This window comes from Nocardioides sp. Leaf285 (assembly GCF_001422955.1).
Classification (GTDB): Bacteria; Actinomycetota; Actinomycetes; order Propionibacteriales; family Nocardioidaceae; genus Nocardioides; species Nocardioides kribbensis.
Genome location: NZ_LMNH01000001.1, coordinates 111321 through 342006, shown reverse-complemented (window position 1 = coordinate 342006; position 230686 = coordinate 111321). Strand labels below are relative to the sequence as shown.

Here is a 230686-nt window from a genome sequence, read left to right as displayed (position 1 = left end):
GCGTTGGCGTAGAGCTGGAAGAAGTACCAGCTGTTCCACAGCGGCATCATCACCTGGCGCACCGAGTCGCGGATGCCCTGCTCGGTGACCACGAGGTTGCCGCCGCGCAGGATCGGGCTCGACATGAGGAACCAGCGCATCGCGTCGGCGCCGTCGCGGTCGAAGACCTCGCGCACGTCGGGGTAGTTGCGCAGCGACTTGCTCATCTTGTTGCCGTCGGAGCCCAGCACGATGCCGTGGCTGACGCAGGCCGAGAAGGCGGGCTTGTCGAAGAGCGCGGTGGCCAGGACGTGGAGGGTGTAGAACCAGCCGCGGGTCTGGCCGATGTACTCCACGATGAAGTCGCCCGGGAAGTGGCCCTTGGCCGCGGCGGTGCCGTCGAACCAGTCGGCGTTCTCGAAGGGGTAGTGCACCTGGGCGTAGGACATCGAGCCCGAGTCGAACCACACGTCGAGCACGTCGGTGACGCGGCGCATGGTGGAGCGCTCGCCCTCGGGGCGCGGGTCGTCGGGGTTGGGGCGGGTCAGCTCGTCGACCCAGGGGCGGTGCAGGTCGCGCTCGCCGTCGGCGTTGCGGGGCAGGTCGCCGAAGTCGCGCTCGAGCTCGGCGAAGGAGCCGTAGACGTCGAGGCGGGGGTAGGCCGGGTCGTCGCTCTTCCACACCGGCACTGGGGAGCCCCAGAACCGGTTGCGGGTGATCGACCAGTCGCGGGCGTTCTCCAGCCACCGGCCGAACTGGCCGTCCTGGATGTGCTCGGGCACCCAGCGGATCTGCTGGTTGAGCTCCAGCATCCGCTCCTTGATCGCGGTGACCTCGACGAACCACGACGAGACGCCCTTGTAGATGAGGGGCTCGCGGCAGCGCCAGCAGTGCGGGTAGGAGTGGTCGTAGGTCTCGCGGCGCAGCAGGACGGTGCCGGCGGTGACCGCGCCGGCCTCCTCGCCGGTGGCGCCCCGGGTGGCCGCGCGCAGGTGGTCGATCACGTGGGGGTTGGCGTCGAAGACCTGCATGCCGGCGTACTCGGTCACCGGCGCGGTGAAGCGACCGTCCTTGCCCACCGGCATGACCGCCTCGATGCCCTCGCGGTCGGTGACCTCCTTGTCGACCTCGCCGAAGGCGCCGGCGGTGTGGACCACGCCGGTGCCGTCGGTGGTCGTGACGGCGTCGTCGGCGGCCACGACGCGGAAGGCGCGGTCGTGGTCGGCGTAGTAGGAGAAGGGCGGGGTGTAGGTGAGGCCGACCAGGTCGGCGCCGCGACGGCGGGCGAGCACGACCGGCTCGTCGCCGAGCTCGCGGGCGTAGGCGCCCAGGCGGGCCTCGGCCAGCAGGTAGCGCGCGGTGGCCTCGGTGCCGGGCACGGGCGCCTCGACGACGACGTAGTCGATGTCGGAGCCGACCATGACGGCGAGGTTGGAGGGCAGGGTCCACGGGGTGGTGGTCCAGATGAGCACCTTCGCGCCGTCGAGCTCGGCGTCGCCCTCGACGCCGTCGCGGGCGTGAAGGGTGTAGCCGACGGTGACCGCGGGGTCCTGGCGGTTCTGGTAGACGTCGTCGTCCATGCGCAGCTCGTGGTTCGACAGCGGCGTCTCGTCGTTCCAGCAGTAGGGCAGCACGCGGAAGCCCTCGTAGACCAGGCCCTTGTCGTGCAGGCTCTTGAAGGCCCAGATCACCGACTCCATGTAGTCGGGGTTCATCGTGCGGTAGTCGTGGTCGAAGTCGACCCAGCGCGCCTGGCGGGTGACGTAGTCGCGCCACTCGCCGGTGTACTTCATCACCGACTCGCGACACGCGTCGTTGAACTTGTCGATGCCCATCTCGACGATCTCGTCGGTGGTCTTGATGCCGTTGAGCCGCATCGCCTCGAGCTCGGCGGGCAGGCCGTGGGTGTCCCAGCCGAAGCGGCGCTCGACGCGCTTGCCGCGCATCGTCTGGTAGCGCGGCACGAGGTCCTTGACGTAGCCGGTGAGCAGGTGGCCGTAGTGCGGCAGCCCGTTGGCGAAGGGCGGGCCGTCGTAGAAGACGAACTCCCCCGAGCCGTCGTCGCCGGCGCTGCGCTGCTCCACCGAGGCCTGGAAGGTGCCGTCGGCGGCCCAGTAGGCCAGCACCTTCTCCTCGATCTCGGGGAAGCGCGGCGCGGACGGGACGGCGGCCTGGCCGGCCGTGGAGACCTGGGGATAGGTCATCGGGGTCATCTCCTGCGGTGCGTCGGGTCGTGGGCTGCCTCACCACGAGGACGACTCCCTGACGGGGACCGCGGTACCACCTCGCTTGCCCTGCCGCGCCGTGCGCGCCGGTGGGCGCGTGCGTCGGGCGGGGCCGCTCGTTGCGGGCTGTGACGGGCCTACCCGTCCGGGTCTAGTGAGGTCGCGCGGTCGGGGACCGCGCGGCCCGTTCTTCCGGAGGCTCGCCGCTGATGACGGCTCGAGCGCCTGTGCTCCCAGGGTAGCCAGCCGGGCCCGTCCCCGGCCAACCGGTTCCCCGTCGCCCCCGCCGTACGCCGCACCGCTCGGCTCCCGCGGTGGTCCGGCGGGGGCCGGCGGGGGCCGGCGCGCGTCTTAGCGTCGCCTTGACCTTCCCTTGGAGCCGCGTTGGTGCGCACCGCCGCAGAGTGGTGCCTGTGCTCGAGGAGACCTCGAGGAAGACCACCCCGATCCAGGAGACGACCATGACGAAGACCGTCCGCACCACGACCGCCACCCTCACCGGCCGCACCCCCGGGCGTCGCCTGCGCCGCAGCCTCGCCGTCGCGGCCGTCGTCCCGCTGGCCCTCGGCCTCGCCGCCTGCGGCGACTCCGACGACGACAACGACGACGTCACCGCCCCGGCGCCCACCGCCACCGTCACCGAGACCGCCTCGGCCTCGCCGTCGACCGACTCCTCCGACGACGCCTCCGACGACGCCTCGACCGGCGGCTCGACCGGCGGCTCCGGCGACGAGCGCGCGCTCCTCGCCGCCGCGGCGACCGCCGTCGGCTCGGTGCAGGGCAGCACGCTCTTCTCCATCGACCGCGACGACGCCGGCGGCTGGGAGATCACCGTCGTCGACGGTCAGGGCGTCGAGAACGACGTGGTCGTCTCCGCCGACGGCTCCTCGGTCGAGCGCGGCCCCGACGTCGACCAGGACGACGCCGACGACCAGGACGACCTCGCCGAGCGCCAGCAGCTGCTGAACGACGTGCAGGTCGACTACCGCCAGGCCGTCGAGGCCGCCCGCGGCGAGGTCGCCGGCGGCGTGGTCGAGGACGTCGACCTCGACCTGGAGAACGGCGCGGCCGAGTGGGAGGTCCAGGTGCAGAACGGCACCACCGAGCAGACCGTGCGCATCGACGCCGTCTCCGGCGACGTCAGCGGCACCGAGACCGACAACGACGACGACTGACCGCACCCCCGCGCCCTCCGGGCGCCCCCCGGCCGGACCGGGCCCGTCGCTGCGTGACGGGCCCGGTCCTTCGTCGTCCGGCCCCGGCGGGGTGGGTGGTCAGGGGAGGTGGCGGCCGAGGAGGTCGAGGAACTCGTCGGCCATGGCGAGCTGCCGCACGAGCTTCTCGCGGCGGGCGGCCGCCTCGGCCTGCACGGCGGCGAGCCGCTCGCGGGCCGCGGCTCGCGGGGCGCCGGGGCCCGTGTCGGGACCGGGGCCCTCCTCGGCGAGGAGGTCGAGGTCGGCCAGGGCGGCGCCCATCTCCTCGAGGCTGAAGCCGAGCGGCTTCATGCGGCGGATGAGCAGGATCCGCTCGACGTCGCGCTCGGTGTAGAGCCGGAAGCCGCCGTCGGTGCGGCCGGAGGGACGCAGCAGGCCCACCTCGTCCCAGTGGCGCAGGCTGCGCAGCGACAGGTCGGTGCGGGTGGCGACCTCACCGATGTGCATGGCGCGCGCCTCCGGGATCGGGTCGGACGGGTCGGCCGCGGGGCCGGCGGTCTCCTCGCTCACCTGGGTCTCCTCGGTCGGTGGGTGTGCTCGCGCAGGCGTCGGGCGGGAGCGATTTCAACCCTACCCTCACGTAAGGGTAGGGTTGCGCCCAGACTTCCGCCGGCGACGACGCCGGCAGCGCGCCCGGCGCGCACCACCCTCCCATCCCGTCCACCGACGCTCCCGACCGCCCGCGCACGCCGCGCGGACCGGGGCGTGCCGGTGTGCCCTGCCCCCGAACGGAGCCTCGTGACCACGACCCCCTCCCTGCCGGCCGACGTGCCGGACGCCCGGCCTGACGCCACGCCGCCGCCCCGCCAGCCCGGCGTCCGCGAGGCGCTGCGCTCCCCCGCGCTGCTGCGCACCGAGGTGCTGGCCGGCCTCGTGGTGGCCCTGGCGCTGATCCCCGAGGCGATCTCGTTCTCGATCATCGCCGGCGTCGACCCGCAGGTCGGCCTCTTCGCCTCCTTCACCATGGCCGTCTCCATCGCCTTCCTCGGCGGGCGCCCGGCGATGATCTCCGCGGCCACCGGGGCCGTCGCCCTGGTCATCGCCCCGGTGATGCGCGAGCACGGCTACGACTACCTCATCGCCACCGTGCTGCTCGGCGGCGTGCTGCAGGTCGTGCTCGGCCTGGCCGGCTTCGGCCGGCTGATGCGCTTCATCCCGCGCTCGGTCATGGTCGGCTTCGTCAACGCCCTGGCCATCCTCATCTTCCTGGCGCAGGTGCCCTACCTCGTCGACGTGCCGTGGCTGGTCTACCCGATGGTGGCCGTCGGCATCGCCGTCATGGTCGGCCTGCCGCGCGTCACGACGGTCGTGCCCGCTCCGCTGGTCGCGATCGTCGCGCTCACCGGCTTCACCGTGCTGGCCGCGCTGTCGGTGCCCGACGTGGGCGACGAGGGCGAGCTGCCCGACTCCCTGCCCGCGCTCTTCGTGCCCGACGTGCCGCTGTCGCTGGAGACGCTGCAGATCATCGCCCCCTACGCCCTGGCGATGGCGCTGGTCGGGCTGCTGGAGTCGCTGATGACCGCGAAGCTCGTCGACGACCTCACCGACACCCACTCCGACAAGACCCGTGAGTCGTGGGGCCAGGGCACCGCCAACGTCATCACGGGCTTCTTCGGCGGCATGGGCGGCTGCGCGATGATCGGCCAGACGATGATCAACGTGAAGGCCTCCGGCGCCCGCACCCGCATCTCCACCTTCCTCGCCGGCGTCTTCCTGCTGGTCCTCGTGGTCGGTCTCGGCGACGTGGTCTCGATCATCCCGATGGCCGCGCTGGTCGCGGTGATGGTCATGGTCTCGGTCGGCACCTTCGACTGGCACTCGGTGCGCCCGCAGACGCTGCGGCGCATGCCGCGCTCGGAGACCACCGTGATGGTGGCGACCGTCGCGGTCACCGTGGCCACCCACAACCTCGCCATCGGCGTCGTCGTCGGCGTGCTCGTCGCGACGACCCTCTTCGCCCGCCGCGTCGCCCACCTCACCGAGGTCGACCGCGAGCTCACCGTGGGCAGCGACGGCGAGGAGACCGCGGTCTACCGCGTCACCGGGGCGCTCTTCTTCGCCTCCAGCAACGACCTCTACCGCCAGTTCGACTACGTCGGCGACCCCGCGCGCGTCGTCATCGACCTCAGCGAGTCGCACGTGTGGGACGCCTCCACCGTGGCCTCCCTCGACGCCATCACCACCAAGTACGCCGCGAAGGGCAAGCGCGCCGACATCGTGGGGCTCAACGAGGCCAGCGCCGAGCGCCACGGGCGGCTCACCGGACGGCTCGGCTCCCACTGAGCCGGGCCCACTGAGCCGGGCCCACTGATCCGGGCCCGCTTTGCCGGCCTGCGAGCCGGGCCCACGGAGCCGGGCCGGGCCACGGGGCCCGGGGTCAGCGGGCGTAGGGCGCCAGCGGCGGCTCGGCGGTGACCATCGGCGAGGTGGCGCTCGACCGCGCGGTCTGCGCGAGGGCCGCGGCCACCTCGGCCGGGAAGGTGACGGGGTCGACGTCGGGCATCAGCGGCTGGCCGCAGGTCGCGGTGGGCACGCGGTCGAGCCGGGCCGGCCCGCGGTGCTCGAGGGCGTCGAGGCCGATCAGCCAGGCGGCGTTGTCGTAGGCCATGCCGAAGTGGTCGACGACCTCGGTCGGGCAGAGGTCCTGCACCGCGACGTTGGTGACGTTGCTCCCGGGGGCGAGGTGGGCCGAGGTGCTGGGCACGACGACCTCGTCGTAGCGCGTGCTGATCGCGGTGTAGTCGACCCGGTCGTAGGTCTCGCGTCCGCGGTTGAGGGCGGTGAGGAAGTCGGAGCCGGCCAGCTGCTGCCAGTTGGCCGGGGTGCAGCGCCCGAGGGTCTCGCAGACGGCGCCGAAGACCTCGGTGCCGTGGTGGGAGGAGGAGAGCCCGACGTAGTCGTCGACCATGCCGCGGGTGTCGGGCCAGTACTTCAGCGCCCAGCGGCCGACCATGCCGCCCTGGCTGTGGCCCACGATGCTGATGTCGCGCCCGGCGCGGCGGTGCATGAGGCGGATCGCGCGCACGACGTACTCGCCGTTGACCTGAATGTCGGCGTTGGCGCTGTCGGGCGACTGCAGGTCGCAGTGGGCGCGGTCGCGGGCGTCGAGGGCGCGGTCCCAGTTCCACGACCAGTTGGCCTCGGCGCTCGACGTCGTGCCGTGCAGGAGGAGCACCGGAGCGCGGCCGCGGGTGAGGTCACCGGTGCAGTCGAGGGCCTCGAGCACCTGCGCGCGCGTGGGTCGCAGGTCGGGCCCCGGCGCACCGGCACCGGCCGCCCCGGCCGGCCCGGCCGTAAGGGCCTCCACGCCGGTCAGGGCGCTCACGAAGGCGAGGGCCGCCGCGGCGAGGGCGACGGCCGGGCGCAGCCGGGCGGTGGACGGGCGGAGCGGCGTACGGCGCACGGGAGCGGCCTCTCGGGGGGAGACGGGATCACCCGCCCAACGACGCCCGGTGTCGATGGTCACGCGCGGCAGCCCCCGGGGCGGCCTCGAACCGGGGGCGACCGGGTCCACCCGGACCCGCCGTCCTCCGGACGGGTCAGCGGGCGGCGGGCTCGGTGACCGGCAGCTCGAGCACGCGGGTCAGCAGGGCGCGGGCCTCGGCGCGCTCACCGGCGTCGCGCAGGTGGGCCGCGGCGTCCTCGGCGGTGCGCACCGCCAGCTCGACGTCGACGGGGCCGGCGGCGAGGAGCAGCCGCGCGGAGACCCGCGGCGGGCAGCCGGACTCGAGCGCGGCCACGGCGAGACGGTGCAGCAGGCCGGCGCGCACCGCGGGGGGCACGGTCTGCTCGACCAGGCGCCGCACGGCGTCGTGACGGTAGGCGACCCCCTCGGGTCCCTCGCGCAGCAGGCCGGCCGCGACCCCGGCGCTCTGCCAGCCGGCCCCCAGGGCGTGGTCGAGCAGCCCCCTCGGCGCCCCCGCCCCGGCCAGCGCGAGCACGGCCCAGGCGTCCAGGTCGCGGTCGCCGGCCCCGGCCACGACCCCGCCGACGACGACGGGCAGCACGTCCTCGAGGCGGATCGCGGTCTGCGACGGGTCGGGCGCCCAGCGCACGAGGTCGAGGGCCGCGCGGGCGTCGGGCAGGTCGAGCACCGCCGTCAGGCGACCGGGCTCGCCGCCGCTGGCGCGGGCGTAGCCGGCGGCCAGCGAGGAGCCCGGCTCGACCTGCTCCCCCAGCGCCCGCGACACCACCTCGGCGACCGCGGCCCGGTCGAGGCCGGGCAGGTCGAGGACGCGCGCGCCGGGGAGGTCCTCGAGCGCGGGCACGGCACCGTGGGCGCCGACGACGACCGCGACGCCGGGCTCGCGGGCCGCGACCGCGAGCAGCGACTGGGCGGTGGGGCCCAGCAGGTGGGCGTCGTCGACCACGAGCACGACCGGGGAGTCGGGGGCGATCCCGCCCGGGCCGGGCAGCGCGCAGACGCCGCGGCCGGCGAGGCGCCGGCTCACCTCGTCGGCGTCGGCGGGACGCACCAGCGCGGGGCGGCCGTCGAGATCGCCGAGGAGGGTGTCGAGCACGCTCACGTCGTCGGCGGCCCAGCGGTCGGCGGCCGCGGCGAGGCAGCGCACGCCGGTGGCCGCGGCCAGGGGCGCCACGGTGGCCAGGGCCGCCGAGACCCCGATGCCCGGTCGCCCGCGCAGCACGAGCACCCCGGCGGTGTGCACGGCGTCGGCGATCTCGGGCAGCAGGTGGGTGCGGCCCGGCAGGGCCGACGGGAGCGAGGCGGCGGACCCGCCTGCGCCGGCTGTGGTGGACGGTGTCGCCCTCGCGGACGCCGCGGCGTGCTGCTCGCTCATGGCTCCCCCCGAAGCACCGGCACGTCCGACCCCCCGCCGGACGTCTCCAGGTTAAGCCCCACGGCGGCGAGCACCACACCGCCTCCCCAGGATCGGGGTCGGGGCGGGTGGCAGCGCGCCTCGCCCGCGGTGGCGGGCGCTGCCGTCCGGGGTCGTGGACCGCGGACGAGCCGCGGGGCGGGCCCGCCTAGGCTTGCCGCCGTGACTGAGGCCAACGACCCGACCGCCACCCCGACCCGCGCCTGGGCCCACGGCCTGGCGACCGTGACGAGCGACGACACCGTGCTGGACGTGTGGTTCCCCGAGCCCCGCCTCGGTGACACCCCGGCCGACGCGACCGCCCCGCGCGAGCTCACCGACCTGGTCGGCGGCGACGAGGCCCGCGGCGTGCGCCGTGAGGTGCGCCTGGTCGAGATCGCCGACCTGCAGGCCGACCCCACCTCCACCGAGGACGTCTGGCTGCGCCTGCACCTGCTGTCCTCCCGCCTGGTGCGCCCCCACACGATCTCGATGGCCGGCGTCTTCGGCCACCTGGCCAACGTCGTGTGGACCTCCGCCGGCCCGTGCGCCGTGCAGGGCTTCGAGCTGACCCGCGCCCGGCTGAAGGCCCGCGGCCAGCACGTCACCGTCTTCGGGATCGACAAGTTCCCGCGCCTGGTCGACTACGTCGTGCCCGCCGGCGTGCGCATCGCCGACGCCGACCGCGTGCGACTGGGCGCCCACCTCGCCGAGGGCACCACCGTCATGCACGAGGGCTTCGTGAACTTCAACGCCGGCACGCTCGGCGCCAGCATGGTCGAGGGCCGCATCTCGGCCGGCGTGGTGGTCGGCGACGGCTCCGACGTCGGCGGCGGCGCCTCGATCATGGGCACGCTCTCCGGCGGCGGCACCCAGGTCATCTCCCTGGGCGAGCGCTGCCTGCTCGGCGCCAACGCCGGCATCGGCATCTCGCTCGGTGACGACTGCGTGGTCGAGGCCGGCTGCTACGTCACCGCCGGCACCAAGGTGAGCCTCGTGGGCGAGCGCGACGAGGCCGGCGAGCCCCGCGTGGTCAAGGCCCTCGAGCTCTCCGGCTCCGACAACGTGCTCTTCCGCCGCAACTCCGTCTCCGGCGCCGTCGAGGCCGTCGCCCGCACCGGGCAGGGCATCGCGCTCAACGCCGACCTGCACGCCAACTGAGGCGCGGTCGAGGACCCACAGCCACCGACCGGCGCGTTCTCAGGTGGTTCTTGGCCGGTCCCAGGAGAATCGACCCATGAGGACCTCCGTGATCGCCGCGGGCTCCGCCGTGGCCGCGCTGGGGGTCGTGGGGGCCGTCGGCTACGGCGTCTACCAGGAGGTGGCGCCGTCGCTCGACGGCGACACCTGCGTCGCCACCGTCGACGGCCGCTCGGTCGAGCTGAGCGTGGAGCAGGCCGAGAACGCCTCGCTCATCGTCGCGACCGCCGTGCGCCGCGGCATGCCCGCCCGCGCGGCGTCGATCGCCCTGGCCACGGCGTACCAGGAGTCGAAGATCGTCAACATCGACTACGGCGACCGCGACTCCGTCGGCCTCTTCCAGCAGCGCCCCTCGCAGGGCTGGGGCACCGTGGAGCAGATCCTCGACCCGACCTACGCCACCAACGCCTTCTACGACGAGCTCGAGGAGGTCGACGGCTACGAGTCGATGGAGATCACCGTCGCCGCCCAGGCCGTGCAGCGCTCGGCCTTCCCCGACGCCTACGCCGACCACGAGGACGACGCCCGCGTCATCGCCTCGGCGCTGACCGGCAACTCACCGGCCGCCTTCACCTGCGAGAGCGACGACTCCGCCGAGCCCGCCTCCGACACCCTCGGCGACAACGGCCTGGTCGCGCGAGCCGAGCGGGTGCGCCGCGACGTCGACCGCCACTTCGGCCGCCAGGCCGTCGGCGGCTTCGCCCCCGGCGGGGTCAGCACCGGCCACATGGAGGGCTCGGCGCACTACGAGGGGCGCGCCGTCGACCTCTTCTACCGCCCGGTGAACCCGACCAACCTGGTGCGCGGCTGGGCGGTGGCGCAGTACCTCGTGGCGCAGGCCGAGCGCCTCGACGTCGCCACCGTCATCTACGACGCGAAGATCTGGACCTCCGGGCGTGCCGACGAGGGCTGGCGCGACTACACCCCCGACACCTCCGGCCGCTCCCCCGAGACCGCCGCGATCCTGGAGCACCGCGACCACGTGCACGTCGACGTCCTCGACTGATCCGCCCGGGTCAGCGGGTGAGGCGCTCCACGGCGGCGTCGACCCGCTCGTCGGTGGCGGTGAAGGCGACGCGCACGTGCTGGCGACCGGCCGCGCCGTAGAAGGCGCCGGGAGCCACGAGGATGCCGCGCTCGGCGAGCCAGGACACGGTGTCCCAGCAGTCCTCGTCGCGGGTCGACCAGAGGTAGAGGGAGGCCTCGGAGTGGTCGACGCGGAAACCGGCGTGCAGCAGCGCCTCTCGCAGCCGGGCGCGCCGGGCGGCGTAGACGGCGTGCTGGGCCACGACGTGCTCGTCGTCGTCGAGGGCGGCGGCCATCGCGACCTGCACCGGGCCGGGCATGATCAGGCCGAGGTTCTTGCGCACGGCGAGCAGCTCGGCGACGACCGCGGTGTCGCCGGCGACGAAGGCGGCGCGGTAGCCCGCGAGGTTGGAGCGCTTCGACAGCGAGTGGACCGCGAGGATCCCCTCGAGCGAGCCGCCGTTGACGTCGGGGTGGAGCACCGAGACCGGGGTGGTCTCCCAGGCGCACTCGAGGTAGCACTCGTCGGAGACCAGCAGGGCGCCGCGCTCGCGGCACCAGTCGACGACCTTGCGCAGGTGCTCGGGCGGCAGCACCCGGCCCGAGGGGTTCGAGGGCGAGTTCAGCCAGACCAGCGCCGGGGTCTCGGGGCCCAGCGAGGTCAGCGAGTCGGTGGCCACGGCGCGGGCGCCGACGAGGGCGGCGCCGACCTCGTAGGTCGGGTAGGCCAGCGCGGGGTAGGTGATGAGGTCGCCGGCGCCCAGGCCCAGGTGCAGCGGCAGCGCGCCGATGAGCTCCTTGGAGCCGATCGACGGCAGCACCTGGTCGGTCCCGAGGCCGGTCACGCCGTGGCGTCGCGCCAGCCAGTCCACGACGGCCTGGCGGGTGCGCTCGAGGCCGACGGTGGTCGGGTAGCCCGGCGAGTCGGTCGCGCCGGCCAGGGCGCGGCGTACGACCTCGGGGGTGGGGTCGACGGGCGTGCCGATGGAGAGGTCGACGACCCCGTCGGGGTGGGCGCGGGCCCGTGCGGCGTGCCCGGTGAGGGCGTCCCAGGGGAAGTCGGGCAGGCGCGCGGAGACGGTGCCCCGCGCGCCCGGCCCGGCCGTGTCGCTCAGTGGTCCTGGTTCTGCGGGGGGAGGGCGGCGATGAAGGGGTGGTCGTGGTCGATCTCCCCCATCTTCGCGGCGCCGCCGGGCGAGCCGAGCTCGTCGAAGAACTTCACGTTGGCGTCGTAGTAGTCCTTCCACTCCTCCGGCGTGTCGTCCTCGTAGAAGATGGCCTCGACCGGGCAGACCGGCTCGCACGCACCGCAGTCGACGCACTCGTCGGGGTGGATGTAGAGCATCCGCTTGCCCTCGTAGATGCAGTCGACGGGGCACTCGTCCACGCAGGCGCGGTCCTTGACGTCGACACACGGCTGGGAGATGACGTAGGTCACCGGGATCCTCCTGGGAGTGGAGATCCAGGCCGGGGCCTGGGGGTGCTGATGGATTCCCACAGCCTAGTATCCCGGCGTGCCCGACGCCGCCCCCGCCCACCGCTTGGGTCCGCACGTCGTGGGCACGCGGGTCGTGGTGAGGCGGATCGTGCGCGGCGGCGGCGCCTCGGGCGACGAGCCCGAGACCGGCCCCACGGGCGGCCCGGCCTTCACCGACCTGCTCGGCACGTGCACGGCCTGGGGCGCCGAGACCTGCACGATCGCCCCGGAGCGGGGCGAGCCGGTCGAGATCGCGCTGCGCGACATCGTCTCGGGCAAGCCGGTGCCGCCGCGCGCGTCGGTGCGCCAGCGGGTCTCGGCCCGCGAGGCCGAGGGCCACTCCTTCTCGGCCTTCCCCGACGTCGAACGCCGCGACCTGGGCGACTGGGTGGCCCGCAGCGACCCGATGCCGGTGGGGCGGCCCTTCAAGCGCGCCAACTCCTGCCTGGCCGTGGGCGACCCCGGCGTGCCGGTGGCCGAGGCCCTGACCCGGGTCGAGGCCTTCTACGCCGAGCGCGACCGGCCCGCGCTGCTGCAGGTCGAGGCCGACGGCCCGGTCGAGGCCGCCGCGCTCGCCGCGGGCTGGGGGCTGCTGCCGCACGGGGAGGTCGAGTTCCGGCTCGGCTCGCTGGCCGCCGTACGCCGGCGCCGGCGCGGCCTCTCCCCCGCCGTCGACCGCACCCACGTGGAGGTCACCGGCGAGCGGGCGCTTGCGGTGGTCGCGACCTCGGCGGGCCGCATCGCCGAGGGCCGCGCCATCCTCGACGGCGACTGGCTGGGTCTGCACGCGCTCAAGGTCCGCCTCGAGCACCGTCGCCGGGGCCTGGCCGGCGAGGTGATGGACGCGCTGCTGGAGTGGGGCGCCGAGCGCGGGGCGAGCACCGTGTGGCTGCACGTCGAGACCGACAACGAGCCCGCCCTCGCGCTCTACGACGGCCTGGGCCTGCTGCCCCACCACCTCACGCGCTACCTCCTCCCGCCCGGGGTCGCCGCGTGGCCGGACGACGGCTCCACCGGCGGCGGTCCGGGCGGCGGGACCTGAGCCCGGTCACGACAGCCGGCGGAAGAGCCGCTCGCTGGCCACGGTGATCGGCGTCCACCACAGCCGCATCACCACCAGCACGAGGGTGCCGGCGATGATCATGCCGGCGACGTTGAGCCCCAGCTGGGCCAGCGACCCGCGGATCTCGCCGCCGTCGAGGAAGGCCAGGCCGAGGGCGAGGTTGCCGGCGGCCGGCACGGTGGTGACGCTGATGAACACCCCGACCATGGTGGCGGTCTTCTCGATGGCCAGCGCGAGGGCGCCGGCGGCGCCGGCGACCAGGGCGACGATGAAGGACCACCGGTCGGGGTGCCAGATGAAGCCGGTGTTGGGCCGCTCGCGCACGACCTCCTCGAGCGTGACCAGCCCGGTCGCCCGGGCCAGCACCGCCAGCAGCGTCACGACCACGATCGCGAGCAGGAACGACAGCACGAGCAGCCGCAGCCCGCGGCCGACGAGCCCCCAGCGACCCAGCAGCAGCCCGGCGCAGGTGGCCGCGATCGCGCTGAACTCCGGGCCGACCACCATCGCCCCGATGACCAGCACCGCGGAGTCGGTGATCACGGCGACCGCGGCCAGCACGACCGCGAGCACGAGGAAGACGTGGAAGGACACCGTGGGCACGGCGCCCGCCTCCGCGGCCGCCTCGACCGACTCCCAGATCACGGCGTCGTCGGGATGGCCCGGGGCGGCGCGCTCGAGCCGGTCGGCGGCGTCGAAGGGCGTGCCGGTGGGCGAGGTCACCACGATCCCGCCGCGCTCGCGCAGCCCCAGGCGGGTCAGCTCGCGGATCACCGGTCCGGCCTTCTCCCGCGCCACGTCGGCCTCGACGAGGTCGCCGGCGGGCTCGAGCACGACGCCGCGCTGGAGGGTCACGTTGGTGATCCAGTCGTGGCGGCAGAGGGTCTGGCAGACCGACTCGGTCAGGTCGGCGGGCGTGGTCACGCGCAGGTGGAGCAGCACGCGCCCAGGCTAGAGCGGCCGGCCTCGTCGGCTCCGACGGGCCCGGGTGCGCGCCGGACACGCCGAGCCAGTAGTTCGCGTAACTCCCCTAGGTCAGTATGGTTACGCGCATGATGACCGACGCCGGCCTCCCCCAGCCGTCTGGCTGCCAGCCCCTCGACCCCCGCGTGGCGATCGACACCGCGGTCGAGGCGCGGGAGGGGCGGATGTGCGTGCTGCGGGGCACGGCGTGCGTGCACGACGCCACCGTGGCCATCGTCGAGGTGAGCACCGACGGCGGCGAGAGCTGGCACGAGGCCACCCTCACCGGGCCCAACGAGCCGGCCGGCCCCGTCGAGTGGGAGCACCCCTGGGTGCCCGAGGCCCCCGGCGTGCACACCCTGCTCGCGCGGGCCACCGACTCGCGCGGGCGTCGCCACGACGTCGGTCGCGACCGGCTCCGCGTCTCCCGGGCCTGAGGTCGGGGCCCTGGCCGGACCCCTGGCCGGCAGCTCGGGTCAGCCGCTCGGGTCAGCCGCGCCCGGCACCCGCCGGCGGGCGGCAGATGATGGTGTCGGAGGGGATGTAGTCGGTGTGGATCTTCTCCTGCTTGACCAGCCGGTCGTCACCGGGTCGCCGGAAGTAGCGCCACACGTCGACCGAGAAGCCGGAGTAGCCGGTGTTGGGCAGGCAGTTCTCGGTGCTCAGGGTCTGCGTGGCCGGGGCGGTGTAGTCGTAGCGCTCGGAGGTCCGGGTGGTGATGTCCCAGGTCTTGGTCGACCAGATCGAGACCGTCAGCACGCCCTGCGACGACGGGGTGCTGTCGGAGAAGGCGGTGTCGACCAGCACGCCGTGGTCGGTGTCGTTGCGGAAGCGCAGGTCGACCGCGCCCCACACGACGGTGGCCTCGCGGCCCACGGGGTAGCGGTCGATGTAGACCGAGTGCGCCTTGTGCTCGACGTCCTCGAGGCCGGCGAAGAAGGCGGCGTTGTAGGTCGTGGTCGCCATCTGCGAGACGCCGCCGCCGAGGTCCTCGACGAAGACGCCGTCGCTGATGATGGTGCCGGTGGTGAAACCGTTCTCGACCGTGCGCTCGCCCACGATGTCGTTGAGGGAGAAGGTCTCGCCCGGCTTCACGACCGTGCCGTCGACGATCTCCGCGGCGCGGCCGATGTTGACGTTGCGGTACTCCGCGTAGGGGAAGTACGTCGTGAACGACGACACCCGCTCGCGGATCCCCAGCGCCCGGGCGTCCTTCGTGGTGAAGTCGGGCCGGGCCACGGTGGCCGCGACGTCGACCTCGCGCCTGCCCTCGCGGCGCGTCAGCACGTCGAGGAAGTCGGCGGCGACGTCGTCGGGGTCGTAGGAGACCCCGGGGCGGCCCGGCACGACCTCCGGGCGGCCGTCGACCAGCGCGACGGTGGCGTCGACCGGGTCGTCGGAGGTGGTCATCGAGTCGACCAGCGCGCTCAGCGCCTCGGTGTCGACGCGCGGCTCGAGCTCCCCGTCGACGGGCTCCATCGAGAGCGCCTCGCGGTAGTCGGCCGGCTGCAGCCGCAGCGGCGTGCCGTCGAAGCGCAGCACGACCGAGGCCGACAGCGCGGGGTTGGCGAAGTCGTCCAGGCCGGCCTGCACGTCGGCGGCGTCGATGTCGGGCTCCACCACGACCGGCTCCAGCTCGACGCTGCGGTCGGCGCGACGCTCGGCGACGTACGCCGCCTCCAGCGCCTCGCGGACCTCCTCGGCGTCGAGGGCACGGCCCTGCTGCGGGGAGACGGTGCTGACGCCCGCGGGACCGAAGACGACCTCGCCGTCGACCGCGGGAGCACCGGCCTCGTCGTCGAGGCGGGTCACCAACGCGTCGAGCGCGGCGGGGTCGACGTCGACGACGGCCTCGAGGTCGTCGCCGCCGGTGTAGTAGTCCCACAGGCGGCGCGGGTCCCACGTGCGCTCGCCGCCCGCGGCCTCGACCGAGGCGAGGTGGTCGACCGAGAGCCCCGCGTCGGCGGGGCTGATGCGCAGCGGCTCGGCGTCGGAGCCGGCCACGGAGACCCGCAGCCGGCCGCTCTCGCGCTCGGCGAGGCCCTCCTCGAGCGCGGCGACCGCGTCGGCCTGGGTGCGCCCGCCGATGTCGACGCCCGAGACGGCCGTGCCGCGCGGCACCTTGTCGCCGGCGGTGAGGGCCAGCGCGGCGTAGCCGCCACCGGCGAGCAGCGCCAGAGCGCCGATGACCGCGGCGACGACCTTGCCCCCGCTCCCCTCGCGGTCGGGGCGGGGCGGCTTGGCGTCGTCTCGCGGGCTCACGACCCCCATCCTAAGGAAGGGCCCGCGCCGGGTCAGGATCCCCGGCCCTGGGCGGGCGGCGCGGGGTCGGCCGCGGCGGCGCCCTCCGGGGGCCGAGCACCGGGCTGGTCGTCGGTCCGGTCATCGGGTCGGTCATCGGGCCGGTCACCGGGTCCGGCGCCCCGCGGACGGAGCACCACGGTGGTCACGTCGGAGACGACGAGGACCACGACGACCAGCCCGAGGCCGAGCAGCAGGTAGCCCGCGACGTCCTGGGCGACGAGGTAGCCCGACCCCGGGGAGCTCTCCAGCACGACGCCGAGCACGACCACCCAGCCCAGCGCCCACGGCGGGCGCGCCCACCACGACCGCGGCAGGGCCCACGCCGTGGCCAGGGTGGCGGCCGCGCCGAGCAGCAGGCCCCACCACAGCGGGTGCACCAGCACGACGGCGGTCGCGGTGGCCGCGCCCACCGCGACCAGCAGCGCGGCGGCGAGCACGCGCAGCACCAGCCCGACCGGCCCCGGTCGGGCCGCTCGCCCCGGCGCCCCGGGGTGCGCCGGCGCCTCGGCCACCACGGGCGGGGTCAGCCCGCGTCGCCGGCGAGCCCGGCGAAGAGGTCGCTCTCGAGCCCATCGTCACCGACCGGGCCCAGGGCGCCCTTGACCAGGCGGTAGAACTCCACGCCCCAGGCGGCGGCGCCGACGTTGTTGGACAGCGCGAAGAAGGGCCCGTCGAGGGTGACCTGCGTGGGGTAGGCCCGCAGGGCGTCCATCTTGCGCTCGACGTGGTCCTGTGCGTCGACGGCGCAGGACAGGTCGTCGTCGGCGGTCACGAAGTGCGGCAGCGGGCCGTCGGGGTCCATGCCCTCGAAGGAGGTGGTGTCGCCGGCGTCGCGCAGGGCGCGCAGGCCGGCGCGCATGCGGCTCTCCGACATGGCGCCCCAGTAGACCTTGGCGATGTCCCACGCCGCCCCGAGGTCGGGGCGGTAGGACGGCACGGCCGCGAGCTGCGCGGCGTACATCGCGACGCGGTGGGCCTGGATGTGGTCGGGGTGGCCGTAGCCCCCGAACTCGTCGTAGGTCACCAGCACCTGCGGGCGCACCTCGCGGATCACCTCGACCAGCAGGGTGGCGGCCTCGGTGAGGTCGGCGCGGGAGAAGGCGTTGTCGTGCACGTCGTCGGCGGCGACGGCGTGGCCGTCGGCGTGCCACTGCATGCCGGAGTCGCGGTAGTGCCCGAAGCCGCCGAGCCAGCGGTGGTCGGTGACGCCGAGGGCGGCCATCGCGTCGGCGATCTCGCCGCGGCGGTGCTCGCCGAGGCGGTCCTCCTTGTCGGCGGCGAGGTGCTCGAGCTCAGGCACGAGGATCTCGCCCATCTCGCCGGCGGTGCAGGTGACGAGGGTGACCGAGCGGCCCTGCGCGGCGTACTGCGCCATCGTGGCGCCCTGGCCGATCGTCTCGTCGTCGGGGTGGGCGTGCACGAGGAGCAGCCGCTGCTCGGCGGGCGTGGCGGCGGGCGGCTGCTGGGAGGCGTGGGCGGGCGCTGCGGGCATGGCGAGGATCCTAGGGACGAGGTCCGACAGGGGCGGAGGGCGCCCGGCCGCAGGAGTCCCGCCGCCGTGCACCGCGACCGGCGCACCGGCCGGTCAGTGGCCCCAACACCTCACTGCGGCTTTTTGATCCGCCTCGGCGCGCTCGGCAGGTCCAGCGGCGGCGCGGGCGGCGCGTCGGGGGCGTCGAGGCCCTCGTCGAGCCAGCCGTCGTGCTCGTCGCAGAGCACGTCGAGCACGAAGGCGGGGGCGTCGGTGACCACGGCCCAGGGGTGGTCCTCGTCGTCGTCCTCCCCGGCCAGCCGCTCGCGCTCGACGTGGGCGTCGTAGCCGTCGGCGCGCAGCCGGCGCTCCACGGCCCGGGCGTCGTCGTCGGAGAAGAACACCGCGCGCGCCGAGGCCACCGGAGCGGTGAGCAGCACGTGGCGCAGCTCGGGCAGGAAGGGCCGGTCGGGCTCGAGCCAGTCGAGGTCGTCGAGCTCGTCGGGGCCGACCCAGGCCAGCAGGTCGTGCTCGCCCGGCTCGGGCTCGCCGCGCACGAGCCGCGCCGTGGCCACCCGCAACGTCAGCCCGGGCCGCACCGCCACCCCGTCGGCGGTCGCCCCGGCGGCGCCCGCTGCGGGCCCCGTCGCCGGCCCCGTCAGCGGTCGCAGCCACGCCACCACCTCGACCTCGCAGCCCAGCTCCTCGGCGACCTCGCGCACCAGCGCGTCGCCCGGGGTCTCGCCGGCCTCGACCTTGCCGCCCGGCAGCTCCCAGCGTCCCGCCGCCTCCGGCGGAGCCGTACGCCGCGCGGCCAGCACCCGCCCGCCGCGCACGAGCGCCGCGCCCACCACCAGCCGCTCCCGCTGCCCGTCCACGAGCGCGACTCTAGGTCTCTCGCGCACCGGTGGTGCAGGGTGGGCCCATGCTGTCTCGGGGACCTCGTCGCACGCCCGCCCCGCCGGCGGCGCAGCCGGCCGGCCCACGGCCCGCCACCGACCACGGCCGGCACCACCCGCACCTGCCGCACCCGCAGGTGCCGCTCGTGCCGGCGGCGGCCTTCGTGGTGGTGTGGTCCTCGGGCTACATCGCCGGCCCGCTCGGCGTCGGGGCGGTGGAGCCGATCACGCTGCTGGCGCTGCGCTTCGTGGTGGCGACGCTGCTGCTGGGGGCGTGGGCGCGGTGGCGCCGCGGGCCGATGCGGCTGCCGCGGGGCGTGCTCGTGCGGCTGGGCGCGGTGGGGCTGATGATGAACGGGCTGCAGTTCGTCTTCATGTACCTCGCCTTCGACGTCGGCCTCGGCGCCACCCTCGGCGCGCTGATGCACTCGCTCTCCCCTGTGCTCACCGTCGTGCTCGCCGGGGTGCTGCTGCGCGAGCGGGTCACCCGCGTGCAGGTCGTCGGCCTGGTCGTGGGCGTCGCCGGCGTGGTGACGATCCTCGGCCCCGACGTCGAGGAGGCCGGCGGGGCGGTCGGCATCACCCTCGGCGTGCTGAGCACCCTCAGCCTCTGCCTCGGCACCCTCGGCCAGCGCTGGACGGCCGCCGCCCCGGCGCGCGCCGACGGCGCGGGCCTGCCCTCTGACTCCCTCGAGGAGGCCGGTGCGGCCGAGTCGGGCGCGACGCCGCCCGGAGGGGCGATCGACCCGGTGTGGGCGGCGGTGGTGCAGTTCGCGGTGTGCGCCGTGCCGCTGGTGGTGCTCGGGCTGCTGCTCGAGGGCACCCGCCCCGTGCACGACCCCGCCGTCGCGGTCGCCACCGTGGCCTACCTCGCCGTCGTCAACTCCATCGTCGGGCTGCTGCTGCTCGGCGCCGTCGTGCGCCGCGGCGGGGCCGGCGCCTCGGCCAGCGTCTTCTTCCTCATGCCCCCCGTCACCGCCGTGATGGCCTGGCTCTGCTTCGGCGACACCCTCGACGCCCGCGAGCTCGTCGGCCTGGTCGTCGCCGTGCTCGGTGTCGCCGTCGCCACCCGCTCCGCCCCAGCCCCGGTGGTCGAGGAGGGAGCCCCAGCCCCGGTGGTCGAGGAGGGAGCCCCAGCCCCGGTGGTCGAGGAGGGAGCCCCAGCCCCGGTGGTTGAGGAGGGAGCCCCAGCCCCGGTGGTCGAGGAGGGAGCCCCAGCCCCGGTGGTTGAGGAGGGAGCGCCAGCGACCGTCTCGAAACCACTACGCCCGGGGACAGTGGTTTCGAGACGCTCGTCGCTGGCGCTCCTCCCTCCTCAACCACCGGCCCGACGGTGATCGCGAGACGCTCGTCGCTGGCGCTCCTCCCTCTCGACCACCCGTCCCGGGCAGCCCGACCAGGACGACCTGCCAGGCTGGAGCCCCGCCCGTCGACCAGGAGGACCCCGTGACCGACCCCGACCTCTGGCTCACCCCGGGCCGCGACGCGGGCCCCGCGATCGACGCGCTCGTCTCGTCGTACGGCGGGCGGCGCGCGGGTCTCGCGGGACTGGTGGCCGCCCTGCCGCACGAGGGCCGGCGGCTGCGGCGGACCCTGTCGCCGGGTCTCGCGGCGCGACGCTCGTGGACGTGGCAGGGGTCCGACCGGCGCGACCCCCGCTGGTGGCCGCAGGGGGTGACGTCGTCGGCCGACGCCGCGGCGGGGGCGGCCGAGGCCCCGGTGCCGGGACGGGTGCTGATGGTCAGCTGGTACGCCAAGACGATGGCCGGCGACCCCACGCCGCCGGGCAACCAGGGCTCGCGGATCAGCGTCGTCGACCTCGAGGCGCGCCGCTACGACCACGTCCTGCTGGTGCGCGCGCAGGCCGACGGGTCGTGGAAGCCGCTGCAGGTGCACGCGGGCGGCATCGCGTGGGTGGGGTCGTGGCTGCACGTCGCGGCCACCGCGAAGGGCTTCTGGAGCGCCCGGGGCGACGACGTCGTCGAGGTGCCGGCCGGTCGCCGCGCGGAGACCTTCGGCCACCGCTGGGTGCTGCCCGTGCGGCGCGGCCACGCCGCCGGCTCGGGCGAGGGCGTGGAGCCGCTGCGCTACTCGTTCCTCTCCGTCGACGCCTCCCCCGCGTCGCCCGCCTCACCCGCCGCGCCCGCGGCGGGCCCGGAGCTGGTGGTCGGCGAGTACGCCCGGGGCCGCCGGACCCGCCGCCTGGCCCGCTTCGCCCTCACCCCCGAGGGCGCCCCCGTGGTCGGCGACGACGGACGCGCCCGGCCGCTCTCGGTGCACGACAGCGGGGTGGCCGGCATGCAGGGCGCGGTGGTCTCGCGCGGGCGCTGGCACGTGACGACCTCCCACGGCCCCTGGACCCCGGGCACCCTGGTCACCGGCGCCTCCCCCGACGCCGCCGACCCCTGGCGGCCCCGCCGCTGGGCGACCCCGATGGGTCCCGAGGACCTCGCCGTCTGGCCCGGCGACACCCCCGCCGACGACCGGCTCTGGACCGTCACCGAGCACCCCCGCCGCCGCTGGATCTGCGAGCTGCGCGTGCCCCGCTGACGCCCGCGTCCGCAGGCGGGTCAGGCGACTCGCGGCACCATCGCCAGCTGCGGACGCCCGCGTCCGCAGGCGGGTCAGGCGCCTCGCGGCACCATCGCCAGCTGCCGCGCCTGGGCCACGAGGCGACCGGTGGAGTCCCAGACCTCGCAGTCCTCCTCGAACATGCCCCCCGCGAGGTTGCGGGTGGCGTGGCGCACCTTGAGCCAGCCGGGGGCGGGCCGGGCCCGCACGTGGGCGGTGAGCTCGACGGTGGGGGCCCAGCCCATGAGCCCGAGGTCGAAGGTCACCGGCGGCAGCGCGTCGACGACGAGCAGCAGCGACAGCGGGTCGGGGTCGCGCTCGTCGTGCAGGCGGAACCACGCGGCGATCTCCCCGCGGCGGCTCGGCGCGCCGACCGCCCAGCCGGCGCTCTCGGGGGCGAAGCGCATGTCGAAGCGCTCCATCAGCGGCGCCATCGCGCGCACCTCGGGCGGGGCGTCGGTGTTGCGCACGCACTGCTCCAGCGGCGGGAGCTCGGGCTCGACGGCGGTGGTGCGCACGTCGTCGGCGGCGCGGGCGAGGTCGCCGTAGGTGGCCAGCGCGGTGATGCGGGTCTGCCCGTCCTGCACGAGGTCGGCGGCGACGGTGGCGACGCGGCCGCCGTCGCGGCGTACGGCGACCTGGGCCTCGGCCGGCCCCGCGGTCGCGGCGGAGAGGTAGTAGGCGCTGATGACCAGCGGGTCGGGCTTGCCGCGCTCGGCCAGCTCGGCGCGCACGGCGGTGCCGAGGGTGGCCAGCAGGTAGCCGCCGTTGAGGCCGCCCCCGACCTTCCACCCGGCGGCGAGGTCGGCGGCGTAGCGCCCCTCGCCCTGCGCCGTGACGGCGGTCTGCGTGTCGAACTCGGAGGTCGGGGGGAGGCCGGCGGTCATGGCCGGACGCTACCGCCCGCCGCCGACCCTCCCGCGCCCGCGGTCGTGCGGCACGATGGTCGCGTGCCCGCGTCCGCCTCCCCCGCTCCCGGCGAGAGCCCCCGTGGCCAGGAGCGCCCGCGCCGCCCCGCGTGGGTCTACGGCGAGGGCCAGGAGCCCGACCCGCGCTACGTGCTCGCCAACGAGCGCACCTTCCTCGCCTGGGTGCGCACCTCGCTGGCCCTGCTCGCCGGCGGCGTCGCGCTGTCGTCGCTGGGGGTGCCGGAGCCGACGTGGCTGCGGCTGACCCTCGTCGTGGTGCTGGTGCTGCTCGGCGGGCTGACCACCGCGGTCGCGCTGGCCCGCTGGGCGCGCGTCGAGCGCGCGATGCGCACCGGCCGCCCCCTGCCCGCCTTCGGCCTGGGCCTGCTGATGACCGCCGCCGTCGTCGGCGTCTCGCTGCTCCTCGCCGTCGTGGTCCTGCTCAGCGCCTGACCGCGCCGTGGTCGAGGAGGCAGCGCCACCCGCCCCCGGTGGTTGAGGAGGGAGCGCCAGCGACCGTCTCGAAACCACCCCCGGTCGTCGAGGAGGCAGCGTTACCCGGCCCCGGTGGTTGAGGAGGGAGCGCCAGCGACCGTCTCGAAACCACGCCCGCCGACCGGTCGGCGCGTCACCCCGTCAGCTCGGCGCTCCCCATCACCGACTCGATCCGCTCCTGCGCCTCGGCGTCGGAGACGCTGCGGTCGAGCTCGAAGACGACGTAGACCTGCAGCTCGCCCGACGTCGTGCCGAACACCTCGGCGGTCGTGCCCAGGCCGGTGCCGCCGTCGGCGGAGCCCGCGAGGTGCCACCACCGCGTCCCGGCGTACTCCACCGGCTGCTGCGACTCGAGGTCGGGTCCGTAGGGCGAGGTCTCGCGGAAGATGTCGGCCTGCTCGCGCAGCGTGCTGCCGAAGGACGGGATCGAGGCGATCTGCATCGCGTCGGTGGTGGCGCCGGAGAAGCCGACCTGCGCCAGGTCGTCGCTGATCGACTCGACCGTCGTGCCCTCGGGGGCGTTGACGCTCAGGCCGGGGATCTCGACCCGCTCGCCGGTGGCGGGATCGTCGGTCGGATCGGAGTCAGCCGAGGGCGGCCCCGAGGAGGCGCCGGTCGGACCAGCCGAGGACGTCGAAGACTGCGCCGTGTCCACAGGGTCGTCCTCAGAGCCGCCCCCACACCCCGAGACCAGTACGCCGCAGCAGGAGACGACCGCAGCAGCGGCCAGGCGGTACGACCTCATGCCCCCACCCTCCCCCCGGCGCAGCGGCGTCACACCTCAGCCGAGCTCGACGCTCCCCATCACCGACTCGATCCGCTCCTGAGCGTCGGCCCGGCTGGTGCCCTGCGGGATGCCGAACTCCACGTAGACGACGTACTCCCCCGTGCTGGTGCCGAACGACTCCACCCGGTCGCCCAGGCCGGCCGGCCCGGCGAGGTGCCACCAGCGCTGTCCGACGTACTCCACCGGCGCCAGCACGGTGGGCGGGGTCGGGAAGCGCGAGGTCTCGGCGGCGGTCTGGGCCAGCTCGCGCAGCGACCCGCCGTAGTCGGGGATGGACCCGGCGTTGACGAAGGACCCGTCGGCGTAGTCCGCGCTGATCAGCCCCTCGCCCAGCTCCTGGGGCTTCGCACCCTGGGGCGCGACGACGGAGATCCCCTCGATCCGCAGCTCGGTGCCGTCTGGCGCCTCGGACTCCGAGGGCTCCGAGGGCTCCGAGGGCTCCGCCGAGGCGCTGGTGGAGCCCGCGGAGCCGGCGTCGGTGGGGGACGCCGCCGCGGTCGAGGACGGGTCGGGATCGTCTCCCGAGCCGTTGTCGGAGCACGCGACGCCGGTCATCGCGACGGCAGCGGCGGTCAGGGACAGCAGGACGGTGCGCGCACGGGACAGCATGGCCACAGCGTGCCAGACCCCCCACGGGCGCGGCCGCCCGCGGGAGGCCCTGCCGGCCGAGGGAGCGCACGCGGGCGGACGACTTGGGTCGAGGACGTTAGAAGTCGCAGCGCGAGGGGAAGGAGCGTCTCGGCCACACCCTGAGCCCACGACATCTCGACTGTCCCAGGAGGACGCGCTCATGAGCGACACCACGCCACTGCCAGGGGTCCTGGGTGCCCTGCAGGAGCTCATCATCGACTACGGCGTCATCGAGGGCATCCTCGACGAGCTGAGCACGGGCGAGGGAGACCTCAGCTCCACCGACCTGGACTGGGCGGCCGGGTCGTCGTTCGGCTCGCTGCCGCGGGGCACCGAGCTCAGCGGACACGCCGACAAGGCCAAGGACTACCTCCGCGACAGCCTGGTGGACCTCCGGCAGGCGATGAACATCTACATCGAGGCGGTCCGGACGTTCCGCGACGGGACCAACACGACCGACACGCACTCCGCGGAGGCCCTGGCGCAGATCCAGAGCAGCACCGACGCGGTGGAAGCGATCAACCAGAACCTGGAGAACCGATGAAGGGCACCGAGCGGACGCGCCTCGACCAGGCCGTCGACCAGTCGAGCGACGACGCCATCACCAACGGCGTCACGGCGTGGGAGAACGTCTCCGAGGTGCTCAACAGGGTGGCCATCCACCTCGCGACGGCCGCCCAGAACGGGGTGGACATCGGAGGCGAGACCGGTCCCGCCATGTTCAACGCCCTCAGTGCCTCCGCCGACCGCATGCGCGAGCGTGGCACGGAGGCCTTCCGCGGCAAGCTGGCGCTCCAGATGGCCAAGGACGGCGTGATCAAGGCCCGCGAGGCCCGCGACAAGATCGACACCGAGCTGCCGTCCCTGACGCCGATCACCTACACGCCCGACCCGGAGAAGACCCAGGCGGAGAACGACCAGGCCAAGACCACGGCCGACAACTCCGCGACCCTGGCGGCTCAACGCGAGCAGGCCCGCGAGCAGCGCGCCCGCGAGATCGCCGACCAGATGGAGGCCGACTACGACGAGCCGATCACCATCTTCAAGGACATCCACAAGATCCCCGACCCCGAGCCCCTCCCCGGCACGAAGAACGGCGGCGGTGGCGGCGGCGACAACCCCTACGGCGACGGCTCCGGCGGAGGCGGCGGGGGCAACAGCACGTGGCGCCCCGACGAGGGCGGCCGGATCGACCGCGATCCCGATCGTGACCGCGACCCGATCATCGACCCGGTCGACCCCGAGGAGCCGAAGCCCCCGATCATCACGGAGCCGCCGATCACCGGCGAGCCGGAGGTCCCCGACGGCACCGACCCCGACATCGGCGACCCCGGCTCCTGGACCGACGGCGGCGCGTCGGGCACGGGCACCGGCGGCTCGGGTGGCAGCACGGGCGGCGGCTTCCCCGGCGGTGTCGCGGGCGGCGTGGCCGCCGGCGCCATTGGGGGCGGCGCGCTCCTGGGCGGCATCAAGAGCGGTGCCTTCAGCGGCCTGACCGGCTCGCTCTCCAACGCCGCCACGAAGGCCGGCGCCATCGGCGCGTCGGCCCGCACGGGCGCCTCGGGCGCCCTGGGCCGCGGCGCGGCGGTCGCTCCCGGCTCCACGGGCGGAGCCCGTACGGCGGGCGCCGCCGGTGCGGGCGGTCGTGGCGGCAGCCGCAGCGGGGCCCGTGGGGCCGCGCGCGGTGGCACCGGCGCCGGGGGCCGCGGAGCCGGTGGCCGTGGTGCGGCCGGGGTCGGCGGCGGCGCGGGGCGCGGCAGCAAGGACAAGAAGAAGGGCGCCGGCGGCGAGGACTTCTGGGACGACGGCCAGGACTGGATCGACGACGAGGACTCCGGCACCACGGTGCTGAAGTAGCCCGGGCCCCCACCTCACGGTGGGGGCCCGACGTGCGTGGGGACGACGGTCGGCCGTCAGGGTGCCGCGGTCAGCACTCCTGCTCGACCTGGGCGAGCGCCTCGTTGCGGTCGGCGCGGGCCTCGTTGCGCAGCGCACGGGTGCGCTCGATGCGGGTCTTGTTGCCCGACTCCTTGGCCCGGGCGAAGCGCGCCTTGGCCTCCCTCAGGTCGGCCTTGGCCTCGGCGAGGGTGGCGGTGGCCTCCTCGCAGGCGAGGTCGCGCTGGGTGAAGGAACGTGTCACCGCGGTGCCGGTGTTGCCGGACTCGTCGATGGCGCGCACGGCGAAGGTGTGGGCACCGGGGTCCGTGCTCAGGGCGACCGGGCTGGTGCAGGCCGCGAAGGCCGCGCCGTCGACCGAGCACTCGTAACCGGCGACATCGTCGTCGGCGGAGGTGAAGGTGAAGGTGGGCGCCGACTCGACGCTGGCGCCGTCGGCGGGGCCCGAGGAGATGGTCACGACGGGAGCGGTGGTGTCGGCGGGCTCGTCCGGCACGGCGTCGAGCACGAACGTGCGCCGCACCGACTGCCCCTGGAGGCCCGACTCGGCGCGGGCGCGGAAGTCGACGGTGTGGGGGCCGTCCTCGAGCTCGCTGATGTCGACGGTGTAGGGGCTCGTGCAGTCGACCCATGCGCCCTCGTCGACGCGGCACTCCTTCGTGGTGGAGCCCTGCTCGGGCACGTAGAAGGTGTAGGTCGGCGCCGAGGTCACCGTGGCCCCGTCGGCGGTTCCACCGTCGACGACCACGGTCGGGGCGTCGGACAGACCGTCGCCGAATGAGATACTGGCTGCGGTCACCTCGCCCCCATCGGGGAAACCTGGCTCATTGTCGGTCAGGCGGATGGTCCATACCCCGTTGATCGACGTAACGCCGCTGAGTGCATCGTCGATCGCGGAGCTCGCACGATAGTTGCCACCGGGCACGGGCGAACTCTGGCGGGCAGTGCCGAAATCGCCTGAGGCGCTGTCGGAGAACACGTAGGTTCCAGCGAGCTGATTTCCTCCTCCTCTGGGTGTGAACAGCGCCGCAGCGGTCCCATCGGGTGCGATCAGCGAAGCGCCGATATTGCCGACGTAGCCCGACCTCATCGTCAACGAGACGGCGACGTCATCGATCATCCGCGGACCTGACGAGACCGGCACCGTGACATCGACCTGTCGGTAGTCGTCATTCGAGTCGCCCAATGGCAACGGCACGTTGTCGGCCGAGAAGGTCGTCGAAGCCGCAGAGGCAGGCATAGCGGCGCCCATGGCGAGACCGCTGGCGCCGAGGAGCAGTGTTGATACGAGGGCGGCTGCGCGGCGAGTGGCGCGCCGGGCGCCCGGAGCGGGTGCGGTGGTCAGGATCATGGATCGTCCATTTCGGGTTCTGGTCAGACCCGAGAGGGCCGACGCGTGGATGCCTGTCCATGGTCTGCCGATGCGGGGACCGAAGCAGACTTTTTGCTTCATCTCGCTCAGGTCGCAATGACCATTGCCACCCGTGCAGACGGAAGCTCGGGCGGGGTCCCCCTGGCCCTCTCGGCACCGGAGGCATGGCCCGTTCGGGCTAGTACCCCCATCGATCGGGTGGCGGACGGCAGAGGGCCCCCGGTCGTCCGACCGGGGGCCCTCCTCAGCGCCGTGACGCGGGGCTCAGCTCCCTTCGCAGGCGTTGGTGCCGGCGGTGCCGGAGAACGCCGGGAGGCGCTCGCCGCCGCTGGCCACCAGGGAGAGCTCCGCGGCGCCGATGGATCCGGTGGCCTCGGCCAGGCGGGTCAGCGCCGTGACCATCGTGGACTCGGCGACGTCGACGACCTGGTTGGCCGTGCCGGAGCCGCTGCACACCAGGTAGCGGTTGTAGGACGCCGTCCAGTCGACCAGGCGGTCACCGGCGACACGGCCCTGGTCGTTCTGGTCGGCCTGCAGGGCGTCGTGCCCCTGGCCGCCGTAGATCAGGTCGGAGCCGTTGACGGTGATGCGTCGTCCGTCGGTGTCGACCGACGGCGCCACGGCCATCCACAGCGCCGGGACGCCGATCCACTTCTTGGTGTCGAGCAGGTCGTCACCGGCACCACCGAAGATCCGGTCGTGGTCGGCGCCGCCCCAGACGACGTCGTTGCCGTCGCCGGCGAAGGTGACGTCGTCGCCGTCGCCGCTGTTGACGAGGTCGTCGCCCGCCCCGGCGTGCAGCGAGTCGAGGCCCGTGCCGCCGAGCAGGAGGTCGGCGCCGCCCACCGTGGGCTCGGTCTGGGTGACCACCCGCACCAGCGAGTCGTTGGGCCGCACCGTCTCGGTGAGGAAGCCGGTCTGGTTGCGGATGACCTCGTTGGTGCGGCCCAGCGTCGCCGCCGCCGTCGGGACGTCGACGCCCTGGTCGCCCAGGAGCGCGTCGTCGCCGTCGCCGCCGTCGAGCACGTCACCGGAGACGGCCTGCCCGGCGTAGGACGACTGCGGCCGGCTGGTGCCGGTGGCGTCGAACTGGCCGTAGAGGTCGTCGTCGCCCTGGCCGCCGATCAGCGTGTCGCTGCCCGCCCAGATGCCGGGACCGGAGTCGGCCATGGCCACCTGGCGCACCACGCGCGGGCCCGAGGGTCCGCCGGCGAGCAGCTGGTTGGGACCACCGCGGGTGATGCGGCCGTTGTCGCCGAGCACGACGTCGGTGTCGGCTCCACCGTCGATGGCGTCGTTGCCGTCGACCAGACCCGTCGCCGAGCTGTCGGACGTGGCGCGCACGACGCTGAGCAGCCGGTCGTCGGTGCCGTTGCCGCTGATGACGACCCCGGTGTTGGAGGAGCCGCCGCCCAGGAGGTCGTCCTGACCGGTGCCGCCGAGCAGCGTGTCGTCGTCGGCTCCACCCTCGGCGTAGTCGTCGCCGGTGCCGGTGTCGACGCGGTCCTTGCCGCCCTGCCCGAAGGCGAGGTCGCGACCGTCACCGCCGACGAGGGTGTCGGCACCGCCCGTGCCCGCCGCGGCGCGCGCCGTGGCGCGGTCGAGGTCGAAGAGCGCGATGTCGCGTCGGGTCGTGCCGTCGGCGCGCAGGCCGTCCTGACGGACCAGGCGGGCGTTGTCGCCGGCCAGCACGTCGTCGCCGGTGCCGCCGTCCAGGGCGTCGGCCCCGTCGAGCTGACCGGTGCCAGCGCGGGTCGCCCCGATGACGCCGTCGGCCGAGGAGCTGCCGCCGGTGAGGGCGTCGTCGCCCGCCTCGCCGAAGAGCCGGTCGGAGCCGGCGTCACCCTCGAGGCCGTCGTAGCCGTCGCCGCCGCGCAGCTCGTCGTCGCCGCCCTGGCCGAAGACCAGGTCGTCGCCGACGCCGCCGCCGAGGCGGTCGGGGCCGTAGGTGGAGACCGGTGCGGTGCCGCCGGTGGCGGGCTGGTCGAGCAGGGTGACCTTGGCCGGGTCGGCCGTGGTGCCCGCACCCGTGACGGTGCCGTTGTCGCCGAGGACGAGGTCGTTGCCCTCGCCGCCGTCGACGGTGTCGGTGGAGATCCCGTCGTAGGAGCCGGCCACCCACGAGCCACCGATGAGGTGGTCGTCGCCGGCCTCGCCGAAGAGCGTGTCAGCGCCGGCTGCGCCCTCGACGGCGTCGACACCGTCACCGCCGTAGACGGTGTCGTTGCCGCCCTGGCCGAGCAGGAGGTCGTCCTGACCGTTGCCGTAGAGCGTGTCGGAGCCCGAGACGGCCGTGGCCGGGGCCTGGGTCGTCGCGGTGTCGTAGAGCGTGATGCCCACGGTCGGGCGGATCCGCGCCCACCAGGTGCGCGCGGCCGCGGTGTTCTGCGACGGCGGCACGAGCTTGGCGTTGTCGCCGGCCAGGATGTCCTGGCCGTCGATCTCGTCCACCCCCTCGTCGCCGACGAGGGTGTCGGCGCCGTCGGCCTGACCCGCACCGGAGCGGTTGAGCGTCAGCGGTCCCGAGGTCGAGGACCCACCGACGAGGAGGTCGGCACCGTCGTCGCCCTGGACGAGGTCGGCGCCGCTGCCGCCCTCGACGTTGTCGTCGTCGGGCCCACCGAAGACCTGGTCGTCGCCGGCCTGGCCGAAGACCCAGTCGGAGGCGTAGCCGCCGTAGAGCTTGTCGTTGTCACCCGAGGCCGGGGTGGCCAGGAGGGTGGCGTCGACGCCCTCGACGATCGAGCCCGTGGTGCCGGGCTTGAAGGCCAGGGCGGCGTTGCCGCCCGCGACCACGTCGACGCTGCCGTCGCCGAGCACCTCGTCGGCCCCGTCGGCGACACCGGCGGTGTCGCTGCCGCCGGCGAGGAGGTCGGTGCCGGAGCTGCCGCGCACGACGTCGTTGCCGGCGTCGCCGTAGAGGATGTCGCCGTCGGCGTCGCCGGAGACCAGGTCGTTGCCGGCATCGCCGTGCAGCAGGTCGGCGCCGTCGCCACCGCGCACGAAGTCGTCACCGACGCCGCCGCGGATCGTGGTCTCGTCGCCCTCGCCGGCGTCGACGAAGTCGCCTCCGGCACCGCCGTCGAGCTCGTCGGTGCCCTCGCCGCCCAGCACGCAGTCACCGTCGCCGGTCGCGCCGGTCAGGCCGGCCAGCTCCACGGTCCCGGTGTCGCCCAGCACGGCGCCGCCGGCCGGGCGGCCCTCGACCCTGCCGTTGCCGTCGAGGTCGGCGCGGCCGTCGCTGAACACGACACCGGCGAGGACCCCGGAGTAGCGTCCGCCGCCGGCGGCCAGGACGTAGCCGTCGGTGACCTGGAGGCCCTCGAGCTGCCCGTCGTCCTCGGCCGTGCCGGAGAGGTCACCGTTGAGGTCGACCAGACCGACCACGATGCTCGTGGAGGGGCGGCACACGATCGAGCGCCCGGCGCCCAGCGGAGCCGACGGGTCGGCGGGCTCGCCCTTGACCACGTCGTCGCCGGCGTCGCCGACGAGCAGGTCGCTGCCGGTGCCGCCGGCCAGGGTGTCGTCACCCTCGCCACCGCGGGCCAGGTCGTCGCCGGCGTCGCCGGAGAGCGTGTCAGTGCCGCCCGAGCCGTAGATGCGGTCGCGACCGTCGCCACCACGGACCACGTCGGCGCCCTGGTCGTCGACCAGCACGTCGGAGCCGTCGCCGTCGAGGAGGTCGTCGCCGCCGCGGCCGCAGACGATGTCGTCGTCGCCGCCGCCCGACAGGGTGTCGGCCCCGGCGCCGCCGAGCACGTAGTCACGGGCGTCGCCGCCGGTGACGGCGTCGACGCCGCCGTCGGAGGCCGCGCCCTGCTCCTGGCAGGAGGCGAGCACCGACGCCTCGCTGGGCAGCGCGACGGTGAGCAACGAGACGTCGTTGTCGATGATCTGGGTGCCGCTGGCGGAGCTCACGGTGATGGTGACGCGCTGGTCGCGGCTGATCCCTGCGGTGTCGAAGGCACCGCCGACGGTGAGGTCGGAGCCGTCGCCGCCGTTGACGGTGTCGGATCCGTTGCCGCCCACGAGGACGTCGCCGGAGTCGACGAGGGCCGCGATCGCGGCGTCGTCGTCGGTCGGGAAGAGCGAGTCGACGTCCATGCCGAGACCGCCCTCGACGACGTCGTTGCCGTCGCCGCCCGTGACCTCGTCGGTCGAGGGGCCGCCGCTGGTGCGGTCGTCGCCGGCGCCGCCGTCGACGGAGTCGCGGCCGGCGCCGCCGTCGAGGATGTCGTTGCCCGAGGCGTCGCTCACGGTGTCCTCGCCGTCGCCGGCGTCGACGGTGTCGTTGCCGGAGCCGCCGGTGACGGTGTCGGCACCGCCGCCGGTGACGACGGCGTCGTTGCCCGCGCCGGCGTCGACGACGGCCTTGGTGGTGACGGGCACCGTGGTGACCTTGGTGGATCCGCCCTCAGTGCTGAGGAGCTGTCCGGGGTAGAGCCGCACGATGTCGTTGCCGCTGCCGGCGTCGGCGAGGATGCGCCCGGTGGCGGGCACGTCGTACTCCTGCACGATGTTGAACGCGGTCACCTCCACCCGGGTCGGACTGAGCTGGCGCACGGTGAACTTCTCGTTCTGCTGGCCGGTGTAGACCTTGCGCTCGCCGGCGTAGGACTCGCCGATCAGCAGGCGCAGGTCGTCGCCCTCGCGCGTGGCGAGCACGGGCTCCTCGGTGGCGCAGTTGAACTCGAAGAGCGTGAGGCGGGGGCTGCGGACGATGTCGAACTCCTCCTCGATGGAGAAGAGGAACAGGTCGATGCTGAAGTAGAACTGCAGGAAGAAGACGATCCCCGAGGAGACGTTGAAGGCGCAGCTCGGTCCGGCGCTGGCCCCGATGAACTCGTCGGTGTAGATCTTGCCGCTGCCGTCGGGGTCGAAGGCGTCGAGACCCAGGTCGAGCACGACGCCGCCCTTGATCCCGGCCTCGGCGAAGCCGATGCTGACCGCGGCGCCGGCCTCGACGGTGAAGGTGAGCTCGATCTCCGGGACGTCGTCGCCCTCCTCGAGGTCGTCGATGTAGAAGCCGTCCTTGAAGACCGACCCACCGCCGGTGAGCTGGTCGGTGGCGCCGGGGTCGATGGCCTCGATCTTCTGGGTCAGGCCGCGGGTGTCGAAGCCGAAGGCCATGCGGCCGTCGATGCCGATCTCACCGCCGATGGAGGCGCTGACCGGCACGGGGCCGACCATGAAGGGGCCGAAGCTGCGCGAGACGCCGACGTTGAAGCCGAGGTGGCCCAGGTCGACGTAGAGCAGGGTGGCGTCGCCCTCGCCGAGCAGCAGGTTGTAGACCTGCTCGGAGTCCTGGAGCACGGGCACGCTGATGCTGGGCAGGTCGAAGTAGGCCTCGCCGGAGACCTCGGTGACGGTCTTGGGCTTCTCCTGCTCCTCCTCGGCGGGCACCTCGGCGCCCTCCTCGCCCTTCTTCTCGTCCTCGTCCTCCACGTCGCAGGCCGACTCGGCGCCGACGTTGCTCTTGCTGCTCTTCTCGGTCTTGGTCGTGCCGTCGTCGAGCTTCTCCACCGCGGTCGAGGAGCAGGAGCCGACCTTGAGGGAGTCGGCGTCCATCTCGAAGCTGCCGCCCTCGTCGATGCTGCTCAGGCTGACCAGCTCGGGCTCGTCCTTGAGCTCGGGCAGGTTGCCGACGAGCTGCTGGAAGGCGATGAGGTTGGTGATGAGGCCGAGGTTGGGGTAGCGCTTGACCAGGATCGAGAGCATCGAGACCGGTCCGGCCCCGACCAGGGTGGCGAGGTCGTTGATGACCGGGATCGGGGCGCTGAGGGTCTCCACGACCGGGTTGAGCGGGGCCAGCCACTGGCGGGCCTTGCCGAAGCCCTCGCCGACGGCCTTGTAGAAGGTCGTGGCGTCGAGGTAGGTGTTGTCGAAGGACAGGTCGGAGAACGTCCCGTCGTTCCACGTCAGCGAGATCGCTCCGACGGTGTCGAAGAAGCCGAGCTCACCGGCGAAGGACTCGGCGTAGACGTCGAGGCCCCCAGTGCCGGTGGCCGAGGTCGTGAAGCCGAGCTCGCGGTCGTAGATGGAGGGCAGGTAGACCCGCCCGTCGTTGCCGTTGGCGTCGGCGGCGTCCATCTCGACCGCAACGCCGGCCTGCAGGCCGGTGTCGCCGAGGTCGACGAGCACGCTCGGCATGGTGCCGACCACGGCATCGATGCACTGGGCGTCTGCCGGCGCGGGCACGGAGCCGGCTCCGGCCTCGGCCTCCCAGTAGGAGGCACGCGTCCAGGCGTGGCAGCTGTCGTCGGTGTGGTCGGGCAGCCGTGCCTCGACGGTCGCGGTCAGCGGAGTGGAGGTGTCGGGCAGCTCCAGGTAGGGGCCGGTGCCCTTCTGGATGCCGACGGTGACCGAGAGGTCCCAGTCGACGGTGGTGACGACCTCGGCGAGTGTGTCGATCGAGACCCCGGGCAGCCCGGCGTCGAAGGCGACGGGCTGCTCGGTCACGGTGCCGCTCAGGGCCAGGGGCGCCGAGATCGAGGTGACGTCGGAGACCTTCGACGACGACGTGCACGAGCTGGTGCAGCGCAGCGTCACGTCGACGGGGGCGAGGGTGGTCTCGGGGGTGTCGGCGATGCCGTTGAGCGCCTTCTCGACCTCGGTCTCGAGGGCGCTGGCGTCGGCGGTGGTGGCGATGCCGGTGACCGACTGGACGTCGAGGGCCTGGCGGGCCGCACCGCTGAAGCCGCGGACGGCGGCCGGAATATCGGCGGCGGCGTCGAGGTCGGCGCCGACGAGCGGCATCGTCACACCGGCGAGCTCGCCGTCGAGGGAGTCGCCGAGGGTGCGGTCGAAGCCGCTGAGGGCGTCGACGAGGAACTGGGTGGCGAGCGGCTGGCCGGCCAGGTCGGCACCGGTGCCGCCGGAGCTGTCGGTGGCCTTGAGGTCGAGCCGCACCGTGTCGGAGCCGTCGAGCGGCACCGTCGCACAGGCGGCGACGTCGGCCCCACCGGTGTTGCCGGGGCACTGCTGGGCCGACCCGGCGAGGGCACGGTCCTGCGTCAGGGAGTCGCGGAAGTCGGCGAGCGGCACGAGGGCCTCGGTGCTGCCGGACTCGGTGGTGACGGTGACGCCGATGCGCAGGTCGGAGCCGGTGGCGCCCACGGTCAGCGCGGCCGAGCCGTACTCGGCGTCCTTGCCGCCCAGGGCTGCGACGTCGGCGGACGCCACGTCGGTGACGGTCTCGACGGTGCGGGTGCCGGAGCCGACGTAGGAGGCGGCGGTGGCAAGGTCGACGGCGAGGTCGACGGTGGCACTCGACTCCGAGCCGAGGAGGACCTGGGCCGGCTTGCGGACCCCGTCGTCGTCGACGGCGTCGGTCACGATGCGCAGCTGGCTCTCACCGGCGGCCAGGCGCAGCGGCACGCTGTCCTTCTGGTCGCTCTCGCTGCGGGTGGTGGCGAAGCTGAGGCGGTCGCCGTCGAGGCCGAAGGTGGCCTCGGTGCCCGGCGCGATGGCCGGGATGGCGGCGGCGAAGGCCTGCAGGGTCGAGACGTCCTGGGTGTCGGCGGGCGCCGCCGTGCCGGTGGCCGAGCCCTGGAGCCCGAGCAGCACGGCGTTGAGGCCCTGGCGGGCGCGGTTGAGCTCGGAGGGCACGACGTCGAGCAGCGGCAGCGTCTTGTCGGCGCCGAGCTCGGGAGAAGGCGAGGCGAAGGAGAGCAGCACCGCGGCGTAGTCGTCGATGAGCTTGTCGCGCAGCGCCTCGGGGTCGCCGTTGATGACGTAGGGGTGGCCGGCGGTGAAGCCGACCTCGGCCAGCGGACCGTCGGTGCAGGTCACGGTGGTGGCGCTGTCGACGGTGAACTGCGTGCAGATGCTCGCGGTCGGGTCGGTGGGGGCCAGGTCGTAGAGCTGGCGGTTGACCATGCGGTCCTCGGCGGCCGTGTCGTCGGCGACACCGAACTGGGCGTAGAAGTCGGCGGACTCGTCGACCAGGGTGGCGCCGTCGGAGGCCTCCCCCATGGTGCCGTTGCGCGAGGGCACGAGGTCGAGCAGGCGCAGGTCGTCGTAGGCGCCGCCGGTGGTGACCGTGGGCAGGGCGCCGGCGGCGAGGGTGGCCCAGGTGGCGTCGATGGTGCCGTCGGCGCCGACCAGGCGCTCCCCGGCTCCGCCGCCGGCGGCGATGGTCGGCGCGTCGGCGACGTCGAGGGAGGCGGTGGCGCTCAGGGCGACCGAGCCCTCGGGCTCGGCCACGACGGTGCTCTGGCCGTCGTCGAGCAGGTCGGCCACCGGGAGGGCGCCGGCGACCTCGCCGTACTGGAGGGCGACCGTGCCGGTGGGCACGGTGACGCGGGCCGCGGGCTGCCCCGCGGCCTGGGTCAGGTCGTAGTCGGTGACGTCGACGTCGACCTTGAGGAAGCCGATGCGCGCGGCCATGGCGGTAGTGCCGTCGAGGCCCGCGTCGACCGAGCCGATCTCCCACAGCCTGCCGTCGGGGCCGGGCTTGAGGTAGGCGACCGGGGTCTGGTCGGCCTCGGCGAGGGTGGGCTGGTCACCCTCCTCGAGCGGGGCGGGGTCGACGAGCCCGAGACCGAAGGTGGCCTCGAGGTAGCGCCCGGCGGTGGCGACCGTGGCGTCACCCGCGGGCGGCTCCACGGCGCCGGGGGCGTCGCCGGTCTGGGGGCAGGAGCGCACGCCGTCGGCGACGACGGCCTGGCAGAGGCCGGTGAGGCCGGTGAGCGGGGCGAGGCTGCCGCTGCCGCCGGTGAGCACGTCGGTGCTGCGGGAGGCGGCGTCGTCCTGGCGGACGGCGACCTCGAGCGCGCGGGTGTCGGGAGCGTAGGTGACCGTGCCGTCGAGGCCGAGGTCGCCGATGGCGCGTCCGAGCTCCTGGATCGAGCCGGTGACGGTGCGCGCGGTGCGCTTCTCGCCGTTGCTGGCGAAGCTGGTGGTGAGCACCGGGAAGCCGCCGCCGCCGGTCACCTCGACGTTGTCGGTGGGGGCGGTGCCGACGGTGGCGGCGGTGACGCCGGTGATGTCCACCGAGGGGTCGGGCGAGTCCCACGTGACCGTGGCGCCGTCGTCGACGCTGACCCCGGTGGTGGTGGCCTGGCAGTACTGCACCTGGCCGGGGCGCGGGGCGCCGCTCGGCGGGTTGGTGTCGGCGGCACCGCAGGTGATGGTGGCGGTGGCCTGCTGGCTGAGCAGCTCGATGAGGTCGTCGGCCGGGGAGTACAGGTCGGAGAGGTTCGCGTCGAGCAGGGGCAGCTCGGCGTCGGCGGCCCCCTCGGCGCTGCGCAGCGCGGTGGCGTACTGGGTGAAGCCGGTGAGCGCCTGGGTGCGGGTCAGGGCGGTGAGCTGCTCGAGGGCGGTCTCGCGGGTGATGACGGGCGTGGCGTAGGGCGTCTCGGCGTCGGCGGCACGTGTGCCGACGGTGACGGCGCCGTGGGGGCCGCCGTCGAGCAGGTCGCTGGTGAGCGAGACGTCCATCGAGACGTCGTCGGCGCCGGGGAGCCGGCGGGTCGCGAACATCTCGGCGGGATCGCTGAGCTGGAGGTCCTCGGTGGTCAGCGCGCCGCGGCCGTTGGGGTCGCGCAGCCGCAGGACGGTGGTGGTGTCGATGCGCCCGGCGCCCTCGGCGGCGAGCTCGACGAACCCGTCGCGCACCGTGAAGGGGGCGATGGGGAGGTCCTGGCCGGCCCCGGCGCTGCTGCCGGCGGGGCGGGTCCACACGTGGGTGGTGAGCTCCGACTGACCCACGACGGAGAACTCGCGCAGGTCCTCGGCGGAGTCGTCGAAGCGGAGGCGGACCTGACCGGTGAGACGGCCGGTGGCCTCACCGGCGAGCTCGGCCGCCCCGAACTGCATGCGGTCGTCGGCGTAGGTGAGCGCGACCGGCGCGGTGCCGGTGAGGTCGATGTCGAGCAGCCACTCGATGCTGTCGGCGGGGGCGCTGGCCAGCGGGGCGACGGCGCGCATCTCCAGCGCGGGGTCGGCGGAGATGACGTCGTCGATGGAGTCGAGCGTGGCGTTCTTGTTCAGCACGGCCGCTGTGACGCGACGACCCAGTGCGGTGTCGAGCTGCAGCACGTCGCGCACCGAGAGGTCGGTGAGCGAGAAGTCGTCGGCGAGCGCGGGCTGCTGGGCCGCGGCGCCGAGGGCGTTGCCCAGCCCGAGCAGACCGATGACGACGTCGGAGGCCGACGTCGAGCCCACCGGCGGGGCAGCCTCCGACGGGCTGACGGACAGGGTCGCCGCGGCGACGGCTAGCGCCGTGGGAGCCGCGACGACCCCCAGCAGACGGCGGGAGCGACGCAGGACGGCAGGACGGGAAGCACGCACGAGGAACTCCGGACTCACACGGCCGGGGCAACCCCCTGTTGCGCACACTCGGCCAGGAGAACCTCACCACGTCTTCACCCGTGTGGCCCATAGTCGGTTCGGGCCTGAGAGAACAGTAAAAAGGGATGGTTCTCGGCGAATCGCTGGACAACCCAGGGAGCGCACGGTAGGGCCATCCGGCCCTACCGTGCGCGAGCTCGATCAGTCTGCGTTCTTGCCTCCGCGACCGCAGGTGAAGGTGGCCGCGAGGTCGGCGGACTCGTCGTCGGCGCCGGTCAGCGGCAGCTCGGCGGTGACCTCGCGGCGGGTGATCTCGATGCCCTCGGAGCCCTGGCTGGCGAAGTTGCTGCCGTCGAGGCTGAGCACGGCGCTGGTCTCGATCTCGCCGCCGGCCTGGTAGACGTTGAGCGTGTTCTGGTCGTCCTTGCCCCACGCGGCCATGTAGATCGCCTTCGGCTGGCCCTCCTGGGCCGAGCGGATGACGCGGGCCTCGCCGGAGTAGGTGGCCTCGGCGCCGCCGGAGACGGTGAGCTCCACGGTGCAGCCCTTCTCGGCGTCACCCACCGGGCCCGAGGCCGACGGCGACGGGGTGGCGTCGGCCTGGTCGCCGTCGCCGTCGCCGTCGTCGCCGCTGCACGCACCGAGGGTGAGGGCGAGGCTGAAGGAGGTCAGGACGAGGAGGGCACGGTGCAGTCGCATGGGTAAAGTCAAGCACCCTTCGGCCCTGCCGAGGCGCCCCGGAACCGGCGTGTCCGGGTCGCGCGAACCACACTGCCGGGGCCTGTCTACGCTCCCCCGAAATGCCCACCGGGGCGACACACATGACGTGTGTCGCCCCGGTGGTGCAGCCGGACGGCCCTGGTGTCCTAGGGTGGACAGGCGGTCCGGACCATTCTCAAGCAGCGGCAACAGAGAATGGCCCGGACCGCGTCTGTGTCTCCCGGCTGGTGATCGTGCTCAGCTGTGCGGAGAAGCGTGGGGGTCGAGGCCCCCCGGGAGAGTCACCCCGGGGCGGCTCGCGCCGCCCCAGGGCTCCTCACGTGTCACACGAGGGTCAGCGGACCCGGGTGTTGTTGGAGCGGTCGCCGAGCGAGTCGTCGGTGGGGAGCACGCGGGCGAAGTAGCGCGAGAACTTCTTGCCGTTGACGTCCTTGACGTTCTTCTTCAGCTGGCCCATGTCGTCGAGAACACCCTGGCCGACCTGGACGTTGCCGCCGCTGGCCTTGATGCGGAAGAACTTGACGACGGCACCGGCGGAGCGGGGCTCACCGGTGACGACCTTGAGGCGGTCGGGCTTGGCGCCGTTGTTGTTCGCCGACAGGTTGGCGATCACGACGGCCGGGTCGGGGTCGACCGGGCCCGGCTCAGCGACGAAGACGACCTGGTCCTGGGCGGTCAGCACGTCGTCGCCGTCCGTGACCGACACGGTGATGTTGGCCGTGCCCGCCTCGGTGCCGACGAAGGTGTAGAAGGCCTCGCCGTTGCGGTTGGTGGTGGTCACGAAGTTGGCGTCGCCGTCAGCGCTGTCGCCGGGGCCCTGACGGATGAAGCGGACGTCGAGGCCCTGGACCGGGTTGCCCTCGGAGTCGACCACGCGGACGGTCTCGGTGACGGGCATGCCCACCATGACCTCGCCCTCGGGCGAGCTCGTGATGGTGACGGTGCCGTCGGCCAGGTTGTACTCGTACCACTCCACCGTGTAGGTGTCAGAGACGGTCTCGTTCGGGCCGGCGACCGCGTTGCCGTTGCCGTCGACGTTGACCGAGCCCTGGGTGTAGGACGCGGTGATCGTCTGGTCGACCTCCTGCTGAGCCTCAGCGACGAAGTCACCGTCCGACAGGAAGTCCGACTGCGCGGTGTTGCCGCCGAAGAAGTTCCCGTAGACATCAGCGAAGCCGGTGTTGTCGGACAGGTTCACCGTGACGTCGGTCAGGTTGCCGAACTGGTCGGTGACGAACACGTCGAACACGACCCTGTCGCCGACACGGGCCTCGGGCAGGAAGCCCTCGTCGTCGGTCGGCTCGATGGTGATCTCGCCGACGTTCAGCGGGTTGGTCGAGTCGAAGTTGGCGACGGCCGTGTCGGAGACCGACGCGGTGGTGCCGGCGGTGGCCAGCGTCGCGGTGACAGTGTCGGCGGCCTCGCTGTCGTCGTCGAAGTCCTCCGAGCGACCGATGCCGACCTGGAAGTCGGCCTCGCCGTTGGCGTCGGTGGCGACGGTGATCGACTTGCCGAGCGAGCGCAGCACGCCACCCTCGGAGCCGGCCGCACCGGTGTAGGTGCCGTCGGTGAAGAAGGTGTCACCGTCGACGGTCAGCGTGACCGTCTGGTTGGCGATCGGGGCGCCCGAGGCGTCCTCGACCAGGACGGTGCCGGTGTTGGCCTCGCCCGGACGGACGGCGCCGCCGAGCCCGGTGATCTCTACGGTGGAAGCGGCCGGGGCCGTCGCCTGCGAGAAGATGACGTCCAGGTCGCCGGTGGCGCCCGGGTTGTCGGTGTCGGCCGGGGTGGAGCCGGTCTCGACGTAGTCGGCCGTGGTGGCGACGATGGTGCCGTTCTCGGTGGGCTGGGCGACGCCGGCGGCGGTGGCCGGGTCGTCCAGGGTGGCCGAGAAGGCGCCGTTGGCGCCGGTGACGACGCGGCGGACCGCAGCGTCGGGGCCGGTGGCCTGGTCGAAGGCCGCGTTGCCACCGGTGTAGCTGAGGTCGATCGGGCGACCGGCGAGGCCGGTGCCGTCCTCGAGCTCGAGCGAGCCGGTGACGGTGATGTCACCGCCGGCCGGGGCCGAGGCGGGGTCGGTGTTGTCGAAGACGACCTCGGACTCGCCGGCCTTCACCTGGAGCAGCTGGGCCGAGGGGACGGCGCCGGTGCCGGTGGCGGGGTTGGCGGCCACACCGGCGAACAGCGTGTAGGTGCCGGCCTCGGAGTAGGGCAGGGTCACGACGGCCTGGCCGTTCGCACCGGTCACCGCAGTGCTGGTGCCGGTCGCGGGGGTGCGAGGCGTCCCGGTGGTGCCGTCGAACGCGGTGAGGGTCCAGTAGTACTGGACGACCTGACCGGCGCCGCCGAAGTCGTTGCCGCGCTGGTCGTTGACCTGCACGGTGATGTCGTTGGCGGCGTCGTACTCGTCGATGTCGAAGGCGGTGCCGTTGTCGGACTCGGCCTCGAGGGCCGTGGCGACGGGCACGTACTGGTCGACGGTCACGTCGGCCGAGCGCTGGTCGCCCAGGCCGGCCTGGTAGCCGGTGGCCTCGGTGGCGTCGGCGTAGTAGTACGCCGTGCCGGCCGACTGGGTGAAGGTGGCGCGGCCCAGACGGTCGGTGAACTCCGCGGCACCGCCGGCGGAGCTGGCGACGCGGGCGCCGGCGATCGGGCGCTGGTTCTGGTCGAGGACGGTGACGACCACGGTGGAGGAGTTCGCACCGGTGGTGGTCGTGGCGGCCGTGACCGAGGAGATGGTCTGGCGGTAGAGGGCGAAGGCCTCGGTGTCGCTCGTGACGTCGGTGGCCTGGACCAGCAGCTCGTCGTTGGCGCCGGCGTAGTCGTAGCCGGAGATGTCGAGGACGCCGGCCCAGGTGCCGGTGGTGGCACCGGCGGCGTTGGTGGAGACCGCGGTGCCGGCAGGCGTGACGGTGGTGCCGTCGAAGAACGACAGGGCCGGGGTGCTGCCGGCGTTCGACGAGGTGCCGTCGACGATGACGTTCTGGTTGTCGCCAGCGGCGCCGTAGGGCTGCTGGAAGACGCCCACGGTCTCACCGTTGGTGATGTTGGTGGTGGCCAGGTTGTTGTTGACGGCGACGGGGGCGTCGGAGTCGTCGGTCGACGCAGCGGCCGGACCGGTGGCGGTGGCGCGGATGGTGACCGCAGCCGCGCCGGCGATCGAGGAGGGGTCCCACTCGAAGGCGAAGACGCCGTTGTCGTTGCGGGCGGCCGATCCGATGTTGACGAACGGGCCAGCGGCGCCGTTCAGGCTGTAGGAGAAGGTCACCGAGGTGACGTTCGTGCCGCCGAGGGCGGTCAGGCGGTAGGTGCCGTTGGTGCCGTCGTTGCGGGCCGAGATGCCGCCGTCGGGGTTGACGACCTGGACCGCGTCGGCGCCGACGACAGTGTTGAGGGGCGCCGCGTTGGCGATCGCGGGAACGCCCGTGACCGCGAGGGCGGCGATGGCCGTGGTGGCCAGTCCCCGCTTGATGCCGCTGCTGTTCATGTGGAGATGTTCCTTCCGGAAGGTGAAGTGAGCCTCCGACACCTGCCGGGGGACTCGCCAGGCCCCCGCTGGGACCCGGGCCCAGGTCTGCCGAGCAGACCCAAACAACGAGGACCCTAGGAAGGTAAAGAGGTGAGCACCCCCTTTTATGTGTACCGATTTTTGATCCGCAATAACTATGGCGCCGGGTGATCGTTGTGGTTCTTGAGACGGAGCCCGAGGTGCTCCCCTACCTTTCTCCTGCACGACGACGTGAGGAGCCCGATCCCCCATGAGCCTTGCGTCCCCCCCGACGCGCTCACCGCAGCGACAGAACCCTCGACCGCAAGGCCCGGCATGACGGGCCGGCGACGCGGTCGTCCGCAGCAGATGCCCGACGACCCCAGCTCGCTGCGCTCACGCACGTTCGGCGCCTGGCCGCGCTCGGCGTGGCTGCTGGCCACCTCGCGCATGCTCGGCACCGACCTGGAGCTGGCCAGCCGCTCGGCCTTCGTCGAGAGGCTCAGAGGCCTCGGCCTGGCCGCCGACCTCAGCCGCGTCAGCCGCTGGGAGTCAGGACAGCAGGCGGTGCCGACCAAGGTGGTGCTCGCCTACGAGCAGGCCCTGGGCCTGCCGTCGGGCTCGATCCTGGCGACCTCGCGCAGCCTGCTGCGCAACTCCGCCCCCACTCCCCCGCCGCCCGAGCGGGCGACGTACGGCGAGGAGGACAAGGGGCCCCAGCTCGTGCAGGGGCTCCTCGAGCGTGCCCTGGCCGGCGACGCCCTCAGCGGCGGGGAGTGGCTGCAGCTCGCGGTGGAGCTGGCGCGCTTCGACTACTTCTTCCTCATGGGCGACTCCTGGCACGTGCTCTGCGGCCGGCTGGTCAACGAGCTCTCGCGCACGATGGGCATCGACCATCTGCGCCGCTACGAGGCCTGCGTGACCCTCATCGGCCACGACATCGCACGCCCCCACATGCTCCACGCCCTGGGCTCCTGGCTCACCCACCCCGACGTGCAGCTCGCCGCACCGGCGGTCTCGCTGCTGCGCGAGATCCCCGACGCCCCGGCCGGCGCACTGGTGCTGCGGCTGCTGCAGAGCGACAACGCCACCCTGCGCGAGGCCGCCGTCGGTGTCGCCGCCGGCAAGGCCGCGCGGGGCCACTTCGACACCCTGGCGCTGCGCAAGCTGGAGAAGGTCGCCGCCCGGCGTCTCGACGCCCACGAGACCACTCGCGCCGCGGTCGACACCATCGACCTGGTCGCCCACCTGCCCGACGATGGCTTCGAGCGGGTCATGCGCGGCCTGCGCGACCCGGCCAAGCGGCCCCGGCTCCAGCACACCCGCGACAAGGGCCTGCTCCTGCCGGCCCAGCACATCAACGTGGTGTGCCGCACGATCGCCGGCCAGGCGCAGGCGGTGACCCCCACCGCGCGACCGGCCGAGCCCGACGCGCTGCTGGAGAAGCTGGTCAAGGAGCTGCTCTTCCACGTGCACGGCGTGCGTCGCCGCATGGCCGGGCGCGTGCTCGCGCTCAGCCCCTACGGTCCCGCGGTCGCCGACGCCTGCGTGCCCCTGGCCGGCGGGGTCAACGAGGTGCTCGCCGCCCGGGCCTGGGACTCCCTGCTCGTGCTGGGCCACGGCAACCGGCGTGACGAGGTCGTGGCGCTCGCCGTCGGTGAGCCCCGCTCCGGTCTCCAGGGCGAGGCCCTGGTCAGCGTCGGGCTGGGCCAGCGCCACCTCGACGAGGACGAGGCCGAGAAGCTGCTCGCCGTCGCCCGGGAGACCCCCCACGCCGACGTCAGGGCCTCAGCGGTCTTCGCGCTCGGCATGGCCGGCCCCAGCCACGTCGCCGAGGTGGCCCGGGCCTCGGAGGAGTCGGCACGCGCCGCGCGCTGGTGGGCGGCCACCGGGCCGGCGATCTACGACGCCGACAGCTCCTCGGGCCCCACCGCGACCGCTGTCTGAGCCCGCCGGGAGATCGATGGGGCACGAGTCGGCCTCGTCCGGACCGACTCGTGCGTCCGCGATCACCCCTGCGGGTGGAACGACCACCCGGACGTGGTGAGTTCATTCGCGACAGGTGCAAGAGAACAGGCTGGGAGCCCTGCGGGGAACCGCCCGTCGGGGTGGGGACCGGCCGGTGACGCGCCGCCGAGGCCCGCGGCCGGGGCGACCGACGGGCGGCACGGCGCCCGTCGTACGGTCCGGCGGGGGATGATCAGCGCGTGAGCGCCACTCCCCCCGGACCCGTCCCCGGACCCACCGGCCCGAGCCTGCCCGTGCCCGACGGCCTGGTCGAGGCCTTCTGGTCCTACGAGCGGGCCCTGATGGCCGACGACGTCGAGACCCTCGACCGGCTCGTCGCGCGCGCCTCCACCACGCTGCGCGGCGACGCCGCCGGGCTGCTGGTGGGCCACGACCAGATCAGCGCCTTCCGCCGCTCGTACGGCCCGGCGCCGCGGCGACGGATCGTGCAGACCCACGTGCAGGTCACCGACCCCGACCACGCCCTGGTCGTCGCCGTCACCGAGCTCGAGCGCGGCGGCCGCGGTCAGCAGACCCAGCTGTGGGCCCGAGGAGTCGACGGCTGGGTCGTCACCGCCGCCCACGTCTCGGCGCCCGCCCCCGCCCTCGACAGCCGCATCTGGCGCGTCGTCGGCGACCCCCTCGTGCCCGGCGCCGCCGGCGGCCCGCTGGCCGGGGAGAGCCTCGCGGTCAAGGACCTCTACGCCGTGGCCGGCCAGGTCGTCGGCGCCGGCAGCCCCGCCTGGGAGGCCGCCGCCCCCGTCGAGCGCGGCGACGCCCGCGTCGTCGACCTGCTCGTCGAGGCCGGCGCGTCGGTGCGCGGCATCGCCCGCACCGACGAGTTCGCCTACTCCCTCGCCGGCACCAACCACCACTTCGGCAGCCCGCCCAACCCGCGGGCGCCGTACCGCGTGTCGGGGGGCTCCTCCTCCGGCTCGGCCTCCGCGGTCTCCCTGGGTCACGCCACCATCGGTCTCGGCACCGACACCGGCGGCTCGATCCGCGTGCCGGCGGCCTACCAGGGCCTCTACGGCATCCGTACGACGCATGCCGCCATCGCCACCCACGGGCTCCTCGCGCTCGCGCCCAGCTTCGACACCGTCGGGTGGATGACCCGCGACGCCGACCTGCTCGCCCTCGTCGGCGAGGTGCTGCTGCCCGACTCCCCCGGCGGCTCCCACGACCTCGTCGTGGTGCCCGAGCTGCTCGGGCTGGCCACCCCGCCGGTGCGCGCCGCGGTGGAGGGCTGGATCGGCGACCAGGGACTGGTCGTGCGGGAGAGCTGGCCGCTCGGGGAGCTCGACGCCTGGCGCCGCGCCTTCTCCACCTGGCAGGCCTGGGAGGCCTGGCAGGTGCGCGGCGCGTGGCTGGCCGAGCGGCTCGACACCCTCGGCCCCGACGTGCGCGGCCGCTTCGCCGCCGCCTCGGCGGTCTCGCGCGCGGAGGCCGACGCCGCCCAGGCGGTCGTCGCCGGGGCCCGCGCCCGGGTGCGCGAGCTCGTCGGCGACCGGGTGCTCGTGCTGCCCTCCGCGCCCTCGGTCGCCCCGCTCGTCGGCGAGGACCTCGGCCGCGTGCGCGAGGCCACCCTCGCCCTCACCTGCCTGGCCGGCCTCGGCGGCCTGCCCGCAGTGTCGCTGCCCGTCACCACCAGCGACGGGCTGCCCGCGGGCGTGTGCTTGGTCGCCGGCCCCGGTCGCGACCGCGACCTGCTCGCGCTGGCCGCCAGCCTCGCCGGCTGAGGCGGAGCGCGACGGGGTCACAGCGGCCCGGTCGCCGTCGCCGGGTCGCCGTAGCCGGACGGGCACTATCGCCGTCCGCCCCGGCGGCAGCCGGGTAGCCGCCCGCCACTGCGAGGCGCTCGGCTGTCCGAGTCGCCGAAGGGTCGCCGAAGGGTCGCCGAAGGGTCGACAGTGCCCGTCCGGCTACGCCGGCACCCGGGGGGTCGCCCGGGCAGCGACGCGGGCGTGGACCGCGCCGAGCAGGGTGGCGAGGGCCACGAGGCCGCCAGCCACGACCAGTCCGGCGCCGAGGTGCCAGCGCAGCAGCGCGGCCCCGACGGCGGCGCCGAGGAGGATCAGCGCGACCGCGAGCACGCGGCGCCCGGAGCCACCGCCCTTGCCGCTGCCGAGCACCGAGTCGGCGGCCAGGCCGGTGATGGTCGAGGTGACCACGACGGTGGTGACGTCCTTGACCGCGATGAAGCGCGCGGTGGCGGCCTGCACGCCCATCGCCGCCCCGAGGGCGGCGGTGACCGGCAGCGCGACGGCCTCGGCGGGGGTCTCGCCCGGGGTCTCGCCGAGCGCGAGCAGCAGCACCCCGAGGCCCGCGCAGACGACGGCCACCGCGGTGAAGAGCAGCGTGGTGCGCGCGGTCCAGGCGCCACCGGCCCGGCGCAGCACCCGCCCGCCGAGCGCCGCGCCGGCCATGAAGGCCGCCAGGGCCACCACGGGCCCGAGCACCGGGAGGTCGTCGGCGCCGACGATCGCCATGCCGAGGATGACGACGTTGCCGGTCATGTTGCCGGTGAAGACGCGGTCGAGGCCGAGGTAGCCGACGGCGTCGACGATGCCGGTGGTGAAGGTCAGCACGAGCATCAGCACCAGGTGCATGCGCTCGTGCGACACGGCGGCGAGGCGGGAGGTCACCGGGTCATCCTCGCCGGGCGTGCGGGTGGGGGTGGGTGGCCGGGTGGTGTCGAGACGCTTGCTGGCGTGGTCCCTGAGGAGCGAGCGCAGCGAGTGTCTCGAAGGGCTCGCTCCTCAGCCACCGTGGCGGTCGGGTGGTTTCGAGACGCTCGCTGGCGCTCGCTCCTCAACCACCGTCGGAGTTGCGCTCGCTGGCGCTCGCTCCTCAACCACCGTCGGAGTTGCGCTCGCTGGCGCTCGCTCCTCAACCACCCGAGGGTGGGTCAGGAGCAGGAGTAGCACTCGGTGTCGCGCAGGTACTGCAGCAGCACGGCGGCCTGGGCGCGGGCGCCGGCGGCGTTGGGGTGGGCGGGCACGCCGACGGCGGGGTCGTTGACCGAGGGGCCGTAGGTCTCGGCCCAGCGGGTGACGGGGTCCTGGCACAGGTCGTGGCCACCGGTGTGGCTGAAGGTGTCGACGAACTCCGCTCCCCCGCGGCGCGCGGCCCGCTCGACCATGCGGTTCAGCTGGCGGAACTTCGCCGCGATGTAGGCCATGTCCTCGTCGCTGGCCGGCACGGTCGGGTAGCAGCCGTGGTCGGGGATGACGTCCATGTAGTCGAGCACCAGCACGCGGGCGCGCGGGGCGAGCCGGTGCACGGCGCGGAAGGCCCGCACGAGCTTGATCTCCGAGGCGCGGATCTGCTCGGCCAGCCGGTCGGTGCCGCCGGCGGTGTACTTGGCCTTGCAGCCGCCGAAGGGCAGGCCCGCGCCGGAGTCGGTGACGGGGTTGTCGACCGGGAGCACCCCGAGGCAGTCGAGGCCCGCCGAGGCGATGCCGGCGTCGTTGCCGCCGATGCCGATGGTCACCAGCTCGGTGCGGCGGGTGAGCCGGTCGAACTGCGGCGGGTTGGTGCCGCCCAGCGGCAGCCCCGTCTGCGGGCGGCGGAAGTCGCGGGTGGTCGCGGAGCCGCAGGAGGCGTCGCGGAAGCGGTCGGCGCCGAGGGCCTCGGCCACGATCTTGGGGTAGTTGTGGTGCGACTGCGCGCAGTCGACCGGCACGTGCGTGGTGTCGGGCACCCCGTCGCGGTTGACGAGCACCACGTCGGCGGTCCATGAGTCGCCGAGGGCGACGTACTCGGTCAGCGACGGGAGCCGGCGCCGGTCGGGGGTCTGCGCCGCCGGCGTCCGGCTCGCCTCCTGCGCCGTCGTCGCGACGGTCGCGGCCGCGGTGGGCGCGGCCTGCGCGTCGGACCCGGCCAGGGGCGTCACGCCCGGGGTGAGCAGGGCCGCGGCGAGCGCGAGCGCGGCGAGGGGGACGGCGGGCACGAGACGGCGCGAGGACCTCATGCGGAGACCAACGTCACACTCCCGCCGAGGTCACGCCCGGACCCGGCGGCGGCCGGACCTCAGGCCGTACGCCGCTCCCGCGGGCCCGCGAGCTCCTGCGCGGCGCGGGCCAGGTCGTCGACGCCGGCGGCGAGCCACTCGGGCCGGTCGGTGGCGAGGTCGAGGTGGAAGCCCGACAGCGACGCCTCGACCAGCGTGACCACGCGACGCACCTTGCGGGGCGGGGCGCCGCAGCGCACGAAGTAGGTGCGCAGCGCGGCCGCCCACCGCTCGTTGGCCGCGCGGGCCTCGGAGAGGTAGGGCTCGTCGCCGATCAGGCCGGTGGCCGCCGCCTGGCAGTAGGCGGTGAGGCAGCCGTGCATCGGCTCCTCCTGGTAGGTCTCCCAGAGCCGGTTGACCCCCGAGCGCACGGTGCGGGCGGTCGGGAGGGCCTCGACGATCTCGATGGCGCGCTCGGTGACGCGCGTGATGACAGCCGAGACCAGCCCGTCGCGGCTCTCGAAGTGGTAGATCAGCATGCGGTCGCTCGTGCCGATCGCCGCGGCCACCGGGCGCAGCGTCAGCCCGGTCAGACCGTGCTCGAGCACGTGGTCGGTGACCTGGTCGAGCAGCTGGGTGCGTCGGGACATCCCTTGAGTGTAGCGATCGCTACGTCGCGGGGTCCTCCGCCCCGGCCGGCATCACCGCAGCGCCGCGCGCTGGGCGGCGACGACGGCGTCCATGGCGGGCCGCGCCGAGCGGGCGAGGTGGGGGAAGCCGAGGAAGCCGTGCGGCATGCGGTGGAAGTCCTCGACGAGGGCGGGGACACCGGCGGCGGCGAGCGCCTCGGCGTACCGCACACCCGAGTCGTGCAGCGGGTCGAGCCCGGCCACCACGACCAGCGCCGGGGGCAGGCCTCCGAGGTCGGGCGCGAGCAGCGGGGAGAACCGCCAGTCGGAGGCGTCGACCGCGGTGGGGCCCGGCTCGGGCAGGTAGTGGTCCAGGAAGACCTCGAGGTCCTCGAGGCTGACGACCACGCCGTGGTCGTTTGCGGCGAAGGAGTCGTGCTCGCGCAGGGCCTCGGTGAGGTCGGTGGCGGGGTAGAGCAGCGTCTGGTGGCACAGCCGCGGACCGCCGCGGTCGCGGGCGAGCAGCGCGACCACCGCGGCGAGGTTGCCGCCGGCCGACTCCCCCATCACCGCGACCCGCTCGGGGTCGGCGCCGAGGTCCGCGGCGTGCTCGACGGCCCACAGCAGCGCGCCGAGGCAGTCGTCGAGCGCCGCCGGGAACCGGTGGGTCGGGGCGAGCCGGTAGTCGACCGAGACCACCACCGCGCCCACCTCGCGGCACACCACGCTGGAGGCCCAGTCGCCCTGCCGCGCGCTGCCCAGCACGAAGCCGCCGCCGTGGAAGGCCAGCACCAGCGGGCGCCCGGCGGCCGGACGCGGCCCGGGCGGGGTGTAGACGCGCAGGGGCACCTCGCCGTGGGCGGCGGGGTACGCCGTCGTCCGCACGACCACCCCCGGCTGCACCCGCCCCAGCACCCCTCCCAGCACCCGGCCGACGGGTCCGCGGTCGGGCAGGGCGAGGGCCTGGACCCGCTCGAGGCGGGCGGGGTCCATGCGCGCGACCGAGAATGACGGGCTGGCGCGCATCACCGCGTCGACCAGGCGGATGCCCGGGGTGAGTCGCGGGCGAGGGGTGGGCACGCAGGGATCGTAGGTCGGCGGGGTGGTGGTTTCGAGACGCTCGTCGCTGGCGCTCCTCCCTCCTCAACCACCGGGGCGTCGCTGGCGCTCCTCCCTCCGCGAGCACCGCGACGGGCTACTCGGGGAGCGGCTCGGTGGGGAGGTCGCCGAGGCCGGCGAAGGCGTCGAGGTGGGGGGTGACGTCGCCGCGCACGGTCCAGGAGCGCAGCTGGTCGGCGGTGCGGCGGCTGGTGAGGGCCCGAAAGAGGTCGAAGCCGGAGGCCTCCAGCCGCACGGGCGCGTCATCGGGGTCGACCCCGCCGTCGCCGCCGTGGCTGCACCAGCGCCAGCCCTCGGGGGCGGGGTCCACCAGGGCGATCGGGGGGAGGTCGGCGACGGCGTCGGCGAGCCGGCCGGCCATGCGCCGGCGTACCTCCGCCAGGCCCGGGGTGTCGCGCCCGCCGGGCTCGCCGACGGCGCCGCGCAGGTCCTGCTCGTGGATGACGACGTCGTTGAGGGGGCGGCTGCCGTGCTCGCCCATCCAGGCCACCAGCCGCGGGGCGACGTCGTCCCACTCGGCGACCAGCTCGGCCACCGAGCGGCCCCGGCGACGGTCGACGTGGGCCTGGGTCCAGGTGGGGTCGTGGTCCTCGGGCTCGTCGCCGTCGAGCACGTCGACACCCAGACCGACGACGTGGCTGAGCAGGTCGCGCACGGTCCAGTCGGGGCAGGCCGGCACGTGGCGCTGCACCTGCTCCTCGTCGAGCCGGGTCACCAGCGCTCGCACCCGCTGCCGCGCGACCTCCCACTGCGACACCGGGTCGGCACCCGGGTCGGCGCCCGGGTCGGCGCCCGTGTCGGTCAGGTCCTCGCCACCAGCCACGTCGGCCTCCTCCTCGTCGTCCCTGCACGTCGTCAGGGGCCCAAGACCCCCGCGGCCGGAGCGCCCCGGGTCCTGCCTATCGGCGCACCGGGCCGGCCAGGAACCCCCGCCCGGGTGACCCCGGACGCCTCCCCGCGCCCGAGGGGACCACTCACGTGACGTGTCCCTCAGATTGGCCCTCACCCATCGTGGGTAGATCATGGGCTGACAGTTCCTCCGGGGGGAGGTTTCGCCGTGCCTGCAGGAGGAACCGCACGATGATCGAGACAGTTCGCCGCGCACTGCGCTGGCGGTGGCCGTGGATGGTGCTCGTGCTCGTGCCCGTCGCGGTCGTGGGCATCTGGTGGGTCGAGGCCCAGCCGACCCGCGCCGAGGCCGTCAGCGTCGTCGGCGTGACCCCGGCGTCGGTGGAGTACGCCAACCCCGACCTGGTGCAGCTCACCGTCAACCGGTACGCCGTGCTGCTCGCCTCGCCCACGGGGCTGCAGGGGGTCTCCGACGACACCGGCATCGACGTCGACGAGCTCGAGCGGGCGGTCTCGGTCGAGTCCAGCCTCGACTCGGCCAACCTGCGCATCGTGGTCGACGCCGCCACCGAGGAGCGCGCCGAGGAGATCGCCGACGCGGTCGCCGCCCACGCCCGGGTGCTCGGCGCCGACGACGACGCCACCGACGTCTCGGTGCTCTCCCCCGCCGTCGTCCAGGCCCCGCCGCTCACCGCCTCCAAGCGCGTGCTCGAGGCCGTGCTCCTGCTCATCGCCCTCGTGGTCGCCCTGGGCGCCGCCTGCGCCGTGGAGCTGGCCCGCCCCCGCATCCGCACCGGCGGCGACGCCGAGGCCGCCACCGGCGCGATGGTGGTGGCCGGCATGCGCCGCTTCCCCCAGCCCGGCCTGCTGCGGCGCAACGTCGTCAGCGACGACGAGGTGCTGCGCGCCGCGCGCGCCCTGCGCACCGGCCTGCTGGCCAGCGAGCGCAGCGCGCCGAGCGGCCCGATCTGCGTGCTCGGCAGCGAGCTCGGCGCCGGCGGCACCACCATCTCCTTCCTGCTCGCCCGCTCGGCCAGCGACGCCGGCGAGGCCGTGCTGCTCATCGACGGCGACCTCGAGGGCACCGGCCTGAGCAAGCACCTGCTGCTCCCCCAGGACGTCGGCCTCGACGACGTGCTCGCCGGGCGCGCCGACCTGGAGGCCGCCATCGACCGCGAGGGCCGCGTGCCCGTCGTCGGCACGCGCCGCAAGCTCGGCTCCGACGCCCTCACCGAGCGCCGCCTCGGCGAGGTGCTCAAGGAGGCCGCCGGCTCCTGGGAGCGCGTGATCGTCGACGCCCCGCCGGTCGGCAGCCAGGGCGCCGACGTCGTCGGCCTCCACGCCGCGTCGGTGCTGCTGGTCGTGCCGCTCGGGGCGCCGGTGCACCGGGTGCGCCGCGCCGCGCGGCGCCTGGCCCGCCACGGCATCCCCGTGCGCGGCGTCGTGCTGAACCGCGCGCCGCGAGGGGTCGTGGAGTCGATGCGCACCGTCGCGACCGTCAGCCACGCCGATGGCTGAGCCGCAGCCCGCCACCACCGGCTCCACCGCGGCCCCCGGTCGCCGCTCGCCGCTGCGCCCGTCGCGCTCGACGGTGGTGCTGATGTACCACGGCTTCTGCACCACCCGTCGCGCCGACGACCCGGAGAACCTCTTCGTCGAGGTCGCCCGCCTCGAGGAGCAGATGACCTGGCTGCTGGCCCACGGCTGGGAGGCGCTCGACCTCGACGGCTACCGCGACGTGCGCGCCGGTCGCCGCTCGGGTCACCGCACCTTCCTGGTCACCATCGACGACGGCTTCGACTCCGTCGCCGACCTCGCCGCGCCGGTGCTGCACCGGCTCGGCGTGCCCGCGGTGCTCTTCGTGCCCTCGGGCCTGGTCGGCGCCACCGCCACCTGGCTGCCCGAGCCCGCCTCCAGCCCGCTGCTGCAGCCCGAGCGGCTGCGCGAGCTGCCGGCGCGCGGCGTCGAGATCGGCCTCCACGGACGCGACCACCGCGACCTGCGGGGCATCGACCCCGACGAGCTGCACCGCCAGACGGCGCTGGCCCGCGCCGAGCTCGCCGACTTCCTGGGCGCCCCGGCCGCGCGGTGCGTGCGGTCCTTCGCCTACCCCTACGGCGCCCACGACCGCGCCGCCCGCGACGCCGTCGCCGCGGCCGGCTTCCTGGAGGCCTTCTCGGTCTTCGACGACGCCGGGCCGATGGCGGTCTCTCGCGTCGACGTCAACGCCACTGACACCCTGCGCTCCTTCCGGGTCAAGCTGATGCCGCAGTACCGCCGCGCCTGGCGCGCCCTCGAGAGCGCTCCCGCCCTGCGCCGCCTGGTGCACAAGGTCAGCACCCGCACCCCCAACCGCACCCCCGACGGCCCGCCCGAGGCCGCACCCACCGCCGTGCCGAGCGAGCCCCCCGTCGCCGAGGCGCCCGTCGCCGAGACGCCGGAGCAGGCGGCCTCGGAGCCGACCCCGATCAGGCGCCCGCCGCGCACCGGCGCCGCCCCCACGACCACGTCCACGTCCACGCACCGGACCACGACCCAGCGCGCGGCGTTCGCGTCCGCCCCCGAGCCCGACCCGTCGACCGGCACCACCCCGCCGGCCGACGGCAGGGGGCCCCGGGGATGACCACGCTGCTGCCGGCCGCGCCCGCGCGACCGGCCCGCGGACCGGCCTTCCTGGGGCCGCTCCGACCCCTCGTGCCGCTCCTGCCCGCCGCGCTGACCACGCTGGGCTGCGTCGTGGGCTGCGTGGTCGGCGGGATCGTCGCCGGTCTGCTGCTGGCCGAGCTCGGCGTGCGCTTCGGCCCGGCCGCGGTGGTGGCGGCGGTCGTGGCCACCGGCCTGGCCGCGGTGGTGCCGCGCCGCCCCGAGACGATGCTCGCGGCGGTCGGGCTGACCCTGCCGCTGGGCCCCGTGCCGGTCGGCCCCGTCGAGGTCGTGCAGCTCACGGTGGCCTTCGCCGTGGTCGCCCTGCTGGGCCGCGCCGCGCTGACCCACGGGCTGCGGCTGCCGGCCCCCGCGCTGGCGGTGCCGCTGCTGGCGATGCTGCTCAGCGCCGCGCTGGCCACGCCGCTGGCCCGCGGCAGCGACGTGGCCTTCAGGCTCGACGTACAGCTGCTGCTGCTGGTGCTGCTCGCCGTGGCCGCCGCCAGCGCCCTGCGCAGCCGCCGGGCGCTGGTGCTCGTCACCGCCTCGACCGTGGCGGGCGGGGCGGTCGCGGCCGGCTGGGCGCTGGTGAGCTCGGGGCCCTCGACGACGTTCTACGGCGGCGCGGTCGTCAGCGGCCGCGCCCAGGGCGTCTTCTCCCAGCCCAACGAGCTCGGCCTCTTCAGCGCCGTGCTGCTCGTGGTGGCCATCGGCTTCGGCACCACCGCGACCTCGCGCCGCCAGCAGCTGCTGTGCCTGGTGGCCGGTGGGCTGCTGGCCGCGGCGCTGGCGCAGTCGCTCTCGCGCGGGGCCTGGATCGGGGCCGTCGCCGGACTCGTCACGCTGGCCCTGCTCAGCCCCCAGGCGCGCCGCCCGATCGGTGCGCTGGCCGGGGCCGCCCTCGCGGTCGTGGTGGTGCTCCAGCTCGCGGGCGCCGGCATCGCCGAGGCGCTGCTGGCCCGCCTCGACAGCGTGCTCAACGCCAGCGACAACCCCTACGACCAGCGTGGCCAGATCTGGGCCGAGGCGCTGCGCCAGCTCGCCGAGCGCCCGGTGACCGGCCAGGGCCCCGGCGGTTTCCCCTACGCCGCGCGCGGCCTGAGCGGGGAGGGCATCGTGCTGGAGATCGAGCACGCCCACAACCTCTTCCTCGCCGCGGCCAGCGAGTACGGCGTGCCGGGCCTGCTCGCCCTCCTCGCGCTCATGGCCGGTGTCGTGGTGACCGCGGTGCGCGCCACGCGGCTGCTCGCCGCCGGGCCGCACCCCCGCGACGCCGGCGTGCCCGTGGCCCTGGCCGCCGCCCTCGTGGCCGTGGTGGCCCACGGCATGGTCGACTACCCGCTGCGCAACGCCGCCGTGGTCACCACCGTCTTCCTCGTCGTGGCCCTGCTGGGCGCCTGGCACCTCCACGGGGCCGACGTCGCCGCGCCGCCCGCGCCCGACCCCGCCCGGGCGCCCGACCTCCACCTCGCCGACGTGCCGGTCGTGGCCGTGCACCCCAGCCTCGTGCCCACCCCGGCCGGTCTCGCCGCAGCCGCCGCCCGCGGCGCAGGGCACCCCGCGGCGCAGCGCCCGCGGGCCGCGGCGCAGCGCCCGCGGGCCGCGGCGCGCTCCGGCGCGCGCCTCGCCGACCTCGCCGGCCGGGTGCGCGGCTCCGAGCGCCCCGACCTGCCCGGCGAGACCCGCGCCGCCGACCTGGCCGGCGTCGTGCGACCCGTCGAGCCGCGGCGCCCGACGCCCCCCGCCCCCGACCTGCCGGCGAACGACCCCGGTGCCCGCCCCGAGCACGTCCGCGCCGGCAGCACCCGCGACACTGGAGCCGGTCAGGTCGACCTCGACCCGGCCCACCGCACCACCCGCACCCCCCTCCCGCCGCACCAGCCCACCCGCGCCCCGCGCAGCACGGAGGACACCCGATGAGCAGCACCAGCACCGGCCCGACCGACCCGCTCGGGTCCGACGCCGGGTCGCGCGGCGAGCCGGTCACCGGGCCGGACGCCGGGTCGCACGCCGGGTCGGCCGCCGAGCCGGTCGCGACGCGTGGCGCCGCCGACCGTGCGGCCACTCCCCCGCTGCGGTGCGTGGTGGTGACGCCCTACGCGACCCTCGGCGGCTCGGAGCGCTGGCTGCTCGCGCTGCTCGACGGCGCCGCCGCCCGCCTCGACGCCGAGGTGTGGCTGCTCGAGGACGGTCCGCTGCGCGCCGAGCTCGAGCGGCGCGACGTCCCGACCCTCGTGCTGCCCACCGGCGCCGACGCCCGCTCGTTGGCCGCCCGCGGCGCCGACCTGGCGCGTCGCCTGCGCGCCGGCGACGCCGACGTGCTCCTCGCCAACGGTGTGAAGGCCGCGGCCGCCGCCGTGCCCGCCGCCCGGCTGGTGGGCGTGCCCGTGGTGTGGGCCAAGCACGACTTCTCCTTCGACTCCACCCTGGCCCGCCCCCTCGGGGCGCTCGCCGACGCCGTGCTCGCCACCTCGGCCGCCGTCGCCGCTGCCACGGGCCGTGACGACGTCGCCCTGGTGCCGCCGCCGCGCCCGGCCCGCGAGCCCGCCTCGCGGCTGGAGGCCCAGGCCTTCTGGTCGGCCGCGGGCGCGCCGGTGCCGGCCGACGCCCCGGCCGCCGGGCGCCGCACCCTCGCGATGCTGACCCGCCTGGTGGCCTACAAGGGCGTCGACACCGCCATCGCGGCGCTGGCCGAGCCCGCCGCCGCCGGCTGGGACCTCCTCGTCGTCGGACCCGACGACCCCTCCGAGCCCGGTGAGCGCGCCCGCCTCGAGACCCTCGCCGCCGACCTCGGCGTGGCCGGACGGGTGCGGCTCGTGCCCGAGGTCGACGACGCAGGCCACTGGCTGGCCGCCGTCGACGCCGTCGCCGTGCTCACCCGCAGCGCCGGGGCCTTCGGTCGCGAGGGCTACTCCCTCGTCGCGCTCGAGGCCCTCGCCGCCGGCGTGCCGCTGCTCGGGGGCCGCGGCAACCCCGAGGTCGAGCGGATGGCCGCCGCCGCGGGCCGGGTCGTGGCCACCGGTGACCCCGCGACGCCCGACGGGGCGCGGGCCGTCGCCGACGTGGCCCGGGGCCTCGCCGAGCTGGGCGACCCCGACGTACGCCGCGCGACGCGGCTGGGCGCCGAGCGCCTCCACGCCGCCCACCCCGACGCCGCCACCTGCACCGCCCTCACCGTGGGCCTGCTGGCCGAGACCGCCGGTCGCCCCGGCGCCGGCCTGGCCCCGGCCGAGCCGGTCACGGTGCTCACCTGCTTCAAGGACGAGGCCGGACACGTCGACGCCGTTGTCGCCCGCGTGGTCGAGCAGCTCGGCCCCGACGACGAGTACCTCCTCGTCGACGACCACTCCACCGACGGCACGAGCGAGGAGCTGGCCGCCTGGGCGCGCCGCGAGCCCCGCATCCGCGTGCTGCCCGGCCCCGGGATCAACCTCTCCGCGGCGCGCAACCACGGCTTCGCCCACGCCACCCACGCGGTCGTCGCGTGCACCGACGCCGGCGTCGAGCCCGCCCCCGGGTGGCTCGACGCGCTGCGGACGCCCTTCGCGGAGCGGCTGCCCGCCGCGCCGAGCGACACAGCGGCAGCGGCCGACCAGGGCGGCCCCGCCAGCCCCCTCGGCCCCGACGCGGTGGCCTCCAGCGGCCGGGGCGTCGACCTCGTGGTCGGCGTCTACGAGGTCGACGGCGGCGACCCCTGGCGCGACGCCGCGCGGCTCGCGCTCTTCCCCGCGGTGGCCGAGGCACGCCGGCGCACCCCGCTCGTGCGGATGGCCGGCACGCTGACCGGTCGCCGCTTCGACGCCGCCCGCCTCGACGGACGCTCCATGGCCTGCACCGTCGAGGCCTGGAAACGGGCCGGCGGCTTCGACGAGTCCCTCTACTCCTCCGAGGACGCCGTCTTCGGCTCGGCGGTGCGCGCCGCCGGCGGGCGCAGCGTGCTCGCCCTCGACGCGTGCGTGACCTGGGCCCAGTCGGGCCGGATCGGCGAGACGGCCGCGATGTACCGCAAGTACGGCGAGTGGGGCGGGCGCGCCGGCTCCTGGCCGCTGGTCAGCCGCGACCTCGTGCGCGGCTCGGCCTACCTCGTCGCCCCCGTGCTCGCCGTCCGCGGCGGCGCCGCGACCCGCGCGCTGCTGGCCCTGGGAGCACTGGGCTACCTCGCGGTGCCGCTCAGCCGCGCCCGGGCCGAGCACGCCGACCCCGCCACGGTGGCCCTGATGCCCCTCGCGCTCGCCCTCAAGGACGTCGCCAAGGCCGTGGGCTGCGCCCGGGGCAGCCTCGGCCGGCTGCGAGGGGACCGCGCGTGACCTCACCGCACCCGCCGGCCCCCGCGAGCGGCCCGGCCGGCCCCGACGAGCCCCCGGCAGACACCCCGACCGACACCCCGGCCGAGACCCCGACCGACACCTCGGGTGACACCCCGTCACCGACCTCGGGCGTCGGCGAGCTCAGCCGCCGGGCGGCCCTCAACACCGCCGTGCGCAGCGTGGCCGAGATCCTCGGCAAGGTGGCGACCCTGGCCTGGACGGTCGCGGCCGCCCGCACCCTGAGCACCGAGGACTTCGGTGCCATCTCCTACGCCCTGACCCTCATGCTGCTGCTCAGCTCGGTCGCGGCGTGGGGCTTCGACGCCGGCCTGGTGCGCCGCGGCGCCGCCGAGCCCGACTCCCTGCCCCGGCTCTACCGTGCCACCCAGGTCGAGAAGACCGGGCTCGGGCTGGTCGTCTTCTCCGTCGCCTCCCTGGTGGCGGTGCAGTCACGCGCCGACACCGGCACCTGGGTGGTGATCGTGCTCATGGTGCTGGCCGGCTTCCCCGAGATGTGGAGCCAGAGCGCCCGCGGTGCGGCCGCCGTGCGGCAGAGCGCCGCGGCGGTCTCCAGCGCCCTGGTCGTGCAGCGGCTGGTCACCGCCGTGGTCATCGTGGCCGCCCTGGCCCTCGGCCTCGGACCGGTCGGCGTGGCGTCGGGCTTCCTCGTCGGCACCCTCGCGGGCTGGGGCGCGCACGTGCTCGCCGTACGCCGCCTCGACCTGCACACCCGCACCCGCGAGCTGACCCGCGAGGACCTCGCCGCGGCGGCCTCAGGCACCTTCCTGCTCGGGGTCTCCAGCCTCGTGCTGATGCTGCTCTTCCGCCTCGACGCCGTGCTGCTGGCCGCGCTCAAGGGCGACGAGGCGGTGGCGGTCTACTCGGTGGCCTACCGGCTGCTCGAGACGGTCCTCTTCGTCACCCACGCCATCAACCAGGCCGTGCTGCCCGTGCTCAGCTCGACCTCCTCGACCCTGCGCCGCCGCAACGCCTTCGAGCGGGGCGTGGCCGTGGCCGGCTTCGTCTACCTGCCCTTCGCCGTGGTCTGCGTCGTCGAGGGCGAGCGGGTGCTGCGGCTGCTCTTCGGGGCGCCCTACGGCGAGGCCGCGGCCCCCGTGCTGGCCTGGCTGGCGCCCGCGCCGATGCTCTTCGCGATCGCCTTCTTCGGCAACTCCCTCATGCTGGCCCAGCAGCGCAACCGGCTGCTGCTGGCCTCCTCCGTGCTCGCCCTGGTCGTCAACACCGGGCTCAACCTGGCCCTCATCCCGGCCTACAGCGGGGTCGGCGCCGCGATCGCCACCAGCGTGGCCTACCTCGCCCAGAGCCTGCTGGTCGTCTACGTCGTGCGCGACCTGGAGGACCGCCCCCGCCTGCTCCAGCCGCTGACCTCGGCCGCCCTGGGCGGCGTCGTGCTCCTCGGCGTGCTGCTGGCCCTCGACCTGCCCGTGGTGGTCGAGCTCGCCCTCGGCGGCGTGGTCTACCTCGCGGTGTGGGCGCTGGTCTCGCGGCGCCTGGCCCCCGACCAGTACGCCATGGTCGCCGGCGTCGCCCGGCGGGTCGCGCGCCGGTGAGCGGCCGCTACGCGCGGGTCCGCCGGCCGCGGCGGGCCCTGGTCTCGACCGACCTGCCCTGGCCGGCGCTCTTCCTCGGCGAGCAGCTCTCCCACGCCCTCAACCACGGCCTGCCCGCGCACCGGCGCAGCGGGCCGCTCGCCGCCGCGGTCGGACGCCGCGGCCTGCCCGCCCCCGCCGTCGCCTCCCTGGTCGCCCGGCTGCCGCACCGCCCCGCCCCGGCCACCGACGCCGTGCTCGACGCGGTGCGCGAGGCCTGGCCGACCCTCGTCGCGGCCGCCGGTGGCGCCGGTGGCGGCGGTGGTGGCGGTGGCGGTGGCGGTGGTGAGCCCCGCCCCGGACGTCTCGCCGGCGACGCGCCCGCGCGGCTGGCCGCGCTCGAGGTCGACCGCTCGGGGCGCCGCTTCGTCTTCGTCTTCGCCGACGCCCCCCACCCGCTGCTGGTGCTCAAGTCGCCCGACGCGACGGCCGACGGCGCCGCCGAGGCCGAGGCCCTCACCCGCGCCGCCGCGCTCGGTCTCGCCCCCCGCTGCCTGGGCCGCATCGCCGGGCTGGAGGCCCAGGAGGGGCTCGCGGGCCGGCCGCTGTGGGTGCGGCCACCCGGGCGTCCCGGCTGGAGCGGCGCCTACGCCGACGCCTACGCCTCGCTGGGCTCCGGCCTGGAGCGGCTCGCCTCCGCCACCGCGGTGCCCGGCGGGCCCGACCGGCTGCTCGCCGACGCCCAGCCCGCCCTGCCGCTGGTGCGCTCCCCCCGCACCCGGCTGCTGGTCGAGGCGGCGCTGCGCGACGTACGCCGCCTCACCCACCGCAGCCTCCAGCACCACGACCTCTCGGCGCAGAACTGGCTGGTGCGCGACGACGCGCTGGTCGGGCTCGTCGACTGGGACACCGCGATGCTCGACGGCGTGCCCGGCCACGACGCCCTGCACGCCGCGGTGTCGCTGCTCGAGCACGGCGTCGGCCTGCGCTCCCGCTCGCCCGAGCGCGTGCTGGGCACCTTCACCCGCGCCTGGCACGAGGAGCCGCTGCTCGCCCAGGCCCGGCGCGCCCACCGTGCCTGCCTGGTCGCCGCCACCGGCTCCGAGGCCCTCGCCGACCGTCTCGCCGAGCCGCTCCAGCTGGCCTTCTTCGCCCGCCGGCTGGGCTGGGTCGCCGTCGGCGACGGCCACGCCGCCCTCGACGTCGACACCGCCGAGCGCATGCTCGACCACGTCGCCCGCGGCTGAGGGTGCGCCGCCCGCGCCCCGTCTTACTGACCGTTGCGACCACTGGCTGACAGTCCTGACGGTCGGCCAGTGGTCGCAACGATCAGTAGGACGCCCCGCCGAGCGGGCCCCTCAGCGGGCGGCGGCCGGCTCCGAGACCGCGGCCCGCTCCTCGGCGGCGACCTCGCGGTGGTGGCGGCGCACGAGGGCGGCGCGCACGGCCACCCGGCCCCGGGCGGTGCGGGCGTGGGCGATGCTCTCGATCATCGGCTCGCGGGTGGCGAAGCGGCCCTTGTAGCCCTCGTCGCCGCGCAGGAAGCGGAACTCGCGCAGCCCCGACTCCAGGGCGGCGCGGATGATGCGCACCATGAGCACGAAGCCGACCGACTCGTGGTCGTGGTCGGGGTCGCGGCCCAGCTGGTAGCAGTACGACGCCCCCGCGAACTCGAAGACCAGCGCCGTGGCCACCGGTCGGCCCGCGATCTCCAGGAACCACAGCCGCAGCCAGCCCTGGGCCAGGGCGGCGCGGGCGAAGGCCGCGGTGAAGCCGCCCTGCCGCTCGTCGAGCAGCGGGCTCTCGCCCTCCCAGCGGCGCGCGTGCAGGTCGAAGAGCGTGGCCAGGTCGGCCTCGATGGTCTCCGCGGTGGCCAGCCGGTAGGTGACGTCGTGGGCGTCCTCCAGCTTGGCGGTCTTGCGGCGCATCTGGGCGCGCAGGTTGCGGCTGCGCGAGGCGAGGAAGGACTCCCAGTCGTCGTGCTCCACGAGGTCGACCACCGGGCTGACCTCGCTGCTGACCTGACGCCCGCCGAGCGGCTGCCACCACGGCTCGTCGAGCGGCATGTCCTGGAGCAGCACCACGTCGGCGCGGACCCGTCCGCCCTCGAGGGCCTCGCGCAGCAGCGCCTGGGCGCGCGGGCGGTGCTCGGGGGCGCAGACGGGGCCGAGCTGGTCGGCCGGGCCGTGGCCGATGAAGCGGGCCTGGCGCAGCACCCGGCCGGTGACCACCAGCGGCAGCACCACCGTGGGGTCGGCGAGGTCGTCGCACAGCACGTCGGCCTGCGCGCCGTCGCCGTAGAAGTCCCACCAGCACGACGCCCAGGTGTGGGTGGCGAAGAGGTTGCCGGCGTCGTGCGCCAGACGGTTCCACGCGGCCGGGGAGGGGCCGGCGGTCAGAGGCATGCGCGGAGTCTAGGGTCCGTGCGACCCCACCGTGGGTCGTTGAGCCTTTACCCGGACCACCGGGGTGAGGTGCGCCCCGCACGGGCGGCGGGCGCTCCACCCGCGGCCCGACCGGCCGCGGCTCCTGCCTAGGCTTGCCCGATGCGCACGGCAGCGGCACCCGACCTCGGCGCGGTGCGCCGGCTGCAGGGAGCGGCCACCTCGGTGGTGCAGGACGCCGAGTGGCTCGAGAGCTGCGCCGCCGTCTTCGCCGAGCCCCGCCGCACCCGCGTCGTCGCCGTCGACGGCGCGGTGGCCGTGCTCGCCCACGGCGGGCCCCGCGCCCCGTGGTGGGAGGTGCCCGGCGCGGTCGAGGTCACCGAGCCCGTCGACGTGCTCGCCGCCGACGCCGACGCCGCCGCCCGGCTCGCCGAGGCCCTCGCCGCGCAGGCGCTGCCGCTCATGCTGCGACGGGTGCCGCGCGACTCCCCCGTCGTCGACGCGCTCGAGCGGGCCTACGGACCCCGCGCCGTGCGGGTGCGGCGCGACGGGCCCGGCACGCCGTACGTCGACCTCGCCGGGCTGGACGCGCCCGACGCGGTGCTCAACCCCGGGCGCCGCTCCGACCTGCGCCGGGCCCGCCGCCGCGCCGAGGCCCTCGGGCCGCTCGGCGCGCAGGTGCACGCGCCCGGGCCCGGGGAGGTCGACGCACTGCTCGACGCCGCCCTGGCCGTGGAGCTGCGCAGCTGGAAGGGCCCGGCGGGCACGGCCCTGCTGCGCGACCCGGTGCGCGAGGGGTTCTACCGCCGCTACGCCCGGGCCGCGGCCGGCGCCGGCGTGCTGCGCGTGGCGCTGCTGCACGTGGGCGACGACCTCGCCGCGATGCAGCTGGCCGTGGAGCGCCACGGGGCGCTGTGGCTGCTGAAGATCGGCTACGACGAGGCCTTCGCCCGGGTCTCCCCGGGCCAGCTGCTCCTGGCCGAGGTGATCGGCTGGAGCCTGGGGCGCGGCCTGGAGCGCGTCGAGATGCTCGGCCAGGAGGAGGCGTGGACGCGGGTGTGGACCCCCCACGTGCGTCCCCACGTGCAGCTCGGGCTGTTCCCGCGCTCGTCGCGCGGACTGGCCGCGCTCGGGGTCGGCGCGGCCCAGCAGACCCGGCGTCGGGTCTCCGACCGGCTCGTCCGCGGCTGAGCCGCCGGGTCGCCGAGGGGCGCCGCGGGCGGTGTCGCGACGCGTGCGACACGGCGTCGGGCGAACCTCGGCGTACCTCTTGAACTGTGACAGTACCGCTGTCACAGTAGGGCGTGCAGGCACCGTCCCGACCCCCGAGAGGCCGCCCCATGAGCACCGCCAGCTCCATCTACGAGACCGAGCACGACGACTTCCGCGCCATGGTGCGCTCCTTCATGGAGAAGGAGGTCGTGCCCTTCCACGAGCAGTGGGAGAAGGACGGCCAGGTCAGCCGCGAGGTGTGGACCAAGGCCGGCGCGCAGGGCCTGCTCTGCTTCGACGTCGACGAGCAGTACGGCGGCATGGGCATCCAGGACTTCCGCTACAACATGATCGTCGCGGAGGAGATCTCCAAGGTCGGCGCGAGCGGGCTCGGCTTCCCCGTGCACACCGACATCATCGTCCCCTACATCTCCTCTCTCGGCACCGAGGAGCAGAAGCAGCGCTGGCTTCCCGGCCTGGTCAGCGGCGAGCTGATCTCCTCGGTCGCGATGACCGAGCCCGGCGCCGGCTCCGACCTGCAGGGCATCAAGACCTCCGCGGTCGACAAGGGCGACCACTACGTGCTCAACGGGTCGAAGACCTTCATCTCCAACGGCATCATGAGCGACCTGGTCATCGTCGTCGCCCGCACCGACCCCGACGCCGGCCACCAGGGCATCAGCCTGCTCGTCGTCGAGCGCGGCACGGAGGGCTTCGAGCGCGGCCGCAACCTCGACAAGATGGGCCTCAAGGCCCAGGACACCGCCGAGCTGTTCTTCGACAACGTCATCGTGCCGAAGGAGAACCTGCTGGGCGAGGAAGGCCAGGGGTTCATCTACCTCATGGTCAACCTGCCCCAGGAGCGCATCTCCATCGCCGCCATCGCCGTCGCCGCCTGCGAGCACGTGCTCGACCTGTGCCTGTCCTACGCCAAGGAGCGCGAGGCCTTCGGCCGCCCGATCGGGAAGTTCCAGCACAACCGCTTCCTGCTGGCCGAGATGGCCACCGAGGTCCACATCGCGCGCGTCTTCGTCAACGACTGCGTCATGCGGCTCAACGCCGGCGACGTCGACACCTCGCTGGCCTCGATGGCCAAGTGGTGGACCACCGAGCTGCAGAAGAAGCTGGTCGACCAGGGCGTGCAGCTGCACGGCGGCTACGGCTACATGATGGAGTACCCCATCGCCAAGGCCTACGTCGACAGCCGCATCCAGACCATCTACGGCGGCACCACCGAGATCCAGAAGGAGATCGTCGGGCGCTCCCTCGGGATCTGAGCCACGCACGCCGGCGACGGTGGTCGAGGAGCGAGCGCCAGCGAGCGGCCCGGTGGTCGAGGAGCGAGCGCCAGCGAGCGGCCCGGTGGTCGAGGAGCGAGCGCCAGCGAGTGTCTCGAGACCACCCACGCCGGCGACGGCCCCGTCACGACGGGGGTGTCGCCGGCGTCTGCTTGGGTGGAGCCCCACGTCTCGGAGGTCCCCCGTGCCCCTCGCTCCTCCCCGCGCCCCACGCCGCTCCCGGCGCCCCGGCGCCGCCCTCGGCGTCGGTCCCGGCGTCGGTCCCGTCGTCGGTGTCGTCGTCGGTGTCGTCGTCTCCGGCCTGCTGCTCGGCGGTCTGCTGCCGGCCGGCCCGGGGCTCGCGGCCGCCCCGTCGACGGCCTCGGCGACGGCGGCCGACCGCCCGGCCCACGCGTCCGCCGAGGTCCGCCGGGCCCCGCGGCACAGCCTGGAGGAGCGGATCGACCGGCTGCCGCACGTCGTGGGCGTGAGCCGGCGCGGGCCGCGCGTGCTCGACGTACGGTTCCGCCAGCCGGTGGACCACACCGTGCGCGGCGGGCCGACCTTCGTGCAGCGGGTCGTGGTCACCCACCGCGGCGTGGGTCGGCCCACCGTCGTGACGACCAGCGGCTACTCGCTGCCCGGGCCCGACCCGACCGAGCCCACGCGCCTGGTCGACGGCAACCAGGTCGGCTTCGAGCACCGCTTCTTCGGGCGCTCGCGCCCCACCGACCTCAGCCCCGAGTCGTGGCGGACCTACCTCACCCTCGAGCAGGCCGCCGCCGACGAGCACCGCATCATCGCCTCGCTGCGCCGGCTCTACCCGCGCCCGTGGCTGAGCACGGGCGTCTCCAAGGGCGGCATGGCCGCGGTCTACCACCGCAGGGCCTACCCCGACGACGTCGCCGGCACGATCCCCTACGGCGCGCCCGACGACGTCGTCGACACCGACGACGCCTACAGCGACTTCCTGGACCGGGTCGGCACGAGCGCGGGCTGCCGCGACCGGCTCGTGGCCCTGCAGCGGGCCGTGCTGGTGCAGCGCGAGGCGCTGGCGCCCCGGTTGGCTGACCTCGGCCCCACGAAGATCCTGGGCGGGCCCGACCGGGCGCTGGAGTTCCTCGCCACCGACCTCGCCTTCGGCTTCTGGGCCTACCGCGGGCAGGAGGCCTGCCCGACGCTGCCGCGCGACCCCGCCGCCCTGAGCCCGCGACGGTTGTGGGCCGAGGTCACCGACGTCTCGCCCCCGATCGCCTACGTCGACCCCGTCCTGCGCACCTACGCGCCCTACTACGTGCAGGCCGCCACCCAGCTGGGCTCGCCCCAGCTCGACGAGTCGGCCCTGGCCGACCTCCTGCGCCACCCCGGCGCCAACACCGCCGCGGAGCTGGTGCCGCGTCGGCTGCGCCCGCTCGCGCTCGACCCCAGCGCCATGCCGGCGGTCGACGCGTGGGTGCGCGAGGAGGCGGAGCGCGTGCTCTTCGTCGACGGCGGGGTCGACCCCTGGCACGCCGAGCCCTTCAGCTGCGGCGACGACCCGGCCGCGGCCGCGGCCCGCGCCTGCCTCACCACGGTCGTGCCCGGCGGCACCCACGGCGCCCCGATCGCCGACCTCCCCGACGCCGAGCGCGACCGGCTGGTGCGCACGGCCGGCCTGGCGACCTCGAGCGCCGACCTCGCCCCGCGGGGCTGGGCCGTCGCCGAGGACGGCCCCACCCCTGCCCGCCTGAGGGGCCTCGCCCCGGCGCGGGTCCTGCGGTGAGCACCGGCCCCGAGCTGCGGGTGGCCGCCACCGAGGAGCTGGTCGCCGCGGAGCTGACCGCGCTGCGCGCGCTGTGGCACGACGCCTTCGACGGCGACTTCGCCGACACCGACGCCGACCACGCGCTCGGCGGCGTGCACGTGCTGGCCCACCTCGACGGGGTCCTGGTCGGCCACGCCAGCGTGGTGCCCCGCAGCATCCTGGTCGGCGAGGGCGACGCGCTCACCGTGTGGGACGCGGGCTACGTCGAGGCCGTCTGCACGCTGGGGCCGGTCCGCGGCCGCGGCGTGGGGCGCGCCGTGATGCGCGCCCTGCAGGAGGAGCTCGTCGCCCGCCACGACCTGGGCGTGCTGAGCACCGGGGTGCCGCTGTTCTACGAGTCGCTGGGGTGGCGCTCCTGGCGCGGCCCGTTGTACGTCGTGCGCGCGGGTGGGCGGGAGCGCACCCCGGAGGACGACGACGGCCTGATGGTGCTCACCGTCGACCCCGACCGCCCCCTCGACCTCACCGCGCCCATCGCCTGCGAGGAGCGCCCCGGCGACGACTGGTGACGGCATCCGCGCGCGGCGGCCTGCCGTCGTCTGCGCAACCAGCGCAATTGCGCGCGGGCGACCGCGGCCCCGGCTGAGGTTTGCGCGGTCCGTGCCAGGTGCGGGGCCCGTCGTCTGCGCAACCAGCGCAATTGCGTGCGGGCGACCGCGGCCCCGGCTGAGGTTTGCGCGGTCCGTGCCAGGTGCGGGGCCCGAGGTCTGCGCAAGCAGCGCAATTGCGCGCGCACGACCACGGCCGCCGCAGGGGTTTGCGCGATCCGCGCCACGCGCAGGGCCTGAGGTCTGCGCAAGCAGCGCAATCGCGCGCTCCCGACCACCGCCACCGCAGAGGTTTGCGCTGTCTGTGCCGCGCGCGGAGCCCACGATCTGCACGAGCAGCGCAATTGCGCGCTCCCGACCACCGCCACCGCAGAGGTTTGCGCTGTCCGCGCAGTGCGGGGGCCGCGGGCGGTCGGGGGCCGGGTCAGCCGACGACGGCGTCGCCGACGATCAGCCAGGTGCCGTCGGTGGGCTGCAGGGTGAGTCGGCGCACCTCGCTCTGCTGGCCGCCCCCGGAGGAGTAGGTCAGCGACACGTCGACGGTGCGGCCCGAGCCCGACGTGCCCGTCACGGTGACGGCGTCGATGCTCGACCAGAAGGACGCGTAGTCGTCGTAGCTGCCGACCCGGGCCTGCAGCTGCGGCGACAGGGCCGGCCAGGTCTGGGACGGGTCGCCGGGCAGGGCTGCGTAATAGGACTGCACGAAGGCGGCCGGGCTGCTGCTCGGGGCCTGGTCCGCGGGCGTCGGCGTCGGGGTCGGCGTCGGCGTGGGAGTCGGGGTCGGAGTCCGCGTGGGGGTCGGCGTCGGCGTGGGCGTCGGGGTCGGCGTGGGGGTCGGAGTCGGAGTCGGCGTGGCCGAGCGGTCCCGCCCGTTGCCGTTGCCGGCGCCGTTGCCGGTGCGGGCGGAGGCCTGCTCGGCGCGCCCGGCCTCGTCGACGCCGTCGTCGCCGACGACCAGCGCGACCGCTCCGCCGGCCAGGGCCAGCACGAGGAGCACGACCGCGGCGAGGAGCCACGGCGCCCGACGCCGCCGCGAGCCGTCGTCCGAGGCCCCGGCCGGGGTCGGCGCCGGCACCGGGACGGGCACCGGGGCCACGGCGGGCACGGTCCTCGTGGCGATCACCTGGGTCGCGATCACCTGCGTGGCGTCGGCCCGAGCGGCGCCGGCGGGCACGGCGCGACCGGCGGCCAGCGCGCGCAGCGACTCCGCCGCCTCGGGCATGCTCGGGCGACGGGTGGGGTCGGGGTCCATCATCTGCTCGACCACGGGGCCCAGGGCCTGCGCGCGCTGCGGCGGCGGTGGCGGGCCGTCGGCGATGCGGGCCAGCACCTCGAGCGCGCTGCCCTCGCCGTAGGCACGGCGGCCCTCGACCGCGGCGTAGAGCGTGGCGCCCAGGGCCCAGACGTCGGCGGCGGGCGTGGGGTCGTCGCCGCGCGCCAGCTCGGGCGCGAAGTAGGCGGGGGTGCCGAGCACCAGACCGGTGCCGGTGAGCTGGTCGTCGCCGGCGGTGCGGGCGATGCCGAAGTCGGAGATCTTGGCCGTGCCGTCGGAGGTCACCAGCACGTTGCCGGGCTTGACGTCGCGGTGCATCGTGCCGCGGGCGTGGGCCGCGGCGATGCCGTCGGCCACCTGGGCGCCGATCGCCGCCGCACGCCGGGGCGTCAGCGGACCGTCCTGGTCGACGACCTCGGTGAGGTTGCGCGACGCGACGTACTCCATCACCAGCCACACCTCCCCGCCGTCCTCGACCGCGTCGAGCACCGAGACGACGTTGCGGTGGTTGAGCGCGGCGGCCGAGCGGGCCTCCCTCAGCGCGCGGGCGCCGTCGACTGCGACGCCCGGCAGCGCTCCCGCCCTCTTCACCGCGACGTCGCGGCCCAGGGTCTCGTCGTGGCACAGCCAGACCGCGCCCATCCCTCCACGGCCGATCTCGCGCACGATCCGGTAGCGGCCTGCGATGGGGTCCGGCGTCATATGGCTCCTTCGTCGGGCCCGGGGCCCGGGGTCTGTCGGCGCGGCAGGGGTCTCCCCGACGCGTGGTCGACCACCCAGTGCACCACAGGCCGCCAAGCACGACGACCACCCCTGAGGGTGCCGACTTACGGTGTATGTCACATGGTCGGGGGCCTCAGCCTCCCACCCAGTACGCCGGCGGGTCCTCCCCGACCCGGCCGTCGACGGCCTCGCGCAACAGGTCGGCGTGGCCGGTGTGGCGGCCGTACTCCTCCAGCAGGTCGCACAGCAGCCGGCGCAGGCTGGCGTGCCGCCCCGCGTCGTCGGCCATCGCCACCTCCTGGTCGAGCCCGCCGGCGGCCAGAGCGGCGGCCAGGCGGACGCGCGAGCGCGCGACGGCGCCGTCGTAGAGCGCGTAGAGCACCGCGGGCGACTCGTCGGCGGCGGACGCGAAAGACCAGTCGTCGGCGGGCGGCGCGGTCATCCCGGCGAAGTAGGCGTCCCAGGTCGGACCCAGCGGGTCGTCGGACAGGCGACAGGCGAAGACGTCGTCCTCCACCAGGGCCAGGTGCTTGAGCAGGCCCCCCAGCGTCATGGCCGAGACGCCCACCCGGGCGGACAGCCCGGCGGCGTCGAGACCACCGGCCTTCCAGCGGAAGGTCGCCCGCAGCCGGTCGAGCGACCCGACGAGGTGGTCGACCTCGTCGCCGGCCAGCGGGATCTCCCAGGGCATCGCGGCAGCGTCGTGTCGGTCCATGGCCACACGCTAGGCCCGGGCACCGACGTCCGTCGCTAGCCTGCCGGCATGGCCCACTCCCCCGACGACGAGCGGACGCTGCTCGCCGACGCCCTCGACCGCCAGCGCGAGGAGGTCGTCGCCGTCCTCGACGGCCTCGACGACGACGAGGCCCGCGCGCGCCTCGTGCCGTCCGCGACCACGCCGCTGGGCCTGGTCAAGCACCTGACCTTCGTGGAGCGGGTCTGGTTCCACTCACGGGTCGCCGGTGTGCCGCGCGCCGCGCTCGGTCTCCCCGACACCGTCGACGAAAGCTTCGTGATCGACGAGGAGGACACCGTCGCCTCGGTGCGCGCGACCTACCTCGCCGCCTGCGAGCGCTCGCGCGAGATCGTGGCCGGTCGCGACCTCGACGAGACCTACTCCTCCCACCACGGCGAGACCAGCCTGCGGGCGGTGCACCTGCACCTGCTCACCGAGCTGGCCCGCCACGCCGGGCACGGCGACATCCTGGTGGAGCTGCTGCGCTCCCAGCGCTGAGCCGCCCGAGCAGCAGGCGCCGCAGTCATGCGAGGGCGTCGCGGTGCGCACCGCCGAAAATCGGGGACGCCGCCGCGCCAGGGGCGACCCGACCACCGCCCCGCGGGACCGTGGCGATCCACGCGCACCGAGGCGCGCCCGTCCACCAGGAGCAGCCATGCACCGCACCCTCGTCCTCAGCAGCACGCTCGCCGTGGTCGCCACGGCCCTCGTGGTCAGCACCCCCACGGCCGGGGCCACGACAGCCCAGTGCGCCGACCGCACGAGCCCCGACAAGGTCGAGCTGGCCTACGAGACCACCAGCGTCGCGCTGCCCGCCGGCACGGTCGTCTGCTACAAGGCCGGCACGCAGGTCGCGACGGCGACGGTCGGCGACGACGGGCTGCTGACCTCCACGCTGGCCAACCGCCGGGGCATCGCCCAGGCCATCAGCTACTACGTCGTCGTCGCGGAGCCGCCCTGCTGCGTCCTGCCCTGACCCCCACCCACACCAGACCCCGGCGGCGGTCGGCCGACCCCCGACACGTGTCACGCGGGGAGGACCGCCAGGCCCTCCCCACCCCCGGCCGGCCCGGACGCCGGAGCCCCGAGCGGCACCGCCGACGACAGCACCGAGGGCATCACCAGGGGCAGCACCACGGTGACCGTGGTGCCGACGCCCGGCGCCGAGTCGACGCCGACCCGACCTCCGTGCAGCTCCACGATGGCCTGGACGATCGACAGCCCCAGACCCGTGCCCTGGATGGCGCGGAGGTTGGCCTCGGCCGAGCGGAAGAAGCGGGTGAAGAGGTGCGCCTGCTCCTCCTGCGCGATCCCGATGCCCGTGTCGCTGACGACCACCACGTGCTCGTCGGCCCCCGGCTCGACCGCCACGGTGACGGCGCCCCCGTCGGGGGTGAACTTCAGCGCGTTGCTCACCAGGTTGGTCACCGCCCGCTCCAGCTTGCCCGCGTCGCCGCCGAGCACGACCGGGCCGGGCGGCAGGTGGAGCGCCACGTCGAGCGAGCGCTCGGGCACGCAGTCCACGACCGCCGCCGCGGCGCGCGCCACGACGTCGCGCAGGTCGAGGGACTCGACCTGGAGCCGCACGGTCGCCTCCTCGACGCTGGAGAGCATCAGCAGGTCCTCCACGAGCGCCGACAGCCGGCGCGAGTTGCTGCTGATCCGGGTGAGCACGGCGCGCTGCGGCCCGGTGAGCTCGCCGACGTCGCCGTCCTCCAGCACCTCGGCGAAGCCCAGGATGCTGGTGATGGGGGTGCGCAGCTCGTGGCTGACGGTGGCGACCAGCTCGGTCTTGGTGCGCTCCAGGGAGCTGAGCCGCTCCACCGCCTCGCGCTCGGCCTCGAGGGTGGCCAGCAGCGAGCGGTGGGCGCGCTCGCGGTCGGTGACGTCCTCGGCCGTGGCGAGGTAGCCGGTCAGTCCGCCCACCGAGTCGGGCACCGCGGTCAGCGTCATCCGCAGGATGCGCTCCTCCTCGCCGCGCCGCACGCGCCAGTGGGCGTCGCGCACCCCCTGGGCCACCGAGGCCCGGCAGATGTCGGCGAAGACCGGCGCCGCGCCCACGGCGTCGGCGTGGCGGCGCAGCTCCGCCTCGGTGAAGAGGGCGTCGGGCCGGCAGCCCACGACCTCGTCGGCGCGGCGGCCGAAGACCGCGGCGGCGCCGGGGTTGAAGAGCGTGACAGTGCCGTCGGCCGCGGTCGCCACCACGGCGGTGCCGGTGGCGGCGTCGACCAGGCGGATCATCGTCTCCCGCTCCTGCTCGGCGCAGGCGGTCGCCACCCGCTGCTGGGTGACCATCACCGACAGCGGGAGCAGGATCAGCCCGCAGTCGAGCAGGAAGAGCTGGAGGACCCCCAGCGACACCTCCGGCGGCAGGTCGAGCAGCGCACCTGCCGCGGCGACCGGCCCGAGGCCTGCCGTGGTCAGGGTCGTGCTGACCACCGCCACCACCACGAGCACCACCATCGACTCGCGCAGGCTGCCGCGGAAGGCGTGCCAGGTGAACATCGGCATCACCGCGAAGATCAGCTGCGGCAGGTCGGTGGGCACGAAGACCGCCACCGTCGTGCCGACGGTGAGCGCGAGCTGCACCGCCCTCTCACCCGTCGAGGCCAGCGCCTGGAACTCCAGCTTGTCGAGGAAGAGCGGCACCAGCACGACCGCGGCCGCGGCGTGGGCGCCCGCCGCGGCCAGCGCCACGCGCCACGTGCTCTCGACCGGCCCCCCGGTGAGCAGCAGCGTCGCGACCCAGCCCGCCCCGGCGACGGCGGAGCCGACGGCGATGGCCCCGATCATGCGCGAGACGTCGCCCTGGTCGCGCAGCCGTGCGCGCCCGTCGGGGCGGCGGGCGACGAGCAGGGTCTCGGTGACCACGGCCCCGAGCACCGTCGAGACGGCGAGCCCGAGCGAGACCCGCCCGCCCGCGCCGTCGAGCAGGTGGGCGAGCACCAGGAGGCCGAGCAACGCACCGACGACGTGCGGCCTGCGTCGCGGCGGCGTCGTGAGGTAGAGCCCGGCGGCCAGCCCGGCCGGGGGCCAGACGGTCGGGGTCAGGCTCCCGGCCGCCACGGTCTGCATCCCCGCGAGGGCCCCGAGGAGCACCGCGAGGAGCAGCAGGACCCGGCGCGGCGTGCCGTGGGTGACCGGGCCGGCGGGTGCGAGGCGCGCCCGAGAGCGTCGCGCACTGGTCGTGGACATGGTGCCTCCGTGTGCTCGCCCTGCCGCGTCGCTCAGGGGGGTCGACGCACTCAGCGTCCGCGGTCACCGGTGGAGCCCGTACGGCGCCACCCCGCGGGGGCTCCCCCTCCGATCGGCCGGTCGGGCCGCGGGTCGATCAGCCGGGTGGCGGGCGCCGCGCACCCGCTGGCGCACGCCGCTGGCCCACCCCGCTGGCCCACCCCGCGGCGCGGGCGGCTCGTGGGCCCGGGCTAGGTCGTCGGCCCGGCTCCCGGCGTACAGCCCTGGCGCGGGCTGCGGACGATCCCCCGGACCCGCCGTGACCGGGCCCAGGCGAGCACGCTGTCGCGCCGCAGCGAGGGCCCCCGCCCGGTGCGCTGCTCGACGTGGCCCGCGGCCACCGCCTCCCACAGCGCGTGCTCGGTGCAGTCGGCCAGGTCGGCGGCCTCCCGCCACGACACCCACCCCCGCCGCTCGGCGGCGTCGGCGCGCACGTGGGCGGCGTCGAAGACCCACCGTCCGTCGCGCTGCTCGGCGGGGATCCTCCCCCGCCGCGCCAGCCACACCGCCTGGCTCCGCGTCAGGCCGAGCACCTCGGCCGCCTGCCTGCTGTCGATCCACTCCCGAGAAAGCACCCGAGAATGATTCCGCGCCACGGGCGCCGGACCGCACCGCAGCAGCGCCGGATCGCGGCAGGTCCTGCACCACCTGGCGCGCCCGGTCGAGGAGGACGCGGCGGGCTCCGCGCCCGCCGCGCGGGCACCGCGGGCCCGGCGCCGTCGGACCTCCGCGCGGCGCTGGCGACGCCGCCGCTGTCGGGCTGCCATCATCAGCCGATGAGCACACGATCCAAGGACGCTCCGTCGAGCGAGGAACGCCGCGCGGAGGTCATCGACCGCGCCATCGGCTGGCTGGAGGACCTCCTCTACGTCGTCATCGCCGTCGTCCTCGCCATCTGCGCCACGGCCCTGGTGGTCGACCTGGCCCGCGGGGTGCCCGACCTCTTCTCCACCGGTGGTCAGGCACCCGTGCTCGAGGTGCTCGACGCCGTCCTGCTGGTCTTCATCGTCGTGGAGCTGCTCTTCGCCGTGCGTGCGACGGTCGCCCGCCGCGAGCTGGTCGCGGAGCCCTTCCTGATCGTGGGCATCATCGCCTCGATCAAGGAGATCGTGGTCGTGTCGGTCAAGGCCGCCGACGCCACCGGCAAGGGCGACGTCTTCCGCGACGACGTGACCCTCATCGGCGTGCTCGGCGTGCTGACCCTGCTGCTCGCAGCCGCGGCCTACCTGCTGCGGCGCAAAGAGCGCGAGCCCGACGAGGGTCGCGAGGACGACGACGCCGTGGCCGACAGCACCGCCTCGCCCGACAGCGAGCAGCGCGCGTCCTGACCCGGGACGACGAGCGCCGGGTCACTCGGGTCAGACGTTGAAGCGGAACTCCACCACGTCGCCGTCGGCCATGACGTAGTCCTTGCCCTCCATGCGCACCTTGCCGGCCTCCTTGGCCTTCTGCATGGTGCCGAGCTCCATGAGGTCGTCGAAGGAGACGATCTCGGCCTTGATGAAGCCGCGCTGGAAGTCGGTGTGGATCACGCCGGCGGCCTCGGGGGCGGTGGCGCCCTTCGGGATCGTCCAGGCCCGGGTCTCCTTGGGGCCGGCGGTGAGGTAGGTCTGCAGGCCGAGGGTGTCGAAGCCGACGCGGGCGAGCACGTCGAGGCCGGGCTCCTCGACGCCCATCTCCTCGAGCATGGCGCGGGCCTCGTCGTCGTCGCCGAGCTCGACGAGCTCGGACTCGAACTTGGCGTCGAGGAAGATCGCCTCGCTGGGGGCGACCAGGGCGCGCATGCGGTCCTTGAGCTCCTCGTCGGCCAGCTCGTCGGCGTCGCAGTTGAAGACGTAGATGAAGGGCTTGGCGGTCAGCAGCGACAGCTCGCGCACGAGAGCGCGGTCGACCTTCGTGTCGATGACCGGGGTGCCGGCCTCGAGGTGGCCGAGGGCCTCCCTGGCGGCCTCCAGGTTGGCGGTGACGGCCTTGTTGCCACGCGCCTCCTTCTCCAGGCGCGGGATCGCCTTCTCCACCGTCTGCAGGTCGGCCAGGATCAGCTCGGTCTGGATGGTGGAGATGTCGTTGCCGGGGTTGACCTCACCGTCGACGTGGGTGACATCCTCGTCGCGGAAGACGCGGGTGACCTGGCAGATCGCGGCCGACTCGCGGATGTGGGAGAGGAACTTGTTGCCCAGGCCCTCGCCCTCCGAGGCGCCGCGCACGATGCCGGCGATGTCGACGAACTCCACGGTCGCCGGCAGCACCTTGGCCGAGGAGAACACCTCGGCCAGCCGGGCCAGGCGCCCGTCGGGCACCCCCACCACGCCGACGTTGGGCTCGATGGTGGCGAAGGGGTAGTTCGCCGCGAGGACGTCGTTCTTCGTCAGGGCGTTGAAGAGGGTCGACTTGCCCGCGTTGGGGAGACCGACGATGCCGATGGTGAGTGCCACGGGCGGAAACTCTACGGGCGGGCGCCGACCCGGCCGCAATCGCGCCCGGGCCGGGCCGCCGCGCCCCCGGCCGGGCCGGGGCGGACCCGGGGCCGGCCCGGCGCAGGCCCGGCGCGGGCCCGGCGCAGCTCAGAACCGGGTCAGCGCAGGTCGACCTGCTCGTTGTCGCCCTCGATGCGCGAGCCGGTGAGTTTGGCCTTGACCAGGTTGGTCAGCGAGATGATCGTGCTGCCGCCCGGCGCCGACCAGTACTCCGCGGAGTCGGGGGTGACCTCGACGAGCACGTTCTCGGGGTTCTCCGGGCCGCCCTCGAGCCAGGAGTCGGTGAAGCTGCTCCACAGCTCCTTCAGCTTGGTCTCGTCGTTGACGACCGAGGCGGTGCCGGCCACCGAGACCCAGGAGCCGTTGTTGGAGTAGGACACGTTGACCCGGGAGTCGGCCACGAGGGCCTGGACCTTGTCGGAGCCGCGCTCGGCGATGAAGGAGAGGGTGCCGTCGAAGTCGACGTCCTGGGTGGCCATCGGCTTGCTGAGCAGCTTGCCGCTGGGGTCGAGGTAGGTCAGCATCGCGACCTTCGAGTCCTTCAGCAGCTCGACGACGCGCTGCTCCTGCTCGCTCGTGCTCTGGTCGTGGGCGCTCATGGTGCCTCCTGGGGATCGTGGGGCGGGCAGGTCCTGCCCGCCCCTCGAACGTACGTCGCCCCCGCGGCCCGCACCCTCACCCCGACGGGCCCCGCCCGGCCGGCCCCGCCCGGCCGTGGACCCGCCCGCCGACCCGCCCGTCGACCGCCCATCCGACCGGGTGGTCCCGTCAGGTGTGGCACCAGTCACACTGGGCGCAGCAGGGCCGGCGTACGTCGGCCACGCCCAGCCGCTCGGAGGCACGATGACCGATCTCAGCGCACGACCCGCCCGCGAGGCCGACCAGAGGATGCGCGAGGCCGGCGCCGCCGACGCCCCGGGCCCCGGCGAGCTCGCGACGCCCCTCGACCTGCTGCTCGCCGACGCCACCCGCGGCCCGCTGCGGCGGCTGCTGCCGGGCATGTCGGGGGTGCGCTTCGGGGTCGGGCTGGCCCGTCACCCGCGTCGGGTGGTCGGCCGTGTCGCCGGCCTGGGCGCCGAGCTGGTCAAGGTGCAGGTGGGCCGCTCCGAGCTGGCCCCGCACCCCAAGGACCGCCGCTTCAGCGACGAGGCGTGGGAGAAGAACCCCTTCTTCCGCCGCACCCTGCAGAGCTACCTCGCCACGGGCGCGGCGCTGCGCGGCCTGGTCGCCGACGCGGGCCTCGACCACGGCGACGGCCAGCGCATGGGCTTCGTGGTCGACAACATCGTGGAGGCCTCGGCGCCCACCAACAACCCCGCGCTCAACCCGAAGGTGCTCAAGCGGGTCATCGACACCGGCGGCGGCAACCTCGTGGCCGGCGGGCGCCGCTTCGTGCGCGACTTCGCCACCGCGCCGCGGGTGCCGTCGATGGTGGAGGCCGACGCCTTCGAGGTGGGCGAGGACATCGCGGTGACGCCCGGCGAGGTGGTGCTGCGCACCGACGTCTTCGAGCTGATCCAGTACACCCCGCAGACCACCAAGGTGCGCTCGGTGCCGCTGCTGATCGTGCCGCCGACGATCAACAAGTACTACGTCATCGACCTCGCCCCCGACCGCAGCCTGGTCGAGCACCTCGTGCGCGCCGGCCAGCAGGTCTACTGCATCTCCTGGCGCAACCCCGACGCCCGCCACGCCGACTGGGGCCTCGACACCTACGGCCAGGCCATCGTCGAGGCGATGGGCGCCGCCCAGGACATCGCCCGCCAGGAGCAGGTCGCGATCCTCGGCATCTGCTCCGGTGGCATGCTCGCCTCGATGGTGATGGCCCACCTCGCCGCCACCGGCGACCTCGACCGGGTCGCGGCCTTCAGCCTCGCCGTCACCGTGCTCGACCAGTTCGAGGCCGGGCTGCCCAGCGCGCTGCTCTCGCACAAGGGCGCCGCCGCCTCCACCCGCGCCTCGCGGGAGAAGGGCTACCTCGACGGCGCCGCGCTGGCCGAGATCTTCGCCTGGCTGCGGCCCAACGACCTGATCTGGAACTACTGGGTCAACAACTACCTGATGGGCCACGCCCCCAAGGCCTTCGACATCCTCTACTGGAACGCCGACCCCGTGCGGATGACCGCCGCCATGCACCGCGACTTCATGGACCTCGCGATCCGCAACGCGCTGACCGAGCCCGACGGCTCCACTATGCTCGGCTCGCCGGTCGACCTGGCCAAGGTCGACACCGAAGCCTACGTCGTGGCCGGCATCGCCGACCACCTGTGCAAGTGGGAGTCGTGCTACCGCACCACCCAGCTCTTCGGCGGCGAGACCCGCTTCGTGCTCTCCACCAGCGGACACATCGCCGCCATGGTCAACCCGCCCGGCAACGAGAAGGCCAGCTTCCAGACCGCCGAGGACAACCCCGACACGGCCGAGGCCTGGCTGGCCGGGGCGCGCAAGGTGCGCGGCAGCTGGTGGGAGGACTACGCCGCCTGGCTGGCCGAGCGCACCGGCCCCGAGCGCAACCGGCCCCGCCGGCACGGCTCGGCCCGCTACGAGCCCGTGGGGGCCGCGCCCGGCGCCTACGTCCACGACCGGTGAGCCCCACGATGGCGACCCGGGGCCCCGGCGGGCCGGGCGGTCCCGGCGCCGACGACCGCGGCCCGGCCGCCCCCGACCGGATCCGCACCCTCGCCGTACGCCGCATCCCGGTGCGGGTCTCCGTGCGCCCGGGCACCGGGGCGCTGACCAGCGAGCCGCCGCTGCTGCTGTGCAACGGCATCGGCGCCAGCCTGGAGGCGCTCCAGCCGCTGGTGGACTCCCTCGACCCGCGGCGCGGGGTGGTGCGCTTCGACGTGCCCGGCGTCGGGGGGTCGCCGGCGCCGCCGGTGCCCTACACGATGGCCGGCATCGCCTCCTGGCTCACCGCGCTCATGGACCGCCTGGGCCACCGGCGCTTCGACGTGCTCGGCCTCTCCTGGGGCGGCGGGCTGGCCCAGCAGCTGGCCTTCCAGTCGCCGCGGCGCGTGCGCCACGTCGTGCTCGTGGCCACCGGCACCGGCTCGCTGATGGTGCCCGCCCACCCGCGGGTGCTCTCCCGGATGCTGACCCCCAAGCGCCACCGCGACGCCGACTACGCCGCCTCCATCGCCGGCGACATCTACGGCGGCACCATGCGCACCGACCCCGCCCGCGGCGCCGCGCTGCTGCACGAGGCCACCCGCAGCGGCCCCCGCCGCGGCTACTACCTCCAGCTGCTCGCCGGCACCGGCTGGTCGAGCCTGCCCGCGCTGCCCTTCCTGCGCCAGCGGGTGCTCGTGATGGCCGGCGACGACGACCCGATCATCCCGCTGGTCAACGCCCGCGTCATCGCCCGCCTCGTGCCGCGCTCGCAGCTGCACGTCTACCGTGGCGGCCACCTGGGGATCCTCACCGAGAGCGACGAGCTGGCCCCGCTGATCGACCACTTCCTCGACGACCAGGAGCCCGACCGATGAGCACCCCTCCCCCCACCGCCGACACCGCCGACGCCGCGACCGAGCAGCCGACCGAGCACGCCGCCGAGGCCGCGGCCCGCCCCGACGGCGACCTCAGCGGTGACCCGAGCACCACCGGCCTGGAGGGCGTGGAGCTCACCGACTCCCCCTTCTCGGACTTCCTCGGCTTCGAGCTGCTGCTCGAGGACGACGACCGCGAGCTGCTCGGCCGGGTGCGCGCCTTCATGAACCGCGAGGTCGAGCCGGTCATCAACGAGCACTGGACGCGCGGGGAGTTCCCCCACGAGCTGGTGCGCGGCATCGCCGACCTCGGCATCGCCGGCCTGGCCTACGACGCCCCGGGCTGCCCTGCCCGCGGCGCACTGGTCGACGGCCTCGTGGCCATGGAGCTGAGTCGCGTCGACCCCTCTATCGGCACCTTCATGGGCGTGCACGGCGGGCTGGCCATGGGCTCGATCGCGCTGTGCGGCTCCCCCGAGCAGCAGCAGCGGTGGCTGCCGGCGATGGCGCGCCTGGAGCTCATCGGCGCCTTCGGCCTCACCGAGCCCGAGACCGGCTCGGCCATCTCCCAGGGGCTGTCCACCACGGCGCGCCGCGACGGCGACGCCTGGGTGCTCAACGGCGAGAAGAAGTGGATCGGCAACGCCTCCTTCGCCGACCTCGTGGTCGTCTGGGCCCGCGACGAGGACGACGGCCAGGTCAAGGGCTTCGTGGTCGAGAAGGACACCGAGGGCATGACCTTCGACGTGCAGCGCGACAAGATCGCCCTGCGCGTGGTGCAGAACGCCGAGATCCACCTGCGCGACGTGCGGGTGCCGGAGGAGAACCGGCTGCAGGAGGCCCACTCCTTCCACGACACCTCGCAGGTGCTGCGGGTGACCCGCATGGGCGTGGCCTGGCAGGCCGCCGGCTGCGCGCGCGGCGCCTACGAGCACGCGCTGCGCTACACCAAGGCCCGCGAGCAGTTCGGGCGCCCGATCGCGTCCTTCCAGATGGTGCAGGACCTGCTGGTCAAGATGCTCTCCAACGTCACCGCCTCCACCGCGATGAACGTGCGCGCCTCGCAGCTGCAGGTCGCCGGTCTGCTGCGCGACGAGCACGCCTCGCTGTGCAAGGTCCACAGCACCGTGCGGATGCGCGAGACCGTCGGCTGGGCCCGCGAGGTGCTCGGCGGCAACGGGATCCTGCTCGAGCACCACGTGGGCCGCTTCGTCGCCGACGCCGAGGCCATCTACTCCTACGAGGGCACCCGCGAGATCAACACCCTCATCGTCGGGCGCGCCATCACCGGCGAGAGCGCCTTCGTCTGAACACCGTGCCGCGCAGGCGGTTCGAGCGGAGGCGTCGCGCGAGCGGGTCGAGCCCGGGCGGGTCGCGCAGCCAGGTCGCGCACCCGGGTCGCGCAGACGGGTCGCGCACCCGAGTCGCGCAGCCGGGTCGCGCAGGCGTGTCCCGCGGGCGCATCGGGGCCGTCCGGCCGATCGCGCGCAGGTGGTGCGTAGGTTCGGCCCCATGAGCCACGCACCCGTCCTGCGACCGATCCGCGACGACTTCCCGGCGCTGTCGCTGGGGGTGGCCCACTTCGACGGGCCGGGCGGCTCGCAGGTGCCACGCGCGGTGGCCGACGCCGTCGCGGGCGCGATGACCGCGGGCCTGGGACAGCGTGGGAGCGGCACCGCCACGGAGCGTCGTACGCAGGCGGTGGTGGCCGACGCCCGGGCCGCCGCCGGCGACCTGCTCGGCGCCGACCCGGCCGGCGTCGTCTTCGGCCGCTCGATGACCCAGCTGACCTTCGACCTGGCCCGCACGCTCGCCCGCGGGTGGGCGCCCGGCGACGAGGTGGTGGTCAGCCGCCTCGACCACGACGCCAACGTCAGGCCCTGGGTGGTCGCCGCCGAGCGCGCCGGCGCCACCGTGCGCTGGCTCGACCTCGACCCCGTCACCGGCGAGCTCGACGACCCCGCCACCGCGATCGGCCCCCGCACCCGGCTGGTCGCGGTCACCGCGGCGTCCAACCTGATCGGCACCCGCCCCGACGTCGCCGCCGTCACCCGCGCCGCCCGCGAGGTCGGGGCGCTGTCGTACGTCGACGCCGTCCACCTGGTGCCCCACGCGGCCGTCGACGCGACCGCCCTGGGCGCCGACGTCGTCGTCTGCTCGCCCTACAAGCTCTTCGGTCCGCACCTCGGCGTGCTCGCCGCGCCGCCCGCGCTGCTGGAGCGGCTGCACCCCGACAAGCTGCTCCCCTCGACCGACGCCGTGCCGGAGCGCTTCGAGCTCGGCACGCTGCCCTACGAGCTGCTGGCCGGCGTCACCGCCGCCGTCGACTACGTCGCCGGTCTCGCCGAGGCCTCCTCGGTGCCCGCCGAGCTGACCCGGCGCGAGCGGGTCGTGGCCTCGATGGGCGCCGTCGAGCGCCACGAGGAGACGCTGCTGGCCCGGCTGCTCGACGGCCTCGCCGCGCTGCCCGGCGTCACGCTCGTCGGCTCCCCGGCCCACCGCACGCCCACCGTGCTCTTCTCCGTCGCCGGCCACCCCGGCCCCCAGGTGCACGCCCACCTCGGGGCGCTCGGCGTCAACGCCCCCGCCGGCAACTTCTACGCCCTCGAGACCTCCCGGCGCCTCGGGCTCGGCGACGACGGGGCTGTGCGCGCCGGGCTCGCGGCCTACAGCAGCGACGACGACGTCGACCGGCTGCTGGCCGGGGTCTCCGCGCTGGTGCGCTGACCGACTGGGGCGCCGACCGGCCGGAGCGCCGACGCGTCGGCGTACCCGACCCGGGCCCGCCGGACCAGGGCCCACCCGGGCGCCCACCCGGGCACCCACGGCGTCGGTGGCGGCGCCTAGGTTGTCGGGGTGCGCCTCGCGACCTGGAACGTCAACTCCCTCCGCTCCCGCATCGAGCGCGTCGAGGCCTTCGTGCAGCGCCACGACGTCGACGTGCTGGCCCTGCAGGAGACCAAGGCCCGCGAGGAGCAGCTGCCGCTCATGGGGCTGCAGTCGCTGGGCTACGAGGTGGCCTCGGTCGGCTACAGCCAGTGGAACGGCGTGGCCCTGCTCAGCCGCGTCGGTCTCGAGGACGTGCAGGTCGGCTTCGAGGGCATGCCGGGCTACGGCGACCCCGTGGCGCCCGAGGCCCGCGCGATCGGCGCCGTCTGCGGCGGGGTGCGGGTGTGGTCGCTCTACGTGCCCAACGGCCGCAAGCCCGACGACCCGCACTACGTCTACAAGCTCGACTGGCTGGCGCGGCTGCGCGAGGCCTCCCGCTCCTGGCTGGGCGAGGACACCGCGCTGGTCGGCGACTGGAACATCGCGCCGCTCGACTCCGACGTCTTCGACATCGAGCAGTTCCGCCGCTCCACCCACGTCACCCCGCCCGAGCGCGCGGCCTTCCAGGGCTTCCTCGACGACGGCTACGCCGAGGTCACCCGTGAGCACGCCCCCGGCTACACCTACTGGGACTACTACCGCCAGCGCTTCGAGCGCGACCGCGGCCTGAAGATCGACTTCGTCCTCGGCTCCCCCGGCCTGGCCGCCCGCACCACCGGCGCCTTCATCGACCGCGACGAGCGGGCCGGCACCGGCGCCTCCGACCACGCCCCCGTCGTCGTCGACCTCGCCGACTAAGCCCCACCCGCCCCGGCCGGCCCCGCCCGCGAGCCGCCCCTTGAGCCCCTCCTGTCACACCGGTCGGCCCGGACCCTCACCTGTCGGCCCGTGCGTCGGCCGACCGGTGCGGGTTTCACCAGCCGGCTGGTGAAACCCGCGACCGCCCCCGCCGCGTGACGCGCCGCGGTGGTCGCCGTACCGGAGGCTCCAGCCGGAAGTGGCGGCAGACGACGCCCCGGGCCTGGCCGATCTGTCGTACGCCGCCACGTCCCGCACCCCACCGCGCCCCGGGGGGACGCCGAGCGCCGAGCCCCACCCGTCCCCTCAGCCCCACCGGTCGGCCCGGACCCGCACCTGTCGGCCCACGCGTCGGCCGACCGGTGCGGGTTTCGCCAGCCGGCCGGTGAAACCCGCGACCGCCCCCGCCCGCCCCCACCCCACTGTCGGTGGCGTGCCGCATGCTGCGGGCATGGAGATCACGACGGTGCTGGGGGTGCTCGGGGCGGGGCTGATGCTGGGGCTGGGCCTCGGGATGGCCCTGGGGGTGCTGTGGGCCCGGTCGCGGCCCGAGCACGTGGGCGCGCTGGGCCAGGGGCTGGTGGAGCAGGCCGAGGTGATGCAGGGGCTCGACCGGCTCAGCGACCAGCTGGTCGACCTGGAGCACCAGCGCTCGACGTGGCAGGGCCAGCTGCGCGAGCAGGTGGCCGACGTGCGCCACTCCACCGACGTGCTGCGCCGCGAGACCCAGTCGCTGTCCACGGCGCTGCGCAAGCCGCAGGTGCGCGGGCGCTGGGGCGAGCTGCACCTGCGCCGCGCCGTCGAGCTCGCCGGCCTGGTCGACCGGTGCGACTTCAGCGAGCAGCACCGCCTCGACGACGGCGCCCGGCGCCCCGACCTGGTGGTGCACCTGGTGGGCGAGCGCCACGTCGTCATCGACGCGAAGGTCCCGCTCGACGCCTACCTCGACGCCACCTCCACCGACGACGAGACCGAGCACGCCGCCCACCTCCAGCGCCACGCCCGCCAGCTGCGGGCCCACGTGGCGCTGCTGTCGTCGAAGGCCTACTGGCGCTCGCTGCCCGAGACCCCGGAGTTCGTGGTGCTCTTCGTGCCGGCCGAGTCGTTCCTGGCCGCCGCGCTCGAGGCCGACCCCGGGCTCATCGAGCATGCCGCCGAGCGGCAGGTCGTGCTGGCCACCCCGACCACCCTCATCGCGCTGCTGCGCACCGTGGCCCACGGCTGGAGCCACGAGGTGCTCGCCGAGCGGGCCGCCGAGATCCACCGCCTCGGGCGCGACCTGCACTCCCGGGTCGCCACGCTGGGCGGCCACCTCGACCACGTCGGCCGCTCCCTCAACGCCGCGGTCGGCCACTACAACTCCGCGGTCGGCTCGCTGGAGTCGCGCGTGCTCGTCACCACCCGCCGCTTCGCCGACCTGGGCGTCACCGACGACCCGCTGCCGACGCCGCGCACCGTGGAGCTGCGCGCCGTCGACCGGCGCGCCGCCCCCGAGGAGCCCGACGAGCGCCCTAGCGTGGCGTGGTGACCGGTCGCTCCCGGCCCGTCACCGAGGCAGTGAGGTGATCAGGCGATGACGTCGCACACCCTGTGGGAGGAAGGTCGCGCTCCCGCGCACGAGATGGTCGCGCTCGGCGTGGCCGTGCTGCTCACCGCCTCCGCCGTCGAGCTGCTGGTCGGCGCGGCCGTGATCGGCTGGCTCTTCGACCTCGCCTTCGTCGCGCTCGCCCTCGCGCTGGCCCTGCTGGTGCGTCCCCGCGACTTCTTCACCGTCGGCGTCCTGCCGCCTCTGCTCATGGTCGGCGTCTTCGCGATGCTCGGCGCGACCCGTCCCGGCGCGCTGGCCGACCCCGGCGACGGCGTGGTGCAGGTCGTCGTCACCGGGCTGGCCGACCACAGCCTCGCCCTCGTCGTGGGCTACGCCCTGTGCCTGCTGGCCCTCGCCGCGCGCAACCAGGTACGCCGCACCGGCGCACCCCTCCCCGGCTGGGCCACCGCGTGGCTGGAGCAGCGCGCGGGCGGCCCGGGCGGCCGCGGTGACCTCAGGCGAAGCGGTCCGGGTCCCCGGCACCCCGCCGGATGACCTCGGGAGCCCCCTCGGACCAGTCCACCACCGTGGTCGACTCCGCCGGGGTCTCCCCCGCCTCGATGACCAGGTCGACCTGGTGGTCGAGCTCCTCCTTGACGTCCCAGCCGCTCGTGCGGGGCTCGGACTCCCCGGGCAGGATCAGCGAGCTGCTCAGCAGCGGCTCCCCGAGCTCGGCGAGCAGCGCCTGCACCAGCACGTGGTCGGGGATGCGCACGCCGACGGTCTTCTTCTTGGGGTGCAGCAGCCGTCGCGGCACCTCGGGGGTGCCCGGCAGGATGAAGGTGTAGGGCCCCGGCGTCGCCGCGCGGATGGCGCGGAAGGCCGAGTTGTCGACGTGCACCATCTGGCCCAGCTGGGAGAAGTCGCGGCACACCAGCGTGAAGTGGTGCCGCTCGTCGAGGCCGCGGATCCGCAGGATCCGGTCGCGCCCCTCGCGGTTGCCCAGCTGGGCGCCGAGGGCGTAGCCGGAGTCGGTCGGGTAGGCGATCAGCGCGTCGTCGCGCAGCGCCTCCACCACCTGGGCCAGGAGCCGGGGCTGGGGGTTGTCCGGGTGCATGTCCACGTACCTCGCCACCGCTCGAGACTACGCCGCCCCGGCCCACAGCATCCGCGCGCCACTCACGGCGGGTCCGGGGGCGGCTCACAGCCCACGCAGAGGTGACCCGGGCTGACTGGGACCAGACCACCCCCCAGCCCCGACCCGCCTGCGAAGGGACCCGGCCATGCCCGCCCGCACCAGCCCCCGCGCCCTGCCCGTCCGCACCCCCGACACCCCGCGTCCGAAGGTGACCTACGTGCTGCCGGTCTACGACGAGGCCGAGAACGTCGCGCCCTTCCACGCCGCTCTCACCGAGGCGACCGCCGTCCGCGACGACCTCGACTGGGAGTTCCTCTACGTCAACGACGGCAGCCGCGACGAGTCGCTGGCCCGGCTGCTCGAGCTGCGCCGCCACGACCCGCGCGTCGGCGTGCTCGACCTCGCCCGCAACTGCGGGCACCAGATCGCGGTCACCGCGGGCCTCGACGCCGCTGGCGACGCCGACGCGGTCATCGTCATGGACACCGACCTCCAGGACCCGCCCCGGGTCAGCCTGGAGATGGTCGGGCTGTGGGAGGACGGGGCCGACGTCGTCTACGCCCAGCGCCGCTCGCGGCGCGACACCCTCTTCAAGCGCACCACGGCCTGGGCGTTCTACCGCGTGCTCGACCGGCTGGCCTCGGTCGACATCCCCCGCGACGTCGGCGACTTCCGGCTCATGGACCGCCGCGTCGTGGCCGAGGTGGCCCGCTACCGCGAGCAGGACCGCTTCCTGCGCGGCATCGTCGCCCACGTCGGCTTCCGCCAGGAGGCGCTGCTCTTCGACCGCGACGAGCGCCACGCCGGCACCAGCGGCTACCCGCTGGGGCGCATGCTGGCCTTCGCCGCCAACGGCATCCTCGGCTTCTCCACCGCCCCGCTGCGCATGATCACGCGGCTCGGCTTCGCGCTCTCGGCGCTCAGCGTCGTCATGGCGGCCTACGTCGCCTCGGTGCGGCTGCTGCGCCCCGAGGACTCGGTGCCCGGCTGGGCCTTCCTCGGGGTGGGGATGTTCCTGCTCGCCGGGCTGCAGCTGGTGATGATGGGCGTCATCGGCAGCTACGTCGGGCGCACCTACACCCAGGTGCAGGGTCGTCCGCTCTACTCGTTGGCCCTCACCGCCCGCGGCGAGCACTCCGGCGTACGCTCGCTGCCGCAGACCCAGCCCGACCTCCGTACCCAGCACGGGAGCGTGTCCTGACCTCCTCTCACCCGGCCCCGCAGCCCGTGCCACCGCGCGATCCCGCGAGCGGGCCCCCGAGCGCCACCCCGAGCGCCACCCCGAGCGCGCCGTCGCGACGCGAGCGTCTGCGCACGCTGCACGAGAGCACGCTGGTGCGCTTCGTGGCGGTCGGCGCGGTCAACACCGGCATCGACGTCGGACTCTTCTGGCTGCTCCACGACACCCTGGGCATCGTGCTGGCCAACGTGGTCTCGACCGCCGCGGGCATGACCTTCAGCTTCGTGGTCAACGGCCTGCTGACCTTCCGCGCCGAGCGGCTGCGGCTCGGCGACGCCGTGCGCTTCGTGGCGAGCACCGGCACCGTGCTCTTCCTCGTGCAGCCGCTGGTCATCTACGCCCTGCTCGCGGTGCTCGGCGACGACGCGGTGCTGCTGGCCAAGCTCGGCGCGATCTGCGTCGTCATCGTGCTCAACTTCTGCGCCTACCGCTTCGTCGTCTGGCCCCGCCGCCGCACCCACGCCTGACTCAGCCGGGCCCCACGACCGGCCCCACGACCGGCCCCACGACGACCACCACGTCGACCACCGCGTCCAGCACCGCGGCGGCCATCGCCCGGCGAGCGGCGCAGCGGGCGGGCATCGTGCGCCCGTAGTAGGGGATGGTGATGAGCGCCAGCAGCAGCGCCCAGCCCTGGCCGACCCGCCACGTCGCCTCGTCGACGTCGAGCAGCTCGCGCAGCAGGGCGCGACCGGGGGCGTCGAGCACCTCCCACGCCACGACCAGGTCGACGGCCCGCCGGCCGACCCCGAGCCCGCCGAGGTCGAGCACGGCGGCGAGTCGGCCCCCGCGCACGAGCAGGTTCTCGGCCAGCAGGTCACCGTGCAGCCAGCCCTCCGCGACCGGCCCGGCGGCCTCGAGCGCCGCCTCCGCCACCAGCGCGCTCTCCCAGACGAGGAGCACGCGGTCGAGGTCGAGGCCGAGGTCGGACCACCCGGGCAGGGCGGCGCACACGGCCGCCGTCTCGCGCAGGTCGTCGTCGAGGTCGCCCAGCCGGCCGCCGCGGTAGCCCCGCAGCGCCGGGTCGGCCACGGCCTGCGCCGGCACCTGGGCGTCCCGCAGCCCCCGCAGGACCGCGGCCAGGTCGCGCGCCAGCGGCCCCGACGACCCGGCGTACGCCGCGAGCGCCGGCACCGCCGGCGGGGTGCCCTCGATCCACCGCGTCACCGACCAGGCCTCGGGATAGCCCTCCCCGGGGCACCCGCTCGCCACCACATCGGGCACGACGACCCCGGGCGGCAGCGCGGCCGCGACCAGCGGTCCCCAGCGCCGCTCGGTCTCCAGCGCGCGCGACCCGCCGGGCTGGCGGGGCAGGCGCACCAGCAGGTCGTCACCGAGGCGGAACAGCCGGTTGGAGGAGCCCGACGCCTGCCCGCCGCCGCCGAGCGCCCGCAGCGGCAGGTCGGCGAGGTGCGGGTGCTGGCTCGCGAGCAGCCGGCGCACCAGGGGCTCGTCGACCGCGAGCTCGTCGTCGTGCAGCCTCACCCGAGCACCCTCCCGCGCCGTCCGGGGTCCCGTCCGAGGGGCTACAGCGCGCGGGCCGCGGCCTTCATGTCGCGGCGCAGCTCCTTGGGCAGGGAGAAGATGAGCGACTCCTCAGCGCTGTGGACGGCCTTGGCGTCGGGGTAGCCGCGCTCGGCGAGGTAGGCGAGGACTCCCTGCACGAGGCTCTCGGGCACGCTCGCGCCGGAGGTGACGCTGACGGTGCGCACGCCGTCGAGCCAGGCCTCGTCGATCTCGGAGGCGTCGTCGACGCGGTAGGAGGCCTTGGCGCCGGCCTCGAGGGCCACCTCGACCAGGCGCACGGAGTTGGAGGAGTTGCCGGAGCCGACCACGATCAGCAGGTCGCAGCCGTGGGCGATCTCCTTGACCGCGAGCTGACGGTTCTGGGTGGCGTAGCAGATGTCGTCGCTCGGCGGGTCGAGCAGCTCGGGGAAGCGCTCGCGGATCGCGGCGACCGTCTCGAGGGTCTCGTCGACCGAGAGCGTGGTCTGGGAGAGCCAGGCCACGCGGGAGGGGTCGCGCACGACGATGCCGGCGACGTCGGCGGGGCTCTCGACGAGCTGGATGTGCTCGGGGGCCTCGCCCGCGGTGCCCTCGACCTCCTCGTGGCCGGCGTGGCCGATGAGGAGGATGTCGTAGTCGTCGGCGGCGAAGCGCTTGGCCTCGTGGTGGACCTTGGTGACCAGCGGGCAGGTGGCGTCGATGGTCTTGAGGGTGCGCTCCTCGGCCTGGCGGTGCACCTCGGGCGAGACGCCGTGGGCGGAGAAGACGACCGTGGCGCCCTCGGGCACCTCGACCAGCTCCTCGACGAAGATCGCGCCCCGCGCCTCGAGGTCGGCCACGACGTGCTTGTTGTGCACGATCTGCTTGCGCACGTAGACCGGGGCGCCGTAGAGGTCGAGCGCCTGCTCCACGGTGACGACCGCCCGGTCCACGCCCGCGCAGTAGCCCCGCGGTGCCGCCAGCAGGACGGCCTTCTCGGCCTCGTCGGGCGACAGGATCGGGGGCATCCCCATGTCGGTGCTCATGGCCCCATCCTAGGCGGGCCGCGGGGAGCCTCCCGGCGGGCCGCCGGGAGGGGTCGGCGCCGTACCCCGGGCCGTGTCCCGTGCTGTCCCCCGTGCTGACCGTCGTGCTGTGCCCCGTGCTGTCCGTCGTGGTGTCCCCACCGTCGCCTAGGGTCCTCGCATGGCCATGGAGACCTCCGCGCAGTCGCCGGCCCCGGTGCGCCAGGTCGCCAACGCCATCGCCGGCTGGATCGACCGGCTGGGCGCGATCTGGGTCGAGGGCCAGATCGCCCAGGTCAACCGTCGCCCCGGCGTCCAGACCGTCTTCATGACCCTGCGCGACGCCGTGGCCGACCTGTCGGTGACCGTGACCTGCTCGCGCACCCTCTTCGACGGGCTCAACCCTCCCCTGGTCGAGGGCGCGAGTGTCGTCGTGCACGCCAAGCCGTCCTACTACGCCAACCGCGGCACGATCTCGCTCTACGCCCGCGAGATCCGCATGGTCGGCCTGGGCGAGCTGCTGGCGCGCCTCGAGCGGCGCCGCCAGCTGCTGGCCGCCGAGGGCCTCTTCGCCGCCGAGCTCAAGCGCCCCGCGCCCTTCCTGCCCACCCGCGTGGGCCTCGTCACGGCGCCCGGCTCGGCCGCCGAGCGAGACGTGGTCGACAACGCGCGTCGCCGCTGGCCGGCGGTGGAGTTCGAGACGGCCTACGCCGCGATGCAGGGTCCCCGGTGCGCCAGCGAGGTGATCGAGGCGCTGGGCCGCCTCGAGCGCCACGCCGACGTCGACGTGGTCGTCGTCGCGCGTGGCGGCGGCGCGGTCGAGGACCTGCTGCCCTTCTCCGACGAGGCCCTGCTGCGCGCGGTGCACGCGATGCGCACCCCCGTGGTCTCCGCGATCGGCCACGAGCCCGACTCCCCGCTGCTCGACCTGGTCGCCGACGTGCGCGCCTCCACGCCCACCGACGCCGCCAAGCTGATCGTGCCCGACGTGGCCGAGGAGGCCCGCGGCGTGGCCTGGGCCCGCGACCGGGTGCGCTCCACCCTCGACGCCTGGCTGCGCCGGGAGGCCGAGGGGCTCGCCGCGCTGCGCTCGCGCCCGGCGCTGGCCGACCCCCGCACCCTGCTCGACGCCCGCTCCGCCGAGCTCGACGCCCTGCTCGAGCGGGCCCGCCGCACGCTGGGCCACCGCCTCGACCGTGCCGCCGACGACGTGGGCCACCAGCGCGCCCGCGCCCGCGCCCTCTCCCCGCTGGAGACCCTGCGCCGCGGCTACGCCGTCCTGCAGGACGCCGAGGGTCGCGTCGTCACCTCCGTCGACGACCTGGCCGCCGGAGGCGCCGGGTCCACCGGGGCCGCGGGCGTCGAGGTCTCCGTGCGCGTCGCCGACGGCCGCATCCACGCCACCACCACCCGCACCACCCGCCTCGAGGAGCCCACCGATGCCTGAGCAGCCGCAGACCCCGTCCTACGAGGCCGCCCGCGAGGAGCTCGTGGAGGTCGTGCGCCGCCTCGAGGCGGGCGGCACGACCCTGGAGGAGTCGCTCGCCCTGTGGGAGCGCGGCGAGCACCTGGCCCGGGTCTGCCAGGACTGGCTCGACGGCGCGCGCCAGCGACTCGACGCCGTGGTGGCCGCCGACCGCGAGGGCTCCGAGGACTGAGGCGCGACCCCGGGGGCCGATGCCCCGGCAGACCGCGTCAGGCGCCCGAGCCGCGCTCGGGCAGGGTCTCCACGGTGAGCTCGCCCAGCAGCTCCTGCAGCTCCTCGGGCGTCGCCGAGCCGTAGACGACCACGGTGCGCTCGTCGTCGCCGCTGCCGGTGGTCGCGACGTAGGCCGTGTCGCCGCCCTCGTCGGTGAAGGTCTGCCAGCTCGTGGCGACGTCGGAGTCGGGGGTGGCCAGCGCCTCGCCCTCGACCGCCTCGGGGTCGACGAGCTCCTCGACGAGGTCGTCGACGTCCTCGGCCTCCTCGTGCAGACCGGCGAAGCTCTCCTCGGGGGTCAGCAGCGCGAGCTCGAAGACCGGCTGCTCGCCGGGGGTGTAGGTGACGTCGTTGACCATCCAGCCCTCGGGCACCGCGGCGGGGTAGACGATCTCGCTGCCGGCGCCCTGCACCGGGCGCACGACCTCGCTGAGGTAGTCGACGCTGGTCGGCTCGAACTCCGGGGTGTCGCGGAAGGCGCCGCGGAAGAGCACGATGCCGATCACCGCCGCGACCAGCACGATCATCGAGCCGATGAGACCGCCGGTGGTGCGCTGGTAGCGACCCGGCTTGCCCTGGGGCTGACCGGCGCCCTGGCCGGCGCCCTGGCCGGGGTCCTGGCCGGTGGCCTGCCCCTCGGGCGCGGGCTGCGACGGGGTGCCGGGGGTCTCGCTCACGTGTCCATGCTGGCAGACCACCGGTACGACGGCGCCCCGTGGGCTGCCATGCTCGCCGGGTGCAGATCCAGGAGGCCCTCGCCGGGAGCCTCGCCGACGTCGTGGCCGTGGTCGCGCTCCTCGCGCTGCTGGTCACCGCCTACGCCCACCCCCGCCCGATCGTCGAGGCCGCCGTGGCGGTCGTCGCCGGGCTGGCCGCGCTGGCCACGGGTCGGCTCGGGCTCGACGCGGTGGGCAGCACGCTGGCCCACCTGGCCCCGGTAGTGGTGTTCCTCGCGGCCGTGCTCGTCGTGGCCGAGGTGTGCTCCCGCGCGGGGCTCTTCGCCGCCGCTGCCGCCGTCGTACGCCGCACCGACCGCGGCGACCCGCGCCGGCTGCTGCTCGGCGCCTTCGTGCTGGCCGCGGCCGTCACCTGCGTGCTCAGCCTCGACGCCACCGTCGTGCTCGTCACCCCCGTCGTGGTGGCCGCCGCCCGCGGCGCGGGCTGGTCCTCGCGGCCGGTGGCCTGGGCCTGCCTGCGCATGGCCAACTCCGCCTCGCTGCTGCTGCCGGTCTCCAACCTCACCAACCTGCTGGCGATGCGCGACCTCGACCTCACCTTCGCCGGCTTCGCCCTCGCCATGGCCCCCGTGCTCGTCGTGGTGCTGGTCGTCGAGTGGGTCGCGCTGCGCGTGCTGTTCCGCCGCGAGCTGAGCCCGGCCACGGCCGGCAGGCCCAGGGCGGGCGCGGTCGGCGGGCCCGGTGCGGGCGCGGTCGGCGAGGCCGGTGCGGACGAGGACGGCGGCGCGGCCGCGCTCGCACCGCCCTGGGAGCGCGTGCCGCTGGTCGTCGTGGCGCTCATGCTCGCGGGCTTCGCGGTCGGCTCCCCGCTGGGCGTCGAGCCGGGCTGGGTCGCGGCGGTGGCCGCGGTGGTGCTGGTGGGCTGGGCCGCCCGCCGCGGGCTGCTGACGTGGCCCGAGGCGGGGCGCGCCACCCACCCGTCGTTCGCGCTCTTCGTGCTCGGCCTCGGGGTCGTCGTGGCGACCCTGACCACCGGCCCGCTCGGCGACGCGGTGGGACGCCTGCTGCCCGACCCCTCCGGCGCGCCGTCGTGGACCGACCTGCTGGTCGTCGCGCTCGTCGCCACCGTGCTGGCCAACCTCGTGACCAACCTCAGCGCGACGCTGCTGGTCGTGCCGCTCGTGGCCCCCCTCGGCACCGACGCCGTGCTCGCCGCCCTGCTGGGCCTCAACATCGGCTCCGGGCTGACCTACACCGGCTCGCTGGCCAACCTGCTCTGGCGCCGCGGCCTGGGCCACAGCACGGCCGCACCGTCGATGCGCACCTTCCACGCGTGGTCGCTGACCACCACCCCGGTCGTGCTCCTCGCCGCGGTCACCGCCCTCGCCCTGACCTGACCCCGTCCCGACCCGAGCCGACCTGGCGCGGCCCCTCGTGACCGCCGCCTCGCGGCACCTGTCGGCCCGGACCCGCACCTGTCGGCCGACGCGTGGGCCGACAGGTGCGGGTATCACCAGCCGACCAGTGAAACCCGCCGTCGTACGCCGCCGCCGCACCGGGGCACCTGTCGGCCCGGACCCGCACCTGTCGGCCGACGCGTGGGCCGACAGGTGCGGGTATCACCAGCCGACCGGCGAAACCCGCCACCGACGCCTTCCACCGCAGACACGGGCCCAAAGTTGGGTTTCTTCCGCTGACGCGGGCGCTTGTAGGTCAGATCATCCGCGGATGAGGCATGATGCGGGTGTGACGACGTACCGGATCGCCGACGCCGCCGAGCTGCTCGGGGTCAGCGACGACACGCTGCGCCGGTGGGTCGACTCCGGCCGGGTGGCGGCGACGCGACCCGACGGGCCGGCGGTCATCGCCGGCGCCGACCTCGCCGGCCTGGCCGAGACCCTGGTCGACGAGCCCGACCGCGAGCGCACCCGCGCCTCGGCGGTGAGCGCGCGCAACCGCCTCGTGGGCATCGTCACCCGCGTCAGGAAGGACACCGTCATGGCGCAGGTCGACCTCGTCTGCGGGCCCTACCGGCTGGTGTCGCTGATGAGCGCCGAGGCCGCCGACGAGCTGGGTCTCGAGCGCGGCGTGCGCGCCATCGCCTCGGTGAAGTCCACCAACGTCGTCGTCGAGCGGCCCACCTGAGGTCGGTCGGGCCGCACCCGCCCCGCAGATCCCGCCGCAAGACCCCACCGCAGAGCCCACCCCAGCAACCCGCACCACCCCGCAGCCGCCGCAGACCAGGAGCGAGACATGAGCAGCACCGCCCCCCGCCGCACCCGCCCCACCCGCCGCCTCGCCGCGACGGCCGCCGCGGTCGCGCTCGTCCTCCCCCTGGCCGCCTGCGGCACTGACGCCGACGGCAGCGGCGACACCGGCGGCGCGGAGGACGGCGCGGGCGACACCACGATCACCGTGCTGGCCGCCGCCTCGCTCACCGAGACCTTCACGACCCTGGCCGAGCAGTTCGAGGCCGACCACGAGGGCGTCGAGGTGGAGCTGGCCTTCGACTCCTCCGCCACCCTCGCCGGGCAGGCCGTCGAGGGGGCTCCGGCCGACGTCCTCGCCACCGCCGACTCCCGCACCATGGACACCGCAGCCGACGTGCTGGCCGCCGATCCGCAGGTCTTCGCCACCAACACCCTGGTCATGGCGGTGCCGGCCGGCAACCCGGCCGACCTGTCGGGCTTCGAGGACGTCGCCGACGGCGACGCCACCTACGTCGTGTGCGTCGACACCGCCCCCTGCGGCGCGATCTGGGCGGCCATCGCGGCCGAGGAGGGGGTGACCTCCCAGCCGGCCAGCCTCGAGGTCGACGTCAAGGCGGTGCTGGCCAAGGTGGCCGACGACGAGGCCGACGCCGGCTTCGTCTACGAGACCGACGCGGTCGCGGCCGGCGACCAGGTCGAGACCTTCGAGGTGCCGGGCGCCGAGGACCAGGTCACCGACTACCCCATCGCACCGCTCGACCAGGCCGGCGACCCGGAGCTCGCCCAGGAGTTCGTCGACCTGGTGCTCTCCGAGGCCGGCCGGCAGGTGCTGGCCGACGCCGGCTTCGGGCAGCCGTGACCCCACCCCCCGACGCGGGGGCGACCACGCGCCCCGGCTCCCACCTCGGCCGCCCGCCGCTGGTGCTCGTCGTGCCCGGCGCGGTGGCCGCGGCGCTGCTCGTCGTACCCCTCGTGACCCTCGTGCTCGACACCCCCTGGGGCGACTTCCTCGACCAGCTCGGCTCGGCGCCGGTGCTCGCGGCGCTGAGGATCACCGCGCTGACCTCCGCGGTCACCGTGCTCGCCTGCCTCGTGCTGGGCACCCCCCTGGCGTGGCTGCTGGCGCGGGTCGACTTCGCCGGCCGCTCGGTGCTGCGCGCGGCGGTGGCCGTGCCGCTCGTGCTGCCACCGGTGGTGGCCGGCGTCGCGCTCGTGACCGCGCTGGGCCGCAACGGCGTCGTGGGGTCCCTGCTGCGCGAGACCACCGGCCTCACCGTGCCCTTCACCACGACCGCCGTGGTCATCGCCCACACCTTCGTGGCCATGCCCTTCTACGTGCTGAGCGTGGAGGGCGCGCTGCGCACGGCCGGCGAGCGGTACGACGTCGTCGCGGCCACCCTGGGTGCGACCCGCTGGCACGCCTTCCGCCGGGTGACCCTGCCGCTGGCGATGCCGGGCGTGGTGGCCGGCGCGGTGCTGGCCTGGGCCCGCTCGCTGGGCGAGTTCGGCGCCACCATCACCTTCGCCGGCAACTTCCCCGGCACCACCCAGACCATGCCGTCGCTGATCTACACCCAGCTCCAGGCCGACCCCGCCGTGGCCCGCACGCTGAGCATGATCCTGCTGCTGGTCTCCGTCGGCGTGCTCGCCGGCCTGCGCAACCGATGGCTGACCACCTCGTGACCGGCCCCGAGGACGCCGGCGGGGCCGGCCTGCACGCCCGCGTCAGGGTGCCCGGTCGTCTCGACGCCGAGGTCACCGCCGCCGCAGGGTCGGTGGTCGCGGTCATCGGACCCAACGGCGCGGGCAAGTCCACCCTGCTCGGCGCCCTCGCCGGCACGACCGCGATGGCGGGCGAGGTCGAGGTCGGCGGGCGCAGCTGGACCGCCCCGCCGCTCGCCGTGCGCCACCGCCGCGTCGGGCTGGTCTTCCAGGACCAGTCGCTCTTCCCCCACCTCAGCGCGCTGGAGAACGTCGCCTTCGGCCTGCGCGCCCGCGGCCGGGCCCGCACCCCGGCGCGGGCCCGAGCCCAGGAGTGGCTCGACCGGCTCGGCGTCGGCGACCTCGCCGCGCGCCGGCCCCGCCAGCTCTCGGGGGGCCAGGCGCAGCGGGTCGCGATCGCCCGGGCCCTGGCCACCGAGCCCGAGCTGCTGCTGCTCGACGAGCCCTTCTCCGGCCTCGACGTCGGCGTGGCCACCGCGCTGCGCATCGAGCTGGCCCGCCACCTCGCCGACTTCGCGGGGGTGGCGCTGCTGGTCACCCACCACGCCCTCGACGCGCTCACCCTCGCCGACGAGGTGCTGGTGCTCGACGAGGGCCGCGTCGCGCAGACCGGCACCCCCCGCGACGTGGCGGCCCACCCGCTCACCGACCACGTCGCTCGCCTCGTCGGGCTCAACGTCGTCGCCGACTCCGACACCAACCGGTCCTTCCCGCCCAGCGCCGTCACGGTCTCGCTGCGCGCGCCCGAGGGGTCGGCGCGCAACCGGTGGCGCGCCTCGGTGCTCAGCGTGGTGCCGCACGGTGACGCCGTACGCCTGCTCGCGCGCACCGACGGCGCGCAGGAGCTGATCGCCGACGTGACGCCCGAGGCCGCGGTCGAGCTCGGGCTCGACCCGGGCCGCGAGGTCTGGCTGACGGTGAAGGAGACGTCGGTCAGGACCTATCCCCGGACCGCTAGCATGCGCCCATGACCCGCCCCACGCCGCACCCCGCCGAGCCGGAGGCCCTCCGGGTCGCCCCGATGTCGCCCGACCGCAACCTGGCCCTCGAGCTGGTGCGCGTGACGGAGGCGGCCGCGATGGCCGCCGGACGCTGGGTGGGGCGGGGTGACAAGAACGGCGCCGACGAGGTCGCGGTCAACGCGATGCGCGTGATGATCTCGACCATCGGCATGAACGGCACCGTCGTCATCGGCGAGGGCGAGAAGGACAACGCCCCCATGCTCTACGACGGCGAGTCCGTGGGCGACGGCACCGGCCCGGAGTGCGACGTCGCCGTCGACCCCATCGACGGCACCACGCTGACCGCCAAGGGCATGAGCAACGCCGTGGCCGTGCTCGCGGTCTCGCCGCGCGGCTCGATGTACGACCCCTCCGCGGTCTTCTACATGGAGAAGCTGGTCGCCGGCCCCGAGGCCGCCGACGTCGTCGACATCCGCAACCCCGTCTCGGAGAACATCCGCGCCGTGGCCAAGGCCAAGGGCGCCAGCCCCTCCGACGTCACCGTGGTGCTCCTCGACCGTCCGCGCCACGCCGACCTGGCCGAGCAGATCCGCGCCACCGGCGCCCGGATCAAGTTCATCGTCGACGGCGACGTCGCGGGCGCGATCTCCGCGGCCCGCCCCGACAGCGGCGTCGACCTGCTGCTCGGCATCGGCGGCACGCCCGAGGGCATCATCGCCGCCACCGCGCTCAAGTGCATGGGCGGTGTCATCCAGGGCCGACTGTGGCCCACCGACGACGACGAGCGCCAGCGCGCCCTCGACGCCGGCCACGACCTCGACCGCGTGCTGTCGACCGACGACCTGGTCACCGGCGACGACTGCTTCTTCGTGGCCACCGGCATCACCGACGGCGACCTCATGCGCGGCGTGCGCTACCGCGCCGGTGGCGCCACCACCGAGTCGCTGGTGATGCGCTCGCGCAGCGGCACGGTGCGCACTATCACCGCCGAGCACCGGCTGCAGAAGCTGAGCGCCTTCTCCTCCATCGACTTCGGCGGCTGAGCACCGCGGCTGCGGCTACGAGCGTCATGCGAGACGTGGATGCGCCTCCACCCTCCGCATGACGTCCCACCCGCGGCCGACCCGCGGCCCGCGCACGCCGCTCGGCCCGCGACAGACGTCATACGAGACGTGGATGCGCCTCCACCCTCCGCATGACGTCCCACCCGCAGCCCACCCGCGGCCCAGGCACGCCGCTCGGCCGCGACAGACGTCATACGAGACGTGGATGCGCCTCCACCCTCCGCATGACGTCCCACCCGCAGCCCACCCGCGGCCCACCCGCGGCGGAGGGCTCAGGCGATCTCGGCCGCCTGCAGCTCGCCGGCGGCACCGGCGCGGTGGCGGTGCAGGGCGGCGACGACCTCGGCGGCCACGCGCGGGTCGACGGCCATGCCGAGGTGGGAAGCGCGCACCTCGACGGCGTGCGCCTCGGGGTCGACGCAGGCCTGCCAGTCCACGACCCCGTCGCGGCGGGAGTAGATCGCGGTGAAGCCCACGCCCGCGGGCATCGGCGAGCGGCTCTCCTCGAAACTCTCCCGCGCGCAGGCCCCGGCCACGCACTCCTCCGACATCAGCCCGGGCACGCCGGCGCGACTGAGCCGCACGAGGGTCTCGACGCCGGCGCTCAGCGCGCGGTGGTGGGCGCCGGGCGCCAGCATCGGGCTGCCCATGGTGACGATGCCCGAGACCAGGTCGGGGCGGCGTACGGCGACGCCGCGCGCCAGCATGCCGCCGAGGCTGTGCCCGACGATCTGCACGCGGCTCTCGCGTCGAATGGCGATCGACTCCAGGCGCGCCTCGAGGCGGGTCGCCGCGGCCAGGGTGCAGCCGATGTTGACGTGGATCATCGAGCGGTAGGTGCGGAAGCCCTGGTGGCGCAGCGAGGAGCGCATCCACTGCAGCGACCCGTCGCCGGCCATGAAGCCGGGCACGAGCAGCACCGGGTCGGCGTCGCGGCCCCCCGCCCGCGTCGCGTAGGGCCGGCCCAGGCGCTCGCGCCGCTCGCCCACCGACCGCACGACGTGGCGACCGGCCTCCCCGACCACGCGGCCCTCCCGCAGCATCGCCACGAGGGGCGGGCGGCGGAAGCCGTCGGGCAGCAGGAAGGAGCCGAGGGGGTCCAGCGAGCCGGGGGTCGCGTCGTTCATGCTCCGACGTTACGCCCACGTAACGCCGGTATGTGACCCCACTCACCCCATCGGGTCCGTTCGGGGGGCGGTATGGCCCATGCGGTTCACTGGGGCCATGGCCTCCCGGACGCCCCAGCAGGACGACCGCACCGACGACGCCCACGACGTGGCCGTCTCCGAGGAGCTCCTCGCTCCGGTGCGCCCCGACCTCGAGCTGTGCTACCAGACCTTCGGCGACCCCGACGACGAGCCGCTGCTGCTCGTGATGGGCCTCGGCGGCCCGATGACCTGGTGGGACGCCGAGCTGTGCCGCATGCTCGCACGCCGGGGCTTCTACGTCGTGCGCTACGACAACCGCGACACCGGCCGCTCCAGCCGGATGCCCGGGCGGGTCGGGCGCACCGCCCTGGTGCGGGCCTTCGCCGGCACCAAGGTGCGCGCTCCCTACTCCATGGCCGACCTGGCCGGCGACGCCGTCGCGCTGCTCGACCACCTCGGGGTGCGGTCGGCCCACCTGGCCGGGGTCTCGATGGGCGGCATGATCGTGCAGACGGTCGCGATCGCCGAGCCCTCCCGGGTCAGGTCGGTGGCCAGCATCATGTCGACCACCGGCAAGCGCACGGTCGGCTGGCAGCACCCTTCCCTCCTGCCGGCGCTGATCGCCCGGGCCGGCGCCGGCCGCGAGGCCTACGTGCGCTCCAGCGAGAAGATGTGGCAGCTCATCGGCTCCCCCGCCTACCCCCAGACCGAGGAGGAGCGCCGCGCCCGCGCCGAGGAGACCTTCGACCGGGGCGTCAGCGCCCACGGCGTGATGCGCCAGATGCTGGCCATCCTCACCCAGCCCGACCGTGCCCCGCGCCTGCGCGCGGTGACGGCGCCCGCGGTCGTCGTGCACGGCCTGGCCGACAAGATGGTCCACGTCTCCGGCGGCCGCGCCACCGCCCGCGCCCTGCCCGGCGCGGAGCTGCTGCTGGTCGACGGCATGGGCCACGACATGCCCCCCGCCCTCTTCGAGACCTTCGTCGCCGCGATCCGACGTACGGCGGACCGCGCCCGGCCGGACTGACCCGGCCCGCCGGCCCGGCCCGCCGCGGCCACCGGTGCCCGCTCACCCCTCGCGGTGGGAGGGGTGGACATCCGCACCGGGGAGGACTAGACGTGTGGGACCACCCCGGACCGGAGAGGCTCCCCCATGCATCGAAGCGCCCCACCCTCCACCAGCGCGGGGGGCGGTGACACTCCCCTCCCCGCGCCCCCGCACCGCTCCCGGCTCCCCCGTGCGGCCCGACGGCCGCGCCGCGCGATCGCGGGCCTGGCCGGCCTGGCGCTGGCCTCGAGCCTGCTGGCCGCCTGCGGCAGCGACGGCAAGCCGGTGCTGAACTGGTACATCAACCCCGACGGCCAGGCCACGCTCACCCAGCTCGCCGCCGACTGCAGCACCGACGACTACGACATCGAGATCCAGCTGCTGCCCACCGGCGCCACCGACCAGCGCACGCAGCTGGCCCGGCGCCTCGCGGCCTCCGACTCCGAGACCAACCTGATGAGCCTCGACCCGGTCTTCGTGCCGGAGTTCGCCAACGCCGGGTGGATCGCGGAGTGGCCCGAGGAGCTGGCCTCGCAGGTCGTCGACGACGACGTGCTCTCCGGCCCCGCCGAGACCGTGCGCTGGGACGACGGCGTCTACGCCGCGCCGCAGTGGGCCAACACCCAGGTGCTCTGGTACCGCAAGTCGCTGGCCGAGGCCGCCGGCCTCGACATGAGCCGGCCGGTCACCTGGTCGCAGGTCATCGAGGCCGCCGCCGACCAGGGCGGCACCGTCGGCGTGCAGGCCGACCGCTACGAGGCCTACATGGTGTGGATCAACTCGCTGGTCGCCGGCGCCGGGGGCGACATCGTCTCCGACACCGAGGCCGGCAGCGAGGCCCAGGTCGACATCGACTCCGAGGCCGGCCGGGCCGCCGCCACGGTCGTGCAGGAGCTCGCTGAGTCGGGCGCCGCCCAGCCCGACCTGTCGGTCTCCCGCGAGGGCACCAGCCTGCCCTTCATGTTCGACGGGCCGGGTGAGTTCATGACCAACTGGACCTTCGTCTACAAGAACTACGAGCCCACCGAGGGCGGCGCCTTCACCCAGGAGCAGTTCGACGACCTGGGCTGGGCGCGCTACCCCCAGACCGTCGAGGGCGAGGAGTCCCGGCCCCCGGTCGGCGGCATCGACATCGCGGTCGGGGAGTTCACCGAGAACAAGGACTGGGCCTTCGAGGCCGCGCAGTGCGTGTCCTCCCCCGAGGCCCAGCAGCAGCTGGCCGTCACCGACGGCCTGATGCCCTCGCGGCAGTCGGTCTACGACGCCCCGGAGCTCGTCGACGCCTTCGACCCCAGCCTGCTGACCCTCTTCCAGGAGAGCCTCGAGGCCGGCGCCCCGCGGCCCAAGAGCGCCTACTACAACCTCATCTCGGGTGCGATCCAAGCCTCGTGGCACTCCCCCACCGAGGTCGACCCCGACACCACGCCCGCCGAGTCGGCGGACTACCTGCGTGAGGTCCTGCGCTCGGAGGCCCTGCTGTGAGCGCCGTGGCGCCCCCGGCCCGGGGCGAGGAGCGCGAGGCCACCGACAACCGTCGCGACCGGCGCAAGGACAAGCGCCCGGAGCTCTCCGACCGGGCCCGTCACGAGCAGCGCCTCGGCCAGCGGCTGGTCGCCCCGGCCGTGGTCATCATGCTGCTGGTCACGGCGTTCCCGATCCTGCGCGCGCTCTACCTGTCGTTCTACACCTACTCGCTGACCTCTCCCGAGGACCGCGCGTTCATCGGGATCGACAACTACGTCACGGCCCTGACCGACGGGCTGTTCTGGCGCGACATCGGCGTGACCGTGCTCTACATGGTGGTCACCGTCGCCATCGAGCTGGTGATCGGCTTCGCCTTCGCGATGGTCATGCACCGCGTGGTCTTCGCCCGCGGCATCATCCGGACCTCGATCCTGATCCCCTACGGCATCATCACCGTGGTCTCCGGCTTCGCCTGGCAGTTCGCGTTCACCTACCAGAACGGCTTCATCAACGGCTGGCTGCCGGGGATCAGCGACTCCTTCAACTGGTTCGGCGAGACCACGCCCGCGGTCATCGCGATCATGGTCTCGGAGATCTGGAAGACCACGCCCTTCATGTCGCTGCTGCTGCTGGCGGGCCTGGCCCAGGTCAGCGACGACATGATCGAGGCGGCCAAGGTCGACGGCGCCACCTGGTGGCAGCGGCTGTGGCGGGTGATCCTGCCCAACATGCGTGCGGCGATCATGGTCGCGGTGCTCTTCCGCGCCCTCGACGCCTACCGGATCTTCGACAACATCTTCGTCATGACCAGCGGTGCCGTGGGCACCGAGTCGATCTCGTTCCTGGTCTACCGCCAGACCATCGAGCAGTTCCAGCTCGGCATGGGCTCGGCCCTGTCGGTGCTGCTGTTCCTCTCGGTGCTGCTGGTGGCCTTCCTGATCGTCAAGCTGTTCCGGGTCGACCTGGCCAAGGCACGAGGAGAGGGGTGAGCGGCATGAAGCAGAAGATCGGACTCGTGGTCGGCGTCGGCCTGATCCTCGTGTGGTGCCTGCTGCCGGTGGTGTGGATCGTCTCGCTGTCCTTCAAGGACGCCGTCGCGGTCACCAACGGCAGCCCGGGCTTCTTCCCGGCCGACGGCGCGTTCGCCGGCCTCGACAACTACCGCGACGCCTGGGGCAACGACCAGTTCCGCCGCGCGATCGTCAACTCCCTGGGCATCAGCCTGATCTCGACCACGCTGTCGGTGATCCTGGCGACGCTGGCCGCCTACGCCATCGCCCGCCTGGAGTTCCGCGGCAAGAAGCTGGTGCTGACCACGGCGCTGGCCATCGCGATGTTCCCGGTGGTCTCGCTGGTCAGCCCGCTGTTCGACATGTGGCGCGCGATCGGGCTCTACGACACCTGGCCCGGCCTGATCATCCCCTACATGTCCTTCACGCTGCCGCTGGCGATCTGGACCCTGTCGGCCTTCTTCCGCGAGATCCCGTGGGAGATGGAGCAGGCGGCCCAGGTCGACGGCGCCACGTCGTGGCAGGCCTTCCGCAAGGTGATCGTGCCGCTCGCGGCGCCCGGGGTCTTCACCGCGGCGATCCTGACGTTCTTCTTCGCCTGGAACGACTTCGTCTTCGGCATCACCCTGACCTCGACGGAGGCGGCCCGGCCCATCCCGGCGTCGCTGTCCTTCTTCGTCGGCGCCGACCCGTTCAACCGGCCGGCCTCGCTGCTGGCCGCGGGAGCCGTCATCGCGACGATCCCGATCGTCATCATCGTCCTGATTTTCCAGCGCAAGATCGTGGCCGGGCTGACGTCCGGCGCGGTGAAGGGGTGACCTCGTCGTGGCTTCCATCCAGATGAAGAACATCGTCAAGAAGTACGGCGACGGCTTCCCGGCCGTGAACGACGTGTCGATCGACATCGCCGACGGGGAGTTCGTCATCCTCGTGGGCCCCTCGGGCTGCGGGAAGTCGACGCTGCTGCGGATGATCGTGGGTCTGGAGGACATCACCTCCGGCGACATGGTCATCGGCGAGAAGCGGGTCAACGACCTGGCCCCGCGCGACCGCAACCTGGCCATGGTCTTCCAGAACTACGCCCTCTACCCCCACCTCAGCGTCTACGAGAACATCGCGTTCCCGCTGCGCCTGGCCGGGGCCAAGGACGAGGAGGTCGACGCCAAGGTGCGCGAGGCCTCGAAGACCCTCGAGCTCGACGAGCACCTCGAGCGCAAGCCGGCCAACCTCTCGGGCGGCCAGCGCCAGCGGGTGGCGATGGGGCGCGCGATCGTGCGCGACGCCGACGCCTTCCTCTTCGACGAGCCGCTGTCGAACCTCGACGCCAAGCTGCGCGGGCAGATGCGCAGCGAGATCGCGCGGCTGCAGAAGAAGCTGGGCATCACCACCGTCTACGTCACCCACGACCAGACCGAGGCGATGACCCTGGGCGACCGCGTCGCGGTGCTCAAGCGCGGCCTGCTCCAGCAGCTGGCCAGCCCGCGCGAGCTCTACGGCAACCCGTGCAACCTCTTCGTGGCCGGCTTCATCGGCTCCCCGCCGATGAACTTCCTGCCCGCCGAGGTCGACGGCACCACCGTCACGCTGCCCTTCGGCAGCGTGCAGATCTCGGCCGAGAAGGCCGAGCGGGTCGCTGGCAAGGGCCTGCTCATCGCGGGCATCCGCCCCGAGGCCTTCGAGGACGCCTCCGTGGTCGACGCCGGGCGCGAGGGCTCCACCTTCCGCGCGACCGTCGAGGTCGTGGAGTGGCTGGGCAACGAGGCCTACGCCTACATCCCCTTCGAGGCCCCGCCGGAGGTGCAGCAGCAGCTGCAGCAGCTCGAGCGCGACCTCGACGGGGAGTCGCTGCGCACCCAGCTGGTGGTCGGGCTCGACGGCTCCAGCCGGATCGCGGAGGGCGACGAGGCCGAGATCTGGGTCGACACCTCCAAGATGCACCTCTTCGACCCGAGCACGGGCGAGAACCTCACCATCGACCACGACCACGCCGGCGAGGTGCCCGCCCGGGCCCTCGAGCCCACCCCGGGCTGAGCCGACCCGCACGACGCGAGACCGGCGCGCCCCCCGCGGGGGACGCGCCGGTCTCGTCGTACGTTGGGGGCCTGCGGCTCAGGCGGAGAGCCGCTCCCCGGTGTCGGTGTCGAAGACGTGCACGTGCTGGGGGTCGGTCGTGACGTAGATCGTCTCGCCCTTGTGCACGTGGTCGCGGCCGTTGACGCGCACGATGATGTTGTTGGGCGTGCCCTCCACCCCGCTGGTGCCGTAGACGAAGGCGTCGGCGCCGAGCTCCTCGACGACCGTCACCCGCACGGGCAGGCCGCCCTCGCCCTCGCCGACGATGCGCCACGACTCGGGGCGCACGCCGACCGTGACGTTGCCGCGCATGACCTGGGCGGCGGTCGGGTCGACCGGCACCTGGTAGTCGCCGATCTGCGCCTTGCCCTCGACGGCGGTGGCCTCCAGCAGGTTCATCTGCGGGGAGCCGATGAAGCCGGCGACGAAGAGGTTGGCGGGCCGGTCGTAGAGCGCCAGGGGCGTGTCGACCTGCTGGATGTAGCCGTCCTTCATCACCGCGACGCGGTCGCCCATGGTCATGGCCTCGACCTGGTCGTGGGTGACGTAGACGGTCGTGACGCCGAGGTCGGCCTGCAGCCGGGCGATGTCGGTGCGGGTCTGCACGCGCATCTTGGCGTCGAGGTTCGACAGCGGCTCGTCCATGCAAAAGACCTGCGGCTGGCGCACGATCGCACGGCCCATGGCCACGCGCTGGCGCTGACCGCCGGAGAGCGCCTTGGGCTTGCGCTCGAGGTACTCCTCGAGGCCGAGGATGGCGGCGGCCTCCTTGACGCGCTTGTCGCGCTCGGCGGTGGGGACCTTGGCCATCTTGAGCGCGAAGCCCATGTTCTCGGCCACGGTCATGTGGGGGTAGAGCGCGTAGTTCTGGAACACCATCGCGATGTCGCGGTCCTTGGGCGGCATCGTGGTGATGTCGCGGTCGCCGATGCGGATGGTGCCGGAGTTGACCTCCTCCAGCCCGGCGAGCATGCGGAGGGTGGTGGACTTGCCGCACCCCGACGGGCCGACGAGGACCATGAACTCCCCGTCGCGCACCTCCAGGTCGATGCCGGGCACCGCGGGCTTGTCCGCCCCGGGGTACCAGCGCTGTGCCTTCTCGAACGTCACTGAGGCCATGATGACCAGCTCCCTTCACCGGCAGGTACGTGCCGGACGATCCGTTGTGAAGTGACTCGGGTCACCCTAGGGCAGCGCAAGCGGTTGCGCGAGGCAGGTCACACGTCGTGGACGCGGCCCTCCCCGGTCGGGCCCGCCCCGGGCTCGACGTAGACCGTGCCGCCGAGCTCGACGAACTGCGCCGACATCCGCGCCATGCCGGCGGCCGGGTCGAGGTCGGGGCCGACCTCGGGGTCGGCCTGGGCGTCGGGGGTGCCGAAGCGGTCGCGCACGTCCTGGCTGATCCGCATGGAGCAGAACTTCGGCCCGCACATCGAGCAGAAGTGGGCGGTCTTGGCGTTCTCCGCCGGCAGGGTCTCGTCGTGGAAGGCCTGCGCGGTGCGGGGGTCGAGGGAGAGCGCGAACTGGTCGTGCCAGCGGAACTCGAAGCGCGCCCGCGACAGCGCGTCGTCCCAGTCGCGCGCGCCGGGGTGGCCCTTGGCGACGTCGGCGGCGTGGGCAGCGAGCTTGTAGGTGATGACGCCGGTCTTCACGTCGTCGCGGTCGGGCAGGCCGAGGTGCTCCTTCGGCGTGACGTAGCAGAGCATGGCGGTGCCGTGCATGGCGATGGCCGCGGCGCCGATGGCGCTGGTGATGTGGTCGTAGCCGGGCGCGACGTCGGTGGCGAGGGGGCCGAGGGTGTAGAAGGGCGCGCCGTGGCACCACTCCTGCTGCAGGCGCACGTTCTCCTCCACCAGGTGCAGCGGCACGTGGCCGGGCCCCTCCACCATCACCTGCACGTCGTGCTCCCAGGCGCGGGTGGTGAGCTCGGCCAGCGTGCGCAGCTCGGCCAGCTGGGCCTCGTCGTTGGCGTCGGCGACCGACCCGGGGCGCAGGCCGTCGCCGAGGCTGATGCTCACGTCGTAGGCGGCGAGGATCTCGCAGAGCTCCTCGAAGCGGGTGAAGAGGAAGTTCTCCTCGTGGTGGGCCAGGCACCAGCCGGCCATGATGGAGCCGCCGCGGCTGACGATGCCGGTGACGCGGCGCGCGGTGAGCGGCACGTGGCGCAGCAGCACCCCGGCGTGCACGGTCATGTAGTCGACGCCCTGCTCGCACTGCTCGACGACGGTGTCGCGGTAGACCTCCCAGGTCAGCCGGTCGGCCTCGCCGCCGACCTTCTCCAGCGCCTGGTAGATCGGCACGGTGCCGATCGGCACCGGCGAACTGCGCACGATCCACTCCCGCGTGGTGTGGATGTCGTCACCGGTCGAGAGGTCCATCACCGTGTCGGCGCCCCAGGTGGTGGCCCAGGTGAGCTTCTCGACCTCCTCGGCGATCGAGCTGGTGACCGCGGAGTTGCCGATGTTGGCGTTGACCTTCACCAGGAAGCGGCGCCCGATGACCATTGGCTCGGCCTCGGGGTGGTTGACGTTGAGCGGGATGATCGCGCGGCCCGCGGCGACCTCGCTGCGCACCAGCTCGACGTCGCAGCCCTCGCGCGCCGCGACGTACTCCATCTCCCGGGTCACCTCGCCCCGGCGCGCGTAGTGCAGCTGCGTCACCCGTGCCCCGGGCACGGCGCGGCGGGGCTGCGCCTGCGGGCCGCGCCACGCGTCGGTGGCCGCGCCGCGCCGCACCGCGCCCCGTCCGTCGTCGAGCAGCTGCGGGGTGCGCCCGGCGTAGGTCTCGGTGTCGCCGCGCGCCGCGATCCAGTCGGCGCGCAGCCGCGGGAGGCCGACCCCGGGGTCGCAGCCGGGCCCGGCCGTGCAGTAGCGGTCGAAGGTCTCGCCGTTGGTCAGCGCCACGCGGGTCACCGGCGTGCCGGCCTCGGTCAGCACACGGGTGTGGGCGGGGTGGGTGGTCATGGGGGGCTCCTCGGGTCAGGTCAGGTCTGGGTCGGGTCGGGTCGGGTCGGGTCGGGGTCGGGTCGGGGTCGGGTCGGGGGCCGCGCGCTGCCACGCACGGTCCGCTCGTCCACCGCTCCGTCGTGACGGGTCAGCAGGGGGGCCGGCGGGCCGGCAGAGCGGCTGACGGGGCGTCACAGCTCGCGCTCGGGCGGGTGGAACGTGGGCGTCCGGGGGCGGGAGGTGGGCCCCCGGGTGGCTGGGAGGCCGGCGGCTGGGAGGCGGGCGGCTGGGAGGCGGGCGGGGGCAGCCGGGCCAGGAGGGCGGCCACCTCGGCGGCGGGGTCGCGTGCGCGCATGACGCCCCCCATCACGGCCACCCCGTGGGCGCCGGCGGCGAGTGCGGCGGCCACGTCGTCGCGGCCGATCCCGCCGAGGGCGAGCACCGGCACGCCGGCGTCCGCTGCCTCGGCGTACGCGGTCCGCGGCAGCGGCGGGAGGTGGCCGGGCTTGCTCGGCGAGACGCCGAAGGGCGACAGCACGACGTACGCCGCGCCCTCGGCCGCCGCCGTGCGGACCTCCCCCACCGCGTGGCAGGAGCGGCCCATGACCGGGCCGGCCGCCGACGCCGCCCAGCGGTCGGGTCGCTGGTGGGCGGCCAGGTGCACGCCGTGGGCGGCGGGGTCCGGCAGCCGCGAGGAGATCACCACCAGGCCGGGCAGCCGGGCGAGGGCGGCCAGCAGCGCGTGGCGCGCACGCGGGTCCAGGTCGGGCTCGCGCACGACCACCGCGCGCAGGCCGGCCTCCACGCACTCCGCGACGGTGCCCACCAGGCTCCGGCCCAGGCTCAGCTGGGAGCGGTCGGTGAGCAGCAGCAGGCGCGGCGGTCCGCCGGGTCCGGGCCACGGCGAGGGGCGGGTCGGCCGGGCGCTCACGCCCCTGCCCCGATCCGGCCCTCGACGGGGCTGGAGGCCCGGGCCCTGCGCCGGCGGGGCACCCGCCCGGCGTGCCGCGCGGCGTGACCGGCCTCGACGGCCAGCCGCAGGGCGCGCGCCATGCGCACGGGGTCCTCGGCGCGGGTCACGGCGGTCGCGGCGAGGACGGCGTCGCAGCCCAGCTCGAGCGCGAGCGCGGCGTCGCTGGCGGTGCCGACGCCCGCGTCGAGCACGACCGGCACGTCGACGGCGGCGACCAGGGCCTCGATGGCACGAGGGTTGAGCACGCCCAGTCCCGAGCCGATGGGCGAGCCCAGCGGCATCACCGCGGCGCAGCCGAGGTCGGCCAGCCGGCGCGCCACGACGGCGTCGTCGGTGGTGTAGGGCAGCACGGTGAAGCCGGAGCGCACCAGCGTCCCGGCGGCCTCGAGCAGCTCGACGGGGTCGGGCATCAGCGTGGCCTCGTCGCCGACGACCTCGAGCTTGACCCAGTCGGTGCCGAGCGCCTCGCGGGCCAGCTCCGCGGTGAGCACGGCCTCGCGGGCGGTGGTGCAGCCGGCGGTGTTGGGCAGCACCCGCACGCCGGCGCGGTCGAGCACGTCGAGCACCCCGCCGGGGCCCCGGGCGCCGGAGCGCCGCATGCTCACCGTGACCAGGCCGGGGCGGGCGGCCGCCAGCACGGCGGGCAGCAGCGCCACCGAGGGCAGACCGCCGGTGCCGAGCAGGAGCCGGGAGGCGAGCGCGACGCCACCGACTACGAGGTCGTCGTCGGTGCTCATCCGCCCTGCACCGCCGTCACGACCTCGACCACGTCGCCGTCGGCGAGGCGCCGGTCCGCCAGCTGCGCACGGGGCACGACGACGCCGTTGAGGGCGACCGCGCAGCCGCGCCCGGCGCCGGTGGGGGCCAGCAGCTCGGCCAGCGTGGTGGTGTCGTCGAGGCTGCGCGCCTCGCCGTTGAGCACGACGTGGGTCATGGGCGGTCTCCGTCCGGGTGGAGGTGTGCTGGGGCGGTCGGGTGGGGGTGTGCTGGGGCGGTCGGGTGGGGGTGTGCTGGGGCGGTCGGGTGGCGGTGCGGTGGCGCGGGCGGCGGATCGAGGCGGCGCCGATCGAGGCGGCGCGGGTCGAGGCGGCGCGGGTCGAGGGCGGGCTCGACGTGGCCGTGGTCGAGGTGGTCGGCCACCAGCGCGGCCACGAGCGGGGCGAGCAGCACGCCGTGGCGGAAGAGACCGACGGCCAGCACGGTGTCGCCGTCGGTGCCCGTGTCGCCGTCGGCGCCCGTGTCGCTGTCGGTGCCCGTGTCGCGGGCTCCCGGCGTCTCGCGCCCGCCGGTGCCCGTGTCGTGGCCGCCGTCGGCCCGACCCGCGGACCAGCGCGGCCCGGCCGGCCCCACGAGCGGCAGGTTGTCGGCCGTGGCCGGACGGTCGCGGGCGGTCGCCTCGAGCAGCTCGGCGCGGTCGAGCCCGGGCAGCAGCCGGCAGGCGGCCTCGAGCAGGCGGCGCACCCCGCCGGCGGTGACCACCGGGGGCGCGTCGTGCTCCTCGCTGGTCGCGCCGACGACCACCTCGCCGTCGGCGCGGGGCACGACGTAGACGGGCTCGCCGTGGACCCACCCGCGCACGGTGCGCTCGGGCGGGTCGTCGCTGCGCAGCCGCAGGACCTCCCCGCGCACGCCGCGCACCAGTCCGGTCGCGGCGATCCCGGTCGCGACCACCGTGCGGTCGACCGGGGCCCCCGACGGGGCCGGGAGGAGGCGGGCGCGGTGCCGGTCGAGCAGGGCGGCCACGACCTCGCGCGGGGCGACGCTGCCCTCGTCGGGCAGCAGGGCGGCTCCGGCGACGCCGGCGCCGAGACGCGGCTCGAGGCTGCGGGCGGCCCGTCCGCCCACGACGTCGACGGGCCGGCCCAGGCGGGCCAGCAGCGCGGCCTGGCGCTCGACCAGCTGGAGGTCGGCGTCGTCACGACCGACGAGGAGCGTGCCGCCCGGGCGCAGCGCGACACCCCAGCGGCGGGCGGCGGCCGGCCACAGCGCGAGGCTGCGCAGGCCCAGGTCGAGCAGCGCCTCCTCGCCGTGCCACACCTCGGCGGTGGGCGCGAGCATCCCCGCGGCGGCGTAGGACGCACCGCCACCGGGGGCCGGGTCGACGACCTCGACCTCGTGGCCGCGCCGCACCAGCTCGTCGGCGCAGGCCAGGCCGACGACCCCCGCGCCGAGCACCCGCACGCGCACGGGTCAGCCCCTCCGGGCCGAGCGGGGCGGAGCCCCGGCGCACCCCCTCGTCGGGGGACTCGACGGAGCGCTCGACGGCGGGCTCGGACGACGGGTGGTGGGACGTGACGACAGCACGGCTGCTCCTCGCTTCCTTCGCCGGCATGACCCGGATCAGGTTCGACGGTCGGAGCGGCTCAGCTCCCTCTCAGCTCGCTGCCGCGAGCTCCCGTGGTGGACGCCGTCGACCGTAGCAGCCGCTCCGGGCGCATTCCAGGGGTCGACCGCGGAGCGGGGTCCTGCCCCACGGGGGCGCGCCCAGGCGTAGCCTTGCGGCCCGTGGCCAGCGAACCCGACTTCCGGTACTCCGACCTCCTCCCCACCGGCAAGGACGACACGCCCTACCGGTTGGTGACCGACGAGGGGGTCTCCACCTTCGAGGCCGGCGGGCGCACCTTCCTCCAGGTCGAGCCGGAGGCGATCCGGCGGCTGACCGCCGAGGCGATGCACGACATCAGCCACTACCTGCGCCCGGCCCACCTGGCCCAGCTGCGGAAGATCATCGACGACCCCGAGGCCTCCGGCAACGACCGCTTCGTGGCGCTCGACCTGCTCAAGAACGTCAACATCTCCGCCGGCGGCGTCCTGCCGATGTGCCAGGACACCGGCACCGCCATCGTCATGGGCAAGAAGTCCGAGGGCGTGCTCACCGGCGCCGACGACGGCGAGGCGATCAGCCGGGGCGTCTTCGACGCCTACACCCGGCTCAACCTGCGCTACTCCCAGCTGGCCCCGCTGACCACCTACGAGGAGAAGAACACCGGCAGCAACCTGCCGGCCCAGATCGAGCTCTACTCCACGCCCGCCGCCGACGGCTCGCCGGAGTACAAGTTCCTCTTCATGGCCAAGGGCGGTGGGTCGGCCAACAAGTCGTTCCTCTTCCAGGAGACCAAGGCGATCCTCAACCCGAAGCGGATGCTGGAGTTCCTCGACGAGAAGATCCGCTCCCTCGGCACCGCCGCGTGCCCGCCGTACCACCTCGCCGTGGTCATCGGCGGCACGAGCGCAGAGTTCGCGCTCAAGACCGCCAAGTACGCCTCGGCGCACTACCTCGACAACCTGCCCACCGAGGGCTCGATGAGCGCCCACGGCTTCCGCGACCTCGAGCTGGAGGAGCAGGTCTTCGAGCTGACCCAGTCCTTCGGGATCGGCGCGCAGTTCGGCGGCAAGTACTTCTGCCACGACGTGCGGGTCGTGCGCCTGCCGCGCCACGGCGCCTCGTGCCCGGTCGCGATCGCCGTCTCCTGCTCGGCCGACCGCCAGGCGCTGGGCAAGATCACCGCCGAGGGCGTCTTCCTCGAGCAGCTGGAGACCGACCCCGCGCAGTACCTCCCCGAGCCGGAGGTGCAGGACCTCGTCGGCGCCGGCGACGTCGTGCGCATCGACCTGACCCGCCCGATGGACGAGATCCTCGCCGAGCTCACCCGCCACCCGGTCAAGACCCGCCTCTCGCTCACCGGCCCGCTGGTGGTCGCCCGCGACATCGCGCACGCCAAGATCCAGGAGCGCCTCGACGCCGGCGAGGAGATGCCGCAGTACCTCCAGGACCACCCGGTCTACTACGCCGGCCCGGCCAAGACCCCCGACGGCATGGCGTCCGGCTCCTTCGGCCCCACCACCGCCGGGCGGATGGACTCCTACGTGCGGTCCTTCCAGGCCGCCGGCGGCTCGAAGGTGATGCTGGCCAAGGGCAACCGCTCGAAGCAGGTCACCGAGTCGTGCGAGGCCCACGGCGGCTTCTACCTCGGCTCCATCGGCGGACCCGCCGCCCGGCTGGCCCAGGACTGCATCACCTCGGTGGAGGTGCTGGAGTACGCCGAGCTCGGCATGGAGGCGGTGTGGAAGATCGAGGTCGAGGACTTCCCGGCCTTCATCGTCGTCGACGACAAGGGCAACGACTTCTTCACCGACCCCTCCGGCGCCGTCACCGTGCCGCTGAGCGCGCTGGGCGCCGGCCTGCGGGTGCGCTCGCAGGAGTAGCCCTCCCCCGCGACGCACGACGCCCCCGCACCGGTCCGGTGCGGGGGCGTCGTGCGTCGCGGGGTCCGGTCAGGTACGTCGGGCGCCGGCGTTGGGGTTGGCGTTGGGCCCCGCAGGACCCTCGTCGACGGATCCGCTCTCGGCGTCGGGGGCGCCGGCGACGGCCTGGTCGGGCATGATCGGGTCGCCCGCGTCCTCGAGGTTGCCGACCTCGGAGAGCTGGCCGTCCTGGTCGCCGGGACCGGGGCGCTCGTGGGCGTTGTCCTTCTCCGCGGCGCGCTCCGGGTCGTGCTCGGTGTAGAGCTTCGAGCCGGCGGCGTCGGGCTTCGGCGTCGCGTGCTGGGATCCCTGGCCGGTGCCGGCCTCGTGGTCGCTCATCGGTCCTCCTCGCGGTCGGCGGGTCCGACCGTCTCGAACGTACTGCGCCGCCGGCCCGGCCCCGAGCCCACCGGGGGTCCCGGGGCCGATCCGGTCCCAAAGGGTGGGCGGGTCGGGTGGGCCGGTCAGGCCGCGACGGGCTCGCGGCGCGCTCCCCGGCCGGCGAGCACGTGGTCGAGGGCGAGTCGCCCCGGCACGACGCCGAGCACGAGCGCGCCGAGCCCCAGCGCGGCCACGAGCTCCCAGCCGCCCTCGGCGGCGAAGAGGCCGCTGCCGCGGTGCACGAACCACCACGCGCCGGCCATCGTGGCCGCCACCAGCAGGCCGGCGACCGGCGTGAGCAGCCCGAGCACGAGCAGGACGCCGCCGCCGAGCTCGGCCACGACCGCGAAGACGGCCGCGGCCGTGGGGGCGGGGATGCCCAGCTGGGCGAAGCCGTCGGCCGTGGCGCCCACGCCCTGGTCGACGAGCTTCTGCCAGCCGTGGGCGATGAGCACGGCGCCGAGCAGCAGGCGGGCGAGCAGGAGCACGACGTCCTGCGCGGCGGGGGGCAGACGGTTCCCGAGAACGGTCGACACGGGGGTTCCTCCAGGGGGGCGACGGGGGTCGGTAGTTGACGTTTCCACCACCGTAGGGAGCCCGACTGAGAGCGACCTGAGCCCCGCGTGACGGCCGTGTGACGCCCGGGTGACGTCGCGTCTCGCGATGGGCGAGGATGACGGGGTGCAGCCCGGAGCCGGTCCCGTCGAGGTCCACCACGTCGAGGTCGCCCGCGCCGAGAGCGCGCGCGGCGAGCTGGTGCTGCGCGAGCGCCGCGGCGACGACGGCTCGCGGGCGCTGGAGCTGCGCGCCAACGGCGTCTTCGTCATGGACACCGTGGAGGTGCACACCGAGCGGGCGCTGGCCCGTGCCGCGCTGGAGCTGTGCGAGGACCCGCGCGACGTCGTCGTCGGTGGTCTGGGCCTGGGCTACACGATGCACGAGGTGCTGGCCGACCCCCGGGTCGAGCGCTGCGCGGTGGTCGAGGTCGAGGAGGCGCTGGTCGCCTGGATGCGCGACGGCACCGTGCCGCACGGCCCCGCGCTGATGGCCGACGCCCGGGCCCGCGTGGTGGTGGCCGACGTCGCGGTCGCCCTCGCCGAGGCACGCCCCGCGTCGTACGACCTGCTGCTGCTCGACGTCGACAACGGACCCGACCACCTCGTGCACGACGCCAACGCCTCGCTCTACCAGGCGCCGTTCCTCGACCGGGCCCGCAGCGTGCTGCGCCCCGGCGGGGTGCTGGTGGTGTGGTCGGCCGACGCCTCCCCGCGCCTGGAGGAGACGATGCGCGCGGTGCTGGGCGAGGTCGAGGCGCGCCCCTTCCCCGTGCGCCTGCAGGAGCGCGAGGAGACGTACTGGCTCTACGTCTCGCGGGTACCGTCCCAGGTGTGAGCGACTCCGACCACCCCACCGACCACCCCGGCTCCCCCACCCGCACCTCCCCGGCCTCCGACGGCCCGCCGACGCGGGTCGAGCACGACAGCATGGGCGAGGTGGAGGTGCCGCGCGACGCGCTGTGGCGGGCCCAGACCCAGCGAGCGGTGGAGAACTTCCCGATCAGCGGCACGCCGATCGAGCCGCGGCTGGTCGCGGCCATCGGCCAGGTCAAGGCGGCCGCGGCGCGTGCCAACGCCGCACTCGGCATCCTGCCCGAGGAGCAGGCCGCCGCCATCGCGGCCGCCGCCGACGAGGTCGCCGCCGGCGCCCACGTCGAGGCCTTCCCCGTCGACGTCTTCCAGACCGGCTCCGGCACCAGCTCCAACATGAACGCCAACGAGGTGATCGCCTCGCTGGCCGCCCGCGCGGGCGTCGAGGTGCACCCCAACGACCACGTCAACGCCAGCCAGTCGAGCAACGACACCTTCCCGACCGCGATCCACGTGGCGGCCACCCTGGCCGTCACCGAGGACCTGCTGCCCGCCCTCGACGTGCTGGCCTCCTCCCTGGAGGCCAAGGCCGTGGAGTTCGCCGGGCTGGTGAAGTCGGGGCGCACCCACCTCATGGACGCCACCCCGGTGATGCTCGGTCAGGAGCTCGGCGGCTACGCCGCCACCGTGCGCTACGCCGCGGAGCGGCTGGAGTCGGTGCTCCCCCGGGTGCGCGAGCTGCCGCTGGGCGGCACGGCCGTCGGCACCGGCATCAACACCCCGCGGGGCTTCCCGCAGCGCGCCATCGCGCTGCTCGGCGAGCAGACCGGGCAGCCCTTCACCGAGGCCCGCGACCACTTCGAGGCCCAGGGCACCCGCGACTCCCTCGTCGAGCTCTCCGGGGTGCTGCGCACCTACGCCGTGGGCCTGACCAAGATCTGCAACGACCTGCGCTGGATGTCCTCGGGGCCCACCACGGGTCTGGCGGAGATCCACCTGCCCGACCTCCAGCCCGGCTCGAGCATCATGCCCGGCAAGGTCAACCCGGTCCTGCCCGAGGCCACGCTCATGGTCTGCGCCCAGGTCATCGGCAACGACACCACCGTCACCGTGGCCGGCGCCAGCGGCTCCTTCGAGCTCAACGTCGCGATGCCGGTGATCGCGCGCAACCTGCTGGAGTCGGTGCGCCTGCTCGCCACCTCCTCGACCCTGCTGGCGCGTCGCTGCGTCGACGGCGTCACCGCCGACGCCGGGCGCATGCGCGGCTACGCCGAGTCCTCGCCCTCCGTGGTGACCCCGCTCAACAAGCACATCGGCTACGAGGCCGCTGCGACGGTCGCCAAGCGGGCCCTCGCCGACGGCGCCACCATCCGCGAGACCGTCGTCGCGATGGGCTTCCTCGAGCGCGGCGAGCTCACCGAGGCCCAGCTCGACGAGGCCCTCGACGTGGAGTCGATGACGCACCCCTGAGCCCGGCGGGCGAGCCCGCCGGGGGCGGGTCAGCCCAGCTGGAAGGGGTCGCGGGTGCCGCCGGTGAGCTCCACGAAGACCGACTTGTCCTCGAGGTACTCCCCCACGGCGTCGCTGCCGTTCTCCCGACCGATGCCCGACATCCCGAAGCCGCCGAAGGGCATGTTGGGCGCCACGACGCGGTAGGCGTTGATCCACACCGTGCCCGCCCGCAGCCTGCCGGCCACCCGGTGGGCGCGGTGCACGTCCTTGGTCCAGACCGCCCCGGCCAGGCCGTAGGGGGTGTCGTTGGCCAGGCGCACGGCCTCGTCCTCGTCGCTGAAGGTGTAGGCCGACAGCACGGGCCCGAACACCTCCTCGCGCACGATGGTCGCCTCGGGCTCCGCGACGACCACGGTGGGGCGCACGAAGAGACCGCCGAGGTCGTCGTTGGGGCCGCCGCCGGTGGCGATGGTCCACCCCTCCTCGCGGGCGCCGTCGAGGTAGCCCAGCACCTTCTCGTACTGCGGGCGGTTGGCGACCGGCCCCATCTCGGTGCCGGCGTCGGTCGGGTCGCCCTGCACGATGCTCTCGGCGCGGGCCACGACCTTGGCGACGAGCTCGTCCTTGACCGACTCGTGCACGATCAGGCGGGAGCCGGCCATGCAGGTCTGGCCGGTGGCCGCGAAGACCCCGGCCACCAGGCCGTTGGCCGCCGCGTCGAGGTCGGCGTCGGCGAAGACGACCTGGGGCGACTTGCCGCCCAGCTCGAGGGTGACCTTGTTGATGTTGGCCACGGCGGCCTGGGCCACCTTCGCCCCGGTCGCGGTGGAGCCGGTGAAGGCGACCTTGTCCACGCCCGGGTGGGCGGCCAGGCGCTCGCCGGTGGAGCGGTCCCAGCCGGTGACGACGTTGAGCACCCCGGCGGGCAGGCCGGCCTCGTGCAGCACCTCGGCGAAGGCCACGGTCGAGGCCGGGGCGTGCTCGGAGGGCTTGACCACCGCGGTGCACCCGGCGGCGAGCAGCGGCGCGAGCTTGAAGGTGAGCAGCAGCAGGGGGCTGTTCCAGGGCGTGATCGCGCCGACGACGCCGACCGGCTCGCGCACGGTGTAGCCGAAGTAGGTCTGCGGCGCGAGCGCCGGCACGGTCTTGCCCTCCAGCTTGTCGGCCAGGCCGGAGAAGTAGAGGTACCACGCGCCGAGGCCCTTGAGCTGGCCGCGCATCTCCCGCATGAGCTTGCCCGAGTCGCGCACCTCCAGCATTGCCAGGCGCTCGGCGTTGGCGGTGATCGCGGCGGCGATGTCGCGCATGACCGCAGCGCGCTCGAAGCCGCTGCGCGCTCCCCACTCGCCCTCGAAGGCCGCGCGTGCGGAGGCCACGGCCCGGTCGACGTCCTCCGGCCCGCCGTCGGCCACGACGGCCCAGGGGCGGCCGGTGTAGGGGTTGGTCGACTCGAAGGTGCGGCCCGACAGGGCGTCGACCCGCTCGCCGTCGATGAAGAGCTGGAAGGTCTCGAGGTCGCCGGACTCGCTCACATGGACTCCCGTGGTCGGGGGCCGGCTCCGACGCCGGCCGTCGTCACGACGCTAGGCGGCCCGGCAGCGGGCCGACTATCCGTTGCGCGCCCGCCCCCGGCCGCTCAGCGCAGCGCGTCCCTGGGTGGGCTCAGCGCTGCAGGGTGGCGCTGGGCAGCTCGTCGAACTGCGCGCGGTACTGCTGGGCGAAGCGCGACTGGTGGAAGAAGCCCCAGCGCGTGGCCACGTCGGTGACGCGGGTCTCCAGCGGGTCGCTGGCCAGCAGCTCGGCGCGCACCTTGGCCAGGCGCACCCGGCGCACGTGGGCCATGGGCGACTCGCCCAGCTGCTCCTGGAAGGCGGCGTGCAGCGTGCGGACGCTCACGCAGCCCACCCGGGCCAGCACCTCGGGGGTCAGCGCCTCGTGGGCGTGCTCCTCGATGTGGCGTACGACTGGCGCCAGCCGTCCCAGCCGGGCCCGGTCGTCGCGGCCGGTGAGGTCGTCGGTGTACTGGTGGCGCCCGGCCAGCAGCAGCTGGGTCAGCACGTAGGACTCCAGCTGGCGGCGCGCCAGCGGGCTGTCGGCGAGCCCACCGGGCCGGTCGAGCTCGGTGGCCAGGAACTGCACCGAGCGCAGCAGCGACTGCCCGGCCGCCGACTCCAGGTCGAGGAAGAGGTCGAAGGCGACGACGTCGACCACCGGACGGCCCAGCAGGTCGGCGAGGTGCGACTCCAGGCCCGCCCGCGAGATCTTGAGGATGAGCTGCTCGGCGTCGTGGGACCACCGCACCGTGGTCTGCACGTCGGGGGTGAGCACCGTGCCGCCGCGCCGGGGCCGGGTGTGCGCGCTCGACCGGCCGCCGCGCGAGGCCCAGGTCTCCCCGACCAGGTCGAGGTTGACGTGGTAGCACACGTCGGTCGGCGGCATCCACAGCTCGGTCTCGGCCTGGTAGGTGAGGTAGCCCAGCGTGAGGTGACGGTCGGTGACGGCGTTGAGACGCATGTCGAGCACGTCGCTGCCGCCCTCGAGACGGTGGGGCAGGTAGACCGACGTGACGGCCTCCCGGGCCTCCTCGAAGCTGGTGGTGTGCACCACCGGAGCGCTGGTCAGGTAGTCGCCCACGTCGTCCCTCCCCGGCCGGGGAACCGCCCCGTGACCGTCGTCACGCATCGTAGGCGAGGCGGTGTAGCCGCACCTCGAGCGGCCCGCCCCGGGGCGGACCGCTCGGGGCCCCTCAGCGGCCCAGCAGGTCGAGGGCCGCCGAGGCGATGCTCGTGACGTCGATCCCGTGCAGGGCGTAGGCGTCGGGCAGGCTCGTGGACTGCCCGAACTGCGAGACCCCGAGGCAGCGCATCCGGTCGCCGCGCGCGCCGGCGAGGAAGGCCAGGGTGTGGGGGTGGCCGTCGAGCACCGTGACCAGCGGGGCGGGGTGACCCGGCGGCAGCAGCAGGTCGAGCACGCCCGAGCCGGTGCCGCCCTCGCGGTCGCCACGCTGCTGGAAGGAGCGCCAGACCAGGTCGGGGCTGGTCAGGCAGACCACGCCCGCCACGATCCCGCGCTCGCCCAGCCGCGTCGCCGCGGCGAGCACCTCGGGCATGACCGCGCCCACCCCGACCAGGGTGACCTGCTCCGTCGCGGGGTCGTGGTCGGTGATGCGGTAGCCACCGGCGACGGCCTGGCGGCGACGCCGCTCGCGCCCCTCCGGGTCCTCCGGCACCCGCGCCAGCGCCGGGTCGACCGGTCGGGTCGAGAGGCGGAGGTAGGCCGAGGTGCCGTCGGGGCGCCCGACCTGGTCCATGGCGCGCAGCACGCACCACTCCAGGTCGTGGGCGAAGGCCGGCTCCCAGGCCACGCAGCCCGGCTGCTCGAGGCCGATCGAGGGCGTCGACACCGACTGGTGGGCGCCGCCCTCGGGCGCCAGCGTGACCCCCGACGGGGTGCCGACGAGGATCGACTGGCCGCCGGCGTAGAGGCCGAAGGACCACGGCTCGAGCGCACGCCCCACGAAGGGGTCGTAGAAGGTGCCGATCGGGATCAGCCGCTCCCCCCAGCGCGACCAGGTGGCGCCGAGCTCGCCGAGCAGGCCGACGGTGTTGACCTCCGCGATGCCCAGCTCGATGTGCTGACCGCTCTGCGACTCCGACCAGCGCAGCAGCCGCTCGGCGTCGTCGGCGAACCAGTCGCGCCGCTCGGCCACCGACCACACGCCGGTCTTGTTGATCCAGCCGCCGAGGTTGGTCGACGAGGCGACGTCGGGGCTGCAGGTGACGACCCGGGCGGCGGTCTCGGGCGCGTCGCGCACCAGGTCGGCCAGGAGCCGACCGAGCGCGGCCTGCGTCGACACGGGCTTGCGGTGCTCGTGGCCGAGCTCGGCGGGCACGCTGAGCCGGCCCACCTCGGAGACCGGCGGCCGGGCCAGGTCGGCCGCGCGGCGGGCCGCGAGGCGACCGGCGGACGAGTCGGGGGCGAAGCCGACCCACGGGTCGTCCAGGGACGTTCCGGAGGCCTCCGCGAGGGCCTGCATCTGGGTGGCGTTGAGCAGCACGGAGTGGTTGTTGGGGTGGCCCTCGGTGGGCAGGCCCCGCCCCTTGACGGTGTAGGCGAAGACCACGGTGGGCCGGTGGTCGTCGACCGCGGCGAAGGTGTCGACGAGCAGGCCGAGGTCGTGGCCGCCCAGGTCGCGCACCGCCGCCGACAGCTCGGCCGCGGGCACCGCGGCGAGCAGGTCGCGCAGCGCGGGGTCGCCCTGGTCGCCCAGCACGCGCGCGGCCAGCTCGGAGGAGTCGGCGCGCAGCAGCCGCTGGTACTCCTCGTTGGGCATCGACTCCATGCGCCGGCGCAGCGCCTCGCCGCCGGGGCGCGCGAAGAGCTCGCCGATGCGGCGGCCCCACTTGAGGGTCACCACCTGCCAGCCGGCCGCCTCGAACATCGCCGCGAGCCGCTGGATCTGGATGTCGGGCACGACCCGGTCCAGCGACTGCCGGTTGAGGTCGACCACCCACAGCAGCTCCCCCAGGCTGGCGACCTGGGGGTCGGCCACGGCCTCCCAGATCGCACCCTCGTCGAGCTCGGCGTCGCCGAGCAGGCTGATGAAGCGGCCCGCCTCGGGGGTGGAGCCGGGGAACTGCGAGCGCACGTAGCGGTGGGCCATCGCCGCCCACAGCGTGGCGGTGGCCCCGATGCCGACCGACCCGGTGGAGAAGTCGACGGTGTCGGGGTCCTTGGACCGCGACGGGTAGGCCTGGAGGCCGCCGCGCTCGCGCAGGGTCGGCAGGTAGGAGGCGTCGAGGTCCCCGAGGAGGTGGTTGACCGCGTGGAGCACCGGCGAGGCGTGGGGCTTGACCGAGACCCGGTCGCGGTGGTCGAGACCGTGGAACCACAGCGCCACCATGATGTCGACCATCGAGGCCGACGACGACTGGTGGCCGCCCACCTTCACCCCGGTGTCGTTGGGGCGACCGCGGTTGGCCGCGTCGACGATGGCGCTGGCCAGCCACAGCACACGCTGGGAGACCTGCCGCAGGGTCTCGACGTCGACGCCGCGGGTGGCCTCGGGGCCGTCGGGGCCGCTCGGGACGTCGCCGCGGTCGGTGGCCTGCTCGGGGGTGCTGGTCACGCTGTCTCCTGGGATCCGGTGGCGGGGTCGGGCTGGTCGCACTCTGCCTCGGCGGTGCACGCGCGGCACGGGCAGGGTCGCCCGAGCAGACCCGCGACGACCTGGTGGGTGTGCTCGCCGAGGTCGGGCCCGACCTCGCCCAGCGGCAGGGAGCGCTCGCCGAGCACGGGCACGATCCCCGGGAAGGCGACCTCGCGGGTGGTGCCGCCGACGTCGACCGGGCGCCACTGCACCATGTCGCGGGCGAGGTACTGCTCGTCGGCCACGATGTCGTCGGCCTGGTAGATCGGCCCGGCGGGCACGCCCGCCTCCTCGAGGCGGGCGAGGACCTCGGCGCGGTCGAGGGTGCCGGTCCACGCCTCGATGGCCCCGTCGAGCTCCTCGCGGCGCTGCCAGCGCTGGGCGTTGCGCGCGAGCCCGGGGTCCTCGGCGAGGTCGGGACGGCCGATGGCGCGCATGTAGCGCCCGAAGATGCCGTCGGCGTTGCCGGCCACGACCACCGACTGGCCGTCGGCGCACCGGTAGGCGTTGGAGGGGGCGATGCCCTCCATGCGCCCGCCCGTGCGCTCGCGGAGCACGTCGTGGGCGCTGTAGTCGGGCACCAGCGACTCCATCATCGAGAACACGGCCTCGTGCAGCGCGACGTCGATGTGGCGCGCGGCAGGGCCCACCGCGGGCGCGGCCAGCCGGCGGCGCTGCTCGCGGTCGAAGAGCGACATCACGACGCCGAAGGCGGCGTAGAGGCCGGCGATGGAGTCGCCGATCGAGACCCCGACCCGTGCCGGCGGACGGTCGGCCTCCCCGACCAGCTCGCGCATGCCGCCGAAGGCCTCGGCGACCGCCGCGAAGCCCGGCCGCGCCGACAGCGGCCCGGTCTGGCCGAAGGCGGAGACACGGGCCACCACGAGCTCGGGGTTGACGCGCTCCAGCGTCGCGGCGTCCAGGCCCCACCGGTCGAGGGTGCCGGGGCGGAAGTTCTCCACCAGGGCGTCGGAGCGGGCGACGAGGTCGAGCACGGTGTCGCGCCCCTCCTGCGTGCGCAGGTCGAGCTCGACGGAGAGCTTCCCGCGGTTGATGGTGCGGTAGAGCATCGAGGTGTCGCCGGCGTAGAGGCGCCAGTTGCGCAGCTCGTCGCCGGTGCGCGGGCGCTCGATCTTGACCACCTCGGCGCCGAAGTCGGCCAGCAGCCGTCCCGCCGTCGGCGCGGCGATGAAGTTGCCCAGCTCCACGACCCGCAGGCCGGCCAGGGGCCGTTCGCGGTCCGGTCCGGCGGCGCTCATGCCGGGCCGCCGAAGTCGCCGGCGGGCACGAGCAGGCCCTGCACGGGGCTGTCGAGCCGCTGCGAGAGCCACCGCGCCACCTCGGCGGCGGCCGGCTGGTCGAGCCGGGCCGGCCCCGCGACGTCGACCCCGCCTCGCCGCAGCAGCCAGGCCAGGTCCTCGGTGGCGATGTTGCCGGTGGCGGCGGGCGCGAACGGGCAGCCGCCGAAGCCGCCGATCGAGGCGTCGAGGGCCACGCGCGCGCCCTCGCGCAGCGCCAGCCCGGTGGCCGCCCAGGCGTTGGCGTAGCCGGTGTTGCGGGTGTTGTGGAAGTGGAAGCGCAGCCCGGCGGCGCGCGCGTCCTGCGCCACGTGGGAGCCCAGCTCCTCGACCTGCGTGGGCACGCCGACGCCGACCGTGTCGGCCAGCGCCAGCTCGTCGGCGCCCAGGTCGAGGGCACGGTCGACGACGTCGCGCCAGCGCGCGGCGGGCACGTCGCCCTCGAAGGGGCACCCGAAGGCCACGGCGAGGGTGACCGAGACCGTGCGGCCCGCCTCGTGGCCGATCCTCACGACGTCGCGGGCCTGCTCGAGCAGGGCCGCGGTGTCGGCGCCCTGGTTGCGCACGGCGAAGGTGTCGGTCACCGGCACCACCATGTTGAGCTCGTGACAGCCGGTGAGCACCGCGCGCTCGGCCCCACGGCGGTTCAGCACCAGCCCGACGTACGTCGCGTCGCTGCGGTCGGGCAGGGCGGCGAGGAGCTCCTCGGCCCCGGCCATCTGCGGCACCCGGTCGGGGCGCACGAAGCTCGCGACCTCCAGTCGCCGCAGCCCGAGGTCGAGCAGCCGCTCGACCAGGGCCACCCGGGTCTCGACGGGGAGCGCGCGGTCCTCGTTCTGCAGGCCGTCGCGCGGGCCGACCTCGACCAGCTCGACGGGGGTGCGGGGGGCGCCGGTCACGCGGGCTCCTTCTTCCGAGCGGCCTCGCGGCCGCGTGGTCGGGACGGCAGGACGCACCGCCGGACGGTGCGTCCTCCCGCAGTCTGGTCGGGCCCCCGCGGGGTCACTATCCGGCCTGCGCACCCACCTGACCGATCCGTGCACACCTGGCCCCCAGCCATGGCCGAGCGGCCCCTGCTGTGGCCATCATCACGTCATGGACTACGCCGAGGCCCGAGCCGCCTTCTTCACGCCCCGCGAGGGCACCACCCACGACGTCGGGTGGAGCACCCCCGCCCGCCGCCTGCGCGACACCATCGAGCCGCTGGCCGCGGTCTGCTACTGGAGCGAGCCGGCCTACGACGCCTACGCCGCGCACGGCCTCGACTTCCTGCTCGGCTACGTGTGGGGCCGCTCCAGCAGCCTGGGCGAGCCCGAGGCCATGGTCGCGGTCTCGTCCTTCGGGGTCTTCGAGCCCGGCCTGGTGAGCGGGCTCTACGACGCCGGGCGCGCCGCGCTGCCGCTGGCGCAGATGCGCGCCGCCCGCGCCGCGGGGTCCTCGGCGGCCCTGGCGGCCGTGCTGGGTGAGGACCCCGACGGTCTCGACGAGGTCCTGGCGCTGCTGGAGCGGGCGGTCGCGGCCGCGCCGCTGCCGGGGCGTCCGATGTTCGCCGGGCTGCTCGGGGCCGGCTGGCCCGAGAACCGCCTGGCCCGGCTGTGGCACGGCTGCAACCTGCTGCGCGAGCACCGCGGCGACGGGCACCTGGCGGCGCTCGCCGGCGCCGGCCTCGACGGCGTGGAGGCCAACGTGCTGACCGAGCTGTGGGTGGGCTGGGAGCCGCTGGCCTACACCGCGAGCCGCGGGTGGTCCCCGGAGCAGATGGAGGCGGCGACCGCCTCGCTCACCGCGCGCGGCCTGGTGACCGACGGGCGCCTGACCGAGGCCGGCCGCGCGCTGCGCGAGGAGGTCGAGGAGGCCACCGACCGCGGGGAGCAGCGGGTCGTCGAGGCGCTGGGCGAGAAGCTCGACGGTCTTCTGGAGCGGCTCTCGGGGTGGTCGCAGGCCGTGGTCGACCGTGGCTGGTTCCCGCCCGACCCCTACAAGCGCGCCGCGGGCTGAGCCCCGCACCCACGGCCGCGCCGCCCCAAGGGTCTCGGGGCGGGGCGGCCGTCGCGCTGGCGACAGCAGGGCGGGTCGGGGCGGGTCAGGGCGTGACCACGACCTTGATCGCGCCGTCGCTCTTCGAGGCCGCGGTCGCGAAGGCCTCCTCGATCTGGTCGAGGCCGAAGCGGTGCGTCACCACGGGGTCGAGGTCGATGCGCCCGGAGCGCACCAGCTCGAGGCTGCGCTCGTACTGCCCGCGCCCGCCGTTGCCGCCCACGCCGTAGACCGTGAGGGTCTTGGCCATGATCGGGATCACCGGCAGCGGGGGCAGGTCGTTGGCCCAGCCGATGTGCGCCACCTTGCCCTCCTTGCGCACCGCGTCGAGCACCATCGCCGACGACGCCGGGAAGCCGCTGGTCTCGATGACGATGTCGGCGCCCGCGCCGTCGGTGAGGTCGAGGATCGCCTGGGTCGCGTCGGTCTGGGTGACGTCGATGCAGTCGCTCGCGCCGTAGGCCCGCGACACCGCGAAGGGCGCCTCCCGGGCGTCGGTGACGATCAGCCGGCCTGCGCCCGAGAGCGCGCAGAGGCGGGTCAGCGCGAGCCCGATCGGGCCCTGCCCGAGCACGACCACGCTCTCGCCCAGCACGATCCGGAGCCGGTCGACGGTGTTGAGACCGACGGCCAGCGGCTCCAGGAGCGCGGCCTGCCAGGCCTCGACGCCGTCGGGACGCGGGATGAGGTTCACCACGGGCACGGCGATCCGCTCGGTGAGGCAGCCGTCGGACCACAGACCGATGAGCTTCTTCTTCTTGCAGTCGAAGGGCTTGTCGGTGTGGCACTCGGGGCAGTCGCCGCACGGCAGCGACGGCTTCACCGCGACGGCCCGACCCACCCACGACTCGTCGACGCCCTCGCCCACGCTGAGCACCCGGCCGGAGAAGTCGTGGCCCGGGACCCGGGGGAAGGGGGTGTCGATGCGCCCGTCGTACTGGTGGACGTCGGTGCCGCACAGCGACGCCGCCTCGATTGTGAGCACGACCCACCCGGGGCGGGCCTCGGGCTCGGGGCGCTCCTGCAGCTCGACGGTCTCCAGGCCCGTCAGCACCGCGGCGCGCATCAGACGCCCTCGGGCGCGAAGCCGCGGTCGCGCATGATCTCGAAGGCCTGCTCGGTGTGGCCGGAGGCGTGGCCCACGATGAGCGGCGTCCACTCCTCGACCGTCATCGTGCCGAGGTCGGGGATGGTGACGGTGCGTGCGAGCAGCTCGGCCGGCACCACCGCACCGGCGGTGGCCAGGGTGCGCCGGGTGCGGGCGAGCTGCCCACGGGCGAGGTCGATGGTGGGCGGCGGGTAGCCCGTGAGGTCGTGACCGACCTCCTCGCGGAAGAAGAAGTCGAGCTCGGGGTCGGCCTCGAGGCGTCGCATGTCGCCGAGCCACAGGATCGCGCACATGTTGATGTGCGAGACGACCTGGGCCACCGTCCAGCCACCGTCGCGGTGGGCGCGGTGCAGGTCGCCGTCGGTGAGCTCGGCCAGAGCGGCGTCGAGCCGGCCCAGGTCGCGGTCGGCGTCGGCGAGGGCCTGCGCAATGGCCGCAGGGGGGCCGGTGGTGGTGGCGTCGGTGGTGTCAGCGTCGACCACGGTGTGTCCTCTCGGGCAGGGCCAGGTCGGCGACCCGGCGCTGCTGCGATCCTCCGACCGCCCGCACGGCGTCCACAAGGCCGCTGAGCGCAACGCCGCACCACCTCGTCGCAGCCGGGCGCGGCTGCGCGGCGCGACGCCGTGGGTCGGCCACACTGCGGGCGTGGAGACCGAGACGCAGCCCCGCCCCCGCTACCGCACCTCGCTCGGCCTGGGCCACCTCGTGCTGGGCGTGATCGCCCTCGTGCTCGGCGCGCTGCTCGTCGACGCCGTCGAGGGCGAGCCCGTCCTCACCGCGGCCGGGTGGGTGCTCGGGGTCCTCGGCGGCTACAGCGTGCTGACCGCGGCCGTCGCCCGAGGCGTGCAACTCTTCCACGACGCGTGAGCGCACCGCGGTCCTGACGTCGACCGGTGGCGGTCGACGCGCCGATCAGTACCAGCCGACGCTCTCGCTGTGGGCCCAGGCGCCGCAGGGGCTGCCGTAGCGGTCCTGGATGTAGCCCAGCCCCCACCGGATCTGCGTGGCGGGGTTGGTGGCCCAGTCGGCGCCGGCGGAGGCCATCTTCTCGCCGGGCAGCGCCTGCGGGATGCCGTAGGCCGAGGAGGTCGGGTTGTCGGCGTTCACGGTCCAGTTCGACTCGCGGGTCCACAGCGAGTCGAGGCAGCCGAACTGGTCGGAGGAGAAGCCGAACTCGCCCATCAGCGACTGCGCGATCGAGCGCGGGTCGAGGTCGGCGATGTCCTCGGTGCGGGTCAGCGCCGGGCCCTCGTCGGCCGAGAGCGCAGCGACCTTGGCCGGGTCGCTGGCGACGCGGCGGTCGGCGGAGCGCGACACGGCGGGCTGGCGCTCCTCGAGCACGGCGCTGCCGGTGACCAGCTCGACGCCGGTGGTCGCGTCGTCGGGGTCGACCGCCGCCGCGACCGGCGAGGCGGCGTCGGCGCTCACGGAGTCGGCGGCGCTCACGGCCGGGTCGGACCCGACCACACCACCGGCGACGCTCACGCCGGTGGCCGCGACGGCCAACGAGGAGAGGACCACGGTGCTGCGCAGGGCCTGGCGGGGCACCTGGGCCACGCGCGAGGGCGCGGGAGCCGAGCGGTGCTTCGGGACGTACTTCACGTGCTTCGACAAGGCGATGGACTCACGGGTAGACGACACGGGCCGATGCTCAGGTCACGCGATCGGGCGGTCTGCCCCGGTGGATCACGAGTGACGAACGCCGTCCACCTTGCATGACCTTCCAGGGGCACGCAAACCGAACCGCCACGGTGGTGGACAAAGGTGGCGCGGGTCTCGTCACATGCGTCACAGCAGACCTCCGACGCCACACCGGCCCCGCCCCGGGGTGGGCGGGGCCGGTGAGGGGCGAGGACCTGGGGCCGTCAGAGCGTGACGTTCTCCAGCATCTCGGTGACCAGTGCGGCGATGGGCGAGCGCTCGGAGCGCGTCAGCGTGACGTGGGCGAAGAGCGGGTGGCCCTTGAGCTTCTCGATCACCGCCACGACCCCGTCGTGGCGCCCGACCCGCAGGTTGTCGCGCTGCGCGACGTCGTGGGTGAGGACGACCTTGGAGTTGGCCCCGATGCGGGAGAGCACCGTGAGCAGCACGTTGCGCTCCAGCGACTGCGCCTCGTCGACGATGACGAAGGCGTCGTGCAGCGAACGGCCGCGGATGTGGGTCAGCGGGAGCACCTCGAGCATGCCGCGGTCGAGGATCTCGTCGATGACGTCGCGCGAGGTCATCGCGCCGAGGGTGTCGAAGACCGCCTGGCCCCAGGGCGACATCTTCTCCGACTCCGACCCGGGCAGGTAGCCGAGCTCCTGGCCCCCCACGGCGAAGAGCGGGCGGAAGACCACGACCTTCTTGTGCTGGCCGCGCTCGAGCACCGCCTCCAGCCCCGCGCACAGCGCCATGGCCGACTTGCCGGTGCCGGCGCGGCCGCCGAGCGACACGATGCCCACCTCGGGGTCGAGGAGCATCTCCAGCGCGATCCGCTGCTCCGCCGACCGGCCGTGGACGCCGAACGCCTCCCGGTCGCCGCGCACGAGGTGGACCTGCTTGTCGGGTCCGACGCGGCCGAGCGCGGAGCCGCGGTCGGAGAGCAGCACGAGACCCTGGTGGCACGGCAGGTCGCGCGCGGCGTCGAGGTCGACGACGCCGTCGTCGTAGAGCTCGTCGAGGTCGCTGGCCGCGACCTCCAGCTCGGCCATGCCGGAGTAGCCGGTGTCGGAGTCGCTGATCGCCTCCGCGCGGTACTCCTGCGCGTCGAGCCCGACCGCCGAGGCCTTGATCCGCAGCGGCAGGTCCTTGGAGACCAGGGTGACCGCGAGGCCCTCGGTGGAGAGGTTGTGGGCGACGGCGAGGATGCGGGTGTCGTTGTCGCCGAGGCGGAAGCCCGAGGGCAGCGAGCTGGCGTCGGTGTGGTTGAGCTCGACGCGCAGGGTGCCGCCCTCCTCCCCCACCGGCACCGGCTCGTCGAGGCGGCCGTGGAGGATGCGCAGCTCGTCGAGCGTGCGCAGGGCGGTGCGGGCGAAGTAGCCCAGCTCGGGGTGGTGACGCTTGCCCTCGAGCTCGGTGATGACCACGACGGGGAGCACCACCTCGTGCTCGGCGAAGCGCTTGAGGGCGCCGGGGTCGGCCAGCAGGACGCTGGTGTCGAGCACGTAGGTGCGCACCGCCGGCGCCGCGGCGCGGGCGGGGGCCTTGCGGCGGGTGCGGGTGGATCCGGGGGACTGCTGCGACTGCTGGGCCTGAGACGGCACGGGACACCCCTCACGGACCGCCGCGCGCACTCCTCGCCGCGGTCCTACTTCACACGGATGGACCGGGAAGGAACCCGCAGGCGGGAGTGCCCGCCTCCGTCCGCGCACGGCGACGAGCCGTGCGTGGTGCAGTCGTGGGTGAGCACGATCGGGCCTCCTGGTACGGCGGGCTTCCCCACCCGCCGATGCTTGCGAAAGTAGCCCCCCGCCGACCGGTTTCGAGGCAACACGCCGTGACGCGCTCGTGAACGTCACCGGGCCGGGACAGGCGGACGCGCAGGCGCCCCGCCGTCGCCGCCGGGCGGGCGTCGGGCAGGTCGGCGTCAGGAGCCGTGGCGGCGGTCGCGCAGGGCGTAGGCGCGGATCGCGCGCAGGAAGTCGACGCGGCGGAAGTCGGGCCAGTAGGCCTCGCAGAAGTAGAACTCCGACTTCGCGCTCTGCCACAGCAGGAAGCCGCCGAGCCGCTGCTCGCCGCTCGTGCGGATGACGAGGTCGGGGTCGGGCTGGCCCTTGGTGTAGAGGTGGGCGGAGATGTGGTCGACCTCCAGCTGGGCCGCGAGCTCCTCCAGCGAGGTCCCGCGCTCGGCGTGCTCGAGCAGCAGCGAGCGCACGGCGTCGGCGATCTCGCGCCGTCCGCCGTAGCCCACGGCGACGTTGACCAGCATGCCGTCGACCTCGCGCGTGGCCTCCTGCGCCGCCTTGAGCCGCTCCGCGGTGGCCGCCGGCAGCAGGTCGAGCGCGCCCACCGGGTGCAGCCGCCAGCGCTGCTGGTCGGCCAGGGAGGCCACGGCCTCCTCGATGATCTCCAGCAGCGGCTCGAGCTCGTCGGGCGGCCGGTTGAGGTTGTCGGTGGAGAGCAGCCACAAGGTGACGACGCCGATGCCGACCTCGTCGCACCAGCCGAGCAGCGGCTCGATGTTGGCGGCCCCGGCTCGGTGGCCGTGGGCGGTGTCGCGACCCACGGCGCGGGCCCACCGACGGTTGCCGTCGAGCATCACCCCGACGTGCTGGGGCAGGTTGGCGGGCATGCGCCGCAGCACCCGCGCCTCGTAGGCCGGGTAGAGCACGCTCCTGAGCCCGCGCTTCCAGTCCGCCACCGGACAAGGTTAGCGCCGTCGGGGCGGTGGTCACCGCCTCGCCGACCAGGCGTCCTGGCTTCGGCGGGTCGACGTGCCGGCCGGTACTGTCGGGCCATGGACCAGCACATCCCCCAGGCGGTGCGCTCGAGGGTCGACTCGGTGCAGGAGACCATCAGCGAGACCCTCGCCGACATCAAGCCGAAGCTGCGCGGGTGGCTGCACCTCGGCACGGCCCCGCTGACCCTGGCCGCGGGCATCGTGCTGGTCGTGCTGTCGCCGACGGAGACCACGAAGATCGGCTCGGCCGTCTTCACCGGCTCCGCGCTGCTGCTGTTCACCGTCTCGGCGATCTACCACACCGGCACCTGGTCGCCGGCCGTCTGGGGCTTCCTGCGCCGCTTCGACCACTCCAACATCTTCATCCTCATCGCGGGCTCCTACACCCCGCTGACGCTGATCCTGCTCGACGGCTCGCAACAGGTCGTGCTGCTGACGACCATCTGGTCCACCGCCCTGCTCGGCGTCGGCTTCCGGGTGCTGTGGACCGACGCGCCGCGCTGGCTCTACACCCCGATCTACATCGCGATGGGCTGGGCCGCGGTGTTCTTCATCCCCGGGTTCATCGAGGGCGCCACCGAGCAGCTCGGCACGTCGATGGCCATCGGCGTGCTGGTGCTCGTGGCCGCCGGCGGGGTGCTCTACACCCTCGGCGGCGCGGTCTACGGCTTCAAGCGGCCCAACCCCTCGCCGCGCTGGTTCGGCTTCCACGAGGTCTTCCACACCTTCACGATCCTGGCCTTCGCCAGCCACTACGTCGCGGTCTCGATGGCCACCTACTCGATGCGCTGACCGACGGCGTGGAAGCATCGGCGCATGCCTGACGCCCTGCCCGACCCGTCCTTCCCCGACAACCGCTCGATGCGCGAGCGGATGCTCGCCGGCGACCCCTACATCGCCGACGACCCCGACCTCGAGCGCGAGAGCCTCGCCGCGCGCGACCTCGCCCACCGCATCAACCACCTGCCGCCCTCGGAGGCGCGGGAGCGTCGCGCCCTGCTGGTCGAGCTCCTCGGCGCGATCGGCGCGGAGACCGAGATCCGCCCCCCGCTCCACGTCGACTACGGCTACCGCACCCGCATCGGCGCCCGCACCTTCGTCAACTTCGGCCTCGTCTGCCTCGACGTCGCCGAGGTGGTCATCGGCGACGACGTGCAGATCGGACCCAACGTCCAGCTGCTCACCCCCACCCACCCCGTCGAGGCTGAGCCGCGGCGCGCCAAGTGGGAGGGGGCGCGACCCATCACCATCGGCGACAACGTCTGGCTCGGCGGCGGCACGATCGTGTGCCCCGGCGTCACCATCGGCGCCAACACCGTGGTCGGCGCCGGCTCCGTGGTCACCCGCGACCTGCCCGCCGACGTCGTGGCCGTGGGCAACCCGGCCAAGGTGATCCGCCGGCTCTGAGGGCCGCCCGGCCGCTCACACCGCGGCGGTGGTGGCGCGCACGACCAGCTCGGTGGCGAGCTCGACGTGCTCGGGCACGACCTCGCCCGGCCCGTCGGCGGCCCCCAGCGACCGCAGGATCTGCTGGGCGGCGATGCGGCCCTGCTCGTGCACGGGCTGACGCACCGTGGTGAGGTCGAAAAACCGCGCCATCTCGTGGTCGTCGACACCGACCACCGAGACGTCCTCGGGCACGCGCAGCCCGGCCTCGCGCAGCGCGCTCATCAGCCCGATCGCCATCTCGTCGGAGGCGCAGAAGACCGCGGTGGGGCGGTGGCCCAGGGCCGCGACGGCGCGACCGCAGTCGACCCCGCCGTCGAGGGTGAAGCGACCGTCGAGCTCGAGCGCGGGGTCGAGCGGGAGCCCGGCGTCGCGCAGCGAGGAGCGGTAGCCCTCCAGCCGCGCGGTCGGCGTGGTGAAGTCGAGGCCGTCCTCGCCCAGACCCCCGACGAAGGCGATGCGGCGGTGGCCCAGGTCGAGCAGGTGACGCATCGCGGTGCGCGACGCCTCGACGTCGTCGATCCTCACGCTCGACCACTCCTCGACCCGTGCCCCCAGGGTCACGACGGGGCTGCCCTGCCGCTGCATCGCCGCGACCTCCTCGGCGGTCGGCCCCAGCCCGACCACCAGCACGGCGTCGACGCGCTTGGTCAGCACCTGGGTCCGCAGCACCCGGTGCCGCGCCGCGGAGTCGCCGGCGAGGTTGTAGAGCAGCAGGTCGTAGCCCTGCTCGCGCAGCACCTGCTCGGCGCCGTGCACGACCGCGGCGAAGTACCACCGGGTCACGAACGGCACGACGATCGCCACCGAGCGGGTCTGGCCCCCGCTGGCCAGGCCGACCGCGTGCGGGGAGGGCACGTAGCCCAGCCGCACCGCGGCCTCCAGCACCCGCTCGCGGGTGGACTCCGAGACCCGCGGCAGCCCCCGCAGCGCGCGCGAGACCGTGGCGGTCGAGACACCGACCTCGCGGGCGAGGTCGTGGATGCCGGTCATCGGCGCCGTCCTGCCGGTCCGGGGGTGGCGGGCCGTACGGTGTGGCCATGAGCACAGTGGACCCGCGCCCGGCAGACACCGCAGCCCGCCTCCCGCACCGCCTGCCCGACGGGTCGGTGCTCGAGCTGGGCACCGCCACGGCGGCCTACCAGATCGAGGGCGCCGTCGACGTCGACGGCCGCGGCCCGTCGGTGTGGGACACCTTCACCGCGCGCCCCGGCACGATCAAGGACGCCAGCAGCGGCGCCACCGCGTGCGACTCCTACCACCGCCACCTCGAGGACGCCGACCTCGTGGCCGGCCTGGGCGTGCGGTGGTACCGCTTCTCGATCGCCTGGCCCCGCATCCAGCCCGAGGGCCGCGGCCGCGTGGAGACCCGCGGGCTGGACCACTACGACCGCGTCGTCGACGCGCTGCTGGAGCGCGGGATCGTGCCGACCGCGACGCTCTACCACTGGGACCTGCCGCAGGCCCTGGAGGACGAGGGCGGCTGGCTGGTGCGCAGCACGGCCGAGGCCTTCGCCGACTACGCCGAGGTCGTCGCCGACCGGCTGGCCGACCGTGTCGGGGTCTGGGCCACCCACAACGAGCCGTGGTGCACCGCCTACCTCGGCCACGCCGCGGGCGTCTTCGCCCCGGGTCGCCGCGAGGGCGGCGGCGCGCACCGCGCCGTGCACCACCTCAACCTCAGCCACGCCCTGGCCGCCGAGCGCATCCGCGCCGCGCACGCCGTCGACGTCGGCACGGTGCTCAACCTCGCCCCAGTGTGGCCGGAGCGGCCCGAGGCCGAGCCGCTGGCCGAGCGCATCGACGCGCTGCGCAACCGGGTGTGGCTCGACCCCCTCGTCGACGGGGAGTACGGCGAGAGCGTGCTCGCCGTGGCGCCGGAGCTCGCCGACCCCGAGCTCGTCCGGCCCGGCGACCTGGAGCTCGTGCAGGGCTCGGCCGACTGGCTCGGGGTCAACTACTACACCCCGACCCGCCCCGACCTGGTCGTGCCCGGCCGACCGCCGCACCCCGAGGGCGCGGCGTACCCGGGGGTGGGCGACTTCGACCTGGTCGTGCGCGAGCCGCGCACCGACATCGGCTGGGAGGTCGTGGCCGACGGGCTGGAGGAGCTGCTCGTCGAGACCCACCGCCGCACCGGGCTGCCGATCCTCGTCACCGAGAACGGCGCCGCCTGCGCCGACGCCGAGCGCGTCGACGGGGTGGTGCAGGACGACGACCGCATCGACTACCTGCGCGGCCACCTCGCCGCCACCCACCGCGCCCGCGCGGCCGGCGCCGACGTGCGCGCCTACGTCGTGTGGACGCTGCTGGACAACTTCGAGTGGGCCGAGGGCTACACCAAGACCTTCGGCCTGGTCCACATCGACCCGGCGGACCAGACCCGCACCCCGAAGGCCTCCTACCAGTGGCTGGCTCAGGTCGCGCGGGGTGAGGTCACCCCTTGACACTGCCGGCCAGCAGCCCGCGCACGAAGTAGCGCTGCAGCGACAGGAACACCACGAGCGGCACGATCAGCGACACGAACGCCCCGGCCGAGAGCAGGTGCCAGTCCTCGCCGCGCTGACCGGCCAGGGCGGCCAGGCGCACGGTGAGCGGTGAGATGTCGAGGTTGCCGCCGCCGAAGACGAGGGCCACGAGCAGGTCGTTCCACACCCAGAGGAACTGGAAGATGCCGAAGGCGGCGATGGCCGGGGCCATCAGGGGCAGCATGATGCGCGTGAAGATCTGCACGTGCCCGGCGCCGTCGACGCGCGCCGACTCGATGAGCTCGCCGGGGATCTCGCGCATGAAGTTGTGCAGCAGGAAGATCGCCAGCGGGAGCGCGAAGATCGCGTGGGAGAGCCAGATCGTGTAGAAGCCCCCGCCGGGGGCGTCGCGGCCGGCCAGCGGCATCAGGTTGAACGGCGGCTCGACGTAGAGCGAGAGCAGCGGGATCAGCGTGACCTGGATCGGCACGATCTGGAGGGCGAAGATCGCCACGAAGAGCGCGTCGCGGCCCTTGAAGTCCATCCAGGCGAACGCGTAGGCGGCCAGGGTCGCCAGGCTGATGGGGATGAGCACGGCCGGGATGGTGATCACCGCGGAGTTGACCAGGTAGGTCGCCAGGTCGGTGTCGGCGCCGTTGATGACCTGCTTGTAGTTGTCGAGGGTGACGTTGGGGTCGGTGAAGAAGTTCCACCAGCCGCTGCCCTTGACCTCGCCCTCGGGGCGCAGCGAGGAGATGAAGAGCCCGAAGGTCGGCACCGTCCACAGCGCGGCGATGACGACCGCTGCGAGCGAGGCCCAGCGGTTGGTGAGCTGCTGCTTGGCCGCGGTCGACGCCGGGACCACGGGCTGGTCGCTCCCGGTCCCGGGGGTGCCGGGCGTGCCGACGAGGGGCGTGGCGGTGGTCATCGGGCCTCCAGCTTGCGCATCTGAACGATGTTGTAGATGACGATGGGCGTCACGAGGATGAAGATGACGACGGCCAGCGCGGTCGCCAGCCCTTCGTTGCCCGCGACGAAGTACTGGCGGTAGAACTCGTAGGCCAGCACGCTGGAGTCGAAGTTGCCGCCCGTGCTGGTGCGCACGATGTCGAAGACCTTCAGCGTGGCGATGCTGATGGTCGTCAGCACGACGATCAGCGAGGGCCGGATGCTCGGCACGGTGATGTGGCGGAAGAGCTTGAGGCCGTTGACGCCGTCGAGCCGCGCGGCCTCGACGATGTCCTCCGGGATGGCCTTGATCGAGGCCGAGAGGATCGTCATGGCGAAGCCGGCCTGGACCCAGACCATGATGACGATGAGGAACAGCGTGTTCCACGGGCCCGTCAGCAGCACCTGGTAGGTGTCGAAGCCCAGGCTCTTGAGCACCTGGTTGAGCAGGCCGATCTGGTCGGCGGAGGTCTGGCGGTAGTCGTAGACGAACTTCCAGATGATCGAGGCCCCCACCAGCGAGATCGCCATCGGCAGGAAGATGAGCGCCTTGGCGACCTTCTCGAAGCGCGACTTGTCGATGATGACGGCGTAGACCAGGCCGATGCCGGTGGCCAGCAGCGGGGTCAGCACCACCCACAGGGCGGTGTTGCGCAGCACGGTCAGCTGCTCCTTGTCGGTGACGACCGTGACGTAGTTCTCCAGCCCGACGAACTCCTCGCCGTTGGGGCCGTGGAAGGACTGCCAGACGGTCAGCACCGCGGGGTAGAGCAGGCCCACGGCGACGAGGAGCAGGGAGGGGCCGAGGAAGGCGGCCGCCTGCACGCGCTCGCCGCGGCGCGAGCGCAGCCGCTGGGTGGCCAGGAGGATCAGGGCCATCACGCCGAAGAACAGCACGACGGCGATCAGCATGTGGAGGAGCTTGTCGGAGGTGGTCACGTCTCACCGTTCCTGTCGGTGACCGCGTCGGGCCCCCGAGGGCTCGTCCGCCTGGTCACGCCGTACCTGGGGCTCGACGCTGTGCGCCGGCCGGCTCTGGGCGCCCCGGGAGCCGGGGCGGGGTCGACGTCGGGCCGCGGGCGCGGCCCGCGGCCCGACGTCGGTGGCTCACCTCAGGAGGCGGGCCAGGACTCCTCGATGTTGGTCAGCGCGTCAGCGGTGCTCTGACCGGTGATCCACGCCGTCATCTCCTTCCAGAAGGAGCCGGCGCCGACGGCGCTGGGCATCTGGTCGGAGCCGTCGAAGCGGAAGACGGCGTCGGGGTCCTGGAACGTCTCGGCCGACAGGATGTCGATCGGGCTGCTCAGGTTGGAGATGTCGAGACCGGTGTTGGCGGTGACCCAGCCACCGTCGGGCGTGGCCTTGGCCTTCTCGTTGGCCCACACGTCGGAGGACAGGTAGGTCTGGAAGGCCTGGACCTCGGGACGGCTGTCGAAGGCCGCCACGAACTCGCCGCCGCCGAGCACCGGACGACCGAAGTCCTCGGTGACGGTGGGCAGGTAGAAGGCGAACACGTCGCCGTCCTCCGACACGTCGGTGCCGGGCTCCCACTGGGCGGCGTAGAAGCTGGCCTGGCGGTGCATGACGCACTCGCCGTCGACGACGGGGTAGCCGGCGTCCTGGAAGGCGGTGGTGGCGATGGACTTCACGTCGCCGAGGCCGCCGTTGACGAACTCCTCGTCCTTGAGGATGCTGCCGACGCGGTCGAGCGCGGCGGCGACCTGCGGGTCGTCGAAGGGGATCTCGTGGTTGACCCACTGGTCGTAGACGTCGGGGCCGACCTCGCGGAGCATCGAGTCCTCGAGCCAGTCGGTGGTGACCCACCCGGTGGCGTCACCGGACTCGATGCCGGCGCACCAGGGCTTCATGCCCTTGGAGACGGCGTCCTCGGTGATGGCCATCATGTCGTCCCAGGTCTCGGGGATCTCCCAGCCGTTGTCGGCGAAGGTCTTCGGGGAGTACCACACGAAGGACTTCACGTTGGCGCCCAGCGGGGCGGCGTAGAAGGTGTCGTCGACGGTGCCGTAGGTCTTCCAGTCCTCGCCCCACCACTGGTCGACGTTCTCCGCGACCGTGTCGGGCGCCTCGACGACGGCGTCGTCGTCGCGCACGAGGCTGGCCAGCAGGCCCGGCTGCGGGATGTAGGCGATGTCGGGGGCGTTGCCGCCCTGCACGCGCACCTTGAGCTGGGTCTCGAACTCGCTGGAGCCCTCGTACTCGATCTCGGCGCCGGTGCACTCGGTGAAGAGCTCGTAGGACTTCTTCTGGGCGGCGTCCTCGGGGGCGATGATCGAGGTGTAGACGCTGACGCTGGTGCCGGTGAGGTCACCGAACTGGGTCAGCTGCTCGCATTCGGCCTTGCCCTCGCCGGGCGAGGTGCCACCGGCGGACTGGACCTCGGTGGACTCCTCCTCGGCGCAGCCGGCCAGGACCAGGCCGGCGGCCAGGACGACCGCCACACTGGCGTGTCGGATGGTGCGTGAGCGCATGGGGTGCTCCCTCTCTGGGTCGTGACCCAGACCACTGCCGAGCGTCCGGGGCGTGATGAATGAAAGCGCTTACGCAATCGAGGGGTCAAGGCGGAGGGGTAACGATCGTGTAACGCACGTCACGTGACGGCGGTCATGGTGTCGTCACCCCGACGGGTGAGCGCCTCCGGACACCGCCAGCCGTCCGACCGGTCAGGAACGGGCCGGGCCGGCCCGACCGGTACGGTCCCGGGGTGACGACGACGATGGTCGCGGGCCGCTACCGGCTCGGCGAGGTCCTGGGACGCGGCGGCATGGCCGACGTGCACCGCGCGACCGACACGGTGCTGGCCCGCGAGGTGGCGGTCAAGCTGCTGCGCAGCACCGCCGACCAGGCCAGCGACCGCGCGCGCTTCACCGCCGAGGCCCGCACCCTGGCGGGGCTCTCGCACCGCGGCCTGGTGACCGTGCTCGACGCCGGGGTCGACGACGAGCACCCCTTCCTCGTGATGGAGCTGGTGGAGGGTCCCACCCTGGGGGCCAGGCTGGCCGACGGCCCGGTGCCCGCGCCGGAGGCGGCGCGCGTGGGTCAGCAGGTCGCCGACGCCCTCTCCTACGCCCACGGCCGCGGCGTCGTGCACCGCGACGTGAAGCCCGGCAACGTCCTGCTCGCCCCCGACGGCCGGGTCAAGCTGGCCGACTTCGGCATCGCGCGACTCATCGGCGACACCGTGCGCCACACCCAGACCGGCACCGCCGTGGGCACGGCGGCCTACCTCGCGCCGGAGCAGGTGCGCGGCGAGGAGCTCGACACCTCCGTCGACGTGTGGTCGCTGGGCCTGGTGCTGCTCGAGGCGCTCACCGGCGAGCGCGCCTACCCCGGCAGCCCCACCGAGTCGGCCATGGCCCGGCTGCACCGCCCGCCCCCGGTGCCCGCCGACCTCCCGCCGGGCTGGTCCGACCTGCTGCGCGCCATGACCGCGGCCGACCCGGCCGCGCGGCCGAGCACCGCCCAGGTGGCCGCCCGGCTGGGTGCGCTGCGCCAGGGCCCGCCCTCGGGTCCGCCCGGCCCGCCGCCGTACGTCGAGCCCGCGCGCACCGCCGTGCTCACCGCGCCGGTCGCGTCGCCCGGGTCTCCCCCACCCGCCAGACCCCCCGGGCCCGCCACGCCTCCCCCGCCGCCGCTGCACCCGCCGACGGGCGGCCCGGGCCGACCCCGCCGGGGCCCGGGGGCGCGCCTGGCCGCGCTCGAGCCGCACCAGAAGGGCCTGGCCGGGGCGCTCGCCGGCATCGTGCTCCTCCTCGTGGTCGCGGCCCTGGCCTCCACCGGGAGCGCCGAGCCCCCCGCCGAGGTCGACCCCGCCCCCGGCGACGTGCCGGCCCGGCTCCAGAGCCCGCTGGAGGACCTCCACGACGCGGTCGGGGAGGCCGGCCGATGAGCCCCGTGCGCCCGCGCGCCCGCAGCCGCGGCGCCCTCGCGCTGGGCACGCTCGCACTGCTCGGCGGGGGCCTGCTCGGCTGCGCCGAGGAGACCACCACCGGGCCTCCCACCGCCGTGACCGACGCCCTGGCCGCGGTCGACGAGGCCCTGGTGGCCCGCGACGCCGACGCGGGTCTCGACGCGCTCGACGCCCTGCGCGAGGCCGCCGACGAGGCCGTCGACGCCGGCGAGCTCACCGCCGCCGAGCAGGAGCGGATCGAGCGCGCCGCCGACCGCCTCGAGGCGGCCCTGGAGGCGGTCGAGGAGGCCGACGACACCGCGCCCGGGTCGTCGACGACCCCCACGCCCACCCCCACGCCGACCCCGTCCCCCTCCACCGACGCGGGCGGGCCCGACGAGGAGGAGCCCGACGAGGACGAGCCCGACGAGGGACCGGGCCCGAAGCCCGGCAAGGGACCCGGCCAGGGGCCCGCCGACAAGGGACCGAAGCCGGGCAAGGGACCGAAGCCGTGACCACCGCCCGCCTCGTGCCGGTGACCGTCGAGCTCGACGGTGACGAGCTCGACGCCGAGGACGCCTGGCACCTCGCGCGCCGCCACGGGCTCCGGGCCGTCGCGGTCGGGGCCTTCGTGCGGTTCCGCTACGGCGACGGCTTCACCAACAGCCGGGCCCTGGCCCTGCAGGCCTGCCTCGCCGTCGTGCCCTTCCTGCTCGCCCTCACCGGCCTGGCCGCCGACGTCGACCAGGAGCGCGTGGCCGCGGTCATGGCCGCCACCATCGACGGCGTCTCGCCGGGCAGCGGCTCGGGCGACGCCCTGGCCGGGGCGGTCTCCGGCTCCGACTCCAGCGAGGAGGCCGGAGAGGTCGCGCTCGTCCTCGGCCTGCTGCTCTCCCTGGTGTCGATGACCACGGCCATGGCGCAGGTCGAGCGCGGTGCCAACCGCATCTACGGCATCCGTCGCGACCGGCCCGCGCGGGCCAAGTACGGCCGGGCCGCCGTGCTCACCGCGCTGCTCGCCGCACCCGCGGCCCTGGCCTTCCTGCTGCTCGTGGCCGGCGGTGCCTTCGCCGACGCCGTGACCGAGGCCTACGGCTGGTCGGAGGCCTCACGGACCACGTGGAACGTGCTGCGCTGGCCGGTCGGGGTCGCGCTCGGCGTCCTCACCATCGCCGTGCTGCTCGACCACGCGCCGCGACGCCGGCAGCCCGCGCTGAGCTGGCTGGCCCTCGGCGGGGTGGTCGCGGTGGCGCTCAGCATGCTGGCCACCGTGGGCCTGGCGGCCTACGTCGGGCTCAGCGACTCCTTCGGCAGCACCTACGGGCCCCTCGCGGGCATCGTGGCGCTACTGCTGTGGTCGCTGATGGGCTCGGTGTCGTTCTTCTACGGCGTCGCGGTGTGCGCGCAGCTCGAGGCGCTGCGCGCCGGTCGCGACGACCCGGCCTACGACGACCCCGGCCGACCCCACGGCCACGTGGTCGACTGAGGCGACACCCCGGGCGGCCCGCCCACCGCCCACCCACCGGGGCGGTGGGCCGCGGCGCGTGCCCGACGTACGGTGGGGGCATGGCCACCATCGAGCTGACCGGGGACAACTTCACCACGCACGTGCAGGGCGACGACATCCTGCTCGTCGACTTCTGGGCCAGCTGGTGCGGCCCGTGCAAGCAGTTCGCGCCGACCTACGAGGCGGCCTCCGAGGCCAACCCCGACATCACCTTCGGCTCGATCAACACAGAGGAGCAGCAGGAGCTGGCCGCCGCGGCCGGGATCCAGTCGATCCCCACCCTGATGGCCTTCCGCGAGGGCATCCTCGTCTTCGCCCAGCCCGGGGCGCTGCCCGCACCGGCGCTGGACCAGGTCATCGGCGCGGTGCGCGCCCTCGACATGGACGACGTGCGCAAGCAGGTCGCCGAGCAGCAGCAGCAGCCCGGCGCCGGCCAGGGCTGAGCCGGGAGCACACCCCGACCCGCAGCCGCGGCGCGTCGGGCCTCAGGCCCGGGGCGTCGGCGGCGCGTCGCCGCGCTCGCCCGAGGGGTCGCCGCCCGGCTCCGTGGCCGGGTCGACCGCCGGGTCCGCTCCCGTCTCGCCAGGAGTCCCGTCGGTCTCGGGGGCGTCGCCGTAGACGCCGGTCTTGCGCGCCGTCTCCACGTTGCGCAGCCGCTTGACGAGGCTGAAGAACAGGAAGACCACGAAGCCGACGAGGAGCAGGAAGAGTCCGAGCGCAGGCCACCCGGCCTTGACGTCCTCGGGCTCGGGCGTCGGGTCGGCGACCCGCAGGACGAGCGCGGTGAGCTGGAGGCTGAGCTGCGATCCGAGCGTGGTCACCATGACGCCATCCTCTCAGGAGCCGTCGTAGGAGGCGTCGACGCCCGCGAAGAGGTCGTCCTCCGGCGTGGCCGAGGACACGTGGGCGGTGACGAGCTCGAAGTCCTCGGTGGGCCACACGTCGACCTGCACCTCGCGCGGGATGGCGAACCAGTGCCCGTCGGGGTCGATCTGGGTGGCGTGGGCCAGCAGCGCCTGGTCGCGCACGCCGAAGAAGTCGCCGCAGGGCACCTTGGTGGTGACCCGGGCGTCCCACTCCGGCTCCGGCTTCCACTCCTTGAGCCGCTCGCCCCACGGCGACTCCAGCCCGTGGGCCACGGTGGCGTCGTGCAGGCGCTGCATCCGCTCGCGGTTGAAGGAGTGGTGGTAGTAGAGCTTGGCGACCTGCCAGGCGGGGCCGGCCTCGGGGAAGCGCTCGGGGTCGGCGGCGGCCTCGAAGGCGGCCACCGACACCTCGTGGCAGCGCACGTGGTCGGGGTGGGGGTAGCCGCCGCGCTCGTCGTAGGTGGTGAGCACGTGGGGGCGGATCGAGCGGATCAGACGCACCAGCCGCCCGGTGGCCTCCTCCAGCGGGGCCAGGCCGAAGCAGCCCTCGGGCAGCGGGGGCTTCGGGTCGCCCTCGGGCCAGCCGGAGTCGACGAAGCCGAGCCAGTGCTGGGTGATCCCGAGGATGTCGCGCGCCCGCTCCATCTCCTGGCGCCGCACCTCGGAGATGTTCTCGAGGATGTCGGGGCGGTCCATCTTGGGGTTGAGGATCGAGCCGCGCTCGCCGCCGGTGCAGGTGACCACGTGCACCTCGGCGCCCTCGGCGACGTAGCGCGCGGTCGAGGCCGCGCCCTTGCTCGACTCGTCGTCGGGGTGGGCGTGGACGTGCATGAGCCGGAGGCCCGCGCGGGGTCCGGTGGCGTGCGACTGCGACATGGGCCCGAGTCTAGGTGGGCCGCTCCCCCGTCGTGCCGGGGCACCGGCGCAGCGCCCTGGACCCGCGTGTCACCCTGGTGGGGTGAGCTCCACCGACCTGATGACCCAGCGGTACGGCGCGCCTGCGCCCTGGCGACGGCGTGCGCTCCTCGCGCTGGTCGCGGTGGTGGTGCTGGTCTTCGGCGGCTGGCTGACCTGGACCACGGTGGCCCACGCCGACCCGCCGGTGACCTCCGAGCTGGTCACCTTCGACACCGTCGACCAGCACACCGTCGACGCCACCGTGCAGGTCGACCTGCGCGACGCCGACGTCGAGGCCGACTGCCTGCTGCGCGCCTTCGCCGAGGACCACTCCACGGTGGGCGAGCTGGCCTTCACCCCCGAGTCCTCGGGCCGCCTCGACCTCACCATTCGCACCGAGCGGATGGCCACCTCGGTGGAGAAGATCGGCTGCACCGCCGAGGGCCAGCCCCGCCCCCGCTGAGCCACCCCCGCCGGCGGGGATCCGCCCGTGCCGCCCCGGATAGGGGTAAACTCCTTCTTCTGACCGTCCGCAGGGCCGTCCGGCAAGGGGCCCAGCACAGACGATCCGGGGTCCTTCGCCGACCGACCGGGGACGGCATGACCGATCCACCATCGACGAGCACGCGGCACGGCCGCAGCCGCTCACCCGCAGGAGTACACCCATGACGCAGTCGACCGAGCAGGGCACGATCTGGCTCACGCAGCAGGGCTTCGACAAGCTGCAGGCCGAGCTCGACGAGCTCAAGGGCCCCGTGCGCCAGGAGATCATCGACAAGATCAGCGCCGCGCGCGACGAGGGCGACCTCAAGGAGAACAGCGGCTACCACGCCGCCCGCGAGGAGCAGGGCCGCATCGAGGGCCGCATCCGCCAGCTCGAGGACATGCTGCGTCGCGCCGAGGTGGGCGAGACCCCCGAGGACGACGGCACCGTCTCCCCCGGCATGAAGGTGACCTACAAGTTCGTCGGCGACGACGACGACGAGGCCGAGACCTTCCTGCTCGGCGCGCGCGAGATGGAGGACGAGGACAGCGACCTCAAGGTCTACTCCCCGCAGTCGCCCCTCGGCTCCGCGATCATCGGCGCCTCGAAGGGCGACACGGTCTCCTACGTCGCGCCCAACGGCAAGGAGCTCCAGGTCGTCATCGTCGACGCGGTGCCCTACACCGGCTGATCAACGCCCGGGGGCTCCCCCGGGGCCCAGCACCGCCAGCGCGGCTGCCGCGTCGAGCCTCACTCGACGACGCGGTAGCCGCGTTCGCGCATCCGGGCCAGCACCAGCGCGGAGTGCTCCGCACCCCGGGTCTCCAGCTGCAGCTGCACGGTGACCTCGTCCATGCCCAGCGAGGGCGAGATCCGCTCGTGGGCGACCTCGAGCACGTTGGAGCCGGTGGCGCCGACCTCGGTCAGCAGCTGGGCCAGGCCGCCCGGAGCGTCGGGGATGGTCACCTGGAGGTTGAGGTAGCGCCCGGCCGCGGCCATGCCGTGGCGGATCACCTTGCCGAGCAGCAGCGGGTCGACGTTGCCCCCGGACAGCACCGCGACCGCGGGCGTCTCGAAGCGCTCGGGGTGGTCGAGGATCGCCGCCACGGCCGCGGCGCCGGCCGGCTCGACGACCATCTTGGCCCGCTCCACCAGCGCCAGGAGGGCCCGGGCGAGCAGGTCCTCGCTCACCGTGACGACCTCGTCGACGTGGTCGCGCACGGCCGCGAAGGTGATGTCGCCCGGGCGGCCCACGGCGATGCCGTCGGCCATGGTGCGCATGTGCTCCAGCGGCGTGGGCCGGCCCCGCTCCAGGGAGCCGGGGTAGGCCGCGGCGTCCTTGGCCTGCACCCCCACGACCCGTACGTCGGGCCGTGCGGCCTTGACCGCGAGCGCGATGCCCGCGAGGAGCCCGCCGCCGCCGGTGGGCACGACCACGGTGCGCACGTCGGGCATCTGCTCGAGCAGCTCCAGGCCCACGGTGCCCTGGCCCGCGACGACGTCGACGTGGTCGAAGGGGTGGATCATCACCGCGCCGGTGCGCTCGGCGAAGGCGCGCGCCGCCTCGAGGGCGTCCTCGAGGTAGCGCCCGGAGAAGACGACGTCGGCGCCGTAGCCGCGGGTGGCCCGCTCCTTGGGGATCGGGGCCCCCTCGGGCATGAAGACGGTGGCGGCGATGCCGAGCTGCTGCGCGGCCAGCGCGACGCCCTGGGCGTGGTTGCCGGCCGAGGCCGCGACCACGCCGCGGGCGCGCTCCTCGGCGCTGAGCCGGCTGATCCGCACGAAGGCGCCACGGGCCTTGAACGAGCCGGTGCGCTGGAGGTTCTCGCACTTGAGCCCGACTCGGCCGCCGGCGATGGCCGAGAGCCACCGCGACTCCTCCATGGGCGTGACGATGGCCGTGCCCTCGAGCACCTCCCGGGCGGCCTCGATGTCGGCCAGCGTCACCTCCGGCACCGGCGGCACGGGGCCCAGCGGCACCCCGGGGCCCGCCGGCTCGACCGGCTCGGCCTGCTCGACGGGGGCGTCCGCCTGGTCGGTCATGCGTCCTCCTGGGTCACGGCGGGCTGCTCGCCCGTCACCTCGTAGTCGTCCTCGAGCGCCTCCACCGGGTCGTCACCGACCACCGTGCTCGCCGCGAGGTGCTGGACCACCGCGTTGACGGCGGCGGCCAGCGGCACCGCCACCAGCGCCCCGGCGATCCCGGCGACGAGCACGCCCGCGGCGATCGCGACGATGACGCCGAGCGGGTGCACCGAGACCCAGCGTCCCATCAGGAAGGGCTGCAGCACGTGGCCCTCGACCTGCTGCACGAGGATGATCACGCCGAGCATGAGCAGCGCGGTGACGGGCCCCTGGTCGACCAGGGCCACGAGCACGGCGACGCTGCCGGCGATGGTGGCGCCGATCATCGGCACGAAGGCACCGAGGAAGACCAGCACGCCGATGGCCAGCACGAAGGGCACCTGGAGCACGGCGGCGCCCAGCGCGATGCCGAGCGCGTCGACCGCGGCCACGATGACCGTGGCCCGCACGAACTGCGTCAGGGAGATCCAGGCCACCCGGCCCGAGCCGTCGACGTGGGCGCGGGCGGCGCGCGGGGTCAGCCGCACGATCCAGGCCCAGATGCGCTCCCCGTCGGCGAGGAAGAAGTAGAAGGAGAAGAGCACGATGAAGAAGCCGGCGAACACGTGCCCCACCGCCGTGCCGACCTCGGTGATGCGGGCGGTGAGCTCACCGCCGTCGCTCTGGGCCCGGATGGCCTGCTGGGCCTGGTCGAGGTAGTCGTTGATCTGGGTGTCGCTGGCGTTGAGCGGCCCCTCCTTGAGCCAGGTCCGGATCTCCCCGAGCCCCGCGACCGTCTGCTCGGCCAGGTCGGTCGCGCCGTTGGCGACCTGCTGGGTGGCGAAGGTCAGCAGCGAGCCCACGAGGGCCAGCGTGCCGAGCACCACCAGCAGCGCCGCCAGCCCGCGGGGCAGTCCGACCCGCTGGAGCAGGTCGACGATCGGCACGACCAGGGCGCTGATGAGCAGCGCGACGGCGAGCGGCAGCACGACCACCGCGAAGTAGCCCAGCGTCCAGGCGACCACGGCGCCGGCGGCGACGATCACCAGGAAGCGCCACGACCAGGCCGCGGCGAGGTCGACGCCCCACGGCACCTGGGCGCGCGTGAAGTTCGACCGGCCGGGCGTGATCGGGGCCGGCGTCAGCCGCCGCTCCCGCTCGTCGCGCAGCGCCGCCCACTGCTGGGCCAGCCGCGCCGCCAGCCCCTCGTCGCGCTCGGCGTCGGCGCGGGCCCGGCGCACCGCGCGCCGCCGGCGCACCTCGGCGCTCTCCGCACCCCCGAGGTCGCCCTCGGCGCCGTCCGGGGCCTCGGCCGGTCGTGCGTCGTCGTCCACCACCGCAGGCTATCCGCCGCACCGCCCCGCCCCGACCGGGGCGGGGGGCTCGTCCGGAGGGCTCAGCCCAGGGCTCGGTCGAGGTCGGCGAGCAGGTCGTCGGCGGTCTCGATGCCGACGCTGATCCGGATCAGGTCGGCGGGCACCTCCAGGTCGGTGCCGGCGACGCTGGCGTGGGTCATCCGGCCCGGGTGCTCGATGAGCGACTCGACCCCGCCCAGCGACTCCCCGAGGGTGAAGACCTCGGTGCGCTCGCAGACCGACAGCGCGGCGTCGACCCCTCCCGCGACGCGGAACGACACCATCCCGCCGTACCGGCGCATCTGGCGCGAGGCGATCTCGTGACCGGGGTGGGAGGCCAGGCCGGGGTAGACCACCTCCTCCACGCGCGGGTGGTCGAGGAGGAAGTCGACGACCTTCTCGGCGTTGTCGCAGTGGCGGTCCATGCGCAGCGCGAGGGTCTTGAGCCCGCGCAGGGTCAGCCAGGCGTCGAAGGGGCCGGCCACCGCACCGATGGCGTTCTGGTGGAAGGCGACCTTCTCGGCGACGTCGAGGTCGCGCACCACGAGCGCGCCGCCGACGACGTCGGAGTGCCCGCCGCAGTACTTCGTGGTCGAGTGCACCACCACGTCGGCGCCGAGGGTCAGCGGCTGCTGGAGGTAGGGCGAGGCGAAGGTGTTGTCGACGACCAGCAGCGCCCCGGCGTCGTGGGCGACCGCGGCCAGGGCCTCGATGTCGCCGATGGTGAGCAGCGGGTTGGTGGGGGTCTCGACCCAGACCAGGCGGGTGCTGCCCGGGCGGATCGCTGCCCGCACGGCGTCGACGTCGGAGACCGGCGCCGGGCTGTGCTCCAGGCCCCAGGCCCGCTCGACCTTGTCGAAGAGCCGGAACGTGCCGCCGTAGGCGTCGTCGGGGATGACCACGTGGTCGCCGGGGCGGCACAGCGCGCGCACCAGGGTGTCCTCGGCGGCGAGGCCGGAGGCGAAGGCGAAGGCCCGCTCCCCCTCCTCGAGCGCGGCCAGGTTGCCCTCGAGGGCGGTGCGGGTCGGGTTGGCCGAGCGGGAGTACTCGTAGCCACCGCGCAGTCCGCCCACGCCGTCCTGCTTGTAGGTCGACGTGGCGTAGATCGGCGGGATCACCGCGCCCGTGGTCGGGTCGGGCTCGTAGCCGGCGTGGATGGCGCGGGTCTCGAAGCCCGCCTTGCTCGGGTGCTGCTGCTCGCTCACCGCTCGAGGTTAGCGCCCGCCGGCCCGCGCCCGCGGCGCCGACCGCGGCTCAGGCCTCCTGCCAGGTGCCGTCGCCGAAGACGGTGAGGCCCCACTCGACGTGCAGGTTGCGCAGGCCGTTGCTGGCCGTGCCGGCGATGGTGACGGGCAGCCGGGCCAGCGGTGCCTGCGGCGTGCCGGCGTTGGTGGGGTTGCGCACCGTCAGGCGCAGGTCGAGGTGCTGGCCCCAGAAGATGTCGTAGCTGGGCACCTCCAGCCACAGGTTGGGGATGAAGGCGCCGCCGCCGCGGTAGGTCGCGGCGTAGTCCCACTTGAGCAGGAAGGTGAAGTCGGCGACGACGTAGTCCTCGAAGGGCCAGGCGCACAGCCGCTCCCAGTGACCGCGGATCGCCATCGGACCGCGCGCCCCCGCGAGGGTCTGCCAGTCGTCGACCTGGGGCACGGCGTTGGCGGTGGAGGAGGTGATCTCCCCCGACGGCGCCCCGTCCTTGAAGACCTCCCACGCGGCCTTGGCCACGTTGACGACCATGTCGGCGCTCATGCGACGACACCTCCGTCGGAGCTCCCGGCGTCGGACATGGCCAGCACCTCGACCGGCTCGGGCTCGGCCTCGGCGGTCACCTGGGAGGTCACCGTGCCCTCGAAGAAGGCCTCCTTCTGCTCGTCGGTCCACTCCGACAGGCTCGCCGGCGCCCCGGCCTCCTGCAGCGAGACCGGCACGTCGCCGGTCTCCGCACCGAGGTCGGGCCCGGGCCCGGGGTCGGGGTCGGGGTCGGGCTCCGGCTCGGGGTCGGTCGGGGTCTCGGGCGCGACACTGCCGGTGAGCGCGGCCCAGGTCAGGGGCCCGACCGCGCCGTCGGCGTCGAGGCCCTGGGCGGCCTGGAAGTCGCGCACGGCGCCCTCGGTCGCGGGGCCGAAGTCGCCGTCGGGCTCGGTGGCGAGGTAGCCGGCCTGCTGCAGCAGCTGCTGGAGGTAGGTCACCCACTCCCCGCTGGATCCTGCGCTGAGGTCTGGTTCGTCCATGGTGGTGGCTTCTCTCTGGATCGGTGCACGGGTCGGACAGGGTCGGACAGGGTCAGGACGGGTCAGGGCAGGGTCAGCACGGCGCCGACCTGCAGGGCGACCGGGTCGAGCTCGCCGTTGGCGTGGGCGATCTCCGGCCACCGCGCGCCGTCGCCGTACGCCGCCTGGGCGATCGCCCAGAGCGTGTCGCCGCGCCGCACGGTGTGGGTGCGCGGCTCGGCGGTGCCGGGCTCGGCCGGCTCCACGACCGACTCCACGACCGGCTCCGCCCGGTCGGGGGCGAGCACGGGCTGCGGCGGGAGCGGAGGCAGCTGCTGGAGCATCCACCCGATCACCTGCGGCCCCTCGTGGTCGAGGCGACCGGTGGCCTGGTCGGGGGTGATGTCGAACGGTCCGAACGACGTCGCCGAGCGGGCCAGCGCGAGGTCGGCCGCCGACCACGCGGCGCTGATGTGGAGGCGCCGCACGACGACCATGCCGACCGGCAGGAGCGGGAGGCTGCCGCGACGCGCGGGGTCGGTCAGCTCCCCCGCGACCGAGCCGGGGATGCACCAGCCGTCGTCGTTGACCAGCGAGTCGAGCAGCCACTCGCGGCGCACGTCGACGAGGCAGTACTCCAGCTCGACACGGACCGACGAGGTCGTCACGGCCTCGCTGGGCGCCTGCTCCTGCACCAGCTGGCGCACGTGGAGCCGCTCGGTGAGGTCGAGGCGCAGGGTGGCGGTGTCGAAGGCGCGCGCCAGCAGGGGCGCGTCCACGCTCGCCCCGGCAGGGGCGACCGTGTCCGGCTCCGTCTCGACGAGGCGCCGCAGGGCCGTCGCCCGCAGCGCGGGCTCGGCCCGGAGCGCCAGGGCCGGCTCGGCCCGGAGCGCGACCGCGACCGCGCTCACCGGGGCGGGCTCGGCGACCAGGAGCGCGGTCAGGTCGGGGGCGGCCAGCGCGTCGGCGAGCACCGTGCTGCTGGCCCGCAGCCGCCACTGCAGGTGCTCGGCCTCCGGGTCGACGGGCTCGACGGTGCCCGTGTCGGGCGGGGTGGGCGAGCCGACCTGGAAGGTCGTGCTCGTCCACACCTCCTGCGCGGTCGGGTCGGACCACCGGGAGGGGCTGGCCTCCGCCACCCGGAAGCGGCTGCGCAGGCCGGAGGAGGACTCGAGGCTGAGGTCCTCCCACAGCCGCAGGGCGCGTGACTTGACCAGGCTGAAGACACGCAGCGCCTCGGCCCGCTCCTCGGCGCCGGCGTCGGGGGCCAGGTAGGGCTGCGCCGGGCCGAGGAGCCGGTCGAACCAGAGGCTGTCGACGGAGTCGGAGGTCATCACCACGCTGGCCCCGTCGCCGGCGTCCACCGGGATCCGGTTGACCAGGTCGGAGAAGCGCTCCCGCGCCACCACGGCGCTCCAGCCCGCCGCCGGGTCGGCGGGGTCCTCGAAGTCGCTCGGGGACAGCGTCGATCCGAAGCGATCGAAGCGGAAGACGACGTGGGTCGACGCCGCCGTGGCGAAGTGCTCCAGGAAGAAGTCGTTCATCGGCTGGTGGAGCGCGTCCAGCGACAGGGCCATGGCCGTCTCCTCCGTCCTCGACCGCGCTCCTCAGCCGTTGGCCGGAGCGGGGGCGACCGGGGCCGGTGCCGGCGCAGGGGTCGGCGCAGGGGTCGGCGCAGGAGTCGGCGCAGGGGTCGGCGCAGGGGTCGCGACGGGCGCGGGGTCCGGCGCAGGCGTCGGGGCCGGCGTCGGGGCCGGCGTCGGGGCAGGCGTCGCGACGGGCGCGGGGTCCGGAGCGGGCGTCGGGGCCGGCGTCGGGGCCGGCGCCGCGACCGGTGCGGGCGTCGGGGCCGGCGTCGCGACCGGTGCGGGCGTCGGCGTCGGCGTGGCCACCGGAGCCGGCGTCGGCGTGGCCACCGGTGCCGGCGCAGGCGTCGGCGCAGGAGTCGGAGCAGGCGTCGGCGCAGGGGTCGCGACCGGCTCGGCGACGGGGTCCGCGGGCGCCGGCGCGTGCTGGAGGTAGTCCAGGCCGTTCTTGCGCGGGGAGGCCGGGTTGATCTGCGAGACGTAGCCGACCAGCTGGATGCCCTTCACGGTCAGACCCTCGCTCTCGTAGTCGGAGGAGGCGTCGAAGGTGTGCTCGCTGGTGCCGTAGTGCCCCTTGACCGCGAACGGCCCCCAGCCCACCGACGTCGAGACGCTGGTGGTGGCGCTGTCGGACTCCCACTGCGACTTCCAGTCGTCCCACTTGATGCGCAGGTCCTTGACCAGGATCAGGCTGGTGACCACCGAGGGCAGGAAGGCCGGCTCCTTGGTGGAGGGCTTCTGCTGGGCCATGGTGCCGTCGGAGATCGTGTGGGCGGGGTAGTCGCCGAAGAGGAACCAGTTGTCGAGGTTGAGCAGCGAGGTGTCCATCCACGGCCGGAAGATGTCGACGGTGCAGTAGCTGAAGCGGATCTCCAGGTTGCTGCCCTGCATCTGCATGGCCTGGTGCGACTCGGAGTGGTCGACGCTGGCCGAGGCGCTCCAGAAGCCGATGTCGAAGCCGCCGCCCCCGCCGTAGGAGGTGCTCGACGACTGGTAGTGCTCCTCGGAGTGGCTCTTCGTGCTGTCGTACTCGTTCCACCCCTCGTCGTTGTCGGGGTCGGCCCACGTCTCCGGGATCATGGCGGTCCACGGGATCAGCCCGACGCCGGGGAACTCGAAGAGGTTGTCGTTGAGCTTCTTCTTGGCCCGCCCGATGAGGGCGATGGCCGGGTCGGTGCCGCGGGCCGAGAGGATGGCGATGGCGTCCTCGATCTCCTGCTTGTGCCCGAAGCTCTGCCAGCGGTCCCAGGCCTCGTTGGCCTCCTCGTGGTAGAGCCGGCCCTCGATGGGCCACATCTGGCGGCGGTCGGGATCGGTGAAGACGATGGCGTAGGCCTTGTTCCAGCTGCGGACCTTCGAGCGGTACTCGTCCTGGTAGTCGAGGTACTTCTCGTAGTGGGCGGTCGGGTCGCCGGTGGCCGGGTCCATCAGCGTGGCCTGGGCGCGGTCGTAGCCGGCCTGGAGCTCGGCGTTGGCCTCGAGGTCGCCCGCGATCCCGTTGGCGCCGGTGATGATCGCCCACCAGGAGTCGCTGACCTTGCTGGCGGCCGGCATGACCGAGTAGGTGGCGTTCATGTTGAGCTTGCTGTCGGTGAGCATGAAGGTGTTGAGGTAGGTGCGCTGGGAGCGCGAGATGTTGGCGAGCAGCGCGTCGTCGTAGAGCTTCTCCGGGTCCAGGGCCTTGCTTCCCGTAGTCGGCGCCGCAGCGGGATCGGTCTGGGGCGGCACGACCGGTGCGTTCTTGGCGAGGTTGCCGCCCATGGGGTCCCAGGGGTTGTAGAAGTCGTCCTTGCGGATCGGCAGGCCGACGCTGCGGAAGGCCACGAAGTAGCCCTCCTGCATCTTCTTGGTCTCCTCGTCGAGGCCGACGGCCTTCAGCTCGAGCTCGCGCAGGATGTCGTGGACGTCAGGCATGGTGGGGTCCTCCAGTGGGCGGATCGGTCGTGGTGGGTGGGTCGGCGAGCTGGTCGAGGGCGGCCTCGACCTCCGCCTTGTGCCCGAGCGCCTGCCACCGCACGAGGGCGGCGTCGACGGCCTCGGTGCAGGCCCGGGAGTCCTGCGGCCAGGCCTGCAGCAGGGCCGGTCGCAGGTGGGCGCGGTCGCGCGCCTCGTCGCGTCGGCGCACGGCGGCGTCGTACTCGCGCTGCAGCTCGAGGTAGCGCCGGTAGACCGGCGTGGGCCGGTCGTCGGCGTCGAGCAGCAGCGCGCGCGGGTCGGCACGGCGCCGACGGTCGTCGGGCACGACAGCACCTCGCTCACTCGGCGCGCAGCGCCGGAGGCACGGGCAGGACAGGACTGCGTACGCCGCGGGCGCGCGAGCGCCCGCGGGCGACGGGTGGGGCTCCTGAGGAGCGCCGAGGCTCGGCACCCGAGAAGTCGTGAGGTGGCAGCCGGTGGTTCCGCGGGCTGCGACGGCCCCCAACCTCCTCGCGCGACCCGCCCCTGTCAACGGCCCAAGGTCCCCGGATCGGTCCCGATCAGGCGAGCTCGCCGGGAAGGTCGGCGCCACCGGCGGTGTTGCACACTCGTAGGCAACGACCCGAGGAGGTCCCGTGTTCTTCACCCGCAAGCAGACCGACCTGATCGCTCCCGAGCAGACCCTGCCCGGTCGCAGCGAGAGCCCCTTCCGACTCGCCGAGCGCCACGTCGTGCTCGACGCACCCGTGCGCACCGACGAGGCCCCCGAGGGCTACGAGGTCGCCGTCTTCGGCCTCGGCTGCTTCTGGGGAGCCGAGGAGATCTACTGGAAGACGCCCGGCGTCTGGTCGACGTCGGTGGGCTACGCCGGCGGCGACACGCCCAACCCGTCCTACGAGGAGGTGTGCTCGGGGCGCACCAACCACACCGAGGCCGTGCGCGTGGTCTTCGACCCCGCCCAGGTCTCCTACGCCGACCTCGTCAAGGCCTTCTTCGAGGTGCACGACCCGACCCAGGGCATGCGCCAGGGCAACGACGTCGGCACGCAGTACCGCTCGGCGATCTACTACACCTCCCCCGCCCAGGAGCAGACCGCGCGCGAGCTGACGAAGGTCTACGGCGACGAGCTGGCCCGCCGCGGCCTCGGCGAGATCACGACCGAGATCCGCGAGGTGCCGACGTACTACTACGCCGAGGACCAGCACCAGCAGTACCTCGCGAAGAACCCCTACGGCTACCGCTGCCACGCCAACACCGGCGTGCGGTTCCCGCAGACCGCCTGAGCAGCGCCACCACCGTCCGGCTCCCGAAGCCGGACGCGCACACCCCCGGGCCGCGGCCCTCCAGCACGACGGAGGACCGCGGCCCTGCGGCTGCCCGGACGACCTGTGCCCGTCCGACTCGGGTGCGGTAACGTAGGTAAGCCTCGCCTCACTTGAACGGGGTTCACCTGACGACGAAGGGGTCCCATGATCCGCCGCTCCCGGCTCGCTCCTGCCCTCGCGCTCGCGCTGCTCACGCCCGCGCTGGTCTCCTGCAGCGGTGACGACGGGCCGAGCATCACCGTCTACAACGCCCAGCACGAGCAGCTGCTCGAGGAGCTGGCGCCGCAGTTCACCGAGGAGACGGGGATCGAGGTCGAGCTGCGCAACGGCAAGGACCTCGAGCTGTCCAACCAGCTGGTGCAGGAGGGCGACGCCTCGCCGGCCGACGTGTTCCTCACCGAGAACTCCCCGGCCATGTCCCAGGTCGAGGAGGCCGGGCTGTTCGCCCCGCTGCCCGAGGACCTCGTCGCCCCCATCCCGGAGCAGTACCGCCCCGCCAGCGGGCTGTGGACCGGCTTCGTCGCGCGCTCCACCGTGCTGGTCTACAACACCGACCTGGTGGACCCCGACGAGCTGCCGAGCTCGATCCTCGACCTCGCCGACCCCGAGTGGGCCGGTCGCCTGTCGTTCTCCCCCACCGGCGCCGACTTCCAGGCCATCGTCGCCGCGGTGCTGGAGCTCGAGGGCGAGGACGCGACGCGGGAGTGGCTGGAGGGCATCAAGGCCAACGGCACGGTCTACGACGGCAACAACGTGGTGCTCGAGGCGGTCGACTCCGGTGAGTCCGAGGTCGGGATCATCTACCACTACTACTGGTACCGCGACCTCGCCGAGGGCGGCGACGTCAGCGACGACAGCGCGCTGTACTTCTTCGGCGACGAGGACCCCGGCGCGTTCGTGAGCGTCTCGGGCGCGGGCGTGCTCGCCGCGAGCGACGACCCGACCGACGCCGAGCGGTTCGTGCAGTTCCTCGTCGACCGCACCGGCCAGCAGGCCCTGGCCGACAGCTACGCCCTGGAGTACCCCCTCAACCCCGACGTCCGGCTCGACCCCCCGGTCAAGCCCTTCGACGAGCTCGAGCCGCCTCGGGTCGACGTCTCCGACCTCGACTCGCTGACGGTGGTCGACCTCATGACCGAGGTGGGCTTCCTCTGAGCACCACGGTGACGGCGGTCCCTGCCGGCACCGGCGGTCGGCGGGCCCACCACCGCGCGCCGTGGCCGCTGGTGCTGACCGGCCTCCTCGTCGCGGCCGCCTCCCTCGTCCCCCTCGGCTACGTGCTGTGGACCACCTCCCAGCTCGAGCCCGGGCAGGCGAGCGACTTCCTGGTCCGCCCGCGCGTGGGCGAGCTGTTGTGGAACACCGTGCGCCTGCTGCTCGTCGGGACCGCGCTCAGCGTGGCCCTCGGCACGGCCGCGGCGTGGGTGGTCGAGCGCACCGACCTGCCCGGTCGCGGCTGGTGGCACGGCCTGCTGTGCGCGCCGCTCGCGGTGCCCGCCTTCGTCAACGGTTACGGCTGGGTCTCCACGACCCACGCCGTGCAGAGCTTCAGCGGGGCCGTCATGGTGGTGACGCTGTCCTACTACCCGCTGGTCTACCTGCCCACGGTCGCCGCGCTGCGCCGGCTCGACCCCAGCGTCGAGGAGGTCGCGCAGTCGCTGGGCCACGGCGCCCGGGGTGTCTTCTGGCGGGTCACGCTGCCCGCGATCAGCCCGGCCGTCCTCGGCGGCGCGCTCCTCGTCGGGCTCCACCTCCTCGCCGAGTACGGCGCACTGCAGCTGCTCAACTACCCCACGCTGACCACCGCGATCCTCCAGCAGTACGCCACCGTGTTCAACGGACCGCAGGCCACGCTGCTCGCCCTGGTGCTGGTCGGCTTCTGCGCCGTGCTGCTCGTCCTCGAGCTGGCCCTGCGCGGGCGTCGGCGGCGCTCGCGCGTCGGGTCGGGGGTCAGCCGGACCGGCGAGCGCGTCCCCCTCGGGCGGAGCAGGGCCGCCGTCGTCGCCGGCCTCTCCCTGCTGGTCGCCCTGGCGCTCGTGGTGCCCGTGGCGAGCCTGCTGCGGTGGCTGGTGCGGGGCACCTCCACCCGGCTGGACGTCGACTCCCTGCTCGGTGCCCTCGGCTCCACCCTGGCCCTGGCCGCGGCCGGCGGCGCGCTGGCCACCGCGCTCGCGGTGCCGGTCGTGTGGCTCGCGGTCAGGCACCGTGGCCCGCTGGCCACGCTCGTCGAGCGCAGCACCTACGTCGCGGGGTCGCTGCCGGGCATCGTGGTGGCGCTCGCCCTCGTCACCGTGTCGATCCGGGTGGTGCCCGCGCTCTACCAGACGGTGGTGGTGCTGCTCGCGGCGTACGCCGTCCTGTTCCTGCCGCGCGCCGTGGTCAGCGTGCGCGCGTCGCTGGAGCTCGTGCCGCCCGGTCTCGACGAGGTGGCCCGGTCGCTCGGCTGCTCGGGCCCGGCGGCGGCCGCGCGGGTGACCGTGCCCCTCGTGGCGCCGGGCCTGGCCGCCTCGGTCGCGCTCGTGTCGCTCGCGGTCTCGACCGAGCTGACCGCCACGCTCCTCCTGGCCCCTATCGGCACCGAGACCCTCTCGACCCGCTTCTGGTCCGACGCCTCCTCGGTCGCCTACGGCGCAGCAGCGCCCTACGCCCTCGCGCTGGTCCTGCTGTCGCTCCCGGCGACGTGGCTGCTGGGCCGGGTCTCGATCGGAGGGGCGTCGTGACGGCCGCGGCGCCAGCGCTGGAGGTGCGCGGCCTGAGCGTGGGCTACGGCGACGGCGACGTCGTCCACGACCTCGACCTCACCGTGACCGACGGGGTCACCGCCATCCTCGGCCCGTCGGGCTGCGGCAAGACCACGCTGCTGCGCACCGTCGCCGGGTTCGTCACCCCCCGCACGGGGACCGTCACGGTGGCCGGCCGGCCCGTGGTCGCCGACCGGACCGCGGTCGCCCCGCGGCACCGACGGCTCGGCTACGTGCCCCAGGAGGGCGGGCTCTTCCCCCACCTCGACGTCGCGGCCAACGTGGTCTTCGGGCTCCCCCGCTCCCAGCGACGGGCCGCGCGCGCCACCGTCGCGGGCCTCCTCGAGCTCGTCGACCTCCCCGACGCCCTCGCCGACCGGTACCCCCACGAGCTGTCGGGCGGCCAGCAGCAGCGGGTCGCCCTGGCCCGGGCGCTGGCTCCCCGGCCCTCGATGGTGCTCCTCGACGAGCCCTTCTCCTCCCTCGACGCCGGCCTGCGGGAGGAGACCGGACGCGCGGTCGTGCGGGCGCTGCGCCGGCGCGGCGCGGCCGCGCTGCTGGTGACCCACGACCAGGGCGAGGCGCTCTCCCTGGCCGACCAGGTGGCGGTGATGCACAGCGGGCGACTGCTCCAGGTCGGGCGGCCGGCCGCGGTCTACCTCTCGCCGGCCGACGAGCGCGTCGCCGACTTCGTCGGCCTGTCGGTGTTCCTCGACGGCACGGTCGAGGTGTCCGCGCCCGGCGCGGTGCGCTGCGCCCTGGGTGAGATCGGATTGCGTGGCCCGGCGCCGGCCGGCCCGGTGCGCGTGGCCGTGCGCGCGGAGCAGGTGCAGGTGACCCCGGCCGACCGTGGTGTGGCCGCCGAGGTCCTCGACACCAGCTTCTTCGGCCACGACGCCACCGTCCGGGTGCGGCTGGCCACGGGCGAGCTGGTCGTCGCGCGCACGCCGGCGGGCGTCGTGCCCCTGCCCGGGGAGAGGGTCGGCGTCGTCGTGACCGGCGACGTGGTGGCGTTCTCGTCGGACCGTCGGCCGTGACCGCGCTGCCCGCGTCCGGTCCGCTCGGCACCCGGCCGGACCCCGACCTCGACCTCGACCTCGACCTGCTGGGGGGCGACCACGGTGACCTCGCCCTCGTCGACGGCGACCGCCTGGTCACCTACGGCGAGCTCGCCGGGCTGGTCACGGCCCGGGCCGCCTCCCTCGGCGGGACCCGACGGCTCCTCGCGATCCGCGCCCGCAACGACCTCGACTCCGTCGTCGACCTCCTCGCCGCGTGGGCCCGGCGCCTCCCCGTCGTCCTGCTGGGTGCCGACGACGCCGCGCGCCACCGCGAGGTGGAGGAGCGCTTCCTCGGGGCCGCCGACGCGGACCTCCACCCCGACCTGGCCCTGCTCCTGTCGACCTCGGGCTCGACCGGGTCGCCCAAGCTGGTGCGGCTCTCGCGCGCCAACGTGCTGGCCAACGCCGACAGCATCGCCTCCTACCTCGCTCTCACCACCGAGGACCGCGCGATCACCTCGCTGCCGATCCACTACTGCTACGGCCTGTCGGTGCTGACCTCCCACCTGCGGGCCGGTGCGGCCGTGGTGCTGACCGGTCTCTCGGTCACCGACGAGTGCTTCTGGCGCCTGGCCCGTCGCCACCGCGTCACCAGCCTGGCCGGCGTGCCCCACACCTTCGACCTGCTGGACGCCTCGGGGTTCGCCGAGCGCGACCTGCCCGACCTGCGCTACCTCACCCAGGCCGGCGGACGGCTCGCGCCCGCCACGGTCCGGCGCTTCGCCGAGCTGGGTCGACGGCGCGGGTGGGACCTCTTCGTCATGTACGGCGCCACCGAGGCCACCGCCCGCATGGCCTACCTCCCGCCCCACCTCGCCGCGAGCCGGCCCGACGCCATCGGGCTGCCGGTGCCTGGCGGCGACCTGCGTCTCGCGCCGGTCGAGGGCCAGGACCTCCCCGACGGCGTCGGGGAGCTCGTCTACTCCGGGCCCAACGTGATGATGGGCTACGCCCTGGAGCGCGGCGACCTCGCGCGGGGCGGCGAGCTCGACGAGCTGCGCACCGGCGACCTCGGCCGGCAGTGCGACGACGGGCTGTGGGAGGTCGTGGGGCGCCTCGACCGCCACGTCAAGCTCTTCGGGCTGCGCCTCGACCTCGGACGCCTCGAGGAGGTGTGCACCGTCCCCGTCCGCCTGGTGGAGCACGACGGCCGGCTCCACGCGTTCGTCGACCGCCCCCGGTCGGCGGCAGCGGCACGCGCGTCGCTGCGGGCGGCCACCGGCCTCCCCCACGGGGCCGTGGTGGTGCACACGCTGGCCGCGGTGCCGCTCACCTCGAGCGGCAAGGTCGACCACGCGGCCCTGCGCCGCCACGCCGCCTCCGCGGCCCGGGAGGCCTCGGCGCACGACGAGGGGTCAGGCCCGGTCACCGCCGAGCGTCTGCGCGACCTCTACGCCGTCGTGCTCGGTCGGCCCGACGCCACGACCGGCGACAGCTTCGTCGACCTCGGCGGCGACTCGCTGGCCTTCGTGGAGACCTCCACGCGACTCGCCGGCCTGCTCGGCGACCTCCCGGCGCGCTGGCCGCACCTGACCCCCGTCGAGCTGGCGCGCCGGGCGCGTCCCGTGCGTGCGTGGACCACCCTCCTCGAGGTGCCGACGGTCCTGCGCGCCGTGGCGATCCTGGCCATCGTCGCGTCCCACACCGACCTGGTGAGCCTCATGGGCGGCGCCCACGTGCTGCTCGCGGTCGCGGGCTACAACGTCGCGCGCTTCGCGCTCCCGGTGGAGGGACGCCGGCCCCGGACCCGCGCGATCCTCGCCACGGTCGCCGCGTTCGCCGTACCCGCCTCGGTCTGGATCCTCGTGGCGGGGGCGGTCACCGGCGACTACCACCCGGCCACGGCGCTCTACCTCAACCAGCTCCTCGGGCCCGACCGGTGGACCGACGACTGGGAGTTCTGGTTCCTCGAGGTCCTGGTGTGGAGCCTGCTCGCGCTGGCCGCCCTCCTCGCCGTCCCGGCCGTCGACCGGTGGCAGCGGACGCACCGCTTCGAGGCCGCGATGGCCGCCGTGGCGGGCACCGTGGCGCTCCGCCTCGTGCTCGTGGGGTGGAGCACCGCCTCGCTGCAGGAGTACGCCGTCGCGACGGCCGCCTTCTGCGTCGCGCTGGGGTGGGCCGCCGCCGAGGCCCGGACCCCGGCGCAGCGGGCGGTCGTGGCGGCGTCGGTGGTCGTGGCCCTGGGGGGCTACTTCGGCGAGGACACGACGAGGGAGGTCGTCGCGGTGCTCGGCGTCGCCGCCCTCCTCCTCCGCCGACCGGTGAGGGTGCCGACGCCGGTGGCGCGGCTGCTCGTGCCCGTCGCTCAGGCCTCGCTCTGGATCTACCTGACGCACTGGCAGGTCTACCCGCCCCTGGAGGACGCCGGGCACCCCTGGGCCGCGCTGGTGGCGAGCCTCGTCGTCGGCCTCGCCGCGGCGCGGGTCCACCGGCTCCTCCTGGCCGCCCGCCGGGCGGTCGCGCCCGCCCCCGCCGAGCCGGCGCCCCGGCCGCCGAGGTGAACGGCCCAGGACCCAACGGGCCCAGCCGCACGCTCGTCGCGTGGTGGGACTCCCACCAGGTCGCGCTCTACCTCGTCGCGATCCTGGGCGGGGCAGTCCTCGGTCTCGTGGCCCCCCGGGCCGCCCCGTCGCTCGAGCACGCGATCAACCCGGCGCTGGCGCTGCTGCTCTTCGCGACCTTCCTGGGGGTGCCCCTCGTGGAGGTCGGCCGGGCGTTCGGCGACCTCCGCTTCCTCGCAGCGGTGCTGGGCGGCAACTTCCTGGTGGTGCCGCTCCTCGCCTTCGCGCTGTCGCGGTTCGTCGCCGACGACCGGGGGCTGACGCTCGGCGTGCTGCTGGTGCTGCTGACGCCGTGCATCGACTACGTGATCGTCTTCGCCGGTCTGGCCGGTGGTGCCCGGGCCCGGCTGCTGGCGGCGGCGCCCCTGCTGATGCTCGCGCAGGTGCTCCTCCTCCCGGCGTACCTCCTCCTCTTCGCGGGCGGCGACGTCCTCGCGGTCGTGGAGCCCGCGCCGTTCGTGGAGGCCTTCCTCGTCCTGATCGTGGTGCCGCTCGCCGCTGCGGCGCTCGTGCAGGCGCTGGGACGTCGCCACCGCTCCGGGCGCGCCGTCGAGCGCGCCACGGCCGGCGCCATGGTGCCGCTGATGATGCTCACGCTGACCGTCGTGATCGGGTCCCAGATCGCCGCGGTCGGCTCCGAGGCGCTGCAGCTGGCCCGCCTGGTGCCCCTCTACGCCGCCTTCGTGGTCCTCGCCGTGCCGGTCGGCCTGGCCGCGAGCCGGTCCGCCGGGCTCGACGTGCCGGGCACGCGCGCGGCCGTCTTCTCCGTGGCGACCCGCAACTCGCTGGTCGTGCTGCCGCTGGCCCTCGCGCTCCCCGAGTCGCTCGCGCTGGCCCCGCTGGCCGTCGTCACCCAGACCATGGTCGAGCTGCTGGCCATGCTGGTCCTCGTGCGGCTGGTCCCCCGGCTCGCGCCGTCGACGCCGACCTGAGGTTCCACCGTCGCGGGCTGGTGCACCCCCACCCGTGGCGCGGCTCGCGGAGCCGGCGCAGGTAACACGACCCTTACGCGTGGCGCCGCGGATCGTCTTCCGCGCGAAACCACCCGGCAACACCGCGGGCGTTGGCTTCTCGCCATGACCCGCACCGCCCACCGCGACGCCCACCGGCACATCGGCCGGCTCCCGGCGTACGGCTTCTACGGCGGCCCGCCGATCAGTCCCGACACCACGGCGCTGGAGACCGTGGCCGAGCTCGTCACGACCCTCGACGCCGAGGGCACGGAGCGGGCGCTGGTGCTGCCCAACTACGGCGTGCCGGACCCCGCGGTGGCCTTCGGGCTCAACCACCTCGCCCTCGAGGCGGCGCAGCGCGACGACCGCGTGCGCTGCGGCCTGTGGGTGAGCCCGCAGCAGAGCGACGCGGCGCGCAACGACGAGGCTCTCGCCCTGGCCCGCGAGGACGGCGTGGTCGCGCTCAAGACCAGCTTCCTGCTGGGCGGGGCGCCCGACGCCCCCGACTGCGCCGAGCAGCTCGACCGGATGTTCACCACCGCCGCCGAGCTCGACCTCGTCGTGCACGTGCACACCTCGCCGGGTGCCGCCTCCGACGTCGACCGGATCAGCCGTCTCGTGGAGGCCTACGGCGACGACACCAAGATCCACCTCGTGCACCTGGGCGGGGGCATGAGCGGCCACCTCAAGCTCGTCGGCGGCCTCTTCTTCGACTGGATCGAGGCCGGCAAGCAGGTCTACACCGACACCAGCTGGGCCATCGGCTTCGCGCCGGCCTGGCTGGCCCGGGAGATCGAGCGCCGCGGCGTGGGCCACGACCGGGTCCTCTTCGCCACCGACGCCCCCTGGGGCGACTTCGCCGGTGAGCACGCCCGCCTGGCCGCGGCGGCCGGCGACGGTGCGCTCGCCGACGCCTTCTTCCACGCCAACTTCGACGCCCTCTACGGCACCTGAGACCCCACAGCACCACCCGCACCACCACCACGCACCACCCCAGCCCCGCACCCCAACCGAGGAGCCGCACATGTCCGTGTTCGACGACGAGATCCTGGCCGCGATGGAGAAGTCCCGCTCGGAGATCCCCCACCCCAGCCAGGAGAAGGGCACCAACCTCTACGGCTCGACCAAGCTCTTCCCCGACTACCAGGCCAGCGAGGGACAGTCCTGGCTGACCCTGGTGCACGGCATCCCGCACGAGTCGTCGGTGTCGTTCGTGGCGGTCCTCCAGACCACCCGCGCGCTGCGCAAGGGCTTCGACGCCACCCTCTACTTCTACGGCCCCGGCGCCCTGGCCTGCGCCGACACCCGCGGCTTCCCCACCACCAGCGACGTCGCCTTCCCCGGCAACCAGAACATGAACGACGCCATCAAGACCTTCATCGCCGAGGGCGGCACGGTGCTGTGCTGCCGCTTCGGGATGGCCCTGCACGGCCAGCGCGAGGAGGACCTCATCGAGGGCGTGATCCCCTGCCACCCGCTCGACGTGCAGGACGCCGTCATCCACTTCGCCAACAAGGGCGCCATCATCAACTCCGTCTACAACCTCTGAGCGGCTGACGTCATGACGGCCGACACCCGCGTGGACGTGGCGATCCTGGGCATCCGCCTCGCCGACCCGTCCGACGCCCCGGTCGCGCGCCGCGCGGGCGCCGGCCCCAGCGACGACGGGCACCTGCTGCTCGACGGTGTGGGGGCGGCGGTGCCGCTCAACCCGCGCAGCCCCTACACCGTGAGCGGCGGCAAGCTGCTCCTCGACGGCGCCGACACCGGCATGGGCGTCGAGGCGGTGGCCCGCCCCCGCTTCTACAACCTCCGGACCGCCGACGGCGTCCCCTACGAGCAGATCGCGCGGCTGCACTCCAGCAACGTGCTGGCCACGACCGTCGTCCAGACCTGCGTGCGGTACGCCGAGGCCGAGCGCTGCCGCTTCTGCGCGATCGAGGAGTCGCTGCGCGCCGGCGCGACGGTCGCGGTCAAGACGCCCGCGCAGATCGCCGAGGTGGCCCGCGCCGCCCACGACCTCGACGGCATCACCCAGCTCGTGATGACCACCGGCACCAGCAACGGCCGCGACCGCGGGGCGACCCACCTGGCCCGCTGCGTGCGGGCGGTGCGCGAGGTGCTGCCCGACCTGCCGATCCAGGTGCAGTGCGAGCCGCCGGGCGACCTGGCCTCGCTCCAGGAGCTCCACGACGCCGGCGCCCGCTCCATCGGCATCCACGTGGAGTCCCTCGACGAGGCCGCCCGCCTCGCCTGGATGCCCGGCAAGGGCTCGGTGCCGCTCGCCGACTACCGCGCCGCCTGGGCCGAGGCCGTGCGCGTCTTCGGGTGGAACCAGGTCTCGACCTACCTCCTCGTCGGCCTCGGCGAGGACCCCGACGAGCTCGTCGCCGGGGCGGTGGAGCTCATCGAGATGGGCGTCTACCCCTTCGTCGTGCCCTTCCGCCCGCTGGCGGGCACGCTGGCCGTCGACGTCGACGGAGCCGTCGCCCCGAGGCCCGCCGACGTCTACCGGGTCACCACCGAGGTCGCGGCCGCGCTGCGCGCCCACGGCATGCTGGGCTGCGACCAGGCGGCGGGCTGCGCGGCCTGCGGGGCCTGCTCGGCGCTCGGCTCGTGCTCCTCGGCGGAGGCCGCGTCGTGACCGGCCTGGTCGACGAGGTGGTCCTCACCGGCGCCCGCCGGGCGGCTCCGAGCCTCGACGCCTTCGTCGTGGTGCGCGCCGGGGCCCGCGAGGTCGCGGCCTACCACGCGCTGCGCCGCGAGGTGTTCGTGCGCGAGCAGGGCCTCTTCGTCGGCTCCGACCGCGACGACGTCGACGACGACCCGCGCACCGTGGTGCTGGTCGCCGTCGCCACCCACCCCGACGCCGGCGGCGAGGTGCTGGGCGGCGTGCGGCTCCACCCCGCCACCGCCGGGCGCGACCTCGGCTGGTGGCGCGGCTCGCGGCTCGCGGTGGCCTCCGACGCCCGGCTGCTGCTGGGCGTCGGCGCCGCCCTGGTGCGCGCGGCCTGCGCCGCGGCCGAGGCCGCGGGCGCGCTGCGCTTCGACGCCACGGTGCAGGCGCAGAACGAGCCCCTCTTCCGCCGCCTCGGCTGGGTGCCGCGCGAGCGCACCCACCGGCACGGCCACCCCCACGTGGTCGTGGACTGGCCGATCGGGCGGGTGCAGCGGCTGGTCGACGCCACCAAGGCCGCCCTGGGCGGCCTGCTCGACGAGGTGTCGGCCGGGGTGCCGGCCGGGTTCCTGGGCGACGACGGCGCGCCCGTGCCCGGCTCCGACCTCGTCGCCGCCTGCGACGCCGTGCTCCCCTCCATGGTCGAGCGCGACCCGGAGTGGGCCGGCTGGTGCGCCGTGCTGGTGAACCTCAACGACCTCTCCGCCATGGGCGCCGCCCCCGTCGCGCTGCTCGACTCCCTCGGCGCCCGCGACGCCTCCTTCGCCCGCCGCGTCCTGCGCGGGCTCACCGACGCCAGCCGCGCCTGGGGCGTGCCGGTCGTCGGCGGGCACACCCAGCTCGGCGTGCCCGCCGCCCTGTCGGTGACCGCCCTGGGCCGCACCTCGCGCCCCGTCGCCGGCGGCGGCGCCGGCCCGGGGCAGACGCTGCGGGTCACCGCCGACCTCGGCGGCGGCTGGCGCCCGGGCTACACCGGGTCGCAGTGGGACTCCTCCAGCCACCGCACCGGCGCGCAGCTGCGGGCCCTGGCCGGGGTCGTGCCCGCGCTGCGGCCCACCGCGGCCAAGGACGTCAGCATGAGCGGCCTGGTCGGCACCACCGGCATGCTCGCCGAGGCCTCCGGCTGCCGGGCCGTGCTCGACGTCGCGGCCGTCCCGGCCCCCGAGGGGGCGGCGTACGGCGACTGGCTGACCTGCTTCCCCGGCTTCGCCATGGTCACCGCCGAGGCGGCACCGGCCCGCGCGGCGCTGCCCCCCTTCGTCACCTCCGCCGCCTGCGGCGAGCTCACCTCCGGCGCGGGCGTCGGCCTGCGCTGGCCCGACGGCGTCGTCACCGACGCCGTCACCTCCACCGTCACCGGAATGGGGTCCTCCCGATGAGCACCACACCCACCACGCCCGGCACGCCCGGCACGCCCGGCACGCCCGGCACGCTCACCGTCGGGGCCGTCAGCGCAGGCTTCGGGCGCGACCTCGACGACAACCTGCGCCAGGTCGGCGACCTGGTGGCGCGGGCCCGCGAGCGCGGCACGTCGCTGCTGGCGCTGCCCGAGGCCTGCCTGGGCGGCTACCTGTCGGTGCTCGGCTCGGGACGCGACGGCACGCACCCCGACGCCCCCGACTCGCTCCCACCCGTGCTCGACGCCGACGGACCCGAGCTGCGCCGCGTGGCCGCGCTCGCCCGCGAGATGACGCTCGTGGTCGGCTTCTGCGAGTCCGACGGCGGCCGACGCTTCAACAGCGCCGCGATCGTCTCCGGCGAGGGGGTGCTCGGCGTGCACCGCAAGGTGCACCAGCCCCTCGGCGAGAGTCTCTACTACGAGGCCGGCGACGTCTTCCGCGCCGTCGACACCGCCGTCGGGCGACTCGGCGCCCTCATCTGCTACGACAAGGCCTTCCCCGAGGCGGCCCGCGGCCTGGCCCTCGACGGCGCCGAGACCGTCGTGTGCATCTCGGCCTGGCCGGCCTCGCGCACAGCCACGGCCGGCGACCTGGCCGACGACCGCTGGAAGCGGCGCTTCGACCTCTTCGACCAGGCCCGGGCGCTGGAGAACCAGGTCCTCTGGGTGGCCTCCAACCAGGCCGGCACCTTCGGGTCGCTGCGCTTCGTCGGCTCGGCCAAGGTCGTCGGACCCGGCGGCGACGTGCTCGCCGCCACCGGCACCACCGAGGGCGTCGCCTACGCCCGGGTCGACGTCGAGGAGCTGCTCGGCACCGCCCGGCGCGCGATGTTCCACCTGCGCGACCGGCGCCCCGACCTCTACGTCGAGCACGAGCGGGTCGTGGCGCATGCCTGAGATGACGGTCTCGGTGCGCTGGCCCGACGGCAGCCTCCAGGACTGCTGGTCGCCCTCGCTGGTCATGCACGACCACCTCGCCCCCGGCGCCCGCTACACCGTCGCCGACTTCGCCCACCGCGCCACGACCGCGCTCGCCGAGGCCGGCGAGCGCGTGCGGCAGCGCTACGGCTTCGCCTGCACCTCGGCCGCCGCCAGCGCCGAGCTGGTGCGGCGCCGAGCCGCCGTGCACCGCCCCGACGACCTCGTCGAGGTCGTGCGGATGTGGCCCCCGCTGCCCGCCGCCGCACCCACCAGCCCCACGACCCCGGAGCGCCCATGACCACCGTGCACACCACCGTCGCCGTCGTCGGCGGCGGCCAGGCCGGGCTCGCGACGAGCTGGTGCCTGACCCGCGACGGGATCGACCACGTCGTGCTCGAGGCCGCCACGGCCGCCCACGAGTGGGCCGACACCCGCTGGGACAACTTCACCCTGGTCACCCCCAACTGGCACTGCCGCCTGCCGGGCTACGCCTACGACGGCCCCGACCCCGACGGGTTCATGACCCGCGACGAGGTCGTGGCCTGGCTCGGGGGCTACGCCGCCACCTTCGACCCGCCGCTGCGCGAGCACACACGGGTCACCGCCCTGCGCCAGGGCGAGCCCGGCGGCTTCGTGCTCGAGAGCACCGGCCCCGACGGGGAGACCACCTGGAGCGCGGAGCACGTGGTCGTGGCCACCGGGGGCTACCACGTGCCGATCGTGCCGCCCTGGGCCGCGGCGCTCGACCCGGGCCTCACCCAGCTGGAGTCGGCCCACTACAAGCGCGCGGCCGACCTGCCCGACGGCGGCGTGCTCGTCGTCGGCAGCGGCCAGTCCGGCACCCAGATCGCCGAGGACCTCCACCTCGAGGGCCGCCAGGTGCACCTCGCCCTCGGCGACGCCCCGCGGGTCGCGCGCACCTACCGCGGCCGCGACTGCATGACCTGGCTGGCCGACATGGGCCTCTACGACACCGCGGTCGCGCAGTACCCCGGAGGCCTCGCGGCCCGGGAGAAGACCAACCACTACGTCACGGGGCGCGACGGCGGCCGCGACCTCGACCTGCGCCTGCTGGCCTCGCAGGGCATGCGGCTCCACGGCCTGCTGGCCGGCGGCCGCGGCACACGCCTGGAGTTCCGCCCGACGCTGACCGCGGCGCTCGACGCCGCGGACGCGACCTACAACTCCATCTGCGCCGACATCGACCGCTGGATCGAGCGCGAGGGGATCGACGCCCCGCCGCCCTCGCGCTACTCCCCCGTGTGGACCCCCGACGCCGACCCGCTCGAGCTCGACCTGGCCGCGGCCGGCGTCACCAGCGTGGTGTGGGCCATCGGCTACCGCCCCGACTACCGGTGGGTCGGCGTCGGCGCCTTCGACGGCAGCGGGCGCCCCACCCACCACCGCGGTGTCACGGCGGTGCCGGGGCTGTCCTTCCTCGGCCTGCCCTGGCTGCACACGTGGGGCTCGGGGCGCTTCCTCGGGATCGCCCGCGACGCCGAGCACGTGGCGGCCACCATCCGCGAGTCCGTGGGGGCACGGCCACAGGTGCGCCGGGTCTCCTAGTGCCGGTCACCATCGGTGCCGTCGCCGCGCACTTCGGGCGCGACCTCGACCGCGCGCTGGCCAAGGTCGAGGGCATCGTCGTCGACGCGCGGGCGGCCGGCTGCGACGTCGTCGTGCTGCCCGACGCCGCCCTCGGCGGCTACCTCGACGACCTGCGCACCCCCTCCGGCCCGCCGCCCGCGCTGCTCCCCGACTCCGAGGAGCTGCGGCGGGTGGCCCGGATCGCCGGCGACACGGTGGTCTGCCTGGGGTACGCCGAGGCCGCCGACGACGGCAGCGGACGCATCTACAACGCCGCGGTCTGCCTCACCGGCGACGGCGTGCTCGGCCACCACCGCAAGGTGCACCTTCCGGCCGGCGAGTCGCGCGTCTACGCCCCCGGCGACACCTTCCGCGCCTTCGACACCCCGGTCGGTCGCCTGGGCCTGCTCATCGACTACGACAAGACCTTCCCCGAGGCGGCCCGCGCGATGGCGCTCGACGGCGCACGTGTCCTGGCCTGCCTCTCGGCCTGGCCCGCCTCGGTGACCGACCGCGCCGAGCGGCTCGTGCACGACCGGCAGGCCCGTCTCTTCGACCTCTACGACTGCGCCCGGGCCGCGGAGAACCAGGTCGTCTGGGCCTCCTCCAACCAGACCGGTTCCCTGGGCTCGCTGCGCTTCCTGGGTCAGGCCAAGGTGGTGGGCCCGGGCGGCGACGTGCTCGCGCGCACCTCGACCAAGGGCGGGCTGGCCGTCGCGACGGTCGACGTCGACGGCGAGGTCGCCCGGGCCCGCCGCACGCTGCACCACCTCGACGAGCTCAGCCGCTCGGCCTACGCCCCGGGGAGGCACCCGTGAGGATCGCCCTGCTGACCTACTCCACCAAGCCCCGCGGCGGGGTCGTGCACACCCTCGCGCTGGCCGAGGCGCTGGCGGGCCTCGACGGGCTCGACGTGCACCTGTGGACCCTCGGCCGCGGCGGTGACACCGCGTTCTTCCGCCCCGTCGACCCGGCGGTCACCGTGCACGCGGTGCCCTTCCCCGACCTCGGCGACGAGGTCGGCCCCCGCATCCTGCGCTCGATCGACACCCTCGACCGGGCCTTCGCCGCCGAGCGCGACGCCTACGACGTGGTCCACGCCCAGGACTGCATCAGCGCCAACGCCGCCATGCGCTCGGGGCCGTGCGTGCGCACCGTGCACCACCTCGACACCTTCACCACCCCCGAGCTGGTCTCCTGCCACGAGCGCGCCGTGGTCGAGCCGGTCGCGCGCGTCTGCGTCTCGGCCGCCGTCGCCGCGGAGGTCGAGGCCGGCTGGGGCCTGCCGGCCACCGTCATCGCCAACGGCGTCGACGCCGCCCGCTTCGAGGCCGGCGGGCGCGACACCGAGGGCCGCGCCCGCTGGCGACGGCGGTGCGGTCGCTACGTGCTGGCCCTCGGCGGCATCGAGCCCCGCAAGGGCACCCTCGACCTGCTCGAGGCCTACGCCCTGGCCCGGCGCGAGGTGCCCGACCTGCGCTTCGTGCTCGCCGGCGGCGAGACCCTCTTCGACTACCGCGACTACCGCGCCACCTTCGACCGCCGCGCGGCCGAGCTGGGCGTGGAGCCCGAGGTGCTCGGCGTGGTCGCCCACGACGCCCTGCCCTCCCTGGTCGCCGAGGCCGCCGCCCTGGGCTTCGTGTCCACCCAGGAGGGCTTCGGCCTGGCCCCGCTCGAGGCCCTCGCCGCCGGGGTGCCCGTCGTGGCGCGCGACCTGCCCGTGCTGCGGGAGGTGCTCGGCGACCACGTCGCGTACGCCGGCACCCCGGACGCGATCGCCGCCGCCCTGCTCGACGCCCTCGCCGCCCCGCCCGACCCCGCCCGCGGCCGGGCCCACAGCCACGGCTTCACCTGGCGGCGCGCCGCAGCGGAGCACCTCGCCTTCTACCGCGCGCTGGGCTGAGCCGCTCAGCGGCGCCGGGCCCGCACGACGGCGTCGTGCACCGCCACCTCCCGCCCGTCGGGCACGGTGACGGTGCGGCGCGACTCGGTGGCCGTGACCACCTCCCACCGCGCCGGGTCGAGCCGCGCCACGACGTCGGCGGCGCGCACCGAGGCCTCCGCCGGCGGTCCCGCCTCCTCGCCGTGCCCGTGCCCGTGCCCGTGACGGGAGCCGTGCTGGTGACCCTCGTCGTGGAGGTGACCGACCAGCAGCAGCGTGCCGCCGGGGGCGACCCAGCTCGCGAGACGGTCGTAGAAGTCCAGCTGCGGGGTGGCCGGGTGGGCGTAGTGGGTGGTGACGAGGTCGAAGCGCTCCTCGGGCTCCCAGACCGACAGGTCGGCCTCGACCCACCGGACCCGGTCGGCGACCCCGGCCGCGGCGGCCCGCTCGGCGGCCCGGGCGAGCGCGTCGGCGGCGATGTCGGCGCCGGTCACCCGCCAGCCGGCGCCGGCCAGCCACACCGCCTCCACCCCGGCGCCGCAGCCGGCCTCGAGCGCCGTGCCGGGCTCGAGGTCGCGGGTCCCGGCCACGAGGTGGGGGTGGGGCCCACCGGCGGCCATGGCCAGGGCGCGGTCGCCGCGCCAGACGCCCTCCCAGTAGTCCTTGTCGAACGCGTGCGTCACGGGTCTCCCTCCGTGGCCGCCACCGCGGCGGCCGTGGCTCCCGACGATGACGGTCCGGACCACGCCTGGCAATCTCTGTTGCCGAACGGCAAACTGGCCCGGTGACCCATCCCCGGGAGCAGGCCGACCGCACCCTCGACGCCGTGGGCCCGCGGCTGCGTGCCCTGCGCCAGCACCGCGGCCTCACGCTCGGTGAGCTCGCCGACGAGACCGGCGTCTCCACCAGCACGCTGTCGCGGCTCGAGTCGGGGCTGCGCCGCCCCACCCTCGAGCAGCTGCTGCCCCTGGCCCGCGCCCACGGGGTCACCCTCGACGAGCTCGTCGACGCCCCGGCCACCGGAGACCCCCGGGTGCACCTGCGCCCGGTGGCGACCGGTGACGGCGGCAGCGTGATCGCACTGACCCGACGCCCGGGAGGCATCCAGGCCTACAAGTTCGTCCTGCCCACCGGGCGCGACGACGCGCGCCCCACCCTGCGCACCCACGAGGGCCACGACTGGGCCTACGTGCTCGACGGCACGCTGCGCCTCGTGCTCGGCGAGCACGACCTGCGCCTGGGCCCCGGCGAGGCCGTGGAGTTCGACACCCGCACGCCGCACTGGTTCGGGGCGACCTCGGCCGGCCCGGTGGAGTTCCTCAGCCTCATCGGGCGCCAGGGCCAGCGCGCCCACCTGCGCGCGCCCTGAGCCGGGGACTCAGGGCCGCAGGTCGTGGGCGGGCTCGAGGCCGGAGTCGGGCAGCAGGTCGACCTCCTCCAGGGCGGCGCGCAGCTGCTCGGCGGCGTCGATGTTCAGCGGGCTGCTGACCCAGGCGGCGTAGGGCAGGTCGAGGAAGCGCTCCTCGCGCACCGCGGGCAGGTCGCGGGTCGCGGGGTTGGCCCGCAGCACGGCGACCTTCTGCTCGAAGCTCTGGCCGGGGTAGTCGACGAAGGCGATGTAGTCGGGCCGGGCGGCCGCCACCCGCTCCCAGGAGACGGTGGTCCAGGTGTCGGCGACGTCCTCGGTGGCGTTGCGGGCACCGGCCGCGTCGATGACGCCCTGCGGCCCGCCGTAGGAGCCGCTGGTGAAGGGCGAGGCGGTGCCGCTGTCGAAGAGGAACACGGTGGGCGTCTCCGCGGCCCGCGGCGCCTGCCGCAGCCGGGCCAGGCGCTCCTCGACGTCGGCGACCCGGGCGGCCGCGTCGTCCTCGTGCCCGGTGAGGCGGCCCAGCGCGGTCAGGTCGGTGCTCAGCGCGGTCCAGGGGTCGACGACGCCGCGGCTCTCGCCGTCGCCCTGGCGGCACGACTCGGTGAGGGTCCACGCCGCGATGCCGCGCTCGGCCAGCCCGTCGGGGGTCAGACCGGCGTCCTCGTCCCACCCGTAGCTCCAGCCGGCGACCATGAGGTCGGGGCGCTGGAGCAGGACGTTCTCGACCGTGGGGCGGTCCTCGCTGGCCACCGGGAGGTCGGCCACGACGTCCTCGCCGTAGACCCGGGCCAGGGCCTCGGCGTCGTCCTGGAGCCCGCTGATGCCGGCGACGGCGTCGGCCGCGCCCACGGCGAGCACCATCGCGATCATGCCGCCGTCGTAGACGTAGAGGCGCTCGGCCGGGTCGGGGTAGGCGCGCTCCTCCCCGCAGTTCTCGAGCACGAGCGAGGCGCCGGTCGCGCCCGGCGAGCCCGCCGCCGGGCCGGTCGCGGGGCCGGCACCGCACGACGTCGTCAGGGCCAGGACCGCCACGGCGGCGAGCGCGGAGACGGGGCGGACGGCGAGGAGACGGACCGGGAGGGGACGGACGGGGAGGGGACGGTGCACGGAGGACCTGCCTTCGGGAGGGAGGAGCGACGGGAGGGCGGCGGGAGGGCGGTGGGCCGACGCGGCGGAGCCGGGTCAGCGCAGGTGGCGGCCGGGGCCGACGACGAGGTGGTGGCGACCCCGCGGGTCGCTGAGGTGGGCGGCGTCGACGCCGAAGACCCGGGCGACGACGTCGGGGGTGAGCACGTCGTGCGGTGCACCCGCGGCGTGGACCCGGCCCTCGTGGAGCACGACCACCTGGTCGGCGTGGGCCGCGGCGAGCGCGAGGTCGTGCAGCGCGGTCAGCACGGTGCGCCCGGAGGCGCGCAGCAGCGCGAGCAGCGCCACCTGGTGGCTCACGTCGAGGTGGTTGGTCGGCTCGTCGAGCACGAGCAGCTCGCAGTCCTGCACCAGGCCGCGGGCCAGGCAGACCCGCCGCCGCTCGCCGCCCGAGAGCTGGGCGCAGGGCCGGTCGAGGGCGGCGTCGAGCCCGACCTCGGCGAGGGCGGCGCGGGCGTGGGGCCGGTCGCCGTCGCCGCGCGCCCACGGCCGGTGGTGGGGCAGGCGCCCCAGCGCCACGAACTCCCCCGCGGTCATGTCGGCCGGCGGGCTCTCCTCCTGCGCCACGAACGCCACGACCTGCGCCCGGCGGCGCGCCGGCAGGTCGTGGACCTCGCGGTCGCCGACCAGCACCGCCCCGGTCTCGGGGCGCGTCAGGCCCGCCAGCGTGCGCAGCAGCGTCGTCTTCCCCGAGCCGTTGACGCCGAGCACGGCGGTGGTGCTGCCGGGTGCCAGGTCGAGGTCGACACCGCGCAGCACGACGCGCCCGCCGACCGCGCACGACAGCGCCCGGGCCGTCAGGGCCGGTGCGGGCCGGCCGCTCACGCCCCGCCCCCGAAGTGGTAGCGCCGGCGCCCGAGCAGCAGCAGGAAGACCGGCGCGCCCACGAGGCCGGTGACCACGCTCAGCGGGATCTCCTGCGGGCTCACGACGGTGCGGGCGACCACGTCGACCCACACCAGGAAGACCGCGCCACCGAGCGCGGCCACCGGGAGCATCGCCCGGTGGCCGCCGCCGACGACCAGGCGCGCCAGGTGGGGCACGACGAGGCCGACGAAGCCGATGCCCCCCGAGACCGCCACCAGCACCCCGACGAGGGCGGAGGTGAGGACGAAGAGCGCGACCCGCAGCGCGGCGACCGGCACGCCGACCGCGGCGGCGGTGTCGTCGCCGGTGGCCAGCGCGTCGAGCCAGCCGTGCACGCCGACGACGAGCACCGCCGCCACCAGCACCGCCGCCGCGGGCGCCACCAGCTGCGCCCACGTCGCGCCCGCGAGCGAGCCGAGCAGCCAGAAGAGCACCGACTCGGTCGCGCGGGGCTCCTCGCCGAGGAAGACCATGAGGCTGGAGACCGACGAGAAGGCCGACGACATCACCACCCCGGTCAGCACCAGCCGCAGCGGGGTCAGGCCGCCCTGGGCCAGCGAGACCCCGAAGACGAGCACCGCCGCGCCGAGCGCCCCGAGCAGGGCGCCCACCGACAGCGCCCACGCCCCGAGCGCGGCGAGCGCACCGAATGCGATGACCGCCGTCGCCCCGACGCCGGCACCCGCCGAGACCCCGAGCAGGTAGGGGTCGGCCAGCGGGTTGCGCACCAGGGTCTGCATCGCCGTGCCGGCCAGCGCGAGCCCGGCGCCGACCACCGCCGCCATCAGCACGCGCGGGGCGCGCAGCTCCCAGACGATGACGTCGAGCACCGGGTCGGGGCCCGGGCGCCCGTGCAGCACGCGCTCGCGCACCACGTCGACGACCCCGCCCACCGGCAGCCGCTCCGAGCCCAGCGCGAGGGCCACCACGAGCGAGACGGCCAGGGCCGCCAGCAGGCCCAGGTGCAGCGCGAGCCGCGGGCCGCGTCGTACGCCGGGCGGGGGCGGGTCGGCGGCGCGCGCGGGCGCGGTCGGCGGGGCGGGACGGGTCACGGCCACAGCGGGGTCTCGCATCTGTCGGGGACCCGAGTCGCGCGGGCCGGCATCGGTCAGGCGAGCCAGCCGGTCTTCGGACTCGAGTTCGTCCCGGTGGGACACCTTCCCAGGCCACGGGCCCAGTGGTGCGTCGTCCCACCAGTCACTCTCACCGCTGCGCGTCAGCTCCGGATTCTCACCGGATTCCCGCACATCGTCAGATGTGTTCTGGCTCGCGGCGAAGTTAGCACGCCGTGGTCGCCCCCGGCGCCGCGCTCACCGGGCCCGGGCGGTCGAGGCCGCGGCGGTGCAGACGGTGTAGCCGAGCTCCCGCGCGGCCGCCTCGACCCGCGCGCGGGTGGAGGCGCTGACCCGGGGCGAGCCGGCGAGGGCGCGCGAGACGGTGGCGGGCGAGACCCCCGCGCGGGCCGCGACGTCGGCCATCGTGGCCGCCCCGGGGCCGGAGCCGCGGCCCGCTCCGTGCGCCAGGTCGGCGGCCGGGGCGAAGCGCTCGTAGCCCACCTGTCGGGCGACGGCGCGCACGTGGTCGCGGGTCGCGGCGCCGACGCCCGGGGCGTCGTTGAGCGCCCGGGAGACCGAGGCCACCGAGACCCGCGCCTCCCGGGCCACGTCGGCCACGGTGACCCGCGCGGGCACGGCTCAGGCCCGGCCGGGGGTGGGGCCGCCGAGGAGCTTGGCCAGCCACTCCAGCTGGGCCGCCTCCTGGTGGAACTGCCCGCCCTCGTGGTCGTTCCACGGGTAGACGACCAGCTCGCTGGGGCCGCCGTAGGTGTTGCGGGCCGCGTGCACGGTGGAGGGCGGGCAGACGGTGTCCATCAGCGCCACCGACATCAGCGCGGGCGCGCTCGCGCGGCGCCCCAGCACCGCCGCGTCGAAGTGGGCGAGCGTGGCGAAGGCGCGGTCGGCGGCGTCGCGGTGGGAGGCGAGGAACGCCGCCACCTCGAGGTAGGGGCCGGTCGAGGCGATGGCCACCCCGCGCGGCATGTCGCACAGGAAGGGCACGTCGGCGAGCACGCCGGCCAGCCCGTCGTGCAGGCCCGAGACGGCCAGCGCGATGCCGCCGCCCTGGCTGACGCCGGCGACGACGACCCGGTCGCGGTCGACGCCCGGCAGCGCGACGCCGGCGTCGACCGCCAGCACCGCGTCGGTGAAGAGCCGGCGGTAGTAGTGCCGGGCCGGGTCCTCCAGGCCCCGCGTCATGAAGCCCCCGAGGTACGACGGTCCGTGCCCGTGGGGGTCGGGGGTGTCGCCGACCCAGCCGCCGCCGGAGCCCTGGCCGCGGCTGTCGACGTCGAGGGTGGCGTAGCCCGCCAGCGTCCAGTGCGGCACCTGGTGGGGCAGGCCGCGGCCGCCGGTGTAGCCCTGGTAGCGGATGACCAGCGGGAGGTCGCCGCCCACCCCGGCGGGGCGGCGGTACCACGCCCGCACGGGCTCGCCGTCGTAGCCGCTGAGGGTCACGTCGCTCACCTCGACCAGGGGCAGGCGGGCGTCGACGGGCTCCACCCGGGGAGCGCGGGCACGCGCTCGGGAGGCCTGGAGGGTCTCCTCCCAGAAGGCGGCGAGGCCGGTGGGCTCGGTGACGCTGCCGCGGTAGGCGGCGAGCTCGGCGGCGGGAAGGTCGTACTGGGGCACGGTGGTCCTCGAGGGGTCGGGAACGGGCGCGGACGGGCGTGGACGGGAGGGGCGCGCAGCGGCGGGCGGTCAGCCCTTGACGGCGCCCTGGAGCAGCGCGCGGGAGAACTGGCGCTGGAAGAGCACGAAGACCGCGACGGTGGGCGCCAGGATGAGCAGGGAGCCGGCGGAGAGCAGCACGATGTCGGTGCCGTACTGGCCCTGGAAGGCGCCGAGCGCGCCGGCCATCGTGCGCTTGCTGGGGTCGCTGACCAGGACGATGGCGAGGATGAACTGGTTCCAGGTCCACAGGAAGAGCAGGATCGCCAGCGACGACAGGGCCGGCACGGCCAGCGGCAGGTGGATGTGGCGGAAGGTGCGCCAGGCCCCGGCGCCGTCGACGTAGGCCGCCTCGGAGAGCTCGACCGGCACGGTGAGGAAGTGCGCCCGCATCCAGAAGACCGCGAAGGGCATGTAGAGCGCGATGAGCGGCAGCACGAGCGCGGCGCGGGTGTTGAGCAGCCCGAGCGCCTCGATCTGGTAGTAGAGCGGCGTGATGAGCGACTCGAACGGGATGGTGAGCCCGAGCACGAAGAGCAGGAAGATCCACGACGCGCCGGGCACCTTGAGCGAGGCCAGCCCGTAGCCGGCCAGGCTGGCAAGCACCAGCGCAGCGGGCACGACGCCGGCCACGATGAGCATGCTCGAGACCAGCAGCGGGGTGAGGTCGGCGACGCGGTAGGCGTCGACGAAGTTGTGCCACTGCGGGTCGGCGGGCCAGCTGAGCCCGGTGGGGATGCTGCCCTGCGGCTGGAGCGCGGTGAGCAACAGGCTGGCGAAGGGCACGAGGGTCAGCACCATGAAGACGACGAGGAGGCCCCGTCCGGCGAGGTCGGCGCGGCGGGTCGCGGTCACTGGTCGGCCCTCTGGGTCAGTCGCTGGACGGGGACGATCGTGACGAGCACCAGCACCATGAGCACGACGGCCATGGCCGAGGCCCGCCCGATCTCGCGCTCGGTGAAGGCGAGGCGGTAGATCTCCACCCCGGGCACCATCGTGGAGCGGCCGGGACCGCCCTGGGTCGAGATGTAGATGATGTCGAAGCTGGCCAGCGCCGCGATCATCGTGACCGTGACGCAGACGCCCAGCTCGCGGCGCAGACCGGGCAGGGTGACGTGGCGCAGCTCGCTGAGCCGCCCGGCCCCGTCGATGCGGGCCGCCTCGTACAGCGAGGGGTCGATCTTGCTGATGCCGGTGAGCAGCAGCAGGGTGCACAGGCCGAGCATCACCCAGGAGCCGATGAGCCCCACCGCGGGCAGCGCGGTCTCGAAGTCGGCCAGCCAGGGCCGGGCGACGTCGCCGAGCCCGATCGCGCGCAGCACCTCGTTGGCGATGCCGTCGCTGGAGTAGACCCAGTCCCACACGATGCCGGCGGCCACCAGCGGGATGACCTGCGGGATGAAGAGCACGGTGCGCGAGACGGTCGCGAAGGGACCCGGTCGCAGCCCGTGCATCAGCGAGGCGGCGACCAGGCCGAGCACGACGGGCACGACGGTGAAGAACAGGATCAGCTCGAAGGCGTGCAGCAGCGTCTCGAGCTGGTCGGGGTCGGTGAGCACCCGGCGGTAGTTCTCCGCACCCACCCACGTGGCGGGGCCGATGCCGTTCCAGTCGTAGAGGGAGTACTGCACCGAGGTGCCGAGCGGGAAGAGCACGAAGTAGCCGTAGAAGGCCAGGGCCGGCGCGACGAAGGCCAGGTGGCCCCACCGGCGCAGGCCGCCGGGGCGGGGACCGCGCCGGGGTGCGCGGCCCGTGGCGGCCGGGGAGGTCAGGGCCTCCCCAGCCGCCACGGGAGCTGCGGAGACGCTCACGACGACAGCTCGTCCTCGTAGGTCGCCTGGAGCGCCGGGGGGACGTCGGCGCCGCTGGTGCGGCCGTCGAGGAGCGACTGGAGCTCCGGGCGGATCGAGTTGGCGTAGATGCCGGAGGTGGCGTTGGCGATGAAGTCCACCAGCACCCCCGACTCCCCGATGGTCTGGGCGCCGGCGAGGGTCTGGGCGATCAGCGAGTCGGGGTCGACCTCGGGCAGCGGCAGCGAGGCGGGCCCGCCGGGGGCGGCACCGCCCTGCTCGACGACGATCTCGCGGGCGGTCTCGTCGGTGTGGACCCAGTTCAGGAAGTAGGCCATCTCGTCGGCGTGCTCGGCCTTGGCCGGGATCGCGTAGGTGTTGGGGGCGCCCATCGCGACCGGGGCGTTGCCCTCCTCGACGGGGGGCATGAGGAAGAAGCCGACGTCCTCGCCCATCGAGGAGTCGAGGTTGGCCGACTCCCAGTCGCCGTTGAACATGAACAGGCCCTCGCCGTCGACGAAGCGGCCCATCATCGTGGTGTAGTCGAGGCTGTTGGCGTCGGAGGGGAAGTAGCCCTCCTCGGCCCAGCGCCCGACGTAGTCGGCCGCCTCGACGGCGGCCGGGGTGTCGATGGTGGCGCCGGGCTTCTGGTAGGTCCACGCGGCCACCTCGGCCGGGTCGCCCATCTGGTTCAGCAGGGCCTGGAACGGGAAGGCCACGCCGCCGATGTCGTTGAACTGCACGATCGGCTGCTCGCCGGCGGCCTTGGCCTCGGCCATGGCGTCCTCGAGCTCGTCGATGGTGGCCGGCGGCTCCTCGAGCCCGATCTCCTCGGCGATGCGGGTGTTGTAGTAGACGCCCGTCACCGAGTAGCCCACGCCCATGGCGTAGAGCGAGCCGCTGCCGCGGGTGCCGTCGTCGTCGACCCGGAGCTGCTCGAGCTGCGACTCGGGGAACTCGTCCCAGCCGAAGGCGTCGTAGTAGGGGTCGAGGTCGAGCAGCAGCCCGTCCTTGGCCGCGTCGACGATCGTGGGCAGGCGGATGAGGTCGGGGGCGTCGTCGCTGGCCATGACGCGCGGGGCGTTCTCGGTCAGCGCGGCGAACTGGTCGCTGCGGATGTCGAAGGTGATGTTGGGGTGCTGGCGGGTGAACTCCTCGCTCAGCTCCTCGACCAGCGGGAAGCCGGTCTCGAGGTAGAGGTCCAGGGTCACGTCCTCGTCGGTGAGCTCGGTGCCCACCTCGCGGTCGGGGTCCTGGGTCGCGGTCTCGTTGCCCGACCCCGGCGCGCCGCAGCCGGCCACGGCCAGCACGGAGAGGGTCGCCACGAGGCCGGTGAGCCGGGCGGGGAAGCGGACGGTCGTCCTGGTCACGGGTGCTCCTTCGATCGGGGTGCCGCGGGTGGGACCCGAGTCCGCGACGGCGCCAACCTAAGTGGCGTCCGTCACGCGCGTCAACAACTTCTTGTAAAGCACTTTTATGGAACGATCCAGCCGCTGCGCGGACCCTCGCTGGCCGCTCCGAGGACGCGGCGCCCCGTCACGGTGCGGCGGTCGAGGCCCGCTGCACCAGCGAGCAGTCGAGCACCGAGGTCTGGCGCTGCGGGGCGGCTCCCCCGGCGACGGCCGCCGCCATCGCCTGCAGCAGGAGCCGTACGGCGACCTCCCCGGACTCCTCGAAGGGCTGGTGCACCGTGGACAGGTCGGCGGCGTCGGCGACCGGCCCGTCGTCGAAGCCGAGCACGCTCACGTCGTCGGGCACGCGCAGCGCGAGCGCCCGCGCGGCCCGCACGACGCCGAGCGCGAGGTCGTCGAAGTGGGCCATCACCGCCGTCGGCCGCCCGCCCGGTCCGCCGGCCAGCATCCCGGCCGCGACCTGCTCCGCGGCCGCCGCGGTGCCGAGGCAGGAGACCACCTCGAGGGTGGCCCCGGGCACCTCGGCCACCGCCTCGCGGAAGCCCCCGAGCCGACGTCGCGCCTGCGACTCGTACTCCGCCTCCTGCCGCTCCAGCACGTAGCCGAGCCGGCGGTGGCCGAGGTCGAGCAGGTGCTGCGCGGCGGTGCGACCTGCGCCGAAGTCGTCGATGGTCACCACGCTGAAGGCGCCGCTGTCGGCGTCGACCACGACCACCGGCACCCCGTGGGCCAGCAGCCGCTCCTCGACGACCTGCTCGATCGAGGAGCCCATGACGATCAGCCCGTCGACCGCACCGCGCACGGGGATGCTCGCCAGCAGCGGGGTCGCGGCCGTGGCCGCCGACTCGTGGTCGAAGACCCCGACCTCCAGCTGCTGGCCGGAGGCGCCGCGGAGGATCCCGGTGAGCCGCTGGAGGTAGGACGGGTAGGCGGTGAAGGGAGCGACGACCCCGATCCGCCCGACCCGCTTGCGGGCCAGGTGCGCCGCGCTCGACTTCGGCACGTAGCCCAGCTCGTCGGCGACCGCGAGGACCCGCTCGCGGGTGGGCCTCGCCACCCGCTCGGGCTTGTTGAGCACGTTGGACACCGTCGAGATGCTCACCGCGGCCTCGCGGGCGACGTCGTAGATCGTCGCGGCGCGACGGGGGGGCCCCGGCATGGGGGGAGGCTACACACCGCCGACCCCCCGGCGTGATCCAGATCATCCCGGCCGCGCGTGACGATCGCGCAGGTCGGTGCGACTACCTGGTGTTCGCATCCACGAACGACCCACCACACCGAGGAGGAACCATCATGGGTATCGCTGACAAGGCCAAGAACGCCGCTGAGGACGCTCTCGGCAAGGCCAAGGAGGTCGTCGGGGACGTCACCGGCAACGACTCGCTGAAGGCGGAGGGCAAGGCCGACCAGGCCAAGGCCTCGGCCAAGAAGACCGGCGAGGACGTCAAGGACGTCTTCAAGGGCTGACCCGGGCCCCAGGCCCCCGGGGGCCGGTCGACGACCGGCGCGCCGCGTGACGCTCCCCCGCACCGCACTCCTCACGCCCAGCAGGCGGCTCTCCCGCGACCGGTCCGCGTCGTGCGAGGGCCGCCTGTCGCGCCCCGGACCGCCGGGGCGCCACCCACCCACCGACCGACGCCACCGCGCGTCACGACCAGGAGGCACGACCCGATGTCCCGCTCGACCACCACCCCGGCCCGCCCGCGCACCTCTCCCGCACCGGCGCCGCCGCCGCTGCCCGTGCGCCTGGCCGCCGAGACCGTCGGCACCTTCTGGCTCGTGCTGGCCGGTTGCGGCACCGCCGTCCTGGCCGGTGACGAGGTCGGCTACCTCGGCGTCGCGCTGGCCTTCGGCCTGGCCGTGCTGACCATGGCCTACGCCGTGGGTCACGTCTCGGGCGGCCACTTCAACCCCGCCGTCAGCCTGGGCCTCGCCGTCGCCCGCCGCTTCGCGTGGCGCGACGTGCCGGCCTACGTCGGCGCCCAGCTGGTCGGAGCGAGCGTCGCGGGCGGCCTGCTCTACGTCATCGCCTCGGGCCGCGAGGGCTTCACCACCGCCGACGGCTTCGCCACCAACGGCTACGGCGACCTGTCGCCGGCCGGCTACACCCTGCTCGCCGCCGCGGTCACCGAGGTCGTGCTCACCGCCGTCTTCGTCTTCGTCATCCTCGGCGTCACCGACCGGCGCGCGCCCGCCGGCTTCGGCCCCCTGGCCATCGGCCTCACCCTGACGCTGGTGCACCTGGTCTCGATCCCGGTGACCAACACCTCGGTCAACCCCGCCCGCACCCTGGGCGTGGCCTGGTTCGACACCGCCGCCCTCGGCCAGTCGTGGCTCTTCGTCGTCGCGCCCCTCGTCGGGGCCGCGCTGGCCGGTCTCGCCTATGCCGGCGCCACCGGCGACCGCCACGCCGGGGTCGACATCGAGGGCGACGCGCGGCACTGACCCGACCGCGGCCCGGCGCGCTGAGCGGATTTACGCTGTAAGTCCCTGCGTGCGCTCCAGGATGGAGCCAGGGCCGCCTCAACCGGAACGAACGGCAAGGACACCCGTGGACGACCTGCACCACCTCCTCGACCGGCTGCGCGCGGAGCGCCGCGCCGACCCGGGCGCGGCGCGCTGCTGGCAGGACCACCTGCAGCGGCTGGCCCACGACCTGCGCCGCGTCGCGCTGGCCCGCCCGGAGGCCTTCGCCGCCCTGGCGACGGCCCCCGCGGCGGCGCCGGGGCTGCGCCCGCCGCTGGGCGACGTCGACTGGGTCGAGGAGGTGCTGGTCGTGCTCGTCGACGGCGGGTTCGACGACGCGGCCGCGGTGGCGGCGTACCGTGCGTTCGTGACCTGCGTGCTCGGCCACCTGCTGCTCGAGGCCTCGCTGCACGCAGGTGGCCCCGACTCCCCCGGGGCGCCCGGCGACCCCGCGGCCCGGGGTCGCCGCCCCGTGCTCGACCGCCTCGGCGCCAGCCTGGCCGAGGACCACGAGGCCGACGAGGTCGACGACGCCCTCGAGGCCGTCCTGGCCCGGATGGAGGCCCTGCGTGCCGAGCACTGAGACCCGCCCCGAGCACACCGAGGACGAGGGCCTGGTCTCCCGGGTCGACCGCTTCCAGCAGCGCCACAAGGCCGTGGGCCTGCCCCTGGCGGTGGTCTACAAGTACGTCGACGACGCGGGCGGCAGCCTGTCGGCGCAGATCACCTACTACGCCTTCGTCTCGCTCTTCCCGCTGCTGCTCCTGGCCTCGACGATCCTCGGCTTCGTGCTCGTCGGCCACCCCGACCTCCAGGAGCGGCTGCTCGACTCCGCGCTGGCGCAGCTGCCGGCGGTCGGTGACGACCTCCAGCGCCCCGAGGGCCTCGGCGGCGGCGTGACCGGCATCGTCGTCGGTCTCGGCGGCGCGCTCTACGGCGCGATGGGCGTGGGCCAGGCGGTGCAGAACGCCGTCAACAACGCCTGGACCGTGCCGCGCAACCAGCGTCCCAACCCCATCGCCGCCCGCGGCCGCAGCCTGGTGCTGCTCGGCGTGATCGGGGCCGACGTGCTCGCCACCACGGCCGTCGCCGGGATCGTGGGCGCGATCGACGTGCTCGGCCCGCTCTCGTCGGTGGCGATCCTCGTCGGCACCCTGCTCATCCACGCCGCCGCCTTCTCCTTCGTCTTCCGCTTCGCCACGACCCGTGAGCTGGAGCGGCGCGACGTCCTGCCCGGGGCCTGCGTGGCGGCAGTGGCCTGGCTCGGGCTCCAGTACGCCGGGGTCGCGCTGGTCGGCGCTTCGAGCGGCGGCGCCAGCGCCACCAACGGCGTCTTCGCCGTCGTGCTGGGTCTGCTCGGCTTCCTCTACCTCACCAGCGTGATGCTGGTGCTCTGCCTGGAGCTCAACGTCGTGCTCGTCGACCGCCTCCACCCGCGCACCCTGCTGACGCCCTTCACCGACAACGTCACCCTCACCGAGGGCGACGTGCGCTCCTACACCGACCTGGCCAAGGCCCAGCAGCTCAAGGGCTTCCAGCGCGTCGAGGTGGGCTTCGCCACCGAGCACCTGCCCGACGACCTCGCCGAGGACCTCGGCGACGACAGGTCCTCCGGGCCCGGCTAGGTTCCGGGGGCCACCCCACCGCCGCCCAGGAGGCCGACGTGACCGCACCCACCGCCGGGACCGCCGGGACCGCCTCGGTCGGCGAGGCCGAGCGCCTGCGCGTCCAGCGGCACACGATGCGCGTGGTCGTGGCCGGCCAGGTGCTGGGCGGGGCCGGGCTGGCCGCGGGCGTCACGGTCGGGGCGCTGCTGGCCCAGCAGATGCTCGGCTCCGACGGTCTGGCCGGGCTGCCCGTCGCGCTCTTCACGCTCGGCTCGGCGCTCGCGGCGTACGTCGTGGGGCGCACCAGCCAGCGGCTCGGGCGCCGGGTCGGGCTCGCCGCGGGCTTCCTGGCCGGCGGGGCGGGAGCGGCGGGCATCGTCGTGGCCGCCGCCCTCGACAGCGTCGTGCTGCTGCTCCCGGCCCTGCTGGTCTACGGCGCCGGCACAGCCACCAACCTCCAGGCGAGGTACGCCGGCACCGACCTGGCCTCCCCCGCCGAGCGCGGCCGCGCGATCAGCACCGCGCTGGTGGCCACCACGGTCGGCGCCGTCGCCGGGCCCAACCTCGTCGGCCCGCTGGGCCGCCTCGCGGTCGGGCTCGGTCTGCCCGCCCTGGCCGGGCCGTTCCTGCTGGCCGCGATGGCCTACTCCGCGGCCGGGGTCGTGCTGCTCGCCCTGCTGCGGCCCGACCCGTTGCTGCTCGCCCGGCGCCTCGACACCGCGCCCGCACCGACCGCGGCCGGTGCGCCGGTCTCCCCCGGCACCCGGCGCGACACCCGGCCCGGCACCCGGCCCGGCACCCGGCCCGGCGCCCACGTCGGCGCCACCGTCATGGTGCTCACCCAGGTCACGATGGTGGCGATCATGACGATGACGCCGGTCCACATGCGCGAGCACGGCCACGACCTGGCCGACGTCGGCCTCGTGATCAGCCTGCACATCGCCGCGATGTACCTGCCCTCCCCGCTCACCGGCCGGCTGGTCGACCGGTGGGGCCGCACACCGGTGGCGGTGCTCGCCGGCGCGGTGCTGCTGGCCTCCGGGGTCACCGCGGCCCTCGCGCCCGGCGACTCGCTCGTGCTCACCACCCTGGCCCTGGTGCTGCTCGGACTGGGCTGGAACCTCGGGCTCATCGCCGGCACGGCCCTCGTGGTCGACGCCACCGAGCCCGCCACCCGGCCCCGCGTGCAGGGCGCGATCGACGTGCTGGTCGCCCTGGCCGGTGCCACCGGCGGCGTGCTGTCGGGCCTGGTGGTGAGCGCCAGCAGCTTCGCGACGCTCTCGCTGGGCGGCGGGCTGCTCGCCCTCGCCCTGCTGCCCGCGCTGCGCCGGGCCACCCCGCGCCGGGCCTAGAGGGTCACCTCGCAGTAGTCGTCGGGGCGCGCCGAGTCGTGCCACGGCAGGCAGTAGGACCGCTCGGCCACCCAGCCGGTGCCCGCGAGCACCAGCAGCGCGGTGAGCGGCACGGCCGCGGCCAGGGCCAGGTGGGTGACCGGGCGCAGGCGGCGTACGACCGGGCCGACGCAGAGCGCGGCCGCCACCAGGAGCAGCGCCCCCTGGAGCAGCCAGCCGACGACGAGCACGGCGTCGGTCAGACCGCACGACGGCGTCGTCGACGTGCAGGCGGTCATGACACCGAAGCCGAGCAGCGCCGACCCGGCCGTGGCCAGCCCGAGCGTGATCAGCAGCCCGAAGACCTGGAGGGCGGTGCGCAGGAGGATGAAGGAGTAGCTCATCGCCCCAGCCTCGGGGGCGCCGCGCCCCGGCGCCTGAGCACGCGGGCTCGTCCGCCCGGGCGCGGGACCTCCGACCCTGGCCGGACCCGCCCGCCGGGTCGAGGCTCGGGGCCATGGCCCTCGACTGCGTCGCCTCCAACCCCGAGCACTACCGCGTGGTCATGGAGAACGAGCGCGTGCGCGTGCTGCTCTACGAGGACGTCCCCGGCGTCCGCACGGTGGTCCACCGCCACCCCGACTCGGTGATGTGGACGCTGTCGTCCTTCCGTCGGCGCCTGGTGGGCGGGCAGTCCGAGGTCGACGTGGAGCTGCCGGCCGGCGCGGCGGTGTGGCTCCCGGCGCAGGAGCACCTCGGGGAGAACATCGGCGAGACCGACACCCGGGTGCTCTTCGTGGAGCTCAAGGAGCCTGCGCCCGCCGGCGCGGACCCCGGCCCCGGCTCCGGGACGGCGGTCGTGCTCGGCCCGGATTAGGACTGCTCGGGGAGGATGGGGCCATGCCCGAACTCCCCCGCAAGGCAGCAGCGCGCACGGCCCGCCTCGCGGCCCTGCCGCTGGGATACGCCGGGCGCAGCGCGCTCGGCTTCGGCAAGCGGATCGGCGGCAGACCCGCCGAGACCGTCATGTCCGACATCCAGCAGCGCACGGCCGAGCAGGTCTTCCGCACCCTGGGCGAGCTCAAGGGCGGGGCCATGAAGTTCGGCCAGGCGCTCTCGGTGCTCGAGGCCGCCCTGCCCGAGGAGCTCGCCGGCCCCTACCGCGCCGAACTGACCAAGCTCCAGGACTCCGCGCCCCCCATGCCGACCCAGACCGTGCGCGACACCATCGCCTCCGACCTCGGCCCGACCTGGCGCAGCCAGCTGACCTGGCTCGACGGCGGCCCGACGGCGGCCGCCTCCATCGGCCAGGTGCACAAGGGCCGGTGGCACGACGGGCGCGACGTCGCGGTGAAGGTGCAGTACCCCGGCGCCGGCGACGCGCTGCGCTCCGACCTCAAGCAGCTCTCCCGCCTGGCCCGCACCATCGGGCCGATGGTGCCCGGTCTCGACGTCAAGCCGCTCATCGAGGAGATGCAGGCCCGCACCGAGGAGGAGCTCGACTACCGCCTCGAGGCCGAGGCCCAGCGGGCCTTCGCAGCCGCGTTCCGCGACGACCCCGACATCCTCGTGCCCGACGTGGTGGCCGCCGGCGACACCACCCTGGTCACCGAGTGGCTCGAGTCGACCTCCTCGCTGGCCAAGGTGATCGCCGAGGGCACCCAGGCCGAGCGCGACCACTACGGCGAGCTCTTCGTGCGCTTCCTCGTGGCCGGACCGGCGCGCACGGGCATGCTCCACGCCGACCCCCACCCCGGCAACTTCCGCATCCTGCCGCGCCGCGACGACGAGCCGGGCGGCATGGGCGTGCTCGACTTCGGCGCCGTGGCCCGGCTCCCCGAGGGGCGCCTGCCCGAGGCCACCGGCCGGCTCATCCGCGTCGCCGCCACCGGCGACGCCGAGGCCCTCATGGAGGGGCTGCGGGGCGAGGGCTTCGTGCGCGACAAGGTCAGCCTCGACCCCCAGCAGCTGCTCGACTACCTCGCGCCCTTCGTCGAGCCGACCAAGACCGAGCGCTTCCGCTTCACCCGCGCGTGGATGCAGGAGCAGTTCCAGCGGATCAACAACCCTCGCGACCCCTCCTTCACCGTCGCCATCAAGATCAACCTGCCCCCGTCCTACCTCCTCATCCACCGCACCTGGCTGGGCGCGATCGGGATCCTCAGCCAGCTCGAGGCCGAGGTGCCCTTCCGCGAGATCCTCACCGAGTCGATGCCGGGCTTCGCGGAGGGCTGAGCCGGGTGTGATGGGGTGGCCCGGTGGACGGTCGATCTCTCGGGAGCGTGGTCGGAGCCGCAGGTGGCGCGCTCTTCGTCTGGAACGCCGCCGGCGACCTGGCCGCCACCACGTGGCTGCGGGCCGCGGCGGTGGCCCTGCTCGTCCTGACCGTGGGTGCGGCGCTGGTCGCCCGACGCGGTCGCGGCGGTGGGGGCGCGGCACCCCCGCGCAGCGCGCTGCGCACCTACGGCTGGAGCGTCACGCTGATGGCGGTCGCGATCGTCGTCGGTGCGCGCGCGTGGGTGGCCCTCGACCTCGAGGCGGTGGTGCTGCCCTGGGTGGTGCTCGTCGTGGGCGCCCACTTCCTGCCCTTCGCACGCGCCTTCGGCGCCCCCGTCTTCACCCGGCTCGGCGGCCTGCTGGTGCTGGTCGGCGGCGCCGGCGCGGTGGCGGCGGGCCTGGGCGTCGGGGACGCAGCGCCGGTCGCGGGGCTGCTCGCCGGGCTGGCGCTGCTCGCCTCCTGCCTCACCGCGGAGGTCCGCGGGCACGACCCGGGCCCCGCCGGCGCCGCGACCTGACCCGCCGGCGCCGCTAGGGCGTGGGGCCCGTCAGCGGCAGGTGCATCACGTGGAGCCCGACCAGGCCGTGGGCGCGGGAGTCGAAGGCCTCCGGCACGGTGCCGACGACGGTGAAGCCCAGCGAGCGCCACAGCGCGACGGCGGCGGTGTTGGTCTCGACCACCGCGTTGAACTGGATGGCGCGGAATCCCTGCTCGCGGTGCCACCGCACCACGTGCTCGCCCAGCCGCCGCCCGACGCCGCGCCCGCGGGCCCGCTCGGAGACCATGAACGACGCCGTGCCGACGTGGGCGCCCCGCCCGGGCCGGTTGGGGCCCATCCTGGCGCTGCCGAGCACCTCGCCGTCCTCCTCGAGCACCACCACCGCGCCCGGGCCGCCGGTCCACAGGGCACGGGCCTCCTCGCAGGTGAGGTCCTCGGGGTAGGCGTAGGTCTCCCCGGCCCGCACGATCTGCTCGAAGGAGGTCCACACGCGCGGCCAGTCGGCCTCGGTCGCGGGACGGATGGCGGGGTCGGGCGCGGCGGAGGGCTGCTCGGTCACCCGGTCATCCTGCCCGGGCGTCCTGCCCGGCGCTCACGTGACCGCTCAGGTGAGCGCTCAGGTGACCGGTGTGCAGTCGTGGCCGCAGCCGCCGGCCCCCGGGGCGGGCGGCCCGTCGGCGTGGTCGGCCGGGCGGTGCAGCACCGCGCCGGTGGGCTCGACCCTCACGTCCTCGCCCGTGTCGCCGCAGGCCGTGGCGGTGCCGTCGACGAGCAGGGTGTGGCCGCGCGGCTCGCGGGGCGGGAAGAGCACGGTGACCGCCTCGTGGGCCGCGAGGTTGGCCAGCGTGCCGCGCCCGGGGGCACGCACGAGCAGCGTGCCGCCCTCGAGGGTCGGCTCGACCGTCACGGCCTTCACCCCGGCCGAGGTGGAGACGGTCAGCAGGTAGCCCGCGCCGAAGTCCTCCAGCGCGGCGGCCAGGTCGGCGATCTCCACGGGGATGCTCATGCCCCGAGCCTAGGCGCTGCCCGCGGCCGGGCTCAGGCGTCGACCCAGCGGCGACCGACCTCGCGGGCCGCGAGCGCCCCGGAGCTCAGCTCGGCCAGCGTGGCGTGGAGGGCCGGCTCGCGCTCGGGAGCCACCCCCAGGCGCAGGGTGACGGCCCCGGCGTACGTCGCCCCGAGGACGCGGGTGCCGCGCGCCCGCAGCTCGCCCTCGATCCGGCCCGCGTCGGCGTGGGGCACGTCGACCTCGAGCTCGACGAGCAGCGAGCGGCGCACGACGTCGGCCTCGTCGAGCGCGGCGCGCACGGCGTCGCCGTAGGCGCGCACCAGGCCGCCGGCGCCCAGCAGCGTGCCGCCGAACCAGCGCGTCACCACCGCGACGACGTCGCTGAGGCCGGCCCCGCGCAGCACCTCGAGCATCGGGGCGCCGGCCGTGCCGGCGGGCTCGCCGTCGTCGGAGGAGCGCTCCACCGGCTGCGGTGGCGGGCCGAGCACGAAGGCGGAGCAGTGGTGCCGCGCGTCGTGGTGGGCACGCCGCTGCCGCTCGACCACGGCCCGGGCGGCCTCCTCCGCGGCCCCGCCCCCGACCCGCTCCACGACGCAGAGGAAGCGCGAGCGCCTCACCTCGGTCTCGACCGCGACCGAGCCGCGCACCGTCGCGTAGGCCTGGGCGCTCACGGGCTCACCACACCCCGAGCACGCCGCCGCCGAGGCGCACCACGAAGGCCGAGACCACGAGCAGGAAGAAGACCCGCACGAAGGCGGCGCCGCGCGCGACCGCCGTGCGCGCGCCGACGTAGGCGCCGAGCACGTTGCAGGCGCCCATGAGCAGCCCGATCTGCCACAGCACCGCGCCCTGGGGCACGAAGACGCACAGCGCGGCGAGGTTGGTGGCCCAGTTGGCCATCTTGGCCTGAGCGGAGGCGGCGAGGAAGCCGTAGCCGAGCAGGCCGACGAGGGCGAAGACGAAGAAGCTGCCGGTGCCCGGGCCGAGCGCCCCGTCGTAGAAGCCGACGAGGGCCCCGACGCCGAGCGCGGCGGTGGTGTGGTGGTGGCCGGCGAAGCGCAGCGCGGTGACCTCGCCGAGGCTGGGCTTGAGCAGCACGTAGGCCCCCACCACCACCAGGGCGACGAGCACGATCGGCTCGAAGGCCTCGCGGGGCACCTGCGAGGCGAGCAGTGCGCCCAGCGCGGAGCCGACGAAGGCGGCCAGCATGAGCGGCAGGAAGGTCCGCGGGTCGGGGCGCACGCGGCGGTAGAAGGTCACCGCGCTCGTGCTGGTGCCGCAGATCGAGGCCAGCTTGTTGGTCGCCAGCACCTGCACCGGCGAGGCGCCCGGCAGGCCGAGCAGCAGCGCCGGCAGCTGGATCAGACCGCCGCCTCCCACCACGGCGTCCACGAAGCCCGCCGAGACCGCCGCGAGGGCGAGGAGCGCGATCACGGTCAGCGACAGGTCCCCCACTGCGCCGACTGTAGGCGTCTGGCCGGGGCTGGTAGGCAGGAGGGGTGACGCGTGCCCTCCCGCCCCTGTCCGACCGCCCCCGCCGCCGCCTGACCCCCGCGGCGGGTCTCCTCGCCCTCGTGCTGACCGCCGGCTGCGGCTCCGGCGCGGGGGGCGACGACGCCCCTGCACGCAGCAGCGGACCCTCGGGCGGCCCCGGGGCCACCTCCTCGGTCGACCCGCAGCAGCCGGCCACCGGGCGAGCCGCGTTCGCCGCCCTCGAGGAGCGGTACGCCGCCCGGGTCGGCGTCGTGGCCATCGACACCGCCACCGGTGAGACCCTGGCCCACCGCGGCGACGAGCGCTTCCCCTACGCCTCGACCGTCAAGGCGCTGGCCGCCGCGGTGCTGCTCGACCGCACGACGCCCTCCGACCTCGAGCGGGTCGTGCCGGTGCGCCGCACCGACCTGGTCGACTACTCCCCCGTGGTCGAGCAGCGGGTGGGGCGCGGCCTCACCCTCGGCGCCGCCGCCGAGGCCGCCGTGCGGGTCAGCGACAACACCGCCGGCAACATCGTGCTCGAGGCGATCGGCGGGCCCGACGGCCTGCGTCGCGCCCTGCGCGGGCTGGGCGACCGGGTGACCGACCCGCGGCGCACCGAGCCGACGCTCAACCGCTTCGAGCCCGGCGACGACCGCGACACCACCACGCCGCGGGCGCTGGCCACCACGCTTCGCACCCTTGCGGTCGACGACACCCTCGCTCCCGCCGACCGACGGCTGCTGCTGCGGTGGATGTCGGGCAACGAGACCGGTGACACCCTGGTGCGCGCCGGCGTGCCCGACGACTGGGCGGTCGCCGACAAGTCCGGGTCGGGGGCCACCTACGCCGCCCGCAACGACGTCGCCGTCGTCACCCCGCCCGGCCGCGCACCGGTCGTGGTGGCCGTGCTGACCCGCAGCGAGGACGTCGACGCCGTCGCGCGCGACGCCCTGGTCGCGGCGGCCGCCGGGGTCGTGGCCCGCGAGCTCGGAGAGGCAGACTGACGGCGTGCGCATCGTCTCCCTCCTCCCCGCCACCACCGAGGCGCTCTTCGCCATCGGCGCGGGCGACGACGTCGTCGGCGTGACCTTCGAGTGCGACACCCCCGCCGAGGCCCGCAGCCGCACCATCGTGTCGACCTCGGCGATGCCCGAGGGGCTGGCGCCGGAGGAGATCGACGCCTTCGTCTCCGCTGCGGCCGCACGCGGTGAGGACCTCTACCGCCTCGACGCCGGCGCGCTGGCGGGACTCGACGCCGACCTGGTGGTGACCCAGGACCTCTGCGCGGTCTGCGCGGTCGACGTCGGCGTGGTCGACGACGCGCTGGCGCACCTAGGCTGCACCGCGGAGGTCCTGACCTGCGACCCCCACACCCTGGCGGAGGTCCTCGACACCGTCGTCGCCCTGGGCCGGGCCACCGGCCGCGAGCCTGCCGCGCAGGCGCTTGCCGCCTCGCTGTCGACCCGCCTCGACGCCGTCCGGGCGCGCGTGGCGGGCCGACCCCGCCCGCGGGTGGTGGTGCTGGAGTGGACCGACCCGCCCTACGCCCCCGGCCACTGGATCCCCGAGATGGTCGAGGCCGCCGGCGGTGAGTGCGTGCTCGGCGCTGCGGGCGAGAAGTCGACCCGGGTGCTGTGGGAGCGCGTGCACGAGGCGCGCCCCGACGTCGTCGTGGTCGCCCCGTGCGGCTACGACCGCGAGGGCGCCCGCCAGCAGGCCGACGCGCTCCTCGCCGCGGACCTGCTGCCCGCCGGGGTCCTCGTGCACCCCGTGGACGCCGACGCCCACTGGGCCCGCCCCGGCCCGCGGGTCGTCGACGGCGTCGAGGAGCTCGCCGCCGTGCTGCACCCTGCGTGAGCCGCCGTGCCCGTCGAGCGTCGGAGCGCCGTCGCGCCCTGTCGAGGGCCGTCGGGCGGTTGCGCCGGCGCACGCACCCGGAGTAGGCCTGGGGTGACGGCGCCCGTCGGGGTGCCGCGCGGACGTGGAAGGTCGTGGTGGGGATGGTCCTGACGAGACGCGGGAGCCGCTCGGTGGGCGCCGTGGTGGCGTCGGCGGTGGCCGTGCTGGTGACGGCGGCGCTGCCGGCGAGCGCCGCGACCAGGACGTTCTCCGACAAGGCCGGCGACCTCGACCACCCCGCCGACCTGCGCGCGGTGACGGTGGTCAACCGTGAGGGCGCCGTGCGGGTGACGGTGGAGGTGCGCGACCTGCGCAAGAGCGGCCCGAAGGTCACCGGGGGCTCGGTCTTCCTCGACACCGACGGTGACCGGGAGCCCGACTACGTGCTGACCGGCGGTTTCTTCGCCGGCACCGACTACGCGCTGCTGCGCACCTTCTCCTGGAGCCTGCGCAAGACCGGGGAGCGCGTGCTGTGCGACTACGCCCTGCACCCCCGCTACGCCGACGACCTGGTCAGGATGCGCCTCGACACCGACTGCTTCGAGGCCGAGCCGGGCGAGGGCCCGGTGCGGGTGGAGGTCAGGGTCGCCGGCTCGCGACCCGACGGCGGGGTCGCGGTCGACTGGCTGCGCTCGCCGCGCTCCTTCGGCGCGGCGGTGGCGCGGTCCTAGCGGCCCTCGTGCCGCCGCCCGCGACTGTCGGTGCCCCCCGCTAGACCTGTCCGTACGCCGGAGCAGGGTGCACCGGACGGGAGCGGAGGACGCGTGCACGACCACGACACCCCACCGTTGCGCGACCGGGTGGCGGTCCAGATCCTCGACGAGGCCGCCGAGGCGACCTGGCCGCGCCCGCGGGAGTGCTCGCTGTGCTTCGTGGCCCGGATGCTGCAGGCCCACGGCTGCGACGGCTCGATGCGCTGGGCCGAGCGCTTCCGCGAGGTGCGCTCCCCCACGGCGACGGGGCTGGAGCGGCGGCTGTCCCACCGAGGCGGCGGGTGCGACTGCGCCGCGCTCGCCGCGGGGTGGCGACCGGCGCGTCACGTGATGGAGCGCGACCTGCACACCGACGAGCTCAGCGCGCCCGCGCGGTGGCCCGACTGCGCAGGGGTGCGCCGGACGTCGTCGCGGGGCTGCGGCCACTGGGAGCGCGCCCCGCGCTGAGCCGAGGGCCCGAGGCGGGGCCGCCGCCTCAGTCGCCCCCGACCCACCAGCCCCGGCCGCCGCCGAAGAGACCGCCGTAGCCTCCGCCGCGGGCGCCGCCCTCGTCCCAGCCAAGGTCCCCACCGGAGCGGCCGCTGCGGTCGCCGAGGTAGGAGCCGACCACGGCGGCGCCGAGGTCGTCGAGCTCCGGGGCGACGACCCGGCCGTCGACCCGCTGGGCCATCTGCTCGATGAAGCGGGCCAGACCGGGGTCCTCGCCGAGGCGGAAGAAGGTGGTCTGGGCCCCCAGCCGCATCGCGTTGTCGAGCTCGCGCACGGCGTAGGCCACGGTGAGCGGGTGGGGCGGATAGCTGAAGTAGACCTCGCCGCTGGTCTCCAGGTGGGAGGTCGGCTCGCCGTCGGTGACGATGAGCAGCACCGGCTGGGCGTTGGGGTGCTTGCGGAAGTGGCGGTTGGCCAGCAGCAGCGCGTGGTGCAGGTTGGTGCCCTTGTCCCACATGGCGTCGAGGGCGGTGAGCTCCTCGATCTCCATGACCTGGGCACTGCGACCGAAGCCGATCAGCTGCAGGTGGTCGCCGCGGAAGCGGCTGCGGATGAGGGTGTGCAGCGCCAGCGCGGTGCGCTTCATCGGCACCCAGCGCCCGTCCATCGCCATCGAGAACGACGTGTCGACCAGCAGCGCGACGCAGGCCTGGGTGCGGGCCTCGGTCTCCTGCACCTCGACGTCGTCGATGGTCAGCCGCACGCCGTCGGCGGCCGAGCCTCCCTCGGAGACGGTGCGCAGCACGGCGTTGGTGACGGTGCGGGTGACGTCCCACGGCTCGGTGTCGCCGAAGGCCCACGACCGGGTGGCGCCGGAGCGCTCGCCCGAGGCGCCGGCGCGGTCGAGGTCGCGCTGGCCCTGACGCCCGGAGATGCGCTGGGCCACGTCGCGCAGCAGCGACTTCCCGAGCTGGCGCATGGCCTTCGGGGTCAGCCGCAGCTGGCCGTCGGAGCCGCGCTGCAGCGTCCCGGAGTCGCGCAGCGCGTGCTCGAGCTGCTGCAGGGTGCGGGCGTCGACGCCCGCGGCGTCGCCGAGCTGCTGGGCCAGCAGCTCGAGGTCGAGGTCGTCCATGCGCGCGCCGCCGTAGGACTGCGAGAGCTGCTCGGAGAGCGCGTCGAGGTCGGCGAGGTCCTGGAAGGCGCCCGTGCCGTCGCCGAGGCCGAGGCCCTCCTGGCCGTCCATCCGCTCCGAGCCGCCCCAGTCCTCGCCGGGGCGCAGCGCCTGGAGGTTGCCGTCGAGGCGGCCGAGCTGGTCCATCAGCTCCGGTGAGCCGAAGGCCTGCGCCGCCAGGGCGTCGAGCTCGTCGCGCTGCTCCTGGGTCATCGAGTTGCGCATCCGCTGGGCGGCCGCGGCGCGCTGGGCCAGGGAGTCGAGCAGCTCCTCGACGCTCTGGGGGTCCTCGGGGAAGTGCTGGCCGTGCTTGTCCATGAAGTCGGCGAAGTCCTGCTCGGTGTCCTCGCCGCGACGGTGCTTGTCGAGCAGGTCGTTGAGGTCGGAGACCATCGCGGCGACCGCGGCGCGGTCCTCGTCGGTGGCGTTCTCCAGGGCCTGCTTCATGCCCGCGAAGCGCTGGTCGAGCATCTCGCGACCGAGCAGGTCCTTGATCTGCTCGAAGGCCTCGCGGGCCTCGCGCGACTGCCAGTCGTAGGACGACAGCTCGCTGACCGCGGCCGCGGGGCTCGGCGGGAGGCCCTCGAGCTGCATCTCGCGGAAGGCCCGGTCGGCGTCGTCCATCATCGCGTCGCGCGCCAGCTGCTTGCGCTCCTCGAGCACGGCCCGGTCGAGGAGCTCGCGCACCTCCTGCATCGTGCCGTCGAGGTTGTGGCGCGAGAGCAGCTCACGACGCTTCTCCGCGACCTGGCGGGCCAGGTCGTCGAGGCCCTGCTGGTCGCGGCCACCGCGACGCAGGAACTCGCGCATCGCCCGCTCCGGTGAGGCACCGGCCATCACGTCCTCGCCGATGGCGTCGAGGGCCTCGGCCAGGTCGACGGGCGGGGCGAGCGGGTCGGCGCCCCCGTCGTAGCGGCCGTAGCTCGCGGCGCGGCGACGGCTCCAGCGGTCAGCCATAGACGGTCTCGCCACCCCCGGACTCCTTGCTCACCTTGCGGGCGAGGTAGAGCCCCTCGAGGGCCAGCTCGATGGCGCCGGCGCGCTGGCCGTCGTTGGTCGCGCCGAGCCGGTCGCAGACGTCGTCGTAGAGCTCCGACTCCCCCAGCACCGGCAGCCCGGTGAGGAAGTCGCGGGCGGTGACCTGCTCGCCGGTGGTGACCATCACGCCGCTCTCGAGGGCGTCGACGAGCACGCCGAAGTCGAGACCGCGGAAGTGCGTGCGCACGGTCTCGGCGGTGGCGGTGCGCAGCAGGTGGGTGAGGATCTCACCCTCGCGGCCCTCCTCGCCCGACTCGAACTCGATCTTGCCGCCGAGCACGTCGACGGCGGTCTCGAGGTCCACCGGACGCGCCACGGCGTCGTCCTCGCCCTGGGAGACCGCGCGGTGGATGGCGGCGGCCGCGATGGTCTCGGCGCCGGCGATGGCGAAGCGGGCCGAGACGCCGGAGCGCTGGTCGACCGAGGAGGACTCGCGCAGGTTGCGGGTGAAGCGGGCGAGGATCTCGACGAGGTAGTCGGGCACCTCGGCCACGAGGTCGGCCTCCTGCCGGATCACCGCGACCTCGTCGACCAGCTCGGTCGGGTAGTGGGTGCGGATCTCGGCGCCGAAGCGGTCCTTGAGCGGGGTGATGATGCGGCCGCGGTTGGTGTAGTCCTCGGGGTTGGCGCTGGCCACGACGAGGGTGTCGAGCGGCAGGCGCAGCACGTAGCCGCGGATCTGGATGTCGCGCTCCTCCATCACGTTGAGCATCGCCACCTGGATCCGCTCCGCGAGGTCGGGCAGCTCGTTGATGGCCACGATGCCGCGGTGGCTGCGCGGGATGAGCCCGAAGTGGATGGTCTCCGGGTCGCCCAGCGAGCGGCCCTCGGCCACCTTCATCGGGTCGACGTCGCCGATGAGGTCGGCCACGCTGGTGTCGGGGGTGGCCAGCTTCTCGGCGTAGCGCTCGTCGCGGTGGCGCCAGGTGATCGGCAGGGCGTCGCCGAGCTCACCGGCCCGGCGGCGCGAGGCCACGGTGATGGGGTCGTAGGGGTGCTCGCCGAGCTCGGAGCCGGCGATGACCGGGGTCCACTCGTCGAGCAGGCCGACCATGGTGCGCAGCAGCCGGGTCTTGCCCTGGCCGCGCTCGCCGAGCAGCACGATGTCGTGGCCGGCGATGAGGGCGCGCTCGAGCTGGGGGATCACGGTGTCCTGGAGGCCGTGCAGGCCGGGCCAGGGGTCGCGGCCCTCGCGCAGGGCGGCGAGGAGGTTGTCGCGGATCTCGGTGCGCAGCGGGCGGTGCTCGTGGCCCGAGGCCCGCAGCTCGCCGACGGTGGTGGAGGTGGGAGCAGACGTCACGCGATCCACGCTACTGACGGGTCGCAACCGCCCCGTCGCGCGTCGGGCGCGGGTCAGGGGCGCTCGGCCACCAGCGGGGCCACGGGCACCACGGCCACGGCGCCGTCGGCGTGCTCGAGCACGGCCGGGGCCACCGAGCCGAGCAGCAGCGAGCGCACCGGGGAGCCGGGGCGGTAGCCCACGACGGTGAGGTCGCGGCCCCGTGAGGCCGCGACGATCTCGTCGTCGGCCAGGCCGTAGGCGACGGTCAGGGTGACGTCGACGCCGGGGTGCCGCTCGGCCAGGCCGGCGACCGCCTCCGACAGCAGGGCGCGCACGTCGGCGACCTCGGGGTCCTCGGCCGGGGCGCGGTGCAGGCCGGCGGCGGTGGCCCGCACGTCCCAGACGCAGTGGAGCACCTCCAGCGGCAGGCCGCGCAGCGCCGCCTGCTGGTAGCCGAACTCGACCACCGCGAGCGAGCCCGGGGTGCCGTCGACGCCGACCAGCACCCCGCCGCGCGGGCGGTCGTCGGGGTGGGCGCCCCGACCCGCCCGGCCGGGGCGGCGCACGGCGGCGCCGGGGCGCACCACGACCACGGGGCAGTGGGCGTGGCGCGCGACGGCGACGCTCACCGAGCCCAGCAGCAGCGAGGCCACGGGGCCGCGCCCCCGGGACCCGAGCACGAGCAGCGAGGCGTGGCGGGAGAGGTCCTCCAGCATGGAGCGCGGGTCGTCGGCACGCAGCAGCAGCACCACCTCGAGGTCGGGGTGGTCGGCCAGCACCCGCCCCCGGGCGTCCTGGAGCAGCGTGCACGCGTCGTCGCCGACGGCGTCGAGCACGTCGCGCGAGTCGACACCGGCCTGGTCGAGCCACACCGAGCCCACCAGGCGGTAGGCGTGCACCAGGGCCAACGGCCGGCGCAGCAGCAGGCACTGACGCGCCGCCCACGCCAGCGCGAGGTCGGCGTCGTGGGAGCCGTCGATCCCGACGACCACGGCTCCGGTGGGCAGGTTGGCGGTCGGGCGGGCGGAGGAGAGGTCGGTCACCGTCATGGCTCCAGCCTCACCAGCCCCGCGGGCGGCAGCCACGGACGAAGGTCCCGACCCCGCGGGCCCTCGGTCGTCGCTACGCTCTCGGCTCGTGACGCTCGCGGTGGTCCTCCTGGCGGCGCTCAGCGCCGTGCTCGCCGTTGCCGTGGCCGCGCTGGCCCTGCGCCTGTCGGCCGCCCGCCGGCGGGAGCGCGAGGCGCGGCGGCGCGTCGCCGTGCTGGAGGCCGACCTCGACGTCGCCCTGCGCCCGCGTCCCGCGGCCACCCCGGCCGAGCGCGCCGTGCGCCGGGTCGTGCGGACCGCCACCAGGGTCCGCGAGCAGGGCGTGGCGGGTCTGCTCCAGTCCTCGCTGGAGGACCTCCAGGCCTGGGCCGCCGAGCAGCAGCAGAGCGTGGCGAGCATGGCCAGCTCCGACGGTCGGGTGACCCTGCTGTTCTCCGACATCGAGGGGTCGACACGGCTCAACGAGCGGCTCGGCGACGCCACCTGGGTGCGGGTGCTCCAGGCCCACGACACCCTCCTGCGCGCCCGGATCGAGCGCTACCGCGGCCAGGTGGTCAAGACCGCCGGCGACGGCTTCATGGTCGCCTTCCGCGATCCCGAGGCGGCCTGCCGCGCCGCCGTGGGGGTGCAGCGCGACCTCAAGCGCACCCTCGACCCCCGGCTGCGGCTGGTGGCGCCGGTGCGGGTGCGCATCGGCATCCACACCGGTCCCGTGGTCGCCCGCGACGGCGACTACTTCGGGCGCAACGTCGCCATGGCCGCCCGGGTCGCCGACACCGCCCAGGGCGGGGAGGTCCTGGCCAGCGAGGCCGTGCGCGCCGCCCTCGACGACGACGCCGCGGTCGAGCTGGTCGAGGCCGGGGAGGTCGGGCTCAAGGGCCTGCCGGGCGTGCACGCCCTGTGGCGGGTCCTGCCCCGCGGGGAGGTCGGGTGAGTACCGGACCGCTGCGCGCGACCTGCCCGTGCGGCAGCGGCGCGGCCTACGACGCCTGCTGCGGGCGCCTGCACCGTGGCGCCGCGCGGGCGGAGACCCCCGAGGAGCTGATGCGCTCGCGCTACGCCGCCTTCGCGGTGGGCGACGCGGCGTACCTCTTCCGCACCTGGCACCCGCGCACCCGCCCCGACGACGTCGAGCTCGACCCCGCCACGGTGTGGACCGGGCTCGAGGTGCTCTCGGCCGGGGCCGACGACGTCGCCTTCGTGGCCCGTTACGAGCGGCACGGGCACCCCGGGGAGCAGCGCGAGCACAGCCGCTTCGTGCGGCGGGCCGGGCGGTGGGTCTACCTCGACGGCAGCGGCGGCGACCACGGCGGCGACCACGGCGGGGCCGGCGGCTAGCCCCCTCGCGGAGCCGAGGACACCCGTCCCGTGGGGAGAGGACCATCGGCCCTCGCCGCGCCCGAGCGTCCCGGCGCAGGCTCGGAGGCGTGCTCCACCACCGTGACCTCTCCCCCGACGAGTGCCTCGCCCACCTGCGCGAGGCGGAGGTCGGCCGGATGGCCGTCTCCACGCCGGGCGGGCCCCACATCGTGCCGCTGACCTACGTGCTCCACGACGGCCGCGTGGTCGTGCGGACCAGCCCGTGGAGCATCGTCGGCACGCACGCCCGCGAGGGCCTGGTCGCCTTCGAGGTCGACGCGCTCGACGTGGCCAGCCGCAGCGGCTGGAGCGTGGTCGTGCGGGGGCGCGGCGAGTTCGTGACCGACCCCGCCCGGCTGGCGGCGGTGCGCGAGTGCTGGCCCGTGCCGTGGGCCGCCGGCACCCGCACGCTCGTGGTCGCGCTGCCGACCACCGACGTCACCGGCCGCACCTTCGGTGCGTCGTCGATCGCGCACTCGGCCTGACCGCCCCCGCCCGCCTGATCCGCCCGACCGACCCGCACGACGGGCCGGGCCGGCCCTGACGCAGGAGGCCGTCCGTGCGCCACACTGAGCCGGTGCCCCACCGTCGACTCGACCTCAGCGGCTCCACCCACGCGCTGCTGGACGCCGTGGTCGCCATCTCCTCCGACCTCGACCTCCACAGCGTGCTGCTGCGCATCGTGGAGTCGGCCGCCGAGCTCACCGGCGCCCAGTACGCCGCGCTGGGCGTCATCGGCCGCGGCGGCGACCTGTCCGACTTCGTCACCACCGGCCTCGACGACGCCGAGCGTGAGGCGATCGGCGCCCCGCCGCACGGCCGCGGCATCCTGCGGCTGCTGGTCGACCACCCGGAGCCGCTGCGCCTGCAGGACCTCTCCGCCCACCCCGCCTCCTACGGCTTCCCCGCCCACCACCCCCCGATGCGGACCTTCCTCGGGGTGCCCGTGCGGGTGCGCGGCGCGGTCTTCGGCAACCTCTACCTGACCCAGAAGAGCCCTGTCGAGGGCGCTCCGGGGCCCGAGCCCGGCTTCACCGACGAGGACGTCGCGCTGGTCGAGGCGCTGGCCTCGGCGGCGGGCTTCGTCATCGGCAACGCACGCGCCTACGGCCTGAGCGAGCGACGGCGGGAGTGGCTGGAGGCCGCGGCGGTGCTGGGCGAGCACCTCCAGCCGCCCGTCGACCGGGGCGACACCCTCGTGCGCGTGGCCGAGGCGACCCGCACGGTGGGCCGTGCCCGCGCGGCGGCCGTGCTGCGCCTGCCCACCGGCCCACAGGCCCCGACGATCGTGGCGCTGGCCTGTCACGAGGCCCAGCGCGAGGCGTTCACCGACCTGCTCGAGGCCGCCCTGCCGCTCGTCGCCGGCCACGTCGACGCGGTGGAGGGACCGCTGCCGGAGCCGGTCGACCTCGAGGTCGAGGGCCAGGCGGTCGTGCTGGTGCCCGTGCGGACCCACCTCACCTCGCCGGTCGCCCTCGCGGTGGTCACCGACCTCGCCCACGGACCGCAGGACGTCGAGGAGCGCGAGCTGCTGGTCTCCTTCGCCGACCAGGCCGCCCTGTCCCTCGACCGGGCGCAGGCGCTGGCCGAGCGGGCCCAGATGGCGGTCGTCTCCGACCGGGAGCGGATCGCCCGCGACCTCCACGACGTGGTGATCCAGCGCCTCTTCGCCACCGGCCTGCAGCTGCAGGGCGCCGGCATGCTGGCGACCGACCGCGAGGTCGCGGCCCGGGTGGACCGCGCCGTCGACGACCTCGACGCCACGATCCGCGACATCCGCGGCACCATCTTCGCGCTGCGCCACCGCAGCGCCGCCACCCTGCGCGACGAGCTCGACGAGCTGGTCGGCGACGCCGCCCCCCTGCTCGGCTTCACCCCGCTGCTGCGCACCGAGGGCCCGGTCGACACCGCGGTCACCGCCCGGGTGCGCGAGCACCTGCTGCCGGTGCTGCGCGAGGCCCTCAGCAACATCGCCCGCCACGCCGAGGCCGGGGCCGCCTGGGTCACCCTGGGCGTCGAGGACGGCGTGGTGACGCTGCGCGTCGAGGACGACGGTCGCGGTCTGCCCGTCGAGCGCGTCGAGAGCGGGCTGCGCAACGCCGCCCACCGCGCCGAGGGGCTCGAGGGCTCCCTGGAGCTGGCCCCCCGCGAGCCGCGCGGCACGGTGCTGGTGTGGCGCGCCCGCGTCGGGTCGTGACACCGCGGGGAGGCCGGGTGCGGCTCAGTCCCGGGGGCTCCCGGCGCCCGGGCCCAGCAGCCGGCTGGCCAGCACGGCGGCCTGGGTGCGCCGCTCCAGGCCGAGCTTGGCCAGGATGCTCGACACGTAGTTCTTCACGGTCTTCTCGGCCAGGTGCACCCGCTCGCCGATCTGGCGGTTGGTGAGGCCCTCGGCGATGAGGGCCAGCAGCTTGAGCTCCTGCTCGGTCAGCTCGGCCAGCTCCGGCACGGTCGCCGAGCCGGTGCGCACCCGGTCGAGCACCCGGGCGGTGAGGGCGGGGTCGATGAGGGAGTGCCCCATGGCGACCGAGCGCACGGCGCCGACGAGGTCTTGGCCGCGGATCTGCTTGAGCACGTAGCCCGCGGCGCCGGCCATGATCGCGGCGAAGAGGGCCTCGTCGTCGTCGTAGGAGGTCAGCACCAGGGCCTTGATGCCGGGGTCCACGGCGCGCACCGCGCGGCAGACCTCGATGCCCGAGCCGTCGGGCAGGCGGGCGTCGAGCACGGCCACGTCGGGGCGCAGGGCGGGGATGCGGGAGGTGGCCTCGTGCGCCGAGCCCGACTCCCCGACCACCTCGATGCCGCCCGACTGCTCCAGCAGCGCACGGATGCCCTGGCGCACCACCTCGTGGTCGTCGAGGAGGAACACGCGGACCGGACGGTCCTGCCCGGCCTGACCGCTCCGGTCGCCCTGGTCGCTCGGTGTCTGGTCAGCCACGGTGCAGCTCCTCGGTCTCGGCCACCGGGTCGGGCCGCGGGGGCCCGTCGTGACCACCCAGATCTACCACGTCCAGCCGGTCGAGCACCGCCGTGTACGCCGCGACGTCGGCCGCGGGGTCGACCAGCGCCCCGAAGAGCAGCGCCCGCAGCAGCGCGGCGCGGGTCGCCGCACCGGCGTAGCGGTCGAGGCGGGCGGGGTCGGCGCCGCCGCGCACGAGGTCGAGGGCGGCGACCGCCTCGGCCCACAGCGGCGGGCGCCACGCCGGGGCGACGTCGAGCACCACCGGGGCCCCGGCGGCGTCGAGCAGCACGTGCCCGGCGAGGTCGGCGTGCACGAGCTGGTGGCGGGTCGCCGCCGGGGAGGCCGCGTCGGGGTCGAGCCCGTCGAGCAGGTCGGCGACGCGGCGCGCGAGTCCCGCGGCACCGGCCGGGAGCGTGCCGGCCGCGGCACGCAGGTCGGCGCCGCCCGCGAAGGCCAGCCGCTCGGCACGGGCCCGGGCGTCGGTGCGCTCCAGCACCACCGCGGGCGGCTCGGTCACGAGCGGGGCCAGCCGGGCGTGCAGCAGCCGCCCCGCGGCCAGCGTCACCGCGGGGTCGAGGCAGGCGGTGGTGCCCGGCTCCCAGCGGCTGGCCGCCCACCCCTCGACGACCCAGGCGCCGTCGCGCGCCGGCACCGGCATCGCCACCCGCAGGTCCTGGGCCCGGCGGTCGGGGCGCTCGTCGAGGCGCACGGCCAGGCGCGCCAGCAGCGGGCTGAGCCAGGCCTGCACGGCGGCGTCCCGGCCGGGGCTGAGCACGAGGTCCCCGGCGCGCACGCTGTCGGTGAGCGCCCCGGGGAGCGGCTCGACGACCTCGGGCACCGCGAAGAGGTCGAGCACGTGGCTCGAGGGCGTCGCGGGGGTCGGCACGGCCCGGAGGCTACCCGGGCGGCAGGATGGCGACGTGCCCGACGTACGTGCCTCCGTCGCGGTGCGGCCGCGCCGCCCCGACGACCTGCCCGCCCTGGTCGCGGTGCTGGCCGCCCAGCAGCCCGGCTCGGGCTACCCCATGCGCTGGCCGCTGCCCTTCCCGGCCGAGGAGTTCGTGGTGCGCCCCGGCGAGCGCGCGGCCTGGGTCGCCGAGCGCGAGGGTCGCGTCGTCGGCCACGTCTCGGTCACCGACGTGCCGCCCGACCTGGCCGGGGCCTTCGCGCGCCCGGCCCCGGAGCCCGCCCCGGCCATGGTGGCGGTGCTGTACGTCGACCCCGCCACCCAGGGCACCGGCACGGGCGGGCTGCTGCTCGACCGCGCCGTCGCCTGGATCCGCGACGCCGGGCTGCGCCCGGTGCTCGACGTGGCCCCCTCCCACCCGCGCGCGCTGGCGGTCTACCGCCGGCGCGGCTGGGTCGAGGTGGGCACCGCGCGGCCCGACTGGCTGCGCGCCGACCGTCCCGACCTGATCCTCATGGAGCTGCCGCTCAGGCGATGAAACCCTCCTCGCGCAGCCAGTCCTCGGCCACGTCGGAGGCCTCGCGGCCCTCGACGTCGATCTCGGCGTTGAGGCCCAGCAGCACCTCGTCGGTGAGCTCCGCGGCCACGGGGTCGACCAGCTCCTCGATGCCGGGCTGGTCCTGCAGCAGCCGGTCGCCGACGACGAGCGAGATGTTGTAGTTGGGGAAGTACTGCCGGTCGTCCTCGAGCACGGTGAGGTCGAGGGCCAGGATCCGGCCGTCGGTGGTGAAGACCTCGCCGAAGGTGCACTCCCCCTGCGCGGTCGCCTCGTAGATCGCGCCGGTCTGGTAGAGCCCGATGTTGTCGTCGGGGGTGCCCTGGGCCTGGCCGCGCGGGATGTCGTAGGTCTCGAGCATGCCGGGCAGGCCGTCGGGCCGGTTCTCGAACTCCGACTCCACGCAGAAGGTGCGCTCGTCGACGGGGATGTCCTGGATCTGCGAGAGCTTGGTGATGCCCAGCCGCTCGGCGCTCTGCGCGGTCATCGCGAAGCCGTAGGTGTTGTTGGCCGGCGTGGGCGGCAGCCAGCGCAGGTCGTTCTCGGCCAGGTCGCGCTCCGCGACGGCGTCGTACTGCTCCTCGGTGCCCTGGATGGGCTCGTCCTCGCCGAGGTAGGAGATCCAGGCCGTGCCGGTGTACTCCCACATCGCGTCGATCTCGCCCTGCACCTGGGCCTGGCGCGCGGAGTTGCTGCCGGGGATGTTGGTGAGGTCGGTGACCTCCGCTCCTGCGGCCTTCATCAGGATGAGCACGATCTTGCCGAGCAGGATGTTCTCGGAGAAGTTCTTCGAGCCCACGGCGATCTCGGCCCCGTCGAGGGAGACGCCCTCGAGCGGACCGGCCAGGGTCGCGTCGGGCACGTAGCCGCCGGCGGTGCCCAGGCCGCAGCCCGCAGGCACGGCCAGTGCCGCGACGGCCAGCCCGGTGGCGGCCAGTCGGCGGGCGCGCGTGCGCAGTCGGGTGGGGCGGGTGGTGGCAGGACCGGTCATCTCAGACCCCCTTCGGTCGGGCGACGAACTCCAGGACCCGGCCCAGCCACTCCACGAGGAGGGCGAGCAGGGCCACGAGCAGCGCGCCGGAGACGACCAGCGAGTAGCGGAACAGGTTGATGCCGGCGACGATCATGGCGCCGAGCCCGCCGGCGTTGATGAAGGTCGCCAGGGCGGCGGTGCCGACGATCAGCACCAGCGCGGTGCGCACGCCCGACATGATCACCGGCAGCGCCAGCGGCAGCTCGACGCGCAGCAGCACCGCGGCCGGGGTCATCCCGATGCCGCGCCCGGCCTCCACCAGGGTGGGGTCGACCCCCTGCAGACCCACGATGGTGTTGCGGAGCACGGGCAGCACGCCGTAGACCACCAGGGCGATGATCGCGGTGCCGAAGCCGAAGCCGAGCCAGAGCGCGAGCAGCACGATCAGGCCGACGGCAGGTGCGGCCTGGCCGGCGTTGGCCAGGCCCACGACCACGGGCGAGGCCGCCTTGAGCCGGCCGCGGGTCAGCGCGATGCCGAGCGGCACGGCGACGGCGACGACGAGCAGACCGGCCACGGCGGTGAGCTTGACGTGCTCGACCATGAGCGAGGTCACCGTCGACCACGCCAGCTGGCTCTGCTCGACGGAGTCGAGGTCGGCGGTCTGGCGCCACAGCACCCAGGCCCCGAAGGCCAGCGCCACCAGCACCGGCGGCAGCACGAGGAGCAGCAGCATCTCCGGGTCGAGGCGCCGCCCCCGACGCCCGGTCGGCACGGCCTCGGCGGTCGGGTCGGCCGACGGCCCGGCCGAGGTCGCCGAGGTCACCGCGGGCGCCGTGCTCACGCGCGCTCCTCGACCGCGCGGTCCTCGAGCAGGCGCATGTGGTCGGTGACGGTGTCGAAGGTGACGATGCCGATGTAGCGGTCGCGGTCACCGGTGACCACGGCGGCGCCGTGGCTGCTGGTGAGCATGGTGTCGAGGGCGTCGTTGAGCGTCGAGCGCTCGTCGACGGTGACGAGGTCCTCGGTGGGCTCGACGATCCGGTCGCCCTTGAGCTGGCGCAGCCAGGGCCAGCCGCGGGGCCGGTCACGGTCGTCGAGCACGATCACGGAGCGCTCGCCGGCCGCCTCGGCCCGCTGCACGGCGTCGGCGGTGGGCTCGCCGATGCGGGCGGTGACCGTCTCGCGCAGGTCGACCTCGTTGACCCGGGCCAGGCTGAGCTGCTTGAGCGTGGAGCCGGAGCCCACGAAGTCGCTGACGAAGTCGTCGGCCGGCGAGGCGAGCACGACCTCGGGGGTGTCGTACTGCGCGATGTGGCCGCCCTCGCGCAGGATCACGATCCGGTCGCCGAGCTTGATCGCCTCGTCGATGTCGTGGGTGACGCAGACGATGGTCTTGCGCAGCTCGCGCTGGATCGAGAGCAGCTCGTCCTGCAGGCGCTGGCGGGTGATGGGGTCGACGGCGCCGAAGGGCTCGTCCATGAGGATCACCGGCGGGTCGGCGGCCAGGCCGCGGGCCACGCCCACGCGCTGCTGCTGCCCGCCGGAGAGCTCGCGGGGGTAGCGGTCGCGGTAGCGCGAGGGGTCGAGCCCGACGAGGTCGAGCAGGTCGTCGACGCGGCCCTTGACCCGCGAGGCGTCCCAGCCGAGCATCTTCGGCACGATGGCGATGTTCTTGGCCACGGTCATGTGGGGGAAGAGGCTGCCGCCCTGGATGACGTAGCCGATCTTGCGGCGCAGCTCGTCGGCGCTGCTCTTCCGCACGTCCTCGCCGTCGATGAGGATCGTGCCCGAGGTGGGCTCGATGAGCCGGTTGATCATCTTCAACGAGGTGGTCTTGCCGCAGCCCGACGGGCCGACGAACATCACGATCTCGCCGGCGGGGATGGTCAGCGACAGCGACTCCACCGCCGCGGTCTTCTGGCCGGGGTAGCGCTTGACGACCTCCTCGAGGCGGATCTCCGCCCCGCTGATGCCGGTGGTCTGCCCAGTGGTGTGCCCGGTCGTGTGCTGCGTGGTCATGCCCTGATTCCCTTCGAGATGGTGAGCCGCCCGAGGAGCAGCAGGAGCACGTCGGCCACGAGGGCGACGAGGACGATGCCGAGGGTGCCGACCAGGGCGTAGTTGACGGCGTTGGCGCCGCCGATCTGCGCCAGGCCGGTGAAGATGTAGCCGCCGAGACCCGGTCCGAGGATGTACGCCGCGATCGCCGCGATGCCCATCGACATCTGGGTCGACGTGCGCACCCCGGCGTGGATGACGGGCCACGCCAGCGGCAGGCGCACCCGCCACAGCACCGCCACCGGGCTCATGCCCATGCCGCGGGCCGACTCCACCAGCGTCGGGTCGACGCCCTGGAGGCCGACCACGGCGTTGCGCAGCACCGGCAGCAGGGCGTAGAAGGCGACAGCGACGAAGGCCGAGATCGGCTGGATACCGGTGAGGGCCAGCATCACGCCGACCAGTGCCAGGGCCGGGATGGTGAGGCCGATCGCGCTCAGCGCGTTGGCCAGGCCCTGGAGCCACGAGTAGCGCACGATCACCACGGCCAGCAGCACCGCCAGCACGCTGGCCACCAGCACGGCCTGCATCACCAGGTTGAAGTGCTGGAACGTGTTGTACAGGATCTGGTCCTGCCGTTCCCTGACGAAGTCCCACACGTCGCGTCCACCGCCTCCAGGATCCGCCGGGGGTCAGCGGTCCGCGGCCACCCCACCACAGGTGTGGCCGGTGCGTCCCGCGATGTCACCCGGGTGGGTGAACACCCGTGACCCCCGCGGGGGCGACCATGCGCGGCCTCAGGAGCGCGCGAGGAAGGCCAGCAGGTCCTGGCGCGTGAGCACCCCGACGGGCTTGCCGTCCTCCTGCACGAGCACGGCGTCGACCTCCTCCAGCAGGTGCACCGCCTCGCGGGCGTCCTCGCCGGCGCCGATGGTGCGCAGCGGCGGAGACATGTGCTCCTCGACCGGGTCGGTGAGCCGCGCGGTGCCGGCGTAGAGGGCGTCGAGCAGGGCACGGTCGGAGACGGCGCCGGCCACCTCGGCCGCGACGATCGGCGGCTCGGCGCGCACGACGGGCATCTGCGAGACGCCGTACTCCTGGAGGATCGCCACGGCCTCGGCGATGGTCTCGGCCGGGTGGGTGTGCACCAGGTCGGGCAGCTGGCCGGACTTGCCGCGCAGCACCTCCCCCACGGTCTGGGCGTGGGGGGCGCCGTCGCCGGAGGGGAAGCCGTACTGCGCCAGCCAGTCGTCGTTGAAGATCTTGGTCAGGTAGCCGCGCCCGGAGTCGGGGAGGATGACGACGATGACGGCGTCCTCGCCCTCGGGGGTGCCGGCCAGCTCGTGGGCCAGCCGGCGCGCCGCGTAGGCCGCCATGCCGCACGAGCCGCCCACCAGGAGCGCCTCCTCGCGGGCCAGGCGGCGGGTGAAGGCGAAGGAGTCGGCGTCGGAGACCTCGATGATGCGGTCGGCGACGCCGCGGTCGTAGGTCTCGGGCCAGAAGTCCTCGCCGACGCCCTCGACGAGGTAGGGCCGCCCGGTGCCGCCGGAGTAGACCGACCCGGCCGGGTCGGCACCGACCACCTGGATCTCGCGGCCGGCCGCGGCGGCCTGCTCCTTGAGGTAGCGCCCGGTGCCGCTGATCGTGCCGCCGGTGCCGACACCGCACACCAGGTGGGTGATCCGGCCCTCGGTCTGCGCCCAGATCTCCGGGCCGGTGGTCTCGTAGTGCGAGCGCGGGTTGTGGGGGTTGGAGTACTGGTCGGGCTTCCAGGCGCCGGGCTGGGAGGCCAGGCGGTCGGAGACGTTGTAGTAGGAGTCGGGGTGCTCGGGGGCCACCGCCGTCGGGCAGACCACGACCTCGGCGCCGTAGGCCTTGAGCACGTTGCGCTTGTCCTCGCTGACCTTGTCGGGGCACACGAAGACGCAGCGGTAGCCCTTGGCCTGGGCGACCATGGCCAGCCCGACGCCGGTGTTGCCGGAGGTCGGCTCCACGATCGTGCCGCCGGGCTGCAGCGCGCCCGAGGCCTCGGCCGCCTCGATCATCCGGGTGGCGATGCGGTCCTTCACCGACCCGCCCGGGTTGAGGTACTCCACCTTGGCCAGCACCAGCGGGCCACCCGTCGCGGGCAGGTCGAGGGTGCGCGAGAGGCGCACCAGCGGGGTGTTGCCGATCAGGTCCAGGAGCGAGTCGACGTACTGCACCCGGCCAATCTAGGGCCCGTTCACCCCTCCCGGCGAAGTGTGGACGGGCGTGCTCCGTAGAATCCCCGCGTGGGAAAAGCAGCAGCGGCACGCAAGCTCGCCTCCGCCGCTGCCTTCGGCGGCGGCGGTCTGTCGGTGCTCGGCGCCGGTCTCTACGGCGTCCTGACCGCCGAGGCGCGCCTGGCGCGCAAGACGATCGGGCCGATCCTCGAAGAGCCGCCGCCCGACCCGACCGGCTGGTACGGCCGCGGCCGGCCCGGGCCCGCGATCAAGGTCGCCCTGCTCGGTGACTCCAGTGCCGCGGGCTACGGCGTCGAGCGGGTCGAGGAGACCCCCGGCGCGCTGGTCGCCTCCGGCGTCGCCGAGCACGCCGACCGGCGGGTCTACCTGCGCGACTTCGCCGTCGTCGGCGCCAAGTCCTCCGACCTCGGCGAGCAGATCGACCGGGCGCTGCCCATCGAGCCCGACGTCGCGGTCATCCTCATCGGCGCCAACGACGTCACCCACGTCGTGACGCCCGCGGTCTCGGTGCGCCACCTCTCCGAGGGGGTGCGCCGCCTCCGCGAGGCCGGGGTGGCCGTCGTCGTCGGCACCTGCCCCGACCTCGGCACCCTCAAGCCCATCGCCCCGCCGCTCAAGCAGGTCGCCCGCGCCTGGTCGCGCCGCCTGGCCGCGGGCCAGACCATCGCGGTCATCGAGGAGGGCGGGCGCACCGTGTCGCTGGCCTCGGTGCTCGGACCCGAGTTCGCCGCGGCGCCCGCGCTGCTCTTCGGCCCCGACCAGTTCCACCCCTCCGCCGCCGGCTACCGCTCGCTCTCCGCGGTGCTGCTGCCCTCCACGCTGGCGGCGCTCGGCGTCATCGACACCGACGAGGCCCAGCTCGAGGCCCTGCGGGGCGAGGGCGTGCTGCCCATCACCGCCGCCGCGATCCAGGCCGTCAACCACCCCGGCACCGAGCTGGGCGGCACCGAGATCGGTGGCAACCGGCTCGGCGTGCGCGGCCTGTGGGTCGAGCTGCGCCACCGTCGTCGCCGGCCCGAGACCGAGGGCGAGACCCCCGACGAGCACGACGAGGACGCGGGCGAGCAGGGCACGCCCGACCCCGAGCTCGCCCGCGGCTGACTCGCCCCACGACCCCGGCGCAGACGCAGACGCTGGCGCAGACGGACGGAACCCCCCGGACCGAGGTCCGGGGGGTTCCGTGTTCCACGCCGACCTAGCGGGGCCGGACAGGTGGGTGCTGCTCCTGGGTCAGTCCTGCTGGAAGAAGGCCAGGATGCGCAGCAGGTTGGTGTAGATCCAGACCAGGCTCACGGTCATCGCGAACGCCGCGCGCCACGACTCACGCTCGGGCAGGCCGTTGGCGATGCCCTGCTCGACGAAGTCGAAGTCCATGATCAGCATGAAGACGCCGAGCACCAGACCGACCACCGCGAAGACGAGGCTGAGGCCGGTGCCGACACCGAAGAAGCCGATCTGGGCGCCGAAGAGGCCGAGCACGAGCTCCATGACGGCCAGGCCGACCATGCCGAGCACGGCGGCGGTCACCATCATCCGGAACTTCGGGGTGACCTGGATGTTGAGGACCTTGTAGGCCGCCAGCGTGCCGGCGAAGGCCGCGAAGGTGCCGATGACCGCGCCCTGGACGACGCCGGGGTACATGACGTTGAAGAGCAGGCTCAGCGCGCCGAGGGCGACACCCTCGAAGGCGGCGAAGACGAGCACGAGAGCCGGGCTGATGACCCGCTTGAAGGAGTTGACCATCGACAGCGCGAAGGCGCCGAGCGCACCGATCGTCGCGGCCGCGCCCACCGTGGGCAGGGCGGTCTCGGCGGTGGTCTCGGTGACCTCCGGCATGGCGATCCAGGTCGCGAGGGCGGTCAGGATGACCACGCCGAGCGTGATCGCCGTCTTCTGCACGACGCTGTCAATCGTCATCGGGCCGGTGGTGGCCGGCGTCTGCTGGGCGGGGCCGCCCGGGGTGCCGACGCCCCACTGCGAGGGGTCGTTGGAGTAGCCGGGGTACCCGTTGCCCGCGTAGGTCTGGTTGCCGTAGGCGTTCGCGCCGGAGCGGTTGAACTCCTCCGACCGGCGGAACACCGGGTTGTTGCTCTGCATTGGTCTCTCCTTGGAGGCCGGTGGTGACCGTCTCCCTGACGGTTCACTGAGTGGGGACCACTGTAGGGGTCCTCACCAGCCTCAACGTCACACCCGTCCGGGGCGTTCCCGGTGCGGCTGTGAATCTCCTGAGCCGCCGGCGGGCCCCGACACCCGACCGGCGCTAGCGGCGTACGGCGTGCACCACCGTGTCGGTCACGGCGACCTCGGCGCCCTCCACCCGCTGCGTGCGGGTCGGGGCGTCGGCGCGGCGCACGTCCCAGTGCTGCGGGTCGAGCAGGCCCACGACCCGGTCGGGGGTGAAGAGGATGTCGTCGCCGTGGTGGTGGCGCACCCCGGTCTCGACGTCGTGGGGGTGGTGGCCCACCACCAGCAGCGAGCCTCCGGGCGCGACGGCGGCGCCGAGGCGGGTGTAGAGCGGCGCGAAGAGCTGGGTCGGCACGTGCACGAAATGGGCGCTGACCAGGTCGTACTGCTCGGGCAGGGTCTCGGCGAGCAGGTCCGTCTGCAGCCAGGTGGCCCCGACCCCCTCCTGCGCCGCCCGGGCCGCCCCCCGGTCGAGGGCCACCTGCGAGAGGTCGACGCCGGTGGTGCGCCAGCCGCGGTGGGCCAGCCACAGCACGTCGGCCCCCTCGCCGCAGCCGACGTCGACCGCCGAGCCGGGGGCGAGCCCGCCGACGACGTCGACGAGGTGGGGGTTGGGGGCGCCGCTCCAGATCCGCTCGGAGGAGGAGTAGCGCTCGTCCCAGAACTCCGCGGTCCACATGTCGTCGGTCATGGGGGCCATGCTCCCCCTTCAGGTCGACCTGAGGTCAACCGCCCATCGCAGCCAGCTCCCAGACATGACCGTCGAGGTCGCGGAAGGACCAGCCGTACATCCCCGGGTGCTCCTGCTTGGCGCCCGCCGGCGATCCGCCGGCGGCGAGCGCCCGCTCCACCGTGCGGTCGACCTCCGCGGCGTCGGACGCGGTGAGCGCCACCAGCACCTGGTCTCCCGACGGCGGGGCGGTGGTGCCGTGGAAGGAGTGGAAGTAGTCCTGGCGCAGGAGCATGGCGCATGCGGAGTCGTTGACGACCATGCAGGCCGCTCGCTCGTCGCTGTAGTCATCGTTGAAGGTGAAGCCCAGACCTTCCCAGAACGCGCGGCTGGCCGCCACGTCGGCCACAGGCAGGTTCACGAACATCATGCGGGTCACGGAGATCTCCTCGGTCCTCGAGCCGGCCCGTCGCCGGCGTCCTGGGTGGTCCGACCGGGTTCCGGCCGCGGACTCATCGCGACACGAGCCCTCGTTGACGGTGTGCCCCCGGTGGGACTCGAACCCACACTGCGGCGCTTTTAAGGCGCCTTCCTCTGCCGTTGGGATACGGGGGCCGGCTCCGGTCCTCCGGCGGAGCGTCCGGTCGAGCGCCTAGAGGTAGGTCTTGCGAGCGTAGATCGCGTGGGCCCCGGCGACGCGGTCGAGGAAGAGCAGCCCCTGGCAGTGGTCGATCTCGTGCTGCAGCGCGCGGGCCTCGAAGGCGCTGGTCGACACCTCCACCTCCTCGCCGGTGCCGGGCAGCTGGCCGCGCACCGTGATCCGGCCGGCGCGCTTCACGTCGCCGGTGAGGTCGGGCACGCTCATGCAGCCCTCGCGGGCCTTCTCGTTGCGGCTGGAGGAGACCACCTCGGCGTTGCAGAGCACGAAGGTGCCGTGGTGCTCGCGGGTCTTGGGGTGCTCGGAGACGTCGACGCAGAAGACCTGCGCCCCCACCCCGACCTGCGGGGCGGCCAGGCCGACGCAGCCCGGGCTGACCCGCATCGTGGCCACCAGGTCGGCCGCGAGCCGCACGACCTCGGCGGAGGTCGGGTCGACCCGCTCCCCCACGCCCGACAGCACCGGGGCCGGCGCGGTGACGACGTCGAGCACCCGGCCCTCCACGCCGAGCTCGGCCTCGGTCCAGGCCGACACCCGGGGATCGACAGCGCTCACAGGTCGTCGGCCTCGGCGCGGCGCAGCGTGGCCCCGACGCCCAGCGCCGTCGCCGCGGTGCGCACGGCGGCCTCGAGGGCGTCGACGTCGGCCCCGGCGGGCAGGTCGATCTCGGCCACGAGGAGGTAGAGGTCGCCGGCCAGGCGGGTGGTGAGGTCGGTGATGTTGCCGCCGACCTCGGCGACGCGGCCCACCACCGACGACACGATGCCGGGGCGGTCACCGCCGTGCACGGTGAGCACCCAGGAGCTGCCCGCGGGCGCGGCTCCGGCGCCCGGCGACACCGCGCGCACGGTCACGGTGAGCGAGCCGTCGTCGGTCAGCGGCGCCAGGGCCGTCTCGATCGCCGCGGCCGAGGGCTCACCCGCGCAGACCAGCATCATCGCGAAGTGACCCCGCAGCAGGGTCATCGTGGAGTCCTCGAGGTTCAGCCCGAGCTCGGCCAGGCGGCCGGTGGTCTCGGCGATGATCCCCGGGCGGTCGTGGCCCAGGACGGTGATCGCGTGCTGGGTCGGGGGCGGCGTGGGGGTGCTCACCGCTCCATTGTCGCAAGGGCCGCGGCGCGGCCGAGCACCTCGTCCAGCATCGGCTCCGTCAGCCGCCCCGTGAACGTGTTCTGCTGGCTGGGGTGGTAGCAGCCCAGCAGCGCCACCTCCTCGCCGTCGGGCCGCACGAGCCGCGCCTGCGCACCGTGGCCGAACCTCGCGGCCGGCCGCGGCACCTGCCACCCGGCCCGCCGTACGCCGCCCAGCGCCGCCGCCCAGCCGAAGGCGCCGAGCGCGACCACGACGCGCACGTGCTCGCCGACCAGGGCCAGCTCGCGGTCGAGCCAGGGGGCGCAGGTGTCGCGCTCGGCCGGGGTCGGCCTGTTCTGCGGCGGGGCACACCGCACGGCGGCCACCATGCGCGTGTGCACCAGGCGCTGGCCGTCGCCGGCGTGCTCGCTGGTGGGACGCTCCGCCAGCCCGACGCGGTGCAGCGAGGCGAAGAGCCAGTCGCCGGAGCGGTCGCCGGTGAAGATCCGCCCCGTGCGGTTGGCGCCGTGGGCGGCCGGGGCGAGGCCGACGACCAGCAGCCGCGGGTGCTCGGCGCCCCACCCGGCGACGGGCCGCCCCCAGTAGGGCTGGTCGGCGAAGGCGGCGCGCCTGGTGAGCGCCACCTCCTCGCGCCAGGCGACCAGCCGCGGGCAGGCCCGGCAGGTCGTCACCTCGCGGGCGAGCACCTCCAGCGGGGTGCGGGGCTCGGCCGGGTCGTCGGGCCAGCCGGTGCCGGGCGGCACCGGCGAGGCGAAGACCTCGCCGGTCAGCGGGTGGGGCAGCCCGTCCGGCACCGGCCCGACCTCAGAGCGGGGTCTGGGTGGTGGTCTGGGTGGCGACCGGGCCTCCGGTCGGGGACGCCGCGTCGTCGCTGCTCATCTTGTCCTTGGCGGCAGCGGCCACGTCGCCGGCCTTCTCGCGGGCGACCTCGGCAGCAGCGGTGGCCTGGGTGCGGGCGGTGTCGGCGGCCCTGTCCTTGGCCGACTGCACGCGCGGGTCGCGCGCGACCTTGCGGGCGGCGGTGACGATCTCGTCGTAGCGGTCACGGCCGGCGCGGGCGCCCAGCACGTAGCCGACGGCTCCGGCGGCGATCAGGGTGGTCTTGCTCATCGGTCGTTCTCCTCCTGTGGGGGGTGGATCACTCGAGCCCCCCACTGTGCCGTCGCGCTCAGGCGGGCGGCACCACCCCTGCGGGGGCGCCCACCGACCAGGCGATCCCGTCGAGGATGTCGGTCTCGGAGGCCACGACCCCGGCGACCGCGGTGCGTCGCAGCACCCGCGAGAGCACCAGGGCACCGGCCCCGATGACGTCGGCGCGTCCCGGGTGCATCCAGGGCAGGGCCAGCCGCTCGGCCACCGTCATCGCCAGCAGCCGCTCGGTCAGCTCGTGCACCGCCTCGACGGGCAGCTCGGCGTGGTCGACGGCGTCGCGGTCGTAGGCCGGCAGGCCCAGCACCCCCGCGGCGACCGAGGTCGCGGTGCCGGCGACGCAGACCACCGTGCGGGCCGCGGCGGCGTCGACCGGGCAGGCGTCGAGGGCGGCGTCGACGTCGGCGATGCAGGCCGCCACCTCCTCCGCGGTCGGCGGGTCGGAGTGCAGGTGCCGCTCGTGCAGGCGCACCGAGCCGACGTCCATCGAGTGCGCCGCTGTCGGTGTCGCCCCGCCGAGGATGAGCTCGGTCGAGCCGCCGCCGACGTCGACGACCAGCACCGGCTCGGCCGGTGCGTCGAGCTCGCGCACGGCCCCGGCGTAGGCCAGGGCGGCCTCCTCGGCGCCGGAGAGCACCTCGGGCAGCACCCCGAGGCGCGCGCGCACGCCCTCGCGGAAGTCCTCGGCGTTGCTCGCGTCGCGGGTGGCCGAGGTGGCGCAGAAGCGGACGTCCTCGGGTCGCACCCCGTGCTCGGCCAGGATCGCGGCGTAGCGCTCGACCTCGGCGAAGGTGCGCTCCAGCGCCTCCGGGGAGAGCCGTCCGGTGCGGTCGACGCCTGCGCCGAGGCGCACGACGGTGGCCTCGCGCACCAGCACCTCCGGCATGGTGCCGACCAGCAGCTTGATCGTGTTGGTGCCGCAGTCGACGGCGGCTACGGGCCGACGCACGGACCCTGCTCCCACCACGGGCCCAGCAGCGCGAGCACCTCGTCGCCGAGCGGGTTGACTCCGGGGCCCTGCGCCAGGGCCTGGCCCGCGAGCACGTGCAGGCACTTGACCCGGCTCGGCATGCCCCCGGCGGAGATGCCGGCGATCTCGGGCACTGCACCGGTCCGCCGCTCCAGCTCGCCGCGGGCCTCGAGGTAGCGCTCGTGGGCGCGGGCGTAGGCCGCGGCCAGCTCGGGGTCCTCGCCGAGGCGGGCCTCCATCTCCTTCATCAGCCCCGAGCCCTCCAGGGTCCCGATGCGGGAGGCGGCGCGGGGGCAGGTGAGGTAGAAGGTCGTCGGGAAGGGCGTGCCGTTGGGCAGGCGCGGCTCGGTGGTGACGACGTCGGGCCTGCCGCACGGGCAGCGGTGGCCCACGGCGTGGATGGCGCGGGGCTCACGGCCCAGCTGCTCGCCGATGGCCGCCTCGTCGGCGGGGTCGATCACTGGTCGCTGTCCTCCTGGCCGCTGGGGGCCTGCTCCGGGGAGCCGTCGATCTCGGTGGCGGGCGGGGTGCCCTCGTCCTTCGGGGGGCGTCCGGCCGTCTCGACCGACGCCCAGGCCTCGTCCCACCACGCGGTGGGCTCCTCGGGCGCGACGTCGGCGGGGTCGGTGAGCGTGGCCTCGGCCTCGAGCGGCTCGCCGTCCTCGTCGAGCACCACGAAGGAGCGCTCACCGGGCATGACGTAGCCGAAGCGCTCGCGCGCCACCTGCTCGACGTACGCCGGGTCCTCCCAGCGCCGCTGCTCGCGCTCGAGCACGTCGATGTCGGCCTGGCGCTCCGCGATCTCGGTGCGCAGGTCGTCGAGGTGGGCCCGCTGCTGGAGGTAGGCCCGCGCCGAGGAGGCGTAGGACACCGCCAGCACGGCGAGCACGAGCACGAGGATCATCGCGCGACCGGTCAGCCGCGGGCGCCGCGCCGACGGGCCGGGCCCGTCGGGGGCACGACCGGCCAGGGGGGCACGGGTCCGCGGGCCGCCCGCGGGACGCCCGGGGCCTGACCGGCCCCGGGCTCCCGGCCGGGAGGCGGCCCCCCGCGCGGGGGTGCGTCGCTTGTCGGCCATGCCTCCTAGGGTCCCCTACGCGGTGTACCGCGGGAACGCCGACACACCGGCGTAGCGCGCGGCGTCGCCGAGCTCGTCCTCGATGCGCAGCAGCTGGTTGTACTTCGCGACGCGCTCGGAGCGGGCCGGGGCGCCGGTCTTGATCTGGCCGCAGTTGGTGGCCACGGCGAGGTCGGCGATGGTGGTGTCCTCGGTCTCGCCCGAGCGGTGGCTCATCATGCAGCGGTAGCCGTTGCGGTGGGCCAGCTCGACGGAGTCGAGGGTCTCGGTCAGCGAGCCGATCTGGTTGACCTTCACCAGCAGCGCGTTGGCCTGGCCGCCGGAGATGCCGCGCTGGAGGCGCTCGACGTTGGTGACGAAGAGGTCGTCGCCGACGATCTGGATCGTCGAGCCGAGCTGGTCGGTCATGGCCTTCCAGCCCTCCCAGTCGTCCTCGTCGAGGGGGTCCTCGATGGAGACGATCGGGTAGGCCTCGCACAGCTCGGCGTAGTAGGCCACCATCTCGGCGGCGGTCTTGGAGCCGCCCTCGAAGGCGTAGGTGCCGTCGGTGCAGAACTCGCTGGCCGCGACGTCCATGGCCAGGGCGATGTCGGTGCCCAGGGTCAGGCCGGTCGCGGCGACGGCCTCGGCGATGAGGTCCAGCGCGGCGCGGTTGGAGTCGAGGTTCGGGGCGAAGCCGCCCTCGTCGCCCAGGCCCGTGGCCAGGCCCTTCTTCTTCAGCACCGCCTTGAGCGCGTGGTAGACCTCCGCGCCCTGGCGCAGCGCCTCGCGGAAGGTCGGAGCGCCGATTGGCGCGATCATGAACTCCTGGATGTCGACGTTGGAGTCGGCGTGGGAGCCGCCGTTGAGGATGTTCATCATCGGCACCGGCAGCACGTGGGCGTTGGGGCCGCCGACGTAGCGGTAGAGCGGGAGGCCCGCGGAGTCGGCCGCCGCGCGGGCCACGGCCAGCGAGACGCCGAGGATCGCGTTGGCGCCGAGCTCGGCCTTGTTGGGGGTGGCGTCGAGGTCGAGCATGACCTGGTCGACCAGGCGCTGGTCGTCGGCGTCGAGGCCCTCCACGGCCGGGCCGATCTTCTCCACGACGCCGCGCACGGCGTTCTCGACGCCCTTGCCGAGGTAGCGGTCGCCGCCGTCGCGCAGCTCGACGGCCTCGAACGCGCCCGTGGAGGCGCCGCTGGGCACCATCGCCCGGGCGAAGGTGCCGTCGTCGAGGAGGACCTCGACCTCGACGGTGGGGTTGCCGCGGGAGTCGAGGATCTCGCGGGCGCCGACTGCTTCGATGGATGCCACTGGCTTGCTCCTGGTGCAGAGGTGTCTCGGGTGAGGGCCCGGCCAGCCTAGGGGACCCGGCACCCCGCGCCGACCCTGCGACCCCGTCGTCTCGGGTGAGCCGCCCCGCCCGCTCGCCGGGCAGGATCGGTGCGCATGGAGCCCCTGCCCCCGCCCGAGACCCGCATCCGCCAGGTGACCGCCCTCTTCGAGGGCCTCGCCGACACCTACGACACCTCCGACGTCGCCTTCAGCGGACCGGTCGGCGCCGAGCTGGTGCGCCGTCTCGCCCCGCAGGCCGGGGAGCGGGCCGTCGACCTGGGGTGCGCCCGCGGCGCCGTCACCTTCCCGCTGGCCGAGGCCGTCGGCGCCGAGGGCCACGTCGACGCCCTCGACCTGGCGCCGAGCATGGTCGAGCTGACCGCCGGCGAGGCCCGGCAGCGCGGCGCCTCCCAGGTCGAGGTCGTGCTCGGCGACGCGGTCGAGCCGCCGCTGGAGGAGTCGTCGTACGACGTGCTCGCCTCCTCGCTGCTGCTCTTCTTCCTGCCCGAGCCCGACGTCGCGCTCACCGCGTGGCGCCGGCTGGTGCGGCCCGGCGGGCGCGCCGGGTTCACGACCTTCGGCACCTGGCCGCCGGCGTGGCGGGCGGTGCTCGACGTGTTCGACGACCACGCCCACCGCACCGGCCGGCGCAGCATGACCCAGGCCCCCGAGGTCGACGAGGACCAGGAGGTCACCGACTTCCTCACCGGCGCCGGCTGGAGCGACGTGGAGCACGCCACGCTCACCCACGACCTGGTCTTCGACGACCTCGACCACTGGCGGCGCTGGTCGCTGACCACGTGGCTCACCGACGTGTGGATGCGCAGCCCCGTCGAGGAGCACCCCGAGATCCTCGAGCGCATCGGCGAGGTGCTCGAGGGCACCCGCGGCGACGACGGCCGGCTCCACCTGCACCTGGTGGTGCGCTACACCCTCGCCCGCCCCTGAGCCGACCCCGGACCCGCCCGGGCCGGCTCAGACCCGCCGTCGCACCGCGTCGCGCAGCGCCTGCTCGGGGTCGGCGCCGGCGGCGCGGGCCTCCGCGACCAGGCCCAGCAGCCGGTCGCCGAGGTCGTCGGGGTCGAGGTCCTCGACCGGTCGGCCCGCCCGGGCCAGCCGGTCGAGGGCCTTGTCGGCCAGCAGCAGGGCGGGCAGCGTGGCGGGCACGCCGTCGAGCAGCGCGGCGCGCGGCCTCTCCTCGGCCTTGATCCGCTGCCACGCGTCGTCGACCGACGTCGCGTCGTCGTGGGCGACCGGGTCGGGGCCGAAGACGTGCGGGTTGCGCCGCACCATCTTCTCGGCCAGGCCGGAGGCCACGTCGTCGAGGTCGAAGTCGCCGTGCTCCTCGGCCACCGCGGCGTGGAAGTAGACCTGCAGCAGCAGGTCGCCGAGCTCCTCGCGCAGGTGGGAGGCGGCCGCGTCGCGACGCCGGGGGTCGCCGGCGTCCTCGGCCGCCGCGAGCGCGTCGACGGCCTCGAGGGTCTCGTGGGCCTCCTCGAGCAGGTAGCGCGACAGCGAGCGGTGGGTCTGCTCGCGCTTCCAGGGGCACTCGGCGCGCAGGCGTCGCATCATCGTGCGGAAGACGAGCAGCGGCTCCTGCCCGCTCCCCTCCCGACCGGGCTCCCCGGCGCCCGCCACGCTCAGCCGCAGCGCTGCGACGCGGGCAGGGCGGCGACCTGCTCCGGGGTCAGCTCCCCGTCGAGCGCGGTGGCGGCCTCCCCGACGGCGACCGAGAGCTCGGGCACGGTGCCGGCCTCCTGGCTGGCCACGTCGATCGAGGCGAAGCGGGGGTTGGTCTCCACGCCGTTCTCGTCCTGCCACTGCTGCACCAGCCCGGTGGCCGCGGCCTGGGCCTCCTCGCCGCTGGTGCCCTCCTCCACCTGCGACGTCACCGCGCTGTTGAGCACGGCGGTGAAGAGGTCGGGCCCGGCGAAGACGGGCAGCACGTCGTCGACCAGGTCGGGGTCGGCGCCGGTCAGCCCCTCCCGGGTGGTCTGCTCGACCTGGCGGCGCGCGGCCGCGACGTCCACGTCGTAGTCGGCGCCGATCTGCTCGGCCATCGAGCCCAGCACCAGGCTGTAGAGCACCTGGTCGCGGAAGGCGGCACCGGCGATCGGGGCCTGGCCCTCGTTGGACTCCAGCAGCTCGCAGGTGTCGGCGGCGAAGGTGTCGACCTCGCTCAGCGTGATGTCCTCGTCGCCGACCGTCGCGGCGACACCCGGACGGATCGAGGTGTCGGCGACCCCGCAGCCCGCGAGCCCCGAGCCGAGGAGGACGACGGCGGCCAGACCGGCTGCCGGGCGGACGATCTTCACGTGGACTCCCGCGGGTCGATGATGGCGTCGATCACACTGCGGGCCCATTCAAGCAGGGCGATCCCGTCGATGGGCTTGCCACCCACGACCGCCGTCTGCGGCCGCGGCACGAGGATGGTGTCGACCCCGGTCTTGACGATGGCCTTCGGATACATCCGCATCAGCCGCACCACTCGCGACTCCGGGAGGCTCACCGGCGCGAAGCGGACGTTCTTGCCGGCGACCGTCACCTCGCCCACGCCGGCCTGGCGGGCCCGGGCGCGGAAGCGGGCCACCAGCAGCAGCGACACGACCACGACCGGCGGCTCGCCGTAGCGGTCGAGCAGCTCCTCGTTGATGGCGTCGACGTCCTCGTCGGTGCGCACCTCGGCCAGGCGCTTGTAGATCTCCAGGCGCAGGCGCTCGCTGGGGATGTAGTCGTGGGGCAGGTGGGCGTCGACGGGCAGCTCGATGCGCACCTCGTCGAGCTCCGGCTCGCCCTCGCCCTTGAACTCGTGGACGGCCTCGCCGACCAGGCGCACGTAGAGGTCGAAGCCGACGTCGGCGATGTGGCCCGACTGCTCCCCGCCCAGCAGGTTGCCGGCGCCGCGGATCTCCAGGTCCTTCATCGCGATCGCCATGCCGCCGCCCAGGTCGGAGTGCTGGGCCAGCGTGGCCAGCCGCTCGTGGGCGGTCTCGGTGAGCGGTTTCTCCGCGGGGTAGAGGAAGTAGGCGTAGGCCCGCTCGCGGGAGCGGCCCACGCGCCCGCGCAGCTGGTGCAGCTGGGAGAGGCCCAGGGTGTCGGAGCGCTCGATGATCATGGTGTTGGCGTTGGAGACGTCGAGGCCCGACTCCACCAGGGTCGTGCACACCAGCACGTCGAAGCGCTTCTCCCAGAAGTCGAGCATCACCTGCTCGAGCTGCTTCTCCCCCATCTGCCCGTGGGCGGTGGCCACGCGCGCCTCGGGCACCAGCTCGCGGATGCGCGCGGCGGCCTTCTCGATCGACTGCACCCGGTTGTGGATGTAGAAGACCTGGCCCTCGCGCAGCAGCTCGCGGCGCACGGCCGCCACCACCTGGCGGTCCTCGTAGGCGCCGACGTAGGTCAGCACGGGGTGGCGCTCCTCGGGCGGGGTGGTGATGGTCGACATCTCCCGGATGCCGGTGATCGCCATCTCCAGGGTGCGCGGGATCGGCGTGGCCGACATGGAGAGGACGTCGACCGAGGTGCGCAGCCGCTTCATCTGCTCCTTGTGCTCGACACCGAAGCGCTGCTCCTCGTCGACGATGATCAGGCCGAGGTCCTTGAAGCGCACGTCGCGGTTGAGCAGGCGGTGGGTGCCGACGACGATGTCGATCGAGCCGTCGGCCATCCCCTTCATCACCTCGGCCGCCTCCTTGTCGCTCTGGAAGCGGCTCAGCGCCCGCAGCACGACCGGGAAGCCGCTCATCCGCTCGGCGAAGGTCGACAGGTGCTGGGTGACCAGCAGCGTGGTCGGCACCAGCACGGCGACCTGCTTGCCGTCCTGCACGGCCTTGAAGGCCGCCCGCACCGCGATCTCGGTCTTGCCGTAGCCCACGTCGCCGCAGACCAGCCGGTCCATGGGCACGACCTGGCGCATGTCGGCCTTGACCTCGTCGACCGTGGTCAGCTGGTCGACGGTCTCCTGGAAGGGGAAGGCGTCCTCGAGCTCGCGCTGCCAGGGGGTGTCGGGGCCGAAGGCGTGGCCCTTGGTGGCCTGGCGCGCGGCGTAGAGCTTGATCAGCTCGGCGGCGATCTCGCGCACGGCCTTGCGGGCGCGGCTCTTGCGCTTGGACCAGTCGGCGCCGCCGAGCCGGTCGAGGCTGGGCTGCTCGCCGCCGACGTAGCGGGTGACCTGGTCGAGGGCGTCGGCGGGCACGTAGAGCCGGTCGGCCGGACCCCCGCGCTTGGAGGCGCCGTACTCGAGCACGAGGTACTCGCGCACCGCTCCCCCGGCCTCGCGCTGCTTCATCTCGATGAAGCGGCCCACGCCGTGCTGCTCGTGCACGACGAAGTCGCCGGCCTTGAGCTCGAGGGGGTCGATCTGCTTCTTGCGCCGCGCCGGCATCTTGCGCATGTCGCGCGTGGAGGACTTCTGCCCCGAGATGTCCTCCCCGGTCAGCAGCACGAGGCGGTTGGTCTCGTCGACGAAGCCCTGGGTCAGCGAGCCGCAGGTGACGGTCACGACGTCGGGGCCCAGCTCACCGTCGAGCCGCGCGGGCACGTCGTGCTCGCCGAGGGCCTCGACCATGCGGTTGGCCGGACCGTGCCCGACGTGCACCACGACGGTGCGGAAGCCCGCGGTCCGCCAGCCCTCGAGGTCGGTGATGGCCTTCTCGACGTCGCCGCGGTAGGCGTCGACCGGGTGGGCCGGCAGGGCCCGGGTCGGCACGCCGGCGTCGCTGGCGCTCATGCCGGTGGCGGTCTCGGCGTCGTCGGCGATGCCGAAGGGGCTCATCGTCCACCACGGCTTGCGCTGCTCGAGGCTGGTCAGCCTCACCTCGGCCAGGTCCTGGTACGACGCAGCGCCCAGGTCGACCGGGGCGGTGCCCCCGCCGGCCGCGGCGGCCCAGCTCGCGCCGAGGAACTCCTCGCTGGTCGCGACCAGGTCGTGGGCGCGGCGGCGCGCCCGCTCGGGGTCGAGCACCAGCACGTGGGTGTCGGCCGGCATCAGGTCGACCAGCAGCTCCATCTCGTCGACCAGCACCGGGGCCAGCGACTCCATGCCCTCCACCGCGATGCCGGCGGCGATCTTGTCGGTCAGCTCCAGCAGCTGCGGGTGGCTGCGGCCCAGCTCGGCGGCCCGCTCGCGCACGGCGTCGGTGAGCAGCAGCTCGCGGCACGGCGGCGCCCAGAGCCGCTCGACCTTCTCGAGGGTGCGCTGGTCGGCGACGGAGAAGCTGCGGATCTCCTCGACGTCGTCGCCCCAGAACTCCACGCGCAGCGGGTGCTCCTCGGTCGGCGGGAAGACGTCGACGATGCCGCCGCGCACGGCGAACTCGCCGCGCTTCTCGACCAGGTCGACCCGGCTGTAGGCCGCGTCGGCCAGGCGCCGCACCACGTCGTCGAGGCCGGCGGCCTCGCCGCTGACCAGCTCGACGGGCTCGAGGTCGGCGAGGCCCGCGACCTGCGGCTGGAGCACCGAGCGCACCGGGGCCACGACCACCTTGAGCGGTCCGTTGGAGGCGTCGGTGCCGGGGTGACGCAGGCGGCGCAGCACCGCGAGGCGGCGCCCGACGGTGTCGCTGCGCGGGCTGAGCCGCTCGTGGGGCAACGTCTCCCAGCTGGGGTAGTAGGCCACCGTCGCGGGGTCGACGAGGTCGCCGAGCGCCCCGACCAGGTCCTCGGCCTCGCGGGCGGTCGCGGTCACGGCCAGCACCGTGCGGCCCTGGGCCACCAGGCCCGCCACCACGAAGGGCCGCAGCGCCTCCGGCCCGGTGAGGTCGAGCGCACGCACGGCGCCGCCGGCGGCGTCGGCCAGCACCTCGGACAGCGTGGCGTCGGCGAGCACGGCCCGCGCCAGCGCCGTGACCGCGGGGCTGGTCGACGGGGCGGGGGGAAGGACGGTGGTGGTCACGAGGCTCCTCGACTGACGGGCGTCACCCACGACGACGGCCCCCGGTCGAGACGACAGGGGGTGGTGACCGGCCCAGTCTAGGTCGCACCACCGACGACGGGATCGTCTGCGGCCCGGACGGGTGGGGGCGGGCAACCACCGGGAGGCCATGATGAGATCGGCACCACAGCACCGGCCCCGCAGGGGCCGCGACGAGAGGCGTGACATGGAGCTGCAGCTGACGGCCGAGGAGCAGGAGTTCCGCGCGGAGATGCGCGACTTCTTCACCACCAAGGTCTCCCAGGAGATCCGCGACGCGGTGGCGGCGGGCCACGAGCTCACCCGCGAGCAGATCGTGGAGGCCCACCAGACGCTCAACGCGGCCGGCCTGGCCGTGCCGCACTGGCCCGAGGAGTGGGGCGGTCGTGGCTGGAGCCAGATCCAGCGCCACATCTGGAACGAGGAGATGCAGGCCGCCGCGGTGCCGCCGCCGCTGGCCTTCAACGCCTCGATGATCGGTCCGGTCATCGCGCAGTTCGGCAGCCAGGAGATCAAGGAGCGCTTCCTGGCCAAGACCGCCAACCTCGACATCTGGTGGAGCCAGGGCTTCTCCGAGCCCGACGCCGGCTCCGACCTCGCCGGCCTGCGCACCACCGCGGTCCGCGACGGCGACGACTGGGTCGTCAACGGCCAGAAGACCTGGACCACGCTGGGGCAGTACGGCGACTGGATCTTCACCCTCGTGCGCACCGACCCGGAGGTGAAGAAGCAGAAGGGCATCTCGATGCTCCTCATCGACATGACCTCCCCCGGCGTCGAGGTGCGGCCCATCGAGCTCATCGACGGCGGCCACGAGGTCAACGAGGTGTGGTTCAGCGACGTGCGCGTGCCGGGCGAGAACCTCGTCGGCGAGCCCGGGCAGGGCTGGACGATGGCCAAGTTCCTGCTCGGCAACGAGCGCGTCGGCGTGGCCCCCGTGGGCTCCACCAAGCGCCGCCTGGCCCGGGCCAAGGAGCTGGCCGGCGAGCAGGCCCACGACCCGCTGACCGCGGCCCGCATCGCCGAGCTGGAGAACGAGCTGCTCGCCCTCGAGCTCACCGCCCTGCGCGTGGTCGCCCACTCCGCCGGCAGCGAGCCCCACCCGGCGAGCTCCGTGCTCAAGCTCAAGGGCACCGAGCTGCAGCAGGCCGTGAGCGAGCTGCTCGTCGACCTCGCCGGGCCCGGGTCGCTGGCGTCGGGCGCGGGCGACGACAGCGCCCTGCCCGACTGGGCGCGCCACGCGACCCCGTCGTACCTCAACCTGCGCAAGGCCTCCATCTACGGCGGCTCGAACGAGATCCAGCGCCAGATCATTTCCCGCACGATCCTCGGCCTCTGAGCCGGGCAGGAGACTCATCATGGACTTCACCTACGACGACGAGCAGGACGCCCTGCGCGACGCGGTGCGCGGACTGGTCGGCCGGGCCTACTCCGACTTCGAGCAGCGCCGCCAGACCACCAAGGCCGACCCGGGCTTCTCGGAGAAGGTCTGGACCCAGCTGGCCGAGATGGGCGTGCTGGGCCTGCCCTTCAGCGAGGACGACGGCGGGGTCGGCGCCGGGCCGGTCGAGATCTCGATCGTGGCCCAGGAGCTCGGCCGCGTCATCGCCCCTGAGCCCTACCTCACCAGCGTCGTGCTCGCCGGCGGGCTGGTCTCCGCGGTCGGCACCACCGAGCAGCGCGGCGAGGTGCTCGGCGCGCTGAGCGCCGGCGAGAGCGTGCTGGCGCTGGCCCACGACGAGCCCGGCTCGCGCTGGAGCCCCTCGGCCACCGCGGTCACCGCCACCGAGGAAGGCGGCTCCTGGACGCTGAGCGGCGTCAAGGAGCCGGTCGTCCACGGCGCGCGCGCCGACCTGCTCGTGGTGAGCGCCGCGCTGCCCGACGGCGGCACCGGCCTCTTCCTCGTCGAGGGCTCGGCCGCCGAGCGCACCGACTACCCCACCTACGACGGCGGCCGCGCTGCCAAGGTGACGTTCTCCGGCACCGCCGCGACGCCGCTGGGCGAGGCGGGTCGCGACGTCACCGCCAGCATCGCCACGGTCCAGGACATCGGCCGGATCATGGCCTGCAACCAGGCCGTCGGCGCGATGGAGGTGGCGCTGCGCACCACCACGGAGTACCTCAAGAGCCGCAAGCAGTTCGGCGTGCCGCTCAACACCTTCCAGGCGCTCAACTTCCGCGCCGCCGACATGTACGTCTCCCTGGAGCTGGCCACGAGCCTGACCCAGTGGGCCACCATGGTGCTGGCCACCGGCGACGCCGAGGCCACCCGTGACGCCGCCCACCGGGCCTCGCTCCAGGTGAGCCGGGCCAGCCGCCACGTCGGTCAGGAGGCGATCCAGCTGCACGGGGGCATCGGGATGACCGCGGAGTACTCCGTGGGCAGCTACGTCTCGGTCCTCACCGCCCTCGAGCGGCTCCTCGGCGACGGCCAGCACCACCTCTCCGCCCTGGCCGGCGGCATCGGCGACTACGGCTCGATCGACCCGCTTCCCTGACACCGGTGGGAGGGGTCCTTAGGATCCCTCCCATGACGGGCACCGCCGAGGACACCACCCGCTCGGCACCCCCGGGCCTGCCGCCGACCACGAGCCGGGGCCCCCGGGCCCTGGCCATGGCGGTCTACGCCGTGCTGCTGGTGCTGTGGAGCGAGCTGCTCGGCATCCCCAACGACACCGTCCAGGTGTTCGTGTGGCTGTGGCTCGGCACGATCGCGTGGAACGTGCAGGCCCCGTGGCGCTACCACCTGCTGTTCCTGCGCGACTGGTCGCTGCCGGTCATCGGCCTGGTCGTCTACTTCTACAGCCGCGGCCTCACCGACGAGCTCGGCCTCCCGGTGCACGTGCGGATGCCGATCACCGTCGACGAGTGGCTCGGCGGGGGCGTCACGCCCACCGAGCGCCTCCAGGACGCGTGGTGCGGCGACCCGTGCCTGCGCGAGAGCCCGCCCCGGTGGTACGACGTCGTCCTGACCACCGTCTACGCCTCCCACTTCCTCACCGGCCTGACCATCGCGGCCGTGCTGTGGGTGCGCAACCGCACCCAGTGGGTGCGCTGGATGCGCCGCTTCCTGGCCATCAACTTCGGCGCCCTGGTCATCTACGTCGTCTACCCGATGGCCCCGCCGTGGATGGCCTCCGAGCAGGGCTACCTCGGCGAGGTCACCCGGATCACCGGCCGCGGGTGGGCCGACCTGGGCCTGGGCCGCTTCGACCTGGTGCTCCAGGGTGTCGGCAACCCGGTCGCCGCCATGCCCTCGCTGCACGCGGGCATCACGTTCCTCGTCGCGCTCTACGGCGTGGGCCACCTGCGCACCCGCTGGCGCTGGCTGCTGCTGCTCTACCCGCTGCTGATGTCGGTGGCCCTGGTCTACTACGCCGAGCACTACGTCGTCGACGTGGTCGCCGGCGGGCTGCTGGCGGGCCTGGTGCTCGCCGGCTCCACCTGGTGGGAGCGCCGCCACGAGCGCCCCACCCCAGCCTGACCCCCACCCGCCTGACCCACACCCGACTGACCCACACCACCGACCGAGACACACGAGAGGCACCACCGTGCGAGGACTCCAGGGCAGGACCGCCGTCGTCACCGGCGCCAGTCGCGGCATCGGCCTGGCCGTGGCCCAGCGGCTGGTCGCGGAGGGGGCGCGGGTCTGCGTCACCGCCCGCAAGCCCGAGGCGCTCGAGGAGGCCGTCGCGAGCCTCGGCGGCCCCGACCACGCGATCGGCGTGGCCGGCAACGCCGGTGACGCCGCGCACCGCGACGAGGCGGTGGCCCGCACCCTCGAGACCTTCGGCAGCGTCGACCTGCTGGTCAACAACACCGGCATCAACCCCGCCTACGGCCCGCTGATGGCGCTCGACCTCGACGCCGCCCGCAAGATCGTGGACGTCAACGTGGTCGCCGCCCTCGGCTGGGTGCAGGTCGCCCACCGCGCCTGGATGGGCGAGCACGGCGGTGCGGTGGTCAACGTCGCCTCGGTCGCGGGCGTCAGCAGCGCCCCGGGCATCGCGATGTACGGCGCGAGCAAGGCGATGCTCATCCACCTGACCAAGGACCTCGCCGTCGAGCTCGGCTCGTCGGTGCGGGTCAACGCGGTCGCCCCCGCGGTCGTGAAGACCCGCTTCGCCGAGGCCCTCTTCGAGGGCCGCGAGGAGGAGGTCGCCGCGACGTACCCGCTGCGCCGCCTCGGTGTGCCCGACGACGTCGCGGGCGCCGTGGCGTTCCTGCTCTCCGAGGAGGCCTCCTGGCTGACCGGGCAGACCGTCGTGCTCGACGGCGGCGTCACCCTCGCCCACCGCTGAGCCCGGTCCGCCCGCCGGGACCGGGACTGTGACGGCGACCACCCGTGGGTCAGGATGAGGTCATGGACCTCTCCCTGAGCGACGAGCAGCAGAGCTTCCGCGACACCGCGCGGGCCTTCCTCGACAAGGAGGCCGTGCCCCACCGCATCCAGTGGGACCGCGACGAGTCGGTCGACCTCGCGATCGTGCCGAAGATGGCCGAGCTCGGCTTCTTCGGCCTGACCATCCCCGAGGAGTACGGCGGGCTGGGCGGCGACTACGTCACCTACGCCATCGCCATGGAGGAGCTCGGCCGCGCCGACTCCGCCCTGCGGGGCATCGTCTCGGTCAGCAGCGGCCTGGTCGGCAAGTCGATCCTGTTCTTCGGCAGCGAGGAGCAGAAGCAGGAGTGGCTGCCGCAGCTGGCCACCGCCTCGAAGCTGGGCTGCTTCGGGCTCACCGAGCCCGGCACCGGCTCCGACGCCGGCAACCTGACCTCGCGCGCGGTCAAGGACGGCGACGACTACGTCCTCAACGGCCAGAAGCTGTTCATCACCAACGGCACCTGGGCCGACGTCGCCCTCGTCTTCGCCCGCACCAGCGACGACGGACCCCGCGGGGTCACGGCGTTCCTGGTGCCCACCGACACCCCCGGCTTCGAGGCCCGCGAGATCAAGGGCAAGCTCGGGCTGCGCGGCCAGGCCACGGCCGAGCTGTTCCTCTCCGACGTGCGCGTGCCGGCCTCGGCCGTGCTCGGCGAGGTCGGCAAGGGCTTCAAGATCGCCATGAGCACCCTCGACAAGGGACGGCTCGCGGTCGCCGCCGGCTGCGTCGGCATCGTGCAGGGGTGCCTGGAGACCAGCGTCGACTACGCCCTCAACCGCACCCAGTTCGGCAAGCCCATCGCGGGCTTCCAGCTGGTGCAGGACATGATCGCCGACATCTCCCTCGACGCCGACGCCGCGCGCCTGCTGGTGTGGCGCTGCGCCGACCTCATCGACCGGGGCGAGCCCTTCGGCACCGCCGCCTCCAAGGCCAAGCTGTTCGCCTCCGAGGCCGCGGTGCGAGCGGCCAACAACTGCATCCAGGTGCACGGCGGCGCGGGCTACGTCGACGAGTACCCCGGCGCGAAGTACCTGCGCGACGCCCGGGTCATGACGCTCTACGAAGGCACCAGCCAGATCCAGAAGCTGCTCATCGGCCGCGCCGAGACCGGCATCAACGCCTTCGTCTGACCCCTCCCGCCGCACACCCTCCACCCCTGACAGGAGCACCCTCCGTGCCGCTCGACCCCCAGCTGGCCACCCTGCTGCAGTTCCTCGCCGACTCCGGCGCGCCGTCGATGTCGGAGGGCACCGCCGAGCAGGCGCGCCACGGCTTCCGCACCCTCGCCGTCGACCTGCGCGACCCCGCGGTGCTCCCGGAGGTCGAGCGGGTCGAGGACGTCGAGGTCCCGGGCGGCGACGGCCCGCGGCCCGCCCGGGTATACCGCCCGGCCTCCGACGGCCCGCTCCCCACCGTGGTGCTGCTGCACGGAGGGGGCTTCGTCGTCGGCGACCTCGACACCCACGACCTCTACGCCCGCTGCGTCGCCGACGTGTGCCGCGCGGTCGTGGTCTCCGTCGACTACCGCCTCGCCCCCGAGCACCCCTTCCCCGCAGCGGTCGACGACGCCGTCGCCGCCACCCGGTGGGCCGCCGAGCACCTCGCCGACCTCGGCGGCAACGACGTGCTGGCCGTCACCGGCGACTCCGCCGGGGGCAACCTGTCGGCGGTCGTCACCCAGGTGATGCGCGACGAGGGTCGTCCGCTCGACGCGCAGCTGCTCTTCTACCCCGCCACCGACCTGGCCGGCAGCTACCCCTCCACCACCGAGAACGCCGAGGGCTACTTCCTCGACCAGGCCACCATGCTGTGGTTCGGGGCGCACTACGTCGGCTCGGGCGGGGGTGAGGTGGTCGGGTCGCCGCGCTTCTCCCCCATGCTCGGCGACAAGGCGGGGCTGCCCCCCGCCGTCGTCGTCACCGCCGAGTTCGACCCGCTGCGCGACGACGGCAACGCCTACGCCGAGGCCCTGGCCGCGGCCGGCGTGCCGGTCGAGCACCGCGTCTTCCCCGGCCTCATCCACGGCTTCGTCGACATGGGACGCCACTCCGCCGCGGCCCAGGCCGCGGTGGACGAGTCGCTCGCGCTCTTCCGGGGGCTGCTGCACCGCTGACCAGGGAGGGCCGAGCAGAGCTGTGCGGCCCGAGCGGGGAGGAGCGGCCCAGGCGTGAGCGCCGGCGGGTAGCGTCACGCCATGCGCCTGCGCCCGCTCCTCGCCCCCGTCGCCCTGTGCCTCGCCCTCGTCGCCACCGGCTGCTCCTCCGACGACTCGGCCGACGGCCCCTCCGAGAGCTCCCCGGAGACCTCCGCCGCGTCGTCGCCCTCGGCGTCCGCCTCGGAGCCGTCGGAGACCTCGGAGCCCGACACCGACACCGAGACCGACACGCAGGAGGTCGCGACCGACCAGGTCGCCTTCGACGTACCCGGGTCGTGGGTGACGGTCGACGCGGCCGAGGCCTTCTCCGGCGACGACGCCACCGAAGACCCGGTCGTCCAGGACCTCGCCGAGCGCCTCGGCGTCACCCCCGAGCAGGCCGTGCAGACCTTCGCCCAGATGGACCTCATCGTCACCAGCGACGGCGAGCGTGACGCGGGTGTCCTGACCAACCTCAACGTCGTGCACGTCCCCGGGGCCCTCCCCACCGAGTCCGCCGCGCGGGCCGAGCTGAGGCAGATCGGCGCCACCATCACCTCGATCGAGGCCGTCGAGACCGGTGCCGGCGACGCCCTCCGTGTCGCCTACACCCTGGAGGCCGGGGGCGGCCAGGTGCGCTCGCAGGCCCTGGCCGTCGACGTCGACGGGCAGCTCGTGACCATCACCGTCACCGCCGGCACCGAGACGACCAGCGACGAGCTCACCGACCTGGTCGTCGACTCCCTCACCGCCGCCTGACCAGCCGCTCCACCCAGCCGTCGGTGCCGCCCGGCGACCGGCCCGTGGGTCGGCGTCGGTGACCGACCGACCGGAAGTGGCGGGAGACGACACCTCCAGCGGCCCTCGACCCGTCGCACGCCGCCACTCCCCCAGCGACCCGCCCCGGGACACGAGTCGCCCCCGCGTGACGGGTCTCCAGCGCGCGCGGCGACCGACCGACCGGGAGTGGCGGGAGACGACACCTCCAGCGGCCCTCGACCCGTCGTACGCCGCCACTCCCCGGACGACCCGCCCCGAGATGCGAGGCGCCCCCGCGTGACGGGTCGGCAGCGCGCGCGGCGACCGACCGACCGGGAGTGGCGGGAGACGACACCTCCAGCGGCCCTCGACCCGTCGTACGCCGCCACTCCCCGGACGACCCGCCCCGAGATGCGAGGCGCCCCCGCGTGACGGGTCGGCAGCGCGCGCGGCGACCGACCGACCGGGAGTGGCGGGAGACGACACCTCCAGCGGCCCTCGACCCGTCGTACGCCGCCACTCCCCCAGCGACCCACCCCGAGACGCGAGGCGCCCCCGCGCGAGGGGTCGGCAGCGCGCGCGGCGACCGACCGACCGGGAGTGGCGGGAGACGACACCTCCAGCGGCCCTCGACCCGTCGTACGCCGCCACTCCCCGGACGACCCGCCCCGGCGGGAGACGACACCTCCAGCGGCCCTCGACCCGTCGTACGCCGCCACTCCCCGGACGACCCGCCCCGAGATGCGAGGCGCCCCCGCGTGACGGGTCGGCAGCGCGCGCGGCGACCGACCGACCGGAAGTGGCGGGAGACGACACCTCCAGCGGCCCTCGACCCGTCGTACGCCGCCACTCCCCGGACGACCCGCCCCGGGACACGAGGCGCCCCCGCGCGAGGGGTCGGCAGCGCTCGCGGTGACCGACCGACCGGAAGTGGCGGGAGACGACACCTCCAGCGGCCCTCGACCCGTCGTACGCCGCCACTCCCCGGGCGACCCACCCCGGAACACGAGGCGCCCCCGCGTGACGGGTCGCCAGCGCGCACGGCGACCGACCGACCGGAAGTGGCGGGAGACGACACCTCCAGCGGCCCTCGACCCGTCGTACGCCGCCACTCCCCGGGCGGGCCCCGCTACGGCGACCGGCAGACCGACCGCGCCCTGCGCACCAGCACGCCGTCTCGGATCCGCGACGGCCACGACACCCGGGCGACGACGTCACCCGCCGCGCCACCGAGGGCGGGACCACACGCCGCCTCAGGCGCTCCGTGCGCCGCCTCAGGCGCTCCGTCGCCCGCGACCTCGACCGCTCGGGCACCCGGGGGGACCGACGTCGTCAGCGGTCGTAGGCCAGCAGGGCGAGCTCGAGCATCAGCTTGTCCCGGGGGTTGGCGAGGTGGCGGCCGGTGAGCGCCTCGATCTGCTTGAGGCGGTAGATGACGGTGTTGCGGTGGCAGAAGAGCTCCTCCGCGGCGTGGGTCGGGGAGCCGTCGTGGCGCAGCAGGGCGCGCAGGGTGTCGACGAGGGTCGTGAGCTGGGCCTCGGGCTGGTTCAGCAGGTCGCCAAGGGTCTCGCGCAGCAGCAGCGGCGCGACCTGGGGGCTGCCCGCCAGCAGCACCTCGGGGAGTCGCTCGGAGACCGAGACCACCTGGGGCCGGCCGCGCGGGAGGGTCTCGGCGGCGCGGGTGGCGAGCTGGTAGGCGGCGGCGAAGCCGGCGATCCCGTCGGGGCAGCCGGCGACGCCGACTCGACCGGCCGCGTGCGGCGCGAAGACCTGCGCCAGCCCGGGCTCGTCGGGCAGGGGGCCGGCGAGCAGGCCGAAGTGGGCCCCGGCGCGCACGTGCCACACCGCGGTGACCCCGAGCCGCTCGAGGCCGTCCTCGGCCAGCGTGAGGGCGTCGTCGAGCGAGCCGTCCTGGAGCGCGACCACGCAGGCGAGGTCGGCGTCGCCGCGGATGCCCAGCACCGCGAGCGCCTCGCCGGCGAAGTCGGGATCGGCGCCGCGGCCCTCGAGCAGCGCGTCGAGCACGGTCTGCTGGCGCTGGAGGTCCTGGCGCTGGAGCCGGCGCGCCTCTCGGCGGTAGGCGTCGATGAGCACGGCGTTCTGGATGTCCAGGTCGGCCCAGACCCCCCGCCCGGCGAGAAGGAGCACGGCGTCGTCGACCCGCAGGTGGGCGGGGCCGGTCGAGGAGCGCTCCACGAGCGCCTGCCACAGCACCCGCGCACCGAGCGTGTAGGCGTTCAGCACGACCTCCAGGGGCACCCCCTGGCGGGCGCGCCGCCGGCCGGTCTCCCGCCACACGTCGCGCGCACCCTCGCCCCCCGGCTGCCCGCTGCCGCTGAGGATCTCCAGCCCTCGCCGGATGTGCATCCGGGTGCTCTCGCGCACGTCGAGACGCAGGTCGGGCCCCACGCGGTCGTAGACCTCGGCGTCGCGCTCGAGCAGGGTCAGCGTGATCTGGTCGGCGATGCGGTCGGCGTCGTCGACCAGCAGCCGCCAGGCCCGACGTACGTCGGCCGTCGTGGCGCGGTCGAAGCCGACCGGGTCGGGGGCCGGCCACGCCGACCGGCGGCCGGGGGCCCGCTCGGCCGCCCCGGAGGAGGCGCCGGGTCGCCCAGAGGAGGACAC

The 230686-nt window shown here is 74.7% G+C and carries 211 protein-coding genes, 1 tRNA gene and 2 riboswitches (1 of these 214 running past the window's edge); of the genes, 104 read left to right on the top strand and 108 right to left on the bottom strand.

Annotated elements, in window-relative coordinates; all coding sequences use genetic code 11:
* A protein-coding gene (gene ileS, locus ASF47_RS01640; protein ID WP_056862280.1) for an isoleucine--tRNA ligase crosses the window boundary here: on the bottom strand, window positions 1-2183 show its 5' portion. It extends 1135 nt beyond the left edge of the window; 2183 of the gene's 3318 nt are visible here — the first part of the coding sequence; it begins with the start codon at window positions 2181-2183; its stop codon lies beyond the left edge, outside the window.
* A 482-nt stretch (window positions 2184-2665) separates the two neighbouring features.
* Here ileS and ASF47_RS22055 point away from each other — a divergent pair, with 482 nt between their 5' ends.
* The gene (locus ASF47_RS22055; RefSeq protein ID WP_156697684.1) at window positions 2666-3379 is read left to right on the top strand and encodes a PepSY domain-containing protein; all 714 of its coding nucleotides are present in this window, start codon (window positions 2666-2668) and stop codon (window positions 3377-3379) included.
* A 99-nt stretch (window positions 3380-3478) separates the two neighbouring features.
* On the opposite strand, the gene ASF47_RS01630 is transcribed toward ASF47_RS22055, so the two are convergent.
* A complete protein-coding gene (locus ASF47_RS01630) occupies window positions 3479-3928 on the bottom strand; it encodes a MerR family transcriptional regulator (protein ID WP_200918917.1) in 450 nt (149 codons plus the stop codon).
* Window positions 3929-4156: 228 nt separating this feature from the next.
* Between ASF47_RS01630 and ASF47_RS01625 the strand changes: the two genes are divergently transcribed.
* On the top strand, window positions 4157-5701 hold the full coding sequence (locus ASF47_RS01625; RefSeq protein ID WP_235558574.1) for a SulP family inorganic anion transporter: 1545 nt from the start codon (window positions 4157-4159) through the stop codon (window positions 5699-5701).
* A gap of 94 nt (window positions 5702-5795) precedes the next feature.
* On the opposite strand, the gene ASF47_RS01620 is transcribed toward ASF47_RS01625, so the two are convergent.
* Entirely contained in the window at window positions 5796-6821 is a 1026-nt protein-coding gene (locus ASF47_RS01620) for a PGAP1-like alpha/beta domain-containing protein (RefSeq protein ID WP_056862278.1), read from the bottom strand.
* 136 nt (window positions 6822-6957) lie between these two features.
* On the bottom strand, window positions 6958-8217 hold the full coding sequence (locus ASF47_RS21785) for a hypothetical protein (protein WP_056862277.1): 1260 nt from the start codon (window positions 8215-8217) through the stop codon (window positions 6958-6960).
* Window positions 8218-8418: 201 nt separating this feature from the next.
* On the opposite strand from ASF47_RS21785, the gene dapD reads away from it, so the two are divergent.
* The gene (dapD, locus tag ASF47_RS21780; RefSeq protein ID WP_056862276.1) at window positions 8419-9396 is read left to right on the top strand and encodes a 2,3,4,5-tetrahydropyridine-2,6-dicarboxylate N-succinyltransferase; all 978 of its coding nucleotides are present in this window, start codon (window positions 8419-8421) and stop codon (window positions 9394-9396) included.
* Between the two features lie 76 nt (window positions 9397-9472).
* Window positions 9473-10441 (top strand): hypothetical protein, encoded by a 969-nt coding sequence (locus ASF47_RS01605; protein WP_056862275.1) that lies wholly within the window; start codon window positions 9473-9475, stop codon window positions 10439-10441.
* A 10-nt stretch (window positions 10442-10451) separates the two neighbouring features.
* Here ASF47_RS01605 and dapC read toward each other — a convergent pair whose 3' ends face one another.
* Window positions 10452-11528 (bottom strand): succinyldiaminopimelate transaminase, encoded by a 1077-nt coding sequence (dapC, locus tag ASF47_RS01600; RefSeq protein ID WP_056862872.1) that lies wholly within the window; start codon window positions 11526-11528, stop codon window positions 10452-10454.
* Window positions 11529-11572: 44 nt separating this feature from the next.
* Window positions 11573-11899, bottom strand: coding sequence for a ferredoxin (gene fdxA / locus ASF47_RS01595; protein WP_056862274.1), 327 nt, complete (start codon window positions 11897-11899; stop codon window positions 11573-11575).
* Between the two features lie 76 nt (window positions 11900-11975).
* On the opposite strand from fdxA, the gene ASF47_RS01590 reads away from it, so the two are divergent.
* Window positions 11976-12980, top strand: coding sequence for a GNAT family N-acetyltransferase (locus ASF47_RS01590; RefSeq protein ID WP_056862273.1), 1005 nt, complete (start codon window positions 11976-11978; stop codon window positions 12978-12980).
* A gap of 6 nt (window positions 12981-12986) precedes the next feature.
* Here the strand turns inward: ASF47_RS01590 and ASF47_RS01585 are convergent, their stop codons facing one another.
* The gene (locus ASF47_RS01585; protein WP_056862272.1) at window positions 12987-13943 is read right to left on the bottom strand and encodes a DUF389 domain-containing protein; all 957 of its coding nucleotides are present in this window, start codon (window positions 13941-13943) and stop codon (window positions 12987-12989) included.
* Window positions 13944-14053: 110 nt separating this feature from the next.
* Between ASF47_RS01585 and ASF47_RS01580 the strand changes: the two genes are divergently transcribed.
* On the top strand, window positions 14054-14401 hold the full coding sequence (locus ASF47_RS01580; protein WP_056862271.1) for a hypothetical protein: 348 nt from the start codon (window positions 14054-14056) through the stop codon (window positions 14399-14401).
* 52 nt (window positions 14402-14453) lie between these two features.
* Here the strand turns inward: ASF47_RS01580 and ASF47_RS01575 are convergent, their stop codons facing one another.
* The 4 genes from ASF47_RS01575 to ASF47_RS01560 all read right to left on the bottom strand — a co-directional run bounded on the left by ASF47_RS01575 (window position 14454) and on the right by ASF47_RS01560 (window position 18617).
* Window positions 14454-16226, bottom strand: a complete 1773-nt coding sequence (locus ASF47_RS01575) for a VanW family protein (protein WP_056862270.1) — start codon at window positions 16224-16226, stop codon at window positions 14454-14456.
* A 32-nt stretch (window positions 16227-16258) separates the two neighbouring features.
* On the bottom strand, window positions 16259-16714 hold the full coding sequence (locus tag ASF47_RS01570) for a hypothetical protein (RefSeq protein ID WP_156697683.1): 456 nt from the start codon (window positions 16712-16714) through the stop codon (window positions 16259-16261).
* A 77-nt stretch (window positions 16715-16791) separates the two neighbouring features.
* A complete protein-coding gene (gene mshB, locus ASF47_RS01565; protein WP_056862268.1) occupies window positions 16792-17760 on the bottom strand; it encodes an N-acetyl-1-D-myo-inositol-2-amino-2-deoxy-alpha-D-glucopyranoside deacetylase in 969 nt (322 codons plus the stop codon).
* Between the two features lie 110 nt (window positions 17761-17870).
* Window positions 17871-18617: a (deoxy)nucleoside triphosphate pyrophosphohydrolase gene (locus tag ASF47_RS01560; protein WP_056862267.1), complete on the bottom strand. Its 747-nt coding sequence runs from the start codon at window positions 18615-18617 to the stop codon at window positions 17871-17873.
* Window positions 18618-18664: 47 nt separating this feature from the next.
* Here ASF47_RS01560 and ASF47_RS01555 point away from each other — a divergent pair, with 47 nt between their 5' ends.
* Together ASF47_RS01555 and ASF47_RS01550 are read left to right on the top strand one after the other, a co-directional pair.
* Window positions 18665-19975, top strand: coding sequence for a DMT family transporter (locus ASF47_RS01555; protein ID WP_082499894.1), 1311 nt, complete (start codon window positions 18665-18667; stop codon window positions 19973-19975).
* A gap of 109 nt (window positions 19976-20084) precedes the next feature.
* Complete coding sequence (locus ASF47_RS01550) at window positions 20085-21188, top strand: hypothetical protein (RefSeq protein WP_056862265.1); 1104 nt, start codon at window positions 20085-20087, stop codon at window positions 21186-21188.
* Between the two features lie 74 nt (window positions 21189-21262).
* Here ASF47_RS01550 and ASF47_RS01545 read toward each other — a convergent pair whose 3' ends face one another.
* Window positions 21263-22096, bottom strand: a complete 834-nt coding sequence (locus ASF47_RS01545; protein ID WP_056862264.1) for a thioesterase family protein — start codon at window positions 22094-22096, stop codon at window positions 21263-21265.
* Window positions 22097-22159: 63 nt separating this feature from the next.
* Between ASF47_RS01545 and ASF47_RS21770 the strand changes: the two genes are divergently transcribed.
* A complete protein-coding gene (locus ASF47_RS21770; protein WP_056862263.1) occupies window positions 22160-22570 on the top strand; it encodes a YidH family protein in 411 nt (136 codons plus the stop codon).
* 175 nt (window positions 22571-22745) lie between these two features.
* Here ASF47_RS21770 and ASF47_RS01535 read toward each other — a convergent pair whose 3' ends face one another.
* The gene (locus ASF47_RS01535; RefSeq protein WP_156697682.1) at window positions 22746-23357 is read right to left on the bottom strand and encodes a hypothetical protein; all 612 of its coding nucleotides are present in this window, start codon (window positions 23355-23357) and stop codon (window positions 22746-22748) included.
* Between the two features lie 36 nt (window positions 23358-23393).
* Complete coding sequence (locus ASF47_RS01530) at window positions 23394-24008, bottom strand: hypothetical protein (protein WP_156697681.1); 615 nt, start codon at window positions 24006-24008, stop codon at window positions 23394-23396.
* 181 nt (window positions 24009-24189) lie between these two features.
* Here ASF47_RS01530 and ASF47_RS01525 point away from each other — a divergent pair, with 181 nt between their 5' ends.
* Complete coding sequence (locus ASF47_RS01525) at window positions 24190-24573, top strand: hypothetical protein (protein WP_056862260.1); 384 nt, start codon at window positions 24190-24192, stop codon at window positions 24571-24573.
* The gene (locus ASF47_RS01520; protein ID WP_056862259.1) at window positions 24570-25886 is read left to right on the top strand and encodes a hypothetical protein; all 1317 of its coding nucleotides are present in this window, start codon (window positions 24570-24572) and stop codon (window positions 25884-25886) included. Before ASF47_RS01525 ends, ASF47_RS01520 begins: the two co-directional genes overlap by 4 nt.
* A gap of 70 nt (window positions 25887-25956) precedes the next feature.
* Here the strand turns inward: ASF47_RS01520 and ASF47_RS01515 are convergent, their stop codons facing one another.
* The 4 genes from ASF47_RS01515 to ASF47_RS01500 all read right to left on the bottom strand — a co-directional run bounded on the left by ASF47_RS01515 (window position 25957) and on the right by ASF47_RS01500 (window position 41797).
* Window positions 25957-26724 (bottom strand): hypothetical protein, encoded by a 768-nt coding sequence (locus ASF47_RS01515; RefSeq protein WP_056862258.1) that lies wholly within the window; start codon window positions 26722-26724, stop codon window positions 25957-25959.
* An 837-nt stretch (window positions 26725-27561) separates the two neighbouring features.
* The gene (locus ASF47_RS01510) at window positions 27562-37464 is read right to left on the bottom strand and encodes a calcium-binding protein (protein ID WP_056862257.1); all 9903 of its coding nucleotides are present in this window, start codon (window positions 37462-37464) and stop codon (window positions 27562-27564) included.
* A 327-nt stretch (window positions 37465-37791) separates the two neighbouring features.
* Entirely contained in the window at window positions 37792-38289 is a 498-nt protein-coding gene (locus ASF47_RS01505; RefSeq protein ID WP_056862256.1) for a hypothetical protein, read from the bottom strand.
* A 355-nt stretch (window positions 38290-38644) separates the two neighbouring features.
* Window positions 38645-41797 carry a beta strand repeat-containing protein gene (locus ASF47_RS01500; RefSeq protein WP_056862255.1) on the bottom strand — a complete coding sequence of 1051 codons (3153 nt, stop codon included), beginning with the start codon at window positions 41795-41797 and terminating at the stop codon, window positions 38645-38647.
* 369 nt (window positions 41798-42166) lie between these two features.
* Between ASF47_RS01500 and ASF47_RS01495 the strand changes: the two genes are divergently transcribed.
* Both ASF47_RS01495 and ASF47_RS01490 read left to right on the top strand, forming a co-directional pair.
* Window positions 42167-43744, top strand: a complete 1578-nt coding sequence (locus ASF47_RS01495; RefSeq protein WP_056862254.1) for a hypothetical protein — start codon at window positions 42167-42169, stop codon at window positions 43742-43744.
* Window positions 43745-44004: 260 nt separating this feature from the next.
* Window positions 44005-45543: an AtzH-like domain-containing protein gene (locus ASF47_RS01490; RefSeq protein WP_235558573.1), complete on the top strand. Its 1539-nt coding sequence runs from the start codon at window positions 44005-44007 to the stop codon at window positions 45541-45543.
* A gap of 183 nt (window positions 45544-45726) precedes the next feature.
* On the opposite strand, the gene ASF47_RS01485 is transcribed toward ASF47_RS01490, so the two are convergent.
* The 5 genes from ASF47_RS01485 to ASF47_RS01465 all read right to left on the bottom strand — a co-directional run bounded on the left by ASF47_RS01485 (window position 45727) and on the right by ASF47_RS01465 (window position 50327).
* Window positions 45727-46449, bottom strand: coding sequence for a YoaK family protein (locus ASF47_RS01485; protein ID WP_056862253.1), 723 nt, complete (start codon window positions 46447-46449; stop codon window positions 45727-45729).
* 263 nt (window positions 46450-46712) lie between these two features.
* Complete coding sequence (locus ASF47_RS01480) at window positions 46713-47777, bottom strand: SGNH/GDSL hydrolase family protein (RefSeq protein WP_082499893.1); 1065 nt, start codon at window positions 47775-47777, stop codon at window positions 46713-46715.
* A 59-nt stretch (window positions 47778-47836) separates the two neighbouring features.
* Entirely contained in the window at window positions 47837-48406 is a 570-nt protein-coding gene (locus ASF47_RS01475) for a TetR/AcrR family transcriptional regulator (protein WP_056862251.1), read from the bottom strand.
* A 51-nt stretch (window positions 48407-48457) separates the two neighbouring features.
* Entirely contained in the window at window positions 48458-49465 is a 1008-nt protein-coding gene (locus ASF47_RS01470) for an alpha/beta hydrolase (RefSeq protein ID WP_056862250.1), read from the bottom strand.
* Between the two features lie 115 nt (window positions 49466-49580).
* Window positions 49581-50327, bottom strand: a complete 747-nt coding sequence (locus ASF47_RS01465) for a maleylpyruvate isomerase family mycothiol-dependent enzyme (protein ID WP_200918916.1) — start codon at window positions 50325-50327, stop codon at window positions 49581-49583.
* A 257-nt stretch (window positions 50328-50584) separates the two neighbouring features.
* Here ASF47_RS01465 and ASF47_RS01460 point away from each other — a divergent pair, with 257 nt between their 5' ends.
* Genes ASF47_RS01460 through ASF47_RS01435 form a run of 6 tightly spaced genes read left to right on the top strand, consistent with a single transcriptional unit; the run spans window position 50585 to window position 60100 of the window.
* A complete protein-coding gene (locus tag ASF47_RS01460) occupies window positions 50585-51871 on the top strand; it encodes a hypothetical protein (RefSeq protein WP_156697679.1) in 1287 nt (428 codons plus the stop codon).
* Window positions 51864-52976 (top strand): polysaccharide deacetylase family protein, encoded by a 1113-nt coding sequence (locus ASF47_RS01455; RefSeq protein ID WP_056862248.1) that lies wholly within the window; start codon window positions 51864-51866, stop codon window positions 52974-52976. Before ASF47_RS01460 ends, ASF47_RS01455 begins: the two co-directional genes overlap by 8 nt.
* Window positions 52973-54916: an O-antigen ligase family protein gene (locus ASF47_RS01450; RefSeq protein ID WP_056862247.1), complete on the top strand. Its 1944-nt coding sequence runs from the start codon at window positions 52973-52975 to the stop codon at window positions 54914-54916. The genes ASF47_RS01455 and ASF47_RS01450 overlap by 4 nt, the downstream gene beginning before the upstream one ends.
* Window positions 54913-57303 (top strand): glycosyltransferase, encoded by a 2391-nt coding sequence (locus ASF47_RS01445; protein WP_056862246.1) that lies wholly within the window; start codon window positions 54913-54915, stop codon window positions 57301-57303. The genes ASF47_RS01450 and ASF47_RS01445 overlap by 4 nt, the downstream gene beginning before the upstream one ends.
* On the top strand, window positions 57300-58874 hold the full coding sequence (locus ASF47_RS01440; RefSeq protein ID WP_056862245.1) for a flippase: 1575 nt from the start codon (window positions 57300-57302) through the stop codon (window positions 58872-58874). Before ASF47_RS01445 ends, ASF47_RS01440 begins: the two co-directional genes overlap by 4 nt.
* Entirely contained in the window at window positions 58871-60100 is a 1230-nt protein-coding gene (locus tag ASF47_RS01435; protein WP_056862244.1) for a phosphotransferase, read from the top strand. The genes ASF47_RS01440 and ASF47_RS01435 overlap by 4 nt, the downstream gene beginning before the upstream one ends.
* A gap of 111 nt (window positions 60101-60211) precedes the next feature.
* On the opposite strand, the gene ASF47_RS01430 is transcribed toward ASF47_RS01435, so the two are convergent.
* Window positions 60212-61258: a GNAT family N-acetyltransferase gene (locus tag ASF47_RS01430; RefSeq protein ID WP_056862243.1), complete on the bottom strand. Its 1047-nt coding sequence runs from the start codon at window positions 61256-61258 to the stop codon at window positions 60212-60214.
* 141 nt (window positions 61259-61399) lie between these two features.
* Here ASF47_RS01430 and ASF47_RS01425 point away from each other — a divergent pair, with 141 nt between their 5' ends.
* The 4 genes from ASF47_RS01425 (at window position 61400) to ASF47_RS01410 (ending at window position 66039) form a co-directional block, all read left to right on the top strand.
* Window positions 61400-62428, top strand: coding sequence for a GNAT family N-acetyltransferase (locus ASF47_RS01425; protein WP_056862242.1), 1029 nt, complete (start codon window positions 61400-61402; stop codon window positions 62426-62428).
* Between the two features lie 149 nt (window positions 62429-62577).
* Window positions 62578-63726, top strand: coding sequence for an acyl-CoA dehydrogenase family protein (locus ASF47_RS01420; protein ID WP_056862241.1), 1149 nt, complete (start codon window positions 62578-62580; stop codon window positions 63724-63726).
* A gap of 205 nt (window positions 63727-63931) precedes the next feature.
* The gene (locus ASF47_RS01415; RefSeq protein WP_056862240.1) at window positions 63932-65488 is read left to right on the top strand and encodes a S28 family serine protease; all 1557 of its coding nucleotides are present in this window, start codon (window positions 63932-63934) and stop codon (window positions 65486-65488) included.
* Window positions 65485-66039: a GNAT family N-acetyltransferase gene (locus tag ASF47_RS01410; protein WP_056862239.1), complete on the top strand. Its 555-nt coding sequence runs from the start codon at window positions 65485-65487 to the stop codon at window positions 66037-66039. The genes ASF47_RS01415 and ASF47_RS01410 overlap by 4 nt, the downstream gene beginning before the upstream one ends.
* A 463-nt stretch (window positions 66040-66502) precedes the next feature.
* Here the strand turns inward: ASF47_RS01410 and ASF47_RS01405 are convergent, their stop codons facing one another.
* Entirely contained in the window at window positions 66503-68053 is a 1551-nt protein-coding gene (locus ASF47_RS01405; protein ID WP_056862238.1) for a serine/threonine-protein kinase, read from the bottom strand.
* A 154-nt stretch (window positions 68054-68207) separates the two neighbouring features.
* Window positions 68208-68789 (bottom strand): mycothiol transferase, encoded by a 582-nt coding sequence (locus tag ASF47_RS01400; RefSeq protein WP_056862237.1) that lies wholly within the window; start codon window positions 68787-68789, stop codon window positions 68208-68210.
* A 48-nt stretch (window positions 68790-68837) separates the two neighbouring features.
* On the opposite strand from ASF47_RS01400, the gene ASF47_RS01395 reads away from it, so the two are divergent.
* Together ASF47_RS01395 and ASF47_RS01390 are read left to right on the top strand one after the other, a co-directional pair.
* Window positions 68838-69308, top strand: coding sequence for a DinB family protein (locus tag ASF47_RS01395; RefSeq protein ID WP_056862236.1), 471 nt, complete (start codon window positions 68838-68840; stop codon window positions 69306-69308).
* Between the two features lie 157 nt (window positions 69309-69465).
* A complete protein-coding gene (locus ASF47_RS01390) occupies window positions 69466-69786 on the top strand; it encodes a hypothetical protein (protein ID WP_056862235.1) in 321 nt (106 codons plus the stop codon).
* A gap of 50 nt (window positions 69787-69836) precedes the next feature.
* On the opposite strand, the gene ASF47_RS01385 is transcribed toward ASF47_RS01390, so the two are convergent.
* Window positions 69837-72005, bottom strand: a complete 2169-nt coding sequence (locus ASF47_RS01385; RefSeq protein WP_056862234.1) for a PAS domain-containing sensor histidine kinase — start codon at window positions 72003-72005, stop codon at window positions 69837-69839.
* A 230-nt stretch (window positions 72006-72235) separates the two neighbouring features.
* Window positions 72236-72619 carry a helix-turn-helix domain-containing protein gene (locus tag ASF47_RS20910; protein ID WP_056862233.1) on the bottom strand — a complete coding sequence of 128 codons (384 nt, stop codon included), beginning with the start codon at window positions 72617-72619 and terminating at the stop codon, window positions 72236-72238.
* A 201-nt stretch (window positions 72620-72820) separates the two neighbouring features.
* Here ASF47_RS20910 and ASF47_RS01375 point away from each other — a divergent pair, with 201 nt between their 5' ends.
* Window positions 72821-73372 (top strand): phosphate-starvation-inducible PsiE family protein, encoded by a 552-nt coding sequence (locus ASF47_RS01375; protein ID WP_156697678.1) that lies wholly within the window; start codon window positions 72821-72823, stop codon window positions 73370-73372.
* A gap of 30 nt (window positions 73373-73402) precedes the next feature.
* Here the strand turns inward: ASF47_RS01375 and ychF are convergent, their stop codons facing one another.
* A complete protein-coding gene (ychF, locus tag ASF47_RS01370) occupies window positions 73403-74479 on the bottom strand; it encodes a redox-regulated ATPase YchF (protein WP_056862232.1) in 1077 nt (358 codons plus the stop codon).
* 140 nt (window positions 74480-74619) lie between these two features.
* Window positions 74620-75120: a pyridoxamine 5'-phosphate oxidase family protein gene (locus tag ASF47_RS01365; protein WP_056862231.1), complete on the bottom strand. Its 501-nt coding sequence runs from the start codon at window positions 75118-75120 to the stop codon at window positions 74620-74622.
* 244 nt (window positions 75121-75364) lie between these two features.
* On the opposite strand from ASF47_RS01365, the gene ASF47_RS01360 reads away from it, so the two are divergent.
* From ASF47_RS01360 to ASF47_RS01330, 7 genes are all read left to right on the top strand, one after another.
* Window positions 75365-77110 carry a PHA/PHB synthase family protein gene (locus ASF47_RS01360; RefSeq protein WP_200918915.1) on the top strand — a complete coding sequence of 582 codons (1746 nt, stop codon included), beginning with the start codon at window positions 75365-75367 and terminating at the stop codon, window positions 77108-77110.
* Window positions 77107-78006 (top strand): poly(3-hydroxyalkanoate) depolymerase, encoded by a 900-nt coding sequence (phaZ, locus tag ASF47_RS01355; protein WP_200918914.1) that lies wholly within the window; start codon window positions 77107-77109, stop codon window positions 78004-78006. The genes ASF47_RS01360 and phaZ overlap by 4 nt, the downstream gene beginning before the upstream one ends.
* Entirely contained in the window at window positions 78003-79316 is a 1314-nt protein-coding gene (locus ASF47_RS01350) for an acyl-CoA dehydrogenase family protein (RefSeq protein ID WP_082499887.1), read from the top strand. Before phaZ ends, ASF47_RS01350 begins: the two co-directional genes overlap by 4 nt.
* A gap of 202 nt (window positions 79317-79518) precedes the next feature.
* Complete coding sequence (locus tag ASF47_RS01345) at window positions 79519-80733, top strand: cysteine desulfurase-like protein (protein ID WP_056862230.1); 1215 nt, start codon at window positions 79519-79521, stop codon at window positions 80731-80733.
* 129 nt (window positions 80734-80862) lie between these two features.
* Window positions 80863-81633: an exodeoxyribonuclease III gene (locus ASF47_RS01340; RefSeq protein ID WP_056862229.1), complete on the top strand. Its 771-nt coding sequence runs from the start codon at window positions 80863-80865 to the stop codon at window positions 81631-81633.
* A 451-nt stretch (window positions 81634-82084) separates the two neighbouring features.
* The gene (locus ASF47_RS01335; RefSeq protein WP_056862228.1) at window positions 82085-83161 is read left to right on the top strand and encodes a DNA recombination protein RmuC; all 1077 of its coding nucleotides are present in this window, start codon (window positions 82085-82087) and stop codon (window positions 83159-83161) included.
* A gap of 45 nt (window positions 83162-83206) precedes the next feature.
* Entirely contained in the window at window positions 83207-83716 is a 510-nt protein-coding gene (locus ASF47_RS01330; protein WP_156697677.1) for a DUF6542 domain-containing protein, read from the top strand.
* Here the strand turns inward: ASF47_RS01330 and ASF47_RS01325 are convergent.
* Window positions 83676-84296 (bottom strand): L-threonylcarbamoyladenylate synthase, encoded by a 621-nt coding sequence (locus ASF47_RS01325; RefSeq protein WP_056862227.1) that lies wholly within the window; start codon window positions 84294-84296, stop codon window positions 83676-83678. The two genes, ASF47_RS01330 and ASF47_RS01325, sit on opposite strands and share 41 nt — an antisense overlap.
* Before the next feature lie 148 nt (window positions 84297-84444).
* Between ASF47_RS01325 and ASF47_RS01320 the strand changes: the two genes are divergently transcribed.
* A complete protein-coding gene (locus ASF47_RS01320; protein ID WP_082499886.1) occupies window positions 84445-85500 on the top strand; it encodes a glycosyltransferase family 2 protein in 1056 nt (351 codons plus the stop codon).
* Between the two features lie 26 nt (window positions 85501-85526).
* Window positions 85527-86006 (top strand): GtrA family protein, encoded by a 480-nt coding sequence (locus tag ASF47_RS01315; RefSeq protein ID WP_056862226.1) that lies wholly within the window; start codon window positions 85527-85529, stop codon window positions 86004-86006.
* Window position 86007: 1 nt separating this feature from the next.
* Here ASF47_RS01315 and ASF47_RS01310 read toward each other — a convergent pair whose 3' ends face one another.
* Together ASF47_RS01310 and ASF47_RS01305 are read right to left on the bottom strand one after the other, a co-directional pair.
* Window positions 86008-87024 carry a phosphotransferase gene (locus tag ASF47_RS01310; RefSeq protein WP_056862225.1) on the bottom strand — a complete coding sequence of 339 codons (1017 nt, stop codon included), beginning with the start codon at window positions 87022-87024 and terminating at the stop codon, window positions 86008-86010.
* 41 nt (window positions 87025-87065) lie between these two features.
* Window positions 87066-88070: a 4-hydroxy-3-methylbut-2-enyl diphosphate reductase gene (locus ASF47_RS01305; protein ID WP_056862224.1), complete on the bottom strand. Its 1005-nt coding sequence runs from the start codon at window positions 88068-88070 to the stop codon at window positions 87066-87068.
* 160 nt (window positions 88071-88230) lie between these two features.
* On the opposite strand from ASF47_RS01305, the gene xseA reads away from it, so the two are divergent.
* Window positions 88231-89496, top strand: a complete 1266-nt coding sequence (xseA, locus tag ASF47_RS01300; RefSeq protein ID WP_056862223.1) for an exodeoxyribonuclease VII large subunit — start codon at window positions 88231-88233, stop codon at window positions 89494-89496.
* Window positions 89489-89707, top strand: coding sequence for an exodeoxyribonuclease VII small subunit (locus ASF47_RS01295; protein ID WP_056862222.1), 219 nt, complete (start codon window positions 89489-89491; stop codon window positions 89705-89707). The genes xseA and ASF47_RS01295 overlap by 8 nt, the downstream gene beginning before the upstream one ends.
* A 37-nt stretch (window positions 89708-89744) precedes the next feature.
* Here ASF47_RS01295 and ASF47_RS01290 read toward each other — a convergent pair whose 3' ends face one another.
* Entirely contained in the window at window positions 89745-90425 is a 681-nt protein-coding gene (locus ASF47_RS01290; protein ID WP_056862221.1) for a DUF4245 family protein, read from the bottom strand.
* Between the two features lie 59 nt (window positions 90426-90484).
* Between ASF47_RS01290 and ASF47_RS01285 the strand changes: the two genes are divergently transcribed.
* The 6 genes from ASF47_RS01285 (at window position 90485) to glpX (ending at window position 96362) form a co-directional block, all read left to right on the top strand.
* Complete coding sequence (locus ASF47_RS01285; RefSeq protein WP_056862220.1) at window positions 90485-91822, top strand: SLC13 family permease; 1338 nt, start codon at window positions 90485-90487, stop codon at window positions 91820-91822.
* A gap of 349 nt (window positions 91823-92171) precedes the next feature.
* Window positions 92172-92570, top strand: a complete 399-nt coding sequence (locus ASF47_RS01280) for a TOBE domain-containing protein (RefSeq protein ID WP_200918913.1) — start codon at window positions 92172-92174, stop codon at window positions 92568-92570.
* 108 nt (window positions 92571-92678) lie between these two features.
* The gene (gene modA, locus ASF47_RS01275) at window positions 92679-93494 is read left to right on the top strand and encodes a molybdate ABC transporter substrate-binding protein (protein ID WP_056862218.1); all 816 of its coding nucleotides are present in this window, start codon (window positions 92679-92681) and stop codon (window positions 93492-93494) included.
* On the top strand, window positions 93491-94318 hold the full coding sequence (locus tag ASF47_RS01270; protein WP_056862217.1) for an ABC transporter permease: 828 nt from the start codon (window positions 93491-93493) through the stop codon (window positions 94316-94318). Before modA ends, ASF47_RS01270 begins: the two co-directional genes overlap by 4 nt.
* Window positions 94300-95328 (top strand): ABC transporter ATP-binding protein, encoded by a 1029-nt coding sequence (locus ASF47_RS01265; RefSeq protein WP_056862216.1) that lies wholly within the window; start codon window positions 94300-94302, stop codon window positions 95326-95328. The genes ASF47_RS01270 and ASF47_RS01265 overlap by 19 nt, the downstream gene beginning before the upstream one ends.
* Complete coding sequence (glpX, locus tag ASF47_RS01260) at window positions 95325-96362, top strand: class II fructose-bisphosphatase (protein ID WP_056862215.1); 1038 nt, start codon at window positions 95325-95327, stop codon at window positions 96360-96362. The genes ASF47_RS01265 and glpX overlap by 4 nt, the downstream gene beginning before the upstream one ends.
* Window positions 96363-96655: 293 nt before the next feature.
* Here glpX and ASF47_RS01255 read toward each other — a convergent pair whose 3' ends face one another.
* Window positions 96656-97510: an alpha/beta fold hydrolase gene (locus ASF47_RS01255; protein ID WP_056862214.1), complete on the bottom strand. Its 855-nt coding sequence runs from the start codon at window positions 97508-97510 to the stop codon at window positions 96656-96658.
* A gap of 97 nt (window positions 97511-97607) precedes the next feature.
* Here ASF47_RS01255 and ASF47_RS01250 point away from each other — a divergent pair, with 97 nt between their 5' ends.
* From ASF47_RS01250 to ASF47_RS01230, 5 genes are all read left to right on the top strand, one after another.
* Window positions 97608-98558: an alpha/beta fold hydrolase gene (locus ASF47_RS01250; protein WP_165699014.1), complete on the top strand. Its 951-nt coding sequence runs from the start codon at window positions 97608-97610 to the stop codon at window positions 98556-98558.
* A 126-nt stretch (window positions 98559-98684) separates the two neighbouring features.
* Window positions 98685-100061: an extracellular solute-binding protein gene (locus ASF47_RS01245; protein ID WP_056862213.1), complete on the top strand. Its 1377-nt coding sequence runs from the start codon at window positions 98685-98687 to the stop codon at window positions 100059-100061.
* Complete coding sequence (locus ASF47_RS01240; RefSeq protein ID WP_235557664.1) at window positions 100058-101032, top strand: carbohydrate ABC transporter permease; 975 nt, start codon at window positions 100058-100060, stop codon at window positions 101030-101032. Before ASF47_RS01245 ends, ASF47_RS01240 begins: the two co-directional genes overlap by 4 nt.
* A gap of 5 nt (window positions 101033-101037) precedes the next feature.
* Window positions 101038-101871: a carbohydrate ABC transporter permease gene (locus tag ASF47_RS01235; RefSeq protein ID WP_056862863.1), complete on the top strand. Its 834-nt coding sequence runs from the start codon at window positions 101038-101040 to the stop codon at window positions 101869-101871.
* A gap of 7 nt (window positions 101872-101878) precedes the next feature.
* On the top strand, window positions 101879-103084 hold the full coding sequence (locus tag ASF47_RS01230; RefSeq protein ID WP_056862212.1) for an ABC transporter ATP-binding protein: 1206 nt from the start codon (window positions 101879-101881) through the stop codon (window positions 103082-103084).
* Window positions 103085-103162: 78 nt separating this feature from the next.
* Here ASF47_RS01230 and ASF47_RS01225 read toward each other — a convergent pair whose 3' ends face one another.
* The 6 genes from ASF47_RS01225 to ASF47_RS01200 form a co-directional block, all read right to left on the bottom strand.
* The gene (locus ASF47_RS01225) at window positions 103163-104245 is read right to left on the bottom strand and encodes an ABC transporter ATP-binding protein (protein WP_056862211.1); all 1083 of its coding nucleotides are present in this window, start codon (window positions 104243-104245) and stop codon (window positions 103163-103165) included.
* Between the two features lie 98 nt (window positions 104246-104343).
* The gene (gene thiC / locus ASF47_RS01220) at window positions 104344-106089 is read right to left on the bottom strand and encodes a phosphomethylpyrimidine synthase ThiC (protein WP_056862210.1); all 1746 of its coding nucleotides are present in this window, start codon (window positions 106087-106089) and stop codon (window positions 104344-104346) included.
* 130 nt (window positions 106090-106219) lie between these two features.
* Entirely contained in the window at window positions 106220-107002 is a 783-nt protein-coding gene (locus ASF47_RS01215; protein ID WP_056862209.1) for a thiamine phosphate synthase, read from the bottom strand.
* Window positions 106999-107781, bottom strand: coding sequence for a thiazole synthase (locus tag ASF47_RS01210; RefSeq protein ID WP_056862208.1), 783 nt, complete (start codon window positions 107779-107781; stop codon window positions 106999-107001). The genes ASF47_RS01215 and ASF47_RS01210 overlap by 4 nt, the downstream gene beginning before the upstream one ends.
* On the bottom strand, window positions 107778-107978 hold the full coding sequence (thiS, locus tag ASF47_RS01205) for a sulfur carrier protein ThiS (RefSeq protein ID WP_056862207.1): 201 nt from the start codon (window positions 107976-107978) through the stop codon (window positions 107778-107780). Before thiS ends, ASF47_RS01210 begins: the two co-directional genes overlap by 4 nt.
* Complete coding sequence (locus ASF47_RS01200) at window positions 107975-109231, bottom strand: FAD-dependent oxidoreductase (RefSeq protein ID WP_056862206.1); 1257 nt, start codon at window positions 109229-109231, stop codon at window positions 107975-107977. The genes thiS and ASF47_RS01200 overlap by 4 nt, the downstream gene beginning before the upstream one ends.
* Window positions 109232-109343: 112 nt before the next feature.
* Window positions 109344-109453: riboswitch (TPP riboswitch) on the bottom strand.
* Window positions 109454-109549: 96 nt separating this feature from the next.
* On the opposite strand from ASF47_RS01200, the gene ASF47_RS01195 reads away from it, so the two are divergent.
* Window positions 109550-111250 (top strand): fumarate hydratase, encoded by a 1701-nt coding sequence (locus ASF47_RS01195; protein ID WP_200918912.1) that lies wholly within the window; start codon window positions 109550-109552, stop codon window positions 111248-111250.
* A 69-nt stretch (window positions 111251-111319) separates the two neighbouring features.
* Here ASF47_RS01195 and ASF47_RS01190 read toward each other — a convergent pair whose 3' ends face one another.
* Entirely contained in the window at window positions 111320-111628 is a 309-nt protein-coding gene (locus ASF47_RS01190; protein WP_056862204.1) for a hypothetical protein, read from the bottom strand.
* A 125-nt stretch (window positions 111629-111753) separates the two neighbouring features.
* The gene (locus ASF47_RS21525) at window positions 111754-112206 is read right to left on the bottom strand and encodes a DoxX family protein (RefSeq protein ID WP_056862203.1); all 453 of its coding nucleotides are present in this window, start codon (window positions 112204-112206) and stop codon (window positions 111754-111756) included.
* Between the two features lie 145 nt (window positions 112207-112351).
* Here ASF47_RS21525 and ASF47_RS01180 point away from each other — a divergent pair, with 145 nt between their 5' ends.
* Entirely contained in the window at window positions 112352-113062 is a 711-nt protein-coding gene (locus ASF47_RS01180) for a hypothetical protein (protein ID WP_235558572.1), read from the top strand.
* Entirely contained in the window at window positions 113059-114507 is a 1449-nt protein-coding gene (locus ASF47_RS01175) for a class II fumarate hydratase (RefSeq protein WP_268778299.1), read from the top strand. Before ASF47_RS01180 ends, ASF47_RS01175 begins: the two co-directional genes overlap by 4 nt.
* A gap of 29 nt (window positions 114508-114536) precedes the next feature.
* On the opposite strand, the gene ASF47_RS01170 is transcribed toward ASF47_RS01175, so the two are convergent.
* The 5 genes from ASF47_RS01170 to ASF47_RS01150 form a co-directional block, all read right to left on the bottom strand.
* A complete protein-coding gene (locus ASF47_RS01170) occupies window positions 114537-116021 on the bottom strand; it encodes an aldehyde dehydrogenase (RefSeq protein ID WP_056862201.1) in 1485 nt (494 codons plus the stop codon).
* Window positions 116022-116151: 130 nt separating this feature from the next.
* Complete coding sequence (locus ASF47_RS01165; protein ID WP_200918911.1) at window positions 116152-117123, bottom strand: AraC family transcriptional regulator; 972 nt, start codon at window positions 117121-117123, stop codon at window positions 116152-116154.
* Window positions 117124-117235: 112 nt separating this feature from the next.
* On the bottom strand, window positions 117236-119617 hold the full coding sequence (locus ASF47_RS01160; protein WP_082499885.1) for a transketolase-like TK C-terminal-containing protein: 2382 nt from the start codon (window positions 119615-119617) through the stop codon (window positions 117236-117238).
* Window positions 119614-120897, bottom strand: coding sequence for a CaiB/BaiF CoA transferase family protein (locus ASF47_RS01155; protein WP_082499884.1), 1284 nt, complete (start codon window positions 120895-120897; stop codon window positions 119614-119616). Before ASF47_RS01155 ends, ASF47_RS01160 begins: the two co-directional genes overlap by 4 nt.
* Window positions 120894-121835: a hydroxymethylglutaryl-CoA lyase gene (locus ASF47_RS01150; RefSeq protein ID WP_056862199.1), complete on the bottom strand. Its 942-nt coding sequence runs from the start codon at window positions 121833-121835 to the stop codon at window positions 120894-120896. Before ASF47_RS01150 ends, ASF47_RS01155 begins: the two co-directional genes overlap by 4 nt.
* Window positions 121836-122031: 196 nt before the next feature.
* Here ASF47_RS01150 and ASF47_RS01145 point away from each other — a divergent pair, with 196 nt between their 5' ends.
* Entirely contained in the window at window positions 122032-122934 is a 903-nt protein-coding gene (locus ASF47_RS01145; protein WP_056862198.1) for an SCO6745 family protein, read from the top strand.
* Window positions 122935-123019: 85 nt separating this feature from the next.
* On the opposite strand, the gene ASF47_RS01140 is transcribed toward ASF47_RS01145, so the two are convergent.
* Both ASF47_RS01140 and ASF47_RS01135 read right to left on the bottom strand, forming a co-directional pair.
* A complete protein-coding gene (locus tag ASF47_RS01140; protein ID WP_056862197.1) occupies window positions 123020-124039 on the bottom strand; it encodes a zinc-dependent alcohol dehydrogenase in 1020 nt (339 codons plus the stop codon).
* Window positions 124039-124563, bottom strand: coding sequence for a DinB family protein (locus ASF47_RS01135; protein WP_056862196.1), 525 nt, complete (start codon window positions 124561-124563; stop codon window positions 124039-124041). The genes ASF47_RS01140 and ASF47_RS01135 overlap by 1 nt, the downstream gene beginning before the upstream one ends.
* A gap of 163 nt (window positions 124564-124726) precedes the next feature.
* On the opposite strand from ASF47_RS01135, the gene ASF47_RS20465 reads away from it, so the two are divergent.
* Window positions 124727-124948 (top strand): hypothetical protein, encoded by a 222-nt coding sequence (locus tag ASF47_RS20465; protein ID WP_082499882.1) that lies wholly within the window; start codon window positions 124727-124729, stop codon window positions 124946-124948.
* Between the two features lie 45 nt (window positions 124949-124993).
* Here ASF47_RS20465 and ASF47_RS01125 read toward each other — a convergent pair whose 3' ends face one another.
* The 3 genes from ASF47_RS01125 to ASF47_RS01115 all read right to left on the bottom strand — a co-directional run bounded on the left by ASF47_RS01125 (window position 124994) and on the right by ASF47_RS01115 (window position 128423).
* Complete coding sequence (locus ASF47_RS01125) at window positions 124994-125722, bottom strand: lytic transglycosylase domain-containing protein (protein WP_235558571.1); 729 nt, start codon at window positions 125720-125722, stop codon at window positions 124994-124996.
* Between the two features lie 224 nt (window positions 125723-125946).
* Complete coding sequence (locus ASF47_RS01120; protein ID WP_056862193.1) at window positions 125947-127326, bottom strand: PhoH family protein; 1380 nt, start codon at window positions 127324-127326, stop codon at window positions 125947-125949.
* Between the two features lie 323 nt (window positions 127327-127649).
* On the bottom strand, window positions 127650-128423 hold the full coding sequence (locus ASF47_RS01115) for an isoprenyl transferase (protein ID WP_056862192.1): 774 nt from the start codon (window positions 128421-128423) through the stop codon (window positions 127650-127652).
* A 96-nt stretch (window positions 128424-128519) separates the two neighbouring features.
* On the opposite strand from ASF47_RS01115, the gene trhA reads away from it, so the two are divergent.
* Window positions 128520-129254: a PAQR family membrane homeostasis protein TrhA gene (trhA, locus tag ASF47_RS01110; protein ID WP_056862191.1), complete on the top strand. Its 735-nt coding sequence runs from the start codon at window positions 128520-128522 to the stop codon at window positions 129252-129254.
* 24 nt (window positions 129255-129278) lie between these two features.
* Entirely contained in the window at window positions 129279-129869 is a 591-nt protein-coding gene (locus ASF47_RS01105) for a sugar O-acetyltransferase (protein WP_056862190.1), read from the top strand.
* 15 nt (window positions 129870-129884) lie between these two features.
* On the opposite strand, the gene ASF47_RS01100 is transcribed toward ASF47_RS01105, so the two are convergent.
* A complete protein-coding gene (locus ASF47_RS01100) occupies window positions 129885-130901 on the bottom strand; it encodes a LacI family DNA-binding transcriptional regulator (protein ID WP_056862189.1) in 1017 nt (338 codons plus the stop codon).
* A gap of 47 nt (window positions 130902-130948) precedes the next feature.
* On the opposite strand from ASF47_RS01100, the gene ASF47_RS01095 reads away from it, so the two are divergent.
* On the top strand, window positions 130949-132355 hold the full coding sequence (locus tag ASF47_RS01095) for a GH1 family beta-glucosidase (RefSeq protein WP_056862188.1): 1407 nt from the start codon (window positions 130949-130951) through the stop codon (window positions 132353-132355).
* Here ASF47_RS01095 and ASF47_RS01090 read toward each other — a convergent pair.
* From ASF47_RS01090 to ASF47_RS01080, 3 genes are all read right to left on the bottom strand, one after another.
* Window positions 132345-133304: a carbohydrate ABC transporter permease gene (locus tag ASF47_RS01090; RefSeq protein ID WP_056862187.1), complete on the bottom strand. Its 960-nt coding sequence runs from the start codon at window positions 133302-133304 to the stop codon at window positions 132345-132347. The two genes, ASF47_RS01095 and ASF47_RS01090, sit on opposite strands and share 11 nt — an antisense overlap.
* Window positions 133301-134263 (bottom strand): carbohydrate ABC transporter permease, encoded by a 963-nt coding sequence (locus ASF47_RS01085; protein ID WP_082499881.1) that lies wholly within the window; start codon window positions 134261-134263, stop codon window positions 133301-133303. Before ASF47_RS01085 ends, ASF47_RS01090 begins: the two co-directional genes overlap by 4 nt.
* Window positions 134264-134436: 173 nt before the next feature.
* A complete protein-coding gene (locus tag ASF47_RS01080; RefSeq protein ID WP_056862186.1) occupies window positions 134437-135813 on the bottom strand; it encodes an ABC transporter substrate-binding protein in 1377 nt (458 codons plus the stop codon).
* 233 nt (window positions 135814-136046) lie between these two features.
* Here ASF47_RS01080 and ASF47_RS01075 point away from each other — a divergent pair, with 233 nt between their 5' ends.
* From ASF47_RS01075 to ASF47_RS01060, 4 genes are all read left to right on the top strand, one after another.
* On the top strand, window positions 136047-137231 hold the full coding sequence (locus tag ASF47_RS01075) for a serine/threonine-protein kinase (protein WP_156697674.1): 1185 nt from the start codon (window positions 136047-136049) through the stop codon (window positions 137229-137231).
* Window positions 137228-137746 (top strand): hypothetical protein, encoded by a 519-nt coding sequence (locus tag ASF47_RS21415; RefSeq protein WP_056862184.1) that lies wholly within the window; start codon window positions 137228-137230, stop codon window positions 137744-137746. The genes ASF47_RS01075 and ASF47_RS21415 overlap by 4 nt, the downstream gene beginning before the upstream one ends.
* Window positions 137743-138717: a YihY/virulence factor BrkB family protein gene (locus ASF47_RS01065; RefSeq protein ID WP_056862183.1), complete on the top strand. Its 975-nt coding sequence runs from the start codon at window positions 137743-137745 to the stop codon at window positions 138715-138717. Before ASF47_RS21415 ends, ASF47_RS01065 begins: the two co-directional genes overlap by 4 nt.
* Window positions 138718-138797: 80 nt before the next feature.
* Entirely contained in the window at window positions 138798-139181 is a 384-nt protein-coding gene (locus tag ASF47_RS01060) for a thioredoxin family protein (protein ID WP_056862182.1), read from the top strand.
* Between the two features lie 42 nt (window positions 139182-139223).
* Here ASF47_RS01060 and ASF47_RS01055 read toward each other — a convergent pair whose 3' ends face one another.
* Window positions 139224-139562 carry a hypothetical protein gene (locus tag ASF47_RS01055; RefSeq protein WP_056862181.1) on the bottom strand — a complete coding sequence of 113 codons (339 nt, stop codon included), beginning with the start codon at window positions 139560-139562 and terminating at the stop codon, window positions 139224-139226.
* Window positions 139563-139574: 12 nt separating this feature from the next.
* Window positions 139575-140480: a mycothiol conjugate amidase Mca gene (gene mca / locus ASF47_RS01050; protein ID WP_056862180.1), complete on the bottom strand. Its 906-nt coding sequence runs from the start codon at window positions 140478-140480 to the stop codon at window positions 139575-139577.
* 82 nt (window positions 140481-140562) lie between these two features.
* On the opposite strand from mca, the gene ASF47_RS01045 reads away from it, so the two are divergent.
* Complete coding sequence (locus ASF47_RS01045; RefSeq protein WP_056862179.1) at window positions 140563-140964, top strand: DUF4307 domain-containing protein; 402 nt, start codon at window positions 140563-140565, stop codon at window positions 140962-140964.
* 202 nt (window positions 140965-141166) lie between these two features.
* A complete protein-coding gene (gene greA, locus ASF47_RS01040) occupies window positions 141167-141676 on the top strand; it encodes a transcription elongation factor GreA (RefSeq protein ID WP_056862178.1) in 510 nt (169 codons plus the stop codon).
* A gap of 59 nt (window positions 141677-141735) precedes the next feature.
* On the opposite strand, the gene ilvA is transcribed toward greA, so the two are convergent.
* From ilvA to ASF47_RS01000, 8 genes are all read right to left on the bottom strand, one after another.
* The gene (ilvA, locus tag ASF47_RS01035; protein WP_082499880.1) at window positions 141736-143028 is read right to left on the bottom strand and encodes a threonine ammonia-lyase; all 1293 of its coding nucleotides are present in this window, start codon (window positions 143026-143028) and stop codon (window positions 141736-141738) included.
* Window positions 143025-144383, bottom strand: a complete 1359-nt coding sequence (locus ASF47_RS01030; RefSeq protein WP_165699012.1) for an AI-2E family transporter — start codon at window positions 144381-144383, stop codon at window positions 143025-143027. Before ASF47_RS01030 ends, ilvA begins: the two co-directional genes overlap by 4 nt.
* A gap of 62 nt (window positions 144384-144445) precedes the next feature.
* A complete protein-coding gene (locus ASF47_RS01025) occupies window positions 144446-145609 on the bottom strand; it encodes a cystathionine gamma-synthase (protein WP_056862177.1) in 1164 nt (387 codons plus the stop codon).
* A 49-nt stretch (window positions 145610-145658) separates the two neighbouring features.
* Window positions 145659-146150 carry a hypothetical protein gene (locus ASF47_RS01020; protein WP_056862176.1) on the bottom strand — a complete coding sequence of 164 codons (492 nt, stop codon included), beginning with the start codon at window positions 146148-146150 and terminating at the stop codon, window positions 145659-145661.
* The gene (locus ASF47_RS20460; RefSeq protein ID WP_082499879.1) at window positions 146147-146632 is read right to left on the bottom strand and encodes a peptidoglycan-binding domain-containing protein; all 486 of its coding nucleotides are present in this window, start codon (window positions 146630-146632) and stop codon (window positions 146147-146149) included. The genes ASF47_RS01020 and ASF47_RS20460 overlap by 4 nt, the downstream gene beginning before the upstream one ends.
* 62 nt (window positions 146633-146694) lie before the next feature.
* A complete protein-coding gene (locus ASF47_RS21610) occupies window positions 146695-148188 on the bottom strand; it encodes a LysM peptidoglycan-binding domain-containing protein (RefSeq protein WP_056862175.1) in 1494 nt (497 codons plus the stop codon).
* 30 nt (window positions 148189-148218) lie between these two features.
* Window positions 148219-150111, bottom strand: a complete 1893-nt coding sequence (locus ASF47_RS20900; protein WP_056862174.1) for a hypothetical protein — start codon at window positions 150109-150111, stop codon at window positions 148219-148221.
* Window positions 150104-150439, bottom strand: coding sequence for a hypothetical protein (locus tag ASF47_RS01000; protein WP_056862173.1), 336 nt, complete (start codon window positions 150437-150439; stop codon window positions 150104-150106). Before ASF47_RS01000 ends, ASF47_RS20900 begins: the two co-directional genes overlap by 8 nt.
* A 310-nt stretch (window positions 150440-150749) precedes the next feature.
* On the opposite strand from ASF47_RS01000, the gene msrA reads away from it, so the two are divergent.
* The 15 genes from msrA to ASF47_RS00925 all read left to right on the top strand — a co-directional run bounded on the left by msrA (window position 150750) and on the right by ASF47_RS00925 (window position 167242).
* Complete coding sequence (gene msrA, locus ASF47_RS00995; protein ID WP_056862172.1) at window positions 150750-151397, top strand: peptide-methionine (S)-S-oxide reductase MsrA; 648 nt, start codon at window positions 150750-150752, stop codon at window positions 151395-151397.
* A gap of 186 nt (window positions 151398-151583) precedes the next feature.
* The gene (locus ASF47_RS00990) at window positions 151584-152594 is read left to right on the top strand and encodes an iron ABC transporter substrate-binding protein (RefSeq protein WP_056862171.1); all 1011 of its coding nucleotides are present in this window, start codon (window positions 151584-151586) and stop codon (window positions 152592-152594) included.
* An 8-nt stretch (window positions 152595-152602) separates the two neighbouring features.
* Window positions 152603-154159 (top strand): ABC transporter permease, encoded by a 1557-nt coding sequence (locus ASF47_RS00985; protein WP_056862170.1) that lies wholly within the window; start codon window positions 152603-152605, stop codon window positions 154157-154159.
* Entirely contained in the window at window positions 154156-155217 is a 1062-nt protein-coding gene (locus ASF47_RS00980; RefSeq protein WP_056862169.1) for an ABC transporter ATP-binding protein, read from the top strand. Before ASF47_RS00985 ends, ASF47_RS00980 begins: the two co-directional genes overlap by 4 nt.
* The gene (locus tag ASF47_RS00975) at window positions 155214-157742 is read left to right on the top strand and encodes an AMP-binding protein (RefSeq protein WP_235558570.1); all 2529 of its coding nucleotides are present in this window, start codon (window positions 155214-155216) and stop codon (window positions 157740-157742) included. Before ASF47_RS00980 ends, ASF47_RS00975 begins: the two co-directional genes overlap by 4 nt.
* Window positions 157739-158734 (top strand): arsenic resistance protein, encoded by a 996-nt coding sequence (locus ASF47_RS00970; RefSeq protein ID WP_056862168.1) that lies wholly within the window; start codon window positions 157739-157741, stop codon window positions 158732-158734. The genes ASF47_RS00975 and ASF47_RS00970 overlap by 4 nt, the downstream gene beginning before the upstream one ends.
* Before the next feature lie 144 nt (window positions 158735-158878).
* A complete protein-coding gene (locus ASF47_RS00965) occupies window positions 158879-159709 on the top strand; it encodes an amidohydrolase family protein (RefSeq protein ID WP_056862167.1) in 831 nt (276 codons plus the stop codon).
* Between the two features lie 70 nt (window positions 159710-159779).
* Window positions 159780-160304 carry an MSMEG_0572/Sll0783 family nitrogen starvation response protein gene (locus ASF47_RS00960; RefSeq protein WP_056862166.1) on the top strand — a complete coding sequence of 175 codons (525 nt, stop codon included), beginning with the start codon at window positions 159780-159782 and terminating at the stop codon, window positions 160302-160304.
* A gap of 12 nt (window positions 160305-160316) precedes the next feature.
* The gene (locus tag ASF47_RS00955; protein WP_056862165.1) at window positions 160317-161399 is read left to right on the top strand and encodes an MSMEG_0568 family radical SAM protein; all 1083 of its coding nucleotides are present in this window, start codon (window positions 160317-160319) and stop codon (window positions 161397-161399) included.
* Complete coding sequence (locus ASF47_RS00950) at window positions 161396-162811, top strand: MSMEG_0567/sll0787 family protein (protein WP_200918910.1); 1416 nt, start codon at window positions 161396-161398, stop codon at window positions 162809-162811. Before ASF47_RS00955 ends, ASF47_RS00950 begins: the two co-directional genes overlap by 4 nt.
* A complete protein-coding gene (locus ASF47_RS00945; RefSeq protein WP_056862164.1) occupies window positions 162808-163728 on the top strand; it encodes a carbon-nitrogen hydrolase family protein in 921 nt (306 codons plus the stop codon). Before ASF47_RS00950 ends, ASF47_RS00945 begins: the two co-directional genes overlap by 4 nt.
* Entirely contained in the window at window positions 163721-164050 is a 330-nt protein-coding gene (locus ASF47_RS00940) for an MSMEG_0570 family nitrogen starvation response protein (RefSeq protein ID WP_056862163.1), read from the top strand. Before ASF47_RS00945 ends, ASF47_RS00940 begins: the two co-directional genes overlap by 8 nt.
* Window positions 164047-165318, top strand: a complete 1272-nt coding sequence (locus ASF47_RS00935; protein WP_056862855.1) for an MSMEG_0569 family flavin-dependent oxidoreductase — start codon at window positions 164047-164049, stop codon at window positions 165316-165318. The genes ASF47_RS00940 and ASF47_RS00935 overlap by 4 nt, the downstream gene beginning before the upstream one ends.
* A complete protein-coding gene (locus ASF47_RS00930) occupies window positions 165318-166157 on the top strand; it encodes a carbon-nitrogen hydrolase family protein (RefSeq protein WP_056862162.1) in 840 nt (279 codons plus the stop codon). The genes ASF47_RS00935 and ASF47_RS00930 overlap by 1 nt, the downstream gene beginning before the upstream one ends.
* Entirely contained in the window at window positions 166154-167242 is a 1089-nt protein-coding gene (locus ASF47_RS00925; protein ID WP_056862161.1) for an MSMEG_0565 family glycosyltransferase, read from the top strand. Before ASF47_RS00930 ends, ASF47_RS00925 begins: the two co-directional genes overlap by 4 nt.
* A gap of 5 nt (window positions 167243-167247) precedes the next feature.
* Here the strand turns inward: ASF47_RS00925 and ASF47_RS00920 are convergent, their stop codons facing one another.
* Entirely contained in the window at window positions 167248-167904 is a 657-nt protein-coding gene (locus ASF47_RS00920) for a class I SAM-dependent methyltransferase (RefSeq protein WP_056862160.1), read from the bottom strand.
* Window positions 167905-168005: 101 nt separating this feature from the next.
* Between ASF47_RS00920 and ASF47_RS00915 the strand changes: the two genes are divergently transcribed.
* Window positions 168006-168590 (top strand): helix-turn-helix domain-containing protein, encoded by a 585-nt coding sequence (locus tag ASF47_RS00915; RefSeq protein WP_082499878.1) that lies wholly within the window; start codon window positions 168006-168008, stop codon window positions 168588-168590.
* Window positions 168591-168599: 9 nt separating this feature from the next.
* On the opposite strand, the gene ASF47_RS00910 is transcribed toward ASF47_RS00915, so the two are convergent.
* From ASF47_RS00910 to ASF47_RS00870, 9 genes are all read right to left on the bottom strand, one after another.
* On the bottom strand, window positions 168600-169697 hold the full coding sequence (locus ASF47_RS00910; protein ID WP_200918909.1) for an ABC transporter substrate-binding protein: 1098 nt from the start codon (window positions 169695-169697) through the stop codon (window positions 168600-168602).
* 75 nt (window positions 169698-169772) lie between these two features.
* Complete coding sequence (locus ASF47_RS00905; protein ID WP_082499877.1) at window positions 169773-170561, bottom strand: ABC transporter ATP-binding protein; 789 nt, start codon at window positions 170559-170561, stop codon at window positions 169773-169775.
* Entirely contained in the window at window positions 170558-171571 is a 1014-nt protein-coding gene (locus tag ASF47_RS00900) for a FecCD family ABC transporter permease (protein ID WP_056862852.1), read from the bottom strand. The genes ASF47_RS00905 and ASF47_RS00900 overlap by 4 nt, the downstream gene beginning before the upstream one ends.
* A 134-nt stretch (window positions 171572-171705) precedes the next feature.
* A riboswitch (cobalamin riboswitch) is annotated at window positions 171706-171885 on the bottom strand.
* 28 nt (window positions 171886-171913) lie between these two features.
* The gene (locus ASF47_RS21605; RefSeq protein WP_200918908.1) at window positions 171914-172267 is read right to left on the bottom strand and encodes a helix-turn-helix domain-containing protein; all 354 of its coding nucleotides are present in this window, start codon (window positions 172265-172267) and stop codon (window positions 171914-171916) included.
* Between the two features lie 30 nt (window positions 172268-172297).
* Window positions 172298-173290, bottom strand: coding sequence for an acetylxylan esterase (locus tag ASF47_RS00890; RefSeq protein WP_056862157.1), 993 nt, complete (start codon window positions 173288-173290; stop codon window positions 172298-172300).
* Window positions 173291-173359: 69 nt separating this feature from the next.
* On the bottom strand, window positions 173360-174184 hold the full coding sequence (locus tag ASF47_RS00885; RefSeq protein WP_228941392.1) for a carbohydrate ABC transporter permease: 825 nt from the start codon (window positions 174182-174184) through the stop codon (window positions 173360-173362).
* Window positions 174181-175140: a carbohydrate ABC transporter permease gene (locus ASF47_RS00880; protein WP_200918907.1), complete on the bottom strand. Its 960-nt coding sequence runs from the start codon at window positions 175138-175140 to the stop codon at window positions 174181-174183. The genes ASF47_RS00885 and ASF47_RS00880 overlap by 4 nt, the downstream gene beginning before the upstream one ends.
* On the bottom strand, window positions 175137-176489 hold the full coding sequence (locus ASF47_RS00875; protein WP_056862156.1) for an ABC transporter substrate-binding protein: 1353 nt from the start codon (window positions 176487-176489) through the stop codon (window positions 175137-175139). Before ASF47_RS00875 ends, ASF47_RS00880 begins: the two co-directional genes overlap by 4 nt.
* A 166-nt stretch (window positions 176490-176655) precedes the next feature.
* The gene (locus ASF47_RS00870) at window positions 176656-177690 is read right to left on the bottom strand and encodes a LacI family DNA-binding transcriptional regulator (protein ID WP_056862155.1); all 1035 of its coding nucleotides are present in this window, start codon (window positions 177688-177690) and stop codon (window positions 176656-176658) included.
* 134 nt (window positions 177691-177824) lie between these two features.
* On the opposite strand from ASF47_RS00870, the gene ASF47_RS20435 reads away from it, so the two are divergent.
* The 5 genes from ASF47_RS20435 to ASF47_RS00850 all read left to right on the top strand — a co-directional run bounded on the left by ASF47_RS20435 (window position 177825) and on the right by ASF47_RS00850 (window position 181956).
* Window positions 177825-177998, top strand: coding sequence for a CsbD family protein (locus tag ASF47_RS20435; protein WP_082499875.1), 174 nt, complete (start codon window positions 177825-177827; stop codon window positions 177996-177998).
* A gap of 204 nt (window positions 177999-178202) precedes the next feature.
* Window positions 178203-178976, top strand: coding sequence for an aquaporin Z (gene aqpZ / locus ASF47_RS00865; protein WP_056862154.1), 774 nt, complete (start codon window positions 178203-178205; stop codon window positions 178974-178976).
* Between the two features lie 106 nt (window positions 178977-179082).
* On the top strand, window positions 179083-179580 hold the full coding sequence (locus tag ASF47_RS00860) for a TetR/AcrR family transcriptional regulator C-terminal domain-containing protein (RefSeq protein ID WP_056862153.1): 498 nt from the start codon (window positions 179083-179085) through the stop codon (window positions 179578-179580).
* Window positions 179567-180622 carry a YihY/virulence factor BrkB family protein gene (locus tag ASF47_RS00855; RefSeq protein WP_200918906.1) on the top strand — a complete coding sequence of 352 codons (1056 nt, stop codon included), beginning with the start codon at window positions 179567-179569 and terminating at the stop codon, window positions 180620-180622. Before ASF47_RS00860 ends, ASF47_RS00855 begins: the two co-directional genes overlap by 14 nt.
* Window positions 180623-180660: 38 nt before the next feature.
* Window positions 180661-181956 (top strand): MFS transporter, encoded by a 1296-nt coding sequence (locus ASF47_RS00850; RefSeq protein ID WP_056862152.1) that lies wholly within the window; start codon window positions 180661-180663, stop codon window positions 181954-181956.
* On the opposite strand, the gene ASF47_RS00845 is transcribed toward ASF47_RS00850, so the two are convergent.
* Complete coding sequence (locus ASF47_RS00845; protein ID WP_056862151.1) at window positions 181953-182339, bottom strand: hypothetical protein; 387 nt, start codon at window positions 182337-182339, stop codon at window positions 181953-181955. The genes ASF47_RS00850 and ASF47_RS00845 overlap by 4 nt on opposite strands.
* Before the next feature lie 113 nt (window positions 182340-182452).
* On the opposite strand from ASF47_RS00845, the gene ASF47_RS00840 reads away from it, so the two are divergent.
* From ASF47_RS00840 to ASF47_RS00830, 3 genes are read left to right on the top strand one after another with little or no spacing between them, the layout of a single operon-like run.
* A complete protein-coding gene (locus tag ASF47_RS00840) occupies window positions 182453-182812 on the top strand; it encodes a hypothetical protein (protein ID WP_056862150.1) in 360 nt (119 codons plus the stop codon).
* 23 nt (window positions 182813-182835) lie between these two features.
* Window positions 182836-184170: an ABC1 kinase family protein gene (locus ASF47_RS00835; protein ID WP_056862149.1), complete on the top strand. Its 1335-nt coding sequence runs from the start codon at window positions 182836-182838 to the stop codon at window positions 184168-184170.
* Window positions 184171-184193: 23 nt separating this feature from the next.
* Window positions 184194-184730, top strand: coding sequence for a hypothetical protein (locus ASF47_RS00830; RefSeq protein ID WP_156697673.1), 537 nt, complete (start codon window positions 184194-184196; stop codon window positions 184728-184730).
* A gap of 13 nt (window positions 184731-184743) precedes the next feature.
* Here ASF47_RS00830 and ASF47_RS00825 read toward each other — a convergent pair whose 3' ends face one another.
* Genes ASF47_RS00825 through ASF47_RS00810 form a run of 4 tightly spaced genes read right to left on the bottom strand, consistent with a single transcriptional unit; the run spans window position 184744 to window position 187176 of the window.
* A complete protein-coding gene (locus ASF47_RS00825; protein WP_235558569.1) occupies window positions 184744-185271 on the bottom strand; it encodes a GNAT family N-acetyltransferase in 528 nt (175 codons plus the stop codon).
* A gap of 57 nt (window positions 185272-185328) precedes the next feature.
* Window positions 185329-185718, bottom strand: a complete 390-nt coding sequence (locus tag ASF47_RS00820; protein WP_056862147.1) for a hypothetical protein — start codon at window positions 185716-185718, stop codon at window positions 185329-185331.
* A 32-nt stretch (window positions 185719-185750) separates the two neighbouring features.
* Window positions 185751-186392: an IMPACT family protein gene (locus ASF47_RS00815; RefSeq protein ID WP_056862146.1), complete on the bottom strand. Its 642-nt coding sequence runs from the start codon at window positions 186390-186392 to the stop codon at window positions 185751-185753.
* Between the two features lie 4 nt (window positions 186393-186396).
* Window positions 186397-187176 (bottom strand): TSUP family transporter, encoded by a 780-nt coding sequence (locus tag ASF47_RS00810; protein ID WP_056862145.1) that lies wholly within the window; start codon window positions 187174-187176, stop codon window positions 186397-186399.
* A gap of 44 nt (window positions 187177-187220) precedes the next feature.
* Here ASF47_RS00810 and bla point away from each other — a divergent pair, with 44 nt between their 5' ends.
* The 4 genes from bla (at window position 187221) to ASF47_RS00790 (ending at window position 190256) form a co-directional block, all read left to right on the top strand.
* Window positions 187221-188201, top strand: coding sequence for a class A beta-lactamase (gene bla / locus ASF47_RS00805; RefSeq protein WP_200918905.1), 981 nt, complete (start codon window positions 187221-187223; stop codon window positions 188199-188201).
* Window positions 188202-188205: 4 nt separating this feature from the next.
* Complete coding sequence (locus ASF47_RS00800) at window positions 188206-189054, top strand: ABC transporter substrate-binding protein (protein WP_056862144.1); 849 nt, start codon at window positions 188206-188208, stop codon at window positions 189052-189054.
* A 173-nt stretch (window positions 189055-189227) separates the two neighbouring features.
* Window positions 189228-189767, top strand: coding sequence for a hypothetical protein (locus tag ASF47_RS00795; RefSeq protein WP_056862143.1), 540 nt, complete (start codon window positions 189228-189230; stop codon window positions 189765-189767).
* Between the two features lie 93 nt (window positions 189768-189860).
* The gene (locus ASF47_RS00790; protein WP_235558568.1) at window positions 189861-190256 is read left to right on the top strand and encodes a DUF2695 domain-containing protein; all 396 of its coding nucleotides are present in this window, start codon (window positions 189861-189863) and stop codon (window positions 190254-190256) included.
* A gap of 28 nt (window positions 190257-190284) precedes the next feature.
* Here ASF47_RS00790 and ASF47_RS00785 read toward each other — a convergent pair whose 3' ends face one another.
* Genes ASF47_RS00785 through ASF47_RS00775 form a run of 3 tightly spaced genes read right to left on the bottom strand, consistent with a single transcriptional unit; the run spans window position 190285 to window position 194778 of the window.
* Window positions 190285-192366, bottom strand: a complete 2082-nt coding sequence (locus ASF47_RS00785; protein ID WP_056862142.1) for a vWA domain-containing protein — start codon at window positions 192364-192366, stop codon at window positions 190285-190287.
* Complete coding sequence (locus tag ASF47_RS00780) at window positions 192359-193747, bottom strand: hypothetical protein (RefSeq protein WP_056862141.1); 1389 nt, start codon at window positions 193745-193747, stop codon at window positions 192359-192361. The genes ASF47_RS00785 and ASF47_RS00780 overlap by 8 nt, the downstream gene beginning before the upstream one ends.
* Window positions 193748-193800: 53 nt before the next feature.
* Entirely contained in the window at window positions 193801-194778 is a 978-nt protein-coding gene (locus ASF47_RS00775) for a universal stress protein (RefSeq protein ID WP_056862140.1), read from the bottom strand.
* 88 nt (window positions 194779-194866) lie between these two features.
* On the opposite strand from ASF47_RS00775, the gene ASF47_RS00770 reads away from it, so the two are divergent.
* The 4 genes from ASF47_RS00770 (at window position 194867) to ASF47_RS00755 (ending at window position 198334) form a co-directional block, all read left to right on the top strand.
* Complete coding sequence (locus tag ASF47_RS00770; protein ID WP_056862139.1) at window positions 194867-195712, top strand: adenylate/guanylate cyclase domain-containing protein; 846 nt, start codon at window positions 194867-194869, stop codon at window positions 195710-195712.
* Window positions 195709-196116 (top strand): YchJ family protein, encoded by a 408-nt coding sequence (locus ASF47_RS00765; protein WP_235558567.1) that lies wholly within the window; start codon window positions 195709-195711, stop codon window positions 196114-196116. Before ASF47_RS00770 ends, ASF47_RS00765 begins: the two co-directional genes overlap by 4 nt.
* 89 nt (window positions 196117-196205) lie before the next feature.
* Window positions 196206-196622, top strand: coding sequence for a pyridoxamine 5'-phosphate oxidase family protein (locus ASF47_RS00760; RefSeq protein WP_056862137.1), 417 nt, complete (start codon window positions 196206-196208; stop codon window positions 196620-196622).
* A 92-nt stretch (window positions 196623-196714) separates the two neighbouring features.
* Window positions 196715-198334 carry a GAF domain-containing sensor histidine kinase gene (locus tag ASF47_RS00755; protein ID WP_162242254.1) on the top strand — a complete coding sequence of 540 codons (1620 nt, stop codon included), beginning with the start codon at window positions 196715-196717 and terminating at the stop codon, window positions 198332-198334.
* Between the two features lie 24 nt (window positions 198335-198358).
* On the opposite strand, the gene ASF47_RS00750 is transcribed toward ASF47_RS00755, so the two are convergent.
* Entirely contained in the window at window positions 198359-199072 is a 714-nt protein-coding gene (locus ASF47_RS00750) for a response regulator transcription factor (RefSeq protein ID WP_082499872.1), read from the bottom strand.
* A complete protein-coding gene (locus ASF47_RS00745) occupies window positions 199065-199982 on the bottom strand; it encodes an aminoglycoside phosphotransferase (protein ID WP_156697671.1) in 918 nt (305 codons plus the stop codon). The genes ASF47_RS00750 and ASF47_RS00745 overlap by 8 nt, the downstream gene beginning before the upstream one ends.
* Window positions 199983-200016: 34 nt before the next feature.
* On the opposite strand from ASF47_RS00745, the gene ASF47_RS00740 reads away from it, so the two are divergent.
* Entirely contained in the window at window positions 200017-200541 is a 525-nt protein-coding gene (locus tag ASF47_RS00740) for a GNAT family N-acetyltransferase (protein ID WP_056862135.1), read from the top strand.
* Here ASF47_RS00740 and ASF47_RS00735 read toward each other — a convergent pair.
* The 5 genes from ASF47_RS00735 to ASF47_RS00715 all read right to left on the bottom strand — a co-directional run bounded on the left by ASF47_RS00735 (window position 200531) and on the right by ASF47_RS00715 (window position 205737).
* The gene (locus tag ASF47_RS00735; RefSeq protein ID WP_056862134.1) at window positions 200531-201550 is read right to left on the bottom strand and encodes a glycine betaine ABC transporter substrate-binding protein; all 1020 of its coding nucleotides are present in this window, start codon (window positions 201548-201550) and stop codon (window positions 200531-200533) included. The two genes, ASF47_RS00740 and ASF47_RS00735, sit on opposite strands and share 11 nt — an antisense overlap.
* 1 nt (window position 201551) lies before the next feature.
* A complete protein-coding gene (locus ASF47_RS00730) occupies window positions 201552-202376 on the bottom strand; it encodes an ABC transporter permease (protein ID WP_235558566.1) in 825 nt (274 codons plus the stop codon).
* A complete protein-coding gene (locus ASF47_RS00725) occupies window positions 202373-203554 on the bottom strand; it encodes an ABC transporter ATP-binding protein (RefSeq protein ID WP_056862133.1) in 1182 nt (393 codons plus the stop codon). The genes ASF47_RS00730 and ASF47_RS00725 overlap by 4 nt, the downstream gene beginning before the upstream one ends.
* Window positions 203551-204192 (bottom strand): ABC transporter permease, encoded by a 642-nt coding sequence (locus tag ASF47_RS00720; protein WP_056862132.1) that lies wholly within the window; start codon window positions 204190-204192, stop codon window positions 203551-203553. Before ASF47_RS00720 ends, ASF47_RS00725 begins: the two co-directional genes overlap by 4 nt.
* Window positions 204193-204330: 138 nt before the next feature.
* The gene (locus tag ASF47_RS00715) at window positions 204331-205737 is read right to left on the bottom strand and encodes a cystathionine beta-synthase (protein WP_056862131.1); all 1407 of its coding nucleotides are present in this window, start codon (window positions 205735-205737) and stop codon (window positions 204331-204333) included.
* Between the two features lie 69 nt (window positions 205738-205806).
* Between ASF47_RS00715 and ASF47_RS00710 the strand changes: the two genes are divergently transcribed.
* Window positions 205807-206859 (top strand): SGNH/GDSL hydrolase family protein, encoded by a 1053-nt coding sequence (locus ASF47_RS00710; protein WP_056862130.1) that lies wholly within the window; start codon window positions 205807-205809, stop codon window positions 206857-206859.
* Between the two features lie 129 nt (window positions 206860-206988).
* Here the strand turns inward: ASF47_RS00710 and ASF47_RS00705 are convergent, their stop codons facing one another.
* The 12 genes from ASF47_RS00705 to eno all read right to left on the bottom strand — a co-directional run bounded on the left by ASF47_RS00705 (window position 206989) and on the right by eno (window position 214851).
* Window positions 206989-207855, bottom strand: a complete 867-nt coding sequence (locus tag ASF47_RS00705) for a Bax inhibitor-1/YccA family protein (RefSeq protein ID WP_056862129.1) — start codon at window positions 207853-207855, stop codon at window positions 206989-206991.
* A 163-nt stretch (window positions 207856-208018) separates the two neighbouring features.
* Entirely contained in the window at window positions 208019-208633 is a 615-nt protein-coding gene (locus tag ASF47_RS00700; RefSeq protein ID WP_056862128.1) for a class I SAM-dependent methyltransferase, read from the bottom strand.
* 34 nt (window positions 208634-208667) lie between these two features.
* Window positions 208668-209042 (bottom strand): VOC family protein, encoded by a 375-nt coding sequence (locus tag ASF47_RS00695; RefSeq protein WP_056862843.1) that lies wholly within the window; start codon window positions 209040-209042, stop codon window positions 208668-208670.
* Window positions 209043-209154: 112 nt separating this feature from the next.
* Window positions 209155-209227 (bottom strand) — tRNA-Leu (locus ASF47_RS00690).
* A 37-nt stretch (window positions 209228-209264) separates the two neighbouring features.
* The gene (def, locus tag ASF47_RS00685; protein WP_056862127.1) at window positions 209265-209825 is read right to left on the bottom strand and encodes a peptide deformylase; all 561 of its coding nucleotides are present in this window, start codon (window positions 209823-209825) and stop codon (window positions 209265-209267) included.
* Complete coding sequence (locus ASF47_RS00680) at window positions 209822-210361, bottom strand: glycine cleavage system protein R (RefSeq protein ID WP_056862126.1); 540 nt, start codon at window positions 210359-210361, stop codon at window positions 209822-209824. Before ASF47_RS00680 ends, def begins: the two co-directional genes overlap by 4 nt.
* The gene (locus ASF47_RS00675; RefSeq protein WP_056862125.1) at window positions 210358-211155 is read right to left on the bottom strand and encodes a uracil-DNA glycosylase; all 798 of its coding nucleotides are present in this window, start codon (window positions 211153-211155) and stop codon (window positions 210358-210360) included. Before ASF47_RS00675 ends, ASF47_RS00680 begins: the two co-directional genes overlap by 4 nt.
* A 10-nt stretch (window positions 211156-211165) precedes the next feature.
* A complete protein-coding gene (locus ASF47_RS00670) occupies window positions 211166-211471 on the bottom strand; it encodes a hypothetical protein (RefSeq protein WP_056862124.1) in 306 nt (101 codons plus the stop codon).
* Window positions 211472-211529: 58 nt separating this feature from the next.
* Window positions 211530-212459: a Ppx/GppA phosphatase family protein gene (locus tag ASF47_RS00665; protein WP_235558565.1), complete on the bottom strand. Its 930-nt coding sequence runs from the start codon at window positions 212457-212459 to the stop codon at window positions 211530-211532.
* Window positions 212444-212941 (bottom strand): DUF501 domain-containing protein, encoded by a 498-nt coding sequence (locus ASF47_RS00660; RefSeq protein ID WP_056862123.1) that lies wholly within the window; start codon window positions 212939-212941, stop codon window positions 212444-212446. The genes ASF47_RS00665 and ASF47_RS00660 overlap by 16 nt, the downstream gene beginning before the upstream one ends.
* A complete protein-coding gene (locus ASF47_RS00655) occupies window positions 212938-213384 on the bottom strand; it encodes an FtsB family cell division protein (protein WP_227489012.1) in 447 nt (148 codons plus the stop codon). The genes ASF47_RS00660 and ASF47_RS00655 overlap by 4 nt, the downstream gene beginning before the upstream one ends.
* Before the next feature lie 189 nt (window positions 213385-213573).
* The gene (gene eno / locus ASF47_RS00650) at window positions 213574-214851 is read right to left on the bottom strand and encodes a phosphopyruvate hydratase (RefSeq protein WP_056862121.1); all 1278 of its coding nucleotides are present in this window, start codon (window positions 214849-214851) and stop codon (window positions 213574-213576) included.
* Between the two features lie 135 nt (window positions 214852-214986).
* On the opposite strand from eno, the gene ASF47_RS00645 reads away from it, so the two are divergent.
* Window positions 214987-215820, top strand: a complete 834-nt coding sequence (locus ASF47_RS00645) for a class I SAM-dependent methyltransferase (protein WP_056862120.1) — start codon at window positions 214987-214989, stop codon at window positions 215818-215820.
* Window positions 215821-215847: 27 nt separating this feature from the next.
* Here ASF47_RS00645 and ASF47_RS00640 read toward each other — a convergent pair whose 3' ends face one another.
* The 3 genes from ASF47_RS00640 to mfd are packed head-to-tail and all read right to left on the bottom strand — an operon-like array spanning window position 215848 to window position 220765.
* Window positions 215848-216510 carry a MazG nucleotide pyrophosphohydrolase domain-containing protein gene (locus ASF47_RS00640; protein WP_056862119.1) on the bottom strand — a complete coding sequence of 221 codons (663 nt, stop codon included), beginning with the start codon at window positions 216508-216510 and terminating at the stop codon, window positions 215848-215850.
* Window positions 216511-216512: 2 nt separating this feature from the next.
* Complete coding sequence (locus tag ASF47_RS00635; protein ID WP_056862118.1) at window positions 216513-217187, bottom strand: hypothetical protein; 675 nt, start codon at window positions 217185-217187, stop codon at window positions 216513-216515.
* Window positions 217184-220765, bottom strand: a complete 3582-nt coding sequence (gene mfd, locus ASF47_RS00630; RefSeq protein ID WP_056862117.1) for a transcription-repair coupling factor — start codon at window positions 220763-220765, stop codon at window positions 217184-217186. The genes ASF47_RS00635 and mfd overlap by 4 nt, the downstream gene beginning before the upstream one ends.
* A 205-nt stretch (window positions 220766-220970) precedes the next feature.
* On the opposite strand from mfd, the gene ASF47_RS00625 reads away from it, so the two are divergent.
* From ASF47_RS00625 to ASF47_RS00595, 7 genes are all read left to right on the top strand, one after another.
* The gene (locus ASF47_RS00625) at window positions 220971-222122 is read left to right on the top strand and encodes an acyl-CoA dehydrogenase family protein (RefSeq protein WP_056862116.1); all 1152 of its coding nucleotides are present in this window, start codon (window positions 220971-220973) and stop codon (window positions 222120-222122) included.
* A 19-nt stretch (window positions 222123-222141) separates the two neighbouring features.
* A complete protein-coding gene (locus ASF47_RS00620; RefSeq protein ID WP_056862115.1) occupies window positions 222142-223281 on the top strand; it encodes an acyl-CoA dehydrogenase family protein in 1140 nt (379 codons plus the stop codon).
* A gap of 32 nt (window positions 223282-223313) precedes the next feature.
* Window positions 223314-224267 carry a phosphatase PAP2 family protein gene (locus ASF47_RS00615; RefSeq protein WP_056862114.1) on the top strand — a complete coding sequence of 318 codons (954 nt, stop codon included), beginning with the start codon at window positions 223314-223316 and terminating at the stop codon, window positions 224265-224267.
* Window positions 224268-224334: 67 nt separating this feature from the next.
* Entirely contained in the window at window positions 224335-225084 is a 750-nt protein-coding gene (locus tag ASF47_RS00610) for an SDR family oxidoreductase (RefSeq protein ID WP_056862113.1), read from the top strand.
* Between the two features lie 62 nt (window positions 225085-225146).
* Complete coding sequence (locus ASF47_RS00605) at window positions 225147-226298, top strand: acyl-CoA dehydrogenase family protein (RefSeq protein WP_056862112.1); 1152 nt, start codon at window positions 225147-225149, stop codon at window positions 226296-226298.
* 44 nt (window positions 226299-226342) lie between these two features.
* On the top strand, window positions 226343-227281 hold the full coding sequence (locus ASF47_RS00600) for an alpha/beta hydrolase (protein ID WP_056862111.1): 939 nt from the start codon (window positions 226343-226345) through the stop codon (window positions 227279-227281).
* 81 nt (window positions 227282-227362) lie between these two features.
* Window positions 227363-228061, top strand: coding sequence for a hypothetical protein (locus ASF47_RS00595; protein WP_056862110.1), 699 nt, complete (start codon window positions 227363-227365; stop codon window positions 228059-228061).
* Between the two features lie 1332 nt (window positions 228062-229393).
* Here the strand turns inward: ASF47_RS00595 and ASF47_RS00590 are convergent.
* The gene (locus ASF47_RS00590; protein WP_082499870.1) at window positions 229394-230686 is read right to left on the bottom strand and encodes a PucR family transcriptional regulator; all 1293 of its coding nucleotides are present in this window, start codon (window positions 230684-230686) and stop codon (window positions 229394-229396) included.

Bases quoted from the DNA above. Each gene is read 5' to 3' on its own strand.
- ASF47_RS22055 (WP_156697684.1), top strand. From the start codon at position 2,666: ATGACGAAGACCGTCCGCACCACGACCGCCACCCTCACCGGCCGCACC.
- ASF47_RS21785 (WP_056862277.1), bottom strand. From the start codon at position 8,217: ATGAGCGAGCAGCACGCCGCGGCGTCCGCGAGGGCGACACCGTCCACC.
- ASF47_RS01605 (WP_056862275.1), top strand. From the start codon at position 9,473: ATGAGGACCTCCGTGATCGCCGCGGGCTCCGCCGTGGCCGCGCTGGGG.
- ASF47_RS01580 (WP_056862271.1), top strand. From the start codon at position 14,054: ATGATGACCGACGCCGGCCTCCCCCAGCCGTCTGGCTGCCAGCCCCTC.
- mshB (WP_056862268.1), bottom strand. From the start codon at position 17,760: ATGCCCGCAGCGCCCGCCCACGCCTCCCAGCAGCCGCCCGCCGCCACG.
- ASF47_RS01555 (WP_082499894.1), top strand. From the start codon at position 18,665: ATGCTGTCTCGGGGACCTCGTCGCACGCCCGCCCCGCCGGCGGCGCAG.
- ASF47_RS01545 (WP_056862264.1), bottom strand. From the start codon at position 22,096: ATGACCGCCGGCCTCCCCCCGACCTCCGAGTTCGACACGCAGACCGCC.
- ASF47_RS01535 (WP_156697682.1), bottom strand. From the start codon at position 23,357: ATGAGGTCGTACCGCCTGGCCGCTGCTGCGGTCGTCTCCTGCTGCGGC.
- ASF47_RS01530 (WP_156697681.1), bottom strand. From the start codon at position 24,008: ATGCTGTCCCGTGCGCGCACCGTCCTGCTGTCCCTGACCGCCGCTGCC.
- ASF47_RS01525 (WP_056862260.1), top strand. From the start codon at position 24,190: ATGAGCGACACCACGCCACTGCCAGGGGTCCTGGGTGCCCTGCAGGAG.
- ASF47_RS01520 (WP_056862259.1), top strand. From the start codon at position 24,570: ATGAAGGGCACCGAGCGGACGCGCCTCGACCAGGCCGTCGACCAGTCG.
- ASF47_RS01505 (WP_056862256.1), bottom strand. From the start codon at position 38,289: ATGCGACTGCACCGTGCCCTCCTCGTCCTGACCTCCTTCAGCCTCGCC.
- ASF47_RS01500 (WP_056862255.1), bottom strand. From the start codon at position 41,797: ATGAACAGCAGCGGCATCAAGCGGGGACTGGCCACCACGGCCATCGCC.
- ASF47_RS01495 (WP_056862254.1), top strand. From the start codon at position 42,167: ATGCCCGACGACCCCAGCTCGCTGCGCTCACGCACGTTCGGCGCCTGG.
- ASF47_RS01480 (WP_082499893.1), bottom strand. From the start codon at position 47,777: ATGAGGTCCTCGCGCCGTCTCGTGCCCGCCGTCCCCCTCGCCGCGCTC.
- ASF47_RS01475 (WP_056862251.1), bottom strand. From the start codon at position 48,406: ATGTCCCGACGCACCCAGCTGCTCGACCAGGTCACCGACCACGTGCTC.
- ASF47_RS01460 (WP_156697679.1), top strand. From the start codon at position 50,585: ATGATCGAGACAGTTCGCCGCGCACTGCGCTGGCGGTGGCCGTGGATG.
- ASF47_RS01455 (WP_056862248.1), top strand. From the start codon at position 51,864: ATGGCTGAGCCGCAGCCCGCCACCACCGGCTCCACCGCGGCCCCCGGT.
- ASF47_RS01450 (WP_056862247.1), top strand. From the start codon at position 52,973: ATGACCACGCTGCTGCCGGCCGCGCCCGCGCGACCGGCCCGCGGACCG.
- ASF47_RS01445 (WP_056862246.1), top strand. From the start codon at position 54,913: ATGAGCAGCACCAGCACCGGCCCGACCGACCCGCTCGGGTCCGACGCC.
- ASF47_RS01430 (WP_056862243.1), bottom strand. From the start codon at position 61,258: ATGCCTCTGACCGCCGGCCCCTCCCCGGCCGCGTGGAACCGTCTGGCG.
- ASF47_RS01425 (WP_056862242.1), top strand. From the start codon at position 61,400: ATGCGCACGGCAGCGGCACCCGACCTCGGCGCGGTGCGCCGGCTGCAG.
- ASF47_RS01420 (WP_056862241.1), top strand. From the start codon at position 62,578: ATGAGCACCGCCAGCTCCATCTACGAGACCGAGCACGACGACTTCCGC.
- ASF47_RS01405 (WP_056862238.1), bottom strand. From the start codon at position 68,053: ATGACGCCGGACCCCATCGCAGGCCGCTACCGGATCGTGCGCGAGATC.
- ASF47_RS01400 (WP_056862237.1), bottom strand. From the start codon at position 68,789: ATGGACCGACACGACGCTGCCGCGATGCCCTGGGAGATCCCGCTGGCC.
- ASF47_RS01395 (WP_056862236.1), top strand. From the start codon at position 68,838: ATGGCCCACTCCCCCGACGACGAGCGGACGCTGCTCGCCGACGCCCTC.
- ASF47_RS01390 (WP_056862235.1), top strand. From the start codon at position 69,466: ATGCACCGCACCCTCGTCCTCAGCAGCACGCTCGCCGTGGTCGCCACG.
- ASF47_RS01385 (WP_056862234.1), bottom strand. From the start codon at position 72,005: ATGTCCACGACCAGTGCGCGACGCTCTCGGGCGCGCCTCGCACCCGCC.
- ASF47_RS01375 (WP_156697678.1), top strand. From the start codon at position 72,821: ATGAGCACACGATCCAAGGACGCTCCGTCGAGCGAGGAACGCCGCGCG.
- ASF47_RS01365 (WP_056862231.1), bottom strand. From the start codon at position 75,120: ATGAGCGCCCACGACCAGAGCACGAGCGAGCAGGAGCAGCGCGTCGTC.
- ASF47_RS01360 (WP_200918915.1), top strand. From the start codon at position 75,365: ATGACCGATCTCAGCGCACGACCCGCCCGCGAGGCCGACCAGAGGATG.
- ASF47_RS01350 (WP_082499887.1), top strand. From the start codon at position 78,003: ATGAGCACCCCTCCCCCCACCGCCGACACCGCCGACGCCGCGACCGAG.
- ASF47_RS01345 (WP_056862230.1), top strand. From the start codon at position 79,519: ATGAGCCACGCACCCGTCCTGCGACCGATCCGCGACGACTTCCCGGCG.
- ASF47_RS01335 (WP_056862228.1), top strand. From the start codon at position 82,085: ATGGAGATCACGACGGTGCTGGGGGTGCTCGGGGCGGGGCTGATGCTG.
- ASF47_RS01330 (WP_156697677.1), top strand. From the start codon at position 83,207: ATGACGTCGCACACCCTGTGGGAGGAAGGTCGCGCTCCCGCGCACGAG.
- ASF47_RS01320 (WP_082499886.1), top strand. From the start codon at position 84,445: ATGCCCGCCCGCACCAGCCCCCGCGCCCTGCCCGTCCGCACCCCCGAC.
- ASF47_RS01305 (WP_056862224.1), bottom strand. From the start codon at position 88,070: ATGAGCACCGACATGGGGATGCCCCCGATCCTGTCGCCCGACGAGGCC.
- xseA (WP_056862223.1), top strand. From the start codon at position 88,231: ATGGCCATGGAGACCTCCGCGCAGTCGCCGGCCCCGGTGCGCCAGGTC.
- ASF47_RS01295 (WP_056862222.1), top strand. From the start codon at position 89,489: ATGCCTGAGCAGCCGCAGACCCCGTCCTACGAGGCCGCCCGCGAGGAG.
- modA (WP_056862218.1), top strand. From the start codon at position 92,679: ATGAGCAGCACCGCCCCCCGCCGCACCCGCCCCACCCGCCGCCTCGCC.
- ASF47_RS01265 (WP_056862216.1), top strand. From the start codon at position 94,300: ATGGCTGACCACCTCGTGACCGGCCCCGAGGACGCCGGCGGGGCCGGC.
- glpX (WP_056862215.1), top strand. From the start codon at position 95,325: ATGACCCGCCCCACGCCGCACCCCGCCGAGCCGGAGGCCCTCCGGGTC.
- ASF47_RS01255 (WP_056862214.1), bottom strand. From the start codon at position 97,510: ATGAACGACGCGACCCCCGGCTCGCTGGACCCCCTCGGCTCCTTCCTG.
- ASF47_RS01250 (WP_165699014.1), top strand. From the start codon at position 97,608: ATGGCCTCCCGGACGCCCCAGCAGGACGACCGCACCGACGACGCCCAC.
- ASF47_RS01245 (WP_056862213.1), top strand. From the start codon at position 98,685: ATGCATCGAAGCGCCCCACCCTCCACCAGCGCGGGGGGCGGTGACACT.
- ASF47_RS01235 (WP_056862863.1), top strand. From the start codon at position 101,038: ATGAAGCAGAAGATCGGACTCGTGGTCGGCGTCGGCCTGATCCTCGTG.
- ASF47_RS01225 (WP_056862211.1), bottom strand. From the start codon at position 104,245: ATGGCCTCAGTGACGTTCGAGAAGGCACAGCGCTGGTACCCCGGGGCG.
- thiC (WP_056862210.1), bottom strand. From the start codon at position 106,089: ATGACCACCCACCCCGCCCACACCCGTGTGCTGACCGAGGCCGGCACG.
- ASF47_RS01210 (WP_056862208.1), bottom strand. From the start codon at position 107,781: ATGAGCACCGACGACGACCTCGTAGTCGGTGGCGTCGCGCTCGCCTCC.
- thiS (WP_056862207.1), bottom strand. From the start codon at position 107,978: ATGACCCACGTCGTGCTCAACGGCGAGGCGCGCAGCCTCGACGACACC.
- ASF47_RS01190 (WP_056862204.1), bottom strand. From the start codon at position 111,628: ATGAGCGACCACGAGGCCGGCACCGGCCAGGGATCCCAGCACGCGACG.
- ASF47_RS01155 (WP_082499884.1), bottom strand. From the start codon at position 120,897: ATGAGCGCCGCCGGACCGGACCGCGAACGGCCCCTGGCCGGCCTGCGG.
- ASF47_RS01145 (WP_056862198.1), top strand. From the start codon at position 122,032: ATGGACTACGCCGAGGCCCGAGCCGCCTTCTTCACGCCCCGCGAGGGC.
- ASF47_RS01140 (WP_056862197.1), bottom strand. From the start codon at position 124,039: ATGCGCGCCGCGGTGCTGACGGGCCTGGAGACCGTCGAGCTGCAGGAG.
- trhA (WP_056862191.1), top strand. From the start codon at position 128,520: ATGGACCAGCACATCCCCCAGGCGGTGCGCTCGAGGGTCGACTCGGTG.
- ASF47_RS01105 (WP_056862190.1), top strand. From the start codon at position 129,279: ATGCCTGACGCCCTGCCCGACCCGTCCTTCCCCGACAACCGCTCGATG.
- ASF47_RS01100 (WP_056862189.1), bottom strand. From the start codon at position 130,901: ATGACCGGCATCCACGACCTCGCCCGCGAGGTCGGTGTCTCGACCGCC.
- ASF47_RS01095 (WP_056862188.1), top strand. From the start codon at position 130,949: ATGAGCACAGTGGACCCGCGCCCGGCAGACACCGCAGCCCGCCTCCCG.
- ASF47_RS01090 (WP_056862187.1), bottom strand. From the start codon at position 133,304: ATGACCACCGCCACGCCCCTCGTCGGCACGCCCGGCACCCCCGGGACC.
- ASF47_RS01080 (WP_056862186.1), bottom strand. From the start codon at position 135,813: ATGCGCTCACGCACCATCCGACACGCCAGTGTGGCGGTCGTCCTGGCC.
- ASF47_RS21415 (WP_056862184.1), top strand. From the start codon at position 137,228: ATGAGCCCCGTGCGCCCGCGCGCCCGCAGCCGCGGCGCCCTCGCGCTG.
- ASF47_RS01060 (WP_056862182.1), top strand. From the start codon at position 138,798: ATGGCCACCATCGAGCTGACCGGGGACAACTTCACCACGCACGTGCAG.
- ASF47_RS01055 (WP_056862181.1), bottom strand. From the start codon at position 139,562: ATGGTGACCACGCTCGGATCGCAGCTCAGCCTCCAGCTCACCGCGCTC.
- mca (WP_056862180.1), bottom strand. From the start codon at position 140,480: ATGTCGCAGTCGCACGCCACCGGACCCCGCGCGGGCCTCCGGCTCATG.
- greA (WP_056862178.1), top strand. From the start codon at position 141,167: ATGACGCAGTCGACCGAGCAGGGCACGATCTGGCTCACGCAGCAGGGC.
- ilvA (WP_082499880.1), bottom strand. From the start codon at position 143,028: ATGACCGACCAGGCGGACGCCCCCGTCGAGCAGGCCGAGCCGGTCGAG.
- ASF47_RS01020 (WP_056862176.1), bottom strand. From the start codon at position 146,150: ATGAGCGCCGACATGGTCGTCAACGTGGCCAAGGCCGCGTGGGAGGTC.
- ASF47_RS20460 (WP_082499879.1), bottom strand. From the start codon at position 146,632: ATGGACGAACCAGACCTCAGCGCAGGATCCAGCGGGGAGTGGGTGACC.
- ASF47_RS21610 (WP_056862175.1), bottom strand. From the start codon at position 148,188: ATGGCCCTGTCGCTGGACGCGCTCCACCAGCCGATGAACGACTTCTTC.
- ASF47_RS20900 (WP_056862174.1), bottom strand. From the start codon at position 150,111: ATGCCTGACGTCCACGACATCCTGCGCGAGCTCGAGCTGAAGGCCGTC.
- ASF47_RS00990 (WP_056862171.1), top strand. From the start codon at position 151,584: ATGATCCGCCGCTCCCGGCTCGCTCCTGCCCTCGCGCTCGCGCTGCTC.
- ASF47_RS00965 (WP_056862167.1), top strand. From the start codon at position 158,879: ATGACCCGCACCGCCCACCGCGACGCCCACCGGCACATCGGCCGGCTC.
- ASF47_RS00960 (WP_056862166.1), top strand. From the start codon at position 159,780: ATGTCCGTGTTCGACGACGAGATCCTGGCCGCGATGGAGAAGTCCCGC.
- ASF47_RS00955 (WP_056862165.1), top strand. From the start codon at position 160,317: ATGACGGCCGACACCCGCGTGGACGTGGCGATCCTGGGCATCCGCCTC.
- ASF47_RS00945 (WP_056862164.1), top strand. From the start codon at position 162,808: ATGAGCACCACACCCACCACGCCCGGCACGCCCGGCACGCCCGGCACG.
- ASF47_RS00940 (WP_056862163.1), top strand. From the start codon at position 163,721: ATGCCTGAGATGACGGTCTCGGTGCGCTGGCCCGACGGCAGCCTCCAG.
- ASF47_RS00935 (WP_056862855.1), top strand. From the start codon at position 164,047: ATGACCACCGTGCACACCACCGTCGCCGTCGTCGGCGGCGGCCAGGCC.
- ASF47_RS00870 (WP_056862155.1), bottom strand. From the start codon at position 177,690: ATGCCGGGGCCCCCCCGTCGCGCCGCGACGATCTACGACGTCGCCCGC.
- ASF47_RS20435 (WP_082499875.1), top strand. From the start codon at position 177,825: ATGGGTATCGCTGACAAGGCCAAGAACGCCGCTGAGGACGCTCTCGGC.
- aqpZ (WP_056862154.1), top strand. From the start codon at position 178,203: ATGTCCCGCTCGACCACCACCCCGGCCCGCCCGCGCACCTCTCCCGCA.
- ASF47_RS00845 (WP_056862151.1), bottom strand. From the start codon at position 182,339: ATGAGCTACTCCTTCATCCTCCTGCGCACCGCCCTCCAGGTCTTCGGG.
- ASF47_RS00840 (WP_056862150.1), top strand. From the start codon at position 182,453: ATGGCCCTCGACTGCGTCGCCTCCAACCCCGAGCACTACCGCGTGGTC.
- ASF47_RS00835 (WP_056862149.1), top strand. From the start codon at position 182,836: ATGCCCGAACTCCCCCGCAAGGCAGCAGCGCGCACGGCCCGCCTCGCG.
- ASF47_RS00820 (WP_056862147.1), bottom strand. From the start codon at position 185,718: ATGAGCATCCCCGTGGAGATCGCCGACCTGGCCGCCGCGCTGGAGGAC.
- ASF47_RS00785 (WP_056862142.1), bottom strand. From the start codon at position 192,366: ATGGCTGACCGCTGGAGCCGTCGCCGCGCCGCGAGCTACGGCCGCTAC.
- ASF47_RS00775 (WP_056862140.1), bottom strand. From the start codon at position 194,778: ATGACGGTGACCGACCTCTCCTCCGCCCGCCCGACCGCCAACCTGCCC.
- ASF47_RS00735 (WP_056862134.1), bottom strand. From the start codon at position 201,550: ATGACCGGTCCTGCCACCACCCGCCCCACCCGACTGCGCACGCGCGCC.
- ASF47_RS00725 (WP_056862133.1), bottom strand. From the start codon at position 203,554: ATGACCACGCAGCACACGACCGGGCACACCACTGGGCAGACCACCGGC.
- ASF47_RS00705 (WP_056862129.1), bottom strand. From the start codon at position 207,855: ATGCAGAGCAACAACCCGGTGTTCCGCCGGTCGGAGGAGTTCAACCGC.
- ASF47_RS00700 (WP_056862128.1), bottom strand. From the start codon at position 208,633: ATGACCGACGACATGTGGACCGCGGAGTTCTGGGACGAGCGCTACTCC.
- ASF47_RS00695 (WP_056862843.1), bottom strand. From the start codon at position 209,042: ATGATGTTCGTGAACCTGCCTGTGGCCGACGTGGCGGCCAGCCGCGCG.
- ASF47_RS00670 (WP_056862124.1), bottom strand. From the start codon at position 211,471: ATGAGCAAGACCACCCTGATCGCCGCCGGAGCCGTCGGCTACGTGCTG.
- ASF47_RS00655 (WP_227489012.1), bottom strand. From the start codon at position 213,384: ATGATCCTCGTGCTCGTGCTCGCCGTGCTGGCGGTGTCCTACGCCTCC.
- ASF47_RS00645 (WP_056862120.1), top strand. From the start codon at position 214,987: ATGGAGCCCCTGCCCCCGCCCGAGACCCGCATCCGCCAGGTGACCGCC.
- ASF47_RS00625 (WP_056862116.1), top strand. From the start codon at position 220,971: ATGGAGCTGCAGCTGACGGCCGAGGAGCAGGAGTTCCGCGCGGAGATG.
- ASF47_RS00620 (WP_056862115.1), top strand. From the start codon at position 222,142: ATGGACTTCACCTACGACGACGAGCAGGACGCCCTGCGCGACGCGGTG.
- ASF47_RS00615 (WP_056862114.1), top strand. From the start codon at position 223,314: ATGACGGGCACCGCCGAGGACACCACCCGCTCGGCACCCCCGGGCCTG.
- ASF47_RS00605 (WP_056862112.1), top strand. From the start codon at position 225,147: ATGGACCTCTCCCTGAGCGACGAGCAGCAGAGCTTCCGCGACACCGCG.
- ASF47_RS00595 (WP_056862110.1), top strand. From the start codon at position 227,363: ATGCGCCTGCGCCCGCTCCTCGCCCCCGTCGCCCTGTGCCTCGCCCTC.